This window comes from Sinomicrobium endophyticum, from assembly GCF_052983315.1.
The window spans coordinates 115343-346028 of the sequence record NZ_JBRKIS010000018.1 but is presented as its reverse complement, the minus strand read 5'-3'; the positions used below and the strand labels follow the sequence as shown (position 1 = coordinate 346028).

Genomic DNA, 230686 nt, shown 5'->3' with positions numbered 1-230686 from the left:
TAACCAATCTGCTTGTCCCAATTTTAGTAAATATTTGGGACAAATATGGGTAAAGTATAGGGAACATGAGCCAATTCAATCTTTTAATCGGCTCATGAAATATAATTGGCGATATAAAAACTGGCCTCAATTTACATAAGATGCGGATGCCATAGATCATATAATCCTGGAATTCGCATCGGAAACGGGAGAGGTAAAAGGAATTGTTGACGGTTTGTCTGCCGAATTTCAGCAGGAAACCCTGTTGCAGTTTATGATCGACGAAGCTATAAAAACCTCCGAAATTGAGGGAGAATATTACAGCCGGCAGGATGTAATGTCTTCTATTAAAAATCGCCTGGGGTTATCTCCCGAATTGGAAAAAATAAGAGATGTCAATGCCAGGGGGATTGCGGAGCTTATGGTGGAAGTGCGGCAGGATTATGCAAGCTCGCTTACAGAAAAACTTATAAAGCATTGGCATAAAATCCTGTTTTCCGGTTCTCGTCTTATTCGTGGCGGGCAATACCGGATGGGAGCGGAGCCGATGGTCATTGTTTCCGGTAGCTATGGAAGGGAAGTCATTCATTATGAAGCTCCCTCATCAGAAAAAGTTTCGTCCGAAATAAAGCAGTTTGTCATTTGGTATAGTAAGTATGTAACAGAACCAAAAGACCTTAAAGGAGCTTTGATTAAAACCGCTATTGCCCACTTATATTTCGAATCCATACACCCGTTTGAAGATGGTAACGGGCGAATTGGCCGGGCCATTGCGGAGAAATGTCTGTCGGAATCCATAGGACGTCCGTTGGTCATGAGCCTTTCTACAGCTATAGAGTGAAATAAAAAAGCCTATTACGATTCGCTTAAAGCGGCACAAGGATCTCTTGAAATAACAGATTGGATCGGTTATTTTTCCGAAATCATACTGCAAGCCCAGAAGCATGCCAAAAAGATTATTCGTTTTACACTGGATAAGGTGAAGTTCCTGGATAAATACAAGGCGGAATTCAATGAACGTCAATTAAGAGTTATTCTTAAAATGCTGGATCGAGGAATTGATGGTTTTAAAGGAGGGATGACGGCTAAGAAATATATGTCCATTACCAGAACATCCAAAGCTACGGCAACAAGAGATTTACAGAGGTTGGTGAAAATGGGGGCTTTGCTATCCGGAGGAGCGGGGAGGGCTGTTTATTATGAATTGAATATGCCTGATGGCATATAAAAAATAAAGTTATATCTTCAATCTTTTATACCAAAGAGACTATTTTTTCATTTGGCTCAGTTTCATATCACGTAAAGCCTGTGATATGGAAAAGCGTAAAAATAGTGATAAACACAATCCATAAAATACCGGATGTATTTATTGCTGTTATGTTTGGTGACAATGCGGTCAAAAACACGCCGGAGCAAGAGCGTTATGAGTAGTGAAAAAACATACTTGCCTGTGTTCATAAGGAAGTGCTATAAAATATACCTAACATGTTAATTCAAATCGTCATGCTATAAAAAAAATGCTGAAAGCTACGGGTTATAAGGGTTTTTAAGGAACGTATGTTAATTTTTAGTGGACATGGGAGTAAAATATGTGCGGTATTCGATCAATCTTCATATCTTGTAAATACTAAAACGGATTCACTAATTAGAAGTTTTATTTATGCTGGAAGATGTTATAAAAAAAATATTAGTGTTCAGAGATGATCGAGACTGGAAACAATTTCACAATACTAAAGATTTGGCAGTTGCCCTCAATATTGAAAGCTCTGAATTATTGGAATTGTTTTTATGGAAGGACAATGAAGAGTTTGATCTGGAAAAGTTAAAAGAGGAACTAGCAGATATTTTTATTTACGGTTTACTTTTAGCCAATAAGCATCAACTGGATTTTTATCAAATAATCGAAGAAAAGTTGAAAAAAAATGCCGAAAAGTATCCTGCAGCAAAATCTAAAGGAAGCAATAAAAAATACAAAGAATTATGAATGAACAAGTATTGATTTATGAGGTGAAAAGTGGGGCAGTAAATAATGCAATTCAACTTTTCAGCAGTGATTCTAATTATTTCTATTGGAATGAAACTAAATTCAAAAATCTTTCACTTGAGGATTATGTATTTATTGTAAATAGGACATCGAGATGGATTTTATTTACAGTATTAGATAAAAAAGGGATAGTTACTCAAAACGATGATAGTACAACATTTTTTGAGGATAATAATTCCAGTTTTAGAATAAGCGGTAAATGGGATGAATTTATACGGTTAAAAATCTTATATAAAGTTGATATTCCTAATGATTGGCAATGGCAAAGCTTAGGAAGCAGTGAAATTACTTATCTTTTTGGACCGAGAATTAATTTAAAAAGTTCCGAGAATAGAATAAAAAATATCCAACAACTCAAAGACTTATTTGACAATTATGCTAAAGCAAATGGTGTGTTGGAAAATTGCTTAGCAGCTTTTGGTAGTAATTATACGCCAAGTATTCAGTTTAGTCATTCTGAAATTAATAAAAGAGACATCCCCGATAAAATGAAATATGAAAATATACTAACCGCAATAAAAACTAAACCGTTTATTCTTCTTGCAGGTATTTCAGGTACAGGTAAATCAAGATTAGTAAGAACATTAGCTTACAAAACATGTAGCGAAAAATCTTTGAGAAAAGAAGAGAAGCCGGGTAATTTTGAATTAATACCTGTAAAACCTAATTGGCATGATTCATCTGAATTATTGGGTTACATCAGTAGAATAAACGGGGAAAAATATGTTGTTACTTCGTTTTTAAAGTTTATAGCTAAAGCCTGGAAGTATACCGAAATTCCATTTTTTCTATGTTTGGATGAGATGAATCTTGCACCGGCAGAACATTATTTTGCAGAGTATCTGAGTATTCTGGAGACTAGAAAAAATAAGAATGGAGATATAAAAACTGATTTTTTACTGTCAAAGGATATGTTTGATAACGAGAGAATATATCAACAGATATTAAAAGATTTGAATTTAAATGATGATGGTTTTAAAGAAGGAATTCCTATTCCTGAAAACCTGATAGTAATGGGTACGGTAAATATGGATGAAACAACGCATTCTTTCAGCCGTAAAGTTTTGGATAGGGCAATGACCATAGAAATGAATGATATTGATTTGTCGAGGGGGTTGAGTATGGAATATGAAGATTGGTCTTATCCAGATGATTTTTTGAATAAAAATCATGTTGTAGGAAGCTTTACTTCTGGTGCTGAAGTATATCAACAGGAAGATTACAGACAAAAAGATGAAGTATTAGGTTTTCTTAAAAGAATAAATTCTATCTTGGAAAACTCACCTTTTAAAATTGCATATAGAGTTAGGGACGAATTTTTAATTTATTGTTATTATGCTTCAAAAAATAAATCCGGAGATAATTGGCTGAAAGAAGCTTTAGATATAATGCTTCTTATGAAGGTTCTTTCTCGTATAGAAGGAGATGAAATTAAAACAAAACATGTTTTAGATAAACTCCTGTCTGAATTAGATGTGAATTATCCAAAATCAGCAAGTAAAGTCAAAGAAATGTTATTCAAACTTAATGCTACTGGCTATACATCACCTTGGTCGTAATGGAAGTTGTTAGAATTGATCATATTGATTTTGAATTGATAGTTAAATGCAACAATTTTGAAAGAACCTTTCAAAAGGCATTTAATAAGCAAAAATCATTATTAACTTGTACATCTTATGAGGTTAGTGAGGGCAAATTATTATATGCTTTTTATCCCGATTTTAAGTTAAAAGAAAATCTTTCGAAAAAAACAACGAATCCCGTTTTTTTCGAAAACAAAGAATATTTTTTTAGCATACGTTTTAAAGATAAAAATGAAATTGAAAAACCATTTATTTTTTCAAAGACCAAAGAATTTGAAGAAAAATTCTTTTATGAAGAAGAAATAGGTTTCCTGGCAGGAACCGTAAATTTTGGAAATGATATTGGTAAGAGTTCTTTTTCTTTTAAATATTCTAAAAGTTCTATAATCCAAAAATTCACTTTTGAATTTGAAGTTTTCCCAATTAAATTAGATTATAAGAACGATTACTTAACGATTCTGAATGATATCAGTAATGAATATTCTTATTTAGTTTTTGATTTTCTAAAAAAAACGTACTCCAATTTTAAAACTGGTGGTTCAAATAATACAGATTTGATTTGGTGGCAGATTTTCGGAGGGCTATATTCTGATTTCATTGCAGCTTCAAAATTTATACTAAACAGGCCTCACCATAAAATAATACCTAAATCTCAATATGTACGAGCCGATAAAATCAAAGTATGGAATTCTTCTTTAGAAGAAAAGTATCTCAATTATAGCCATTTGCCAAATAAATTACACAAAACCAGTTATAAAGAGTTAACGACTGATACGCTAGAAAACCGTTTTCTAAAATATTCGGTAACAATAATTGAATCAAAATACAGGAAAATTAAGGATTTTATTGAACGGAGATATAGTCATGTGATTACAGATGCTTTCAAAGTACAATTGAATGAAATCGGGTTTGAATTAAATGCTTTAAAAAACAATCAGTTTTTTAAGTCTGTTGGGAATTATTCCGGTATTCGACAGGAATCACTGGTATTGCAGAAAGCAACAGGATACAGTACTGTTTATAAATCCTGGATAATGCTAAAAAAAGGGATTGAGTTTTTTGAAGGCTCACAGGAGCTAGAAATGAAGAATGTAGCTGAACTGTATCAGATTTGGTGTTTTCTGAAGATAAAGAATATGCTTCAGAAAATTTTAAAGAAAGATAACCCGGATGAAATAGATTTAGCTGAAATTACCGGTGACAAATTCTTATTTAAAATACAGCGTGGATTAAAATCGAAGGTTAGTTTTATAACGGAGAAAGGTGATATTATTGATCTTTATCATGATTTATCATTTGATTTGAATAAAGGAGAAGTAAAATCATACACAGTTAATCAAAGGCCCGATATAGTTTTAAAAATTACTCGTAATGAATTAATGGAAAATTATTCGGCAACTTATTTGTTTGATGCAAAATATAGAATTGCATCAGATCTGGATGATTCATTACCGGACCTCCCAACAGATGATTCCATAAATCAAATGCATAGATATAGAGATGCAATATATTATGTGAATAAGGAGAATAATAAACCCGAAAAAGAAGTTATTGGAGGGTTCATATTATTTCCTGGGGCTGGAGATACTAATGCAATAAAACAATTAGATTATTACAAATCTATTGACAAAGTAAATATAGGAGCATTTCCCTTACTTCCAGATAACTATCAAACAAAAGAACTTTTAGAAAATTATTTGAAATCCATATTGGATATCGATACAGAGAATGCATTAAAAGAGATTATACCACATAAAAAAATCTCATATCAAACAGTGAATCCATCTGTATTAATCGGATTTGTTCCCTCTGACGAACATGCAAAGTGTTTTGAATTTTCGAAAATGCCTTTTTATTATTCTGGAAAGAATAAGCCTTCAAGATTTGGTTTCAATAATCTAAAATATTTTGCTCCTTATATCAAGGGTAAGGGAATTAAAGAATTTTATGAGATTTTATCTTATGATATCATTGAAAGAGATAAAATATTAAATGCACCCAATTCAGATGATAATTCTGAAAGATTGGTGATATGGTTAGGTGAAAAAAGGTCGATCTCAAATGGAAATTATTTTAAAATTTCAAACGGATCAATTGGTCAGACTCCATACAGATACACAAACTTTAAAAACATCAGAAATCCCGTTGAGGGAAAAATTGAAGTAATGACTTTAAAGAGAAGTAAATAAAAGCTCCAAACGGATTGGATATTTTGCCCTAAATCTTTTTGTTTTTTACATCCTTTCCAAGGAAAGCGATAAAATTACTTCCAATATCATTAAATGTAAATAAGTGCCATAATATTTCCAAATGAGGTACAAAAAATACCTCTTTAGCGTTTGAGGTACGACAAAGGTACAAATTTGTACCTAATGAATGGATAATAACGCAAGCTATTTATTGATTGGGAAGTGCTAAAACTTACTTGTTCATAGGGTTTTATGTTGTTTCCTATATGTTTTGTGGTGGTTATTTCCCGATACAATATCTTTCACAGCTTGTATTTACAGGGGTTGGAGTGGGAGAGGTGTAATTTTGGTGTAAGAGTTTAGTTATCTTTTTTGATGATTTATTGGTTGGGAAGTAAAGGTATTGTTTATTCTATTTCGTATAAATGTCCTTTTTTAGGTTCTCCCTTTTCTTTGTTTACAATTGTTGGCATGATCCAAACCAATTTAGATTCAGTTAAATTTACTCCAAATTTTTGATTTCTCCAATGACCTCTCCTCCAATGAGCAGCTACTTCTTTACCTGTAGATTCTTTAGGTGGTATTGTTTTGATTCTGTATCCGACATACTTTATTTTGGTAAACCCACTTTCTGAAATGTTGGTCTTTGCAGTCTCTTTCTTTTTTTTGGTGTTAGCTTTTTCTAACTTAGTTTTAAGGTGAATAGGCAGGTCTTCAGGATATTTTTCTGTTACGTCTGACTCTTTTGTGGTCAGGTAGAGAAGGCAGTTTATAGCTAAACTTATAGTTCTGTCAACAAATTGTTTATGAATAAGATATAGGTCTATTTTGGTATCATCATCTCTTTCGTCAAATGTATATTCACCTACAAATCCTTTCTTGTCAAATTTAACTGCATCTTCAACTGTTTTTAAATTGTCTTTTCTGTCGAGAAATAGCAGCATAGAGTGAAATCCTCTCTCCGAATCCCAACACAAATCTTTATTTATTGTCCAATACTTCTCAATATAATCTCTACCTACAAAATCAATGTTAATGGCTCTCTCAAAGGATTGTCCATCGTCTCCGTCATCTTGTTCGTCTCGAATAAACACTCCATCTATGAACTCATTGCCATTTTCTTCAAATGGTATTTTCGCTTCTGACAGGTCAATATAGAGGGAAGAGTAAGGCAACTTGATTAAGGACAAATCTATATCAAGTACATCAGTTTCTCTTAGAAGTTCGACAAGATTTTTTGAAAAGTGAAAAATATTTTTTCCTCCATTTTTCCATTCTTTCCATAGATGAAACTCTTGATAAACATATGCCTTTTTAACACCAACTTTTTCACTTTCAAAATGTGGTTTTCGGCACTCACGATAGAGTCGATTTTCGTCTTTTAGGTACTTTTCATATTTGTTGTCCTTCGCAATTTGGTTTGGATAATATTCTGAAAATTTCTTAGTCATTCGTCCGTGTCTATTGTGTTAGTTTGTCCACACCTTTATTATTGGCTCTCTATATTCTTCGTCTTTTTCCTGTAGTTCAATTTCTCGTTTGTCTGTGTTTATGTTTAGATAAATTTCCGAATACAAATTTTCGTCATTTTCTTCAAAAAACAGTTTCAGTTTATAATAGTCGCTTTTGTCAAGATTGACAGATTTATCATTTAGTGAAAAGGCTGTCGCTGAAACTACTTTCTCGGTAAACTCTTTGTCAGTTGGTTGTTCGTATAATTCGGCTAATGCTCTTACCAATTCATCACTTTCTTGTCCAATCGATTTAAGTTGAACTCCATTCAATATAAATCTATTTTTTGAGGCAATTTCATCTTCAATTATACCTGCACTAATTTCTGAACTTACTTCAATCTGAAGTCCAACAGTTTTGTTTTTGTAAAGTCCTTTTGCAATATAAATGTGTGAAGTGTCTGTTTTCGCGTCTTCGATAATTTTTAGAAAAATGTCAACAAAACCTTCTTTTGGGCCAATTCGTGAAGCAATTTCTTCAAATATAGTGTTGTTGCTTGCCTGCGCATTATTGTTGATGTTCTTACAACCAAATAAGAATGAAAAAAGAGCCATAAGGATTATTGTTGTTAGTTTATTTGACATATCTACTGTCTTGTTACGATATCGTCAGAGAGTTGCTACAAATGATTTTGTGCATAACTTGTTGCGGAAAATGTCTGCAGGACTTTTCCTGCCGTAGCTTTAAAGGTAGCAAAATTGCAATGAATTCGGACAAGGAATTCAGGGGCAATGAGCTATACACGGTGTTAGGCAACGTATTTATTTAATTCCGTTCATAATCATTACACTAATTTCTTTTTCTGTAAACAACTCAAAGAAACTTTTGTAGATTTTATTCGTACACTTTTCAATTTTCTTTTCGAGTACAGATATTATAAAATTCAATAATTTTTCAATCTCCAAAACTCTATCTTCTTTAAAAGAAATATCTTTTAATTGTTTGAACCTAATTTGAGTATTTTCGTCGGGTCGTCCAACAGGAAAGACCATAAATGCAATTCCAGCTTCACTATCTGTTTTTCCACGATGAGCAATAAATTCGTGTCTCAATCCCATAATGAATTCATGAGTTTTAATAAAATCTTCGTGATTTTCAAATATTTTTGATGGTTCTAATTTTGGTGATTTGCTTTTACTTGCATCGGTAAAACATTTTCCATAATTCGAAATCAACGTGTAATTCAGTGCAGACCTTATGACAGTGTCCGTTGGAATTGTCCTTAAATATTCAATATATTGAAGTGATAATAAAATGTCCTCACGCATTGAACAATAAGCAATAAAATTTTTCGAAAGAAATCCTGGAATAGCAACAACGTTATTTTCAGTTCCATATTCGGCAACTGCTTTTTTTATCAAATAGATTAGTTTTTCGTCTTGTGTTTCCATATGTTGCCTAACATCCAAATATACACAATCTTCCTTTTACAACTGTATGTAAGGCTTCCCTAAACCCATAAAAAACATGGTTCCCAAAGCATTACGTCTTGAATGAAAATATTTTAGCTTTACATTACCACTGAATATATATGATTATTGAACTTGCGGGGTACTTGGGGAGTGTATGTAAAATAGCTCTTTTCCTTACGGGTTTAATCGGTCGTAATCGGTCGCGACTTACTTCAATGGTTGTAATCGGTCAGGGAATTCATGGGCTTACCTAAAAAGGGAAGCCTACAGTTTAATATCTCTAAATTTTATAATTGGTTCAATTTATTTTCTATTTCTTTCATTCTTTCTATGAGTTTTTCCCACGGCAGACTTTCGCCCACAATCATATTTTCCTGCATGGTTTTATAATCCTGTTCCCAATCTTTGATAACCGTATCTGGTGGAATAATGCTTAATTTTCCCTTTTTGTGACGGGAATAATCCAGACCACGCAAAGGAGTTACTTTTTTTCGATGTGCTACTATGGTTTCAAATAGCTCATCATCCTCTATAGCTAATTTACCATGTGAGGTGTCCATTAATTTTTCCAAATCGTACAAATGCCTGGTAAGCCTATCGGTTCTTATTTTTTCCGTTGGCTTAGAAAACTCTTCATGCAGTAACAGGGCTTTTTCAAGAAAGGTTTTTGCAGGAATTACTACCTTGGCATTAAAAGCTGGCAATGCAAAAGACAGATCTTTGTATTGCTCATCTATATAAGAGTAAATAGATCGGTTTTCGGAAGGTTCGGTTAACGAGCGTGCACCCATTTCCAACAAAACCCGTGGTTGAATATAGGCGTTTCGGTTGGAGGTAAGGGACTCGTATATTATTTCCAGGGTATTAGGGTCGCTTGTATCATCTACATGATCGTTATATCGTATTTCGTATTGATGGTCTTTTATTCCTAATAGGGTAATTTGCTCCGTTAATGCTTCCCGAAATTCCGTAATAATAAATTTACCGGATGCTTTTCGCAGTTTCTTGATTTTGGTTTTTGAGTTCAATTCATCAAAACCCAGTAAATGCCTGTCAATAATTAAATCAATGTCTTCTGAAAAGCGCTCGATAAGCTGATAGGCTTTACTTAACGAAGTACCTCCTTTAAAAAAAATGGAACCGGCATATCGAGTTTTAAAAACTGCTCTTAACACCAGGCAAACCCACCAGTCTTTTTCTATCACATAGGTAGGTAAGCCGGTTTGTGCACTTACTTGCTGCAATATTTGTTGCCTTTGTTCCGCGTTGAGATTACTCCACATCGTTGTCAGGTTTATAAAGTTTACGGACTGCTTTCTGAATCCATACCGGGGCGTATGGCAGTTGTTTTTCAATAACTTTGGATTCGAGTTGTTGTATAGCAGGTTGTATTTTTACCAAAAAATCTTCGGTAGCTTCTTTTTGCCCTTTTTCTTTAAAAGCCTGAACAATAAGCTGTAGCAGTTCGTCTTTAATGGCAAACGTTTTGGGCGCAGTTTTTTTGAATTTTATGGTGCGGTTGCCGATTTTTATTTCTCGTTGCGAACCGTCAGTAAGGTACACGGTTTTTAGCGGCACCTGAGTGGTAAGGCCCAAGAGATACAATGCCAGTACACCTGTAGGTGCTATTCGTGCCTTGTCTCGTTTGGTAATTTGCCGGGCAATTTCTTCAGTATCCGGGTAAATGACACCAAGGATCTCGTCTGTTTTAGGTTTGAGGTAAATGCCGTGGGCTAAACGCACCAATAAACCTTCTTTTTCTAAACGAGACAAGACTTGACGTATGTTATCCGGAGAGGCATAGGCGCTAAAATCATCGGCGAAAAATAATGAGCCTCTCGAAGATTTTAATATTTTTGTTTCTATTTCTTTTTTAGGCACTTACAGTTATTTTTTTATAATTTATTTTGTCACAAATTTAGTAAATATTTGTGACAAATTACTGATTGTGAATTATTGTTTATTGAGCCATGTATGCGAGATAGAGAAGGTTATAATGCTAAGTTGTTTTTAACGAATAATTGTATCATTTGAAACACCAATAATACAAGAAGCAATTTTATTGTCAATCTCATCCACAATGGTACTATTATCAATCATCTCATTTAATAACTCAATATCAATATTCATTTTTTTATAATCACTTTTTAAAGATGAGAGATTAAGGACTGTCTTTTTTCTTTTATTTGATTCTCTTTTTTCATCAATATAAGGTTGAAATATTTCAATCCATTCTTCTGCTAATCTTTCGTAGTCAACAGCATCTTTAGAATTTGGTTTCAATAAATTCAACATAACTTGCATAGACTGTTTTAAACTTTGATTTGTATTACTTTCTTTTGTTTTAAGTTTTCTTTCAAGGATACATTCTGCAACTTCTAATGCTCTTTTCTTCTTAGGAGGTAATAATTCACGTTCTTTTTGTTTAAACAAATTGATGAATCTATGTAGTGAGTTATCATCCCATTTTAATTTTATGGAATCCTTACTTATAGAATTTCTTAATGAGTTACAAACATCAGGAAAATCAGTATGTATATTTTCATTTTCATCAATAAAGTACCATCTTGGACTTTTATTTTTATCTCCTTTTAAAGCTATAAAACACCAATCTTTTTCACTACCTACAAAACTTACTCTTGTCTTAACTTCAGATGAAACATCTTTAAACTCATCATATAGTTCTTCGGTGATTAAGGCATTTTTTCCTTCTTTTAGGTCTATAACAGATTGAAAACTATTATGAATTCCTGACCAAGACTCATCTTTATCTATAAAATCTTTGTATTCTTTAATTAGTGAATCTGTTGAATCTGTTTGAGAAAAGTGTTTTTCTTTTAATACTTTAGGAATTTCAAAATTTGAGCCAAATATATCTTCAACAATATCATTTGTCTGAATTAATCTGCTGTCTGTTTTTAACGAATATTCTTCTGAATCATCAGGCCAATAAATTTCAATTTCTTTATGTAAACTGTCCATTCTGTCAACTCTACCAATCCTTTGTTCTACAATTCTTAAAACACTTGGCAAATCTAACAAAACAACTGATGAAGCTTTTTGAAGGTCAATACTTTCAGACATTTTATCCGAACATAAAGCAATACAATTTTCAGTCGATTCTGATTGTAAATTGAAAAGTTCCATAACCTTTTTACTATCATTATCCTTTTCACTACCTGATGCTACTAATAGTTTTTGGTTAGGATATTTTTCTTGAAAAAGTTTTTTAAAATAGTATAGCGTAATTACTGTACTATCAAAAGCTAAAATATTCTGATGTTTTTTTGAAAGTTTTATCAGTTCTTCAACTTTACCCCATTCTCTTTGCTCTGAAAGTTTTTTAGCTAAAGAACTTATCTTTTTATATGTTATCAATTCTTGCTTACAGATATTTATGTATTCGTCTTTATTTATTAGCCAACTTGGGAACAATTCTTTTGTAAATACTCTGTTTCTTGTTGGAAGTTTATTGGACTCAATTAAAGAAGTTATAGTTTTTATTTTATTTCCTGTGTGATTATTTTTCCCATTGAATTTAAAATATTCCATAGCTTTTTGAGACCCCTCAATATGTTCAACTAATGCAATATGAGATGAGCGTAAAGCTGCTCTAATCATATAGGTTGATAAAGCTTTTCCTGCACCAATTCGCTTCTTTATATATCCCTCAAGACTTTCTTGTTTATTAATCTCAAATTTTGGTTTATGAAATTGAGTTAAATAGGTTACACCTTTTAGATTTGAAATCAAATGATTAATTTGATTGACTATTTCTTTGTCTGCTTCTGTTTCTTTTGTTTTATATGTTTTCTCTTTTTGAGTAGGGAACTTACACGTTTTATTTAATTTGTTTTTGTAACTTTCCTCGTCTTTTTCTATTTCTTTATTTAGACTTTTCTTGGTTCGCCTAACAGTAAATTTGCTGATAAAATTTCTTAAATTTTGAATATCCTCATCATTTGTTTTTAAGTAGGGTGTATTTATGAGTGTTTTATATCTTTCAAAATCGCTATCGCTCAAATTGTCAATATCTAATAATTCTATTAATTTGAGTAAATCCTCAACTTTCTTACTAATTGGTGTTGCTGTAACTAATATTTTATAATCAGCCCTATTTGATTTGATTAATCCTGTACGATTAGATGTAGGCGATAGATAATTGTGAGCTTCGTCAATAGTCAAAATATTTGCAAGACTTAAATGCTTTACTATTCTATTTTTATTTTGAGAACTTGAATGGCTTAATAATCCCATTGAGATTTGAGAATTATCTATTTTATTCAATTCAAGAAATTCATTTTCCCATTTTGATACAACTAAAGGTGGACAAATAATTAAGGAGTTTGTTTTATAATTTTTTCCTATTTCAAAAAGCCAATGTTTTAGTGACAAGATCAATGATGTACACAATTTTGTTTTTCCTGCTCCCGTTGGGTCTGCTATTAGAACATTAGATTGTGTTTGAAGTATCGAAACAGCTTGTGTGATTCCTTTCCATTGTGTTGGCCATAATTTTGTCTGTTCAAGTTTCGTTAGAATAGCTTTGTAATCATTCAACCAATTTCCTTCAAGAATTTCTGCAATCGCTCTTGCAAGTGCTTCTTCCCATGTTACTTCTTTGATGAGTTCCAGAAGCAACTCTTTCATTTTATCATTATAAGAAATAGCATCTTCGTAATAACTTTCAGCAATTAATTTTATCGCCTCATATTGCTCATTTTGTGTTTGCCCAAAATTTTTATCAACTCTTATATTGGCTTCTTCTTGAAAATTTAACCCATTCTTACTGAAATTAGATGAACCTAATACTGCACTATCATTGCCGACATAAATTTTGGCATGGAGTTTATCTTTGTATCTAAATTCTATCTTTCCCGTATCTATTTTGTCAATCAGATTTATGATGGCACCACCAAGCATTATTGACAATCCTTTTTTTAACCAATAATCTTTGATTTCCCTATCTAACTTAAGCTTAACATATTTTTTTCTACCTCTAATATTAGGTTCAAAACCAATCAATATCCTTACCTTGTTTAGACTATGAAAATCTTTACTACCAAATAGGTCAACAAGATTTGAAAGTGAGGTAAAGCCAGTAACAATAATATATTCCGTACTATTTTCTATATCCTTGTAAACAATGGATTCTACGGTTCTTCTGTATGATCTTAGATTAAGTGGAAACAAATTTTGTTCAGGCCACTTATAAGCATCAAAATCAAAAGTAGTTTGTAATCCGTTTAATATGTGATTATTATTGTTCAAGAATTATCTGTAAATGACAATTCCCAAATTTAGTTAAAAAGTAATACTATTGAAAGCCATCTTTTTGATTCTTAATTTTTTAGGATTGGAAGGATTAAAAAAATAGGGTGAAGACTCTACCTTCACCCCTAAAAACTATAAAAGTTTTATCGGGGCTTGTGTGTGATAGCTACCAAAATATGCTATAAATTATGGCTTTTAAGAGTGTACTCAATTTCTTGAGTACGTTGCCCCAAATATTTTAATAAACACTATGACCCCGTTTAGTGTTTAGTTCTTTTCCTAAATCATTTTCTTTCCAACTGTAGAACCAATCAGAAGTGTAGCTTGCTATTTTTTCAATTAAAGTATCTTTATCAGTAAGACTTGTACCCGCATCAAAAAACTTTATTTTATCTAAAATTCGTCGTCTAAAGTTTTTTACTTCTGCATCCGTACTTCCCACGTATGGACAAGTAAGCACGTCTATCAATAAGAAAATGTCTTCTGCATTATTCTTTTCAAAGTTATTAAATTTTTCAATAATTATATTCTGTATGTCTTTTCTTATTTCATTGTATTTTTGATTAGAATCCACATTTATGTAGTTTAATAAAGAAATAATTGTGAAGTAATTTAAACTACCATTTAGAGTTTTGGTATTTTGGCTATCTAACTGAAAAACTCTGAAATGTTTATTGATTAAATCCTCTTCAAAACGATAATTTTCTCCTAATTCATTGATAATGGGCAATAAATATAGAGTTTCTACTTCCGCATATTCAGATGAAAGACTTTTTTGAAATACTAATGAAATACCATCGTATATTTTTTTGAAGATGTTATGTTTTTTGTCGAAATCAAATGCTATGTAATTTAGTTCTTCCAAACTTGCATTTGGAACTCTAACCAAATAACTCTGTTTTGTACGCTCTTGATTTTTAATGAAGTCAATAATTCTGAATAATATATGACAAACTTTTATTGAATAGGTCACTCTCGGAAGAACGGAATAAATGAAAAAAGTCAATTCAATTATTTCGTTAATATTTTTAAATAATTGATTATGAAATGATTTTAACTTCTTTTCTTGCTCCTTTATTTCTTCCAGTATTTCGTCTAATTTTTCTTGATATTTCGGTTTATCATTTTGCCCTACATTATTTAATTGTGTTTCTGCTTCACGTTTTTGAGCATATAAATGAAGTAAGGATTCTTGTTCATCTTGTATTTTCTTTATTAAACCCTTGAGTTTATTGAAAATTATTGCCAAGAAATAATTTTGTAGGTCTTTGTAACTTGTTTCAGTTTTGGATAAAACAGCTTTATAGTTGGTAATAATATCTTTAGCTGAATAATATTTTAATCCTATTTGATTTTTAATTTCAGAATTATAAAACTGAAATATCATTGAATGCTCGATCAATTTTCTGATTTCTTCTTTTGCAACTGTAATATTTGTTATAATTGGTTTAGGAAGAATTTTAGTTTTTGAGTCGTTAAAAAACAAGTTATATTCTTGTAATTTAATTTTATATAAGTTTAAAATTTCTGATTTAATTTTATCATCATTGTAAAAAACAAAGAAATCATCCACATACCTGTAAACATCATAATCATCTTTATATCTATATCCTTTTCGGTATAGTTCTTTTTCAACATTCTTATCTATTTTTTGTAAAATTAATTCAGCAAATATTCTTGAAAATTCTGGACCAATTACAATACCATTTGTTTCATTGTAGTTCATTTGTTGCATCACTCTATCAAACTTACCACCAAATGAATCTTTGTTTGTACCCAAGTTATCCTTAACAATTTTTTTATTAGATAAGGCCCACGAAAGAGTATGCGTATAAATACTATCAAAACATCTTGAAACATCAAACTTCATCAAATTATCAAATCGTTTTTCTGCTCTTTGATATTCGTATGACTCATAAAACTCATAAATATTGCTGTATTTCTGATAGGAAAAGAATGTTTTTAAACTTGTGTATTCTTTATCTGTAGTTTCAATTATCTCAATATCCTGATTTTTAGATTTCTTCTTTTTATTGGTGTTATCTTTATAGTATTTTAATGATGAAACTTTACTTGGTTTTCGTAAAGAAAACCTACTTAGCCTTGTGTTATAGAGAATAGTATTTTTATACTTATCATAAAATTCAACCAAATAAAGTTGATTTACTGGATGGATTACAGTCAATTCTCTGTAATCATTATCTTTATGTGTTATCTTGAATTTAAACGGAATCGTTAGAAAGAGTTTCTCATTAAAAGTTTTTTCATTAAAATTGAAAGAATCAAACTCTGCATTGTTTGTGAAGTTTACATTCTTATCAATTCCAAAAAGTATTTGAATCAATTTTTTTAATATCCCCGTAGGGTCTTTTTTGAATTGGATTGACCTATTATTTTCATTAAGAACTACTTTATTTTTTACCAAAAAATTGTAAAAATGCCTATTTGAAAAAAACGGAGGAACTTCATAAGGCAATATGTCTGAAAGAACAACTCTTTCTTTCTTGTATCCGATATTACGTCCTGTTTTTCTTCTCATCTTTTCCAAATTGAATTAATCTCTGCAATTCCAAATTGCAATATTCCCTTATTATTCTGATTATTTACATTATTCCGTTTTCTGTTATGGCTCTTATATTTTTTATTTTTTAATGGTAATATTTGAAATGTTTTCTTCCTAAATCCTTCAATGAAAGAATATTTCAGAATTATATGTTTTTCTTCGGTTGTAAATCCAGCTCTGTCTATATGCCATTTGAGTCTTTTTTGCAGTTTTTCAAGAGACACATCACTATTCAAAAAGGGATTGGAATAATGAATTCCAACAAAAACTTTATCCTTATTATTTCTCAATTTTGTATTTGAAGTGAGGTAATTGATTCGAGCAGATAATAATTTAAAAGCATTTTTTCTATTGTGCTTCTTTTTCTTTTCAAAATGCAGAAATGATAATTTAATTTTCTTGAAATATTTATTGATTTTGTTATCTGAAAGTCTTACGCTTAAGTGTTTACTGTCTATTTTTTCATTAGATTTATAACTAATTATACTTCCTATCTCATATCCCAAATACTGGATTGTTTTAGGGACGTAATTTGGTTGATTGTCATTAAATCTTAAATCGAAAATTCCTTCTAAAAGATTATATTCATCTGTTTTTTTGACATTCAAAACAAGTCCTTCACTTATTATTAAATTTGTTATTTTGGTTTTATAACCAGTTAATTGCGTTGAATCGGTATTTTTCGATTTAGGCACAAAAATGGCAATTATATCATCTACATATCTTGCATAGTAAACTAAATCATCAAGTTCTCGAATCTTATTATCAATACTTCTCATAAATAGTTCTGACAAATAGGCACTAATCCCAACACCTCTCGGAACACCTTTAGCTGTTTCCGGGTTGGTTTGACCTGTTAGATTATTATAGCTTGTAAAAATCTGACTGATAAACTTTTTCGTTTTTATGCTTAACAAATAATCATTATTGATTTTATCCAATAATTTCTTTTGAGGAATTGATTCATAAAAACCTTTAATATCAGTACGAATAACATATTTGGGAAAATTGTCTTCCAATAGGTTTAATAGTTCACTAAGTATTGCATACCTTGATGATTGTTTTACATTATAAGTCTTGTTTATGTTATCCTGAATTTTTTTCGATATAAAGAAATTCTGAACATTTTTTTCAAATACATAACTCTGTCCACCATAATAACCTCCCAATTCCAAATTAATAGTATGTGTATTAATCCCATTAGCTATTTTATCCAAAACATCGGAAACAAGTGCATCTCTTTCTTTTTTTAATTTTTTCTTTTCAGCATAAAGCAACTTTTTTGCATCAAAATCTTTTTCTTGCTGTATTTGTTTTCTAAGGCTTTTTAATTCGCCAACTTTTGCCAAGGAATCAACAAAATCGTGTTTGTATTTTTCCTCAACATTAATTCCTTTTCGATTCTCTTTATCAAAAATTTCTTGAAATGACTTGGCGGAGAAAGACTGGTCTAACATTGAATAAGATTTTAACTAAGAAATCACTTTATTTGTAGCATTCTATAGCTAAATATAGCTATAAGAATATAAGATTGTCTGAAAATAGAAATTTTTTGATTATAATGTTTACGGTTTCCCATATTGTCACAAAAAAATTCCCGACCTCCATGCAAAAACAGAAGCCGGGAATCGGTCCACAGAAAACCAAAAACAAGGAAAGATCAACAAATAAAAATTACCACCAAAACGGCCATGATAATAGTCCCGGCCATCATCCCCAACAAAAAACAAGTAGAAGGCAACCGAAGCCAATCCGTAACTTTAAGATCGTTAACGTCCGTATCAGAATCTTTATGAGTAAAATCTTTACACATAGCTAATCACTGGAAACCCCTATATGTTCTTCTAAAATTTCTTCCATACATTCTATCTCCTCAAAAGGAAATAGTTGCAGGGCATGTTCCAGCGCGGTTTGTATATTGATATGCGGTTGTGGAATAAGATCAGAAAATTTACCGTCGGCATATTCTAAAGCGATGATACAGACCTTTATAATCCCGACAGCATCATAAAGCACATCTGCGGGACCATTAACCAAAAAATCTGCTTTATAATACAGCTTACCTGAGTTCAGTTTATTTAGCTTCATTTCTGTCAGCCTTTGGATTTTTTCCTTGATTTTATGATTGCCTTTGAGGGATATGGACGAATTTTCCTTTTTCTTTTCAGCAGCTTCGTTTTTACAGGCTTCCCATTTGGTGTTGAATAGTTCTTTAACAATAGCTAGTTGTGCTTCTGATTTTGTATATATCTTATCTTTTTGCTCGGGGGAAATTTGGTAATTTGTGCCATAGCGTACACCTTTATAAGCATCGTCCAATAGCTGTAAAAGGGCTGTTTCCTCTTCCGGATGAAACAATGCGCCCAGTTCCGGGATAAAAGCCCTGATGTATTTTTGATGATTGGCAATGCTATGACAAACCTTTTCTTTGCCTATGGCCAGCAATTCTGTAAGACGGTAAGCCAATTCTATCGATTGGTGCAGCATAAAGGCTGCTTGTGTATAGTTACTCTTTTTAATATAGAATAATGCACCTTCTTTAAAGTCGACAGCTTTGCTGTATTCCTTTTGGAAACGGTCTTTGGCTACTTCGAGCGCTTTTTGCATATCCATACCCTCGGTAAGTGTAGGGAGGTGTTGGCCGGGAATGCTGTATTTAAGGTTTTCGGGTTTGCAGGCATCGATAAAAAAGAGATTGCCTTCCCGAAGTTGCCGCTCTGCAAACGAGAGGGCATAAGTGCGGAATAAAACATCGGTATGTTCCTGGAATACCCGGTGTACTAATGGCGCCAGATCATCCGACAGTCCGGAACTGCCTTCCTTCCAAAGTATGAGTAAAAGCGGTTTTTCTTCACCTTTTACCTGTACTTTAGAAAGATAGATATACTGTACCTCCAAAAGATTTACAATTTTATCGATAATTTGTTGTACGGATAATTTCATGGTCATGAATTTATCAGTTTGACGATCTTTGGTCTTGGCACAAGTGCTTTTACCTTTTCCCGGAATGCCATACGTTCCCATACCGTACAGCCTTCCTCAGAGCATACTTTTTCGAAGTTATCCAGTCTGGAGACTAAAAAGGAAACCGTATCAAAGGGGATGTCTACTTCATCGATGTCATTATATTTGCTGTTTATGCGCAACAGTGAATACCTGACATTCGTATAGCTTTTGGAGAAAATAGCCCATTCAAAATATCTTATGATGGCAATGGGCTCCTGGCTGTTTATCAGTTTTTTGATCTTTTCACTTTCCATTGGTAGTACTTTTAAGATTAATGAAAATGTGTAGAGGTAGTAGAGATGTGAGTGTAGTATTTTAAAGAAAGGGAGGAAGGCCCTCCTCCCTTTCATACTACCCCAAAATAACAGAACAAAACTGCCCTGTTATGCTTTAAGATGCGAAAACTCCAAAGATGAGATAGAAACTTTTGCTTTAGAGAAGAAGAGTTGACGTAAAAAATAGGCGTAGAACTCAGCTTATCCAAGTAGAGGTACTGGCATACCCGCAAACGAATAAGTGAGCCTACGCCCGGGTCGTAGGCCATTTCACTTATGGTCTCGTTTGCATGAAAAGTGCCAGTTTTCTACTTGAGACTCTAAGCGAAGGCTTCTAATATTTTGCTATATGAAGACTCGCAAATATATGTTATTCGATTCCAAATATAAGAAAATATTTTAATAATGGTGATTTATCACCATTGAAATTTAATAGAAAAATGCAAAATTGGTCTACTAACAATTTATCATGGACATTAAGGAATTACGAAAAATTTACATGAAGGAATTCTCCAAAAACTTAATTGCAATTAGGGAGAAAAAATATGGGACTCAAAAAGATCTGGCAACTTCTTCTGATTTTGATTCCAGTAACTATAACAAATACGAATTGGGAGAGGGGAATCCGACAATAGAAACCTTGTTAAAAATAGCTTATACCTTGGATGTGGACCCAAAAGACCTTCTTGATTTCGACTTCGATATTAAAAAATACAAATTGGATATATAAAGGTATATCTCATAATCAATTAGCCCTTTCTTTCTCCTCCTCATTCCCAAAAGCCCTTTGCTTTACGTTGGTGTTATTGTTGCCAAAAGTATAGATCAGTGAAAAACGGAAAAAACGGTTGCTGTTATCTTCATAATACGACTGTTGTATACCGTTTACCACAGAGTTGTATTCCCGTAATTGCGACCTGTTGAAAACATCATTGAATAGCAATGCCAGTTGTAGTTTGTCATCAAACATACTTTGTTTAACACTTATATTAAGACTGGACATCGGTTTTCCGATTTCGTACAATCCATACTTAAAAGGCGTACTGTACCAATAATCCAGTTGCAATTTGGTGGATTTTCCCAGGGAAATGGTATTGTTGGTGGAAAAATAGAACTGTACACCATCGGACGACCTGGCGTCGAGAATGGGGTATAAATCCGTTTTATAAGCTATTACATTGATCGCATTCCGGTTCTGCCAGAACGAAGCAATATCAGCGATATAGCTTTCAGACCATCCGAACTGGTATTGTTTGTAATAATTCTCCCGGGTAATGATCTGTATATTTTCTTCGGGAATTGCCGTAAAAACAGTTCCAAACCCGTCTGTGGAGATATTCAGGGACAGGTTGGTCCTTAATTTGCCTTTATACATATGCGTAAATTCAAAATTATTGCTGAAAGAGGGTTGTAAAAACGGATTGCCTTCAGCATAACTGTTACTGCTTATATAAAAACGGAAAGGGTTGAGCATCCAGAATCCCGGCCGGTTTATCCGTTTTCCGTAATTCAGGGAATACATATGATTCTCATTTTTTTGATAGGAAACATAAAAGGAGGGAAACAGTTTTAAGTAATCATTTTTATTGTATTGATCCAAAGTTTCTGAAACTCCTTCGGTTTGCGTATTTTCCAGTCTAAGTCCCAGTTGCACACTCCATTTATTGCCCCAACTCTTAACCCCGTTTACATAAACGGCCTGGGTATTTTCTTTATAGTCAAACACATTAGATTGATCGGGATCTAATATTTCCTCCCTTGTTCCGGTATTAAAAAATTGTACATCTGCACCGGTATCTGTAAAACTGAATTTTGCGCCGTAAGACAGGTTTAGAAAGTTGAGCGGATGTTCCATATCCACTTTATAGCTGAAGTTATCAATGGCCATATCCGATGTATTCCTGGCAGACATGTTAACATTTAAAAACTCCATCTCAGGTGTAAAAGTTTCGGCCAGAAAACGATTATCCCTTTCTGCATTGTAATTGAAATAATCGAAATCGAAAGAGATCTTTCTCCCTAAAGTGTCCAGTTTCGCTATCAAGTGTGCATTATACGTATTGCTCTTTGTACTTCTGTCATTATACCCCGTGTTGATGAGTAGAGAATCCAATGTTCCGGAAGGGTTATGGATCCCTATAGTCGTGGTCACGTCCTCGTCAGGATCGCTATAATCTCCCATATATTGCCCCCCTACACTGATATTGTCCGAAATATCATAATCTAGGGTAATGCGCCCGGATATATTATCCCTTTGCCCTTTTGAATGGTAATCTGTTTTCCATATACCATCCGGGTAGAAGGTCCTTATTTTTTGCTTTACCCTGAAATCTCCCGTTCTCCCTCCGACCCCAGCGGAAAACCAAAGTTTGTCCTTGTTGTAGTAAAAATTGTTCCGTATTGAAAAAATACTGTAGGTGTTTTGGTCGTAAGCAGTGGTAAGGGTGTTCTTCCAGGAATTGGCAACCCCTTTCCGCAGGTTGATGTTGATAAGCCCACCACTGCCTTCGGCATCGTATTGTGCCGGTGGAGTGGTGATAATTTCTATATTCTTAATATCATCGGCAGACAGGCTGTTCAGGAAACTTATCAGTTCTTCCCCGGTCAGTTCCAGCATTCGCCCGTTTATCATTACTCGGGGTGTTCCCCTCCCGAGCATCGTTATCGAATTGTTTGCTACCATCAGTCCAGGAGCAGTGGACAAAACGTTCATGGCATTGCCACCGACAGAAGAAATACTATTTTCCACGTTGTACACCAAACGATCGGGCTTTTGTTCTATGAGCAGTCTTTGGGCCGTTATAACTACTTCGTCCAACTGACCGACGTTTTCCTGCAACTGAATTTCCCCCATTGAGATATCCTTGTTAAGCACTATTTCTTTTTTATAATCCTTATAGCCAATAAAAGATATAAGCAATACATAAACACCATTATCCGCAGTGATTTCAAAATTCCCTTTTTCATCGGTAATAGCCCCGGTTATCAGTTTTCCGTCATTATCCTGTAACACAACATTGGCATATACAACCGGACCGGTCCTGTCTTTTACATTCCCTGTTAGTGAGCTTTGGGAGAAACTGAAAAAGGGGATCAACAAAAGAAAAAATAAATGCTTGTTCATTTTCATCATTTTAAACTTTGGCACAAAAATGAACAGGAAGGATGACAAAAAAGTCCGATTATATAAAGTCGAACTCTTTTTCACAGGAAAATCAGTCCAATTTTAAGGACTACGTTTTGGAAAGGTGTTCTTTTCTGTATTGTTTTGGAGTTAGCCCGGTATTTTTTCTGAATGCCGTATAGAAAGAAGATTTCGAATTAAACCCTACGTCATAGAGAATTTCCAGAATGGTCTGATCCTTTTGACCTGGATCTTTCAAGATGGCTTTTGCATCATTTATTCTATAGGTATTGACAAAGTCAAAAAAATGCGTACCCAGATCACGGTTTATAAGAGCAGACAATTCTTTTTCCGGAATATTGATTTGTGAAGAGAGTTTTTGCAGGGTCAGGTCATCATCCAGGTAAGGTTTCTGCGTTTCCATATTGTGGAGAAGTTTTTTCATTTCTGGGGTATCTTTCCTTCCGTTTCCTGACCTGGTAACTTTTTCTTTTTTCTTTGAAGGTATTATTTCTCCCCGGAGGCCTGATGGTATCCCATGAAAAATATAAGGACGATAAAGGGCCTTTAAAACAAACCAGGATGTGATCAATAATATATTAATACTGATAACGGTATTGATGTGTACCAAAAAATCTTTATCCCCGGAATAAGGAAAGAATTGTTTTACGATCACAAAAAGATGCCCGATAACGAACAGTACGGTTACCTGGAACAGCCACTTGTAAACAGAATAATCTGCGTTGGAATAATTTTTCAGATAAATTTTTTTGTATTTGTACAACACAATAAATATCGTTATGATGTAGGCGTAGTATTGTATTTCCCCGATAATTTCAAAGATCCATATGTTTTTTCCCGAAAATGAAGTGGCCTTAAAAAAGACAATGAATATAAAGAACAAGAGGAAGTGCAAGGCGTGTTTTCGTTTTAAACCAAAATCCTTAAAACATATGGATAGTACGTAAAAATAAAACAGGGGCAATTGTAAAAAAACAGAGGCTCTTTTCAAGACATAAAGGTTCGGATAGTCTTCCCAGAGATTAATAAAAAACCCCGTTAAATCAAAAGAAGTAACGATCAGAAACAATGCGAATAACCTGTTGGACAGCCTTTTTTCAGATTTTACCGTAAACAGGTAGACCGACAGAAGCAGCATTAAAAAAACCACTATCTTTCCTATGTCACTAATCAGTTCGCTTATATTCATTCAATCTTAAAACTTATGACTTATTGCCCGGCGTTTTTTTCTATATTTTGAGGGGGTAGTACCAGTTATTTTTTTAAAAGCCGTAAAAAAGGTGGATTTCGAATTAAAGCCACTTTCATAACCGATTCCTTCAATGGTGTAATGATCGTTAGAAACCAATAAACGCTTGGCTTCTTCTATTCTGTACTCATTTATAAATTCGGTAAATGATTTTTCGAGGTTGTCATTCAGGAATTGGGATAAGGTATGCGGCGGGACGTTCAATGCCCGGGCCAGAGCGGATAGTTTTAGTTCGGGATTTTTATAAAGGCCCTGTTCTTCGATAACGACTAGTCTCCCGGATAATACAGACATAGTATCCTCATCGATTTTCCTGCCCTTGTATTTTTCTTTTTCTTGAAAGAACAGGGTATTTTTATTACTCTTAAATATCCATAACAACACGAATAGGTAAAATACAAACGAAAAAGACAGGGCTCCCACAATATAAGAGGTATAATATGAAGTCGTATAGGCCAGCCAGATCAGCGTTGTACCAATAAAAATACTCAGCACCCAGATTTCAATTTCGTTGATTTTTTGTTTGTTATACAACTTTTTAAAGGTGTCTTTCAGTTCTACCGATGATAACAGAATATAAATGAACCATTGTGCATAAATGATCTTAACTATATATGGGGACCACAGTGTTTTATAGGTCCAATACGGGTAAATCCATCCAAGGATGCCAACAGCAATTATAAAGGGAAAGATATGTATTGCCCATGAAGTATTGTTTTCCCCCGTTTGCGATCTGATATACAGATACAAAAAGGGACCTATTACAACACAGGCAGAAAGACCTATATGAATGAATACATCCGATAAATGAGGGCTGAAATAAAGGAACACAGACTTGATGATCCTTATGCTCAAAACAAAAAGCAACAAGGCCAGGAAATAGTTTGAAAATTTTTTCTTTTTTGCAATAAGAGCAAAATAAACACTTAATAAAAGGCCATTAAAGGCTCCCAGGGCACTAAAAAAGAATATAAGCTGGCTTTCCAGGTTCATCTTCCAAAGATAATATTACTGAATAAACCTGAATCTACTTTTTTGAAAAACGACTGGGTAAGTTCTGATAAAATATTTTAAATTTAATTCGATGGCCTTAAAAAATCCTATACACCCATGAGAAATTTTGTTTACAGTTTACATGATGTTTTAGGTCACCTCTTAGTTTGGTTCTTGCCCATGTCATAGGGAAGGCCCTATCCAAAAGCCCCCAAATCCTTACCGAACTAACCTATGTTGCGCGGTTATTTTTCTTCTTGTATCCATTTTTGATATTGTGTCCTCACTTCTGGGTTGTCTTCCATAAAATGATTGTAATGCCTAATGATACCTTCGTATTTTTCCTCCCAGGACTTTTTTTCTTTATGAAGATGTACCGTATAAATTAAAGAGACTAAAGTGAGGGCATATACCGTAATAAAAGAAATCACCAACCAACGGGGAAGCCGATAAGTACCCTTTACCGCTTTATACACCTCGGTTAAATTCTCGTCGTGATGCGATTGTAATTCTTGGTGTTTATTGAGGTGCTCTTTTAATAGGTGTTTCACTTCCGTAGCATCTGCCTTGACTTTGATATCCCTTAGGTATTCCGACAGCCCTTCCAGGCGGTCAATGGACACATTAAACCCGTGGATTTCCTCGGTTAACAGTTCTGCGATTTCTTCTAATTTTCCCATAACGTTTGTTTTTAATATCCAATTCCGAAACCTGTATCCATAGCCCTTTTGGCGATTTGTTTTGCCAGCTCTTTAGCAATTTTGACCGTAATATTACTGCTTAGTTCTACGGCTTTACCCAAGAGGTTAACCTGGTTGTTCTGTATCAGTTTTTGGCCGAACCGTTGGTTCCGGGAAATGGCCATGGCCAGTTTTCCCCCGGATATATCCCGGTGCACTTCGCTTCCCTTCAGGTTATAAGATTTGTACTGAAATCGGAACCCCTGTAACTGGTCGGATTTATTGATATAAGGGGTCACTTTGACCTGATTTTGTTGCATGAGTTGGATATACTGGTCAAAGTCCTGGGGACGCTGTTCCCGCATTACCATTTCATGGATGGTTTTGATTTCATGCCGGATGTGCTTTAATGCCATGGTCTTTTCCTCCTGCACCTCCCGGACGGTAGTGAGTTGTAATTGTTGTGCTGTCCGTTCGGCGGCCTGCTGGCTTCGCTTACCGATATAGTTGTCTTTATAAGCCTTGCCTTGAAAATCAATCCGATTCACATACAGGTGAATATGGGTGTGTGCCTTGTCCCGATGTACAAAGGCAATGGCCTGTCGTTCTCCCAATTCCATTTCTTTCATAAAGGTGTCGGTAAGTTCTTCCAGGTCTTCCCGGCTAAGGCTTCGGCTATCCTCGATAGTAGGGCTAAGTATGAAACTCAGGGTGTTCTTTTCACATCGGACATTCATATCTTGTATCATTTTAAACTCTTTGGTGATTTCTTTTGGGTTTTCCCCACAAAGGTTTTGGGTATAGACGATTTCGGCATTCTTTTCCTGGTTCCATCCGTATTGCATGGAAGCCTGCGTATGTGCTATGGCCTGTCCTTTACCGATCATTTTTTAAAATTATAGAGGTGTGTTTTTATCTCCTGGGCCAACTGGAGCACTTCATCGGCCAATTTTGGGTTTCGTTTGCGGAACATATTACTGATGCGTTTAAAATTGTTGTGGTACTGTACTAGCATTTTATAGGCCTCCAGTTGTTCTTCGGTTAACCGTTCTACAATGCGATCTTCCATAACGGCCTTTCTGCAATATGCGCTTATACTCAAACCGGCTCTTTTGGCTTTAATACGCAACAGCTTTTTTTCAAACTGGGAACAACGAAACTTGATATACGTACTTTTGTTATGTTGGCTTTTTTGTACCAATGGAATGTGTGAAATAATTTAGGTTCAGCTTACTTTCTTGAAATGTCTAAAACCTTTCTTTGCGACCGCCGGGAGCAAAGCGAGATTGTTTTTGTGGTAACAAAAACACATCTCGAAATTCTTACTCAGACGGATAGTCGCAGTTGAGCTGTCTGCTTTTAGAGTTTTTTGTTTTTGAGGACATAGGAGAGCGCTTCATCCTTTGTTTCCTGCCTAGATTTCCTGTGGTTTCTCAACAGCCAGTTTTCGAGTTTTTCTCTTTCAAAGAAGATCACTTTACCGTTGGGTTTGGAAAAAGGGATTTTATGTTCTGAAGTTAATTTATAGAGATAGCTCTTTGAAATACCTGTATAATCACAGGCTTCCTCAAAGGTTAACACTCTTTTGTTGGCTTTAAGAAGTCTTTCAATACGTTCGAGACGTTCTTCGATTTTTAGATTGTCCATTTCGATTTAAGTTTAAATTGATAATGAACAAAGGCCTTTGTTTTCTTTTTGCAGAATTCTTGAAAACAAAATTATGACATAAGGCAATCGGATTGGTAAAAACCAAAATAAACAAGTAAAAACAATTAAAATCAAAGAGGTCTGTCAATGCCTAATATTTTGGGGATATCAATACTTTCTTTAGCATAAAGTTTATTCTTCTCTTTCAGGCTGTTTTTATGGTCGTTAAAAGTATTGTCCTTAAGAGCATTGATACTTCTGTTGTGGGAGATGATATTTTTGCTGTAAATCTTTTTTACGTCCTCTTCATCCCAAATCCCAATATCGGCGATTTGAAAAAGAATTCTTCCGACGTCTATTTTCTTGCTGGCCTCGGAGATCAGGCCGCCATCTTCTATATTTGCCAGGTTTAATTCTAAAAGATTTTTTAGGTCATTTTCCAGGGTATCAGAACCATTGGGAGAACTAAACCATTTTTTTAGGAAGTTTATAAGGATTTCCATTTGGTTTATGTTCAAAACGGAATCGGAAGTATTGGGGAGCTTTACTGTTTCTTTAGCGTGTTTCCTTTTGTATTGCTTATAGCCTAATATGATAAAATAGCTAAAGAGAAAAAGCAGTAAAACAAGTAACACAATGGTTCTCCACCAAACAGACATAAAGTCCAGGTTAAAAACACTATATCCGAGAAGAATCAGGGTTGATATAATCCAAATAACTATGAACTGTTTAGCCCTTCTGCTTGAAACGGAATTCATCCTTTTCTCTATCCGGTGTATTTTTTCATAAAAGGAATTAAACACATTATTAAATTTTAAGTTCAGGTATAATATTCGCCGCCTCCTTCATTTTAGTGTCAACAATCTTGGCGTAGATTTCAGTAGTTCTCAATTCCCGGTGACCGAGAATTTTGGATACGGTGTATATGTCTGCACCGTGTTCCAGGAGCAGTACGGCACAGGTATGCCGGGCACTATGGAAAGTAATATGTTTGGTAATACCGGCCCGCATACACCAGCGTAATATTTCCGCATTAAAATGAGCACCGTATTTAAGGCCTGTAAATACCCGCTCACTTCCATTTCCACGTTTACCGAGCAGGTCTCTTGCCTGGTCGGAAATATAAAGATACTCCAAACCTTCGGTTTTTTTCTGCCTGAACACGATTCGGGAGCTGTCATCTTCATCCCGGATTTCGGACCAGGTTAGTTTATTGATGTCGCTCCACCTTAACCCGGTAAGGCAGCTAAAAATAAATGCTGATTTCAAAACAGGGTATTTACATTTTGCCCTGGTTAAAGCCTGTAATTCGGAATAGGTAAGGTATTCCCTCTGAGATTCTCCCTGCTCAAAACCTTTAACGCTCTTGATAATATTTTTATCGAGATAATCTTCTTCAAAAGCGGTACGTAGGCAGGCTTTGAATTTATTGAAATAGGTGTATTTGGAATTTTGTGATAGGGGAGTACCACCTTTTGTTTTGGCTTTAGTGTTCAAGTACCTTTTAAAACCCTTGACGAAATTCTCATCTATATCCGCAAAGGTGATAGCTGGCGGACAGTATTTTTCGATGTGCTTTAGAGCTGCATCCCAATTATCGTAGTTCCCCTTGCTTTCGTATCGTTCCTCCTTTAATCTGTCGTAATATTCCAGAAAGTTAGTTTTGGCTTTTCTGTCATTTTTGATATTGTATTTTCCCTGGATATAATCCGCTTTGCGCAGGGTTAATATCTGTTCGGCTAATTCTAAGGCCTCTTTATTCTCTTTTTTTTCTTCAGCGGTTTTTGGGTCTTGATGCAGGTGTTGTTTCAGGTATTCAAATTCCCGCAGGTGTTTTTTTCTTCCGTCATTGTCAATATACGAGCCTTTATAATATTCAATATAAAGGCTGATCTTGCCACTATTGAGTTTTTTCTTTTTTAAACTTATTTTCATTTCGAGGTGTAATTTGGTACACCTCGTTGTGGATTTTATAGGATGAGGTGTACTATAGGTGTAACAAACATAAGGAAATGTATTGAGAAGTGAAAATAAAAATAGAGTTATTTAATTGATAGTCAATTAATAATGTAGTAATAAAAACTAAAAGAAAGTATATTTATTTACCGATACAAAAATTAGCGAAAATATTCCCTAAAAGTTCATCATTCGTCACCTGTCCCGTAATCTCCCCGAAATGATATAACGCCTCACGGATATCGATAGCGAGCAGGTCGCCTGAAATGCCGGCTTGCATTCCATGTTGCACCTTCTGAATTTCTTCCAAAGCCTTGAGTAAGGCATCATAGTGGCGGCTGTTGGTCACAATGGTCTCGTTGTTGCGCAAGGCTCCCGTGTTTACAAATTCCAGCAGTTTGTCTTTCAGGGTTTCTATGCCCTCGTTTTGCTTGGCGGAGATAAACAGCAGGTTGTCGTATTCCAATCCTTTTGCAATTTCTTCTTTATTAGCCAGGTCTATTTTGTTGGCCAGGATAATAAGCGGTTTCTGCGGGAATTTGTTTTTGATCTTTTCGAGCTCTACGGTAATAGTCTTGCTGTTTTCTACGAAATGGGAGGCATCGAAAAGGTAAATGACCACCTGAGCTTGCGTGATCTTTTCAAAAGTCTTTTTTATCCCTATACTTTCCACCACATCTTCCGTTTCCCGGATTCCGGCTGTATCGATAAAGCGAAAGCCGATACCGCTTATCACCATTTCGTCCTCGATAGTATCGCGGGTAGTCCCGGCGATGTCGCTGACAATGGCCCTTTCTTCATTGAGCAAGGCATTGAGCAAGGTGGATTTTCCCACGTTGGGAGCCCCTACAATAGCTACGGGGATACCATTCTTAATGACATTGCCCACGGCAAACGAATCGATCAGCCGTTTCAGGACCAGTTCTATACGCTGCAGTAATTCTTCGAACCGGCTGCGGTCTGCAAACTCGACGTCTTCTTCGGCAAAATCGAGTTCCAGCTCTATGAGGGAAGCAAAGTCCAGGAGTTCCTGACGAAGTTTTTCGATTTCCCCGGAAAATCCGCCGCGCATCTGCTGTATAGCTACCTGGTGCGAGGCTTCATTGTCCGAAGCGATAAGGTCGGCCACAGCTTCGGCCTGGCTGAGGTCGAGTTTTCCGTTCAGGAACGCGCGGAGTGTAAATTCCCCGGCATTGGCCATACGGCAGCCGTTTCGTAAAAAAAGCTGGATGATCTCCCTTTGGATATAAGGCGAACCGTGACAGGAAATTTCTATGACATCTTCGCCGGTATAGGAATGTGGATTTTTAAAAATGCTGACCAATACTTCGTCCAAAACTTTTGGGCCGTCAACGATATGCCCCAGGTGAATGGTATGGCTTTTTTGTGCCGATAGCTCTTTTCCTTTGACAGAACGGAACTTTTCACCTGCAATGCGGATGGCATCTTTTCCGGAAAGCCGGAGGACCGCAATGGCTCCGGCACCGCTGGGGGTGGCTAAGGCTATGATCGTATCGTTTGGCAACATGGCTTTTTCTTTGATGCAAAAGTATTTAAAATTAGCCAATTTGCCGTACTGCCGTTTTTTCGTTTTGAACATCGTAAAAAACCGGAAAATTGTATATGTCATAAATGAAGGGGCTATAAATTTGCTTTTTTTAAATCTTAATCTGTTATGTCTAAAAATGCTTCTGTTTATTCCGGTTCGGATGCCGGAGTGGAAAAGACGGTTTTTCCCGTATTGTTCGCCCTGAGTTTTTCGCATATGATGAACGATACCCTGCAATCTCTTATTCCTTCCATTTATCCGTTGGTGAAGGAATCTTTTAAACTGAGTTTTGCCCAGGTAGGGCTTATTACACTTACTTTTCAGCTCACGGCTTCACTACTGCAGCCCCTGGTAGGACTATATACCGACAAGTACCCGAAGCCGTATTCCCTGGCCATAGGGATGGGGTTTACCCTGATCGGGCTGGTAGTCCTTTCCATGGCTTCTCATTTCGGAATGGTATTGCTGGCAGTAGGACTTATAGGAATGGGGTCGTCCGTATTTCACCCGGAAGCTTCACGTATTGCCCATATGGCATCGGGCGGAAGACATGGTATGGCACAGTCTCTTTTCCAGGTAGGAGGGAATGCCGGGAGTTCCATGGGGCCGTTGCTGGCCGCGATGATCATAGTGCCGTTCGGGCAGTTTTCGGTGATCTGGTTTACCCTGGCAGCTTTACTGGCCATTGTTGTACTGTCCCGTGTAGGGTATTGGTATAAGAACAACCTGCACCGGTTCTCTGCTAAAAAGAAAAGAACGAATGATCAGGCCCTGGGGCATCGCTTATCGAAAAAACAGGTAACCTGGTCTATTGTGGTATTACTTCTTCTTATTTTCTCGAAGTACATCTACATGACCAGTCTTACCAGCTATTATACGTTTTACCTGATGGATAAATTCGATGTGTCCGTACAGGCCTCACAGGTATATTTGTTTGTATTCCTCTTTGCCATAGCTGCCGGTACGTTTTTCGGCGGGCCGCTGGGTGACCGTTTCGGACGAAAATATGTCATCTGGTTCAGTATACTCGGGATAGCCCCTTTTACACTTATGCTCCCCTATATGAACCTGTTCTGGACAGGAACACTTACGGTACTTATCGGGCTGATATTGTCCTCGGCTTTTTCAGCTATACTGGTCTATGCCCAGGAACTCATTCCGGGTAAAGTGGGCATGGTGTCCGGCCTGTTTTTCGGTTTTGCTTTCGGTATAGCCGGGATAGGTTCGGCTATACTGGGCGATATTGCCGATGCCACCAGTATAGGTTACGTATTTAAAATGTGTTCCTTCCTGCCGTTGCTGGGATTGCTCACGGTATTCCTGCCTTCGGAGAAAAAGAAAAGGGTAGAAGTGTAGGCATTATATATTATAAAAAGTCCCGGCTGTTTACAACAAAGCAGCCGGGACTTTTTGATTAGTCCGGGTTAAAGGACTAAAAACCTCGCAATTTTTGCAGCACTTTAATAGTGCGAAAAAATTTTGGTTTGGTGACTAAGTTAATAGGTTATTAAGTAGTGTCCCGTACAGGTATAGTCTAAATAACGGAATAACCTAATAACCGACAATTAAAGAGTTATTTTTATCAAAACCTCGCATCTTTCAATGCAGGGTGGTTTAGGATGATCTGTATTTATGACCTCTAAGAAACTGTATTCAGGTAGTCCAATACATTTTTCTCAATACGCGCTTCGATATTACTGATGTTGGCACGTTGGAAAGCTTCTCCGGTGATCTGCTCATAGAGCTCAATATAACGCTCAGATACGGAATGGATATATTCGTCAGTCATCACCGGGATCTGCTGGCCTTCTTTACCCTGGAAACCGTTTTCAATCAGCCATTGGCGAACGAACTCTTTAGATAGCTGTTTCTGTTTTTCTCCCTTATCCTGGCGTTCCTGGTAACCATCGGCGTAAAAGTAACGGGAAGAATCCGGGGTGTGGATTTCGTCGATAAGAACAATTTTGCCGTCTGCCGTTTTTCCGAATTCGTATTTGGTATCTACAAGGATAAGTCCCTGTTCGGCGGCAATTTCGGTCCCGCGTTGAAAAAGTGCCCTGGTGTAGGCTTCCAGTTGAGTATAATCTTCTTCGGAAACAATACCTTTTTTCAGGATGTCTTCTCTCGAAATATCTTCATCATGTTCGCCGTTATCGGCTTTGGTGGAAGGGGTGATGATCGGTTCCGGGAACTTGTCGTTTTCCTTCATCCCTTCCGGCATGGATACGCCGCATAGTAATCGCTTTCCGGCATGGTATTCCCTTGAAGCATGGCCGGACAGGTAACCACGGATCACCATTTCCACCTTAAAAGGAGTGCATCGATGTCCTACGGCTACATTAGGGTCCGGGGTGGCGATAAGCCAGTTCGGTACGATGTCTTCCGTAGCCTTCATCATTTTGGTGGCGATCTGGTTCAGTATCTGCCCTTTGTAGGGAATTCCCCTGGGCATAACCACGTCAAAGGCCGAAAGCCTGTCCGTAGCTATCATAACCAAAAGATCGTTATTTACGGTATATACTTCGCGGACCTTGCCTTTATAGACATTTTTCTGTCCCGGAAAATTGTAGTCGGTAGCAGTTATAGTGTTGTTACTCATGTTATGACAATAGGATTTTGCCGCAAATATACGGGAAAAGTTGATTAGTCCGGGGCTTCGATACACCCTTTGCTTCGCTCGGGCACTCAGCCGCCTTTGCTTATGCTTTTTGTAGCTGTTTTAGATTTTTAAGACCCTCTTCAAAATATTAGAACGGCACAGAGGTGGTTTAGTGGCGGCCTTCAGGCCGTTGTATCGAAACCACCGTATCAACTATTAGTATGTTCGATCTCCTTGTAAGCCTCAATAATATTTTTCACCAGCCTGTGGCGTATCACGTCTTTATCATCCAGGTAAACCATGCCGATACCGTTGATATCTTTCAGGACGAGCAAAGCCTCCTTCAGTCCGGAGATCACTCTTCTGGGCAGATCTATTTGTCCCGGGTCGCCGGTAATCATGAACTTGGCGTTTTTCCCCATACGGGTGAGGAACATTTTCATCTGGGCGTGGGTAGTGTTCTGGGCTTCGTCGAGAATAACAAAGGCATTGTCCAGCGTACGGCCTCGCATAAAGGCCATAGGGGCAATTTGTATGATGCCGGTTTCGATGTAGTTCTGCAATTTTTCCGAGGGGATCATATCGCGCAGGGCGTCGTAGAGCGGTTGCATATACGGGTCTAGTTTTTCCTTGAGGTCCCCCGGCAAAAATCCGAGATTTTCCCCGGCTTCCACGGCGGGCCTTGTGAGGATGATACGCTTTACCTGTTTTTCTTTAAGCGCTTTTACTGCCAGGGCCACCCCGGTGTAGGTTTTTCCGGTACCGGCCGGGCCTATGGCAAAGACCATATCGTTATTTTTCATCATATCCACCAGGCGCTGCTGGTTTACGGTCTGGGCCTTGATAAGCCTGCCGTTTACCCCATGAAGCAATACCTGTGCATTTGAGAGCATCGGCGACTCATAAGCTTCTTTATCATCGCCGGTAAGGATACGTTCTATGGTATTTTCGTCCAGTTTGTTGTATTTTCCGAAATACATGACCAGCATGTCCAGGCGTTTTTCAAATTCTTCCAGCAGTTCCTCGTCGCCATAAGCTTTTATTTTGTTGCCGCGTGCTACGATCTTTAATTTCGGGAAGTACTTTTTGAGCAGTTCGATGTTAATGTTTTGCTCGCCGAAGAATTCTCTCGGGCTGATCTCGGTAAGTTCTACTATTATTTCGTTCAAAAGCTGTTGGGTTTGATTAATCTTTATTTCACTTTCCGGGAGAAGGACCCTGTCGCCGTAGGGCGAACCATATCCGGGGTTCTGCTTCTCAAAACGATGGTTATTCTTCTATAAAGATACTACAAAAAAGTGTGCTTTGCTATATGGTTTATCCCCTACTTTTTTAGTACGTTTGTGCTTCATATACCCCTTGAAGAGATAAAGGCATAACAAGATTATTTTCTTGCTAATTTACACAAAAAAAGCATCGGTACTATTTTATGGCTATAATAAGTTTAACTACGGATTTCGGGGAGAAAGACCACTTTGCAGGGGCCATCAAAGGAGCTATTTACAGCGAGACCGAAGACGTGAAAATTGTGGATATATCGCATTCCGTGAGTCCGTTTAATGTACAGGAAGCGGCGTATATTCTTAAAAATGCCTATAAAAATTTCCCCAAAGGGAGTGTTCATGTTTACGGTGTGGATTCCGAACGCAATCCGGAGAACAGGCATATAGCCGTGTTGCTGGACGATCATTATTTTGTCGGGGCGGATAATGGCGTGGTGTCGCTTGTGGCAGGGGAAAGGAAGCCGGATAAGATCGTGGAGATAAATATTTATAACGACCTGGATACCATTTTCCCCTCTATGGACGTTTTTGTTAAGGTGGCATGCCACATTGCAAGGGGAGGTACCCTGGAAGTAGTAGGGAAACCCATAACCGAACTGAAATCCCTGAAAACCTTTATCCCGATCGTTAACACGGAGCAGGACCTGGTGACCGGACATGTGATCTATGTAGACAATTACGGGAATGTGGTGACCAATATTTCCAGGCAGTTGTTTGAAAATATCAGGAAGGGAAGGGATTTTGAATTATATGCCCGGAATTACCGGTTTGAAAAAATATATAACAAATACAGCGATATCGTCAATTTTACCGTGGAAAAGCCCAAACGGAATGATGACGGCCGGCGACTGGCAGTATTTAATTCGGCCGGTTATGTGGAACTGGCCATTTACCGCAGTAACCTCGAAACCGTGGGAGGGGCGTCCAGCCTTCTCGGACTGAGTTACCGGGATGTGGTGACAATACGGTTTTTATAACACTGTTGGATCATGGTATTCTTTTGGCATCATTGGAAGAGAAAATATATACCGGAAAAATTAGTAAATTGCATAAAAATACAGGATTATGGGAAGTTTAGCAATGTCAAATAAAATCTTGGATAAGTACTTCAGGTATTTGGAAGAGCTGGATAATAAAGCAAAAAAGAGATTGATTGCCAGGCTGACTAAATCTTTAAAATCCGACTCCGGAAAAAAGACAGATCTTCATACTTTTTTCGGAGCCTGGGAAGATGACAGGGATTCCGATACCATTATTGACGACATCAGGACTTCGCGGGTAGAAAAGAAAGATACGGAAAATTTATAATGAAATACCTTCTGGACACCAACATATGTATTCATTTTTTTCGGGGTAAATTCAATCTTATTCAAAAACTGGAGGATATAGGTTTGGAAAATTGTGCTATCTCCGAAATAACATTAGCAGAACTTGTCTTTGGAGCAGAAAATAGTCCGAACCCTCAAAAAAATTACAAGCTAATCGAAAGATTTTCCGAACGCGTTACGGTTTTACCTCTCTTTAATGCTATTTATGTATACGGAAAGGAAAAAGTAAGGTTGAGAAAAAAAGGAAGGATGATAAGTGATTTTGATTTATTAATTGCATCTACGGCAATCGCCAATGATTTAATCATGGTTACGGAAAATATCCGGGAATTTGACAGGGTAGAGGAGATTAAGATTGAAAACTGGATAAAAAGATAAAACTTTCCGTAGATAAGTTAAATCATGTTCGCAATATTTAAAAAAGAAATAACCTCATTTTTTGCTTCTCCCGTAGGATACCTGGTCATTGCCATATTCCTGGTACTGAACGGACTGTTCCTGTGGTTGTTTAGCGGAGAGTACAATATACCGGACTCCGGTTTTGCCGATCTTACCGCATTCTTTCAACTCGCACCCTGGATACTGCTGTTCCTTATTCCGGCGGTGACGATGAAAAGCTTTTCCGATGAAAAAAAACTGGGGACGCTGGAGCTTTTGTTTACCCGGCCTTTACATGCCTGGCAGATCGTCCTGGGGAAATATTCCGGGGCATTTATCCTGGTAGTTATTGCCTTGCTTCCCACCTTGCTCTATGTGCTTACGGTGTGGAAACTGGGGAACCCGGAAGGTAACCTCGACACAGGCAGTACCCTCGGGTCTTATTTCGGGCTGCTTTTCCTGGTACTGTCTTATACGGCAATAGGTATTTTTGCCTCAACCCTGTCCGAAAACCAGATCGTGGCCTTCCTGGTTTCCGTATTTGTGTGTTTCCTCTTTTATTACGGCTTTGAGGGGCTCTATGTATTGGGATTGGGAGAAAGTATTTCGGCCCTGGGGATGAAAGCCCATTTCGACAGTATAAGCCGGGGTGTCCTGGATACGCGCGACATCCTGTATTTCCTGTCCGTCGCTTTCTTTTTTCTGTTTGTCACCACTATCAAACTGAAAAGCAGTCGCGATTGATGATAAGGATAAATGAGAAAAAAATAACGATATAAAAAAATAATAATCTCTCCCCTGTAGGGGGAGATACCACAGGCAGAGGGGGTGTAACCCGACAGCATACATTTAAATGAACAAAAAAAACAGTTTACATATAATCGGAATTTTGTCGCTACTCATAGTATTGCATTACCTTTCTTCGGTATTCTATGGCAGGTTCGACCTTACGCAGGACAAGCGCTATACGCTTTCCGAAGCATCGTTAAAGCCCCTGGAAAAGACGGAGGGCCCGATTTTTATCGATGTTTTCCTCGGAGGAGACCTTCCCCCGCAATTCCGTAAACTTCGGGACGAGACCAGGCAGATCCTTGAAGAATTTGCAGCAGGGAATAAAAATATACAGTTCAACTTTGTCGACCCGCTGGAGGATGAGGAAAATTCCGAAGCCATTATACGCGAATTACAGTCCATAGGGCTTACCCCGCTGAATTTTTCCGAGGAAAAAGGGGGGAAGGTTTCCAGGGAAATACTTTTTCCTTGGGCACTGGCCAATTACGGGGACCGTAGTATCCGGGTGCCCCTGCTTAAAAATAAGCTCGGAGCTACGGATGAAGAACGCGTGAAGAATTCGGTCCAGCAATTGGAATACGTATTTGCCGAAGCCTTTGCCAAACTGACCATCACGAATAAACAAAACATAGCGGTACTGAAAGGCAACGGCGAACTGGACGATATTTATATGGCCGACTTTCTGACTACCCTTCGCGATTATTACAACCTGGCTCCCTTTACGCTCGATTCGGTGGCTGTTTCTCCGCAAAAGACGCTTCGGGAACTGAAAAAGTACGATATGATACTGGTGGCCAAGCCTACGGATGCCTTTTCGGATGAGGAAAAAGCGGTATTGGACCAGTATATTGTGCACGGCGGAAAATCCCTTTGGCTGATAGACCAGGTGAATGCGGAAATGGATAGTCTGTACAACGAATCGGGAAGGACTTTTGCCCTTCCGAGAGACCTGAACCTGGGCGATATGTTCTTTTCCTACGGGGTTCGGATAAACCCGGTATTGATCAACGACCTGTATTTTACCCAGATCGTCATGGCAACGGGAGAAGGCAATGCTTCACGCTATGACCCTTATCCGTGGTACTATGCGCCTATGGTTATTTCAAAAGACAGTCATCCCGTAAATAACAATATAGAAGCAGTCCGTTTCGATTTTGCCAATGCTATAGATACATTAAAAAATAATATTAAAAAAACGATATTACTCAGCAGTTCGCCCTTGTCCAAAACTGTTGCAACACCTGTGGAGATAGACCTGGATATTATTACCAGGGAACCGGACAAAACAAGCTATAATAACGGAAGCCAACCGATGGCTGTTTTGCTGGAAGGAAAATTCAATTCCGTATACAAAAACCGGGTAAAACCCCTCGACCTGGAAGATAACCGGGAAGCAGGAGAGGAGACCAAAATAATCGTTATTTCGGATGGAGACCTTATCAAAAATCAGCTCAACAACGGCCGTCCCCTGGAACTCGGTTATGACAAATGGACGAATAACTTTTACGGGAACAAGGAATTTCTGAAAAACTGTGTCAACTACCTGCTGGATGAAAACGGACTGATCTACATCCGAAGCAAAGAAGTGACTATTCCGTTCCTCGACAAAGAAAAAGTGGCGGCGGAAGATACGTTCTGGAAAATAATAAACCTCGGATTACCACTTGTTCTCCTGGCAGGGTTCGGTATCGTGTTTACGTATATGCGAAAGCGGAAATATTCCCGCGTGAGGATTGCTTCATAGTCGATTTTACGAAATATACGATAAATGCCGAAAACAAATATCTTTAACGTGATGTTTTGCTATTGGTGAGCATGGATACGATAACGTACAGCAATATGATTACCGGGATTGCGGCAAACCGGATAATGGCCAGTAACAGAATGCAGAGCATCAGAAAAATATACTTCACCGCATTTTTCTTAAATCCCCAGGTCTTGAATTTTAATGCGAATAGCTTAACCGGGGCGTTTAGCATGTAGCAACTCAGAAAGGTAATGGCGATTAGTACCCAGGTATTGCGGATAACGGAGATGGTCATGTCATTTCCCTGGTAGGCCAGGATAAGGGGGAGCGAAAGGATGAACAGGGTATTGGCCGGTGTCGGTAATCCCGTAAATGAGGTTTGCTGATCGTCATCGATATTGAATTTGGCGAGCCTGTAGGCAGATGCAAGTGGAATAAGCAAGCCCAGGAAAGGGATGAATCCCATAGGGGTGGAGAGGTCTATACTTATCCCTTGTCCCCACGAACCCGGGTCCAGGCTCAATTGCAGGAGGTGGTACATCACAATACCCGGTACCACACCGCTGGTAACCATATCCGCCAGAGAATCCAATTGCAGCCCTATGTCACTCTGCACCTGTAATTTTCTTGCCGCAAAGCCGTCAAAGAAATCGAAAAAGATACCGAGAAACACAAAAAAAGCAGCGATCACCGTATTGCCGGTAACAGCGAGTATCACCGCAATGGTACCGCAAAACAGGTTGAGTAAGGTGAGTATGTTTGGAATATGTTTTTTCATCAGTCAGAAAGTTTTTGTAAAAATACAAGTTTAGTAATAGCTTAGTATAAATATTGGTATGATTTAATACAAGTTAAGTGTACCTGGTATAAATTCAATATAAGTAATTAGTATTATTTCATACGGATTTCGTTAAACTTTGGTAACTTGCCCGTGGAATAGCAAAAGGTTCGTACCGGACCGGAAATACAGTAAAGATGACAAAAAATAATTTTCTTCTGGCCTTGTCTTCTGGCCTGTTACTGGCAGCCGGGTGGCCTGTGAACGGTATTCCCGTACTGCTGTTCGTAGCCTTTGTGCCGTTATTACTGGCGGAAAAAAATATCCGTACTTCCGATGTCCGGAGAAAAGGGCTGAAAGTATTTGGTCATGCCTATCTGACCTTTGTGGTATGGAATGCCATAACGACCTGGTGGATATGGTATTCTACAGGTTTCGGAATGACTTTTGCCATCCTGGTCAATTCCCTGCTGATGACCGTCGTATTCTGGATATTCCACCTGGTAGCGCGGAAACTGCCGCCAAAGATTCACCTGGTGTTTCTTCCGGCAATGTGGATGGCTTTTGAAAAGTTTCATCTCAACTGGGATTTCTCCTGGCCCTGGCTCAATCTCGGTAACGGTTTTTCCGAATATCCAACCTGGATACAGTGGTATGAATACACCGGGACTTTCGGGGGTAGCCTGTGGATATGGATCGTAAATATAGGTGTGTTCAAAACGGCAGCGCATTTTATGCAGAGAAAAGATCGAAAACTCCTGGGGCGGGGTATTGCTAAAAATGTACTGGTAATTGCTATTCCGGTTGTTATTTCCCTATTTATTTACGGTAATTATGAGATTCCGGAGAAAAAAGCGGATATAGTGGTTTTACAGCCCAATGTAGACCCGTATAGCGAGAAATACGGAATACGGAATGAAGTGGTAGCCGGGAACCTGACGGAACTGGCAAAAGGGTTTGTGGATAAAAAGACCGATTATCTTATAGCTCCGGAAACAACACTTTCGGAAGGAGTAAATATAGATGGGTTTAAGCGATCCCGCGGTAAAGCCATATTACAGCAGATGTCCATGCGGTACCCCCGGTTGCATATTATCACCGGAGCGGATTTTTATCGTCGTTACGGGGAGAGTGAAAGACCGACACCAACGGCAAGCAGGATAAAAGGGGGCGGATGGTTTGATGCCTATAATGCCGCTGTACAAATTGATAATACGGATAGCCTTCAGTTCTATATCAAGTCAAAACTGGTCGTAGGCGTGGAGAACCTCCCTTTTAAAAATATCCTGGAGCCCCTTTTGGGGAATATAATGATCGATCTGGGGGGTACCGTAGCTTCGAGGGGAGTACAGAAGGAACGTTCGGTATTTACTTCGGAAAACGGAACGGCCGCACCCATTATCTGCTATGAATCCATTTACGGCGAATTCGTTACGGGTTATGTAAACAAAGGAGCAGATTTTCTGGCGATCATTACCAACGATGGCTGGTGGAGTAATTCACAGGGACATAAACAGCACCTCAGTTACGCGCGATTACGTGCCATAGAAACCCGGAGAAGTGTGGCGCGGAGTGCCAATACGGGAATTTCCGCTTTTATAAACCCCAGGGGAGAAGTATTGCAAATCCTGCCTTATGAAACGAAAGGGGCACTCCGAGATGAAGTGACCCTTAACGATGAAATTACTTTTTATGTAAAGTATGGCGATTATATAGCCAGGCTTTCCGTAATGGTTTCTGTTTTGCTGATACTTTATGCCCTTGGTAAGAAGAAAACAAAAGCAATTTAACAATACGAATTTCGATTATAGATTTACAAAGAAAATATTCCGGAATCGGACCTCGTAAATCTAAAATCGTAACGTTTTCCTTCAATTTTTCCTGACACTTCCGGATACTGATTTTCCGGTAGAAACAGATTGTGGGTTGCCGGAATAACGAATGTCCCCGCCGCTGCTGGCGCTGGCTACGAGGTCTTTGGTCACATGCAGGTATATATCCCCGCCGCTGCTCGCTTTGGCATCACATTTTGCGACTTCCAGCTCACCGGCTTTAATAGAACTTCCGCTGCTTGCCCTGGCATGCATGGAGTTGGCACGGCCTTTAATACGGATGCCTGAACCACTGCTGGTATCGCAGGAAATATAATCTGCTTCCGTTTCCAGGCGGATGGCGCTTCCGCTCGAAGATTTCAGTTCCAGTTTGTTTGCCTGCAACAGGTCTTCCACGAATATATCGGCGCCGCTGGATGAGGCAATGGCCTCGATTTCGGGAGCACTTACATATACCTTTTTGGATTTGGATGTACCTATGTTCTTATCTGTATATATATGTAGTTTGTCACCTCGTACCTCGGTGTGGATAATGTCCAGCAAATTTTCATCGGCTTCGACGGTTATGCTGTGGGACTTGTCCTGCCGGATATAAACATCCAGGCCGTTACTTGCTTTTACAGAGGTAAACCCCCCGGAAACGGAGGATGTTCTTTTTTCGGTTTGTACATTACCGTTTCCGGATACTCCCATAATACTACCGAACTGGCAGGAGGATAGTAAAAAGGAGAGAGCTGCTGCGATCAGAAATTTGACGATTGTGGTCATAATATTCGTTTTTTTGGTTGATAGATGATTATTAATGGATGATTTCTCGCTGTTATTTCGGTTACAAAATTGTAATATTATTCATGGTCCGTATAAATTTTGTTTCTGAGTTGTGTTTTTTTGTTGATGAACTGTTATACTGTGGTATCTTTTTTATTTCCGGCCTTAATGCGGATACCACCTTTGTCTATCTTCATTTCGAAATTATCGCCGTTTTCATCTTTGATATCAATATCGATCCCGTTGGAATCTATCCGGATTCTTTCGTCTTTATCGAAGTCTGTTTTTTCTTCGTCCTGTACTTCTTTCTCTTCGCAGTCAAGGCAGAGAAGTTCTTGTTTTCCTATTTTCCAGTAATGTTCCGGAAGATCGTAGCTGGAATATCCCATGTTGTTGGCATTCCTGTGACCCAGTTTTCTGCGCAGAGAGGGAGCCGGATAAATAACGGTGCCTTCGGGTAAGGACAGGGTAATTTCCACTTCCTGTTCCCTGTACTTGTTTGCGTAATCCGTAAGCAGGTAATCCGGGAAGTAGAGTGTGTTGTTTTTCAGGGAAAAGTCGTATTCTATTTCCGCTGCCTTTTGCCTGGCTTTCTCATAACTGCTGCTCTCCGCACTCTTGTGTATCTTTACTCGTCCAAGGGAATCTTCGGAAGTGGAGAAATTGATCCTGACATCTTCCAGGTACAGTTTTTTATTACCGTTGTTAATTACAATATCAAAGCGATCGTTATAATACCTGTCATCCCAGGAGTCGTAACTTTCCGCTTCTATCCAAAGCGTGTCGGACATGGGAGAGGAAAGTTGCCTGGTTTCCGTGGAACTGGCGGTAAATGCCTTTTCCGTAGCCTGTTTGATCCCCATTATCGTGAGACCGATCATGGAAATTAGCCAGAGGGCGAGCAAAACATATTTTGCAGTGTTTCCTATGGATTTCAGGTTGTTTACCAGTATTTTCAACCCGAGAAGGAACAGGAAGAAAAAGGGTATCCCGATAGCAAAGAAAGTAAGCAGCGATGCCAGCCAGACAGGGATTCCGGTAGTGTTTAATACTTCGATATAATGTGTCCACGGCCCTTCGATAAAACCTACGGAGCCAACGGTAAACAACCCGATAAACAGCCCAATTAAGGTGGTAGCGGCACATAGGATGAGAATGATGCCTATAAACTTGGCAAACACATTGACAAGTATCGTCATAACATCTCCCAGGAAGTCAAAGAAAGTCCTGGAACTGGACTTTACCTTATTGCCCATTTTCTTATAATCTACGTTCTTTACTTTTTCGGAAACTTCGTCAAAGCCTTCCCGTACCTTTTTCTCGATGTTGCTGATGTTTACCGGCTCGCCTTTCATGGCCAGTTTCTGTGAAGTGGTGGAAGCCTCGGGCACAAGAATCCAAAGGAGAACATAGATGATTATACCGGAGCCTACTCCCGCTACCACCAGCAATATCCATAAGAGGCGTATCCATATGGCATCCACCCCGAGATAGTGTCCCAGTCCGGAAGAAACCCCTCCGATGTATTTATCGTCCGGGTCACGGAAAAGTTTTTTGTTTGTCCTTTTATGACTTTGCGAAGCAGAGGAAGAAGATGAGGAAGAAGCTTCCTGGTCTGACTGATCTTCAAAGATCTCATCATCTACAAGATAATCTTCCGGTTGTCCCATAATGGTGATAACTTCTTCCACTTCGGCCATGCCTACAACCTGTCTTTCATTCTGTATTTTTTCCGAGAAGAGTTCCGCTATACGCGCCTCGATGTCGGCAATGATCTCGTCACGGCCCTGCGAGTCGGTAAAGGAACGCTTTATAGCATCCAGGTAATCCCGGAGTTTTATATAGGCATCCTCGTCAATATGGAAGAAAAGTCCGCCCAGGTTTATATTTGTCGTCTTATTCATTGTCTGAGGTTTTTTGGCTTGTTACGATGGTTACTGCGTTGTGTAGTTCTTCCCAGGTGGAAGAGAGTTCGTTTAAAAACAATTTTCCTTTGTCGGTCAGGGCATAGTATTTACGCGGTGGTCCGGAAGTGGATTCCTCCCAGCGGTAATTCAGCAACCCTGCATTTTTAAGTCTTGTGAGTAGGGGGTATATCGTTCCCTCTACCACAAGCATCTTTGCGTCTTTGAGAGTTTCCAGTATTTCGGAGGCATACTTGTCCCGGTCCCTGAGGATGGACAGGATACAGTATTCCAGAACTCCCTTCCGCATCTGCGCTTTTGTGTTTTCGATATTCATGAGTTCATAAATGCTTTAATTAACTGTTCGTTTTTTGATGATGTATGATGATGATGAATGATGGACTTATTTAATGAAATTTATGGTTAACGGATACCGGTATGCTATACCCTCGTGTGCCCGCATGGCGGCGATGATGGTGCATATTACATTGAGCAGGAAGAGACACAGGCTCAGTAAGCCATACACTCCCCAAAGTATAAAATGCTCGCTATGGTTAAAAATATGCCGAAAACCGGTTTCTATATTGATGTGATTAAATTCCGTAAAGGAATTGAAACCGATAAAATCCCATATAGTGAAAAATGCCAGGGGTAATACCGCTATGCCCAGAATAATACTGTAGAGCAATATGCTTACCTGAAAATTAACGGCCTGCTTTCCGTGATGTTCTACAAACGGGGATGTCTTTTTGTTGGACATCCACAGTACCAGCGGCAGCAGGAAATTTCCGAATGGTATAAAGTACTTGGAAAAGGTAGAAGCATGTATAATTGCCGCTACGTTTTTATGATTTTGAGAGATAGTCGATTCCATAACCTATTATTTTCTTATGCAAATATATATCTAAAAAAAGGTATTATGCAAAACATAGTACTGTAAATTAACATAATATTAACATTTGTAATGAAGTTATAACCAGCTAATTTGTGGGTTTTTATGTGTCCTCGGATGTAGTTTGAAGAGACTTAAGGTCTTGTGAACAGAGGGGTCACCAGGTTATGGCCGGTAATATAATTATCCGGGCAAACGCATTATATAGGATAGCAGCGGTAATCTGTAAGCGGTAACCGTGTTACGGTTCGGGGTAGAGGAGTCCCGATAATATCGGGATGGAGTTGGAGGTATTATTTCTTTGTTACAGGTTACAGGTTGCAGGTTGCAAGTTTGGGCATTGGGCATGCCTGAATATGGTTGCCTTTTTTCTGGTTAATAATTAATCGTTACTATTGGTTTTTCTTTTGGGGCTAGCCCCAAAAGAAAGGTTTCATATTCTTCTGGTTTCATATTTTTTAATGAACCATGTGGCCGCAGTGTATTGTATTTATACACCACTTGGCCAACCAGGCGTTGGGCTTGGTTTAAACTCAGGATACCTGCCTACCGGATAGGCAGGAACGGCAGGTTACAGTTTATTAGAGGTGAAATAAATACCGGCAAACCGGTAACTGACAACTCAAAGATATGTCCCCAAACTTGCAACCTGCAGCTTGTAACCTGGAATTTTAAACGTTGCAATTATAGTTTTTTTAATACGTTTGCCCTGATATAATTATCCGGGGGATATCCCCGTAACAATATTTTCAATACCTTGTAACATAAAAAGCAGATGTATGGAAATTAGCCCTCGAAAGTTGAATACGTTTACCATGTTCAAATTACCTTCAGCCTGGTTCTGTGGGGTTCGTGTACGGCATATGGATGAAAAGAGCTGTGTGGTAACCGTGCGTCATCGCTGGATAAACCAGAACCCTTTTAATTCCATGTTCTGGGCCGTTCAGGGTATGGCGGCGGAATTGTCTACCGGGGCCATGGTGATGACCAAAATACAGGCAAGCGGGAAAAAAATATCCATGCTGGTGGCCAATAACAATGCCAATTTCTCCAAAAAGGCAAAAGGGAGGATCACCTTTACCTGCAAGGATGGCCAGCTAATTGAAGAAGCTCTTCATAACACCGTCGAAACAGGAGAAGGGCAGACCTTCTGGATGCAATCGGTAGGTACCGATGAAAAAGGGGATGTGGTTTCCACATTTAATTTTGAATGGACGGTGAAGGTGAAGTAGTTTTAGAAGGACCGTCAGATCATGGAGTTTGGACGTTGATGGATGCTGTCGGATTTGCGATTATATGTTTTCCGAAGGAAAATGTATCGAAGCAACCGGGCAAGATCAGTCCCTGTTACTGTCAAAAGAACGCTTTCCACCGAGTATTTCGAAGAAGAGTTTGAAATCGGATATAAGGCTCCAGAGCGGATATTTGAAGGTCGCAGGCTTATTCTTTTCAAAAAAAGCATGCCCGATCCACGCAAATCCATAACCCACAACCGGAACAAAAAGCCATTGCCAGCTACCACCGGTCGCAATAAAAACAACAACCAGGACAAAAACCAGGAACGTACCGGTAAAATGGAGAATACGACTGGTTTTATTCCGGTGTTCCGTAAGGTAGAACCTGTAAAATTCCGGGAATGATTTTATCCTTTCTTCCATGGCAAAAACAACTTGAAAACAGCTATAAAAGGTACGAAAAAAAATGATAAGTTATATGTAATCAGTCTGTTATTTTTCTCGGGATGCCTTTGGAAAGCCTGGCCAGAAGTTCGTAGTTGAGCTGGTCACTATATTCGCTGAACGATGCTATGGACATATCGTCCTGGCCCTGGGGACCGATCATCATTACTTCATCTTTTTTTTTGAGGTTGGTAATTTCGGAAACGTCCACGATCATCATGTTCATGCCCACAGTACCAATTACCATACATCTTCGACCGTGTATCAGCACCCGTCCCTGGTTGCTGAGAGAACGGCTGTAGCCGTGGGAATACCCTACGGGTACTACAGCGATCTTCATTTTTTGCCGGGCCATGAACGAGGTGCCGTATCCTATAAAATCCCCGGTTTTGACCTTTTTAATGCTCATGACCTCACTTTTCCAGGAAATGACCCTGTGCAGGGGATCGGTTTTAATCTTTCGCTTGTTCAGAAAGCTGACAAAGGTCTCCGGGCTGGGCCATAATCCGTATTGCATAATACCTATACGTACCATATCCATACGGGTTTCCGGGTATACCATTGCGGCGGCGGAGCATGCAGTATGCCGCATTTCCGGGGTAAGTCCTTCCTTGCCGAACAGGCTGTGTACTTTTTTATAAACTTTTATCTGTTCCGTAACCCGGTAATAATTGGCCACACTTTCCGCCCCGGCGTAATGTGTGCAGAGCCCTTTAAAATTAAGGTGTTCCTTTTCGTTTTGTAACAACCGTATGAGTCCGGGTATTTCCCGTATATCGAAACCGGTACGGTTCATGCCGGTCTCCACTTCGATATGTATCCCCGCTTTTTTGTTCAATTTCTTTGCTGCCCTGACGGCTTTTTGCAGCCGGCCCTTTTCAAAGACAAAAAAGGAAACGTCATTGGCGACGGCCCAGGATATGGCATCGTCTTCCATAAAGCCCATGATCATCACCTCCGTGGTTTTTTTCGTGACCTCCTTTACCTTTCTGGCTTCGTTGGAATCGAAAACGGAGAAGTGGTCTATACCGCAGAGAGATGCCATATGAACAAATTCCTTTATACCATGGCCATAGGCATTACCTTTGACCACAGAAGAGATCTTAACATCCCGGCCGAAAGTCCTTTTCAGGAAATGCAGGTTTTTTTTCAGTGCGGAAAGGCTTAGTTCTATAGTAGAATTGGTGTGCATATTATTTGTCGGAAGTTACTTTTTGAATTATTTCGTAAAACATTTGCACCCCTATGGGAATTATCCCGTCCGGAAAATCGTAATCCGGATTGTGCAGGGCAGGGGTGCTTTCTCCCGCTCCCAATCCGAACAATGCCCCCGGATATTTTTTGGTAAACAAACCGAAGTCTTCGCCCCACCCGAAAGGAGTCTCTTTTTCATACAGATCGAACCCCTGTTCTTTGACCACTTCACGTATCCATTGCGTTGCTTTCGGATGATTTTCATTTGCGAAAAACTCCTGGGTCCAGGAAATATCTTCTTTCAGCCCGTATTGTTGTGCCGTATCCCTTGCGATCTTTTCGGCGTTTTTGGCCGTGTTTTCCATCCGGTTGTTGTCTTTACAACGAATGGTAAAATGGACTTCACCCTCTCCGGCGGAAATACCATAGGCTTTTTTACCCATCCGGAGGTGTATGGGCGTTACCTGGCAGAAGTCGTCCGAAGCTATATCCGGCTGTACCAGGGCCTGGAATTTATCGATGATATCGGCAATAGCGTAAGCGGGATTAATACCTCTTTCCGGCTCGCCTGCATGGGCCGTTTTTCCCTCCAGTGCAATAATTATGCTATGAACAGCCGGAGTAAACACTCCTTCTTTAATAACGATCTGTCCCTCAGGAAACGAAGGAAGGTTGTGCAGGGCAAAAACGTAATCCGGATTCATATCTTTAAACCTGTTGTCGGCAAGAACGTTCTTTGCTCCGTTACCATCCTCTTCCGAAGGCTGGAACAGCAGGACGACCTTTCCCTTTTCCGGGCGATGGTGGTGCATGAGTGTGGCCAATCCGGCAACCATAGCCATATGGCCGTCGTGGCCGCATTTGTGGGAAACACCCGGACTTTCCGAACGATGAGAAAATGTATTGACTTCAGGGATTGGCAAAGCATCCAGTTCGCAGCGGATGAGTATGGTCTTTCCCTTTTTTGGTCCTTCGTAAATAGCGGCTATCCCGGTTCCGCCCAATTGCTCTACAATCTGGTCCGGAGCGTGTTCACGGAGGAAAGACAGGATTGTTTTTGCCGTTTCATGCTCCTTTCCCGATACTTCCGGATGGCGGTGCAGATATTTCCGGAGCCGGGTAAGTTTTTCCATATCTATCTGGATTTCGGTCTTCATAAAGGATATTTTTTCAGGGAAAACCTGGGTTGTAACGGATATCTGTCCTACTAAAATAATAAATTAAGATAGAACGGAACAAGGATCGGGCAGAAAAGTCGGTTTTCCGTATTTTTTCCGTATTTTATTGGCAAACAAATACTTTTGCTATGAAAATATCCCTGAAAAATCTCAAACAATTCGCATTGCCCATCCTGGTCTTTATCGCTTTCCTCACCATTTCCATACTGAAAACTACATTTTACGACATGAGTCCGGAAATAGGGAGGATCATGGAAAAAGCGGGAGCTATTCTGCTCATTGCGAGTTTTGCCTGGGCGGCGATAGTGGCTACAGGTATTGCTAAAAAGATATTTCTGCGACATACGGACATAACTGTTGCAGATAACCTGCATTCCCGTAAACTCTATACACAGTATACCATTATCGAAAGGATTATTGTGTTTATTATTATTCTCGTAGCCATTGCCCTGGTGCTTATGTCTTTTGAAAATATCCGAAAGATAGGTATCAGCATTTTTGCATCGGCCGGGGTAGCAGGTATCATACTCGGGCTTGCGGCACAGAAAGTTTTCGGTTCCATGCTTGCCGGTCTGCAAATAGCCTTTACCCAGCCCATACGTGTGGACGATGTAGTTGTCGTAGAAGGCGAATGGGGCCGTATCGAAGAAATTACCCTTACTTATGTGGTCATAAAAATATGGGACCTGCGAAGACTGGTGGTGCCGTCCACCTATTTTATTGAACATCCTTTTCAGAACTGGACACGTACAAGTGCCGAACTGCTGGGAACGGTCTTTATCTATACCGATTATTCCGTGGATTTTGACCGGATCCGGGAAGAGCTTACGCGGCTTCTGGAAAGTTCGCGATTATGGGACGGTAAAGTAAATGTACTTCAGGTCACCGATGCCAAGGAAAACAGGGTAGAGGTACGTGCCCTGATGAGTACCCGGAATTCTTCGGACGGCTGGGACCTGCGGGTGTATGTCCGCGAACACCTGCTGCTTTTTCTGCAAAGGGAACTTCCGGACAGTCTTCCCAAGACCAGGGTGTATGTGGAGAATGACAAACCGGAAAGCCAGAATTCCGGTACAGCGCTAACATCTTAACATTATACTACAAAAATACTTGTCAATTTTTCGGTTGCAGACCGGTACCGTATTTCGTCCCTTTGCTTTAAAATGGAAATCATGAGTAAATACGAAAAATTTTTAGGGTTGCATCATCAGCCCGAACCTTTACTTCTCGGCAATGTCTGGGATGTGAAAAGTGCTGTGATAATGGAACAACAGGGATTCAAAGCCCTCGGGACATCGAGCGCTGCCATTTCTCATATGCTGGGATATGAAGACGGGGAAAACCTGTCTTTTGACGAATTGTTATTTGTGGTAAAGCGGATCGCCGCAAAAACCAGCGTACCGTTATCCGTCGATATGGAAGGAGGATACGGTAGGAAGATATCCGAAATCATCGGGAACCTGGAAAAACTCTACGCACTGGGAGTTGTAGGGATAAATATAGAGGACTCCCGCGTGGAAAAGGAGAGAACATTGCTTTCCGCCGAAGATTTCAGCAATTATATCCGGGAAATAAAAGCATACCTGGACCGGAAAGATATGAATATGTTTATCAATGCGAGAACGGATACTTTTCTCCTCAGAATCCCCTCCGCGCCGGAAAAAACGGTGAGAAGAACAAAACTATACGAAGAGGCCGGAGCGGACGGCGTGTTTGTACCCTGTATCGTTAAGGAAGAAGATATACGGCGTATTGTATCCGCTACCGCTCTCCCGGTGAATGTTATGTGTATGCCCGGTTTACTTCCTTTTGACCTGTTGGCCGGATTGGGGGTCAGGCGGATAAGCATGGGGGATTTTGTGCATTCCCGTTTAATGGATATATTTAAACATCAGGCAGACAAAATACGGACGGATGGTTCGTTTAAAAACATATTCGAAAATGCTGGTAACAGAGAATGATAAAATAGAACGGTTTTACAAAGCCCTTATAGAAAGGGATAGTAGCTATCTGGGAACCTTTTATGTGTGTGTAAAGACCACGAGGATATTTTGTATTTCTACCTGTCGTGCCAGGAAGCCTAAACAAGAAATCGTATTTTTCTGTACTTCTGCCAAAGATGCCCTGCTGCACGGTTATCGCCCGTGTAAAGTATGTTGTCCTACGGAAAATGTAGATGAACCTCCTGAAGATGTAAAAGAACTGATGCGAATGACCGCGGCAAATCCTGAAATGAAAATTTCGGACGGAGACATTCGGCAAATGGGATATACCCCGGAAAAAATACGCAGGTGGTTTAAGAAACATCACGGCCTTACCTTCCAGGCATACCAGAGGATGATCCGGGTAAACACGGCGTTTGTCGAATTAAAAAACGGTAACCGGGTAACGGATTCTGCTTTCGGTTCGGGCTATGAATCCTTAAGCGGCTTTGGTTCGGCATTTAAAAATATTTTCGGGGTTTCCCCGGAAGACGCTTCCGGAAGAAATGTTATTTATATGCACCGGTTTACCACACCGCTGGGGCCTATGTTTGCCTGTGCTACGGATGAAGGTCTTTGTCTTTTGGAATTTACAGACCGCAGAATGCTGGAGTTTGAGTTCCGGGATCTGTCCAGCCGGTTGCGGGCAGTTATTATTTCCGGCAGTAATGTCCACCTGGAAGCTACAGAGCAGCAGGTAAGTGAATATTTCAGGGGAGAGCGAAAAGAATTTGATATACCCCTGCTAACTCCCGGAACGGATTTTCAGCAAAAAGTATGGCAAAAGCTTATTGAAGTACCTTATGGAACTACCAGTACTTACGGGCGACAGGCTGTGGTTATAGGGCAGCCCACTGCTACCAGGGCGGTGGCAAGGGCAAACGGCTATAATCGCATATCCATTATTATCCCCTGTCACCGGATAATCGGGGCGGACGGACAGCTAACCGGTTACGGGGGAGGTATTCCCCGAAAACAATGGTTGCTGGAACATGAAAAACAAAGCAAATAAATGGCAGGAGCTGTAACAATTTTGTTTTTCTTTATACTTATATTGTATTAACCTTAGAAATAAAACCAATGACAGCACACGAAATTGATTACCATATTTACGGCGAGGAAATGCAATATGTGGAAATAGAGCTGGACCCGAAGGAAGCCGTTGTTGCCGAAGCAGGCAGCTTTATGATGATGGATAACGGTATCAGCATGGACACCATCTTCGGGGATGGTTCTAACCAGGACAGGGGCGTGCTAGGAAAACTGTTCTCTGCCGGAAAGCGCTTATTGACCGGGGAGAGTCTTTTTATGACTGTTTTCCTGAATGCGGAAACCGGAAAGAAAAAGGTAAGTTTTGCTTCTCCCTATCCGGGAAAGATTGTTCCCATAGACCTTACCAATTACGGTGGTAAATTTATTTGTCAGAAAGATGCTTTCCTCTGTGCGGCAAAAGGGGTGAGTGTCGGGATTGAATTTTCAAAGCGCCTGGGGAGAGGTTTCTTTGGGGGCGAAGGTTTCATTATGCAGAAGCTCGAAGGAGATGGTATGGCCTTTGTCCATGCCGGGGGAACTATGGCTAGAAAGGAACTTGCTCCCGGTGAGGTTTTAAAAGTAGATACGGGTTGTATCGTAGGCTTTACCAAAGATGTCGATTACAATATCGAATTTGTAGGCGGAATAAAAAATACTGTCTTTGGAGGCGAAGGACTTTTCTTTGCCACGTTACGTGGTCCCGGAGTGGTATATATACAATCGCTTCCGTTCAGCCGGCTTGCCAGCAGGGTATGGGCAGCAGCGCCACAAGGAGGAGGAAAGGATAAAGGAGAAGGAAGTGTACTCGGTGGTCTCGGAGATATTATCAGTGGGGATAACCGGTTTTAAAAATGTGATAATGTGATAATTCGGTAATTCGATAATTTGATTGGTCTCAAAATAATTCAAACTATATAGGCACTTTCAGAATTAAATAAACATTTGTAATTCAGCGGATTAATCCGTAATTTAGAGAAACAAAACCCCGAAAATTGGCCAAAGTGCCAAAAAACGGGGTTTTTCTTTTACGGATACGGATGAAATTACAAAGAATCTCGGAATTACAGCACACTTTTTCGTCCCGATAGTTATCGGGATTATCTTCTACGGAACAATTAACAGCCTATCGGGAACGCTTTTTTGAGAGTGATCTGGGGAAAATCTACCAGGCTATCCCCTGGGATGAGTTAGTCAGGGAATTTGGTTTGAAGCCTTGCGGTAAAGGCCCTCGTTTTATGTTCAGTCCCCGCGGGCGGATCGCTTTAATGGTTTTAAAACATCATGCGGGCTGTTCGGATCGGAAACTTATCGAACAACTTAACAGCAATATCGATTACCAGTTTTTCTGTGACATCCACCTGGGACTTAGCCGCATTACCAATTATAAGATCGTGAGCCAAATCCGCTGTGAATTCTCCAGGGTATTGGAGATCGATACGTTGGAAAAGGTGTTTTATGATCATTGGAAGCCCTATATGGACGAAGCTGAAAAAGCTGTCGTAGATGCCACCTGCTATGAGAGTGAAGTACGTTACCCCACCAATCAGAAACTGCTCTGGGAAGCTGTGGAGTGGCTTTACAAAGCCCTCAGGCGGCTATGCCGGGCCCTGGAGGTGAAGTTGCCCCGTAGCAAATACCTCAAATGGAAGAAGCGTTATATTGGTTACAGCAAGATGCGCAAGAAAACGGTAAAGAAACGTCGCTCGCTCACCCGGGCATTACTCCGATTGCTGGATAAGTTCCTGAGTTTTGAAAAGCAGTTGCTCAAAAGGCACGCCGTCGAACTACCCAAACGCTATTATAAGACCATAAACATTATCCGGAAGATCTACCAGCAGCAATTAAACCTGTTCACCACCGGGGAAAAGCCTAAAGGTCGTATTGTGAGTATCGGCAAAGACTACCTGCGTCCCATTGTCAGAGGCAAGGAGATTAAGAAAGTAGAGTTTGGAGCCAAGGTCAACAAACTACAGATAGACGGCATTAACTTCATAGAACTAATCAGTTTTGATAACTTTAACGAAGGCACCCGGCTGAAGAGTTCCATGTATAAAGCACAACGCCTCACTCGAAAAAGGCTCAGGGTTCTTGGTGCCGATGCCATTTACGCCACCAATGCCAATCGCAGGTTCGTTACTAAGCATGGTATCAAGACCGATTTTAAGCCCAAAGGGCCTAAAGGCAAACACCATAAACAGCAAGCTCAACTCAAGGGACAAATTACCAAAGAGCGGGCTTCCAGGCTGGAAGGCAGTTTTGGTAAAGAAAAGGAACATTATTACTTGAAAAAGATAAAAGCCAAAACCAGGGCTACAGAAATCCTGTGGATCTTCTTCGGCATCCACACGGCTAACTGTCTGGAAATCGGTAGGCGTATGGCTAAGCAACCCCATCAGCAAGCAGCCTGATATGTTTTTAGAATAAGAGCGAAAACTACAGGATACCTATGTCTTTTTGGTACGACAATCCGGCTAAAACACCTAAAGTATCCTCAAAAAATAAAAAACTCCGGTGATCCATATAAAATCACCAGAGTTTGTTGTCTATTTTTTGGGAAATTAGCTTACTTCTGAAAGCGCCTATATACTTTAATTTCTAAAAAGTATAGGTTAGGTTATTATTTTATTGATTTTAAGAGTGTTGCCTAAATAACTCAATAACCCATTAACCAAAAGGTAATTTTATCGTTTGTCAAAACCTATGGATGTCAAGGCGATGGTAGTTTAGTTACTGACAGGTAATGACTTCATTATCACATTATCACATTATCAAATTGGCACATTAACCCGTTTATTTCTTCACCCTTACGGTGTCCGGTACCAGTCCGGTATAATCACCGCCATTACGAATAACATCCCGTACAATGGAGGAACTGATATACGATTTTCCGGAGGAAGTGAGCAAAAACACGGTTTCTATTTCCGATAACTTCCGGTTGGTATGTGCAATAGCTTTTTCAAATTCGAAATCTGCCGGATTGCGTAATCCTCTCAGGATAAACTGGGCGTTTATTTTTTTGCAGAAATCCACGGTGAGTCCTTCGTATGTCATTACCTTAATATTAGGAATATCCCGGAAAGCTTCGGCTATGAACCGTGTTCTTTCTTCAATAGAGAACATATACTTTTTTTCGGCATTGATGCCTATGGCAATGACAAGTTCGTCAAACAAGGTGAGTCCCCTGGTTATAATATCGTAATGTCCTAAGGTAATGGGATCAAAAGACCCCGGGAAAATAGCTCGTTTCATGGTTTCCGGATGGGAGTTGTTGTCGTTTTCCTTTTGTTAAATATACTATTTTTTCAGAGCCTCTTCTACAGCATTGTTAAAAAGCTCTTCCAGGGAGATTCCCGCAACGCCTGCCTGCTGTGGCAAAATGCTTTCTGCGGTAAGCCCGGGGATCGTATTTATTTCCAGCAAGTGCGGAATATCGTTTACAATAATGTACTCGCTGCGGCTGAAGCCCTTTAATTTCAGGATCTCGTAAACCTTCTTCGCTATTTCCGACACTTTTGCGGCCATTTCACCGGATAGTCGTGCCGGGGTTATTTCCTGGGACTGCCCGAGATATTTGGCATTGTAGTCAAAAAAGTCGTTTTCCGAAACGATTTCCGTAATAGGTAGTACTGTGGTTTCTCCCCGGTACTGAATAACCCCTACGGAGACTTCCGTCCCGTCGAGAAAAGATTCTATAATGATTTCATCGTCTTCCTTAAAAGAATATTCTATTGCCTGAAGGAGGTCTTCTTCCTTATGCACTTTGGACACTCCGAAGCTGGACCCGGCTTTATTGGCCTTGACAAAACATGGAAGCCCTGTTTTGGTAACAATATCAGCGGTATTAACAGTATCTCCTTTATTGATATAAAAAGAAGTTGCACACGGAATGCCATAAGCTTTCAGTACGGAGAGACAATCCCTTTTGTTAAAGGTGAGGGTGGCCTGGTAAAATCCGCAGGAAGTGTGCGGAATGTTCAGGAGGTCCAGGTAAGCCTGAATGTAACCATCCTCCCCGGGGGAACCGTGTATGGCGATGAAAACACCGTCAAAATTTATCTTTTCTCCCTTTGGCGAAATACTGAAATCGTGCTTGTCTACCGGGAATTCCGTTTCATTATCGTCTACGTAAACCCATTTGTCCCGGAAGATATGAATCCGGAAAAGATTATAAACCTCGCGGTCCAGGTGCTGGTACACTACATTACCGCTTTTTAGAGAGATCTGGTATTCGCTGGAATACCCTCCCATCAGAATAGCAATATTTTTTTTCATCGGCTACACGAAAGAGTTCCGTAAATTCGTTTAATCAAAAGTATCATTAATAAATCAAAAGATAAAAAAACTTTTCGGATTAAATTTTGGCGGAAAGCTGGAAGTATGAAGCTCGAAGTGTGAAGTTAGGAGTTGGAAGATTTTACCGCGCCTTTCACACCATACGTCCGTAGTTTGGACTGCGTATTTCGGGCACCTAACTTCAATCAGTTTTTATATCTTTGTCAACTAAATAAAGGACATGAGTATTTTTAGATTCCTGGGGAGCAAAACTTTTCTGACCCAGATTATAATAGCAGTGGTGGTATTGGTAGCATTGGTTCTCCTTGCATTGCAATGGCTGAAGATCACTACCAATCACGGTGAGTTTGTCACTGTGCCGGATCTTTCCAAGAAAACCCTGAACGAGGTCAAGGAGACATTGGGGAATGCGGATCTCCGTTTTGAAGTGCTGGATTCGGCCAACTTCAATCCGGGGTATCCCAGGTATTCCGTTATAGAACAGGACCCTTCAGGGGGTAATACCGTAAAGCGGAACAGAAAAATATACCTTACGATAAATCCTTCCGGGTACCGGGAGGTAAGCGTACCGAATATTATACAGGTTACCCGGCGCAATGCCGAGTCTATGCTTCGCGCCGTGGGACTGGAAGTCGGAAGGGTAGAGTATATAGATGAGATAGGTAAAGACATGGTTTACTATATACAATACCAGGGGAAAAAGATTGCTCCCGGAGAACAGTTTCCCAAAACAACTAAAATAGACCTCGTATGCGGGAACGGGGGAGAAGAAGAGCGGAAAAAAGAAGAAGCGGCAAAAGCGGCTGAGGAAACGGAGGAAATAAATAACGAAGGTGATGGCGGAGCATAACGATATTGAAGAGCAGGACGACGAATTATACGAACACTACAATTTTAAGGCAGGCAAAGGACAGGAACCGCTTCGGGTAGATAAATTCCTGATGAATTTCATAGAAAATGCCACCCGCAATAAAATACAGCAGGCGGCTAAGAATGGCAATATATGGGTTAACGGAACAGCCGTTAAATCCAACTATCGCGTAAAGGCCGAAGATGAGGTAAAAGTACTGTTCGAACATCCGCCATACGAGTACCTGCTTACCCCCGAAGACATTCCGCTGGATATTGTGTATGAGGATGATGAACTGCTGGTGGTCAATAAACCGGCAGGTATGGTCGTGCACCCCGGTCATGGTAACTATAGCGGAACACTTATCAACGCCCTGGTGTATCACTTTGAAAACCTTCCCCAAAACAGTAACGAACGCCCGGGCCTGGTACATCGTATAGATAAAGATACCAGCGGACTCCTGGTTATTGCCAAAACAGAACAGGCCATGACTCACCTGGCCAGGCAATTTTTTGACAAAACCAGTGAGAGGGAGTACACAGCCCTGGTGTGGGGTAATATAGAAGAAGACGAAGGCACGGTGGTAGGACATATAGGACGGCACCCTAAAAACCGTTTGCAGATGGCAGTTTTTGAAGACGGTTCGCACGGTAAAGAAGCCGTAACCCATTACAAAGTCATAGAACGACTCGGTTATGTAACCCTGGTGTCCTGTAAGCTCGAAACCGGGCGTACGCACCAGATAAGGGTGCATATGAAGCACATAGGGCATACGCTCTTTAATGACGAACGTTACGGCGGGGAAAAAATACTCAAAGGGACCACCTTTACCAAATACAAACAGTTTGTGGATAACTGTTTTAAAACATTGCCACGGCAGGCTTTACATGCCAGAACCCTGGGCTTTGAACACCCGGTTACCGGAAAGTTCATGAGTTTCGATTCCCCTTTGCCGGAAGATATAACCACGTGCGTAGAGAAATGGAGAAATTATGCCCGGCATGCGGAATTGTGATTTTTACAATTTTAGTTTCAAAGTTTGTTAGCGTTTTCCTACTTTTACATGAACCCTAAACAATTAACCACCCCCATGAAAAAAACACTTTTTTCGCTGGCAGCGCTTGTGCTTGTTTTTAATTCCTGTAAAAAGAAAGAACCTGTAGACATTGTAGTTACCAATGCCAATGTATATACGGTAAACAATGCCTTTGACAAAGCCGGATCGTTTGCTATAAAAGACGGGAAATTTGTAGCCGTAGGCAGTGTAAAGGAAATAGGAGATAAGTACTCCGCAAGGGAGATTATAGATGTAAACGGAAAAACCGTGATTCCCGGGCTTATCGATGCCCATTGTCATTTTTACGGACTCGGACTTAATCAACAGAATGCGGATCTCCGGGGAACAGCAAGTTTTGATGAAGTCATACAAAAAATCGTCTCTTTTCAGAAAGAAAAACAACCGGAGGTAATTTTCGGATGGGGATGGGACCAGAACAACTGGGAAATAAAGGAATTCCCGGAGAATGACATCCTGGACTCCCTGTTCCCGGATATTCCCGTAGTACTGGAACGTATTGACGGGCATGCCTATATTGTAAATAGCAAAGTATTGCAAATGGCTGGTATAGACGGGCAAACGGTTTCGGACAACGGAGAGATAGTGATGAAGGACGGGGAACCTACCGGGGTGTTGATCGACGGCCCTATGGCCCTTGTAAATGCCGTACTCCCCCCGCCGAACAGGGAAACACAGATACAGGCATTGCTGGATGCACAGAAAATATGTTTCGGATACGGATTGACCACGGTAAATGATGCGGGACTTACCCGGGAGACCATAGAGCTCATAGACAGCCTGCAGCGTATGAATGCCATGGATATGCGTGTGTATGCTATGGTGAGTAACAATAAAAAAGATGTCGTTTACTTTTTGTCCAGGGGAATTAAAAAAACCGATAAACTGCATGTAGGTTCCGTAAAGGTATATGCAGACGGTGCACTGGGATCGAGAGGGGCAGCGTTGAAAGTCCCTTATACCGACAAACCCGGACATTACGGCGCTATGGTAACACCCGTTGCCGATATCGAAGCGCTGGCCATAAAAATAGCATCTTCCGATTTTCAGATGAATACCCATGCCATAGGAGATTCCGCCAATATTGCCGTATTACGAGCCTATTCCAGGGCACTGGAAGGAAAAGAGGACAGGCGATGGAAAATAGAACACGCCCAGGTGATAAGCCCGGAAGATTTTGATTATTTTGAACAGGGTATCATACCTTCCGTACAACCCACCCATGCCACCAGCGATATGTACTGGGCTCAGGACAGGTTAGGGAAAGACCGTGTAAAGGGAGCGTATGCTTATAAAACACTTCTGGATAAAGCCGGAGTTATTGCCCTGGGGACCGACTTTCCGGTAGAACAGGTCAATCCGTTCTACACTTTTTATGCTGCGGTAGAACGAAAAGACCTTGAAGGATATCCTGACGGAGGATTTCAGCCCGAAAATGCCCTGAGCAGGGAAGAGGCTTTAAAGGGTATGACCATATGGGCTGCGTATTCCAATTTTGAAGAAGAAGAGAAAGGAAGTATAGAAACTGGTAAACTGGCCGATTTTATTATACTGGATAAGGATATTATGCAGGCTCCCCTGCAGGAAATCCCGAAAACAAAAGTAGAAGGGACTTTCATAGGGGGGAAGAAGGTGTACTAAACTGTCAGGGACTTTTCCTTATATAAAAAATCAGCTTATCTTTGTAAGAGCTGTATTTAATTTATGTACAACCTTCCGGATATAAGAAAACATTTCAGGCCCCTTCAGCCGACTGTCGGAGGTAATGATTCGGGAGTTACGTATTCCGAACTTTTCCCGCATACACATCTGGGGAGTTATATCTACTGTTATTGGGAACTGAAAACTACCCGAAGGCTCCAGACCCCTTTCGCATATAAAGTGGTAGCCGATGCCTGTACGGATATATTTTTTGAAGTGGAAAACCCGGAAGAAATGCTGGTTATGGGCTTTTCTACTGATTATACCGAGTTTCCGCTTGCCGATAAATTCCGTTATATCGGCATCCGGTTTTTGCCTGCTGCATTTCCATTGTTATTTCGTATAGGAGGTGGCGAACTCGCCGGAAGGGTAGAAGCATTACAAGATCTTTTGCCTCAACTGTTTAACGGGTTGATACCCCGTATTTCCGATAATATGACTTTTTCCGAATATGCGGAAGTATTCGATTGTTACTTCCGGGAAGTAGTGGGGTTGGCAAACCTGAATATAGACCATCGTTTTTTCAATGCCCTGGATATTATAATAAAAAAGCAAGGTACACTACAGGTGCAGGAAGAATTGGATACGGGGATCAGCCCGAGACAATTGCGTCGCCTGTTCGATTTTTATATCGGTAGTACACCCAAAACATTCAGTAAGGTGGTTCGTTTCCAGAATATTCTGCAGGCTAAACCTTCCATACAAAGTCTGCGCGAAAACAAATTGTTTTTTGATGCCGGGTACTATGACCAGTCCCATTTTATCAAGGAATTCAAAAGTATGTATGGGATGACACCTTCCCTGGCCTGGAAATTCCGGCCATAAAAAAATCCGGAAAATTTCCTTTGCTGGAAAATTCCCGGATTTTCCGGGTATAATTAAAAAAACTATCTTTCGCTTATCGGAACCTTAACTCTTGTGGTATCCCATCCCAAATACATATCAGCGCCGTTATCTCCGGGTTCGAAAGTAATGGAAAAAGCTTCCAGCGATTTACTGTCCTTGTCCACGGGAACCGTAGCCCTGGCTACATCGTTGGATTCTTTATAATCAAAAGCTCCCCATACATCCGTATCCTTGTTAAGGATAACCACCCATTCTTTTACTCCCGGAATGGAGAATAGAGTATATGTGCCGGCTTCAACCTCTTTATCTCCGAACATGACGTCTTTGAAAAAAGTGATCTCCGTAGCTTCATTAGCCCCTGTACGCCATACTTTGTCAAATGGTACCAGGGTTCCGAAAACAGGCCTGTCTTTTTTCAAGGGCCTTCCGTAAACTACTTTTGCAATAGGCGGAGCTTTTCGGTCTGTGCGGTAATAGGCTATATCGCATGGACTTTTATCCAGTCCGCTGAATTTCTGTGCATTGACTGCCGGAGCAAAAGTCAGTGCCATAACCAGTATCAATAAGCTGATATATTTCTTCATAACAGGGAAAATGTATTTTTTAAGTTGTTATGCTCTAAATTAGCAAATCTTTTTCAATCCCGCCCCAATGACCCGGAAACTTTGGGATATTTTTATAAGTTGTAGGAAATCACCTCTTATGATAATAAAGCCTGGTCCAGGTCTGCAATAATATCCGCCACGTTTTCCAGTCCTACCGAAACCCTTACCAGTCCGTCCGTTATACTCACCTGCAAACGGTCTTCTTCACTAAGTTTACTGTGTGTGGTAGATGCCGGATGTGTTACTATGGTCCGGGTATCTCCCAGGTTTGCGGATAGTGAACACATTTTTATGGCATTCAGGAATTTCCTGCCTGCTTCCACGCCGCCTTTAACTTCAAAAGCGACAATACTTCCACCGGCTTTCATTTGTTTTTTGGCCACTTCATACTGCGGATGGGATTTGAGGAAAGGGTATTTTACCCAGTTTACCTGCGGGTGATCTTCCAGGAACTCTGCTACTTTAAGTGCGTTTTCACAGTGCCTGTCTACACGTACCGCCAGGGTTTCCAGGCTTTTGGATAATATCCACGCGTTAAAAGGGGACAGGGACGGCCCTGTGTTACGGGAAAAGAGGTAGATTTCCCGGATAAGGTCTTTTTTACCCACCGTAACACCTCCCAGTACACGGCCTTGTCCGTCTATAAGTTTGGTAGCGGAATGGATCACCAGGTCCGCACCGAATTCTATAGGGTTCTGGAGATAGGGTGTAGCAAAACAGTTGTCGATAACCAGGATAAGGTTGTGTTTTTTTGCTATTTTACCCAGTAGTTCCAGGTCCAGGATATCTACTGCCGGATTCGTCGGGGTCTCCGCGAAGAGTATTTTAGTGTTCGGTTGTATGAGCGATTCTATCTTTTCCGTTTCGTCTACCCGGAAATAGGAAGTATTGATGTTCCACTTCGGTAAAAATTTGGTGAACAGGGTATGGGTAGAGCCGAATACCGATCGTGCAGCGACAATATGGTCACCGCTGTTCAGCAGGGCGGCAAAGGTAGAGAATACGGCAGCCATCCCGGTAGCGAAGGCATAACCGCTTTCCGCTCCTTCCATTTTACATATTTTATCTACGAATTCGGATGTATTGGGATTGGTAAACCTGCTGTAAATATTCCTTTCTTTTTCCTCTGCGAAAGAAGCCCTCATGTCTTCCGCGTCTTCAAAGACAAAACTGGAAGTAAGATATAACGGACTCGTATGTTCCAGGAACTCCGTTTTTTCTATTCGCGTGCGTACGGCGTCGGTTTCAAAATGTTGCTTTTTCATTGCTTACAAACTATTTTTTTATTGTTTAAGAATGGTATTTTTCGTATTTTTGAATTATGAACTCTTCCAAAAAATATAAAGATATAGAGAGGATATCCCACTTTGCTATGGAATCACAAATAGCTTCTTTTCGCATTGAAGGAATTAAAATATCAAAGAAACGGGCACAGGAAATTCGCAAGAAAATCGTAGATGACCTCCTTCAAAAAGACACTACTCCAAATCCCTGAAAAAAGTTATCATTGGCTCATATTTCTTATGAGAAGCGGCTTGCACTGCTGATATGTATGTTTCCATATTCTTATTGGTGATTTTATTAAACGAAAATCTTTTAAACCCATTTTTCATGGCTATAAGGTTGGATAACAATCTGGCTGTTCTCCCGTTTCCTTCCCGGAATGGATGAATAAACAAAAACTCGGCATGTAGCGGTGCTACATGAGTAATCAAATTCTCATAGCTATCGTATACTTTTGGCAAAGAAAGTAAAAAGTCTTTTTCGAATTCTTTGATTATATCAGGTAAAAATCGGGCGGCGGGGAACAGAAAACCTCCTTTGGATATATTTACCTGTCTTAAAGAACCTGCAAAATCGTAAAGATGTTCTAAAGCGGTTTTATGGATTTCAGAAATAAAGGTCCAGGAGAACAACTTAATTTCATCCAATAACATTTCGTATTGAATTTCAGCTTTCAAAAAACCTTTGTATTCTTCCTCACCGATCATTTTCGGGTTGGTAAGACCAAGTTTGTTTGGTAAAATCTCATCTTCTGATTTTGGTGTATGGTACTTCATCTCATATGTTTAGAGTTTATTCTCGGTGTTGTTTTTTACTATAATATTCATCTGTTCTGTGATGAGCTCTACATCCTTACTGTCGGTCATCCAGTTTACAAACGCTGCGCGGATACCTTTTTTACCCTGGTATACGGTTGGGGTCATAAAGACTTTCCCGGTGCGGTTAAGGGCGGTGAGGAAAGGCTGGACTTTCTCCTGGTTTTCTTCCCCGCTCAGTGTAAAGCATACGGTGTTAAGCCGTACCGGGGCCAGCAGTTCAAATTTAGGGTTTTGTGTTATATAATCTCCTAAAATCCGTGTCATTTCCACGGAATTCTCTACAATATATCTGTAGCCTTTTTTGCCGTAAGCCCTTAATGTAAACCATACCGGCAGGGCTTTTAACCTTCTGGAATTCTCTGGCAGAAAGTTGAGGTAGCTGAAATTTTCCATGGGGTCGCCCAGGTAAGGGGCATCGGAATTCTGAAAGGTCTCTGCCTGTAACAGGTTATGCTCCTTACGTACCAGGAAAAATGCATTTTCGTAAGGTACATTCAGCCATTTGTGGCAGTCTACGGTAATACTGTCTGCTTCCTCCCAGCCTTTGAGCAGGTGTTTGTACTCTGGTGAACAGGCAGCAAAACCACCGAAAGCGGCATCGATATGCCACCAGAAGTTATACTTTTTCCGCAGTTTCCCGATTGCTTCGAAGTCATCAAAATCTACGGTATTTACCGTTCCTGCACTGGATATCAGTATAAAAGGATCGCCTTTCAGTTCCAGTATCTTGTTTTCCAGATCATCCGGGTCTATGGCTTCCCGGTTTCCCTCCAGGGTATTTACTTTCAGGATATTCCTGCTTCCCAGTCCCAGCATAGCCAGTGATTTTACGGAAGACGAATGCGGAGTAGCCGTTAGTATATGTACTTTGTCCCGTATACCGTCTTTGGCATAGTCTTTTCCCTTTTGTTTTCCGTACCACTGTCTTGCCACGGCCAGGCAGGTAAAATTGGACATGGTAGCGCCGGTAACAAATCCACCGAAAAAGTCGGGGGGAAGGCCAAAGAGGTCTAGTGCTAATTGTATGGTTTCTTCTTCGATGACCGCCGAAATATCGCCTTCTCCTTTGGTTACCTGGGTATTCTGGTCATATACCGTAGCCAGCCAGTCACCTGCTATAGATGCCGGGGTGGAACCTCCGGTAACAAACCCCAGGTACCTGGGGCCGGAAGAGGCGACGATAAGAGGTTCGAGCCTGGCGTTAAATTGTTCCAGGACCTTTGCCGAGCCAAGACCTTCTTCACTTAGTTGTGGCATCTTACCAACTTCAAAAGTTGTGGATACCGGTCTGTGCCGCAGATTGTCCAGGTAATCCGTAGCCTGCGCTTTTATTTTGTCAAGTATGGCATCCAGTTCGGTCAAGTCCTTATGTAAATGCTGGTACATGAGATCGTTGCTTTTTTGTCTATATCCTTATCCTGTATTATTCTCCACGGTCCGCAAGCCGGAGTATATCTCCGAAGACTCCCCTGGCCGTTACATTGGCCCCTGCACCTGCTCCCTGAATGACCAGTGGTCTTGTGCCGTAGGACTCAGTGTATATTTCAAATATGGAATCGGAACCTTTTACCTGGCCGAGAGCGCTTTGTTCGGGAACGGAAACGAGTTTTACTTCCAGGATACCCTTGTCCTGTTGTAAGTCGCCGGAAAGCTCCCCGATATATCGGAGTACATGACCGGGTTCCTGTTTTGCCTTTATATCCGTGTATGTATTGTCCAGTTTTCCAAGGCTGGAGAGAAAATCCGTTGCTTTTCCTTCGCGAAGGCCCGAGGTTTCGGGGATCAGGTTCTGTATCCTGATGTCTTCAAATTCGTTGTGCAGGTCCAGTTCCCTGGCCAGGATAAGGAGTTTTCTTCCCACGTCGTTACCCGAAAGGTCTTCCCTGGGGTCCGGTTCGGTAAATCCTTTGTCTATGGCTTCCTGCAATACCTCGCTGAAAGGCCTGTCTTCCACGGAAAAGGTATTGAAAAGGTAACTCAGTGATCCTGAGAATACACCTTTGATACCGGTGATGTTCTCCCCGGAAAGATGGAGTAGTTTTATGGTGTCTATAAGTGGCAATCCGGCGCCTACATTGGTTTCGTAAAGGTATTGTTTCTGGTTTTTGTCCAGGGTTTCCCTTAATTCTTTATAGAAACTGTAACTGAGTGTGTTAGCGATCTTGTTGGACGAAACTATATCAAACCCGTTGTTGATGAGTTCTATATAATTTTCCACAAAATCCACACTGGCTGTGTTATCTATAGCAATGAGGTTTTCCAGGTGATGTGTTTTGGCGTATTTAATAACGGCATCTGCACCGGAGGATTGGTCACTGTTGTCAATAACTTCTTTCCAGTTGTCTCTTATGCCGTTTTTGTCCAGGAGCACCTTTTTGGAGTTACCCACGGCAAAAATATTCAGACGTATATTCTTGCGCTTTTCGATACTGTCTGCCGACGAGAGTATTTGTTCTATAAGTGTTCCTCCCACCAGTCCGTGACCGAAAATGGCGATATTGATCTTTTTGGAGATACCGAATATTTCCCCGTGTATGACATTCAGCGCCTTATGCAGTCCGGATTTTTTTACGACCAGGCTGACGTTCTTCCCGGTAACGGTGTTGTTAAACAACAGGGGGACAACCTGATTTCTTATCAAGGCATTGTATGGTTTGTGAAACGTGCTGAGGTCCTGCCCGACAATGGAAATAACCGATACATTATCTACCGCGGATATCTTGTTGACGTCTTTGGAGTAGAAGTCTTTTTCAAATTCTTTTTCCAGTTCCACGATAGCCCTGGTAGCGTTTTCCGCATCTACTACAAGCCCGATACCCCTTTCCGAAGATCCCTGTGAAATAATACTCACACTGATATTGCTGTCACCGAGTGCCCGGAAGATGCGCGCATCTACTCCCGCTTTTCCGAGAAGCCCTCGTCCTTCCAGGTTAAGCAAGGCCACGTTTTCCAGTACGGATAGCGATTTAATACCTTCTTTATTGGGTTCGGAAGTAATGAGAGTGCCTTTGTTATCGTTGTTAAAGGTATTGAGTATCCGCAGCGGTATGTTCTTTTCAATCAGCGGAATAATGGTTTTGGCGTGCAAGATGGTGGCGCCGAAATTGGCCATTTCATTCGCTTCGTTATAGGACAGTTGTTCTATACGTTGTGCATCGGGCACTAGTTCCGGGTTGGCTGTGAATATACCGTCTACATGCGTATAGCTTTGCAATTCTTCCGCATCCAGGAAGTTAGCAATGAGAGAAGCCGTGTAGTTACTGCCGTTCCTGCCCAAGGTTGTGGTCTCGTTTTTGGTATTGGAGCCGATAAACCCGGTGACGATGTTTACCGTATCGTGATTGTGTTCTTCGAAATGCCCGAGGACATTCTCCTTGGAAAGTTTTTCCAGGGGCTGCGCATTCCCGAATTTCTCATCTGTTTTAATGAGTTTTCGGGTGTCGGTAAATACGGCGTTAATGCCTTTGTGTTTTAAAACTTCCGTAATGAGTTTAGCCGAAATAACTTCTCCCTTGGACAGTATCTGGTCTTTTATTTTGGAACTGTAATCTCCCAGAAGACCTACGCCTTCAAACAGTTTTTCGAGCTTGGTGAATTCCCCGGAAAAATCCACATAGTCAAAATCAGCCTGCTGGTATGTTTTGAATTCTTCCAGTTGCTTTGCGAAATCTTCTCCTTTCGCCGCCTTTTCGAGTATTTCTTCCAGTTCATTGGTGGCATTACCCCTTGCGGAAACTACTACGGTAATTCTTTCGCCCTGTTCTATTTTGTTTTCGATAATGCGCAGTGCATTGGTAATGCCTTCTCCGTTAGCCAGCGATTTACCGCCAAACTTCAATACTTTCATCCTGTTGTTGTTTTTTCCTTTTTGAAATATTCCTCCTATGAGTTTTTCCAGTTGTTCGAATTCTATTAAAAAAGCGTCATGTCCGTGTACGGAATGTATTTCTCCGTAGGTAACCCTGTCATGGGCCTGTGCCAGTTGTTTGTGTGTTTCCCGGTTTTCTTCGGCAGTGAAGAAGAGATCGGAATCTACTCCTATGATATGTATGTTGGCATTTATAGATTCCAATACATTAAAATGCTCTTTGTGTCCCCTGGTTACATCGATGGTCTTCAGGAGTTGGTTCATCAGCCTGTATGCGGCAACCTGAAAGCGCTCCTGTAGTTTATTGCCGTGATGTAATAGCCAGCTTTCCACATTAAAAACTTTAAGTTCCTGGTTAGTGGTGCGGTTGAAACGGGTCTTGAAAGATTCCGGTGTACGGTAGCACAACATGGCGTGCATACGCGCATCGTGTACGGGTTGACGGGAATTTACCAGGAATTGTTCCTGTACCTGGCAGTTGGCAATAAGCCAGTCCGTCGATTTCCAGTCCGAAGCAATAGGAATGAGATGTTCGGTAATATCAGGATTCAGTACGGCCATTTCCCAGGCAATACCACCTCCCATAGAGCCCCCTATCAGGGCAAAAAGTTTTTCGATACCCAGTTTTTCCAGGCCTGTAAGGAATATTCTCGCCATGTCACGGGCTACGAAATCCTTGTAATTGTCTATGACAAATCCGTCATAACCATTGCCGGGGACATTGAAGGCCAGAATGGTATAAATGGAAGTATCTATGCCTTTGCCTTCGCCAATAAGGTCTCTCCACCAGCCGGTCTCCCCGGCAACATCGGAATTCCCGGTAAGCGCGTGGTTGACCAGTATTACCGGAGCTTCTCCCAGGGTTTTTCCGAAAACCTGGTAAGACAGCGGGATACGTGGAATTTCCACACCGAACCCGGTGACAAAACCTGTAATTTCAAGCTGATTTAAATTGCTTTTCAATGTAACTGTTTTTTATTTGTATGTATATGTTACCAGAAAAGCTATTACGGAAAGTAATTACCCTGTAAATCGTGTTAATGTAAACACGGGGTTATCTTTCCCCATTCGGGGTAGAACGTAGCACCTTCTCCATGAGGGAGGGTTGCTAAGGCTTCAACGGGTCTATTCCCTCGGCCTTTCTTGATAACATATGAATTATTTTACTGAACTTTTATTTCTACGCGCCATTACGGAGCATCGTAAATGAAGGGCAAAGTAATGGAATAATACTGAAACAGGCAATACTTTTGTATCAATTTTTATATTTCGGAAAAAAAGAGACCAGGTCAAATGGCCCCGAGTATTTTATCCATGATCCATGCCGTATGTACCGCTGTTGACCCGGTAGAAGGATGTATGCCTTGTCCGTCCAGGTGTTTCTTCATATTTTTTACGTGATATAATTGTATGTTTTCCGGGTGGTCGATAAAGAGTTCCTGTATGCCTTTATCGTTATTCAGGACCACAGGAGCCTCATCAAAGACCGAAAAAGTTATTTTCCCTTTACTGCCCAGTATTTCCACCTTGTCCTCACGGGTATGGCAGCCAAAATTCCAGCTTCCGGAGCCGGTAATACCGCTATTGTGGAGCCAGCATGCCGTCATGGCATCTTTTGCATCATAAAGTTGCTGTTGGTTAAGACTTATGCCGTGTACGTCTTTGATATCGCCGAGGAGAAAGGTAAACAGGTCCAGGCCGTGGCTTGCCAGGTCATCGAAATAACCTCCGGAAGCTATTTTCACATCGGTACGCCAGTTGTATACGCCGGAAAGATCCTGCTCGTTCGGCGGTTTGCTGAGGTGCCAGTTTATGTGCCTTATGTCTCCCGCTTCACCGTTGTCCAGCCATGTTTTTATCTGGAGGAAACGGGGCAGGGAGCGGCGGTAATAGGCCACAAACAAAGGGACTCCTGCTTTTTCAAAAGCTTCCTGAATGGCCAGGCTGTCCCGGTAGGAAGGGGCAAGGGGCTTTTCTATACAACAGGATTTGCCCGCTGCAGCTACCCGGAGTCCGTAGTATTTATGTGTATCGGGAGGCGTAGCGATGTAAACGGCATCAATTTCATTATCGTTGATAAGTTCGTCCGCATCTGTATAATACTTTTTTACATGATGCCGTTGAGCATAATCACGGACCTTGTCCGCATCGCGTCGCATTACGGCAGCCAGTTCGAACCCTTCGGTCCTGTGATAAGCAGGACCGCTCTTTTTTTCGGTGACATTGCCGCATCCAATGATGCCCCAGCGAAGGATTTTATGCATTATTTCTTTTTATTTTCTATGAATTTTAACCACGGATTCACGGATAGCAGGATTCGTTTTCTAACGGTGCCTTTAAGAGACTGTCCAAGTCTTATTTTTTTTGCCTTATTGCTTTCTTTTCTCCTTTTTCTTCCGCCGGTCCTCTCATATGTATAATCAGTCCGTTGAGGAAATTTCGTAAAAACTGGTCGCCACACTCCATGTATTTCGGGTGGTCTTCTCTGCGGAACAGAGCACCCAGTTCGGATTTGGATACGTTGAAACCAACCAGTTTCATGATTTCTACGATGTCATCGTTGGTTAGTTTCAGCGCTACCCGCAATTTCTTTAAAATGTCATTATTGGTCATAAGTTGTTGTTAAATATTAAAAAGTATTATTTTTCTGCTGCGGTCTCTATGGTGAACAATTCGGAAAACGCTATCGAAGCCGTTTTACGATCAAAGAATGCCGAAGCAATACCCAGGTTTCCGGCTTCCACCTGTTCCCTGATAAAAGGGTTTTCGCGTATTATTTTTTCCTTGGAAAATTCGAGATTAAACCTGGTAATGGCATCGGCAATATCTTCCGGGTTCTTGTTTTTCAGGGCTTCTATACTGAATTTTTTTGAGATCAATGCATCCTCTATCAATGGCTTTAAGTAAGATTCCTTTCCGGCTATATGAGCTTCGATAGCTTCTTTTACAAAGGAATTTCCGGAATTTCCCATCAGGAGGATGAGTTTTGCACCCTGGTTACGGCAAGCTACTTCTATACTGCGGATGATAGGAGTGCTTACCGCGTTTCCGGCGGCCCTGATAGGTACCAGGTCGCCAATACCGGTATTGAGGAGCATGTTTAAAGGTTCTCTGAGGTCAATACAGTTTACCACCACGGCAAGCGGACAAGTACTGAGGAAGTCGGTAAGTTCTTTGTTTCTCAGCCGGCGGGAGATGAGGTTGCCTTTAACATAACTCTTGTTCCCTTCTTTTAAGTAATTGAGAATTTCTCCCGGGGATGATTTCAATATGATTTTTTCGGGATTTTTACCCTCAAAATCGATTTCCTCGCCTATATTATAACTTTCCTTCAGGCCTATAATGTTCACATCGATCTGGTGTTCCCTGGCAAAAGTACTTTCAAAATCCCGGAGAATTTCTACTACATCCTGGTCTATATAACTGGAAAAAGTAGCATCAATGATTACCTTGCTATTATCCGGAACACTCCAAAGCGTATTTTTTATGGAAGCCCGGTTAAGGAAAGAAACCTCGTTGGAAAGTTCTAGTTTAATGGCTTCGCCCTTCATAAACCTGGTGTTTTCGATAAAGAACGGATTGTAATAATTGTTCCGTAAAAGAAAAAACACACTCAGTGCCGAACCGATCAATACACCTATGAGCACATCAGTAAGCAGAATGGCAATAACTGTCGTAACAAACGGAAGGAACTGGCTCCAGCCCTTGGCATACATTTTCCGGAACAGGGAGATGGATGCCAGTTTATATCCTACTACTAATAATATGGCAGAGAGGGAAGCCAGGGGAATGAGATTGATGACGGAACTTATAAAAAGTACGCTCAACAGCAAGAGGAGACCGTGAAGTATGGTAACGAGTTTGGTCTGTCCGCCGGCTTCTATATTTACCGTGCTGCGTACGATTACCGAAGTAATGGCAATTCCGCCGATCAGGCCGGACAGGGTGTTGCCGATACCCTGGGCTATAAGTTCCCGGTTCGGAGGTGTTTTTCGTTTGTGCGGATCTATATTGTCTGTTGCTTCGATGTTCAGCAACGTAGACAGGGAAGCAATAATAGCAATAGTTATTGCGGTAGTCCATATCTTCATATTCCCTATGGCACTGAAATCTGGGGTTGTAATGAGGGAAGAAAAGTCGTCTACCCTGGGAATACTTACGAGATGAACGCTGTCGAGGTATAAGCCCGGAACAAGATATTTAAAAATAGAGTTTAGGACAACACCGAGGATAACCACGATCAGGGCCGGGGGAATCAGTTTGAAATTCTTTAGCGGTGTCTTTTCCCAGAAAAGCAAAATAAAAAGAGAAAACAGGGTAAGGAGAATGGAGCCGGGAGTAAAGGATTTGAAAAAAAGAGTAACGATTTTCCATGCATTGTCCAGGTAATCTTCCGAAAAACTGGAAAAACGGTCGTGGTCGAGCTCCATGCCCACAGCGTATTTGAGTTGCGAAAGAATAAGGATAATACCTATGGCAGCCAGCAATCCTTTGATAATGCTGGTGGGGATATAATCGGCAATGAGACCGGCTTTCAGAATGCCGAAAAGTAACTGGAAGAGTCCAGCGATGACCAGTGCGGTCAGAAAAATATTAAACCCGCCCAGGTCCTGGATAGCAAGGAATACCACAGCCGAAACACTGGCGGCCGGTCCGCTGACACTGGTCCCGGATTTACTCACCATTCCGATGACAAGTCCGCCTATAACCCCGGAAATCAATCCGGAAATGAGAGGTGCCCCACTGGCCAGCGCTATTCCCAGGCACAGGGGAAGTGCCACGAGAAACAAGACAATACTGGCAGGAATGTCCTTGTTCAGGCTGGAAAATAACGGGTTATGGGATTCTTCTTGCCCGGGTTTGTTTACGAATTCTTTTAAATTAGGGAGCTTTCTCAAGTCAGATTTTTTTCAGGTGCAACGGGGAAAATTTTTGTCAATATATTATTTTTTTGAGAATAATACATGCTATCTGTAAAGGAACATGCTTTTATTCTTAATTTTTATCCGGTTTGGCTATGATTTGATTTTGACAAAAATACAACAATAAAAATCAGGGAGTTTCAATTGTTTAATAATGAATTTATTAAGTTGTTTGTTATTCGGAAATATTGTAAATTAACTCCTTTAACCACTTACCAAATACTTTATGAGATGAAAACAAAAATTTTTACCCCCGTTTTTGCTTTTTTGATGGTTTTGGGAATGCAAAACCTTATTGTAGCGCAGGAAAAGGAAGCAGTTTCTGTTTCCGAAGATCAGCAGGCTGCCATGATGGAAGCCTGGAATGCCTATCGTACCCCCGGTGAAATGCATAAAATGCTCGCTATGGACACAGGCGAGTGGAATGCGGAAATAACCCATTGGGCAGACCCTTCTGCATCGCCTCAAAAGGCGAAGGGGACGGAGACCTGTAAAATGGTTATGGGAGGGCGTTACCTCAAAATATCCTTCAAAGGGGAATTTATGGGAGAGCCCTTTAACGGCCTTGGATTTATGGGATACGACAATGCGAAAAAAGAATTTTTCAGCACCTGGCTGGACGATATGGGTACGGGAATAATGATAGCCCGGGGAACTGTATCGGAAGAAGATAATAATACCATGGAAATGAGAGGTAGTATGGTGGACCCCATGACCGGAAATGATTTGAAGATCAGGGAAGTGGTTTCCCGGATCGATGAAAATACCCGCACGATGGAGATGTTTATGGAGTACAATGGAACAGAGATGAAAACGATGGAAATAAAATACAGCCGGAAGAAATAGATGGTTTTTTCAGAGATTGTGCTCATTCTGGCCGGGCTAGCCACCGCATTGATGGCCGGACTTTTTTACGCTTTCAGTATTGCTGTGAATCGCGGTTTGCAAGAGCTGGGCGACAAGGAGTTTGTTAAGGCTATGCAGCTTATAAATTTACGAATATTGAACCCTTTGTTTTTCCTGTTTTTTTTTGGCGCACCGCTATTATTGCTCTTAGCCACTGTACTTCATGGAGAAGGAGGAGGGAAACCGTTTGCTTTCCTGCTGGCAGCTACCATATTGTACCTTATAGGGGTGTTTGGTGTAACGGTAGTGAAGAATGTTCCGATGAACAATAAATTAGCAAAATTCACCCCGGAAACAGCTTCGAAAGAAGAAATTTCCGGGGTGAGGATTGCTTTTGAAAAGCCCTGGACACGTTGGAACCATGTCCGTACCGTGGCCTCTTGCCTGACCGTGATACTGGTTTTTATCGCGACTTATTTTTCCGGATGTCTTTAAAGAAGTGAAACAGCGACTTTATCTACGGCATTTATAGTGAAATCCAGATCCTCATAGCTCAGGGCATCATTGAGGAACCAGCTCTCAAATGCGCTTGGCGGCAGGTGAATACCTTCGTTCAGCATACCGTGGAAGAATTTTTTGAAGCTGTCATTGTTCCCGGTTGCCGAACTGTCAAAATCCCTTACTTCTTCACCGGTGAAGTGAACGGAGATCATGGAGCCCATCCGGTTGATGCGATGGGTTATTTCGTGTTTGGTCAATATCCTGGTGATACCTTTGTGGAGGTACAGTGTTTTTTCTTCCAGGCTTTTGAATATTGCCGGGTTTTTATCGAGTTCCGAGAGCATGGCCAGTCCCGCACTCATAGCAAGCGGGTTACCGCTAAGGGTGCCAGCCTGGTATACCGGACCGATTGGGGCCAGGAGATTCATAATTTCATTGCGGGAAGCAAAGGCCCCTACGGGAAGTCCGCCACCGATTACTTTACCGAAAGTAACGATGTCCGCCTTTATGTTAAAGGCTTCCTGTGCTCCGCCTTTGGCAAGACGGAAACCGGTCATCACTTCATCAAAAATAAGCAATGTACCGTATTCGTCACAAAGAGACCGGAGTCCTTGCAGAAAACCTTCTTCAGGGAGTATACACCCCATATTTCCGGCAACGGGTTCTATAATGACAGCTGCGATCTCGTTTCTATTGGCTTCAAACAGGATTTTTACGGATTCCAGATCGTTGTATGCAGCCAATAGAGTGTCTTTAGCCGTTCCCTGTGTTACCCCAGGGCTGTTCGGGGAACCGAAGGTAACCGCACCGCTTCCGGCCTGGATAAGGAAAGCATCGGAGTGGCCGTGGTAACAACCGGCGAACTTGATGATCTTTTCTCTTTTTGTATATCCCCGGGCCAGTCGCACAGCACTCATACAAGCTTCTGTTCCACTGTTTACAAAACGTATTTTATCGATATTCGGGACCATAGAAACCGCCAGCCTGGCAATTTCCGTTTCTGTTTCGGTGGGCATACCGAAGGAAGTGCCTTTTTTTGCTTTTTCGGTTACCGCTTTAATAACCGGTTCATGTGCGTGTCCGAGGATCATAGGCCCCCAGGATGCAATATAATCGATGAGCCGGTTACCGTCCGCATCATATAAATAGGCCCCCTTGGCCCTGTCTATAAAAACCGGGGTTCCTCCTACGGATTTAAAGGCTCTTACGGGAGAGTTAACACCTCCCGGTATATATTTTTCGGCTTCTGCAAATAATGCGCTGCTTCTCTGATATATCATATTGTGTAATTTTTTCTTTTTTTGGCTGTTTTCCCCCGGTTGGGGACGTGGTTCTTTCCCGTTGAAACCCACGGTTTTTCCCGGTTTGGGCGTATGATTCTTTCCCGTTGAGACGCACGTCCGTGCGTCTTTACTGAGAATACTATCGTATTTTTAGTTCCTGGCCTACGGCGATATTATTATCTCTCAGTCGGTTTACCCTTTTGAGGGCATCGACTGTCGTATTATACCTTTTGGAGATGGAGTACAAGGTATCGCCACGTTGCACGATATGTGTTCTGTCGTTATTCGAAACGATTTGTTTCCTTGCTCCTGAACTGCCGAGTACCTGCTCGTCATACGTATATAGCCGGTATTTGTCTATCAGGCTTATGAGTTTTTGCGGATACCTGGGGTCGGTGGCATATCCAGCTTTTCGCAATCCCTTGGCCCATCCGTGATAATCGTCTTTGCGAAGGTCAAACAGGGAGGCATATCTGCTTCTGCTGGTGAGGAAAAGGGAGTGATCGCGATAAGAGGTCATAGGGTGATCGTACTTCCGGAAGCATTCTCCTTTTTCATCATCATCGTGATACTCCATGCCACCGGACCAGCCCGTATGACATTTGATACCGAAGTGATTATTGGTTTTCAGTGTAAGTTCTCCCATACCCGATCCGCTTTCCAGGATTCCCTGCGCGATGGTAATACTTGCCGGAATACCGAATTCCCGCATTTCGTCCTGTGCGATGGGAGCGAACATTTCGATATATTCTTCGGTAGAACCTATCCGCATACGGGTAAAACCTGTGCTTTTTTTGATATCATCATCTTTTTTTACCGATGTTTTGGGCTCTACCCTTACCGTTTTGGTCTTGTCAGCGTTTCGTTTCCTGGCAGCTTTTTTCTTGGAACCACAGGAAGAGGCTACCAGCCCCAGAATGATAAGTGCAAATAATATTTTTCGCATGCGTTTGTTGGTTATCTTATTGTCCTTTTACACCAGGTACAGGATTATAAATATTGATTTTTATCGTATAAGAGGCAGTTTCTTTTTCAGCAGTACCGTGTTCATGCCGGGAATTCCCTGTAAGCCCCCTGTGTGAACGGCAAGTATTTTCGAGCCGCTCTTAAAATAACCGTTGTTTACGAGTTTTAGTATACCGTACAGCATTTTGCCCGTATAAACCGGATCCAGCGGAACCCCGGTCTTTTGCCTGAAATCGTTTATAAAACGAACCAGCTCTTCATTTACTTTGGCATATCCGCCGAAATGGAATTCACCGTGTAAACACCAGTTATCTTTCTGCGCAAATTTACGAATATCATCGATTAAAAAATCACCCTTCAGGGCCGGGAATCCCAATACTTTCTGATTATCTCCGGAACTGTTTATCAATCCTGCAATAGTACCTCCCGTACCAACGGCGCAACAAATATAATCAAAGTCCGTATCTCCGGAAGTCAGTATTTCTTCACACCCCTTTACGGCAAGCAGGTTGGTGCCTCCTTCGGGAAGCAGGTAAAACGAACCGAATTCTTCCTGCAGGCCGGCTGTGAATTCCGGGGTGTCCTTCCGGCGAAAATCGGATCGGGAAACAAATTTAAACTGCATTCCTTCGTTTTCAGCAAAAAGGAGAGTAGGATTTTCGCCTGTTTTTTCACAAAGTTCTTCTCCGCGAATAACTCCTATGGTCTTAAAGCCGCATTCTTTGCCTGCTGCCGCTGTTGCCGCAATATGATTGGAATAGGCCCCGCCGAAAGTAAGAAGGGTATCGTAGCCTTTCTCCTTTGCTTCCAGTAGATTGTATTTCAGTTTTCGGAATTTGTTTCCCGACACAAACGGATGTATAAGGTCTTCACGTTTTATTTCCAGCCGTATCTTTTTCTGCCGGAGAATGTCCAATACTATTTCCTGGTTCAAAATATATCTGTTAGCAATACAAATGTAGGGAAGAAGGAGCAGGAAGCAAAAAAGAGAAAAGCCCCGGATAGAGATCAGTTTTCTGTACTTCCGGGGCTTTTCCCGATGATAATATTTATATTTTATTCATTTTACCAAAAGGCTGAATGGAACTCCGGTGCAGGGAATCGGCCTTTCGTATCATATCCTCAAACATTCTGTGCCGATATTCCATCCGTTGCCGGAACAGGCTGTCATTACTGAAAGGATGGAAAAAGGTAGAATCGGAAGGAAAGGAGTTGAAGAAATCTTTTCCGAAGGTATCCGGTATGCCAGTGCCGAAGTTTTGCCGGAAATGATTCATCAGGCTGTCCACAGTTTCGGGAGACAGTTCCGTTCCGCCCGAAGAGAACGACCAGGTGTAGGTGGAATCCATACGGATAACATTGCCGTTTTCGTCTACCTCTTTGTCTACTTTCCAGCTTTCCTGTGGTTTCGGAACACTGGTTTTGGCCTGTTCCTTAGCATTCAGGCCCGAATCATTACTTTGGGAAGTTTCTTGTCCGCTACAGGAAACCATTGCGAACAGAGCTGTGCATAGAAAAATAAATGGTCTCATTTCTTAATGTTTTTTTACTGAAAAATACAGCAAAAAAAGTGCCATTCAAATGTTAATAACTATTAAAAATATAGCGCAAAAATTGCCAGGGATTCCTGGTTCTCAGGTAGTCGTAATTATTTTCATTGGTATAGGCTTCTCTTTCGAAACTGATGTTCTTGTATGCGATGTAAGCGTTGCGGTATTTTATCAATCCGACGAGCCATTCTATGCCGTACACCAGGTAAAAAGGGAAGATCAGAAGTTCCAGTTGTTGCCGCAAATGAATCCTCTCGTGGTTGAGAAGTACCGGGTCATTTTTCAGTTCGGGGGTTTTGAGAAATATTACCGGCCAAAGCGTTAAGCCTACGTAGCGCTTCGGAAACAGGTATTTGGAAATTAATATCATACGTCGCTTTCAGAAATGAAATCAAAAAATTACCTTTGTAAATATAACAAGATATGTACCAAACTATTGTGCCTCTAACAAATAATTAGGAGAGTCCGGATATTGGTCTTGTCGATTTTCAGGATTTGATAAAAAAAATTATCCCCATAGAAGAAGGAGATTACTACCTGTCGCCGGAAGGGTATAAGGTATTTACGGAGCAGTATCACCGAAAAAGAGGGTATTGCTGCGAAAGCGGATGCAGGCACTGTCCTTACGGATATGACAGGAAAACCAATACAAAGCGTTGATGGACAAGGGTAACATGCAATATAAAATAAAAATTGTCTATACGGACCACGGGGTGGATATATAAGGTGCCCTTGGTTTTTTATTTACCTGTCCGTGACCTTTACGGAGTTTTCTGTTATTCTGACTAATAATCTTATTATCTCAATTCATTATAATTTAATCCCATTAAATGAGTCTAATTCCCCAATGCCTGTCCTTGGTTTATCGAAGGGCTCTGCATCGAAATGGGCTAAGGTTTGTTCATTTGAATGCCTCGCGGTAGTTGATTATGGTTTGTATAGGGTATGTACTGTATACCCGGTTATACTGCTTAATCTTATTATCCACTGCCATTTCAAGATTAAATATCGGAGGGAATTCTACGGAAATTGCCAGCTTTTCCATCATATGATACCAATGTAAATCACGTTCCGAAACGGAAGGACATGCTTGTGCCAAAAGAAAAGAAACTGGCGTTGCAAAATGCCCTGCGTTACTTTGATAAAAACACCACGCTGCCTTGTCACCGGAAAAATACGGGGGGGATATATATGTGCTGTTTTCGTCCGGATTATTTTGGATAAGCATTCACAACGGCGGAGGTGTCGGTTGGGGGAGAGGTGATAAACGGCGGATTCGGCATGGTTCTTGATAGTACAAAAGAGGCTGTAAACCGCTTGAAATCCATGTTGTTCCGGGAAGTGAACAATAGTATCGCAAGACGCAGCTGGGGTGCGGAATGGAGAAGCCGTTGTTGCTATAAACAGGGCAATGCAGGCAGAACCACGTTTAAAAGTAACGCTCCCCAACCAGGTAGATGATATACTTTTCTGAAATATTTAACAGCAAAGAAAAGTGTGCTTGTAATGAAAGCCCGAAGGAAATTTGTATTTTTATAACAGGAACCTGATATATTCCGGATATAGAAATCCGGGAATGAAGTACACACCAAGACTAAACACGATTAATCTTAAAAAAAGCAGTATGAAAGCAATAAAACTATTACCGGTACTCTTGCTGGCGGTTGTTACGGGGGCCTGTTCTTCGGTCCGGGTGGCTGCCGATTATGACAAACACGTGAATTTTGATACGTACAGATCTTTTGCCTTTTTTAAACCGGGGGTAGATAAAGCGGAAATATCCGACCTCGACAAAAAGAGAATACTCCGTGCCATTGAAACGGAGTTGATAGCAAAAGGAATGACCAAGTCCGATAACCCGGATATGCTTGTCAGTATTTTTACTACAGAGAAAGAACGGGTGGATGTATACAACAACTACGGCTGGGGTTGGGGCTGGAATCCCTACTGGTGGGGAATGGCCTATCCTAATGTGTCTACTAGTACAGAAGGGTCACTTTTTATCGATTTTATCGATGCTGGAAAAAACGAGTTGGTATGGCAGGGTAAAGGCACGGGATACCTTACACAGCGAATGGATAAAAAAGAAGAGCGGATCAATGAATTTGTGAAAAGTATACTGGAAAAATATCCTCCCGGAATAGAAACCAGGACTGCTAAATAAACCGGTTGGAATAAAATACGATATTTTAAGAACCCCTGTGGCACTACCGCAGGGGTTTTTTTATACTTTTTGTTGAGAAAACAATCTGTTGTATTGGAAAATGTTGCGATAATGTTATTTAGCAGTGTTTTTTAGTGCCGGTATAGGTGTTGTTGAGTTAAAATATTATATTTATTGCTAAAATAAAGAATTTGCCTGATGACATCGAAGCAAAGAGCAACAGCTTACTGGAAGGAGAACATTAAATACCTCTCCGTTCTTCTCTCCATTTGGTTCCTGGTATCCTACGGAGCGGGAATACTATTCAAAGATCTTTTAAATCATATTCGCATAGGTGGTTTTGAACTCGGGTTCTGGTTTGCCCAGCAAGGGGCCATTTACGTTTTTGTGATACTCATTTTCGTATATATCCGGTTGATGAATAAGCTGGATAAGAAGTACGGGTATGATAAATAATACCTACAGCCATGCAGATATAGGTATGGCAGACTCTCCCTTTTTTAAGTTTCCGGAGGATATTCGGAAGGGACAAATATCATAAACAGTATATCCGCCGATGAAGATCCGGTACAGGGATGTTTTTTTCATGCTTCTTTGTTTGCAAAACATATAAATACAACCAACCATGAGTGTACAAGTCTGGACGTATGTCTTAGTAGCTATTTCATTTACCATTTACATCGGTATTGCCATATGGTCCCGTGCGGGGTCCACAAAAGAGTTTTATGTTGCGGGAGGAGGAGTTTCCCCGCTCGCCAACGGAATGGCTACTGCCGCAGACTGGATGTCCGCGGCCTCTTTTATATCTATGGCCGGGATTATTTCCTTTATGGGATATGACGGTGCGGTATACCTTATGGGGTGGACAGGTGGATATGTGCTTCTTGCATTGCTCCTGGCCCCTTACCTTAGGAAATTCGGTAAATTTACCGTTCCGGATTTTATAGGAGACCGTTATTATTCCGCTACAGCGCGTACAGTAGCGGTTTTATGTGCTTTATTGGTGTCCTTTACCTATGTAGCAGGGCAGATGCGCGGTGTGGGAGTGGTCTTCTCCCGCTTTCTGGAAGTGGATATCAATACCGGGGTGATTATAGGTATGGTGATCGTACTCTTTTACGCGGTGCTGGGAGGGATGAAGGGGATAACCTATACCCAGGTGGCCCAGTATTGTGTTTTGATATTTGCTTTTATGGTGCCCGCCATTTTTATTTCCATTCAGATGACAGGAAACCCTGTCCCGCAACTAGGTATGGGAGATACGCTTGCAGATGGCTCCGGGACATACCTGCTGGATAAACTGAACGGATTGTCTGAAGAACTGGGGTTTGCCAAATATACGGACGGAACCAAAAGTATGGTTGATGTCTTTGCTATAACCCTGGCCCTGATGGTGGGGACGGCAGGGTTGCCCCATGTTATCGTCCGCTTTTTTACCGTACCCAAAGTGAAAGATGCCCGGAAATCAGCCGGACTGGCCTTGCTTTTTATTGCTATTTTGTACACTACGGCACCTGCGGTTTCCGTTTTTGCCAGGACCAATCTTATAGAGACTGTCAGTGACCGGAACTATGCGGATATGCCGGAATGGTTTACGAACTGGGAAGCTACAGGGCTGGTAGCATTTACGGATAAAAATAAGGATGGTCGCATACAGTACCTGGCAGATGAAGAAGCTAACGAACTACATATAGATAATGATATTATGGTACTGGCAAATCCGGAGATTGCCCGGTTGCCCAACTGGGTGGTAGCCCTGGTTGCCGCCGGGGGGCTTGCCGCAGCACTTTCTACAGCAGCCGGGTTGTTACTGGTAATCTCCACTTCGGTAGCACATGATCTGATAAAAAAACAAATAAAACCCGGTATATCGGATAAAACCGAATTATGGATAGCCAGGGGCAGTGCTGCAGTAGCGGTGATAGTGGCGGGATATTTCGGGATTAATCCGCCCGGATTTGTTGCGGCCGTGGTAGCCCTGGCATTCGGTCTGGCCGCGGCTTCGTTTTTTCCGGCCATCATTCTCGGTATCTTTTACAAGCGGATGAACAAGGAAGGAGCAGTGAGCGGTATGATAGCAGGTATATTGCTGATGTTGTTCTACATGATGAAATTCAAATTCGAAATGTTTGGTGGAGGTAGTGAAGAAGACTGGTGGTTCGGTATTTCCCCGGAAGGGTTCGGTATGGTGGCTATGATCGTCAATTTTATCGTAGCCCTTCTGGTAAACAGCTTTACTCCCGAACCCCCGGAAGAGGTACAGGAGATCGTAGAAAATATCCGTATTCCAGATGGAGAGGAAAATGCGGTTTCGCACTGATCCGTAGCCCTGAAAACACGGTGGTTTTATAAAAACTATTTACAGATCGTCAATTGTTCGGATGACAGTTAAGATTATAAGATAAAAATATGTCTGAAGAAGATTTTAATTATATATTTGATATGTTTTTGCATTTTCAGACGATAAAATAGCAACAAGCGAATACAATTAATAATACAATGTCAACAATGAAGAAACCATCAGGGCGATCCCGTTTCGTGCATCCTTGGGGTACGATAACGCCAGGGTACGGCCTGTTTCTGATTCTTTCGGTTGGCATGGATACAGTGCAACTATAAAAAAGAAAAAACTGACTATGGGTGTTTACGAAGTAAAGAGTTTGGAACAATATTTTAAGGTATACAAGAGATCGGTCCGGGAACCCAGGAAGTTCTGGTCTAAAGTAGCCGAAGACTTTGTCTGGTACAAAAAATGGGATAAGGTACTGGAATACCGGCTCGAAGAAGCGGAAGTAAAATGGTTTGTGAACGGAAAGCTGAATATAACCAAAAACTGTATAGATCGTCACCTGGCGAAACGCGGCGATAAAACCGCCATTATTTTTGAACCCAACGACCCGAAAGAACAGGCAGAACACATAACGTATAACGACCTGTATAACCGGGTGTGTAAAATGGCCAATGTACTTCGGGACCAGGGAGTGGAAAAAGGGGACAGGGTGTGTATTTACCTGCCTATGATCCCTGAGCTTGCCGTTACCGTACTGGCATGTGCCCGTATCGGTGCTATTCATTCTGTTGTTTTCGCAGGTTTTTCGGAAGCTGCCCTGGCTGCCAGGATACAGGATAGCGGGTGTAAAATGGTAGTAACTTCTGACGGTGGATTTCGCGGAAATAAAACTATAGACCTCAAGGGAATTGTAGATGATGCCCTGGAGACTTGTCCGACTATTAACACGGTACTGGTAGTAAAGCGTACCAATGCGGATATCCCGATGAAGGAAGGTCGTGATGTATGGCTGGCCCCGTTGCTTGAAAAAGCTTCCAGCGAATCTATTGCAGAGGTAATGGATGCCGAAGATCCGTTGTTTATCCTGTACACTTCCGGATCGACAGGAAAACCGAAAGGGATGCTGCATACTACGGCAGGATATATGATCTATACGGCGTATACCTTCAAAAATGTATTTCAATACGAAGAAAAAGATGTGTTCTGGTGTACGGCAGATATAGGCTGGATCACCGGGCATTCTTATATTTTATACGGACCTCTTGCCAACGGGGCCACTACGGTAATGTTCGAAGGAGTACCTTCTTATCCGGATTTCGGAAGGTTCTGGGAAGTGGTAGACAAACACAAAGTAACGCAATTTTATACGGCGCCAACCGCTATCCGTGCCCTGGCCAAGGAAAGCACGGACTGGGTTACCAAATATGACCTGTCTTCTTTAAAAGTACTCGGGTCGGTAGGAGAACCTATCAACGAGGAAGCCTGGCACTGGTATAACGACCACGTGGGAAATAAAAAATGCCCTATCGTGGATACCTGGTGGCAAACAGAGACAGGAGGACTTATGATATCGCCCATCGCATTTGCAACACCTACCAAACCTACATATGCAACACTACCTTTGCCGGGAGTGCAGCCGGTACTGATGGATGAGAAAAGGAATGAAATAGAAGGGAATCAGGTTGTCGGGAATTTGTGTGTCAAATTTCCTTGGCCCGCTATGGCAAGGACTATCTGGGGGGACCATCGCAGGTATAAAGAAACGTATTTCTCCGCTTTTCCCGGTAAGTATTTCACCGGTGACGGGGCCCTCAGGGATGAGGTAGGATATTACAGGATCACCGGAAGGGTAGACGATGTGGTTATTGTTTCCGGGCACAACCTCGGTACGGCACCTATAGAAGATGCTATAAACGAGCATCCGGCGGTAGCAGAATCGGCCATTGTCGGATTCCCGCACGATATAAAAGGAAACGCGCTTTACGGCTTTATCATTCTCAAGGAAACAGGGGAGACCCGGAACAGGGAAAATCTTACCAAAGAGATCAATCAGTATATTTCCGAACATATCGGACCTATTGCGAAACTGGATAAAATACAGTTTGTCAGTGGTTTGCCTAAGACACGTAGCGGTAAGATCATGAGAAGGATACTTCGTAAAATAGCATCAAAAGACACCAGTAATCTGGGAGATACTTCCACCTTGCTCAATCCGGAAGTTGTTGAAGATATTATAGAAAATGCGGTCTGATTATAATGGCATGCGGATGGTTATTACCGCCGCATGCCTTTGTTTTTCCAGCCGTAATTAAACTTTTTATCTATGACTAAAACGATAGGCCTGATCGTCGGGCCTTTATTGTTTGTTATTCTGTTGCTCACCTTGCAATTCGACAGCCTGGAACCCGGAGCTCCTCAGGTTGTTGCGCTGGCAACATGGATGGTGGTCTGGTGGATTACGGATGCAGTTCCCCTACCCGTAACGGCATTGCTGCCCCTCGTGCTTTACCCGGTTTTCGGGGTTTTTACCATGGAAGAAGCTGCCGCGCCCTATGCCAGTCCTATTGTGTTTCTGTTCATGGGAGGTTTTCTCATAGCCCTGGCCATGGAAAAACAAAACCTGCATCGCCGTATCGCCCTGAATATACTCAAAGTTACCGGTACTAATGCCAATGGTATTATTCTCGGTTTTATGCTGTCAACCGCCTTCCTCAGTATGTGGATATCCAATACGGCGACTGCCGTAATGATGCTGCCTATAGCATTGTCTATAATAAAACTCCTGGAGGAAGGAAAAGGGGACGGTCAGGATAAGGGATACCGTCGCTTCAGACTTGGTCTGATGCTGAGTATAGCCTACGCAGCAAATATAGGTGGAGTAACAACTATCGTAGGAACACCTCCGAATGTGGTTTTCGTTGGGTTTATGAAGGAGTTTTACGGGCAGGAAGTGGAATTCGGCCGGTGGTTGCTTATCGGGATTCCCGTTTGCACTGTTATGCTCCTGATCACCTATTTGATGATCACCAGGGTGCTCTTCAAGCATAATTTAGGGAGGCTGGATGGTTCCGGGGCATTGGTACAGACAAAACTCCGGGAATTGGGAAAGATGAACCTGGCAGAAAAACTGGTGGCTATGGTATTTTTCCTTACGGCCTGTAGCTGGGTGTTCAAGTCGCAGATCAACGGTTTGCTGGGCGGTGCTTATCTCAATGATACCATCATAGCAATGGGGGGAGGAATGCTTATGTTTGTAATGCCCGTAAAGCTCAGAACGCATGAATATGTGCTTAACTGGAGCTATACGGAAAAACTGCCGTGGGGGATACTCCTGTTATTCGGTGGTGGTATATGTCTTGCCAAAGGACTGGAAAGTACTGGAATTGTAGAGTTTATAGGTAATGTGATTGCAGGCGATGGCAGTATGCCTTTGTGGCTCCTTATTCTTCTGCTTACGGCATTTACCCTGTATGTTACGGAACTGATGAGTAATGTGGCGCTTGTGGTTATTTTTATGCCTATTGTGCTCGGTATAGCAAGGACACTGGATATCAATCCCATGTACCTTGCCGTTCCGGTGGCTATAGCTTCGAGTTGTGCCTTTATGATGCCCATATCCACGCCACCTAATGCCATTGTGTTTTCCAGCGGGTACATCAAAATGTCCGATATGGTCAGAGCCGGATTTTTCCTGAACCTGATCAGTGTGATCTTTTTGGTTATCGCTGCCTTGACCCTCGTACATTGGGTTTACGGATAATACGGATTTACTCACTAAGTGTCCCGATAATCCCGATAACTATCGGGATGCTCCGAGGTCGTTGACTTTCGAAGGTGTTTGCCTGTCCAGGTAAATATAATTCATCAGGAAGAAAACGGCCAATGCACCGAAGCTATGCCAAAGCCAGTGCGTTCCCATATGAAGGAAATCGGAACGGATATCCAGATACCTGCAATATATGGCTGCGGAAAAGCTGAAAACTGCCAGAAGTACCCACAATCCATACTGGAATTTTGTAGAGTAAAGATATAAGGTTATGGGTAAAACGACGCCCAGGGCGGAAGCTATATAACCCATGGAAATGGAAACATTTCCCGGCCAGTTTATAAAACGGGCACCGAACATCAGTAATAAGACAAGGCTTAGCAAGCCAAGCCTGGACCAGCTGTTTTTACCTGTTTTTATACAGAAATATGCAGAAGATGCCAGGCATAGCAGGACGATGGGAACCCAGTCCAGTAATAACCATATTTCATGACTTCTTGTGGCATGATAAACGGTGCCGCCGATGAAGCCTATAAACAATATAGGAAGTACAAGAGCAAGGAATATATGTTGGTTGTAGTTTCTGCGGATCTTTAAGGTGAAATGGATAATGATTACCAGAAAAAGAAAATTACTCAGCGTATTGAACGGTTCAACCGGAAACCTTCCTTCCAGGGTTTCTCTGTAAATGGGGCCACTGTCATTGGGAAAATGCAATAAGAAAGAAATTGTTTTCATCTTGACGGATACGACAATATTTTGATTTGCTCAGTGAATGGATTTATAGATAATTACAGAAATATGCGGTTCTGATTTGTAAAACTGAAATTACTGAAATATTCCGTAGTACTGACCATTTTTTCCCGGAAATTTGTTTTTGGGATTGTTAAAAATATCTTCTTCATTCTGGAGAATTCAAAACAGTTCCCTGGTCTTGTAAATACCTTTTTTCTCCAATCGGGAAAGAATTTTCAGGAATACGAGGGCAGTGATATAGGCATCACCGGTGGCGGTATGGCGATCGTTCCTGGCAACATTCAGCGTTTCGGCCAGTTCGTCGAGAGAATAGTTTTTATTGTAGTCTATTAGATTGGAAGTTATTCTGGACCTGGTGTAAAGCGAAGACGTGTCCAGAACCCTGTTTTTCAGACGGGGCAGACCGAGGCGTTTAAGGGCGGTGTTTATCATGGTCAGGTCAAAATTTGCATGGTGTGCCACAAGGACAGTATTGTTTGTGTAAGCGAGAAATTGTCGTATAGCCTCTTCTTCACTTATGGCTTCCACACGTCTGTCTTCCCGGAGCAGCCCGTGTATTTTTACGGTTTCCGGGTTGAATGTGTCCTGTTGTATGTATACTTCAAATACATCAGCTATGGAAATGGTGTTATGTAATACGGGTACCGCACCTATGCTGAGTATTCTATCCGATTTATAATTAAACCCTGTGGTTTCCGTGTCCAGTACTACAAACCTGGTGTCCGATATTTCCGGTTTGGGCTTTTCCCGAAAACTCTGTTCGTAAGCTGTCCAGTATTCCGGGTAATCCGTTCGTTTTTTTCTAAAGAAGTTAAACACCTTATCTCTTTTTTTCGTCCTGATTATTTGATTTTATGACATGCTATCCCTGTTTTTTCACCATTTCTGTCCGTTGTGAAAAATATATAGCGGTCTCCCCCTTCTTTTATATCGAACTTTTTCCGGATCCGGGCTACGCTTTCCGGGAAATTACGGATAGTAATGTTGGCCTGGCTGTTGCCAAATACTTTTTTTATAACCTTTTTATTATAGACGTACCGTTCGGTTATACGAAAGGTCCTGCCCGGAAAATCCGGATAAAGATCTTCCGAAGTGTACAGGTGAGAGTGTTGGTGTAGTTTCGCCAGGCCTGTTTTTTCGGAGAGGGATTTAAAACCTCCCGATTTCATAATGGCCGCATTCGGTTCGTACAGGTATTGTTGCGGTAGGGAGTGAAAAACTTTCGCATCACTTTCCCTGTCCTTTTCGAAGTCGAATTTCTTTTCTTCCTCCCCGGTAATATTTACTGTTTTTAAGATACAGCCCCCGGAAAAACCTTTTTTCAGAATCCAAAGTAATTCCTTTACCTCGTTGTTGACGGCTACTATATGTATTTCTTTCACAAAACGAAGTTCCTGGAGGCCACTTGTAATGTCAAGAATAGGGGAGGTTTTAAGAAGTATGTTTTCGGAGCGGGAGAAGAGCAGGTCCAGGTGAGTCGGGATATCGGGAAGACAGTCGACAAGCATAAAAACTTTTCCTTTGGCGTCGTTTCTACGGGACGGGTCCGCATAGATCCAATGGAACTGCATTCCGGATTTTTCCAGGTAACCGATGCCATCCCCGGCAACGGAAGTTATATTCTTATCTCCGAGAATGGCGAAGTTATGGGATGCGATTTCCGACAATTCCGGATTCATTTCACAATGAAAAACGCGCTCGAACTTCTCCGCAAAAAAGTGGCAGTCCACGCCAAAGCCCCCGGTAAGGTCGATAAGTGTTTTTCCGGCTATAAGTCCGGCTTTATATTTTGCCGTCGTTTCCGAGGAAGTTTGTTCGACAGATAGTTTCGGAGGGTAATAAATTTCAGGAGTATCAAACCATGTGGGCAGCTTTTTTTCTGCCTTTTTTCTGGATTCCAGTTGGTTGGCAATTTCCTGCATGCTAACTTCCTGAAAAGGACTCTTTTTTAGTAGAAGTGACACAATGTCAGTACCGTTGTTTTTCTGTATAAAATTTTGTATACCAGTATTTAATATATATTTATTCAAAGTATTACTATAGGTTTTTAGTCAGGGACTTAACAATCTTGTTTTCTTCGAGAAATTCTTTTAAAATTACCTTTATAGCCGTGTAAACGGGTACGGCTACGATCATTCCGGTAACCCCGAAAAGCAATCCTCCTATAATGATGATCAGAAATATTTCCAGGGGATGTGATTTAACGCTGTTGGAAAAAATAAAAGGCTGACTGATAAAATTATCGAAAAGCTGACCAAGGATAAATCCGACGAGGACATATATGCTTTTCGGCAATATTACGGTGCTGAAATCTTCACCCAGATTACCGGTCATTGTGAGGATGATCATAAGGGCACCACCAATAAGCGGGCCTATATACGGGATCAGGTTCAGCAGGGCACAAAGGAAGGCTATAACGATGGCATTCGGAATACCGAGAATAAGTAAGATCAGCGTATAAATAACAAACAGGATGAGTATCTGAAGAACCAGTCCGATGAAATACCTGGACAACAGGTTCTTGATTTTTTCCATAGACCGCCGGGCTTTATCTTCCTTATTATCGGGTACCAGGGTAAAGACCGATGCATCGAAGAGCCTGCTGTCTTTCAGGAAAAAGAAGGAAATAAAAATGACGGAAAACAATCCTGCCCCGAAATTACCGAGTGTGCCCACCAGGGAGTTCAGAAAATTCGGAATAGCAGATATACCCAGATCGGAAAACAGGTTGAAATCCTGTATGGATTGGGATATATCTATCTGTCGTATGGCAAAATATTCGGTTATTTCCGTGTATAAATTTTCCAGATTTTTCTGAAGTTCGTTTATATTCAGTAGGGAAAGGTTATGCCCCTGTTGAAGGATAAGCGGGACGAACATAGCTATGAGCCCTACCAGTACACATACCAGAAGGGTCATGGTGATTACGACAGAAATGGTATTGCCGAATTTCAGTTTGTATTTAAAAAAACGTACTATGGGACGTCCGATAAGAGATATAACCACCGCAAAGGCGATATATATCAGTACGGATTTGATCTTGTGCAGGAAAAGAAGTAAAACGGTTATTCCGGTAAGTATGCCTACAGCCCGGAGAATCCCGTTCGCGATGGTTTTTGAATTTGTCATACATGTTTTTTTCGCTTTCCGAAGGCCAGGGTTTCCGTCGGAAAAAGTAAATGTAATGATTTTCAATTTTAGAATAAATAAAAAGGTAGAGAAGGTGTATCTGTTCTATACAGAATATCCGGGGGGTTCCCGGCAAGAGATCATATGCGGAGCAGTTCCTTTAATATGGTTACGGCTTTTTGCTGCTCTTCCGGATTCAGGGAAGCAAAACCCAGCCTTGCCGTGTTGTATTTTTGCATGGCATTATCATATTCCCGGCCATCCGGAATAATCAATCCCTTTTTCCTGGCCCCGGAAGAGAGTACGGCCAGATCCGTACCGGGAAAATGTGCCCACACCGACATACCACCATCCGGGACAGTAAAGGATACCAGGTCTCCGAGTTCTTCCCGGAGGAGGGTACATAAGTGATCTCTTCGTTCTCTGTATATCTTTACCGATTTTTTAATATGCCTTGTTATAGTGCCGTCTTTATAAAGTTCCGCAATGGCATTTTCCATGAGGCTGTCTCCCTGTACGTCTATGGATTTCCGCAGGTAAACCGCAGCCCGGATAAAATTTTCCGGGGCGATCATAAAACCTATACGGATAGAGGGGGCCAGGGTTTTGGTCAATGTCCCGATATAAATAACACTTCCATGCCTGTCCAGGCTTGCTATGGGCATCATGGGCTTACTCGAGTAATGAAAGTCATAATCGTAGTCGTCTTCGATAATAGCAAACCGGTATTCGGCAGCCAGTTCCAGAAGTCTTATTCTTCTTTTTGGGGAAAGGGTAACCGTCGTCGGATTGTGATGGTGAGAGATAACGTAGATGAAGCGTATGTTCTTCTCCCGGCAAAGTTTTTCTATAGCTTCTACATCTATTCCCTCTTTATCAACGGGAACGTAATTAATGGACGCGCCAAGCTGCCGGAATGCGAAAGTTGCCCCCGTATATCCCGGTTCTCCTACAATGATCTCATCTCCCGGTCGCAATAAAATCGAAGCAGCAAGATATATACCCATCTGTGAACCTTTGGTTATAAGAATGTTGTCTGGAGTAACAGGAAGTCCGCGGGTATCGCTCAGATTTTCAGCCATGGTTTCCCGGAGCAGCAGTGTTCCTTGTTCGCCGCCATACATCATGTATTTCTTGTGCGTCTTTCTGCGGGACAGGCTACGCATACTTCGCGTGAGTTCCTCAATGGGGGTAAGCCGCGGATCGGGAAAGCCGTCGTTGAATACCAGCATTCCCTCCGGAGGAAATCCCGAGGTCAGAATAGGCAGTATACGTTCTTCATCAAAACTGAAATACGTATTTTTTATGCTGCTGTGTTGCCCGATGTTTTCCTCGGTCAGAGCCTCGGGAGACAGTACCGGAAGTTCATTTTTGACAAAAGCACCTTTTCTCGGTATCTGTTCTATCCATCCCTGTGCCTGTAATTCATCATAAGCAGCTACGACAGTCATACGGTTAACTTTGATCAAGGCGGCAACTTTCCTGGAGCCGGGAAGTTTTACACCTTTGCGGAGATGCCCGGACATAATGCAGTGGATAAAACCATTGGTAAGCTGGATATATACGGGTAACTCACCTTTATGATTTATCCGGATAAAATCTTTTAAGAAATACATGTCTGGATTAGCTGTTTTATATTCTCTGGATTATTTGCATCATCCAGTAAAGATATACTTTTGATAAAAAATAATCAAATAATGGAAAATTCAAAACAATTCGAAACAGAGCATCGGGCAGTTTCCCGTGCCGTTTTACTATTACGGCTGGCTCTTTCTGCTACTTTTTTTTCTGCGGTCTTTTCCAGGTTGGGATTATGGGGAGCTAAGTCCTCCGGTTGGGAGTCTTTCCTGGATTATACGGCTCAGGTCAATTCATTTGCACCGTCAGTGGTAATCCCGTTATTAGCCATAGGAGCAACTATTTTGGAAACCGTAGTGGCTGCTTTATTACTCCTGGGGTATAAAACACAGGCCGCAGCATATCTTGCAGCATTTCTGACGTTGACCTTTGCTCTGGCTATGGCATACTCGTTCGGGATAAAGAATCCTTTGGATTATAGTGTTTTTGCAGACAGTGCTGCGGCATTCCTGCTGGCTGTAACAGCCTCAAACGGGACGTGGAGCCTGGAGACATATCTGGAGAACAGAGGTAAGTAGTATAAATGGTTAAAATAAAAGCATTAAGAGATGAAAGAAAGAATGGATATCGGTAAAGCGGAACCCCGTATTTACAAGGCTATGGAAGCTGCGGAGAAATATCTGGCTTCCTTTGATCTTAACCCAGGACTGGCAGAATTGGTAAAACTCAGGGTATCGCAGCTAAACGGTTGTGGCTATTGTGTAAATTTACATTCAGGGGATGCCCGAAAAGCAGGAGAAACAGAACAACGGGTATATGCGGTAAGCGCATGGCGAGAGACTCCGTTCTTTACCGAAAAGGAACGAGCGGTTTTGCAACTTGCAGAAGAAGTGACGGGGATATCCGAAAAGGGACTGTCCGAAGAAAGTTACCGGAAGGCCCGGGAATATTTCTCGGAAACGGAAGTCGCACAACTGCTTTTTGCGGTAACCCTTACGAATAGCTGGAACAGGCTTGCTATAGCCGTACATATGGTAGCAGAATAAAAAGCCGGAACAAACTTAAGATCATGCTGGAAAAAATAGAAGAACTGGAACGTCGGGCCGGGCAGCTGGAACCCGGAGAAGAAATGCGGCAACATATTTGTATCGCTGGATATGAATATGCGGACGATTTTATAGACAAACTTCCCCATAACCCCGGGTATACGCTGGGAAAAACGGGAAAACTAAGATCTATGGAAGTAGAAGAGAACGGGAAGCCAATGAAACAATTGCTGGAAATTTTGCGTAACGACGTAGACCATACAGGCATCAACTCTGCTTCCGGAAGGCATATGGGGTATATTCCGGGAGGAGGATTATGGACAAGTGCCATAGCCGATATGCTGGCTGCAGTAACCAACCGCTATGCCGGTATTGCTTATTCCAGTCCCGGGGCTGTGGAGATAGAAAATCAGATGATCCGCTGGCTTATTTCAGTCGCCGGTTACCCGGCAGAAGCCCATGGCAACCTTACTTCAGGAGGGTCCATAGCCAACCTTGTAGCCATGCAGGTAGCCAGAGATCAGCATGGTATTAAGGCATCCCATACGGAAAAAGCGGTGATCTATTTCACGGAACAGGTACATCATTGTATTCATAAAGCCTTACATACTACAGGTCTGTCAGAAGCAATACTTCGAATAATTCCTGTAGATGAAGATTACCGGATGGATACGGAAGTTCTGCGTAAACAGATTTCGGAGGATAAACTCCTGGGATTAAAACCTTTCATGGTGGTAGCCACCGCAGGTACTACGGATACGGGCATTATAGATCCCCTGGACCGGATTGCGGATATAACACAGGAATACGGAATGTGGTTTCATGTAGATGCCGCTTACGGTGGCTTTTTTAACCTGGTGGAAGCGGCGCGACATAAATTCAAAGGTATGGAGCGTTCGGATTCCGTAGTGATGGACCCACATAAAACATTATTTGTCCCTTACGGCTCCGGAGTGGTGTTGGTGCGTAACCGAAAGGCACTTCTCGAATCGTATTCCCATCATGCCGCTTATATGAAAGATGCTTACGGGACCGGGCAGGTGGATCCGGCAGATTCGGGGCCGGAACTTTCCAGGCATTTCCGAGGGCTGCGTATGTGGCTGCCCCTGCATCTTCACGGAACAGCACCTTTTCGCGCCGCGCTGGAAGAAAAATTACTGCTTTGCCGGTATTTTCACCAGGAAGCGGGAGCGATGGGATTTGAAACGGGAAAGAAACCCGATTTGTCCGTAACGGTCTTTCGTATCCCGGATGACCCGGATAACCGGAAGAATGAAAATTTCATAAAAGCGTTGCATGCAGATGGACGGGTGTTCTTTTCTTCGACTACAATACAGCAAAAGTTATGGATAAGATGTGCTGTTGTAAGTTTCCGGACACATCGAAGAGAAATAGATATTGCCCTGGGAATGATTCGTGAACATAAAGACAAAATACTTTCTGCAATATAGAAAAAGGTTATCGCGGATTTTTTCCGGGAAACAGCTTTTTTATATCTTTATGCACTAAAACACAGAAACATGGCCTGGATACGATATATACTGTCTTTTATTTTGTTTGTACTCATGGGGATATTCACGGCTTTTGGCCAGGAAGAGGACCTCACTGTGGATTGGTTGAGTTGGGAAGAAGCAATAGACAAAGTGGAAAATGACGATACACCCAAGAAAATATTTGTGGATGTTTATACCGATTGGTGCGGGTGGTGCAAAAGGATGGACAAAGACACCTTTGCCAACCCGGAGGTAGCGTCTTATATGAGAGACAAGTTTTATATGGTGAAACTGGACGGGGAAGGTAAAGAAGATATAGAATATAACGGACGCACCTTTAAATTCGTGGAAGCGGGCAGAAGGGGATACCACGAATTGGCTGCGGCATTGCTTCAAAATCGTTTCAGTTACCCTACGGGAGTTTTTCTCAATGAAAAACAGCAGTTGCTTTCTCCTATACCTGGTTACCAGGGACCGGATAACTTTCTCAGGGTAGCCAGATACTTCGGAGATAATATTTTTGAAACGACTCCCTGGGAAGAATATAAGGATAGTCCCGGTAAATAGTTATTTTCTTTTTTAGGTTAGTGTAATTTCTTTCGCTATTAACGCAAAGTTTAGTCTTAATTGAAAATAAATTGTTAAATTTACTTCACTATCAAGGCTTTACTACTATGTTTCGAATTTTATGCTGTGTTTTTTTACTTGTCTACCTAACAGGCGCTTGTAAAAAAGATGTTGTGGTAACAGACACATCTGCTCCACTGGAAACTGCTCTTTCGTCAGACCTTCCCGGAATACGAAAGGTGATGGATGACCAGGATTCCCACAGGGTCCAGGTTGTTTTTTCACGTATTACTTATGATACCGAGGGAAACCCCGTTTTTGAGGACTTTTCATATCATGTGAACGACAGCGTTTATTTCTATCCTGCAAGTACTGTAAAGCTCCCGGTTGCCATACTGGCTATGGAACGGGTAAAAGAGAAGAAGTGGATGAACCGCAATACCCGGTTTTACCTGGAAGAGGATACGGTAGAAACCACAGTGGCGGAGGAGGTGAAGAAAATATTTGCCGTAAGTGATAACGAAGCCTTTAACCGTCTTTTTGAATTTCTCGGAACGGATTATGTGAACCAAAAAATGGAAGATAAAGGCCTCGGGTCCTTCAGGCTTTCACACCGCTTGTCTACCGATGACGCTGCCAATATAGCAACCAAACCTATTGTAGCTTATAAGAACGATACTACGCTGGTGCAATTGTTTTCCAGTTACAACAAAACTCCAAAATCGTTAAACCTGAAAGAAATTTCCAAGGGCAAAGGGTATATGCAGGACAGTACGCTTGTAGAAGAACCGATGGATTTTTCCCTGAAAAACTACTATCCCGTAAAAACACTTCACAACACTATGAAAAGGCTGATCTTTCCCCAAGCATATCCGGAAGAACAGCGTTTTGACCTGCGGGATGAAGACCGTAAGTTTTTGCTATATGCTATGAAGGCAACACCAGCCCAGGCAGGCTATGATGTGGAAGAGTACCCGGACAGTTTTGACCGTTTCTTTCTATATGGCGATACTATTACCACGATTCCGAAACATCTGGAGATCTACAATAAGGTTGGGTATGCTTACGGGACCCTTACGGATTGTGCGTACATAAAGGACAAGGATAGCGGAGTGGAGTTCATTCTTACTGCCACCGTGCTGGTTAACGAAAATGGTATATTCAACGATGGCGTTTATGATTATGAAAAAACCGGCCTGCCATTCCTGGCGGAACTGGGCAGGCAGATTTATAAAAACGAATTAGCTGCCCGGCCATAGGCGACACCGGCAGCAACTTCCTTATTTTTCTTATAGGACTTTGGTTTTACCAGGGATGGCATGCGGATAATATCCGTCCGTACCGGGAAGCACTTTGGGGTTGGCATTCCAATCCAGCTGCTCCGGCATAAGACTTACTTCGGAATTCAATGCCTCGTCCCAGTTAATGATCTTACCGGAGTAGGTTGCATATCTTCCCATAATAGCAGTCATAGTACTTTTTGCCGCATTTTCCGCATCGGCAAATTTGTATTCGCCTTTCACGATAGCAGCAAACAGCTCGTCGTGTTCCTTCTGGTACGGATTCGGGTTGTTTTCCCCGTTGTGTTTATACAATTCGTTGCCTTTGGTATCCCAGATAACCCCGTGGTTTCCCGCATGCATAAATGTACGTCCTTTGGTGCCCTGGAAGCTTTCGTCCACCCGGTTATGCGCTCCGGGGAAGTGCCGGCATTCACTGTGTATTACAGTACCGTCGTCATAAGTGAATAATACGATATGATGGTCGTAAATTTCCCCGTGATCTTTTCCTGTCCGCACCAGGCGTCCACCCGTACCTTCGGCTTTTACCGGGTAGCTGCCTTTAACCCAGTTGGCTACATCTATATTGTGTACGTGTTGTTCCACAATATGATCGCCGCATAACCAGTTAAAATAATACCAGTTACGCATCTGGTATTCCATTTCGGTCTGTCCGGCCTGTCTTTCCCGTACCCATACGCCGCCGCCGTTCCAGAATACCTGTCCGCCCACGATATCGCCAATGGCACCATCGCGTATCCTTTTTACGGTTTCGATGTAATTATCCTGGTATCTTCTTTGTAGCCCGACAACCACGTTTAGTTTTTTTTCTTTGGCTTTTTCGGCGACTTCGAGCACCTTACGGATACCGATGGCATCTGTGGCTACGGGTTTTTCCATGAATACCTGTTTGCCCTGGTTTATGGCCTCTTCAAAATGGTAAGGACGGAATCCGGGGGGAGTGGCAATAAGTACCACATCTGCTTCTCGGATAGCATTTTTGTAAGCGTCGAAACCTACAAATTTTCTTTCTTCCGAAACATCCACTTTTTCCTTGCCGAATTTCTTCAGAATTTTCGAGAGACTGTCTTCCAGTTGATCTCCGAATGCATCGGCCATGGCAACCAGTTTCAGGTTATGTCCTGTTTCGAAAGCCTGGAAGACGGCGCCTGTGCCTCGTCCTCCGCAACCTATAAGGGCTATTTTTATAACATCGCTTCCGGCAGCATAAGCCCCGGGAATGTTAAGCGGATTTAACATGGTAGCCCCGGCAGTTGCCATAGCGGCAGTTTTCATAAAATCTCTGCGACTATTTGTGTTGGATGGTTTCATAAGAAAGATATTTATTTAACGGTTTAAATAAGGTTGCAATTCAAAATCTGTTAATAATCCTCAATAGGTTCCCGGTTATAATAAGCCATAATTTCTTCTTCGGAAGGAGGATTTAAAGGCCGTACTACGCGAATCCCCAGAAAAGGGGCCTCGGGAAACCACCAGTTGCTTTTCGGCATTTGCGGATCTATCTGTTTCCAGGAAGGGGAAGAAGCAAAACGCCTGGCCGATCTGAGATCTTCGGCTTCGCTCTTATAGCTACCGCCACGTACGGAACGGGGATAAAGTTCGGTTGCTTCGACAATGGGATTGTCTGTGGTTTTTCCTGCAAATCTCTGGTAACTATCTTCCGTATACTGATCAGCCGTCCACTCTATTACATTACCCAGAATATCGTATAAGCCCCACGGATTAGGCTTTTTTTGTCCTATGGGGTGGGGCTTGTCCTCACTGTTATCCGCATACCAGGCATAATCGTCAAGTTTTTCCGGGGAATCCCCGAAAAAATAAAGAGAGGAAGCCCCGGCGCGACAGGCGTATTCCCATTCTGCTTCGGTAGGTAAACGATAGAATATTCCTGTTTTTGCATATAGCCACTTACAGAATTGTAAGGCATTATACTGTGTCATCCCTATGGCGGGCATATTTTCTTTACCCATGCCAAAGGTCATATCCAGGTAGGGAGTAGTAGGACGGGACACAGCATCCACTTCATCCGTAACGGGACTGTCACTCATAGTCTGTTCATAGTCCCTGTTGAGAAACATCTCATAGATATCCCAGGTAATTTCATGGGTGCCCATCCAGAAAGGGGATATTTTTACTTCATGTTGCGGAACTTCATCTGCCTGCTGTGCGGTATCTCCTTCGGAACTCCCCATCTTAAAAGTTCCTTCCGGTATGGGAGCCATGTCAAAAGAAACGGAAGTGCCGGGAATTTCTTGGGTATAAGGATCGAATTTATCTTTTTCCGATTGGATAGTCCATGATGTGATCGTGAACATCAATGAGAAAAAGCTTACAAACACTAAAAGGGAATATATTCGGTTACGAAACATTTGGCTCAGATTGGTTTTAATTATCCGTAAGTTTTCCGAATATTATACAATTATTCTCAGTTTTTTAAGCAATTAACATTATTTAACAAAGTGATATTGTTTGTTATAAAAGCGAAAGAGCATATAGTATTACGGTTTTACTTGGTGAGGCCATAATCTACATCGACTTTACTTTATCCTGGAGCGCTTTTATTTCATCCCTTAGTTTGGCAGCCTGCATAAAATCCAGGTCTTTGGCAGCTTTTTCCATGGTTTTCCGTTTTTCACGGATTATTTTTTCCACCTGCTCTCTGGATGCATATTCCATATGTGGTTCTGCTGCGGATGCCAGCCCGTTTTGTGTATTGTCATAGTACATTTCGGAAACCGGGCTTTTACCGAGACTGTTGTCTATTTTTTTGTTCAGGGCTTTCGGGGTGATGTTATTAACTTTGTTAAATTCTGTTTGTTTTTCCCTTCGATAGTTGGTCTCATCTATGGTCTTCTGCATGCTGTTCGTTATCTTATCGGCATACATAATGGCTTTCCCGTTGAGGTTTCTCGCCGCCCTTCCCACGGTTTGGGTCAGGGAGCGGGCACTACGGAGGAAACCTTCTTTGTCGGCATCCAGGATAGCTACGAGAGATACTTCCGGCAGGTCCAGTCCTTCCCGGAGCAGGTTTACCCCTATAAGCACGTCAAACAGGCCTTTTCTCAGGTCCTGCATAATTTCCACACGTTCCAGCGTGTCTACGTCGCTGTGTATGTAACGGCACCGTATCCGTATTCTTGTGAGGTATTTGGAAAGTTCTTCCGCCATACGTTTGGTCAGGGTGGTCACCAGTACACGTTCATCTTTTTCCACCCGCATCTGTATCTCCTCCACCAGGTCATCGATCTGGTTCTGGCTGGGACGTACTTCGATAACAGGGTCCAGAAGCCCGGTGGGACGGATTACCTGCTCCACATATACACCGTCGGTTTTCTGAAGTTCATAATCTGCCGGAGTAGCGCTTACATATATCACCTGGTTCTGAAGAGCTTCGAATTCCTCGAATTTCAGCGGGCGGTTGTCCATTGCAGCAGGCAGGCGGAATCCGTATTCCACCAGGTTTTCTTTACGCGAACGGTCTCCACCGTACATGGCGTGCACCTGGGGGATGGTTACGTGGCTTTCGTCCACTACCATCAGGAAATCTTCCGGAAAATAATCCAGGAGGCAGAAGGGACGGGTCCCTGCCTCACGACCGTCCAGGTAGCGGGAATAGTTTTCAATACCGGAACAATACCCGAGTTCCCGGATCATTTCCAGGTCAAAGTTGGTACGTTCTTCCAGGCGTTTTGCTTCCAGTTGTTTGCCTGTTTCGTTGAAATAGGTAACCTGTTTTACCAGGTCATCCTGGATTTGTTTGATGGCATTCTGCAATACGTCCGGGGAAGTGACAAATATATTGGCGGGATAGATATTCAGTTTTTCATACTTTTCCAGTATCTGGTTTGTCTGCGGGTCAAAGGCTTCGATATCTTCTATTTCATCGCCGAAAAAGTGAATGCGGAAAGCATTGTCCGCATAGCCGGGAAATACATCTACAGTATCGCCCTTGATACGGAACGTACCGCGAGTGAATTCTCCCGTGGTCCGCGAATACAGGCTCTGTACGAGCTGGTGTAAAAATCTGGTCCGGGATATGACCTGGTCGCGTTCTACGGGAATAACATTCTTCTGAAATTCCACGGGATTACCTATACCGTATAAACAGGATACGGAGGCCACAACCAGGACGTCCCTTCTTCCGGAAAGGAGGGAAGAAGTGGTGCTTAACCGTAGTTTTTCTATTTCCTCATTAATGGAGAGGTCCTTTTCAATATAAGTTCCGGTAACGGGAATATAAGCTTCCGGCTGGTAGTAATCATAGTAGGAAACAAAATATTCCACGGCATTGTCCGGGAAAAACTGTTTGAATTCCGAATATAGTTGTGCTGCCAGGGTTTTGTTGTGGGCAAGTACCAGGGTAGGGCGTTGTACTTCCTGGATAACGTTGGCAACCGTAAAGGTTTTTCCCGATCCGGTAACTCCCAGCAATGTCTGGTATCTCTCTTCATTTACGATCCCCGAAACCAGCTGTCTTATGGCTTCCGGTTGGTCTCCCGTAGGACTGAATTCTGATTTTACATGGAATTTCATAGGGTAAATATACAAACAAAGTCGGAAGTTTAAACCTGATATTCCGAAGATGAAAAGGGATAAGTTTTGGAGTGGTGGGATTGGGAGTTCTCTGGTTGGTGAGTTGTTAGTTTTGGAGTTGGTCAGTACAGCTTATAACTTTCTCGCCTCCCCAAAAAAAAACTCCCACCGAGGTGGAAGTTTGGGGCTAAATCAAACACAATCTCAAAAATGAGAACTTGAAAAAAATAGAATACACAGTTTGTTGTCAATGAAGCAGGTTTCTCTGTATTCCATAATAGTAACGCTCTTTTTTATACGATATTTTGTGAAGGGTTAAAAAAACATAATTTTTTTGACCCTCTGTAGTGTAAAAGGCGGGTTAAATATTTGTTATCAATATTTTAACCTGTTTTTTATTTCAGTACAAAACTAATCCTTGCGAAAAGGAAACGTCCGCCAATACCAAATTGCTGTGCCCGTCGAGACCAGTCGAAGCGGCCACTGCTCCTGTTGGCTTCTATGGCCCTGTCCGGATAGATGTCGAACAGGTTATTTGCTCCCAGGGTAAGAGTCAGTTCTTCCGTAAATTTGTACCCTACGGAAAGATCGGTTACCAGTTTGGTGCTGAATTCCTGTTGGTTTTCAATGATGTTAGTGGCTTCGGTTACTTTTCCGAAGAAAACATTTCTCAGAAATATGTTAAATCTATCTGCAGACAGGTTGTTGGTCAGGTTGATCTTTGTTCTTGGAACGGCTTCTTCGAGGTACACACGGCTTTCTTCCGGGAAATAAGTTTCTACCAGCCCGGCTTGTTCCAGTACGGAAGATGCTTTAATGTCGCCAACCCTCCTGGTTTGGGAGAAGGTGGCGGAAAGATCGTTTTTCAGTTGCAGGTTTTCCCCCAGGAAGGCTTTATGGGTGATCACCATATCCAGCCCTTTGGATTCCGTATCTATGGCATTGGCAAAGAATGCCGCACGGGAGGCGTTGGCCTGGCTGAAAAGCAATTGCAGTTCTTCGTTATCACCGGGTACAAACTGACCGGTGTATACAATGCGGTCGTCTATGGATACGAAGTAACCATCTACGGTAATACTTATATTGGCATCCGGAAGTTTTGCGGTAAAACCGACACTGACACTTTTGGATGTCTCCTCCTTGAGGTTAGGTATGCCCAGCAATCCGGCCACACGGCTGTCATTGGAAAAGGTGCCTACTTCCTGTGGATTCCCCTGGTTGTCAAATACAGTGGATGTGGAATTGAAATACAACTGGTGCAGGGATGGTGCACGGAACCCGGTATTAAGTGCGGCACGCAGGTTCAGGTTGTCCGTGGCTTTTACACGGGTGGCTACTTTAAAGTTGATGGTAGACCCGAAATCCGAATAATTTTCAAACCTGGTGGCAAAGTTGACCAGGAACCTTTCGGTAAAATCGGCTTCCACATCAAAATACCCGGCTATACTGCTGCGGTCACGGGATAGGGCGTTGGTTTCCGAAAAACCGGGAAACACCTGGGAACCTCCAGGTCTGGGCGCTCCGAAAAAGTCTGTTCTTGGAGTCTGCGAGTCCGTGGTGATCGGCATGCCATTTACATCGTACTGAGCATAAGAAGCCAGTTCTCCCTCGGTAATCTCGTAGTTTTCAAAACGGTGTTCCGCTCCGAAAGCTACGTTGACCCCGGCAAAAACATCTTCGAAGAAGCGGTTTATGTCCAGGTTGGTAGTGTTTTGTGTGAAGGCAAATCCCCCGGCATCGAAACGGGAAGGGGAAGCGTTCAGCATGGAGGCGTTGGAAGTGTTGGAAATTTCATAGTCAAAGGAGTTTTTTCCGTAGGTATTGCTGAAATCCACATTCCAGTCGCCTATTTTTCCTTTTATCCCCGCAGAGAGAGAACGGTCTTTGATCTTGGAGTTGATCTCCGGGAGAAAACCATGGATATATGCCGGGGTATAGGTCCGGGATTCATTGGGCATACGGTAGAACCCGGCAGAGTTCCCGGTCCTGGAGCTGATACCTGCAAAGGAATAGAGTTCCGTGCCGTTATCGTCTAACGGAAGGGAGAAATTGGCCATAAACCGCCCACCCCGCAATGCGGATTGTCCGACGCGCATGTTAAAGTCCGTGCGATCCATGCCCCTGGCAGCAAGTTCCTGGTCGGTTACATCTGCATCTAAAATACCCTGCAAGTCCTCTATACTATTGGCAGAAGCTATCTGACCTTGTAATTCGGAAGAAAAGTACGGGACTTGTGCACCGTATTGTTTTATGGCGTCGACATCGGTAAAAAGGTTGCTAATGTCATAATTGCTGGCATTAGCTACATTTTCTATGGCATTGTATGCGTTAAAAACAGGGCCTTCCCATTCTTTCATCCGGTTATAATCATCCCGGTAATCAAAATCCCCGGTAAAGTTTATATAACCTCCCTTGTCTCCCAGGGGCAGGCCGTAATTGGCACTTATATTGGTTGTAGCGCCGTCGATACCCCCGGTCTGTTCTTCGGCATTTTTGGAAAAATTCGCGCCGGTTGTTGCAATTACGGTAAGTTCGTTTACATTTTTCTTTAATACGATATTGATAACCCCGGCAATGGCGTCCGAGCCGTATTGTGCGGCGGCACCGTCACGGAGCACTTCAATGCGTTCAATGGCTGCAGCCGGAATGGCATTGAGGTCGGTCCCTACATTACCCCTTCCGAAAGTACCGTTGATGTTGATGAGCGAAGAAGTATGCCTTCTTTTTCCGTTGATGAGTACCAGAACCTGGTCCGGTCCGAGTCCTCTCAGTGAAGCAGGGTCTACGTGGTCCGTTCCGTCCGAGATGGTTTGGGTATTGGAAGAAAAGGAAGGAGCAACGTAATTTAGTATCTGGTTCAGGTTAACCTGCGGTCCCTGCGAGGTAAGTTCACTCACATCGATAACGTCTACCGGTACCGCGGTTTCCGTAGCTGTCCTTGCCGGGTTCCTGGATCCTACGACAACCACGTTTTCCAGGGCTACCCCGGAAGCCAGTTGCACGTTGAGGTCGGAAGAACTTACAGTGATCTGTTTGCTTTCAAAACCGACGTAAGAAAATATAAGGACATCTCCGGCAGATGCATCTATAGCATAATTTCCGTCAAAATCCGTAGTAGTACCACGGGTTGTGCCTTTAACAGCAACCGATACGCCTATGAGCGGTTCCCCGGAATCATCGGTCACGGTTCCGGTTACCGTCATATCCTGGGCGAAACCATATGCGAAACATAATAAAAGACTTAAAATAGATGAGATTTTCTTCATAAGTAAAATTTTTAGTGTTAGTACTACCAAAAATATGTTAAATAATTGTAATAAAATACTTTTTAAAATCTAAAATATAATCTTATTTCCTGTGTACGTAGCTGATGTGGAAGATGTGTTTTTATAGGTTAAGGCGGAAATACCTTTATTATGACACCTGATAAAGATGTATAACAATGTGTCCCGATTAATCTGTCCGGGATGGATTATAAACTGAAAATTGCCATAGGATAGACGTACGAGGAGGGAAAAATTAAATAAAATCCCTTTTAAAATGCCTGGGTGTTTTCGAGAGCTATGATAAGCAATCCTTTGGGTTTAATATTTTATGATTTAGGGTAAAACTTCTACGATTTTTGTTTTCTGACATAAAATGATTGCACATGACAAATGTCATTTTTTGCCCGGATGGATCATCGCACCTTTAACACTTATTTTCTATTAAAAAAGTGAAACAAGGATGAACAGCCAAACATTGCATACTTTTCATATTCCCGTAATGGGACTGGCATTTACCATAGACACGCCTGTTCGTGTAGCACAATACGGAATAGACTCGGTGATTTCTATCGTAGATGATGAACTCGTAGAACGCATGAACGCCTTTTACAGTAAGAAGTTTAACTTCCCTTACCGGGAAACGACCAAAAAAGTACTGGATTACCGGGCGAAACGGATTACCAATTACCTGAACCTCGTAGAAAACATAGTGCAGCAAAAATTCAAAGCATTTAAGCAGGAATTGATTACGAGCGGTTCCGTGCAGGAGTATTTTCATAGTCTCTTACCGGATGGGAACAATATAAAAAAGAAGCTTCAGGAATTATCGGAAGGCAGTACGATCTTAAAAGAAAGTATTGCGGAATACCTGGACAAAGTATTATATCCCGGCGCCATAGATGTCAATATTATGACCAAAGTGGATAAAGCGAACTTTAGTAACGGGGAGGTGCTGCCTGCTGAATTCAACGATGCCCATGCGGCGCTGCGGGGTTTTGCGCAGAGCAACCTGAGTTCTTCCCTGGTCCTTTCTGCCGGGATGAATCCCCGGTTGTACTCTTATATGGAGAATTTTGAAGATTTCTTTCCGGACGCGGACGGAAACCTGAAAAAGAAAATTGTTTTAAAGGTCAGCGATTTCCGGTCGGCACAAGTGCAAAGCCGTTTCCTGGCACAAAAGGGATTGTGGGTATCGGAGTTCCGTATCGAATCCGGACTCAATTGTGGCGGGCATGCCTTTGCCAGTGATGGCTATTTGCTGGGGTCTATCCTCGAAGAGTTCCGGGAGAAGAAATCACAACTGGAAACTTCGGCATACGAAACGGTTTGTAAAGCCCTGGAAAGTAAAGGGAAGATAGTCCCCGCGGAACAACCGGAACTAAAGATTACCGTACAGGGAGGCGTGGGAACTGCCGGGGAGCATCAATTTTTGCTGGATCATTACCAGGTAGATAGTGTAGGGTGGGGATCCCCCTTTTTATTGGTAGAGGAGGCTACGGCAGTAGACGTGGAAACCCGGAATCTGCTGGCCAACGCCAGGGAAGAAGACTTGTATCTCAGCGGAATATCACCTCTTGGCGTTCCGTTTCATACCGTAAAGAATACGACCAATCAACAACAAAGGGATGCCCGTATTGCCAAAAACAGGCCGGGAAGTTCCTGCCCGAAAAAATATCTTGCCCTGCAAACTTTTAACGGGGAAAAACAAATTTGCACGGCATCGCGTAAATACCAGGAAGCGCAATTGAAAGCCCTGGACACGGAAGTCCTCTCTCCCGCAGCTTACCAGGCAGAGAAGAACCGGATTACGGAGAAATCCTGCTTATGTGTCGGTCTGGCCAATGCCGCTTACCTGGAAAATGATCTTCCGGTAAAAGGGGAAGCACAGGGGGTGGTTATTTGTCCCGGGCCGAATATCGCATATTTTAACAAGCAGGCAACCCTGCAGGCAATGGCAGGACATATTTACGGGAGGGAAAACCTCCTGGCTACGGAAAACCGCCCACATATGTTTATCAAGGAACTGGAATTATACCTGGAAGCTTATGAAAATGAGGTAAAAGAAGCTGAAGAACTACCTTCTGTTCAGGTAGATAAAAAAGTGAAACGTTTTAAAGACAATCTTTCGGAAGGGATTAGGTATTACGAAAAACTTTTTTCCGGAATGGATATCCCCGAAGGGGATAGAAAAGGAATCCTGAAAAGCCTTGCGGACGCCAGGGTGAAAATGAAGGAAACGGAAGAAATTTTACCGTCCGGAATACCGTTATAATATATTTTTCCCGTTGGGATGCACGGCTGTGCATCCCTATGGGATAGAGTATTTTTTAATAATCTACCTTATTCTCTTTACTGTTCCACGCTTCAAAGACCGGAAGTGCTTCGTTACGGATAATATTTTCAAAGGCTATCTCGCGAAGTTCCATGGCTTTGTCCAGTTCGTCGTAGATATACTGGTCGTCAAAACCTATTTTGGCGGCGTCTTCCCGGTTCAGTGCATAATACACTTTTTCCGGCCTGGCCCAATAGATGGCGCCGAGACACATGGGACAGGGTTCGCAGGAGGTATATATAACGCAGTCCTCCAACTGGAAGGATTTCAGCTTTTCGCACGCCTTTCGGATTGCCGTTACTTCCGCATGTGCGGTAGGGTCGTTGTGCGAAGTCACCTGGTTATATCCCTCGGCTATAATCTGTCCATCCTTTACGATAACAGCACCGAACGGCCCCCCGGCATTGGCTTCCATACCTTCTTTGGCCAAAGCAATGGCCCGGCGCATAAATTTTTTATCTTCTTCTGTCATGTTTAAATTCGTTATTCCTGCGGGTAAATGTATGAATTTCCCGGCAGGTTCGGAGTGTGTTTCAGGCCGGAATAGAGTCTCCGTAATGCCATAAATGGCAGATAGCCGGTATTGCAATTCATTATGGCGGATTACTTTTCTTCCGGAAGTGGAGCTATTATACCTTCATATCGTATTGGATTCCTTTGCGTACTGTTCACCATAAGATTGGTTTTTCTGTTTGCATAAATCTCCAGAATGATGTTAAAGGATTCACTGTTCTTATTGGCTTTAAACTTTATCCGGTAGCGCTTTTTATCTTCTATATATTCCACATTCATATCGGCGGCTTTCTGGTCAAACTGTATGGCTTCACCATCCATATTATAACCGCCTCCCATTTGGCGTTCGCCGAAGTAAGGTAAATAGGCTTTTACGGAATCTCCTTTAATGTCCAGGTAATTGGAATTTCCCATCAGGTTGATTCGTTGTATGTTGTTTTGCGGCCCCAGGAGATCGCCCACGCTCATCATGGCGTTGGTCACCATCGGATTGGCCCAGTTGTTTACTATCCTGAATTTTTTTTGCTTCACCAGCGTATCCAATTCCCCCATGTCTCCGGGGGTCGAAACAGTATTTTTGCTCCCGCCGCAACTACAGATTACAACAAGTAATAGCAGACCTGTAAAATAATGAAGACGTTTCATATTTGAACAATTTAAATGCTATACAAGTTAGGGAATAATCCTGTATCTGTGGTTAATAACTACAATTTAGTATCAAAAAAGTCCCGGTTAAAGGGCTTTAAAAATATATATTTATAGTAATTATTCTTTCAAATATTGGTCAAAGTAGTACTTCACAACCGCTTATTCCTATGCGTATGGTTTTTACCTTTTTTACTCGCCGGAAGACTGTTCGCTTCGCGGATAAGCTGGAAAATATGATCCGGGCGCACTACTTCATAGTCTTCGTTGAGGGATTCGGCTACGTTTTTAAAGCTTGTTGGCGTTACATTATTCCACGGTTGTGCCTGTATGATAATAAAGCGCGGTTCACTACCGCCCCATCCCGAAGCGGCAGTTGCAATATGGTCTTTCATGGCCTGTTCGTTGGTGCAATAGTTACAGGAAAGGGCCATTCCGGGAAGGTTGTTATCGTAGATGGTGAGTCCACCCCCGGTATTCTGGGCGGTTAAACCGAGAAGGGTAGGAGCAAGGGAAGCAAAGGTTTGCCCGACATTCAGGTCAATGCCCCCGGTAATAGTGTTCCAGATGGTAATTACACGGAAACCGGCGCGTTGGTTATAGTCTTCGGTCTTGACGACAAACCGGTTCAACAAATTCTGGCTGGGCCAGCTGTTGGGATAGGTGTAGCCGTACCCGGAGGGACCGGAGATGAGGTTGTCATTGTCGGTAGCACTTTCGTAGTAATAGTTAAGTGCTCCCGGCATGGCATCCAGCATGGCGGGGGATAAGGTCCACCCTATCGGAACGGAACCGCGATCGGGATTTTCCCATATTTTCCGCATGAGGTGTTCTACATATTGCAAGTTATCGCCGTCACTGATGATGAAGGCCACATAGAGTTTGTTTTGTAATGCAGGTTTCGGAGGGGCAGGCTTTACATTAACGGTTCTGGGCATACCGCTATGCACTGTGAGGTTGGTGGCCCAGTCACTGGCAATAGTGGCAATGCCATAGGAAGAGGCCCTTTGTACTCCGGGTTCTTCTTCCGGCCACCATCCCATATAATTGGCGTCGTCGGGCATGGAGGAAAGGAAGCTGTTCAGCAATTCGCTTTCCCCGGTTACTTTAGGGTCCAGCCATATTACTGCTGCCCCCAATGCGGTGGCGTATTCGCGCAGGGCGGCTTTGTGTATATCGGGGTTCAGCCCTATTAACAGGCGTTGGTCCAGGTTTGGCCAATAGGTATCGAACATGGTTTGATATACCTGTAGCTTACTGCTGAACTGTTCCCGGAGATCGACCAACACCGGGAAGTTGTACGGTGCGGAAGTTAATCGCGACAGCAGTAAAGGCGAAGTAATAAGCGCTCCCTGATCTTTGGCCAGCATGGTTGCCAGGTTTACGGTATGTATCTGTGCAGGGTCATAAACGATCAAACCGGATATTTCGTTGCGGTACTTGGTAATCAGGTCCCATTTGTCCGCAGGTTCATTCCAGTCCAGACCCAGGGACTCCAGCCAGGTGTATTGCCCTTCTGCAAATGCATCGCCTTCATAAGAGAAGATGCGGGGCTGAGTTTTATTGACAATACCTTTCAGCGAAGCGAAAAGGTACATTTCGGCAGAAGAACTGTTTTGCTGTACACCAACCCAGTCTACTTTCGTATAGGAAGTTCCGTGCCAGTAGACCCGCAACTCGATAGATTGATTATCTGCCGGAATGGTAAAAGGCAGTGAAAAGTTGGTGTAGTTGCCCGCAACGGGAAACTGTGTTCGGGTGATGGTCTGTGAAGCCAGTACCTGCCCGGTGGTAGCATTTCTGACGTCTATATCCACTATCGGATCATCATTGGCGGTATTGTTATCTACTTTCATCCGGAACTCGGCTACGTTAGGGCCTGCAGGGAGGGTAGTATCATATGGGCCATAGATCATATGCCGGTTGGCTTCGTCAATCCCCGTCTGGCAAAGCCAGCCGTCACTTTCTAAGCGCCCGGTATTGTGACTGAGTTCCGGGCCTTCGCCTTGCCAGCGCGAAGATGTTTCCCGCAGAATAATCAGGTCCTGCGTTTGGGCCGATGCGGGAAAGGAGGGAAGGAGCTGGCCGGAAGGCCATGTTACCTGGGCCATCGATGGCAGAGCAAACAGCATTAGTAGGGACAGCAAGGCAACTGCCCGGCTCGTAGAAGGTTTCGTTGGTAGGTTCATAGGTTGGGGTTTATGATTATTTGGTTTTTGGTGTAATGTTTTTCATAAATATAAGGATTAATAATGAAAGGTTCCTGGGTATCGTTTAAGGTTTGAAATGTATGGCCCTGAACAAGTGGGTGCCATCGTAAAAATAATCCGGTAAGGCTATCGTCAGGGTTTACAACTGGCGGGACTACTTATAAAACCTCATATGATCTATTTTTAACACCGTATGATTCTATATAAATTCCTCGCACTACTGTATTTCTGATCCGATCTGGCCCTTATTTACGATTACCGGGTATTTGTTATGCTCGTTCTTGTATGTTGGAAACGTGTTTTACAACAGGTACTCGTTGCGAGCAAGTACCAAAGCAATATTTTGATAAATAACATGCGTTTAAATTCCTGCTCCTGACATAGTGTTGTCACAAGCCTGTTCTATATTTGCTTAGAACCTTAATACAATGACCTATGATTAATTCAGTTACCGAATCCTTTTACCCGGCCAACGGACAGCAATGGAGAGCATGGTTGGAGGAAAACCACGACAGGAGAGAATCGGTCTGGCTTATTCGCTATAAAAAGAAATCGGGCATACCTACGATTTCCTGGAGTGAAGCTGTGGACGAGGCCCTTTGTTTCGGTTGGATTGACAGTAAAGCAAAACCTATTGATGATGAAAAATACATGCAGTTTTTCTGTAAGCGAAAAGCTGTCAGTACATGGTCGAAGATAAATAAAGAAAAAATTGAAAGACTCATTGCGGACGGAAGTATGACGGGGGCAGGGCTGAAAAGTGTAGAAATTGCAAAACAAAATGGCTCCTGGACCATTTTAGACGACGTTGAGGCGCTTATCATTCCTGACGACCTGGAGGAAGGATTTAAAACCCGTCCCGGTTCGAAGGACTTCTTTTTAAGTTTGAGCAAATCCGTTAAAAAAATTATTTTGCAGTGGCTTGTATTTGCAAAACGGGAAGAGACGAGACAAAAACGTATCGGGGAAATAGTGGAAAGTGCAGGTCAAAAGCTTAAACCCAAGCCATTCAGATAAAAAACAGAGGGATTTATAATTTGTTAAAAACTGTTATTTCTCTTTCAAAATAAACCTGTTCTTTTTCTTCGGGATGATCTTTTACATCACAATAGTAAACCCTTCTTGCAAATACCCTAACCACCAGGGGCTGTGCGGATTTACTTTGGAGCACACTACATCCCCTGTTTTAAATAAATTACTCATGGCTTTTGTTTTAGGTTATACTTCTAATTCATCATAACCGCTTTTTAAAACAAACGAAAGCATTTTAAATCTTTGATTAGCTTCTATGGTATTGGGAGTGTGGCCGGGAATAATCATACAATCGCCATTTTGCAGATACGTTGATTGTTCCTTGATAACCACTTCGGCTTCTCCTTCAATAATCTGGATGAATGTAGAAAACGGGGTTACTTTCGGGATATAAACCTTGCCATAGTCTATGGCAAGGGCCATGATGTTCCCGGTTTTTTCATTCAGAATATATTTTGTGACTATGGTGTTTGAAACATAATCCAGCTTATCTTTAATCTTGAAAGCTGTTAATTTTTTAAACTCATCATTTCCCATGGCCCTGTACATTTTTGTTTCATATGATTTAATCATACTTCGTAGATCTCTTCTTGTCTGCCTTGGCCTGTTTTTTTTCTTTGGCTGTTTTTGTGGCAGGAGTTTTACTGTTTTTTTGTGAACCTTTTTTTTCTTTTGACATGATTTGAGGTATTAAATTGTTAATTCTCCCGTTGGAGGAAATTTAAATGCGTTCATTATTTTAATTTGCATCTATCACAAATTCTGAAAAACAAGAAAAGAACAGTCTGTTTAAGTACTGTTCATTTCCTGTGAGTTAGATTTTAACTAACCCCGGTTGTATTAAGAACAAGCCTGATGGTTTGTTTTTAGAATGCCAATAACTTCATTGCGGTTTTTTTCCAGCCGCGTTTCCAGTCTTTTGAATAAGTCCGTTTCTTTACCGCTTTCAAATTTTACGTCCTCACTGGTAAGTTTCGGATATTTTTCTTTTAGGGCCTTGGATTGTTTTCCCCAGTCACCTTGAATCTTAAAAAGTTCACTTGCCTTGTTCACTCCCTGTTTATTTCTGTTTTCCATGATACTGTAATTTTAATGTGTACTTCATTGTACTGATGCAAAGGTGAGGACTAATACTACAAGATGTGTTACACAACCAGAACAGAACATTACACATGTTACAGGTTTTCCAGGTTACCCTTTCTTTTTTCGCCCAGTTTTTTATAAAATGAAGGAGAATGCCCGGTTACTTTTTTGAATTGATTGGACAGGTGGGCAACACTACTGTAATGTAGCCTATACGAGATTTCGGTAAGATTTAATTCGTCATAAAGTATAAGTTCTTTTGCTTTTTCTATTTTATGCTTAATGATAAAATGCTGTATGGTTATTCCTTTGACTTCTGAAAACAGGTTGGATAAGTAAATATAATTATACCCGAGTTTTTCACTGATATAATCGGAATAGTTTCCTTTGGGAATTTCTTCGGCATAGTGTATCATTTCTATGATAACACTTTTTATTTTATCGACAAGGATACTTTTTTTGTCATCCAGTAATTCCAGGCCGGACATCGCTAAGTTTGCCTTCAGTTTTTGTATTTGTTCATCCGTTATTTCTCCCCTGATTTCAATCATGCCAAGCTCAATGCTTATATGGTTTAACCCGAGTTTTTCCAACTCTTGTTTTACCATAAGTTTACATCGTAAACTCACCATATATTTTATATATAATTTCATGAGCACAGAGGAATCGGACAAGTAAATTTAACCGGAATCTATTGACTCAACAAGCATAACCTAAGGTAATACTAATGTAACTTCAATGTATGATCTTAAAAAACGGATCGAGACTTTGATTGTTCAGAAGGCGGTTAGGTATAAAGTTACGGTATTCCTGTCTTCCTTGCTCTGTTTTTTGTGTATCTTTTAGGGAAGTACATTAAATACTTGTCTCTGAAGTATATTCTTCCTCAAAAACAAGGCAGTTTAAAATTCGTAATTACTGATGATGCGTTAAAATTTTAGTTGTCGATATGATTTTAACTTTTAATATCATCGCCTAAAAGCTCCACTCTTCATCCCGATGATTATCGGGAGAAGAGAGGTGTTTCCGGTCTTTGACCGGAAGCGGGGGGATGTCCCAATCCAAGCCTTAGGTTTATTCCCAAATATTAATGTTTTCCTATGGCCTGGGCTTTCTACCCCCCCCATCTGGCGCTCGTTTGTAAGGAGTGTCTGTTTTACCGGGCATTTGTAATGCCTTTCCTGCGCGTTACAAACGCTTTTTACGATGCTCCCCGTTCTTCTTATTTACTTCTCTTTATGCTGTGGTTCCCATATCAGTCTTAGAAAAGAGCTGAACCTTTCGTTTTCTCTGCTTACGGGAACTCCCGCCACAATTCCAATCAGTAAGTTGTCGGCAACGCCTACCCGCATTTGAGGACGTATTGTCATATCAAAGTCGTGATGGTCGACAGTCTTATTGAACTCAACACCAATAAAGTTTCTTGTACCCGGAATCATGTAGTGGAAACTTGTATTAATGTCATAAGTCGTATGAAAATCATTTGTTAAAAAGCTCTGTTCAATCATAGGCCCCGTATAAATTAACGAATGAAAGTTGTTGCCCCAGCGTTTTACGATAATAAAGAAGGGATTATAGGTATTCCCTTTAAGAAATATAGCTCATTTCAGGATAATATCCAACCTATAACACTCACCCGGTGGCGTAGTGTACATCAGCTAATAGGACGAAAAGGCCATTTTGTAGCCCTTTAGCTGCACTATAGGGATGATAGTTGGTATTTCACCTCATTATTTTTTAGCTTTATAAAAAAGCAATACGGTACCGCAAGCAAATGGTTTACACTTCCGGAGCGTTAGCGGTAAATTATCTTTTAAAGATTTAAAGATGGTCAATCCGTTGCCAACGGCAATGGGGTTTACCAATAAATAAAATTCGTCTATCAGTCCGTTTTGGATTAAGGACGATACAAAAGAAGAACCACCATACACCATGATATCCTTGCCTTCTTTCTTTTTTAAAATATTTATTTCCTCCATAATATCTCCGTTCACTATAGTTGTATTCTTCCATTTATTAGTTTCCGGCCTGTTGGAAAAAACAATTTTTGGGATGTCTGTCACCAGTTTCCCGAATTCATGATCATTGTTGTTTGGGTCGTTGGCAACCCCGCCCCAGTAGGTGACAATTTCATCTGCGGTATTTCGTCCAATTAGGATGTTGTCTACCTGAGTAAGATTGTCAACGGAAAAGTTTTTCACTTCCTCGTCCCAATTAAAATTGGACCCACCATATTCGGCGGTTACAAAACCGTCTAATGAAATCTGCATTTGTAATTTTATTGTTCTCATTTTATCAGAATTTAATGTTTTACCAAATTTACCTGCAGAATTCTTATTGTGAAATGCGCTATCATGACATTTTAAGGGGGTATTTATGACATTTTTAATTGTTTTATTGTTATGTCATAGCATAAAAGACCGTTTTATCACCTAGTTTGTGATGCTTGTGGGTTTCGACGATAAGTTGAATGGAGTGGAGGGGTTCAAACCTGGCGTATGTTGCTACACCTTTTACGATTGGTACTCGTTTCCACTTTGCTCAAACGAACGCCAGTGGGATAATTTAACCAGGGGGGGGCAACTTTACATCGGAGAATGCCTACTTTATAAGGGGAAATGTCAACTTTACACCGGGGGATGTCTACTTTACATGGAGGGATACCAACTTTATACCGGGGGATGTTTACTTTACATGGGGGGATATCAACTTTATACCGGGGGATGCTAACTTTACATGGAGGGATGCCAACTTTATTAATGGGGGCGTCTACTTTATTCCCGGATATGCTTTCTTTTCTGCATATATCCCGAAAAAACAAAGACACAAAACAACTTTTCGCCAGTTTTGTGTCTTTGGTATATGGTGTATAGCAGAAAGCGGACGTTTACAGGTCACGTTTTTTGAGCAGGGCATAGGACCAATAGATAAACAAGGAGGTCCAGACCAGTACAATGCCTACTTCATACCAATGTACGGCATAATCCCTGGAAAGTTCTTCACCTATTTGGCTGGCGGCTGTTCGTACGGCCGATAACCGCGTCCAGGGTTCTTTGATGAGGTTGCTCATGGCATTCAGCGGAAAGAATTGAGCCACAGCCCCGGCGATAGCACCGTCTGATTGCCAGCGGATGACCAGGTAGAAAATCCCTTCCAGGATCTGCCACAGGATCAGGAAACCCAGCGCAAAAGCCGACCGTTTGATCAGGATACCGAGGAAAAGACAGAATGAGAAAAAGCCTACCAGCTTTATAAAATAGGCCAGGAGATATTCCAGGTCGGAAAAGATGATGGACATTTCATTAAAGTCGGAATAGATAAGCCCAAGGATCATGGACACTGCAAAGATAAACACCGTAGATATGGCGGCAAAGCTAAGGACAGTGAGGAACTTGGAGTAAATAAATTCCCATTTGCTGAGGCCGTCGATCAGGTTTTGTTTAATGGTCTTATTGCTGTACTCGTTGGCGGTCATGGAGACGATAACGATGGCCAGGAACAGTTTTAAAAAGGCGGCTACATAGGTGTTGAAATGCCAGATGTAGGGAAAGTTAAAAATACCTTGTTCGGCCAGGTGGAATTTTATGGGGCCGATGTCAAACCTAATAGCGGCGATAAGGGCTATGGAGGTCAACAGCACAAAATAGGACACAATAAGGAACTTACTGGCCCGGTTGTTCCAAAGTTTTATGGATTCTATCTGTAATAAACGAAGCATACTTTTATAGTTTTTTAGTCTTTTAGTTTGTTAGTTCTTAGTGTTAGCCACGGATACACTAATGTTTTTTTAGTTGTCCCTTGCGGGACTTTTTTTGAGCGTTTATCATAGTAGTTTGGAGATATTCTTTTATCATGGGAATGGTGTATTTTACAATCATCTCAAAAAATTACCAGCCAGATTCCTTAATAACCCATCAACTCCGAACTCCCCAACTCCGAACTCCCCAACTCATCACCCCCATCAACTCCCCGTAAGTGCCAGGAACTGCTCTTCCAGACTTTCCTTACGTTTCACAAGATGGGAGAGGACAATACCGTTGTCGAACATAAAACGGTTAAAGGTCTCCGCTTCCATAGGTTCGTTGAGAAAAGCGGTAATGAGGTCATTTTCCTCCTTGATCTCCCGGAAGGCAGGGTTGTTTTGCATCAGGGAGATAGCTTTTTCCCGCTCCGGGCATTTGAATTCAAAGAAGCCGTGACTGGCGATCATCTCATCTACCCGCCCGGAGTATAGTTTTTCTCCCTTGCGGAGTACGACGACATGCGAGCATACTTTCTCTACTTCGTCCAGCAGGTGCGAGGCCAGGAGAATGGTGGTGCCGTCGGCCGCAATCTGTTTGATGAGTTGTCGTATCTGGTGTATTCCCTGTGGGTCCAGTCCGTTGGTAGGTTCGTCCAGGATAAGTATTTCCGGGTCGTTGAGCAGGGCAGAAGCTATGGCCAGGCGTTGTTTCATCCCCAGCGAATAGGTCTTGAACTTACTGTCTTTTCGGTCTGCCAGGCCTACCACTTCGAGTTTTTCCTGAACCTTTTCATAGGGTACCCCCTTGATCTTACATACCAGCTCCAGGTTTTTTTCGGCGGACATGTACGGGTAAAAATTGGGCCGTTCAATAATGGCGCCTACTTTTTTCAGGGCATTGTGCGTAGACACTTTTCCCTCGAACCAGTTGAAATTTCCGGAAGTCTTGTTCACCACATTCAGGACAATGCCCAGGGTGGTAGATTTCCCGCTGCCGTTTGGCCCCAGTATGCCGTATACATTTCCTTTTTCGATGGTAAAAGACAGATCGCTCACCGCGGTGAGATAGCCGAACTTTTTGGTGAGGTTATGAATGCTTAAAATGGTTTCCAAAATATATGGTTTTTAGGTTTTTCAGTACATGACAAAATCGGTCCGGGAAGATTTTCCGACAACCGATGGAAAACAAATTTTGTCATGAACTAAAGTCTTTTTAGTTAACATGACGGGTAAAGTACGATTTTGTTACAAGCCTTCGCAGAATTTCCGGAATTTTTTTTCGCACACTGTTGTCGTATCCTACCTGAAAAAATGTGTAAGTTTGAATACAGAATCCTTTTATACCAAGCCGATGTCCGAAGAGAAGCTCATGTCGAAGAAGAAACCCGCCTACCCGGTAACAGAACAGTTGCACGGGTACCTGAAAGAATATAACCGGGATATTAAGATACCCATCTTTTATGATGACCTTCTCCGGTTTTCCGGTTCTGTGGTGGTGTACGATAAAAATGATGAAGATACCCTGTGGATACGTGTATTTTATAACGAATTTGACCGGGAGGAGATAGACATGAGCCTTAAAAGGGTATACTCCATCCTGCACTCGGACGGTAGCGACCGTATTTTACAGTTCCTCAATGTAGATGCCATAGATTACTGTACATTCGGTAACTCCAAACCCTTTCGCGTTAAGATCCGTAATGTGCTGAACGATAACTATACCTATTTCTATGTAAAAAAGGCCGATGCCTCCCGTATATACGGACTGGAACTGGAACACATGCTATCTCCCTATAACCTGAACTTCCTGGTATATAAAGATACACTTATAGAAGAGCATATAGCGGGAATTCCCGGCGATGTGTTTATCAAGGACTTTCTGCCCAGGTGCACGGAGATGGAAAAGGCGCAGATAGCCAAAGAGTTCGTGAAGTTCAATGAGCGTTGTATGATACGCTTGCTGGGCGATATGCGGTCGTATAACTACGTCATCGTATCCACGCACGATTTTGACCACGTAGTGTACCGCATCCGGGCCATAGATTTTGACCAGCAGAGTTTTGAAGGCAAGTTTAAAGTGTACCGCCCCCAGTTTTTTAAGGAAAACAATATTATGGTGAACATGGTGCGCGACAAATTGCAGCGAAGTTCGGTAGACCAATACAAGGTAGAAGAACGGTCTATCGTGGCCAAAAGGCTCATCAGTTACAACGAACGGATGGAAGAACTGCTTTCCTGTGCGAAGAACGATACCATATCCGTCCCTGAAAATGTAGAAAGACTAAAAATGGAGATACTGCATTTTGTACAGGATGTGGAATTTAAAAAAGCTACTAACATGGGACAAATCCTCGAAGCCGCCCTCGATTTCGTAAAACGTAATTACGAGGATATCAATACCCGGGGATTGTTCAGAAGGAAGACTTAATGATTTTTTTTAGCCAGGGCTACACGGATGTTTGTTGTTGTCCCTTGCGGACGGGGATTCTCTTCTAAGACCAGACAACCATAAAATATCCGTGGCCAACAGAATACTCCCCAATAAAAAAGAGTGAACCCGGAAGTCCACTCTTTATAGGATGCGTTTTTGTCATCTACTAAAATAGTAAGCTATAAAAGCCCCTATCTAACATCTCAAATCTAATATCTCAAATCTAAAGTCTGTCTAACTCTTCTCTTCCCGGTTGAAGTATACCAGGTAATAGTACATCTGCTTTTCTTCGTCCCAGCCCTTTTCCACGAACTTTTCGGCGGATTCGGGGTTTACGAAGTCCATTTTTATCTGGATGTTGGTATCCAGGTTGATGACATTCTTGATTTTCTTCCGCGCTTCCGTAACCGCTTTGTTGGCTATGGGGAAGCTGGATACGTCCTCGATGTGGTATTTCGGTCCTTTTTCTACCTTGTAGTGCTTGAACTCGGGGATAAGTTCGGGGTTGTCCATAACTTCGTTGAGGAAGTTGGTTTCTTCGAAATCGTCGTTCTTAGCAAAGTGGTTTACGGCACGGTTCATAAACATCACTTCCTGTTTTTTATCTTCTGCCGGAAGCACTACGTCTTTGGCAAAGTCCTGGCAGAACTTCAGGTATTTTTTGGTGATGAAGTTTTCGTCCGTAAGCGCATCCACTCCCAAAAAGTTTTCCAGCCAGTACTTGGTGTCGTAACGGTTGCTGTCTACAGAGAGGATTTTATAACCTTCTTCGCGATTGGTATTAAAGATGATACAACCTTTATCCAGTTTGTTGATGTTAACGCCCTGCTGAATAACAATATCCAGGTTGCTTTCTTCCTCGCGGAACTGCAGGAAGTCGTGCTTTAATTCGCTTTTGAAAACCCCTATGGCATCGACCTTCTGGTTATCCAGCACCATGTCGCTGAAATAGGCTACATATACTTCCCCGCTTTTAATGTGAGGATGGTTGGACTGGTCAAAAAGATGGGTGGCGATTTTTTTGGAGTTTTCATGTACGGTTGCCGGTTCCAGAAATATATTGGAAATAATTTCGAACAGCGGGTGGAATTCCACGTCTACCTCGTTGGCAAAACGAAAGTAGTTCTCTTCCTTTTCCCGGAAAGGTTTCAGGAAGTATTCCTTGAGTATCCCCGTAATCTCATCATTGAGAAGATAGGGTTCACGCGAAAGGAATATGCCTTCGTTTCTACTTTTATTACCTACCCGGTGTACGGAAAGGCTTTCTATTTGTGATGGATACAGGTTCAGCATATGGTTTTATAGTATTGTTTGCCACGAATCCATTATTTTCGGATGGAATATCGGTGGCGATTGTAGCTTTTGTTAATGTGTTAACGTGTGTTTATTATTTTAGTCACAGGCCGGAGCTTTGCTGTTACCTGGCCCGGTTTCCCGTTCTCAATAACTCCCAACTCCTCAACTCTTTCAGTTCCAGTTTTCGTCAAAGTCCAGGTTGTCATAGTCGTCTATGTCTATGCCGAAGTCGTTAAAATCATCGTTCATGCCTTCCTCGGACTCAAATTGCTTTTCGGGCGGAAATTCCGGAAGCTGTCCGTGGGCAAACAGGAGGTTGGGATAGGACCTGCCATCCTCTTTCCCGGCAATATCCGCAAGTTCGACAAAAAAGGTCCACATATTTAGAAAGTCATATACGTAAATAAGCCTGTTATTCTCTTCACCTACGACATCTTCCAGCCTGGTTTCGCCCATCAGGCGTATGTCTACCTGTCCGTCTCCCATATCAAACAGGGCAATTTCCTCACCCTGGTGCCATTCTTCGTTGCTGAGATAGAAAGAGGCCATCTCGGAACCTTCAAAACCGAAAGCCTGGGTTATAGTATTGTGAAACTCCTCCATGGAATCTCCGGATTCTATTTCTACATCCCTGAAAACGTCTTCTTCCGCATCTAATATTATCCTGAATTTATAAATCATATTCTTATAGATTGTATTTCTGTGTGTTATGTATGTTCTTGCCAGTGAAATGGCAACTTATGAGCCTGTAAAGTTACAAAGATTTCGCTGCATGCCGCGTATCGAGCAACAGATAATACTGTATCCCGAACAGAACGGATGCCAGGACCAGGTGCAGGGGTTGCGAGGCAAACGGAAAATCTAAATAAGCCATAGCCACACCGCTGATGATCTCTAATACAATAAGTAACATTACCCAGTTTACACGGGCAAAATGCAGTTGCCTGTTGCGGTTGAGGATAAACAGGAATACATTGACGGCCAGCACCAGTATGGAAAAAGAACGGTGTGTGTAAAAGTCCAGCCCCGGATTGTGGAGCCATAGGTCCCGGGCGGTATCTCCCACTATTTTTACCTGTTCATCTACAAACTGTCTTACCTGCGTACCCAACACTACCTGTACGAGCGTGAGGAAAAGGGCAAGCCGGATGAGATTGGTGAAAAGCCTGTCTGTCTTATATTCGCTTTTACGCGCCCTGGTAAGGTGCAGGATATACAGAATAAGGGCTACAATGGCCAACGCCATGACCATATGAATGGTAATCTTTACCGGGGCGAGAACGGAGTATACGACGGTAGCCCCCAACCACGCCTGGAAGCCCATACCGAATACGGCGAGCCAGGAGAGCAGGGTAACGCTGCGTTTTTCTTTCCAATAGACAAAGGAAGCTACGGCCATAAAGAGCGTAGCCAGCCCGGCAAGTGCCCCGCAAAGCCGATTGATATATTCTATCCACGTATGTTTCGGATTGAACACCGCATAGTCGTGTTTGGTGTATAGTGTCCAGTTATCGGGACTATAAGTGCCGGAAGTCGTAAAATCGGCCTTTGCTACCTGCAACGACTCGTCCCGGATGATAACCTGTCCTTTTTTATACGTTTTGTCCGGATGCCACAGTAGTTGCGATTCTTCCGTAGGAGGAATGTAGTACCCGAAACATTTGGGCCAGTCCGGACAGCCCATGCCGCTCCCGGTCATACGGACCAGGGCGCCGGCAACGATAACCATGTATACGAGGATAAGCGTCGTTTTGGTTATGGTTCTGAAATTCTTTTTAAGCCACACGCGCATGTTGTTTTTTTTATGTGTTTACCACGATATTTAAGAACGGTGTTTAATGGATTGGATTATGTTTTTTCCGGTATTTGTTGGTTGCCACGGATACACGGATGTTTTTTTATAGTTCCTTCCGGAATATAGATCCGGGGCTTTGCTTTCCGGGATAAGCTCTTTTTTAACTTTATTTGTCTAAATGAGTTCAATAACTCAATTGAGTTATACATTTAATTTCTCTACAATACTTTGTGCAACCCTGCCTATGCCGGCAGGCAGGTCTGTGCCTGCTTTGCGAATCTCTGTGATAAAATAAGACCCGTGACAGGGAAAACCACAAAGGACTCAAAGTTTTTCACAAAGCCCACAAAGTCAGGTTCTTTTGAAATGCCTATTCATTTTATATGTATACAGATATTTAACTATTTGTTTATGAAATTAATACAAATAGTATCTATGTGTATAACTCAATAACCCAATAACTCCCTAACTCTACAACTCCCAATCTAAACCGCCTCATTCCCCGGCTTTAACCCCAGTTCCTCACCCTTTTTCAGCATAAAGTCGCGGGCGGCTTCGTATTCGTTGGGGATTTCTCCTTCCAGGATAGCTTCTTTGATAGCTTCTTTGATAAGGCCTATTTCGCGGGAAGGTTTCAGGTTAAAGGTTTTCATAATATCCTCTCCGCTTATCGGTGGCTGGAAATTACGGATGTGATCGCGTTCTTCCACTTCTTCGATCTTCTGCCTGACGACGTGGAAATTATTATGATATTTCTTGAACTTCTTAGGGTTTTTGGTGGTAATGTCCGCTTCGCATAAGGTCATAAGGTCCTCTACATGATCGCCGGCATCAAACACGAGGCGGCGCACGGCGGAGTCCGTAACGGTATCCTCTGCCAGTACAATGGGCCTGGAGCTCATTAACACCATTTTCTGAACGAACTTCATCTTTTCATTGAGCGGCATCCGCAGGCGTTTAAAAAGTTTGAATACCATTTTAGAACCTACGAATTCGTGTCCGTGGAAAGTCCACCCTATCTTTTTGTCAAATCTTTTGGTTGGGGCTTTCCCTATATCGTGCAGCAGGGCCGCCCACCGGAGCCAGAGATCGTCCGTATTTTCCGATATGTTGTCTACCACTTCGAGTGTATGCCAGAAGTTGTCTTTATGCCGTTGTCCTTCTTTTTCTTCAATACCCTGCAGCCTGGTGAGTTCGGGGAGGATAATATGCAGAAGCCCGGTTTTAAAAAGCAGGCTGAGACCGATGGAAGGTTTGTCGCATTTTAGTATTTTATTCAATTCGTCTACGACACGTTCTTTAGATATGATCTTTATCCTCTCCTTGTTCCGGGAAATGGCTTCGAGCGAATCGGGAAAGATCTTAAAGTTTAATTGGGAAGCAAAACGAATAGCCCTGAGCATCCGCAGCGGATCATCGGAATAGGTGATATCCGGATCGAGAGGAGTACGGATCAGTTTTTGTTTCAGGTCATCAACGCCCCCGAAAGAGTCCAGAAGATCACCGAAACTTTCTTTCTGTAGGGACAGAGCCAAAGCATTTATGGTAAAGTCGCGCCGGTTCTGATCGTCCTGAAGGGTGCCGTTTTCCACTATAGGCTTACGGCTGTCCGAACGGTAACTTTCCTTTCGTGCTCCTACGAACTCAACTTCCAGGTCATTCCAGCGAAGCATGGCCGTACCGAAATTTTTAAATACCTGTACTTTGGGCTTCTTCGGTAATTTTCCGGCTACTTTTTTGGCCAGTTCTATACCGCTGCCTACCGCTACTATGTCAATGTCTTTGGGCATATCGCGCTGCAACAGGTAATCCCGTACAAAACCGCCTATGACATAACTGTCCACATCCAGCTCGGCAGCGGCTTCCGATATCACATTGAAAATATCCTGTTGTAATGCTTCTTTATAATTATCTACAGTCACTTCTTCTGTTTTAGTTGGTTAGTTTTAGAGTTTTGGAGTTGGTAGTAATTTTCAGAAGGAAACTATCAACTCCAAAACTCCCGGACTAACTACTTCCGGATGATCTTTACGACCCCGTCTTTACTGATCTTAATGATAGAAGACGGCTGACCTCCCTTGTTTTCGCGGTGCAAATTTACTACATAGTCTACACCTTTTAAAATTTCGTCACTTATTTCGGCGTAGGATTGCGGCGTGGGTGCGCCGCTGATATTTGCCGATGTGGAAACCAGCGGTTTCCCGAATTTACGGATGAGCCGTTGGCAGAAGGTGTCAGATGCCACTCGTATGGCAAGGGTATTGTCCGGTGCAACCAGGTTGGGTGCGATGCCGACGGGATTGTCATAAATAATGGTTGTGGGCCTCGTAGCAAGATCTATGATATCATAGATCACATCCGCTATTTCCGGAATGTACTTTTCGAGCATGGGAACATCGGATACCAGGCAAATGAGTGCTTTGGCATCCGGTCTTTTTTTTAATTCGTAAACTTTGGCAACGGCTTCGGCATTGGTAGCATCGCAGCCTATTCCCCATACGGTATCGGTAGGATAGAGGAGGAGTCCTCCTTCCCGGAGGACAGATACAGCGTTGTTGATTTCGTCTTGCATTTTACCGGATACTATTTGTTTATTCTATTATATATTTATTTGACAGTCTGCTAATTGTCTTTAAACAGTGTTATGCCAAAATGATCGGCAAGGGCCTGCCATTGCTTCCTGTTTTTGTCCTGCCGGATGTTTTGTTTTTTCAGGCTTACTCCTTGCGTTCCTATGATCGGGATCACTTCTTTATTATATCCCATCACTTTTGCCGATGGCGTATTATTCAAAAGGGACATGGCTTTAAACCACAAGTCGTCCGCTTTAGGAGAAAGCTTTAAAAACAACTTTTCGTCAGTCACAGATGGGTGAAAACTATCCGGAGGATATAAAACGCCTGAAGAACCAATAGGAAGAATAGCCTTTTTATCAATCCCTAAAACATCTTTATAGTTCCAGTTTTTGTAGGGAAGAACATTTCCGTCCCGGTCATACCGGATAAGCCTTGTTGTAATAGCTACTACGGTTTCCGGTTTTTTCAGGTGTTCGTCATATAATGTCGTAAGCCAGTCTTTCGGGTAAATAAAATCATCGTCACAGGTTACGATAACCTTATCAGGGAAAGATTTTAAAGATTCCACCAGCTTTAAATGCGGACAATCGAGTGTGGAGAACCTTACCTCAAAAATATCTCCTTCCAATACTTTCAGACTGTCAGGGAGCTGGTTTTTCAGAGATTCATGTAGCCACAAAATTATTTTTTGAGGCCTGGTGTCCTGCGCTAAAATGCTTCGTATGACAATGTGTAATTTATTCAGACGGAAAGGAATGGTGGTCAGCGAAACGATCACCGGAATTTCTTTTCCTGTTTTATGCCTAAGTTTGTTGGCCGGGATGGCACGTAGTTTTAAGGTGTGGTATATGGAAGGTGGTATTTCCTTGACTTTCATACGTTGTAGTTGCTTAATTATAAAAGTGATACAAGCAGTTTTTTGCTGTGTATCCGGTTATAGTGTAAATTTCGGACGATTTGTGCATCATTACTTTTGTTTGTGTTGTAGCAGCCATAATTTTATATACCTGGACATTACACCATAGGAGTTTACATAAGCACTTACAAAACCGGGAAAACCATCCCTAAATCCTCTTTTCAGGATGTATTCACTGAAAAAGCGGAAAGACGGTTTTATCAGGATATGAAACAGGTTTGCTTTTTTACCTTTGGCAAACATTTCTCTGGACTGTAACCACGCATAGTGATTTTTTTTACCGATAAAATGGTCGAACCCCCGGTAGGTATAATGCAGGATATAGTTTTTCAAAGCTCCCGTTTTGCCTTTCACGACCAGATTTTCATGTACAAGCTTGGTACCGAACCTGCAATATTTTCTGTGAAATAACAGGGTTTTGGTATCGTTTTTAGCAGTTCCGTGTTTCATTTGTCGTCCCATAAACATACGTACCGTTCCTATCTCATAAGCGGCACAGGTGTCTTCTTTCCGTAGTTCGGAGATAATCTCTTCGCGGAGTTCGGGGATTATGACTTCATCGGCATCCAGGATAAATATCCAGTCGTTTTTTGCCTGATCGATAGCATAGTTTTTCTGGCTGGAAAAATCATCGAATTTTCTTTGGTAAATACTTGCCGTATGTTGTTTGGCAATTTCCAGGGTGCGGTCTTCACTAAATGAATCAATGATGAGTATTTCATCGGCAAATGTAGCAGATAGAATGGCCTGCTCTATAAATTCTTCCTCGTTTAACGTGGGGATGATGATAGTGAGTTTCGTCAATTTTACCGATTTTTAGTAAGATTTAAGGCAAAGATATATATCTGTATTCATACTTTTGCCTTTATATAGATAAATCGAAAGCATGAGTAACAAGACGATTTCGGTGATTATTAGTACTTACAATGCCGAAGCCTGGCTGGAAAAAGTGTTGTGGGGATATAATACACAGACCTTTAAAGATTTTGAAATGGTCATTGCCGATGATGGCTCCGGACCGGAGACCAAAGCGCTTCTGGAACGGATGCAAAAAGAGGTTTTTTATCCCATAGTGCATGTCTGGCAGGAAGATGACGGTTTTCAGAAATCGAGAATACTCAATAAAGCTGTGGAGAAATGTTCGGCGGATTATATTGTAATGAGTGACGGGGATTGTATTCCGAGGAATGACTTCCTGCAAGTACACAACAGGTATAAGGAGAAAGGGTATTTCCTTTCCGGAGGGTATTTTATGTTGCCCATGTCCATATCCGAAGAGATCTCCGGGGAAGATATCGGAACCGGACGTTGTTTTGATGTGAAGTGGTTGAAGGAACACGGGCTGAAATCTTCTTTTAAAAATAATAAATTGACTTCCGGAAGTTTTAAAGCGGCACTTTTAAATGCTATAACTCCTACGGGAGCAACCTGGAACGGGCATAATGCTTCCGGATGGAAAGAGGATATTGTAGCGGTTAATGGTTTTGACGAACGCATGCAATACGGCGGACAAGATCGTGAATTAGGAGAAAGATTGATGAATTACGGCATTAAAGGGAAGCAAATACGGTATAGCGCCATATGTGTACACCTGGACCATGCCAGGGGCTACAAAACCCCGGAATCCATCGCGAAAAACCAGGCCATACGACAACACACCAGGAATAGCAAGAGCAAGTGGACGCCTTTTGGTATAAAGAAAGAGAATTAGATAATGGGAAATTATAAAATATTGGTGACCGGTGCGGCCGGTTTTATAGGTTCGCATCTTGCAGAACAATTGGCTGCCGAAGGACATACCGTTTACGGGGTGGATAATTTTTCGGATTATTATGATGTGGCGCTGAAAAAGCAAAATGTAAAGGATATACAGTCCGCAGGAGTGATTTTTATTGAAGCAGACCTGACAGAGCCGTTAAAAGATAAATTACCCGGCACTATGGATTACATATTCCATTTTGCCGCACAACCCGGAATATCCCCGGATGTTTCCCTGGAAGAATATGTAAGGAATAATATTTTTGCCACACAGAACCTGTTGCAATGGATAGAAGAGGAAAATAAAAACCTGCGTTTGTTCGTCAATATAGCTACGTCGTCTATTTACGGAAAGGAGGCTACCCTGCCCGAAACGGCTGTGCCCGAACCTATTTCTTTTTACGGAACTACAAAACTTGCGGCAGAACAGTTGGTATTGGGAGAACAGCGCGTTGGAAAATTCGATGCATGCTCACTCCGGTTGTATTCTGTTTACGGACCGAGGGAGAGACCGGAAAAATTATATACCAAACTGATCAAATCTATTTTCGAGGAAACATCATTCCCGCTTTTCGAAGGAAGTGAAAAACATTCGAGGAGTTTTACCTATGTAGGGGATATTGTAGAAGGAATATCTGCCGTAATAGGGAAGGAAGAGGCAGTGTCCGGAGAAATTGTCAATATAGGTTCAGATAAGGAATACACTACCCGGGAAGGCATAGAACTTATAGAAAAGATCATCGGGAAAAAGGCCAAAATACAGGTTACCCCGCCACGCCCGGGAGACCAGTTACGCACTACCGCTCTTATCGATAAAGCCCGTAAGCTGCTGGGATATAACCCTGGCACGCCTTTTGAAGAAGGACTTGCCAGACAGGTAGAGTGGTATAAGAATAATTTTCTCCAGCGGTAATAGGTGAAAGAAAAAGGCCCGCATCAAAAATAAACAAAATGAAAGATAACTTTTCAGGACATTCCGGTGCTTATTCCAGGTTTCGTCCCGGGTATCCTTCAGAGCTGATATCTTACCTCGTTTCGCGCACCGGGCAACAAGAATATGCCTGGGACTGTGGTACGGGCAATGGCCAGCTTGCCGTAAAGCTGGCAGATTATTTCGAAGAAGTATACGCTACGGATCTCAGTGCGAACCAGGTAAAAAATGCAGAACAAAAGCAAAATGTCCGGTATAAAGTGGAGAATGCCGAAAAGACAAGCTTCGCCGACGGTCAGTTCGACCTGGTCACCGTAGCCCAGGCCATTCACTGGTTCGATTTTGCCGGATTCTATGCCGAAGTAAAACGAACCTTGCGCAAAGACGGGGTATTGGCGGTATTGGGGTATGCCCTTTTGCAGGTAGATGAAAGTACGGATAGGGTGATCCGAAAATTGTATTCCGATATTCTCGGTACCTATTGGGACCCGGAAAGAAGATATATAGAGGAACTGTACCAAACCATTCCTTTTCCCTTCCGTGAAGAAAAAACTCCGGTGTTCCGGAATGAATACCGTTGGACCCTGGAGCAACTCTGCGGTTACCTGGAGACCTGGTCGGCGGTAAAGCATTATATCCGTAAAAACGGGGAAAATCCCGTAGCGATGATCTATGATGAACTCAAAGAGAGTTGGGAAGAATGGGATACGAAAACGGTAATCTTCCCGATTATGCTTCGTGTGGGCCGGTTATAATTTTTTGTGTATCTTTAATCCAGGAACAATAACTCAATAGTTATAATCTATTGAATTAAAAGTGTTTATAAGATAAAAATATTGGTTGGTGTTATTTGCATAAAGGATCTTTCATATTTTTGTTTTGTAAATTTCTCTGAGAAATGGCTAAAAATACTTTTATAAGATCAAAAGGAAACCCCTCTAATTCTTTAAAATCTAAAGGAGATAGAATGGGGTGGATATCTGTTAAAAAAGCCATTAAAGTACGATTGAAAGATGCTTTAAAAGAAGGGAAAGAAGAAAAATCTGATAATAAAGACGCTCCTCTTTTAGTTCCATAATGAGACTGACTGTTTCCGGTTATCCTCTAAAATTCATACAGACCCATCCTGAAAACGTGCATCACTGTAAGAGGTATGTATATAAATTTCATTCTCCGGTAACAAAATTACATTACATAATAAATGCGGACTACCACAGCTATGATTTTTTTGCAGTAAAGTTTTATGCAAAGAAGGATAGACGGAGTGATAGAAGGTTCTCTAATATTATTAATAAAGGAGATGTAAATAATATATTAGTTACTTGTGCTAAAGCTATCCCTTTGTTATTAAACAAATTTCCAAATGCTTCTTTTGGGTTTATTGGATCCCGAACTATTGATATACGCGCTCAGAAGATAGAGAGTTATAAAAATAATCAGAGATATCGATTGTATCATTATCATATTCCTCAACTAATAGGGCACGAAACCTTTGTACATAAATCTTTTAAAGAAGCAAGTGCCTATGTTTTATTAAACAGAAAACTGGATGATTTGAATAGTCATGAAGATTCGATCAAAAGAATGATTATTGCGACTTATCCTGACCTGTTAAATGTTTAAAATAACAAATAAAAGGTCCGTTAGTCCGCCGTTACTTATTAACCTTTTCGATGAATAATTAATACTCCGAAGAGAAATGCAGCTTTACCGAGGGGTATTTCTGTTGTGTCATCTGTATGGAAAAAGAGGAATCGGCAAGGAATACCAGTTGTCCTTGTTTATCCGTAGCCAGGAATTTCTGTTTAACCCTTTTGAATTCGGTAAATTCTTCGCTTTTCGGGTCTTCGGGTTCTACCCAGCACGCTTTGTGGATAGGGAAGTTTTCATAAGTACATTTAGCCCCGTATTCGTGTTCCAGGCGGTATTGTATTACCTCGTATTGCAGCGCCCCTACGGTACCAATTACTTTACGTCCATTAAGTTCAAGGGTGAAAAGCTGGGCAACTCCTTCGTCCATCAACTGATCTATACCTTTCATCAATTGCTTGGCTTTCATCGGGTCTGCATTGTTGATGTAGCGGAAGTGTTCCGGTGAGAAATTCGGAATTCCTTTGAAACTGAGTATTTCACCCTCTGTAAGTGTATCTCCTATCTTAAAGTTCCCGGTATCGTGCAGGCCTACGATATCTCCTGCATAGGAAATGTCTACGATTTCCTTTTTTTCCGCAAAGAAAGCATTGGGACTGGAAAACTTCATTTTTTTGTTATGCCTTACATGCAGATAGGGTGTGTTTCTCTCAAAAGTACCGGATACGATCTTTATAAAGGCCAGGCGGTCCCGGTGTTTAGGGTCCATATTGGCGTGGATCTTAAAGACAAAACCGGAAAAAGTTTCTTCATCCGGCTTAACCAGGCGCTCTTCACTTTTTTTAGGCCTGGGGAAAGGAGCTATGTCTACAAAACAATCCAGCAACTCCCGCACACCGAAATTGTTTAATGCCGAGCCGAAAAATACAGGCTGTAATTCGCCCTTCAGATAGGCATCGCGGTCAAATTCCGGATATACCCCGTGTACGAGTTCCAGGTTCTCCCGCAGTGTTTCTGCCGCATCTTTTCCGATGATGCCGTCCAGCTCCGGATCGTCTATATTGTCAAAGGCAATAGTTTCTTCTATGTTCTTTTTGCTGTCCCCGCTAAAGAGATTGATGTTTTTCTCCCAGATATTGTAAATACCCTTGAAGTCATATCCCATGCCTATGGGGAAACTAAGCGGGGTAACCTGCAGGCCGAGCTTTTGTTCCACTTCGTCCAGAAGATCAAAGGCGTCTTTTCCTTCCCGGTCGAGTTTATTGATAAAAACGATCATGGGAATGTTCCGCATACGGCATACCTGTACCAGTTTTTCCGTTTGTTCTTCGACCCCTTTGGCAACGTCTATCACAACGATAACACTGTCTACAGCTGTCAGGGTACGGAAAGTGTCTTCGGCAAAATCCTTGTGCCCCGGAGTATCCAGGATGTTTATTTTCTTGTCTTTATAGTAGAAGCCCAGTACGGAGGTGGCAACCGAAATACCTCTTTGCCTTTCTATTTCCATGAAGTCGCTCGTGGCCCCCTTTTTTATCTTATTGCTTTTTACGGCTCCCGCTTCCTGGATAGCCCCTCCGAAAAGAAGCAGTTTTTCCGTCAATGTGGTCTTTCCGGCATCGGGGTGTGAGATGATACCGAATGTCCTCCTTTTGTTAATCTCCTTAACTAAGCTCATAGATTCTCGTATTGTGGTTGCAAAAATAGTATTATAATACAAATCATTAAAGGTTGGCGGGTCTCATTTTCAATATTTCCCTTTCTGTTTGTAAAAATCTGGTAGCCTGTTTCTTTCTTTTTTGGTGGATAAAAAAACAGTATACGGAATCGCATATTGAAAGTTTAGTTTTATATTAGTATTCTGAAAAATGTCCTTTAGAGAACTTTTTAGGGTGCAATAGTGTATATTAGATGATAAAATGTGAAATTATGAGGAAAAAACTACTACTGTTACTTCTTTTGGCGATCACCTGGTCTTACGGACAGCAGCGTATCGTTGCAGACCGGTATTTCGAAAAGCTGGCTTATGTAAAATCGGCAGATCTTTATGCGGCCCTGGTAAAAAAAGGGGATTCTTCAATGCATGTACTCAGCCGGTTGGGAGACTCTTATTATTATAATACCAATATGAAAGAGGCGGAAAAGTGGTACGATATATTGTTGTCCAAATACGGTGAAGAGGTTAAACCGGATTATCTTTTCCGCTATGCACAGTCCCTGAAGGGTAATGAAAAGTATGATGAAGCCATGAAATGGATGAAAGCTTCCGCCGAAAGGGGAGGGAGCGATCCGGAAATGCTTCGCCTTTTGGAGGAGGGAGATTATTACACCCGTCTTATCAATCCTAAAGCCCGTTTGTTCGGCAATGTGCACAACCTGGCCATAAATACGGAATACTCGGATTTCGGAGGGTTTATTTTCGGGAACCAGTTCTATTTTGCATCTACCCGGCCCTCCAGGGGGAGAACCAAAATATACGATTGGAACAAGCAACCATTTCTTAATATTTACGTAGGGAACCGGATAGGCAACGAGGTAGACGAAGTACATAAGCTGGAAGGGGAGATCAACACCCAGTATCACGAAGCTACGATGGTCATTACAAACGATGGTAAAACGATGTATTTTACCCGGGACAATTCGGATAACGGCAGACGGTCCAAAAAAGATGAAGAAGGTACGGTGCACCTGCAATTGTACAAGGCAACCCTGGGTGAAGATGGTAAATGGGGAGGTGTTACCGAACTGCCTTTTAACAATGTGAGCTATTCCGTGGGCCATCCTGCGCTGAGTCCGGATGAGAAGAAACTCTATTTTGTTTCCGATATGCCCGGCGGATATGGTGTTACGGATATTTATGTGGTAGATATTCATGAAGACGGAAGCTACGGCGAACCCCAAAACCTGGGAAATACCATTAATACCAGGGGAAGGGAAATGTTTCCGTTTGTAGACAAAGACGGGGTACTTTACTTCTCTTCTAACGGACATCCCGGCCTCGGCGGACTGGATATTCTGAAAAGCGAACCCCAGAACGGTAGTTTTGGTAAAGCGTCCAATCCCGGAGTACCGATAAACAGTGCTCTTGACGATTTTGCTTTTGTAATGAATGAGGATAATACCGAAGGATACCTGTCTTCCAACAGGCTGGGAGGGAAAGGTGACGATGACATCTATCATTTCACTGCCAGGGAATGTACGGTTACCATACGCGGAGTGATTACCGATAGTCGTACGGAAGAACCACTGGTAGAGGCATCTGTTAGGCTCGTAGAACCCGGAGGGGGCGTTGTGGCAAAAGTTCTGACAGATGTAGACGGTATGTACCGTTTAAAAGGGGATTGCCTGGACGGTACTTATACCGTGGTGGCCGAACAGGAAGATTACCGTTCCGGACAGAAAGAGGTGAATGTAAAAGGAAAAGAAGAGGCGAATGCAGATATAGCCCTTACACCGCTTATTATAGCAGACGAAATTGTAATTAACCCCATCTATTTCGATTATGATAAATGGGATATTCGTTCCGATGCGGAATATGAACTGGAACATATAGTAAGCGTTATGAACGCGCACCCGGAGATGGTTATTAAAATAGAGTCGCATACCGATTCGCGCGGAAATGACGCTTATAATGAAAAGCTTTCCGATAACCGCGCCAAAGCTACCCGCGATTATATCTATTCCAGGGGCATTGCTAAAGACCGTATAGAAAGTGCTATAGGATACGGGGAAAAACGATTGCTGAACAATTGTGCCAACGGGGTGGACTGTACTGAAGAAGAACATCAGCTTAACAGGAGGTCTTCTTTTATTATTGTAAGAAAATAAAGGGCGAAGAGCAAAACTTTAAAAGTCTCCGGATATAAGATAAAAAGGCTGTTCAAAAGGACGGCCTTTTATTTTTGTGTTGTTCGGGAAGGTAAAATATTTTGACGAAACTTACCGGATCGTAAAGTACGAATCCGGTAGTTTTACGTCTTTTTTAATGTGGAATAATAACAGAGATTTTTTTTGTCTTTTTTCAAAAATTCAGGATCAGCACTTAGGGGTGTGGAATTTATCGGGGAACCAATACCCGTCCTTCGATTCCGGACTTTGAACTTTATAAGTAAAGGAGTACCTTTGCACAAAATTTAAAAAAGCAAATGGCGACAAACAGAACATTTACCATGATTAAACCCGATGCGGTAGAAAACGGGCATATCGGGGCTATCCTAGAAAAGATCACTGCTGCCGGTTTCAGGATCGTAGCTATGAAATACACCCAACTGAGCAGGAGAGATGCAGAAGAGTTTTATGCTATTCACAAAGAACGTCCTTTCTTCGGTGAACTGGTAGGTTTTATGACCAGGGGGCCAATTGTAGCTGCCGTACTGGAAAAAGAAAATGCCGTTGAGGATTTTCGTGCGCTTATCGGGGCTACCAATCCGGCAGAAGCTGCGGAAGGTACTATCCGTAAATTATATGCGACTTCTATAGGAGAGAACGCGGTACACGGTTCGGATAGTGATGAAAATGCCGCTATAGAGAGTGCATTTCATTTCTCCGGAAGGGAAATATTCTAAATGTCCTTACGTGGTATAGTAATAAATAAATCCCGGAAGACAGGAGGTATTGCTGAAAATACTTCCTGTTTTATGGGAATCAGGGTGGGCAGACCCTTATCGCAATACCAGTTTTTTTACCAGTTCTTTCCCTAACTCGTCGTTGATCATCTTCAGGATTTTTTCCCTTCCGTAACTAAGCTCTTCCCGCAATACGGAAGATGTAAGGTTTACATAAAGTGTATCTCCTTTTAGTTGTATATCCGAGGTGTAGTTGTTAATACCGCTGCCCATAAGTTGCTTCCAGGCATCCCGGACATCCATTTTATCCATGCCCGATTGCAGCCTGTTTTCGTCTATAAACGCTTTCAGTGCTTCCGATAGAGATATGTGTTCGCTATTTCGCTTTGCCATTTCGCGTTTTTCTGTTTACGGTGTTTTTTATAGTTAAGAGACTGTCTGAGTTGACAGGTTGCTGAGTTATTCGGGAATTGAGTATGGACTAAATAACCGGGTAACCTGATAACTACGGCAATTTTATTGATGTAATTCGCCCAGGTCCATGGGCTCAAAACATTTGTAAAAGTAGTTTAAATTATCCGCATTCCGAAGTATAAGCCGTTCTTTAGTTGCTTTTATAACCCTTTCTTCCCATTGGCTTAATGAGGTGTGGTAATGCAGTGAAATACTGCCGTCTTCTACGGTTATGGTGAAATTTTCCTGGTCGTCCGAAGCATTAAAACCACCGTCGAAACGGGGTTGCAGCTTTTTGCGGAAACCACTGCTGTCCGCCGTTATTTCTATATAATCTATAGTGGTATTAACCTTGTATTCTTTGTCGTACCCATCCGGAAATTCTACTTTTTCAATTTCCCAGTAACCGTTCATGTTCTTTAGCTGTTCTTCCGGACTTTGTGTACAGCCCCAGGCCATAAAAAGTATAAAGAGAAGGGGGGTGATTCGTATCAGTGTTTTTTTGTTATGCCTGTTTATCCTGTTCATAATCGAAACATTTTATAAGATTGATGGGTTTCCTTTACCACGGCTTCGGTCCTGTCCGGATGCGTGTCACTGATAAAGAGCTGCCCGAAATTTTCATCCATAAGCTTTACGATTTGTCCCACCCGGTTTTCGTCCAGTTTGTCAAAAATATCATCCAGCAGCAGGATTGGAGTTACCCCGGCCTGTTGTTTGATAAAATCGAACTGGGCCAGTTTCAGGGCTATGAGGAAGGATTTTTGTTGTCCCTGGCTGCCGAATTTTTTTACAGGGAAACCTTCGATCTCAAAACTGAGGTCATCCCGGTGTATCCCGGTGCTGGTATATTGCAGGGCCTTGTCCTTATTTATGGAGGTTCTGAGCAACTCGTCCAGCGGTTGTTCCGATAGCTGGCTGCTATACGATATGTCTACGTTTTCGCTGTTGCCCGAAATGGCATGGTACCGCTCCCGGAAAATCGGAATAAATTCTTCCAGGAATTGTTGCCGGACACGGAACACTTCGGTCCCGTAAGTATGTAACTGGTCGTTGTAAATGGATAAAGTGTCGTGGTCATAGGTGTGGTTTAGGGCGAAGTATTTTAACAGGGAGTTACGCTGGGTGAGCGCCCTGTTGTACAAAATAAGCTGGGTGAGATAGTTTTTATTGGACTGCGAGATGACGCTGTCTATGAATTTTCGCCGGGTTTCGCTTCCTTCGATAATGAGGTCGCGGTCGGCCGGTGAAATAATGACCAAAGGCAACAGGCCGATATGGTCCGATAGTTTTTCGTATAACTTTCCATTGCGTTTAATGGCCTTTTTCTGCCCTTTTTTCAGGCTGCATATAATGTGTTCCCGTAATTCCGCTTTTTCAAACTCTCCGTCAATAACGAAGAATTCTTCTCCGTGCCTGATGTTGTGTACGGCAATGGGGTTGAAATAACTTTTTCCGAAGGAAAGGTGGTAAATGGCATCCAGAGCATTGGTTTTTCCAATACCGTTGTTACCTACAAAACAGTTGATCTTCTCGTCAAATTCAAAATCCGCCGAACTGAAATTCTTATAGTTAACTAATGATAATTTTTTTAAAAACATTCCCTTTTTAACTGTAGTTCTTATTGGTGTTCGCTGCCCGAAAGTTGCCTAAACTAATGAAAATAATCGAATAAATACTCTTCCATATCTCAATAAAAATTATATTTTTGCGGCACAAATAAAGTCTAAGATGGCAACGTACAAGAAACGAGGATATAAACCACAAAGCAAGCAAGAGGAAAAAGAACTGGAAGAAGCGCACAGCACCACTGCCGAAGTTTTCGGTACGCTGGACGAAAGCGCATCCAGGACGGAAGCCTGGGTAGCCAGCAACCAGAAGTACATACTTATGGGGATAGGGGTAGTAGCTGTAGCGGTGCTTGGATTTTTGGGATATCAGGAATTTGTAAAGAAACCCAGGAATATAGAAGCGTCTAATGAATCTTTTTTTGCGCAACAGTATTTTAACGAAGCGGTGAACGGAACCAATAAGGATTCGCTCTATACGCTTGCCCTTAACGGTGCAGAAGGAAAATATGGTTTCCTGGATATTATAGATAAATATAAAGGTACGGATGCTGCCAAACTGGCTAATTACAGTGCGGGAATGGCGTATCTGAATATGAATAAATACCAGGAAGCGATTACCTATCTGCAGGATTTTTCTACGAAAGATGCGGTTTTGGGGCCACTCGCTAAAGGAGGTATAGCAGATGCTTTCATGCAACTGGATCAGCCGGAAGAAGCTTTGGGTTATTACGAAAATGCTTTTGCTTTGAGCAAAAACGAATTTACAACCCCGAGATTTCTCTTTAAAGCAGGCGTTGCTGCGCAGGAACTGGGACAAAAAGACAAGGCCCTGAAATACTTTAACCGTATTAAGAACGAATATCCCAACTCCGAAGAAGGCAGAACTATAGATATTTACATAGGAAAGTTGGAAAGCTCTAAATAAATATGGCTACCGAAAATAAAAACTTATCAGATTACGATAAAACAACGATCCCAAACGCGAAACCTTTTCGGTTTGGGATCGTTGTTTCGGAGTGGAACGAAAATATAACCGAAGGGCTTTTTAACGGTGCCCGGGCGGCCCTGATAGACTGTGGTGCACTACCGGAAAATATAACCCGGTGGAACGTGCCAGGCAGTTTTGAACTTACCTTCGGTTGTAAAAAAATGCTGGAAACGCGCGAAGTAGATGCGGTAATAGCCATAGGTAGTGTTATACAAGGAGAAACCAAGCATTTTGATTTTGTATGCAGCGCAACGGCGCAAGGGATTAAAGACCTGAATGTAAAATACGACCGTCCGGTGATTTTCTGTGTACTTACCGATAATAATATGCAGCAGGCCATAGAACGCAGTGGCGGAAAACACGGAAATAAAGGTGCCGAAGCTGCCATAGCTGCTATAAAAATGATTGCGCTGGGAGTGTAATTTCCGGTAAACAGTTGCGAATAATTATCATATGCGGGAGGGAATAAGTCCCTGGCTACCCGTCATCCTTTGCTACTTCAAAAATTTAATCGCCGTCTACTTACATTTTTGTAGTATTTTCAGTAATTTTGGGGGTATAGAGTTATGGGAGTATTTAAGACGCGAAAAAATAAGAAGTTTAGTTATACCCCTCGTTACTATAAAAGTGACAAGGCAGGAAGCCCTTTTCAAATGGAAGGGCGTTTCGATAAATTCCGTAGAGCAACGGGGGATAGCAAAGGACTGAAGAGTAAAATAAACAATGCCCTGGATGACATGAAAGGTAATCCGGATCGCAAGGCAAACAGAACCGTGTTAATTATTGCAATTATTTTGATCCTCCTGTTCCTTTTTATCATCGATTTTGACCTAAGCATTTTCACCTTCAAGATATAATGGCAGATATCATACAGCTTTTACCGGATCATGTTGCTAACCAGATTGCGGCAGGAGAGGTGGTACAAAGGCCTGCTTCTGTGGTGAAGGAACTCATAGAAAATGCGGTGGATGCCGGTTCTTCGGAAATCAAACTAATAGTAAAGGATGCCGGGAAAACACTTATACAGGTAGTAGATAACGGGCAAGGGATGAGTCCCACCGATGCCCGCCTGAGTTTTGAACGGCACGCCACTTCCAAAATACGTTCGGCAGAAGATCTTTTTCGGTTGGGAACCAAAGGTTTCCGGGGAGAAGCCCTGGCTTCGATAGCAGCTATTGCGCATGTAGAGATGCATACAAGGCCGCGAAACGAGGAGGTTGGGACAAAGATACGTATGGAGGGTGGTAAAATAGTAGAACAGGAAATCGCTGTTACTGCCGAAGGAACTTCCATAGCGGTAAAAAACCTGTTTTTCAATATTCCTGCAAGGAGAAACTTTTTGAAATCCAACCAGGTAGAACTTCGTCATGTTATAGATGAATTCCAGCGAATCGCCCTGGCACACCCGGATGTCCATTTTGAAATGTATCATAACGGCAGTGACCTTTTTCTATTGCCAGTATCTAATTACAGGCAACGGGTAGTTAATATTTTCGGAAGTAAGACAAATGAAAAACTGGTGCCTGTCGGGGAAAATACGGAAGTGGTTAAGCTGTCCGGTTTTGTCTATAAACCCGAACACTCGAGAAAGAGCAGGGGAGAGCAGTTTTTTTTTGTGAACAACCGCTTTATAAAAAGTCCGTATCTGCATCATGCCGTAGTTTCCGCTTTTGAAGGACTCATCAAAGAACAGGCGCATCCCGGGTATTTTTTGTATCTCGAGGTAAACCCGGCTACGGTAGACATTAATATCCACCCCACCAAAACGGAGATTAAATTTGATGACGAGCATACGCTTTATGCTATACTGCGTTCGGCCATAAAGCACAGCCTCGGGCAGTTCAATATTGCCCCGGTACTGGATTTCGACAAAGATGCGGGCCTGGATACTCCTTACGAATACAAAGACAAACCGATACACGTCCCTACCATTGAGGTGGATTCTGATTTTAACCCTTTCCGGGATGAGGAAGAGAATAAAACCTCCTTTTCCAGTGGTGGCGGGGCAGGTACTTCAATAAAATCCGGGGATAGCAGGCCTTCATGGCAGAGTGCTGCGAAGCAAGGAAAGCAATCCGAATGGGAAAGCCTGTATGTGGGCCTGGGAGGAGAGAACAAAGCCGGCTCCGATAATTTCAGCTCGGTGGAAATCGAGTCGGAAGAAGTGGGGGCCACTGTCGAAAGGCAAAGCGGAAAGTTATTTGACGATACCCGCGATAACGGGCCCTCGTTTGCCACGTACCAACTCCATAAAAAATATATTGTTACCACGATAAAATCCGGTATGGTGATCATTGACCAGCACCGGGCGCACCAGCGTGTGCTGTACGAACAATTTCTACGGCAAATGACCGTTAAGGAAGGAATAAGTCAACAGTTGCTGTTCCCTATCGTACTGTATTATTCGGCCACAGATATGGCCCTGCTTAAAGAATTAAGGGATACGCTGGAATTCATAGGATTTGCCATTGATAAACTGGAAGGGGAGGAAATTGCTATTACCGGTATTCCGGCAAGCGTTTCCGAAAGCGAAGTAAGTATTATACTGGAGCAACTGATAGCCGATTTTAAAGATGAAATACCGGACAGTAGTTTTTCACAAACCGACAGGCTGGCGAAATCGCTGAGTAAAACCCTTGCGGTACGAACGGGGGAACTGCTGAACGAAACTTCGCAGGAGGCCCTGGTGAACAATCTGTTTGCCTGTAAAGAACCTACCGTATCGCCATTTAACCGGCCCACGTATATAACCATAACCGTAGAAGATCTCGATAAAAAATTTTTATAAATGTATAGAATAACCGAAGCTATTAAGCATTTGCTGATCATAAACGTACTGTTTTTCGTAGCCACGCAGTTGTATCACGATCAGATGATTGAATTATTTTCCTTATGGTTCCCTAAAAACGAGCATTTCAGGTTATGGCAGATCGTTTCACACATGTTCATGCATGGCAGCTTTATGCATATCTTCTTTAATATGTATGCCTTGTGGGCCTTCGGATCTCCGTTAGAGCAGATGTGGGGACGCAATAAATTTCTCTTTTTCTATTTCTCGGCCGGGTTGGGGGCAGCGTTGATTCACACCGGGGTAAATTATTACCATTTTGAAAAAGGCATGAGCGCTTTGTATTCCATTGGATATTCTCAAAATGATATTCTACAGATGTTGAAAAATGTTCCGTTGGATCAATATGTGGAAATTCCCGGTGTTGATGGTGGTGTGATGAAGAGTTTTTTTTCTGCTTACAATGGTCTCGCCGTAGGAGCTTCCGGTGCCATTTATGGTATACTGGTGGCCTTTGCTATGATGTTTCCCAATGCGGAATTGTTTCTTATTTTTGTTCCTATTCCCATCAAAGCAAAGTATTTTATCCCGGTATTGATAGGCCTGGACCTTTTTTCAGGGTTTACGGGATATTCCCTTTTCGGTGGCGGAATTGCGCATTTCGCACACGTAGGAGGGGCCTTGTTCGGCTTTATAATGATGTGGTACTGGAAAAGGAAACAGTTCAATAACAACAGGTGGGATTAATCCGGGAAGTTATGTAGTCTTTGAATGTTAGAAGGAGTTAATGAAAGGAAGAGAGATCACGTCTGCCCAGCCGAATGGATAATGCCGGCAGGGTTGTATGAAATGAAATTAAGGAATTACAGGGAAAGATTAAAAAATATAAGCAATCTCCCGGCTTTGGCAAATTTTTTAAATCGGCAGTTAAATAAAAGAGTTTAAATCCGGGATAGTATATGAGTATCAGCAGCGATATAAAATATAAATATTCGACGCTAAATATAGCGGAGAAGCTCATTGTAATCAATGTGCTGATCTTTATTCTTAATATACTTCTGGTATTTTTGTTTCAGTTGCCCGAGGACTTTTTTATCCGTTGGTTTGAACTGCCAAAGAGTTTCGGTAGTTTTATCGGGCAACCGTGGTCCGTTGTTACCTATGCCTTTTTCCACGCCGGTTTTTCTCATATTTTCTGGAATATGCTGCTGCTTTATTTTTCCGGGCGGATATTTCTGAACCTTTTCGGGGGGAGACGTTTTTTAAATGTATACTTTCTCGGGGCCATTGCAGGCGGCTTTACTTTTATGATCAGCTATAACCTGTTTCCGGCATTTACAGGTATCAATACAAGTCTTATAGGTGCCTCTGCTGCGGTTATGGCTATTTTGATATTTGTCTGTACCTATTTACCCAACCAGGAAGTCCGATTATTTTTTCTGATTAATATTAAACTCTGGTATGTTGGCGTGTTTGCAGTACTGATAGACCTCGTACAGATCCCCATTAGTAATGCGGGAGGTCACCTGGCGCACCTGGGAGGGGCTTTGCTGGGATTTGTGTATGCGAAAAACTTATACAACGGCAGGGATATAGGCTCCGGGTTTGAACGTATAATATCATCAGTAGTGAACCTTTTTCAGCGAAAGCCCCGTACACCACTTAAAACGGTGCACCGGAATAAAAAATCAACAGCTTCCGGGAAGGCTCCCTATGTGGATAAAGACGACCGTCAGCAGAAAATAGATGAGATACTGGACAAGATCAGTAAAAGCGGTTATGAGAGCCTAACCAAAGCAGAAAAGGATTTTCTGTTTCAGGCGGGGAAGGATTAATATTTTGCAATATAGAATGTGCAGTCGGGGTATTTTCCTGTTTCGTGAATATATCAATACGAATAAGTAGTGAAAAAGCTTGGTTTCCTCAATAAGGTCATTTTTTTCGTGAATACCGTCTTCGCGGTGTTTCTGCTACTGTCTTATGTGCTACCTTATGTTTTTCCGAAACAGTTTCCGCTCATATCCGTATTAAGTCTTACCGTTCCCGTATTTATTATCGTCAATGCTCTTTTTGTACTCTATTGGCTGATACAGTTGAAACGACAGTTTATGTTATCCCTTATCATACTTTTGGTAGGGTATAAATATGTAGGTGCCATGTACAGGATTTCAGGGGAGTCCGAAAGTAATGATGGAGGAGTGAAACTGATGACATATAATGTGCGGATATTCAATGCGTATGACTGGCTGGAAGGAGATATACCGGAAAAGATAATGGACCTGGTGGACAAGGAAGCCCCGGATATTCTTTGTGTACAGGAGTTTTACCATGAACAGAAGGACGCTTTTAATAAAAACTATCCGTATCAGTTCATTAAATACACCACACGGAACAATCGTACCGGGCAGGCAATATTTTCGAAATATCCTATAGTGGAAAGAGGTTCGCTGGAATTTCCGAAAACGGGTAATAATGCCCTTTATGCAGATATCGTAAAGGAGAAAGATACGGTGCGTATATACAACCTGCACCTCGAATCCCTGCATATCGTACCGAGCAAGGAGCACATTTCCGTAGAAAATCCCGAAATGCTTTATAAACGTATGGGGAATGCTTTTGCATTACAGCATCGCCAGGTGGAGATATTCGATGCGCACCGGCATAAATGCCGACATAAAATAATCGTTACAGGAGATTTTAACAATACGCCTTATTCTTATGTTTACAGGCAGATAAAGGGAGATATGAAGGATTCCTTTATCGAAATGGGAAGTGGTTTCGGGAGGTCCTACGACTTTGAGTATTTCCCCATACGAATTGATTTCATCCTCGCCGATCCGGAGATGAAAGTTACCGCGCATAAAAACTATTCGGAGCGGTTGTCCGATCACTACCCGGTTATGGCGACTATCCGGTTCGGGCAAGTTGCACCGGAAGAAAAGGAAAGATAATCCGGGTTTCTAAAAACTTACCTGATGGCAAAACCTGTACTTACTATAGAATATTGCCCTAAATGCAAATGGCTGCTTCGCGCCGCATATATGGCACAGGAGTTCTTATCTACTTTTGAGGAAGAGTTAGGAGGAGTGACCCTGAAGCCCGGCAAAACAGCGGGTGTATACCGGATTTATGTGGATGATCAATTACTGTTTGACAGAAAGCGTCACGGGGGCTTTGCCGAGATTAAAGAGTTGAAGCAATGGCTTCGCGATCGTATTCAACCCGGAAAAGACCTGGGACATACAGACAGGGTATGATCCGGTATCACGGCATTAGAAAGCAATCTGCCGTATCGGCCAGGATATGCAGTAAAAGAGCAAGCCCGATAATACGTGTGGGTTTCCAAACGAATAACAGGAGATACAAGGCTATGGCAATGTAGCTGTGTAACAGGTGAAACCCTATACTGCAACGGTTGGGGTCAAAGATAGGATCGGCCAGGAGATGATCTGCATCGATGAAAATCCCGGCGAGGAGAATGATACTTACCTTTATAAATTTCGGTCTGTAAAACCAGTAAGCTACCAGTACCGGGAAGATAAAATGCAGTCCGTAATGGATAATAAATCGTAACATTTATTTTTTTCTTTTCCGGATAAAGCTGTAAAGGACCCAGCCTGCAAGGACAATGATAAAATATTTAAAATACGAAACCGGCTTACCGGAACCGTTAACCGTGGTAAAAACACGATCCCAGCGAACACTTTTACTGACATTATCCCAGCTGAACCACACGAATACGGTCTTCCCTACCACATGATCGAACGGAACATAACCCCAGTAACGGCTGTCTATGGAATTATCCCTGTTATCGCCCATCATCCAGTAGTAATCCTGCTTAAAAGTATAGGAATCGGCAGGTTTACCGTTAATGACGATATCATTTCCCTTTATTTCGAGAGTATTGTTCTCGTATTCCCGTATTACCCGTTTGTACAATGGAATATTTTCCGGTGTCAGTGCGATGGTCTTACCTTTTTCCGGAATGTATATGGGCCCGAAGTTATCTGCGCTCCATTTGCCATTTCTGGTATTCGGAAAAATACGGGGATTGGGTGTACCTGCGGGTTCGATTTGTCGTTCTACACTTTCTACATTGGGACTTTTAGCCAGACGCTGAGCGCTTTCTTCGGTAAGGGCAATAAAGAAGTAATCACCGTTGGACATCCGTCCGAAATTATCGGTAACATCAAACCTTTCGTACATATAGGCCCTGCTGAGTTCGCTGCCATTGGTTTTTACGGTGTAGGAATACTGTGTCCTGGCGCGGTCGGGCAGCAGTGTTCTTTTTCCGTTAATGTAAACATAACCGTCCTTTATTTCCAGGGAATCCCCGGGTATACCGACGCATCGTTTTACCAGGTTTGTCTTTTTGTCTATGGGTTTGTAATAGTTCCTGTCCGGGTAAAAATCATTCATATCCCGCAAAGTATCCGCAGGCTGATTGAATACCACAATTTCGTTGCGTTCTATCTTCTCGAATCCCGGTAGCCGCATATACGGTAACTGGAGTTTATTGGCCCAGGAAGTATTTTTTTTGGAAATGTTATCATTAAACAGGTAAGATTTCATTCCCAAACCGGGAATGGTGTCGTGTACCATAGGTGCGGCCACCGAGGTCATCGGTACCCTCGCCCCGTAGTGAAACTTGCTCACAAACAGAAAGTCACCTACCAGCAGGGATTTTTCCAGGGAGGAAGTGGGGATCACATAGGGCTGCATGACATACGTATGTACCAGTGTTGCAGCCACAACGGCAAAGAGAATGGAACTTACCCATTCGCCTGTAGCCGTAACCGGTTTCAGGCTCCTGTCGCTTATATGGGACACCTCCAAAGCGTAATTGATGTAATAAACATACAGTCCCAGGGTAAGAATAGCCAGCCAGGTATCCGTTGTGGAATTCCTGCCGAAACTTCTGGCGGTCTCCACCCAGACCACCGGGAACATGATGAGATTGATTATAGGAATGAACAACAGGATAACCCACCACCACGGCCTGTTGATGATCTTCATCAGTATAACGGCATTGTATACGGGGACAAGGGCTTCCCATGCTTTTCTTCCGGCTTTCTGATATAGTTTCCACGTTCCGGCAAAGTGAACGAGTTGCAGAAAGAGGAAAAATAAGAACCAGCCTGTTGCAGTCATAGGAACGAAATACTTTACTTGGTTTGTTTATATTTTAAAAGTGTTAAAATACACAAAAGCGTTACAGTTATCCACGAAGTTAACGCATGTTTAACAAACAGTACCGGTAAAACCTGAAATAAATCCGGGAACGGGCATCCGGTTATTTTTGAGGTGTTTTACACGGTGTTAGCAAAGGGGTGGGATAAAGGTGAGAGATTTCTTGTGGATTCAGGAACGCATCTTTCATATCTGTAGTGGTGTGGGCAACATATGGGAGGGAAGAAGCTGTTTTTTCCTTACGAAATCTCCTGGTTAATGCGTGGTCTTTTTTATAGGCTTCGTTCTCCCAGGGTGTTTGCCTGTCGTATATATAAGCAAAATGTTTTTTGCCCTCCCAGATAATATGGTTTTTGTCCACGGCAATCAGTTCTTTTTTGGCGTATTGTTTTACATGAACCATTTCATGGGCGAGTACCAGCCTGCGGCGTATGGCATCCAGCCGGGGATCGATGCGGATAATAATGTGGCGGTAGCCATTGGGCTGATAGGTATTTTGACAGAAAGTCACTCCCTGCATGCCCCTGGGAATATGCCTGGTATAACATATGGTGAGATGTATGTTTTCGTGAATATCCAGGTATTTCATGTATTGCCGGACCTCGTGCTTTACGATTTCGGGATTATCACTGTATTTAACCATAACGACAGGCTGGGAGTGGGACAGCAATACAGGTAAAAAACAGAACAGGAAATATAAAATGAATGGATGCATAACGGACGTTTTTGATTGGAATACAAACACGAAAGTATCCGTATTTAATCATCGTTATTTCCATATAGGGATAGAGAAGGGGCTTAATGCTCTATATAGCGATAAAACACTTTTAAATGCCGCTTATCCTACCAGAACAGTTATTCGGAACCGTAAAACTTCTGTTGGTATTTTAATGTGGTTCGTAGGAGAGGGGAGAGAGGTTATACGGAGGGAAGTATTTGTGCCTCCAGATAACTGAGAGTATTCGGTCCTTCGTTAAAGAGAAGGTCCAGTATACTGAGATTGCTGATAAAACCGTGTTTTTCCCCGAAAACCTGGGTGTAAGGGTCAAGGGCGAATTCCGGTCTTTCCTTGGCATTTACCATAAACCTGTAATCCTCTATACCCGATACTTCCTTTTCATAGGCAGATGTCCTGTCGAATTCCGGGTTTACCTGGAGGGTATCACAGATAAATTGGATGGTTTCCAGGTTGAGATCCATGAGAAACTCCGATTTTTTCCTGAAAACAGGGGCAAGATCGTCTTCGTAAAATTCAAAAAAAGGAGACGTCCTGTAAGCTGTTTGTAAGGTTTTCCAATGCTGTTTGCGCCAGTTAAAATTGTTTTCTATACGTATGTCCCTGTATTTCTGATGCGCCCCCGTTTTACTGTGCTTTACAGGTATGGTTAGCAATTGTTTTCCTCCCGGGCCGTAAACATACATACGGTTGCGATAGGTCTGTTTCTGAAAATTATCCTGTACTTCAAAAATTACCCGGTGGTTTACCAGGGCAACCATGTGCGTAACAGAAGGAAAATAAGTTGGGTGTATGAGTATTTTTTGTTCCATAAATAAAAAAGATACCGGGAACAGGTATGTACGGTTCCCGGCTCGTTATTATTTTTTTCGTTTCTCGCGTATAAAGCCGAAGATCAACCATGCCGCTATGATAATCAATGCATATTTCAGGTAAGAAACTGGCTCTCCGGAACCACCTACAGTAGTGAATACCCGCTCCCAGCGTACATTTCCACCCTGGCTGTCCCAGCTCATCCAGATAAATACGGGTTTGCCCACGATATGATCTTCCGGAACATATCCCCAATACCTGCTGTCTTCGGAGTTGTGGCGGTTATCTCCCATCATCCAGAAGTAATCCTGCTTAAAGGTATAAGAGTCCGTTTGTTTACCGTTAATGAATACCTGTTCTCCTTTTATTTCGAGGGAGTTGTTCTCATATTCTTTAATGATCCTTTTGTAAAAGGGAAGGCTTTCGGGGGTGAGTGCAACGGTTTTCCCTTTTTCCGGAATGTAAATAGGTCCGAAATTATCCCCGCTCCATGTAGTCTCCCCGGTATTCGGGAAGAGACGGGGGTTAGGTCCGCCCGCCGGTTCTATGCGTCTTTCCACACTTACCACATTCGGGGTTTTTTCCAGGCGGAGCGCGCTTTCTTCGGTAAGGGAAGTGAATTGATACGCACTGTTCCCTACCCGGTAGAAAGGGTCTGTAACGCCAAACCTTTCGTACATGTAAGCACGGCTTAATTCGCCTCCTTTGGTGTTTACAGTATATGAATATTGCGTCCTGGCCCGGTCAGGCAATTGCGTTCTTTTTCCGTTAATATAAACATAGCCATCCCTTATTTCCAGGGAATCGCCGGGAAGACCCACACATCTTTTTACGTAATTGGATTTTTTGTCTATCGGTTTTCGAATGTTCCGGCTCTGGTGGTCGCCAAAGTAGCGCACCGTGTCCGTAGGCCAGTTAAATACGACAATTTCGTTTCGTTTTATTTTTTGCAGGGCGGGAAACCGAAAGTAGGGGAGTTGTGGTTTGTTTAAGTATGATTTGATATTCAGTCCCGGGATGGTGTCGTGTACCATAGGTGTGGCAACCGTAGTCATAGGAGTCCTGGCACCATAATGAAACTTGCTCACAAACAGAAAGTCACCTACCAGCAGGGATTTTTCCAGGGAGGAGGTGGGGATCACATAGGGCTGCATAACATACGTATGTACCAGTGTTGCAGCCACAACGGCAAAGAGAATGGAACTTACCCACTCACCGGTTACCGTTTTTGGTTTCAGGTTCCTGTCGTTTATATAGGACACCTCCAGGGCGTAATTGATGTAATAAATATACAGTCCCAGGGTAAGAACGGCAAGCCACGTATCCGTTGTGGAATTCCTGCCGAAACTTCTGGCGGTCTCCACCCAGACCACCGGGAACATAATGAGATTGATTATAGGAATGAACAGCAGGATAACCCACCACCACGGCCTGTTGATGATCTTCATCAGTATAACGGCATTGTAAACGGGAACAAGGGCTTCCCATGCTTTTCTTCCGGCTTTTTGATATAATTTCCACGTCCCGGCAAAATGAACCAGTTGCAGGACGAGAAAAAATACAAACCATTCTATTGCTGTCATTGTTATTTTGTTGAATGTTGTTTTGTTGTGTATCCCGGGAGCAGGGACGCGTTATTTCCGGTGCAAAATACGCAAAAGGTCATGGAAATTGTCGTCCTAATCCAGATTTAATACATCTTTCATGTTGAATACCCCGGTTTTTCCGATGATCCATTCCGCTGCGATCACCGCTCCCAGGGCAAATCCTTCCCTGTTGTGCGCGGTATGGGTGATTTCGATATCGTCTACTTTTCCGGAGTAACGTATGCTGTGGGTTCCCGGAACGTTTTCTATACGTTTTGCCGTGACGGGGATCTCGTTTTCCCCGGCCTGGTCCAATTGCCACCCGGTTTTGGAGCTGTTTTTTATAATCCCTTCGGCAAGAGTGATCGCCGTACCGCTGGGAGCGTCGAGTTTTTGGGTATGGTGAATTTCTTCCATGCTTACCCGGTATTCCTCAAGGTTAGCCATCATCCTGGCCAGGTATTCGTTTAGCTGAAAAAAGATGTTTACACCCAGGCTGAAATTAGAGGCGTAAATAAATGCGCCTTTCTGCCTGTGGCAAAGCTCTACGGCCTTATCATAATTGTCGAGCCACCCGGTAGTGCCGGAAATAACGGGCACGCCGTTTTCCAGGCAGGAAGTTATATTTCCGAAAGCTGCGGAAGGAACACTGAAATCTATGGCTACATCAGCCTTGGCAATGTCCTCTGCAGTAAATTCATTATCGATTTTCGCTACGATCTCATGGTTACGGGAAATAGCAATTTGTTCTATCATTTTTCCCATTTTGCCATATCCCAGTAATGCTATCTTCATTTTTTATTCTCGGTTTAGATTTTTTATTTAATTACTGTACGATGGTACATCTGACAACTCAACCCCGGGCATCAAAAATTAAAACTCAATGATAACCCGAATGTCGTACCTGTGGTAAAATCATTGGGGACAATGAGGGGGCGAAGGGTGAGGTCCTGGCTTATATTGTGTTGTTTGAGATGCGCATCTACGTTGGCATCGATGATATTCAGGGCGTATAACCCGATAGTAATAAGAAGGGACAGGTCTTTGTATCTCTGGTAGTACTCCTGGGCCCTCCGAAGGGCATCCATAGATACATCCGGGCTTCCGTCGGCATTGACAATACCGTCAATATTATAAAACTCGTCATCCGTAAATCCGGCAAGCCTTCTCTTATATGCGTTTCTGTACCTGTGATATTGGTCTTTATTAGAGATGTAGAAATACAGTCCCGTGCCTATGGCGCCGTAAACAATGGGTACTTTCCAGTATCTTTTGTTGTATATCTGCCCGAGTCCGGGCAATATAGCGGAGTAAAATGCGGCTTTACTGGGAGATAAGGGGTCTATGGTATAACTTTCGTATAAAATAGTATCCCGTACCACGACCTGGGGTTTATCTGTCCGGACAGAATCTTTCGCCTCTTCTTTCTGCTTGTCCTCTTGCGCGGATAAAGGGTGATAAGTTGTCAGGAGGGTAAAAAGAAAGATAAACAACCACATTTTCTTTCCGCGGAACACATCCGCAGGTATATCCGGCTTTCCCATAGAATAAGGATACCCGTCAGCAATCCGGTACGCAGTATCCGAAATACGGTACCCGGCGCTTACATTTCGGGATGATACTTGGCATTTGGTACTTGGCATTCGGTACGCGTTATTTTTTGTATTCCGACTCTTTTTACCCGGAAAACGGTTTTGATCTGTGCTTTGTACTTAAACGGGTATTCTTTATTTAAAGAGTTTGGTCAGGCGGATGAAATCTTCACGGGAATGAAAAGGGATAATCAGTTTCCCTTTGCCGTTCCTGGATATCTTAACGTCTACTTTAGAAGAAAAGTATTCAGTAATATCTTCCATTTTATCATCGATATATTCAGGCAGTTTACCGGCTGAAGTGTCGGGAGCGGCCTTATTGCCTTTTTCCTGGAGGCTTTTTACGAGTTTTTCCGTTTCCCTGACGGAGAGGGCATTGGAAATGATCTTTTCGTAAATAGCCAGTTGGATTTCCTTGTCTTCCAGATTGATCAACGCCCTGCCGTGTCCCATACTTACGAACCCGTCGCGCATTCCGGTTTGGATGATAGGGTCGAGTTTCAGCAGACGCAGGTAATTAGCTATAGTGGAACGTTTTTTTCCCACCCGGTCACTGAGCTGTTCCTGGGTAAGTTGTATTTCATCGATAAGACGCTGGTAAGAAAGTGCAATCTCTATGGGGTCCAGGTCCTGTCTTTGTATATTTTCCACCAGTGCCATTTCCAGGGATTCCTGGTCGTTGGCAATACGGATATACGCGGGTACGGTAGCAAGCCCTATGAGTTTAGAGGCACGGAAACGACGTTCCCCGGAAACGAGTTGATATTTGTTAAACTCTATTTTCCGTACGGTAATAGGCTGTATAACCCCGAGTTCTTTAATAGAGGTCGCCAGTTCCTGAAGGGTGTTTTCGTTAAAATTGGTACGCGGCTGAAAGGGATTGACCTCAATGGATTCTATATCTAATTCAACAATATTGCCAACTACTTTATCCGCATTTTTGTCCGAAGCCGTTTGTATGTCGTTCTCCGGATCTTTTAACAATGCCGATAATCCTCTTCCTAATGCTTGTTTTTTCGTTGCTTTTGCCATTAAACCGTCTGCTTATTCTTTTTAATGATTTCGTGCGCCAAATTTAGGTAATTTGCCGCTCCTTTACTGCTTGCATCGTAATTAATAATGCTTTCCCCGTAACTGGGGGCTTCACTTAGGCGTACATTCCGTTGAATGATGGTTTCAAAAACCATATCGTTGAAGTGTTTTTGCACTTCTTCCACCACCTGGTTGGAAAGGCGAAGCCGGGCATCATACATAGTCAGTAAAAGACCTTCGATATCGAGGTCATGGTTGTGGATCTTTTGTACGCTTTTTATGGTGTTCAGCAATTTTCCCAGTCCCTCCAGGGCAAAGTATTCGCACTGAATGGGGATGATAACCGAATCGGCTGCCGTAAGGGCGTTCAGGGTAAGCAGTCCGAGAGAAGGCGCGCAATCTATGAGTATATAATCATATTTGTCGCGGAGCCCTGCCAGAGCTTCCTTAAGCATATATTCCCTGCGGTCTTTGTCCACGAGTTCAATTTCGATGGCTACCAGGTCTATATGGGCCGGAATCAGGTCTACATTTGGGGAATCGGTACCTATAATAGCATCTTTGGCCATCATGGTGTGTTCCAGAAGCTGGTAAGTGCCCACTTCTATTTCTTCTACATCCAATCCTAGTCCGGACGTGGCATTGGCCTGCGGATCAGCGTCGATAAGGAGAACTTTCTTTTCCAGGACGCCGAGGGATGCAGCTAGATTAACGGAAGTAGTTGTCTTGCCCACACCGCCTTTCTGATTCGCAATTGCTATAATTTTACCCATGTAATTTTAATTGGATTTAGACAGGTAAAAATACAACTATTTCCGGGTTTTGAAAATGAAAATTGTTAACAGCCTACCGGGCGGTATTGTCTTTTTACGTGATTACTTGCTTCGTTACCGGATATTTACTGTGTATAACGGATATTATCTTCCGTTTCGTATGTTTTTCTGATCGGGAAAATCGTATTATCTGGAGTTTTTCCGGATCATACTTTCAAGCATGTCCCACATTTCTTCGGGGATCTGGTCAAGAATGTTGAATTGTCCGGCGCCTTTAAGCCATTCTCCGCCATCTATGGTTATGACTTCCCCGTTGAGGTAGGCTGCAAAATCGGAAACGAGATACGCGGCGAGATTAGCCAGTTCCTGGTGATCTCCCACACGCTGTAATGGCACTTTCTTGGCCAGGTCGAATTTTTCCCTGAGTTCCCCGGGAAGCAACCTGTCCCACGCTCCCTTGGTCGGAAAGGGGCCGGGGGCTATGGCATTGAAACGGATGCCGTACTTTGCCCATTCTACCGCCAGGCTTCTGGTCATGGCCAGTACTCCGGCTTTTGCCGTAGCGCTGGGTACTACATAGGCAGACCCGGTCCAGGCATAGGTGGTAACTATGCTGAGTACAGTAGTGTTTTCCTGCTTTTTATCTATCCAGTGCTTGCCGAATGCCAGGGTACAGTTTTTACTGCCCTTCAGCACGATGTCGATAATAGTATCAAAAGCATTGGCGGAAAGCCTTTCGGTGGGGGAGATAAAATTTCCCGCCGCATTGTTCAGCAGTACATCCACTTTGCCGAAAGCATTAATAACCTGCTGTAGCATGGATTCCACCTGCTCGTAATAGCGGACATCACATTGCACGGCAAGGCAGGTACCACCGGTCTCTTCTTCGAGTTCTTTGGCGGTAAGCTGTAATTTTTCCAGGTTTCGTGAGGTAATGGCTACCCTGGCGCCCAGTTCCAGGAAATATTTGGTCATAGCTTTTCCCAGGCCGCTGCCGCCGCCGGTTACTACAATATTTTTACCCTTCAGGGCATCGTCGCGAAGCATTTTATCGGTGTACATGACAGACTTGTTTTTGTAAAGATACAAAATTAGTATGCGCGCATAATAATAAGTCCCTGAAAAAACAGGTTGTATCCAGATTTATGGGGATTAGAAGCAAATATCTGTATATTTCCAGGTCTCTGGGAAATATAGCTTACTATCTTAATCATCTTAAGACGTAATATGATGTTTGTTACTCGCTGATCTCAATCAAAATCTCCAGCATCTGTATAGCTGCGTCACTGATTTTGGTCCCCGGGCCAAAAACGGCCACAACACCTGAATCGAACAGGAAGTCGTAGTCTTGTGCGGGGATTACTCCTCCCACGATAACGAGAATATCCTCGCGCCCGTACTTCTTTAAAGCTTCGATAACCTCGGGAACCAGTGTTTTATGTCCTGCTGCCAGAGAGGAAATCCCTAGAATGTGTACATCGTTTTCCACGGCTTGTTTTGCCGCTTCGGCAGGTGTTTGAAACAAAGGGCCGATATCTACGTCAAAACCCACGTCGGCATAGCCGGTAGCTACAACTTTAGCGCCGCGGTCATGGCCGTCCTGGCCCATCTTGGCGATCATGATCCGTGGCCTGCGGCCTTCGATTGCGGCAAACCTGTCGGCAAGCTGCCGGGCCTTTTCAAAGCTTTCGTCGTTTTTTATTTCTTTGGAATACACGCCGGTAAATGATTGGATTTTGGCTTTATGCCTGCCGAACACCGCGCCGAGCGCATCGCTTATTTCTCCTAATGTAGCCCGGTGCCTAGCGGCTTCGATGGATAAAGCTAATAAATTTCCGTTACCCGTACGGGCACATTCGGTGAGTTTTTGCAGGGCTTCCTGCACTTTTTGGTTGTCCCTGGCCGATTTTATCTGTTCCAGGCGTTGTAATTGCTGTTTTCGTACGGTCTGGTTGTCCACTTCCAGTATGTGAAGCGGATCTTCCTTATCCAGGCGGTATTTGTTAACTCCTACAATTACATCCTGGGAGCTGTCTATCCTGGCCTGCTTCCTGGCGGCGGCCTCTTCGATCCGCATTTTCGGAATGCCCGCTTCTATGGCTTTGGTCATACCGCCCAGTTCTTCCACTTCTTCTATGAGTTCCCAGGCTTTACGGGTGATCTCGTTGGTGAGGTATTCCACATAATAACTGCCGGCCCAGGGATCTGCGGTTTTGGTTATTTTGGTTTCTTCCTGTAGGTAAAGTTGTGTGTTGCGTGCTATTCTTGCGGAAAAATCTGTAGGGAGTGCAATGGCTTCATCCAGTGCATTGGTGTGGAGCGATTGTGTGCCCCCGAAAGCCGCAGCCGCGGCTTCTATACAGGTACGAGCTATGTTATTGAACGGGTCCTGTTCGGTAAGGCTCCAGCCACTGGTCTGGCAATGGGTGCGGAGTGAAAGTGATTTTTCGTTTCGCGGGCCGAATTGTTTTACCAGTCTGGCCCATAACATCCGTCCGGCACGCATTTTGGCGATCTCCATAAAATGGTTCATCCCGATAGCCCAGAAAAAGGATAGACGAGGGGCAAACGAATCTATATCCATACCCGCTTTAAGCCCGGTTCGTATGTATTCCAATCCGTCAGCCAGGGTATAAGCCAGTTCAATATCGGCAGTGGCCCCGGCTTCCTGCATGTGGTATCCGGAGATGCTGATACTGTTGAATTTAGGCATGTTCTTACTGGTGTATTCAAAAATATCCGCTATGATTTTCATGGAAGGTTCGGGCGGATAGATGTAGGTGTTCCGCACCATGAATTCCTTGAGGATATCATTCTGAATAGTCCCGGATAACTGCTTGGGAGAGACACCTTGTTCCTCGGCAGCTACGATATAAAAAGCCATGATGGGAAGAACGGCCCCGTTCATGGTCATGGATACGGACATCTGGTTGAGGGGAATCCGGTCGAACAGTATCTTCATATCTTCAACGGAATCGATAGCGACTCCGGCCTTGCCCACATCGCCCACAACACGCTCATGATCGCTGTCATATCCGCGATGGGTTGCCAGGTCAAAGGCTACGGAAAGGCCTTTTTGTCCCGCCGCGAGATTGCGCCGATAGAAAGCATTACTCTCTTCTGCCGTGGAAAACCCGGCGTACTGGCGGATCGTCCAGGGGCGGGTGACGTACATGGTGCTGTATGGCCCGCGGAGGTAAGGGGGAATGCCAGCGCCAAAATTAAGGTGTTCGGCATTTTCTAAGTCTTTTTCGGAAAAAAAGGGTTTTACTTCTATGCCTTCCGCGAAAACGTATTTTTTTTCGGATGGGATCGATCCGTCTTTCAGGGCGGCCGGTCCATCCGTTGAGACGCACGGCCGTGCGCCTTTATCCGGGTAGGATATTTTTATATTTTGCAGATTCTTTCTTTTCATACGGATAAATGGTATTTATCATATAACCGGTCTTCTTCCCGTTTTTTTAGACGGGATGATCCGGTATTGTATTTTCCTTTGTATTTCATTTTGGTCGGTTTTATCCCGGTGTAAGTTCAATGATCGAGGCGCGGCTTCCCGGTTGAGATGCACAGCCGTGCATCTTTACGGGGTAGGGTCTTCTTTTTTTAATCGTTCCTGCTCTGTTTTTTCGGATAATCTTCTTTCTACGATAGGTTCGATCTGTGTTTTTCTGGGGTTGGTTTTTACAAAGGGATATAATTCCAGGGTTTCTTTCATCCTGTCGTCCGGGTTGGGATATTTATTGGTACCGATAAGGACTTCCTGGCCTTCGTCAAACTGCTGTTGTTCTTCCCGGGCGCTTTCTTTTATCTTTCTCTGGATGGTATGCTCTTTCAATTGTTTGAGAAATCCGCCGCCGGCTTCTATCTGCTTAAAAATATCCAGGGCTTTTTCGGCCATCCTGGTAGTGAGGTCTTCTATGTAATACGTTCCGTCTGCCGGGTTATGTACCTTATCAAAATAACTTTCGTGTTTCAGGATCAGTAATTGATTACGGGCAATACGCTCCGCAAATTCGTTGTCTTTATGGTATATATTATCGTAAGGCAGGTTGCAAACAGTATCCGCGCCACCGAGAATGGCACTCATGTTCTCCGTTGTGGTGCGCAGCATATTCACGTTATAGTCATACAAGGTTTTGTTGCGCCTTGTGGGACAGGCAAGAATATGGCATTCCGGATTGGCATCATATTCGGTGGCAAGGGTATGCCATAACAGACGAAGGGCCCGGAGTTTAGCTATTTCGAAAAAATAATTGGAGCCGACAGCGGTTGTAAATACGATTTTCTGTTGTTTTAGTGCAGGTGTGTCGTGCAGAAAATTCAGGTATTCATTGGCATGAGCCATAGCATAGGCAAGTTGCTGTACAGCAGTGGCACCCGCATTTTGGTAAAGGGAAAGGTCCACGGAAATAGTCGAAGTAAAATGACTACATATGGAAGTAGTTTCCCGGAACAGGACATAGTCGTTCTCCAGGTTGTTAAACCAGTTACCGCTTCGGGCCAGGTTGCCGATAATGTCCGTGTGGATATATATTTCTGCACCGGAGGAGGGAATCCGTTCCTTTAATTTATTTACAAAACCGGGGGATAAAAAAAGCAAGTGAAAATGTAACGTGGTGGTGGATAGGTCTACACCGTCCAGCAGTACGGACAGATCGGTTTCTTCGGACGGAATGGTAATCCATATGCTTTCTGCTCCCCGACTCAGGGCATTTACCGCTTTTTTAGATGCCATTTTTTCATTGCCGGCAAAAACCTTCTGGATTATTTTCCATCCGGCGGCATTTTTTAATCCGGTATGTGAAGTGGTGGCATCGTCGGAGTGATAAAAAGGTTTTACGTCAATCCCTTCAGCGGTCTTCCAGATCAGGGAGTTATAATCTCCGCCTTTGAGGTCGAACTGTATTTTTTGTTTCCACATTTTTGCGGAAATTTCGGGGAATTCGTCAAACAGAAGTTTACTCATGCCTGTACAGGTTTTGTGTTTTTTTATTGGTCTCCGCTTCGGATTTAAAGCCTTGCCTGTCAATGACAGGTCTGCAATTGTATAGCAGTTGCTTTGGACAGTTTCCCGGCTACCATAAATTTCAGCCACGGATTCACGGATATGGCAATAGTTTAAAAACTATTCGTGTGCCTGTGACCATTTGGTTTGATTACCAGGGTACTGTTTTTCCCGGATTTTCGGGGTTTTCATCATCCTGTTGCGGTGCCACCCCGATGGACTTACCCGTTTTGGATGCCGGTTTTTCCGGGTATTATTCTTTTTTCGCTTTTTTCTTATTCCATGTAATACTGTCCTGTTTTTCTATAATATAAATCTCTTCATCTCCTTTCTTGAAGTAATATTCTTCCCGGGCAAATTTTTCGATATTACGGTCGTCCTTTAAGTTACGGATTATTTCTTTGTCCCGCTCGATTTCCTTTTGCAGGTATTCCTTGTTTTTTTGCAGTTTATCGATCTCTTTTTCCAGTTCCATATGCGTGAGCAGGGAATTGGTATCAAAAAAGATCATCCATATGGCAAATACCGTTATTACAATAACATAGATATTACTGAAGAAGGAAAACCACTTGTTCTGTCTTATTTTTTTTATAAAATTCATGTCGTATGAATATAAATTTTTTCCTGCTTATCCAATTTTCTGTACCGGAGCCTGTCCGGCAGCAGACGAGATCGTGTACGGGGTAGTGGTTTTCTGTATTGCAAGGCTTTTCAGGCCAGTTTTTCATTGATAATGGTTCGTACTATACCAACTGCTACGGTATTGTATTTATTGTTCGGAATGATAATATCTGCAAATTCTTTTGTCGGTTCTATAAATTGCTGGTGCATGGGTTTCAACGTCGTCTGATAGCGGGTTAATACTTCATCCAAGTCTCTTCCGCGTTCGTTGATGTCTCTTTTTAACCGCCGGATCAGCCGTTCGTCGGAATCGGCATGCACGAATATTTTTATATCGAACATATCCCTTATTTCCGGATGGGTCAGGATAAGGATACCTTCTACGATCATCACTTTTCTGGGATGCGTGAGAATAGTGTCTTTGGTCCGGTTGTGTTTTACGAAAGAATATACCGGCTGATGTATCGGTTTTCCTTCTTTGAGTGTTTTCAGGTGACTTACCAGGAGATCGAAATCGATGGCCCTGGGATGGTCAAAGTTTATTTTGGTACGTTCCTCGTAAGACAGGTGCGAGGTATCTTTGTAGTAGGAGTCCTGGGAAATAACACCTACTTCGTTTTCCGGTAATTCGTCAATGATCTGGTTTACAACGGTGGTTTTGCCGCAACCCGTTCCACCGGCGATTCCTATAATTAGCATGAACAGACTGTTTTTCGGCAAATTTAACGAAAGCAAGTCAAAAATGTCGGTGACTTCACAAAAATTAGTGCCAGAGTTGTGGGGTAGGTCATAGAGCGTTCTGCATTCCACCGCCCTTTTCAACAGCAGAGCGGTCTGTCCAATCTCTTGGTCCCTGACCAATCAACTCCGGATTATTTTATTTCTCAATGTGGGATACTTCTTCCGTAGTGACCATCTCTTCGGAAGTATTACCCCAGGAGTTCAGTATATAATTCATTACATCGGCTACTTCTTCATCGGTTAATCCCAGCGGTGCCATAGAATTATTATAAGTAATACCGTTTACCGTTATTTCTCCGCTTTGTCCGTATTTTACGGCCCGGATGCTGGCTTCCCGGTTGTTCAGAAGATAATCGGAGTCCGCAAGGGGAGGAAAGGCTTTTTCTACTCCTTTTCCATTCGGAAGGTGACAGGTAACACAAAAATCGGTATAGATATCTTTTCCGTTCTCTATGCTTTCTTCCAGTTCTTTTTCCTGTCGTAACATGAAAAATGAAGAAACCAGGCCTATTCCGTAGATAGTCCAGAGTATTTTCATAGTATTTTGAGTTTTTAAGTTTTAGCTGTGGGGTAACCCGGATTCAAGATAGTGAAATTGATGGAAAAACCGGGAAGGCTTCTTTGAATATTTAAATTATTATCCAATTGTCGGGGGGGATTGTGCAAATGCATTATGTGCGGAGTGTTTGACAATGTGATAATGTGGAAATGTGATAATTTGATAATGTGACCATGTGATAAAGGAGCATGGAAAATGAGAGGATAGAGATTGCAGGGGTGATCGGGAGACGAGGTGCTATTCGGCTCTACTCTGACTAAGTGCAACTTGTAACCTTGAACTATTTATGATTTCAGGATACGTTTGTCTTGTATGACTGGTATCCGTATATATTGCAATTCAAAATTTCCGTGTAAGTTTGTGGTATGAAGAAAATTATTATACCGATACTTTTGGTTCTTTTTGCGGCTTGCAAAGAGAAGCATGAAAAACAGGAAGTTCCCGCTGATATTTTGAAAGACAGTGTGGTCGAAAAAGATACTCTGGTGAAGATAGAGGAAGTGCCGGAACCGGAACCGACGTTGTTATCCCTTGGAGATGTGGCAGATACCGCTTTTGTCCGTTTACGGGATTACAGTAAGGATTTTGTTTATGACATGAAATACGCTACGAAAGATAATTTTTTAAAGACCAAAGTATACGACTGTGCGGAATGTTACATCAGGGCGAAAACGGCCCGGGCACTCATGGCCGCAAATACAGAATTGATGGGTAAAGGGTACAGGATCAAATTCTTTGATTGTTACCGTCCGCATGATGTACAGAAAAAAATGTGGAAAATAGTTCCCAATCCGCGGTATGTTGCCAATCCCGCAAAAGGCTCTATTCATAACAAGGGCGGGGCTGTGGATATCACCCTGGTGGATAAAGACGGTAAGGAACTGGATATGGGAACCGGGTTTGATTTCTTCGGGAAGGAAGCACATCACGATTATATGGAGCATTCAAAGGAAATATTGGAAAACAGGAAACTATTGAAGGAAACAATGGAAAAGCACGGCTTCTGGGGAATACGGACGGAATGGTGGCATTATAACCTGACGAGTGCTTCCAATGGTAAAGTGGCGAATTTCCGGTGGGATTGTGAGTAAGAAGATATAAGAGTTTAGATGTTAGATAGGAGATGTTGGATTTTGAGTGAACGGATGATGGATAAGTGGAGGTGATAATGGAATAAACTTAAAATGGATAATGGTCTATATAAGGGCATTTCCGAACTTGTTTAATAACTTCGGCAGGAACTCCCGGGGTTTTTCAACAGGAGAAAACTTCCGTAGTTGCGTTTTAATGTTTGTTATTTCAATCAAAATAACTATTTTTGTATGAAATAACAAACATTAAATAGAAGTGAACAAGAAAAAACAAATTGTTTTACCAAAATATAATCGGTTGTTGGAGCAGATGGGGGAGAATGTGAAACTGGCACGTAAGCGGCGTAAGCTTACTATGGTCCAGGTATCGGAACGAGCGGGGATAGCCCGCTCCACTCTATATCTGATAGAAAAAGGAGAACCAACGGTGGCATTGGGAGCTTATTTCAATGTTCTAAGGGTTTTGGGATTACAGGAAGACATTTTAAAGTTAGGCGCTGATGATGATTTCGGAAGAAAGCTGCAGGACCTGGAACTCTTAAAATAAAAAGGTGGCGAAAAATAAGTTTGACATATATGTATATGCCCATTGGAAGGGAATGTCGGAACCCAAAATCATCGGAATGCTTTCGGCGCATTTTGCCAAAGGAAAAAAGGCTTTCAGTTTCGAATACGACAAAGCATGGATAAAATCGGAAGAGCAGCGTTTATTGGATCCGGACATCCGGTTTTTCACTGGAGCACAATATCCCGATAACAAAGAGAACTTTGGTATTTTTCTGGACAGCATGCCCGATACATGGGGACGTACCCTTATGAAAAGAAGAGCAGCTCAGGAAGCTATGGAACGGGGAGAGAAATCATCGGTTTTATACGATATAGATTATCTGCTGGGGGTTTATGACGAAACCCGCATGGGAGCTTTGCGTTTTAAGACAGACCCGAAAGGTCCTTTTCTGGATGATAACAGCGATAAGCCAACACCGCCATGGTCTACTGTGCAGGAATTGCAGTATGCAGCGGGAAAAATTGAAAATGAAGAGGACAGTGAAGAAATAAAAAAATGGCTGGCAATCCTGATGGCCCCTGGTTCTTCTTTGGGAGGGGCAAGGCCAAAAGCTAACATTCTGGATGACAACAGGGAATTATGGATTGCAAAATTTCCTTCAAAAAACGATACGACAGACAAAGGGGCCTGGGAATATCTGACTTATGAACTGGCCATCAATGCAGGCATAACCATGACGCCTTGCAGCATAGAAAAAATTGGGGGAAAATACCATACGTTTTTTACAAAACGCTTTGACCGTGACAAAAGCGAACGCATACATTTCGCTTCGGCTATGACAATGACCGGGAACAGTGAAAATGCCGTTCGCGATAATCCGGCAAGCTATCTGGATCTGGCTGACTTTATTCAAACTTACGGCGTAAATGTAGAAGAAAACCTCCGTCAGTTATGGAGACGCATTGTTTTTAATATAGCCATTTCCAACACGGATGACCACTTACGGAACCACGGATTTATTTTGACGGATACAGGCTGGATCTTATCGCCGGCTTATGATTTGAATCCTTCTGTTGAAAAAAACGGACTGGCATTAAACATTGATATGGATAACAATGCCCTGGATTTGGAATTGGCGAAAAGTATAGGAGAATATCTCAGATTAGACAACTCCCGAATGGATAAAATTATCAGTGAGGTTTTAGCCAGCGTAAGCCAATGGAAAACTGTAGCCTCTAAAATTGGAATTCCAAGAGTCGAACAGGAATTAATGTGTGGAGCTTTCAGGTGTTGATAAAAAATTCCGACGTATCACGGTGTGTATGAGAAAATACGATTTAGCATATACAGAAAGCGCTCGTTTTTTAAACAAGCGCTTTTTATTTATTCATTTTTTCCTGTATCTACTTTACAAACACATCCGGATAAGCTCCCGGGTTTACTGCAGGAATAGTAGAATTATATGTTTCGTTTATAGCTTCTATAAAGGCGTTGGTAACCAGAGCATATCCTTTTGCCGTAGGGTGCACTCCGTCCAGAGAAAAGGCTTTTCCGGTGGCGTAGGTGGAGGTGAGTATACCACCATCATAAGATATACCGGTTTCGGCAGCCTGTGCCAGCATAGCCCTGGCATCTACAAATGCGAGCTCATATTGCTCTGCCAGTGCCTCGATAGTGGCATTGTACTGGGTCTGGGCATTGGAGACCAGTAGCTGTTCTTCCGGTGTTAAAACCCATTGATCTCCTAACGGAACGGAAACCCCGTTGATCTGTGTCGGGTCTTCTCCTACTGTTGTTCCTATGAAAGATGAAGCATTTAGAACGATAAGGTCTTCGGGAGTTGTCTGCCGCAGATTAGGAATATCTTCACCGGTAACAGGATGTTTTAAAGGTGTGAGGTCATCATCCAGAATAACTACGGGATTTTGCCCGGCCTGAAATTTGATCTCTCTGCGTTGCGCTTCTTCTTCCTCTATCTGACCTAATAACACGAACAGGGGTAAAGCCTGGTTATAATCCGCATACCCTTGATTTACCTGGTTAGCCGTTGCTTCGTCCATAGGAACGGGAGCGTAGGGTACAGTAGTGAAGTATGGAATGGACGTTATATCCGGAATGTTGGCCACGGCACCTTTGGCGTCGTTCCTGGTAAGGGCAGTCAGCAGATTGTTATATATTGACCCGAATACACTCGGATCGGTAATATCATTTTGGCCATAACCGGCAAGGTTCATGTCGCCGGTCCGGTCAGTTCCGGCACCTCCGGAAGTGGCATAGGCAAGAATGTCATTGTTACCTATCCATAGTGTAAAAAAAGTAGGGTCCTGTGCAATGGCATCTGCAATGACCGAAGTGCTTGCCGAAGAGGCAAATCGAACGAAATACGGATTGGCCGTATTGCCTACTCCTCCGATATTACCGTAGCCTTCCGCTACCAGGTGATAGATTTTTGCACCGGGAACTCCCATGTTGTTAAAAGGGCCTTCGAGAGTGTTGGCAATATCTGTAGTAGGTTGTTCGTCCAGGTTAACGAAAGTTGTATCTGCGGCATTAAGGACCATCCTGGTATCGGCTATCTTATTGCCTCCCGCAAGCAGTCCTCCGAAGTTGTCATTTACAAGCGGCTGTGTAAAATCACCACCTCCGACATGTGCAAATTGTTTTGCCATCATATTCGGATAGGAGTTTTCCTGTCCCTGGAGGTAAAGGGCATTATCCGCATATCCCGCAGTAAGGGAATTGCCAACGGCAACGTAGTTGGTAAAATCGGCATCACCTGCCGAGTAAAACCCGGATTCGCTTACTTCCTTGTCAAATTCGGGTTCACAGGCTGCCAGTCCTAATGCTAAAAGTGCTAATAGTTTTATATTGTTTTTCATCTCTATCGTTTCTTTAGAAAGATTAGGAAAATAGGTTAAAAGCCATAGGAAACCCCTATACTGGGGATAAAGGCGTTATTTTTATACGCGCCTCCGAAAGGTACATTCCGGCCGTTTTCCTGGTAATGATCGTAGCTCGCATCTACTTCATCAAAGTGGATAAAGAGGAATGCGGCATCTATGGCAAACCTTTCGGATATGTTGAACGAAAGTCCTCCGGTAAAGTTGTTGGAATCGTTCCTGGGGGTTTCCGGGGCAAAATATCCTGCCTGCACCGGAGATTCGTCATAGTAGTATCCTCCCCGGATCGTAAACCTTTCGGTGGCTATGTATTGCAGGCCAAAACGATAGACGGAAGAATTCTTATAGTTTCTCGGGTTATGGGAATCCGTACCGTTACTGAAATAAACGTCGAGAGATTCGTATGCGTCCCAATACACCCTGTTGTAATCGAAGGCTACAAGCCACTTCTCATTGATCATATAAGAAGCCCCGACGGCAAGTTCGGCAGGCAGGGGCAGGGTCGCGTTAAAAGTAACATTGTCATAAGTGCCCGGCGCAGTGCTGGGGATATTGTGGAATTCGGCCTCTCCGTCCTTTGCTTTCATTTTCATTTCGGATTTATAGGTAAAACCCAGCGTGAGTTTGTCCGTAGGACGGAATGCGAGACCAAGAGAGTATCCCCAGGCGGTAACTCCGCTGTCGTCTATGGTAACATTGGCTCTTTCTCCGGCAACATTGGTCATGGAACGGTCTATATTACGGTTGAAGTTTACACTACCGATAGCCAGGATAGGACCCCCGCCTATACTCAGTTTCTCATTGATTTTAAAGGAGAGTGTAGGCTGTATGTAAATGGCTGCCAGTTCTATTTTACTAACGAGGTGCGAACCTTCCCAGTTTTCCGGATATTCCACACCACTTCCGTAAGGGGTATAGACCCCGATACCGGCACTCATCCAGTCGTTGACTTTATACGCGGCATATACGTTAAAAGGGGTGGCAATAGGGTTGTCGGCTTTCGTGCTCCAGCCGAATTCGCTGTTCTGAAAATGAATATTGGAAAAAATGGGACTGATTCCCGCACTGATTGTAATCTTCTTGTCGAGGAAGGTAAGTCCGCCCGGATTAAAGAATACGGACTCCGCGCTATTGATAACAGCAACTCCCGTATGTCCCATAGCGAGCTGCTTTTGCCCCTGCAAGGCTACCCGGTAACCTCCGGCATAGGCAAAGGTAGTCATCAGTACCACAATTGCTGAAATGTAGGTTTTTTTTATCATTGTCTATTTCGGTTTTTGTGTTTTTACTGTCAAAGTATCAGATATTACTTGTTAAATAAATTTAAGGCAAATAACTTCCTCAATTTACTGCGAATAGGTTTTAACTGTATACGGCTCTTAATTTGCGAAAAGCCACAGGTTACGTAAATGATACCTCCGGAAACTTTCGCGTTATGCGGGGTAGAAAAATATACCTGTTTTCAGTTTTTAAGAATATAAGCAAATTTTGTGATAAAATATGAAATATGCAATTTTTGAAGCATGAAATTATGCACGCATAGTAAATTTACCTTGAAATTTAACATTTCAAAAATTCGAAAGAGATATCGAAGAACATTTTCGGGTTTTCGGCCTGTACCCAATGACCTGCGTCTGGTATTGCGGAAACCGAAGCTTCAGGAAAGTGCCGGAGGATGAGAGATTCGTCCTGAGCAGTGATATACCCGGAATTACCTCCTTTTATAAAAAGTGTTTTTCCCTTGTATATGGCATTGTCGGGAAGTGCTTTTCCTATTTCCTCGATATTGTCGTTGAGGGAGGTGAGATTAAAACGGAAGGCAAGTTGTTCCTTGTCTTTCCAGTAGATGTTTTTCAGAAGAAATTGCCTTACGCCAAGTTCGGGGATATAGCGGGCGAGTTGCTCATCAGCTTCTTTACGGCTTTTCGTCTTTTTAAAATCGATAGACAGGAGCCCGTTGAGAATGGTTTGGTGGTGTACGGGGTAGTATTTCGGGGAAATATCGGCAATGATCAGCTTTTCTACCATTTCCGGATAGGTGGTGGTGAACAGCATGGCGGTTTTTCCTCCCATGGAATGCCCTATGATGCTGATTTTTTCCAATTTGTGCTTCAGGCAATAGCGGTGCAGGTCTTCGGTAAGTAATTCGTAGGAAAACTGGTCGGAATGAAAACTTCTGCCGTGGTTTCTCTGATCGATAAGGTGAACCTCAAACCCGTTTTCGGCATATTGATTTCCCAGGGTTTTCCAGTTGTCCGACATTCCGAGAAATCCGTGCAGAATAATCAGGGGGTTTCCTTGTCCTACTATTTTGGAATACAGTTCTTGCATGCTTTTACGATCTGTTTTTTTAATTACGCTACCCGCTTTCCTGAAATATACTATAAAAAGATGAAAAGGAAAAACAATGATATTGCCGGGTACAAATATCGTGATTATCTTATTTCATATACGATGATCTTATCCTTTTCTCCCTGGGTAACGAATTCCAGTTTTCCGTTGCCATCCATATCGGCGAGGTCTATTGCGGAAGTTCCGTATACGGGGAAATTGCCGAGTAGCAGGGCATTACTGTCAAAAAGGTATATTTTTTTTGCCTGGATATCGGTGAGGGCTACGTATATTTTATTGTTGATGTAAAAGATATCGGGACCGGTATAAATACCGTAATCCAGTTCGTATTTGTGTTGTTTTATGGTAAGTATGTTGTCGGACAATGTGGCCATTGTCCTGGACGTTGCGGCAATATGGTGGTCTTTGGCCAGCCCCAGGGCTATTTTGTTAAGTCCGCCGCGTTCATCTGCCTGGATGAGGTCGCCATCGCTGTTGGTGGTTGTAAATTTATCCTGGTAGAGATATAGTTTGTTATCCGAGAAATCGATATTTCCTTTTACGTTAACCCTGCTTTTCCCGGTGCGGTGCAGCAGGTGCAGGGTACCGTTTTCTTCCTGCAGGGCAATGTAATCCCTCGTACCTGTCCGGAAGTGTTGAGGAGGATTGAGGACAGGACTTTTGGAACCGCTGAAAACAAATCCTTTTACCCTTTTTCCGTTGCTATCAAAAGGGATAATAACATTTTCCTGGGTTATGAAGAACCGGTATTTTTTATTGTTGTCATAATCAAATACGGCAAGTCCTTTGGTAACAGGCGCCTGTACTTTAACGGGGAAAGGCGAAACATCGTTACCATTGCGGTCTATGACATAAATGCCGTCCGGCAGGGTGAAAGCAAGCTGGAGTTTTCCGTTCCTTAAAATGTCTACCTGCTCTATTTTTCCCAATATCCGGGCGTTTAATTTCTTTTTCCACAGCACTTTTCCTTCATTGGAAATCAGGTACAGATTGTGCTCCATGTCCTGTACTGCTACTTCTTTTTTCTTGTTCAGGTGGTTCGTCACCAGTTGAGGCGGAATAGCTATATCGGCATCCAGAGCTATATTGAATTTCTCCGAAATCCCGGTTGAAACATTTGCTTTTCCGGGTTTTTGCAGTAAGATATTGGTATGCGTAAAATTTTTATCCGCAATACCCTGTACCACCAGGTATGGGAAATCATCCGGGGACGAAAGCGAAAGGTCTTCATGATACCCGGAAAGCATTTTTTCGAGGAACAGTTCCTTATATTTCAGAGCTATACCCACTGCGAGCATGGATGAGGCATCGGGAAGGCTCTTCATGATCTCCGAAAAGGAAGTCCGTTTGTCCAGGGTGGACTGGTTCTGGTAATTCGTGATAATATCGGTTAGCGCTTCCGTATCGCTTCCCAATACGATATAGTCGTCCACCGCAGTATAAAAACGCATGGAATTTCCTCTTCCGAACGGGGGGAGAGTTTCCGTAAAAGGTTTGAGGGTGTCTATCTTGTATATATTGTGTTCCCGGAAGGTAGTCTGTAATACGGCGGAATTGGAAAATGCTTTTTCCGCCACACTGGCGTCAAAGGTGTGAAATGTCACCACATCATGGTTTTCGCCGTAAATAACCCCGACTTCATCTGCCGTAGCCAGAAGGTCGTGAACGGGAGAGTCAGACAAGGAGTCTTTATACGCGCTGAAATCATAAGGGGCCAGAGATAACATCCCTTTGGCATCGGCGGGGGTGATTTCTGTAGTTTTCCGACGTCCGACGGGTATGGAAGTTGTTTCGGAAATAATGGCTTTACCCGGAACGATTCCCGTAAGCAAAAGTTCCCCCGGAGATAATGAGATGTCGAACATGGCCCATTTGGTTGTCCTGGCCGAAGAGGGCTTTTGTGTTTTAGTGGTACTGTCGGATAACGACAGGTTTTCAGGATAAAAAGGATGGTTGCGAAAGAAAAACGAAGCCTGTTTGTCTTTGTTGGCCAGGTCGTATATTTTCCGGAAGGCATCCCTGTCGGGCGTGTTTTTCCCTAGTATGCTCTGCTCGATCAGGGTGTCGGAAGACGATGCTATAAAAATACTGTCGATAATCGCATTAAAAAACCTGTGGTTCTTAGAGGAAACCTGTTTTATGGAGGTTTTATGGAGAGAAGAGTTTTCGGTTTTCCACCCTTTCAGGGAGTCTAATGTAGTATAATTATCGGTATCTCCCGAGATATAGGCATAGTCATAAATACTGTCCGAACTCCGGATAATACAAAGAAGGGCCTCGCTTTTTTTATCCAGTACCCGAAGCGGTTCCAGTTTTTTGGAAAGTCCGGGAGGGATAAGTGTATTAGACTTTAAAAAGTCATTGTTTTTCAATGCATTGAAAAATGCCTGCGGATTGGATATCTTAACAACAATGGAGGTGTTTTCCGGGATATGGGAAATGAGATCGGTGTTTGTTTTTTTAGGGGAAGTACAACTTGCCAGGACGAGGGAAAGTATAAAAAAAACAGCGGTCTTTCTCATTCGGATAAATTCCATTTTTACCTCAGGTTGTTTATAATAACGAATTACGGGACAATACTATTGTTCGAAATTACAAATTCCGTGCCCGTAAAAGAAAATAGCCTGTAAAATACGGGCTATTTTCCTTCTCCTTTTTCTTCTGTGGTTTTGGTTTTTTGATTGCTCAGCGCTTGCCTGATCTGCTTGGCCAGGTTAAAGTTCGGCGCCAGGCTTATAGCTTCATCGATCAGTTTCAGGGCTTCATCTATTTTGGTTTTGTCCTCATTATAGGTAAGCAATCCCTTTTCATAAGTCAGTGCAGCTTTTAACGGCACTTCATACGGAGGTTTGCTTTCGTAAAAAGGGACTTTCATGTCGTCTTTGACATTTTCTAGTCCGTATGCAATATGTTTTTTGGCTTCTTCTATTTTACCTATCTGCAGGTTGAGGTCCGCAAGTTCGTATGCGAGGAAGGCATCCGGTTTTCTTTCAAACAGGATATCGTATTGCTGTACGGCCAGTTGTGGCTGGTCCAGGGATTTCAGGGAAATCGCTTTTACATCGACAGCCATGTCCGAAGCTGAGACATCTTTTTCCGTCCCCAGCAGGTTTATGGCTTGCATGTACTGTCCCGAGTTGGCATACAGGAAAGCCAGCGTGTCTTTTCTTGCATCGGAAGGTTCTATGACATATAAATGCGTCAGTGCGTTAATAGCGCCCCTAATATCTCCCTGGGTTCTCATTTGCTTGTAAAAAGCGTTGTAGTGCTTTTTAAGGTCGCTTTGGCCGTTTGCAGCGAAAAATGATGCAAACACGGCCAGGATAATAATTTTCTTCATTTTGTTCAAACGTGTTTTTAAGGTTTTCAAAACTAAAAAAAAATAGGATTGAAAAAGGAATAATTAACTTTAATTAAATTGTTTATGAAAAATAAGTGGTTTTTATCCTGTAGGAATACCACATTTTTTCCGTTATAACCTGTCTTCTACTCACCGGGCGCTTCAAAATAAAAAGCCTTTATGTCTTCTTTTAACCGGGCTTCGTTTGGGCTATTTTCAGCTTTTTGTGGTTAAAACTGAACTTACCGCGATTTTTAGGTTGTTTTATTAAATTTATGTCATCTTTCCCTGTTCTTTATTTCTGTAAGTTTGTTCTGTCATCGATCTGTTTTTCCGGGAGTTAGCCGGAAAAATGTTTTTTTGTGGATAGAAAGCAGGCGTGCAGTAATAACGTCAAAAACAGCTATATGAAAAAGCTTTACTCACTAAGTGATATTTATGCTCCGTCCCGATAACTATCGGGATTATCGGGATCAAAAATAAATTTTAAACAGTTTCTAAATACTTGTGCGGAAAGTATATTGAAGTTTTTCGGACAGTTTTTCGGAAGAAATTATTTTTCCCTTTGCGGGAGTATTTGTGAATTCCGGTGCAGGAAGATCAAATTCCCTCGCTTTTTCCGTGTAATACTTTTTTCTTGTGGGGTGAAAGGGAAAAGCGGCATGATAGGTTTCGTCCCATTTTTCCTGTTGCAGTATTTCCAGGATGACGGAAATACAATCGTCCAGATGGATGAGGTTAACCGGGGCATCCGGGTTTTTAAGTTCCTTTTTTCCCGACAGGTGATATACAGGGTGCCGGTCCGGCCCGATAAGACCGGCGAATCTGAGGATGGTGGTCCGAAAATGGGAAGAGGACTGTAATAACCGTTCGGCAGCCAGCAATTGTTTTCCGCTTTCGGTTTCCGGATCGGGAAGCGTTTTTTCCGTGATAACCGTGTTATCATCCCGGAATACGGATGTGCTGCTTATAAAAAGGAGTTTTTTAACGGAAGAATTCGCTACGGCGGCCAATAGTTGTTTTGTTTTTTCCACAAAATTTTCCGGGTTGGCGCCGCGTAGTTTCGGGGGGATATCTACCAGAATCGTATCCACATCTTTAAGGAACGAATCCATTGCCCCCTCTATCTTATCTTCCTGCAAACGGATGAGGAAAGGGTGTATTCCTGCTGTGGCGAGTACATTTTCCTTTTCCGCAGAAGTAGTGGAGCCTTTAACATGATATCCTTTTTCAATACATTTTTCAGCTAGGGGAAAACCGAGCCATCCGCAGCCGAGAATTGCTATCCGCATAGAAATACAGTTTGTTTATGGACGATCAAAAGTAACAGTTTTTTTGACAACGACGGCATCGTTAAGGACAAAGGGCATAGGGATATGATCCCTGGGCCTGGCCGGAACGGTAAACAACGGGTTTTCCAGCAGGTCGTTGGATGCTTCGTAAAATATGAGTTCCGGGGTTTCTTCTTTGGGGAAACGCAGGCTTATTTCCGTATAGTCATTATCACTTATAAAATGAGAAAACAACCGGTTTTCCCTTTTCGGGTTTTGAAGGTATTTTTCGGGCAGATCAAAACTATTCACTTTACAGGAAATAATATTTTGCAGGGAAGTAAAGACATCCAGCCGGGTAACATTGCGTTGCGGTATTATGCAAACTTCCACTTGTCTGTGGGCGCCGATAATCGTATCGTGGAGTATTTCTACCACGGGCACGGGAATCTCTTTTACCGGTGCGGCAGAAGTATAGGAAAACCCGGTATTGTATTTGCTGGCAATGGTAGCTTCTTCACCGGGAGAAGGTACTTTTTTATCCTGCCCGAGGTAGGCGGAATTCCACGTGCCGGGAACCTTGTCGTAAGTAGCCCATTCCGCTTTACCTGTATCCGTATCCATAACATATAACAAGCTGTCCGGTTTCGGCCTGTCTTCGGTGAACCCGGATTGTGTATGTGCAGTAATAAGCAATACCAGGGTTACAACGCCTGCAAACAACGCCAGTTTATCCTGTTGCCTGTAAAAACCGAATACGGGGATCAGCAAGCCGAAGAGTAATACGGTGAAGAGAGTAGAGGCTACCATCATTTTCAACCCTAGTCCAACGGGGAACATCTGTATAAAAGGGGTGAATATCCATATGGCGGGAAGCACGAGAATGGCCATAAGTAAAAGATGGGGTTTTTCAAACCAGAGGAGTACAGCCATAGAAATAAGCCCCGCATATACCGGGATGACAAAGAAGGAAGCTCCTTTCAGGTAAATTCCGAGCAGGATACAAATGACAACCCAGAAAAAGACAGGGAAAATAAACAGGTTTACAGGTCTAATGTGTCCGAATTTGTGATAGGTAGAGAAACAAATAACCAGGCTTAGCGCCGTGAAAGCCGCAATGTAGTAATACCCGTTATACGTAAATCCATGAAGAATATCGGCATACTGCGGATATATTCTGAGCAGTAACGGCCAGCTGTAATACCCTATAAGCCCGCATACGAGCAAGGTGATGGCAAATGGCAGTATGCCCAGGAGCATTTCCTTTACATGAACCTTTTTCTTTACTATGCCAAAAATAAGAAGCAGTAAAAACAGTACGGCAGCCAGGATATTCATGGTTGTGATCCAGGAAAAAGGATAGGATATGAACGTAGAGAAGGGGGCGTTAAAAAACACGTAATCTTCATTGCTCTTCAGGTTGGAAATATCGGCATTGCTGAAATAGTGCAGCAGTGGCATGAGGTAACTGCCCTGGTGTTCCAGGGTGTTACGGTCCAGCCTTTGTTCGGTGTCCAATGCGGTATGATAGTCGAAGTGATCGTCTATAAAAGCAAAATTAAATCCGTCCGTATCGGCATCTTCCCGGAAAATGGTGAGATCGGTATCATTGGGGAGCATTTTGTATATGCTGTACATAAATGAATTGCTCACCGGGTATTCGGGGCGGGCTTTGGTGAACTCGCGGATAAGGCCGGAATTTCCGCCATTGGTTTCCACCAGCATAAAACCCGGGCCTCCGCTGCCTCTTGCTTCGAAATTGAGTACTAGTTTCACGTCTTTTGCCCAGGGGTGTTGCTTTACAAAAAGCCTTGCGCCGTTAAGTCCGAGTTCTTCCGCATCGGAAAACAGGATGATGATATCGTTTTCCGGAACTTTATTTCCGGCAAGGAAAGCCCGGACGCCTTCGAGTATGGTTGCTACACCACTGGCATCATCGCTGGCCCCAAAGGAAGAATGCGGACTGCTGTCGTAATGGGATAGCAGCATCAGGGCCTGGCCGTTGCCACTTCCTTGTATCCGGGCCAGTATATTCCGGGCTTTACTGACATTTCCCCAGTTGCCCGAAATATAACCTTCCTGTACCTTTGTTTCCAGTCCCATTTTACGGAGTTCGGACAACAGGTATTCCCGTACTTCTTCATGGGCTGCAGAACCTACGTAATGCGGTTTTTGCGAGATGGCCCGGATCTGTATCATTGCCCTTTCCGTAGAAAAAGTGTTTTCCGGTGCATTTACTTTGGTGTAAGTATGCGGCATAATGGCATAGAACGACCAGTAAACGGCTCCTATGATAAAAAGAAGGGACAGTGTAGCGGCATAGCGTTTCATGGTATGGTGGTTTAGTAAAAACAAAATTTCCCGTACAAAATACGAATATCCCCGGATATAGGAAATAATAACGGCGGGGGAATCAGGGTAAACACATTATATAAGAGAGGAACAGCAATCAGTAATCCGTAAACGGTAACAGTGTTATAGTTCGGGGCTGAAGAGTCCCGATATATCGGGATGACGTTGGAGGTATTATTTCTTTGTTATACGTTGCCGGTTGCCGGTATATATAATTCTCCAAACCTGAAACCCGGGGCTTCGATACACCCATCGCTGCGCCTGGGCACTCAGCCGCCTACGCTGGGGGGCCTGCCCAAATCTGTAACCTGCAACCTGCAACCTGTAATTTTAAACCCGGAACCATTAAACGTTGCAATTATAGTTTTTTTAATGTGTTTGCCCTGGCGGGGGAATCTCCGGTGGATTTTCAGGTAAAGCAGATACTGTTGACGGCGCAAACCAGCGTAGTAGGGATATTATATTGCTCCTCAACTCCCCAACCTTTTTATGGTACTTAAATTTTAAGAATACGGGGCGATCTGTGCCTGTGAACCGGAAAAGATGAGTTTGTTATAATGTTATTTTTTAAATATTTAATATCGATTTATGATATAAAATTATGTTAATTAATTATAAATCACTAAATTTAGAGAAGAACTTAAAATACGACAACCATGGGAATCAAGAGTTTTCAGGGGGCCAGAGAGGAAGTAAAAAGAGAGTACCAACGCCCCATAGCAGTAGCGGATTATATGACGAGGAAGTTAATAACATTTACCCCGGAACAATGCCTTCTGGAAGTAATGGAAACGTTTATGAAATACAAGATTACCGGGGGGCCAGTAATAGATGACGACGGAAAGCTGATCGGGATTATCTCGGATAGTGACTGTATGAAACAGATATCGGAGGGACGTTATTTTAATATGCCTATAGGGGACATGACCGTACGAAAGTATATGTCCGGCGATGTAATGACGATCAATGGCGATGTCAGTATTTTTGATGCGGCTACCCAGTTCCATAAAACCAGGCACCGTCGTTTTCCGGTGTTGGAAAACGGTTTCCTGATAGGGCAGATCAGCCGTAAGGATGTTATGCTTGCTATCCTTAAACTGAGTGGACATCATTGGCGTTGATACCTGTGCAAGGCAATTTTTTCATATAGGAAACACATCCCTGTGATACGGTAGTGAATTTTAGTTTCTTCGTACCAGCATATAAAAGTCGTTTTCCAGCGGAAGGTACCCAAGATCATAGAGGAAATAATATATAGTGCCGTTCCTGGTGGTATAGGTATTGGTAAAGTATTCGAAATCGAATCCTTTTTCCATGAGTCTCATTTTTGTGGTTTTTGTTTTGTCTCCCGGGTTGAGTTCTGATAATATCCGGTAATTTTTGCGCAGTTTGTTGTTAATATTCCGGATGAGGTTTTTACTGTCCTTGTTGAGCCGGTTATTGTAGGTGTTCCTGCAATGGTCGCTGCAAAACTTCTTGTCCGTTCGTCCGGAAACCTTTTCTCCGCATTCCAGGCAGTTTCTGGCCATTACTCCCCGCGTTTATAATGGAACGTCATTTCTTCACCGGATTCTTCGAAAAAGACGTGGATATTAATTTCATCCGTACCGATCTTTTCAAAGGTGAGGCCGTCGAAATACACTTTGTCTTTTTCCATGCGGACCAAGCGGAACTCCTCGCTTTCGTCTTTTTCTTCCCAGCCTTTTAAATCCTTATCGAAATGTTTGATACGGAGCAGCAGGGTCTCATCCTGCTGGCTGATGGTACATAATTCATAAAATTTCACCTCGTCATTTACAACGAGTTTAAAAGATCCCATCATAGAGCCGCCCAGGGGAGAGCCCCATATTTCTTCGGTGGTCCCGCCAAGTGCAGTGCCTTGCCAGTAGCCGGATATCCAGGCAATTTCAGAGAGTTGGGCTGCCGGAGAGGTGGAGTTTTCCCGCCATTGTACAGTGTGTTGTGCATAAGTAAAACCAAAGGGAATAAGGCACAGAAGTATAAGTGTTTTCATTGAACTGGGTTTTGGTGGTAACTATAGTTATTTAAATATGCTTATGGGATAGGATAAATATAATAAAAATTATCTATCGGGTCTTTTCGGATTTTATGGGAGACCCGGAATCGTTTTTTAACAAAACTCCAGGTTTTCGTGCTTTTTGTTCCGAAACGGGGTGGAGAAAGTGTGTGTAAAACTTACACAACAGGTGTGAAAACGGGTATTATTTTCCTTTGGGGCCAGCAGGAATGAGACAGTTTTTTGGCATATCTGTAACGGCCTTATTGGCCGGATATGGAAAAAATTACTTTATCACCAGTTTCCTGGTGGAGATGTTATTGGTCTCCGTAACCTTTATTATGTATATACCTGCATTGAGGGAGGAGACATTGAGGGTTTTCCCGTTTATTTTGGTACGCAGCACTTCTTTTCCGAGGACATCGAAGATAGATACGTTTTTCGGGAGATTTTTCTTGGAATGTATGACTACGGTACCGTCAGTGACCGGATTAGGGAATAAGCGAAGCTCTTCTATATCCTTCTTCGGAATCGTATCTTGTTTAGGCCTTGAAACAAGAGCCCTGTAGTTGGTCTTGTAAGGCGTTTTTGTTTGTTTTTCCTGGGAGTGTCCCGTGGATAAAAAACCGAGCGTTAGGATAAGAAGGTAAAATTTTTTCATTCGCCACATTATTAGGTATATACAAAGTTATTAAAAAAATGTTTCCCCGTTGCTAATATTTTGTTAATCCGATACGATATTATTTATAAAAATGTGTCAGAATTCATACAATCTACTCAAATTTTATTCCAAACAGCCATAAGGGAATAAAAAAACCGCTATTACGAAGTGTAATAACGGCTGTACGCGAATGAAAATTGTATTGTTTTAAAATGGCTATGGGATCGTTATTCCTTATCCAGTCCGAAATAGTTCATTACGGCAAAAAAATCTTTAAAGTCAAGGTCCGCCGGGGTAATGTTGCGTATAGCTTCAGGTTTTATGGCTATGACTTTTAATTTCTTATAATTCAATGTTTTTTCGTAAGATTCTGAATTTTTAGACTGTTCAGCAATGATTTTAAACTTTACAAGTTCGGGGTTTGATGAATCTTTTTCATATTCATTGTAAATCTTATAATTTTTGTCCTGTCTGACTCCCGGAACAGGATACCATTGATCAACTCCTTCATCAGAAGGATTGTAAAAGGTAAGGAATATTCTGGAATCTGTTTTTGTTGAATCTGTTTTTGCTTCTGGTAAAACAAGTTCCAGGCTCAAGCTGTCTTTGAAAGACTGGTTATCGAATTCATAAAGAACAGCATCATCGCTGAGTTGTGATCCGGGGTTTTCCGGGGTGTTATTATCGTCATTGGAACATGAGATAAAACAGATACTGAATAAAAGTATAAGACTATATGTTATAAATTGAGTTTTCATTTTTTTAGTATTATGCCCTTTAAAAAACGGCGTTAATAATGAATTTTGTTATCGTTGTTTTAAAAATTTTCCCGGTATCTAATCGGGATGGCTGTTACATTATTGTTCTCGTTACTTTCATCTATGGATTTATTAACATCCAGGACCAATAACAGATAATAATTGCCAAATGCTTGATTGAAGTCAAAATCGGAACCGAATATACTTCCCGAAGAATCTTTTGAATTTCCAGCATTGATAGAAGAAAGAGAAAAAGTTGTGCTAAATTTAAAATCGTTACTGTCTAGTTTATTATCTGAAGATAGATACAATCCTATTTTTGAACTTCCTGCACTGGCATTACCCTGATTATCCACAATAATCAGATTGAAACTAAGTATCCCTGCGTTTCTGGAAATGATATGACGTTGAGACCCCAGGTTACTGAGAGGCCCGGGACAGCTACTACACTCACTGCTAATTACTGTGCCGGATTTATTGAGAACGAGATCCGCTTCTCCTTCCGGACAACCGTTATTAGAAGAGGGGCCGGGTTCTGTGGGGCAATCATCATAAGCATCCATCACACCGTCTCCATCACTGTCATCGCAGACATCGCCTTTGCCGTCCCCGTCTCGATCTGCCTGGTTGGGATTTGACTTGTTGGGGCAGTTGTCGCAGATGTTGGGAACCCCGTCTCCGTCATTATCCGCGAGATTTATGGTAGTAATACTGGCGTCGCTTATTGTTATATCTTCATCTGATCCTTCCTGAATACCGGCATATTTTACATAATAGTATTTTGATTGATAACGAACTACTTCTCCGACCTTTAACGGATAAGCGATCATTATTTTGGCCTTTACACCACTTGGCGAGGAGACGGGATAATCACAGTATTTATTGTTAACATCAGAGATCGAGCTTCCGATATATTGTAGCCGATGACGTTTGTATGTCCTTGGGTTATTACAAATATCGGTTATCCGGGGAGTTACATAGCTTCCACTGATAGTGGCATCCACATTGGTGCCTTTTGTGTCCCTTGACTCAATAACCGCCCAATATTTGTAATCGTTTCCTTCCAAATGACCTATAAATACAGTTCCAACAGGTAATTTATTTTCTAAAGAGATATTTAGCTTGAGTGTATTGCTGGTTGTAGTACCATTAGAGCAATACTTGCTAACAGAAATACTGTCAGATTTAAACTCGCGTACCAGGTGATATTTTTCTGTGACCTGGGCGGTCATGCGCAAGCATAACATAACCGAAATTAAAAAGAAAATGTAAGTTTTTTTCATGGTAAATATTTTTTAAGATTAGGTAAGGCTAAAATAGATTGAACGGTTATTTATAATGTTATAATAGGGTTATTCTTACATTAATAAACATTGAACAATTGTACTAACTTTTTATCCAAATACCTTAAAATCTTATCTGAGAGGGATTATTTTATCAAACACTTGTTTTTTTAACATTTATGGCCTGTAGATTTTTTATTTTGAACTACAGAGTGCTTCCATAAAACGGATAGGAAAGAACTTACCCCTTCTTCTTTACTTCAATGTGTATGCGCCGGCTTTTTGTGATACTTGTCCGAAAAGCGTGGGGACATATTTTTATTAACTAAAAATTGGAATTATGAAGAATATAATTCAAACCAAATTTACAGACACAGACCATAAGGAGATAGATGTACATATCTCTAAACTTGAATCCCTTTTGAAGGGGAAACTTGAAGCGCTTACCGAAGAACAGCGGGTAAGATACGGTTCTATAAATGAACAGAACAAGCTTTTTGTCCGTAAGGTATATGATTACAGGCAAAGCAGTTCGGATCTGAGTGCGCCGGAGGTGGACTGGAAGGAATTTGAAAAGGACTTCCAGGCCCGTAATTTCCTGGAGACCCGGCTGGATAAACTGCGTAGCCTGGCCTACCAGATGGAGAGCACCAAAATGATGCACGACTATGACAATTATCGCGACGCCCTGCTGGACTACGGATATGCCCAGTATAAAAGGGGTGCGGGAGCAAATGGCTACACGGAAAAAGTGGCAGAGCTAAAGCAGTTTTTTCCACGTTTGCGTAAAAACGGTGAAAACGGAGCGGGAGCAGAAAGTGTATAACTTTCGAGCAAGAGGAAAAGAAGGGTAGAAGTCATACCCTGTCTATGGCACTCTATATTATTTCAATGAACTCCGGGCATTGTTCCGGAGTTTTTTATGTTTTACAGGGGATCAAATAGCAGAGAAGGGGGCTTATTTGGGTATTATAAGGTACTGTTTCATTAAAAAGATATCTTTTATACGTTCCGGAAGCCAACGAATATGTCCGGAACGTATTTTTTTACGTCTTAGGACGTAAAATTTCAGGTCCGAAACCTAAACGGATACGTCCCCTGACATAAAATTATACGTCTTTACCCTAAAACTATACGTTTGGAACGTAAAAGGAATACCTTTATAACGTAAATACAAGGACAAAAACATGAAAATCAGGAAATCCAGTCTTCAATGATCTGGTCTATATTACCTATTATTTCTTCTAGTTTTTAAGCTTAAATACTTGCTTTTGATAAATTATTAATTGAATTGCTAAAGCCATAATTATTTGCCATAGAGAATATTGATTTAAAATAGGTTTGTTTAAATCCCTCCTCTCTGGCAAAGAATCCAAATAATTCATAAAATATAAAAAACCTAAGACTAATATAACTACTGAACTTATAATTATTAGAAATGTAAAGTTAGTTTTAGGAATATGAAAAATGAATTTATAAGCAAAAAACACTAATAATGGTGCTATAATAAATGCCGAAGTTATAACGGCAAGGATTTTCCCTGAATCTTCACCCAAAAACTCAAATGTTCTTTGAGTAACGACCAGGCTATAATAGGCCATAAAGAAAGTTATATAGGAGATTAGTAAACTAAGGAAAACTCCAATAATCGGTTTAAATTTGTGAATATCCCAATTAACAAGCCCAATAATCAATCCAAAAGATAAGGGGTAGTAAAATAGGTCATTAATAATAAAAATAAGGCATAAGAAGCATAGAATAGGTGCGACTATAACTTTAAAGAGTATTGCTGTGTTTTTCATAAATTTTATTATTAATTACAAGGAATTTGGTCTATTGTTTCATTGTTTTCTAACAAGTCCTTTAACTTATCTTTATCTACACGTATAGCTGTTTTAGGAATAATTTTGGCTTGCCCCCCATTATCCAAAATCCATTGTTTTACTTCCTTTTGCAAATTTAACCAAGTGGCTTCGGCTACATTATAATAGGTATCCTCTTGACATGGATCACTTCCTAATGACAATACCCTAATCATTTTTGATACTTTAGCTACGTCCACGGCGCGAGTATAAAATTCTATATTTCCATTTTGGTTAATTAACCAACCCCATTGCCTATTACCTGAGAATGGCTGGCTACCACTTTCAGGAGTAACAACTGTAGAGCCAATCCAGTAATTTGAAGTATATTTAGAAATCATAATAGCCCCTAAATCAGATGTTAAATTTAGGAGTACATTGTTAGACCCTGCATCTATACCAATGATTGTTGTCAATGGATTTTGTGTTGAATTCCACAAATCTACATCAGATTGAAAATAAGGCAAAAACTCCCATTTGATATGTCCTATATCTGTTGAACTACCAGGTATATCACAACTAAACTTAAAATCATTCTTTTCGCCACTAACCAATTCTAAAAAGGATTTTCTAAACTCCTGAAAAATGCCTTCTTCTAAATCAGGAGAGCCATCATTATTAAAATCAGGAAGGGAAGTGATTTCTACACTGTAATAATCAATATTGGCTGCTGCTGCATTTCCCTCCTTAATGGGTTGGTTTTTAAAACCGGAGCCTAAAACATTTAACCTGTCTTCACAAACTTTAGGAATAGTATGATTATATAAATCCTGATAATTAGCAATATCAAGTCCATTTTGTTGAGCACAGTCCTGTATGAGAACCCATGGATTGTATTTAATGAGCTCATTCAATTCTCTATATCTTTCAAACTTGGCCGTAGGTATCTCTTCCCTCACTTCAAAAAACTCCTCCATGAGTGCCGTATCCCTAAAATCTACAACATTACCTTTTGCCAATTCCTTAAGTAGCTTAATTTTAAAAGGGTCTGTGAATAAATCCCACCCGTATTCATAGTCTCCATGTCTTAAATTTATAATACGTTCTCTTGCATCGGCAGAAAACACAATCTTTAAAGTATTCCCGGTATAATCAAAATCAAAAACCTTGCCCAATTCTTCACTGGTAATACTGGCAGGAATAGTATATTTATTCGCTGTAGTTAAATCACGTATAATTTGTCCCTCAAAATTATCCCGCTCGCCTATCCCTGAAAAAAATTTAAGGATTTTTGAAAAACCGTAAATTGGGCGGCTTCCGGAGTAAAAGGCCCTAAATACTTGTTCGGGACGGTCTTCGTTTTGTATGCTTACGGTATTAGTACGGTAGGCCTCCCAATCCGGAAGAAAAAGTCCGTTGTTAAGATATTTCCAGAAAAAATCTTCCACAAAATCCAGGGAAGCCCGGTCAAATTCGTGCGTATCCCAATATTCTCCCATTAGAATTCGCAGATTTTCATGAGACCTTATAAAATCTGCCACTCCCGTATCCATTCGGTCAAGGGCAAACTCCCTTTTCAATTCCAGCATGCTTATGTCCGGTTCCTCCGCAATCGGGTAAGAAGACAAGTCGGTATCGGATACCATATCTTTTAAAACGGGCATATAGTCGCCATTTTGATAAAAATCCGGCTCGGTCTCAATTACGGGGCCTTGTGCCCCTCCATAATGCCATATCAGGTATTTGGCCATTAATGTTATTTTGTCTTCAAGATTGTGATCTTCATAATGGTTTATATAACGATCTGCAATATAGTATGCCAATTGTTCATCATCCAACACTTTGTCGAGTTTGATAAGACGGGCCCATTCACTCTCATAAAGACGGGCCCAGCCTTCGTAGTGCTCATAATTGACCGATGATAATGCCCGAACATCATGATAAGGAGTATCTTCAATGCGGATTCCATTATATTCCAGATCACCGAAATCATATAAGATAAGTTGTCCGTTAGAAAAGCGTAAAAGGTCTTCTCCACGTAAATCAAATATCTTGTATACTCTGTATTCCTCATCCATTCTTATCTCATGACGTTTTTTACTGGTGCTGATTGAGGAACGGTAATCGGAGATGTAAGACAATGATCGCTGGATTCCTTCAAAATGCTTAAAATACTCTTTTTGTGCTTCTCGGAAAGAACCGAATTGTTTGTTTAACCGGTTTTCCATCTCCTCTTTGAGTATTCCTTCCCGTTCACGGAGCCAGGCTTCTCTTTCTGCCGCCGCTAATGCGGCAAGAGCATCCATAAACCGGTTATAATCATCGTAATAAAAACAATAACACCCGAGGTTTCCTTCGCTACTTTCAGTGCTTATGGAATATTGTTCGTATTGCGGATAGACATGTAGAGATACTAAACTTAATAGTATACCTGGTATAAAGGTTTGGTATATTTTTTTCACAATGGCAATGATTTTCTGGTAGGTTATTTTTTAATGACCATTTTGGATACTGAGTGACTACCCACACGTACACGAATGATATATATTCCGGGAGGAAGGGTGGCCCCGTTAAACGGATACAACTGTTTGCCCGGTTTTTGGTAGGTATGAGATGTAATGACACTGCGTCGTGTGCCGGATAAATCATAGAGGTCAATGTGAACAGCAGATGCTTCTTCTAATTCTACCTGGATCAGCGTTTCAGTCTCCAATGGATTGGGATATATTTTTATAAATCTTTCCTGTCCCAAAGATGCTTCCCGAGCCTTTTTTTGTTCCTCATTTTGGAGTATCAGGAAAATGGGGGGACCCGGCTCATTCCATTCTGTTATTATGCTGTTCATACTGCCTGTTACATAAGGGATACCCTCAATTTCAACCTCAGAGAAAGAAATGGAAGAAAGGCTATAATTTAAAGTCTTTTGGCCAGGATGGTCAGTGTACAACCGGTGTAGCTTTAACCCGGCATTCTTTAAATAAGCGGTATGATTTTTTATAGAGGCTTCCGGCTGAATTTCCTGCTCTCCGATGGTAAGGGTATATGCCATTCCATTGTTATATCCTTCTTCATCGGGTAATAGTTCTGCCGGAAGTACCCGTTTTATATGTTCTCCTGACCAATCGTACTCTATGAATGTGCCTGTATATTTACCGGACATCGAACTTAAATCGTGTACGGTTTCATACCCCGGTCTTTTTTTTAATAGCTGGGCGATCCTGCTGGGCAACGTAGTATTAATATGAGGAGTTGTAGCGACCTTATTTACAGAATCTGTCTTTTTGGATATGATCTGGTCTACAAGGGTATGGCTGTTTAAAATTTTATTGTTCCGCAATATTTCAACGGCCCGGCTTTCATTTTTTTCAACCCCGTATCCGAAGTAATAGCATACCCCGAGCCAATGTCTTGCCATGGGATAGTCGCTTTTTTCAAACCAGGAGATGGCTTTGCTATAATTTTGTGGCACACTTCCCAAGCCCTTCATATACAAATATCCCACGCCATATGCCCCGCGATGACTTCCCAGGTTGGCCGCTTGTTCAAACCAATAAAGAGCCTGACTGAAATCCTGTACACACCCTATACCATCCTTGTATAAGGTTGCCAGTATATAAGCTGCGTTTTTATGACCTTGTGATGCGGCTGTTTTGATGTCAGTAAAGGCATGGTCCGGGTTTGTACCGGGAGCCTGGTGTAAGGCAAGCATTCCCCTGACATAATAGGAAGCAGGGTTATCGGAATAGCAGTTCGCTACAGACTTTCCTATTTGCTCCACCAGGGATTCCCGGAGATGATTAAATTGAGAAAGGTAATCCTGCGCGACTTCTAATGTTCTTTCACAATCAGGACTGTTTTGTTGAGAATTCCCAGTATGTATTGAAAGTAAAAAAATAAGAATCCCCCGTACGGTTAGGAGTAGATGTTTTTCCATAGATTAAGTTTAAACCATACTTGCCCGCACTAAAAACCCAATGAAGGGGGATTAACCGAACCTTTAGTATAAGAAAGTAAGAGATATTATGTCTAAACTTAGAAAATGATTCTTTAGAAATTGTTTATTTTTTGTTATGAAATCTTTATTTTTAAGACGTTGCCTTAATCTGCCTAATTTTATAAAAACATAAACCCTGGAATTAACCAGGGTTTATACATGATATTTAGAATGTTTGCTGTTTTTTACAGACTTATATCTTTCCATCCCCAGGTAGAAATATCTACCTTAGTACCGGTATCGTAAGAAGCAGTGGTCGTGGCATCAACGCCGTCTATTTGAACATTAGACAAGGCTCCGCTATCGATCATTTCCACATTGGTGCTATACCCTTCCAGGTAAATATTGGTTATGGTCGCGCCCGACTGTTTCTTAAACTGAAGTGCTGTTCCGCCGGTAGAAGATACCGCGGTGTAGTTAATCAGTTTAGGATTATTATTAACCCCATCAGCCTCAACAGCAGTGGAGAAGCCTTCAATAGTATGAGAAACATAAGTGTTGGTTACGGTTCCGTTCCAGCCTTCGGTCCAGTCCACAGCATCATCTTCGTTATTCTCCAGGTATAAATTGGTTGCTGAAACCGTACCTCCAAAGAATTCTACACCGTCATCCGCACCATTGATCACAGCAATATTCTCAACTATAGTTTCAGAACCTACGGCGTAGAAAGAAACACCATTGTATTCAGATTCGGAGTTGATTTTTGCTCCCGTACCTATAATTACCAGGTTTTTGATGCTACCTGAACTATCGGCATCATCAGTTCCTCCATACACAAAACCTCCGATTTCTGCCACGGCATCAATTCCTTCTGTTGTAGTAGCATTACCACAGAGGGTTAACCCTCCCCAGTCACCGGGATTTCCATCAGCAGAAGCCATAACTACCGGATTTTCGGGAGTTCCCTGAATGTCGATCTTACCACCTTTAAGGACAGCAATGTAAACCGCTGTACTTTCTGCATTCGCTGTGATCTTGGTTCCTGCAGGTATAATAAGTTTTCCTCCATCCTGGACAATATATGAAGAGTTTAATGTATAAGATACGGAAGGATCAAGCGTTACTTCGCCTTCTACAACTCCCTGAAGTATATCCTCGCTTATGGAAGCGTTGGAACTTACCCAGGCAAACATTTCTATGTCAACAGTAGGATCTGTAGTGTAGCTTTTTAAAGGATCAGCATCTTCACCTTCAATTTGCACATTAGATAATGGACCGTCATCTACCATATCTATTGTGGTGGTATATCCGCTAAGGGATAATCCTGTGAAAGTAGCCCCTGATTGTAACTTAAATTGAAGAGCCGTACCACCGGTAGAGGAAACCGCAGTAAAGTTGTTGAATTTAGGATTGTTATTAGCTTTATCAGCTTCTACAACTGTAGAAAAACCTTCTATAGTGTGTAAAACATAAGTATTATCTACAGTACCATTCCATCCTTCTGTCCAGTCTACGGCATCGTCTTCATTGTTTTCCAGGTAGATATTTTTTGCGGAAACCGTACCTCCAAAAAATTCTACACCATCATCAGTACCATTTAATATACCTACATTTTCAATAGTAGTCCCGGAACCTACGGCATAAAGGGATAGTCCGTTATACTGGGAGTCTGGGTTTATTTGTGCTCCGGCATAGTTGATGATAAGGTATTTAATAGAGCCTGAATTATCCGCGTCATCTGTACCACCGTATATCAAACCTCCAACCTCTGCAGTTGCATCAATACCTTCTGTTGTAGTAGCATTACCACAAAGGAGGAGTCCTCCCCAATCACCGGGACTTTCATTTCCGGAGGTCATTACTACGGGGTTTGATTCAGTTCCCTGGACATCAATTTGCGCACCTTTTTCAACTGCGATGAATATATTTGCACCCGTTTCGGCAGTAATTCTTGTTCCCGCGGGAATTGTTAAAGTAGCACCGGATTTAACATTTAAGGAACCGGCCAGACTATAATCAACTGTGGAATCCAGTGTAAGGTCTTCAGTTATTTCTCCCTGAAGTTCGCTGTCTGGTTGTGGTTCCGGATCGGGCCCCGGAGAATCGTCATCACTGCTACAGCTAGTAATGATAAGGGCACAAAGAACAGTAAAGAATACTGAAATTTTGATCATTGTGTTTTTCATAATTGTTCAATTAAAGGATTAAGAAAGGTTTTTAAAGTCTAAAAAGTATAATTAACACCAAGGCTGATAACAGAACCATTGGAGTAGGATCTAACAGTTTCTTTTCTTTCAATACCGGTGTTAGCCGGTTTTACCTTTTGAGTTCTTTTGATTTCCGGGTTAAGCAGGTTCTTTCCCATTAATCTCAGTCCCCAATGGTCATTTAATTTTTTGCTCAATACAGCATCCAGAATAACAAAACCTTCTTCCATAATGGCATCATTGTATTGCGTCTCGCTTTGTGTTTGAATTTCCGGAGCACCTAAAGCAAATATTTTATCTGAAGCATAATTTGCAGTTATTGTGGCATCAAACGGATTCTCAGATTTGGTTGTGAAATTAAGTGAGCCGTTAAATATCCAATCCGAAGCGCCTTGTAATTCTGTTTCAGTCAGTCCCTTATAACGAAATGTTCTTACGAAATCACCGTTTTCATTATATATTTCTTTTAGATCCTGTTTGTGCCACATCCTGGTAGCATTAAGGTTAAGGTTAAGATCAAAACCGGCATCTTCTATTTCTGATTTGATAAGGTCCACTCTGGTTTCAAGCTCTAAACCGTAAACCTTTGCTTCTTCCCCTGAATTGAAGAAAGAAAAAACACCGGCTGCACCCCTGTCCTGCACCTTGTTTATAGGGTCTTGTATGTTTTTATAGAATCCTGTGAGGGAAACAAGCTGCCCCGTTGTAGGGAAGAATTCCCATTTTATATCATAATTGTAATTTGTGGAGGCTTCTATGTCCGGATTACCTCTTGTGATCTGTCCTGTTGGAGATACATATTCGAAAGGAGCAAGTTCTTTAAACTCGGGCAATGTGATCGTCTTGCTGGCCGCAAGGCGAACACTATGCTTGTCATTAATACTATATTTAAGATTAATACTGGGGTAAAGATTGTTATAAGACTCCTCAGATTTTCCGATTCTCCCCGGGATATTACCAACATCATAATTGACCTCGATGTCATCATTTTGATATCTCATACCCACATTGACATTAAGTTTTTTAAAACCGGCATTAAAATTGACAAATCCTGCAACGGATTGTAGTTTACCCTCATAAGTGTCGGCTTCTAGCTCATTTAATTTCAATAAATCATTATCAAAATTTTCTTGTGTAATGATACTGGAAATGTCGTCTATTGAAGATGGGTTTATGGTATTTGTTCTTTGTTCTTCTACTCCAAAAAACTGAGAAAAGAAATCCCGTTGCTTATTCCGGTAATTGGCCCCGATGCTCAGAATATATTTTTTATCCTCTTCATTGACAAATGAAATAACATCTTTTATCAGCCCGTTAATATCTTTATCGTCGATTTCCTGTTTGGACTTTCGTTGTTGAAAGCCCCCCATTCTACCTAGTTGTACCAGGTCTTCGTTGAAATTAACTTCATTTCTAATTCGGTTAGGCTCATCTGCATTTACGATATTATATCCTAATGCCCAATCGAGTTGGTTTTTTTCGGACAGGTAATGTTTTCCCATCAATTGATTAACCCAAAGGGTTGTTTGTTTAATGTTTTGGTCCCGTATGAACTGAGAAAGTCCTTCATTTGTATCGGTTTCCTCATAAACATAGCCAAGACCGTTACGTCCACCTTCAAATACGTTATCTGTCAATTTGTTTATGAGCAGGGTATTGAATTTAATCTTGTGATTATTATTTACCTGGTAGGATAAGTCCAGTAATCCTGTTGTGTTAACAGTTCTGGAATATGTTACAGCATCTGTTAATGAATCCCTGATAAAACCTGATCTGAATTCTTTAAAGAGTCCTTCTCTGTAGGTGTTCGATGCAGATTGCGAACCGGTGAAGAATAATTTAAACTTTTCACCTATCCTTTTACCAGCTGTAACTGTATAGCGGTAGTCTATGGGAGCATCACGTTTTTGAGTGTTCCAACTTTGTCCCGTAATAAGCTGTTGTGTTGAAGCATTCTGAGAGTAGAAACCCAGGGTCACATCGTCGTTATTTGGAGAGGCTTTGAAATTATCAAAAATGCCATCTTTCATCACATTCGTGTTTATTCCTGCTCTGACACCTATACTGTATTCCTCATCACCAACGAGTTCTCGGGAGGTAATATCTATGGCTCCGGAAGCTTCATCTGCGGATGTTTGTGTAGAATAGGTTTTACTGATACTTACGTTTTGGATAACTCTTGTAGAGAATAAACTTAAATCAATATTTTTTCGCTCAACGTCATCTGACGGAATAGGTAATCCGTTCAATGTAGTTACCAGATATCTGTCTCCCAAACCTCTTACAAAAATATCTCCGGATGCTTCGCTACTGGTAACTCCGGATATCTTGGTTGTAGCTGTGGCCGCATCGGAAACTCCTAATTTGGTAAGTTGCTGGGCCCCTATACTTTCCTTTATTTCAATTGCTTTTTTCTGTTCAAGCAGCAGTGCTACTTCAGAATCTCTCCTTGCTGTAGTTGTAATAACCACTTCATCTAAAGCCATGCTCCCTGCACCTAATCCTGTATTTACTTCGGTGACTTTACCGGCTTCTACATTTACATTAGGAATTTCCAGGGTTTCATAGCCGATAAAACTCACCACTATGGTGTATATCCCCTCATCCAGACCGGCTATTTCATACAAACCATCCATATCTGTAGTGGTGCCTTTTGTTGTACCTTTGATAAGAACGTTTGCGAATGGAAGCGCATCATTATTCATCTCTTTATCGGTGATTTTACCGATAACCGAGCCTTTTTCCTGCGCCATACAAACAGTAGTAAATAAAAGAACTGCTAATACTAAAAAGTTTTTCATCTGTGTATCTTGAATTATGCCGCAAAGAAAGGGGGGCTTTGTAAAGGTGATGTTATGTGCAAATTAAATGTATGTAACTTTCATGTTAGGTTTATGTTACCAGATTAAAAGAATGTTAATCGCTTTAATTTTTTAATATTATCTTTACTTTTGGCATGACTAACACCACGTAAATTAACATTCAAATGAAAAAAAGAGACATCCGGATTTTACTGGTAGATGACGAACCGGACATTCTGGAAATTGTCGGTTATAACCTTTCTACGGAAGGATTTAACGTATCTACGGCAGGCAATGGTATTGAAGCCATAGCAAAGGCCAAAAAAGAGCGACCGCACCTGGTTATCCTGGATGTGATGATGCCCGAAATGGATGGTATTGAAGCGTGCGAACAGCTTCGTAAAATACCTGAACTTTCTAATACCGTAATAACTTTCCTTACGGCCCGTGGAGAAGATTACTCGCAGGTAGCGGGTTTTGATGCGGGAGCGGATGACTACATTACCAAACCCATTAAGCCGAAAGTGCTGATAAGTAAGGTAAAAGCGCTTTTACGCCGGTTAAAAGAACAGCAGGAACCGGAGGAAACATTAGTGAAGGTTGGTGACATAACCATTAACAGGGATGAGTACAAGATAGTGCAAAAAGGCAATGAGATCATATTGCCCCGTAAAGAATTTGAGCTGTTGTCCCTTCTTGCTTCCCGGCCGGGTAAAGTCTTTAAACGCGAAGAGATACTGGATAAAGTATGGGGTAACGAGGTTATTGTCGGTGGCCGTACTATTGATGTCCATATCCGTAAACTTCGTGAAAAGATCGGGGATGGCCACTTTAATACGGTAAAGGGAGTGGGGTATAAGTTCGTACTGTAATGTGTCAATTCGATAATGTGATCATGCGTTAAAAAGTAAGAGATCCAAGGCAAAAAGTAAAATTTAATAGATGTATAATCTCTCCCCCAGGAGGGGGAGATGCGGAAGGCAGGAGGGATATCCGTGTGTCCCAATAGTACTTTTACTATCCGGAGGCTACATAAAATTTACCTTTTTTCCATCGGCAACCGGTACCCCGCAACCGGCTTAAAATCAAACCATATTTTTTCCGTTTCTTTGTGTGAAAGAAACGAACAATCCTGTGATATGCCGACAAAATTAAAGAAATCCTATAAGTTTGCACTGCGTTCTTCCTTGTATATCACTATGATTTCCGGTGCTTTTGTCGCCTTATTACTCTATTTGTTTTCTGCTCCGGAGACTGCTGATATCTATTGGAAAGTATTAATCACTTTTGTTTCAGCCAATTTTCTTTTCTGTTTCTTTATTATTCAGTTCCGGGTAGAACGGTTTATCTATAAAAGGGTAAAAAAGATCTATGATGATGTTTCTCTCCTGGAGTCCACATCTTTTCACCAGCAGCCTATAACTACCGATATGGCAACACTTACCAGGGAGATCGAGAAGTTTGCCCAGGGCAAGAAACTGGAGATCGAAACCCTGAAGGTAAGGGAAACTTACCGTAAAGAATTTATAGGGAACGTATCGCACGAACTGAAAACACCGCTTTTTACCGTACAGGGGTATATTCTTACCCTGCTGGACGGAGCCATTAAAGATAAGGCTATCCGGAAAAAGTACCTGCAAAGGGCGGCTAAGGGCGTGGAACGGCTGATATACATTGTCCGTGATCTGGATATGATAACCAAGCTGGAGGTAGGGGACCTGCACCTCGATTACGAGGTGTTTAATATCATAGAAGTGGTGGAAAATTCTTTTGACCTGCTGGAAATGAAAGCGGCCAAAAAGAACATAACCCTCACTTTTGACATGGGATATGAAGACCCGATCATGGTACATGCCGACAAAGAACGTATTCAGCAAGTAGTTACAAACCTGGTGGTCAATTCCATAAAATACGGCAAGCCGGATGGTACCACGGAAGTGAGCATTGAAAACCTGATAAAGAACAAAGTAATTGTCCGGGTTACGGATAACGGAGAGGGGATCGAAAAACAGCATATTCCCAGGTTGTTTGAGCGGTTTTTCCGGGTAGATAAGAGCGGAAGCAGGAAAGAAGGAGGCTCCGGTCTGGGGCTTTCCATAGTAAAACATATTATGGAAGCGCATAACGAAAAAATATACGTGGAAAGCGTTTTTGGTATCGGTTCCGAATTTTCCTTTACGCTGGAAAAAGTAGAAATACCGCAGGCAGTACCTGAAAAATAGACGGGGCATATTTCAATCTGATGTAGCCAGCCCGGGAGTTTTTTAGTTGCGGAGTTGGTGCTGAAGCTTAAACAACGCTCGTGGCAATGTGGAAGAATAAACTTTTCCGGGTATAAAATGTGATTAATTACAACCTGTAACCCGTAATTCCAAAACTTTTACACTTGATCCCTGATTATACTTTCTGAACGACGAGTTCTCTATAAAACTTCAAAATTTTCCTTCGGAGATGTAAACAGTTCGAACAATTCGGAAAAATCAAAGTTGTTTACCGGCAGTTCCGGCAGACCACTGTATTTTTCTACTTCCGAAAGCATTTGTATCCGGAAATCTTTTTGCCTGGCGTAAGGGACCATACCTTTTTTATGCAGGCGTTTTGCCAGGTACTCCTGTTCGTACTGCCCCGGGGTAGGAATAAAGAACGCCTTTTTTTCCAGGTTTACCAGGTCCATGATAGTAGTGTAACCCGATCTGGAAAGGACCATAGCACTTTGGTTCAGTGCGGTTTCCAGCTCTTCGGACCGCATAAAGTTATATATGATGATATTATCTTTTTTCTCTATGTGTTGCGTTGCTTCCACTTCTCCTCTTACAAAAAGAATAGTGCCCTTGTAATCTCCGATTTCCCTGACCAGTTTATTTTCCAGTAAAGTGCGTTGCGGTTCCGGTCCGGAGAGAATAATGGCGAGATCATAACGGATATCCAGTTCCTTTTTATGTAACCTGCTGAGGGGACCGATATATTTTACGGGGATGGATTCTTTTTTCATGTGCCCGAGTTTTCCGCTGAGGTTGGGCTTTCCCGCTACATCCGGAACCCAGCACTGGTCGAATTTACGGATGAATTTACGGTGTACACGGGAACTGAGCCAGGAAGTACTCCCCGTAAGCACGTTGAGCTGATGTGTTATAAACACGGAAGGGACACTTTTATGGTATACTCCAAGGCGGTTATCGGAGATAATACCGTCTATCTTTCGCTCGCGGATGATCTTCTTTACCAGCTTTTTTTCCCGGGCAATAGCTTTTACCATTTTGGGCGAGTCCCATATCATTTTAAGTTTAAAGAACTTTCCTTCCCTGGCATATTCTATTTGGTAGGAAGGCAGGTAAATGCTTTCCAGTTCCGGGAATTCTTTTTTCAGCAGTTCCAGGGCAATGCCGTCGGAAGCTATAACGGGGCAAAAGCCGTTTTTCTGTAGCGCCCGTATTACGGGAATACACCTGGTGGCATGCCCCAGGCCCCAGTTAAGAGGGGCAACAAGTATACGGTTATTCATACTTGCAAAATAAGGATTTCTCAAACAGATAAATATTTCCTTAATTTTGCCAAAAAATTAAATAATTGTTGTGGGTAGCAAAAACAAGCTAAAGCGATTTCAGGAGAACGAAACATTTTCCAATGTTATACAACCGGAGAGGGACGAGATAATTTCCGGAGGTTTCCCCCTGAAAGGAAAGTGGAGATCCGGGTTTTTTAAAAACGAAAATCCCGTAGTACTGGAACTAGGGTGTGGAAAAGGCGAATATGCCGTCAGTCTCGCACATAAGTATCCGGATAAAAATTTTATAGGAGTGGACATTAAAGGAGCCCGTTTCTGGAGAGGAGCAAAAACCGCCCTGGAGGGAAACCTCGGTAATGTAGCTTTTTTGCGAACCCAGATAGAACTTATCGATCTTTTTTTTGACAAAGAAGAAGTAGACGAGATATGGATAACCTTCCCCGATCCGCAGATCAAATACAAAAGGACAAAACACCGGCTAACCAATTCGGATTTTCTCGCGAAGTACAAAAGGATCTTAAAGGAAAACGGGGTTATACATCTCAAGACAGACAGTGAGTTCATGCATGGTTACACCCTGGGATTACTTCACGGATCTGGCTATGAAATACTGTATGCACACCACGACGTGTACAACAACGAATATACGCCGGAAGAAGTGACCGGTATACAGACTTTCTACGAAAAACAGTATCTTGAGCAGCAAAAACCGATAACATATATAAAATTCAGGATCTGAAACCTTCCGGAGTTAAATTAAGGGGGAACATTAAAGATCCCGAAAAAATAACCAACCGAAAATGACACATGCAGTAATTCTTTTTTTCGCCACATTTTCCGCGGCCTCTATGGGCGTTATGCTCCCGGGACTGGTAAATATGACGGCAGCAAAGACAAGTGCATTAAAAGGCAGGATAAATGGTATTTTGTTTTCTGTCGGGGCATCCCTGATCGTCATAGGACAGGCTTATATAGGAGTGCTTGTATCTAAATACCTGTACAGGAACCCGCACATTATAGATATATTGCTTAAAGTGGCGGTGATCGTATTTGCCTTTTTTGCCATCTATTTTTTTGTAATCGGGAGAAAGAGGAAAGAAAAGAAAATACGGTCCGCCTATGTTAGTAAGCGAAAGAGTTTCTTTAAGGGCATGTTGTTATCTTCGGTGAACCTCTTGCCCATTCCGTATTTTTGTGGTCTTAATGCGGCCTGGAATGTTTCCGGGTGGATTAAGTTCCAGGTGATGGACATTCTTATTTTTATCCTGGCTGCCGGGCTTGGCACCTTTGCTACGCTTTATATGTATGTAGTGTATTTTAACAAACTACAGCGCAAAGGAAGGTTTACCAAGTATTCCGATTATATACTCAGCGGATTAATGCTGATTTTGGTAATTATAACGCTGATCCGTATCTTTTACAGTGAATTTGAGGTCGGCTGATGTGCTAATTAGATAATGAAGTTAAAAGGATGCATAATTTCTCCCCCTTGAGGGGGAGATGCCAAAGGCAGAGGGGGTGTCACCCCTGAAGAACAAACCGGTTGAAACCAGAAAGTATTTTCATGAACCGTGAAAACGAAAACTTTTTTGAAAAAGTATATGCCGTAGCCAGGAAAATCCCGTACGGAAGGGTTACGTCCTACGGAGCTATAGCCCGGTACCTCGGCACCGCACGTTCCGCACGTATGGTCGGTTGGGCTATGAATGCCTGCAACGGCAGGGAAGACGTTCCGGCACACCGCGTGGTTAACCGGAAGGGAATACTCACGGGAAAACACCATTTTGAGGGGACTAACCTCATGCAACAACTCCTGGAAAACGAAGGTGTCGAGGTTGAAGACAGTGAAATAAAGAACTTCCGGGAAATCTTCTGGGACCCCTTCGAAGAACTCGACCGGGGTAACGGGGAGAAAGAATAAAGACCGGGAAGAAATCGGCAAAAGTTAAAAAGATTGAGGCGCTGATTTGAAATAAACGATACCTATCTGCGGATTGAGTATTTCTATACAAAGGTTTTAAAATATGGAAGCGAAACCTTATCTTTGTAATTTAGAATGAATTTAATTTAGAATGAATCTGCACTAATGAAGTTAGATCGAAAAGAAATATTAAAAGCATTAGAAACCATAACCGTTCCCGGTGAAGGTACAAACATGGTAGATAGCGGCGCTGTCACCAATGTTATGACTTTCGGCGATGAAGTTGTGGTGGATGTCACTATAAAAAATCCCAGCTTGCAGGCACGGAAGAAAACCGAAGTGGAAGTATTGAAGGCTATTCACAACGAGGTATATGAAAAGGCAAAAATAAAAGTGAACCTCAAGGTAGAAGCCCCGGAAAAAAAGCCGGAAATAAAAGGAAAGTCCGTACCGGGTATCAAGAACGTCATAGCCGTAGCTTCCGGAAAAGGAGGAGTAGGAAAATCTACCATAACCGTGAATCTGGCGGTTACCCTGGCAAAAATGGGATTTAACGTTGGATTGCTGGATGCCGACATATACGGTCCGTCAGCGCCGATAATGCTGGATGTGGAGCGGGAAAGACCGCTTGCTGTCCAGGTAGATGGAAAGTCGAAGATGAAACCCGTGGAAAACTACGGTGTTAAAGTATTGTCTATCGGATTTTTTACACAGCCCAACCAGGCCGTAATATGGCGTGGTCCCATGGCTTCCAAGGCACTGAACCAGATGATCTTTGATGCAGCCTGGGGAGAACTCGATTTTCTGTTGGTGGACCTTCCTCCCGGAACAGGAGATATTCATTTGAGTATCATGCAGTCGCTTCCGGTTACCGGAGCAGTGGTTGTGAGTACACCGCAGAACGTGGCGCTGGCCGATGCCAGGAAGGGAGTAGCCATGTTTCAGCAGGAAAGTATTAACGTACCCGTGCTGGGTATAGTAGAAAATATGGCATATTTTACCCCGGAAGAATTACCGGACAACAAATATTATATCTTCGGAAGGGAAGGGGCCAGAAATCTGGCTGAAGACCTGGATGTTCCTTTCCTGGGAGAGATACCGCTGGTGCAGAGTATCCGCGAAGCGGGAGACGTAGGACGTCCCGTAGCTTTGCAGACGGCAAGCCCTTTGGAAGAATCCTTTGAAGAACTCACAAAGAATGTAGTGCAGGAAGTGGTGAGCCGTAACGAAAGCCTGCCACCTACCGAAGCAATAAGAATAACGACGATGGCCGGATGCTCGGCGGTAAAAAAAAGATAGTATTCTGGCCCCGAAGGAAATTATGGTAATTTCCGGGCAGCGGTCTTAAACATGGAAAGATGACAAAAGAAGAATTAAAACAGAATGTTGAAAAAGCCTTGGAAGAAATCCGCCCCTTTCTCAAAAGCGATGGCGGTAATATATCTCTTGTTTCCATAGATGATGGCAAATTGGTGAAAGTGCGCCTCGAAGGCGCCTGTACGGATTGTCATGTAAACCATATGACACTGAAGGCGGGGGTGGAAACCACCATAAAAAAGTACGCCCCGCAGATAGAACAGGTAATAGGCGTTAGTTAGGGCACGATAAGGTAATACGGAGTTCTCTTTATACTTGGGGTAAAGGGAAAGGATTTGTATTGCCCGTATTTTTCCGGAGTTCCGGAAAAGAATTGGAAAATCCTAATTTACTATACAATGATTAAAACAGATATACTTATTATCGGTGCCGGTCCCACAGGATTGTTCGCCGTTTTTGAGGCCGGGTTATTAAAATTAAAATGTCATATTATCGACGCCCTGCCACAACCCGGCGGGCAGTTGTCCGAAATATATCCGAAAAAGCCTATTTACGATATTCCCGGTTTTCCCGAAGTACTCGCAGGAGACCTGGTAGATAATCTGATGGAACAGATCAGGTCTTTTGAACCCGGGTTTACCCTGGGAGAACGGGCGGAAACTATTGAAAAACTGGAAGACGGCAGTTTTATCGTTACCACGAATAAAGGAACAAAGCACCATGCCCCGGTTATTGCCATTGCGGGCGGACTCGGCAGTTTTGAGCCCAGAAAACCCCCGTTGGAAAATATAGATATATATGAAGACAAAGGGGTAGCTTACTTTATAAAGAACCCGGAAATGTACCGGGATCAGAAAGTAGTTATCGCCGGGGGAGGAGATTCTGCCCTGGATTGGAGTATCTTTCTGGCAGACGTAGCTTCGGAAGTGACCCTGGTACACCGCCGTAATGAATTCCGCGGAGCACTGGATTCCGTGGAAAAGGTCCAGGAGCTTAAAAAACTGGGAAAAATAAACCTGATTACTCCTGCGGAAGTTACCGCGTTGCACGGAAATGGTAAACTCGAGGCGATTTCCATAAACCGGAACGGAGAAGCAGAACTGTTGGAAACAGATCATTTTATCCCCCTTTTTGGTCTTGCTCCCAAGCTTGGTCCCATAGCCAATTGGGGACTGGAGATTGAAAAAAATGCCATAAAAGTGAATAATGCCCTGGATTTTCAGACTAATATTCCAGGTATTTTTGCCATAGGAGACGTAAATACCTATCCTGGAAAACTCAAACTCATTCTGTGTGGCTTCCATGAAGCGACTTTAATGTGCCAGACCGCATATCAGATCGTTAATCCGGGTAAAAAATATGTAATGAAATATACTACGGTAAGTGGTGTGGATGGCTTTGACGGAAGTCGTAAAGAAGCTCCGAAAGCTGTTATAAAATCTATTGAATAGAACAACCGGGTTGATTCTGAATTCAGGATGTGACTTCAAAAGTAAAGAGAGGGGAATCCCCTCTTTTTTTATTGGTCTTATTTGCAGGTGAAAAAACTGCTCCCACACAATATGGGGATGTGTTGTAGTTATTCTGGTTACAAGAAACCTTTGGAATTCTAATCCGAAGGTTAGTCTTTACCTGTTTCCAAAAATATATTCCGGCATTATAAAACTGTAATCGATTGTATTTTCTTACTTTCCAAAGATATTTTTATTTCTGTAATAACAGTTTTAGTGGTTTTATATTCATTTTTTAGTATTTTTTTGTAAAAAAATTGTATTAATTCATAAAATATATATACTTTAGTGCAATCGATTACAAAAAGATGCTGGTTTACACCGATTATTATTGTCATTTGGACAATAAAATAAAGAACTGACAAACCATAACCACCAAACTGTTATTAACTTTAACTTAAAGTAGAATGAAAGCAAAACTACGTTCGATGGTACCGGCCAGGTATCTCTCACCTTTACTTTTCCTGGGGTGTTTTATATTCTCCTTAGGAGTATATGCACAACAAAAAACCGTTAGCGGAGCGGTTACGGACCAGGAAGGCGTCCCCCTGCCAGGGGTTAATGTAGTGGTAAAAGGTGCGAATACAGGGACGACAACCGATTTTGACGGTAACTATACCATTAATGTGTCTCCCGGCCAGGTGCTGGTTTACACTTATATAGGACAAAGGCCCGAAGAAAGGACGGTAGAAACATCCGCCGTTATTAATGTACGGATGTCCGAAGACGCGCAGGCTCTTGAGGAAGTCGTTGTCATAGGATACGGGGAGGTAGAAAGAAAAGACCTTACGGGGTCCGTATCTTCCGTAAGCAATGCCCAGATACGCGATATTCCGCTGAGTTCCGCCGCCGAGGCCATAACAGGAAGACTCGCCGGGGTAAAAGTAACTTCAACCGAAGGAAGGCCGGGGGCGGATATAGAAATAACCGTCAGAGGAGGTACTTCCATTACCCAGGATAGCAGTCCGTTATATATTGTGGACGGCGTACAGATGGACAATGCACTTTCCATTCTTTCCGTACAGGAAATAGAGACTATTGATGTTCTGAAAGACGCGGCCTCTACATCTATTTACGGGGCGAGAGGGGCCAACGGTGTGGTGCTTATTACTACCAAGGGAGGAAAAGCGATGCCCACCCAGGTCACCTATAATACCTTTGCAGGGGTCCGGGAGATCACCAATAAGCTGGAGGTCATGAAACCTTACGATTTTGTCCTGTACCAATACCAGTTATACGACGGCTCCGAGGAAGACCGGGATAATTTTATAGAGAGGTACGGGCGATGGGAAGACCTGGATATATATAAGAGCATGCCATATACCGACTGGCAGGAAGAAGTTTTCGGCCGCGCTGCGTGGAGCCAGACACATGTGCTTAGCGCTACCGGGGGATCGGAAAAAACTACCTTCAGTTTTAATCTCAACCACGTAGAAGAAGACGGGATTATGCTGAATTCCGCAAATAAAAGAAGCCTGATGGCCCTCAAATTTACCCACAACGTTTCGGATAAACTGAAAATAGGAGTCAATACCCGCTATAGCCGCCAGCGTATTGATGGTGTCGGGACCTCCGCTACGGGGAGCCAGGGAACCAACAGGCTGCGGAACTCCGTTCGGTACAGGCCTTTTTCTATGGGAGAGCAGGAAAATGAGGTAGATATGTTCGATCCGGAATATGCCAACCTCACCAATCTCACGAATCCTGTTCTGCTGGCTAATAACGAGATCCGGAACGATTACCGTACGAACTTTAACCTGAACGGATGGTTGCAGTTGGAATTGATGAAAGGACTTTCTTTTCGCAGTGTCGCCGGTATGGTGCAAAACTGGCGTACCGATCAGACCTTTAACGGGAGGGTCACCGGGGTAGCCAGGCAAAATGCGGATATGCCGGTAGTGCAGCTTCGTAAAGGCGAGAATCTGACCCTTAATTTTTCCAATACGCTGAACTATAAAACCATCCTGGGAGATCATAAAATGGATTTTCTGTTGGGAACCGAGTTTTTACAGGGAGAGGGAAACAATCATAACAGTACCATAAAGTGGTTTCCTGCAGATATCACCGCAAAAGAAGCTTTTGCCGGGATACAGAAGGCCACCCCGCCCGAAGGGCAGATACAGGATGCCCCGACTACGGGAGAGTCCATATACCGTTTGTTGTCCTTTTTCGGACGTGTTAACTATAGCTATGCCGGTAAATACCTGGCCACATTCACACTACGCGCCGACGGTTCTTCCAAATTTATGGGTGGTAACCGCTATGCCTATTTTCCTTCCGGGGCATTGTCCTGGAGAGTATCGGAAGAATCTTTCCTGGAAAATGTTGATTTTCTTTCTAACCTGAAACTTCGGGTAAGTATGGGACTGGCAGGTAATAACCGTATTGATAACGATCTGTACAAAACCATGTTTTCCGCTTCCGGCGACTACGGTTACGCATTCGGAGACGCGATAACTCCCGGTTTTGCCTCTACAAGTCTGGCGAACCCTTTCCTGAAATGGGAAACAACGGTTTCCAGCAATGCCGGGGTGGATTTTTCATTTTTTGACAACCGTTTGAGCGGTTCTGTGGATGCGTATCTCAATCGTACCAGGGATTTGCTGCTCAATAAAGATATCCCGCAAACCAGTGGCTATTCCCGCCAGATACAGAATGTCGGGAAAACGGAGAACCGGGGACTGGAATTCCAGTTGTCCGGAGATATCATCCGTACCCGTGATTTTAGCTGGACGGCAAATTTCAATATAGCGTTCAATAAAAATAAAATAGTCAGTCTCGGAAACGATCCGGAGGGAAATCCTCAGCAGTTCTTTTTACAGGGTTCCGGCTGGGTGAACAACATGCTCGACTTTAAAGTGGAGGTAGACAAGCCGCTTGGCCAGTTTTACGGGTTTAAAACCGATGGGTTTTACGGCATTGACGATTTCGATTACGATGCCTCCACACAAACCTATACACTCAAGGAAGGAGTACCCAGTTCCAGCGCTGCCGCACTTGGTTCCAAAGAGGTACAACCCGGAGACCTGAAACTCGTGGACCTTAATGGCGATGGCGTTATTGGTGAAGAGGACCGTACCGTCTTGGGAAATGCACAACCCAAACATTTCGGAGGGTTTAATCAGCAGTTTATTTACAAAAACTTCGATATGAGCGTTTTTGTCAACTGGTCTTACGGTAATAAAGTATATAACGCCAACAAAATGGAATATACGACCGCCTATCTCTATAAGGACAATAATATGCTCAATGTTATGACGGACCGGTGGAAATGGTACGACGGCAATGGAGTTAAGGTCACCGATCCGCAGGCGCTAGCAGAAATGAACAGGAATACCAAATACTGGACACCGCCTCTGGGGTATTATACCCTGCACTCCACTGCTATAGAAGACGGTTCTTTTCTGCGTATAAGTAATATTACCCTGGGGTATACACTGCCTGAGGAGATTGTCCGCAAAACCGGTTTTCTTTCTAATGTACGGGTATATGCAACCGTAAACAATGTCTGGACAATAACCGGGTACAGCGGTTTTGATCCGGAAGCCAATACCCGAAGGTCCACCCCCCTTACTCCGGGGGTAGATTACTCCGCTTACCCGAGGAGCAGGTATATACTTACCGGAATTAATGTAACCTTTTAACCGCAACCACTAAAACTGGAATCATGAAAAAAATAAACCATATAAAACAGTTCTTCGGGATCTTCCTGGCACTGTCCCTTTGTTCTTCCTGTGAGAATGTTCTGGATGTGGAAAACAATGCAACGGTGTCCGAACAGGCCGTATTTGGCAGTCTTTCCTATACTAATTCTGCCGTGGTAGGTGTTTACAACCAGCTTATCGGCGATAACGCTTATGGCAACCGGATATCCTGCCTCTATCCGCAGACAGCGGACGATTTTAAGACCTCGGGCGATTATAACTGCAACGATCGAAGGGGAATAGGAATGTACGGAGCCTGTTCGTCCAATGTGGAACTCAATAACCCTTTCAAACAGTTATATACCGGTATAGAAAGAGCTAATCTTTGTATTAAATATATCCCGCTTTCCGACCTTTACGAAAACGGAACGGAGAATGAGAAAGAAATGATGCGTATCCATTACGGGGAGGCCCTTACATTAAGGGCGCAGTTCTATCACGAATTGCTGCGGAACTGGGGAGATCTTCCCGCACAGTTTATTCCCTCTGCGGATATGCAGGATCTTTTTCTGCCTAAAACAGATCGCGATGAGATATACGATCAGCTTCTCGAAGACCTGGAACTCGCTTCCTCGTTATTGCCCTGGCGTACCGAAAGCCCTTTTCAGAATATAAGGGTAACCAAAGGAACAGCTAAAGGATTACGGGCGCGTATCGCACTGGCAAGAGGCGGTTACGCACTGCGAAGAGAAACAAACCGGATGGAAAGAAAACCGGATTACCTGGATTTTTACCGGATAGCCATGCAGGAGTGCAAAGAGATCATGGCCCGCAGGGACCAGCACGATCTCAATCCGGATTACGAAAGCATCTTCAGGTACCTGCACGGGCAGGGAAGTGATCCCACCGGGGAAATAATGTTCGAAGTAGGTGCCTTCGGAGGAAACTCCAAAACCGATAGTAAGTTGGCATACTATAACGGTATGGTGCATAATGTAAACAGCCGCTTTGGCCGTGGCGGCGGTGGAATAGAAGCCACTCCCACTTACTTTTACGAATTTGACTCTATTGCCGATGTGAGAAGGGACGTTACCCTCGCGGTTTATGAAGTGGATAAAGAAAGTAAAGCCAGTATGGTCAATGCTTCCAGCTTTAAAGACGGGAAGTTCCGCAGGTCGTGGACCAATATTACGGGGACATCGCAAAACCTGGCCGTAAACTGGTCGCTGCTGCGTTTTGCCGATGTGTTGCTCATGTATGCCGAAGCAGATAACGAAGTAAACGGAGCGCCGTCTGCCGATGCCGTAAACGCCCTTAAAGAAGTCAGGCAACGCGCGTATGCAGGAAGTTCGGATACAGGAGTTGTCCCGGCTGACAAACAAGGATTTTTTGAAGCGGTAGTAAAAGAAAGGCTGCTGGAATTCGGAGGTGAAGGGATTAGAAAATACGATCTTATCCGGTGGAATCTTCTCCATGCGAAAATTTCGGAGACCAGGGATAAGTTACGGCAGTTTATGGATGGTACCGGGCGCTACAGTAACGTGCCGGAGTATATATACAGCATTCCGGAAGATTACGATGCCACGATCTCCTCCGGGGAAATGATTGACCGCATTGAATTTTACGGTGGCGGAACAAAACAGGTATTTTTCTTTCCCACTCCGGCAGAAGCTCCCGAAGGGGACGATTATGTGCGCGTATCCTGGAGAGCGGCGATTAACGAAGATCTTATTGACAGCGAAAGAAAAGGCTGGGCACAGTATTTCCAGCCTGATCACAAAGAATTATTTCCGCTTTACGACGAGGTATTACAACAGAATTATAACATGACACAGGATTACGGGTATTAGCCGTAACCATTTAGCCATACCAAAAAAAGAAACCGATGAAACCGACATATAAAAAATATGGACAACGGATGCTGATCGTAGTATTGGCATTGTTCCTGTGGAACTGTAGCGATGACGATAATAACGCGGAAGGAGATGGGTTGAGCAGAATGTTCACTCCCGGTAAAATAGACGCCGAAAGCCGTACCACCTCCGTAAAACTTACCTGGCAACCTTCTTTGTATACCGGGGGATTGGATGTTACCTATACCGTACAGGTATCCCGGGATACACTTTTTGCCGATGCGAGCGGTGTAGAGTATGAAGAAGTAGTGGATACCGCAGGCGTAACACTGACCGATGCAAACATTGCTTCCCGGCGTAAATATTTTGCGCGTATCAAGGCCAATGCCCTGGACAATACTGCGGAATCCTACTGGATGACCAGCGGAAGCTTCGCCATACAGGGCGTTCAGAATATGCTCCCTGTTTACGATCCGGAGCGCCGGGCCACTTCCGTAACCCTGCGATGGAAAGAAGGGACGGAATTTAACCGGATGGAGATGACCCCCATAATCGGAGTAGAAGAAGACGGAGAAGGTATTTTAGGAGAACCGGTTGAAATACCCCTGAACGCAGATGATGTCGCTTCCGGGTTTAAAGTATTGGAAAACCTGGAACCCCGCAGGTCCTACCAGGTAGAAATATATCAGAACAGCAGCAGTATGGGATATGTAGCCTTTACCACGCGCTTGCAAACGGTTTATGCCTACACCATTAGCCCGGGGGATGATCTTAAGGCGGCAATTGACAATGCCGGAGATGGTGAAGTTATAGGATTGGAGCCCGGAATTTATGAACTTTCGGATGTAAAGATCAATATAGATGGAAAAAACGTAGTGTTAACATCTACAAGCAGTAATCCCGAAAACACCATAGTTAAGATCAACCAGTTTACGATGATGGGAGATAATGCCGGGCTGAGTTTCTCCGGGATAACTTTCGATGGTACAGGAAATAATTACTTCCTGGATGTTACCTCTACAGGGGCTGCTTTCCGGAATATCAAGGTAAATAACTGTGTTATAAAGAACATAGGAACCTCTGCTTTCCGTACGGACAGGGCGAATATGCACCAAATGGATACGATACAGTTCCGCAATACCAGGTTCCGGGATATAGGAGGAGGTAACTATTGGCTGCTCCACCTGGAGAAGGCAGAGATAGGCTATGTAGAACTCAATAACTGTACTATACAGAATATCGATAAGGGGATTATTCGTATGTCAAGAGATATCACTACTATGCCTAAAGTTGTCATAGATCATTGTACAATCAATAATTTCGGAGGACTTGGCGGAAATCACAACCTTTTTGACGGTGGAAGTAATGCCATTGACCTTACCATACAGAATAGTATCCTGGCCAATATGCCCTATGAAGGCAGCACGGTGGGGACAAGTGTATTACGTGTAAACAACGATGCGGCAAAGGTGAACATCAGTAATAATAATTTCTATAATCTTACTGCCGACGGAGAACAGCCTGTAACCTTCCCGGACTATAGCTATCTGACCATGCAGAATAACCTGGAAGAGACTCTGGACTGGAATGCTTCTACCGAAGATTTTTCCCTGCCACAGGATTCCCCGCTTCGTACTTTAAGTACGGAAGGGCGTGCACTGGGAGATGTTCGCTGGACGTATTGAGACAACAAATATCGGTGTTCCCGGTGCCATCCGTGCCCGGGGATACTGTTTATGTTATAGGGCTAGTGAATAAAAATGTAATATAAAAACATCCGGTTACCATGAGACTAAAATACGGCTTAGGATTAACATTGCTGTTTATTGCTTTAGTGTATTGCAGTAGTAGCGCTGAACAGGACATAACAGATAACCCGAAGGGAGAACCCTCCGGGGAATTGGAAGAGCAGCAAACCAACCCGATAGAAGAAGAAGCTTTGGCATTTCCCGGAGCAGAAGGTTTTGGCAGGGATGCCACGGGTGGAAGGGGCGGAAAGGTTATTAAGGTAACCAATCTCAATGATTCCGGCCCGGGAAGTTTCCGGAGTGCCCTGGAAACAGAAGGACCAAGGATCGTGGTGTTTGAAATATCAGGTAATATTGCTTTGCAGAACCGTTTGGTGATACGTAACGGGGATATTACCATTGCCGGGCAAACAGCCCCCGGCGGAGGTATTTGCATAAAGGATTACCCGGTGGTAGTTGCTGCCGATAACGTTATTATACGCTTTATGCGTTTCCGTATGGGAGACGAGGCACAGCAGGAAGCCGATGCCCTGGAATCCCGCTTTCAAAAGAATATTATTATAGATCATTGCTCGATGAGCTGGTCTACCGATGAATGTGCTACTTTTTACAGTAACGAAAATACTACCGTACAATGGTGTTTTATCACCGAAAGTCTCAGGAATTCCGTACACGGCAAGGGATCACATGGTTACGGGGGCATATGGGGAGGTAAAAATGCTTCTTTCCATCATAATCTTCTGGCACATCACGACAGTCGTAACCCGAGACTGGGGGAACGTGTCGATGAATCCTTTGCGCTGAACGGCCTTACCGATCTGCGTAACAATGTTGTTTATAACTGGGGAAACAACAGTGCCTACGGGGCCGAAGCGATGAATGTGAACATAGTGAACTGTTATTATAAACCGGGACCTGCCACACCGCATTCCAAAAGAGAACGTATTATTTCCATAGACAAATCCCTGGACGATAATTCACCGGTACACAATACCTGGGGAAAATTTTATGTGAGTGGTAATTATGTAGAAGGAAGCGACAGGGCTACTGAAGATAATTGGGAATACGGCGTATATAACCAGTTCCACAATAAATACAATATCACGGAAGGGGAAAAAGAATCGCTCCGGTTGTCTTCTCCGCTTGATGTTCAGGATAACATAATCACGCATACGGCACAAGAGGCTTATGAAAAAGTCATACAATTCGGAGGTGCTTCAATAAATCGTGACGAAGTGGATAAAAGGATAGCGGATGAGGTGATACATGGTAGCTATACCTTTGAAGGCTCTAATGGCAGTACCAATGGTATTATAGATACCCAGGGAGATGTGGGGGGATGGCCCGAACTGCAAATCGTGGAAGCTCCGAAAGATACGGATGGAGACGGTATACCGGATGCCTGGGAGGAAGCTAACGGATTGGATCCGTTGGTAGCCGATTCCGATAACCGTGATTTAAGCACGGCATATGACAATATAGAAGTGTATGCCAACAGTTTGGTTAAAGTTGTAACAGATGGACAGAAATAGCCGGTCCGTACGGCACAGATGATATAAGGTAGATAAGCAGATTCTAAAAAAGATATGGTAATTGTACGGACATCGGATAGGATACGTCATAGTATTAATAAACCATTCCTAATTTGTCTTTTTTGTAAAAAATACACTAAAAAATTTGTGGATAGTTTATTTTTGTATACTTTAGTGCAATCGATTACAAAATGCTCAATCATCTATTAACTAACTAATTTTTTAACAATAATGAATTGTAAGCTATTCTCTATGGTACCTGTAAAGGCCGTTTGGGCTTTCTTTTTATTGGGGAGTTTGTTTTTATCACAATCCACCTATGCCCAGGAAAAGACAATTACAGGCACGATAACTGACGAGCAAGGAGTGCCGTTGCCGGGGGTGAACATCCTGGTACAGGGCACAGCAACCGGAACTCAAACCGATTTTGACGGTAATTATGCTATTGATGCCGCGCCGGGACAGATCCTGGTATTTACCTATATCGGACTGAAAAAGGAAGAAAGGACTGTCGGGAATTCGGATACCGTTAGCCTGCAGATGAGAGAAGATGCCGAGGCATTGGATGAAGTTGTGGTTATCGGGTACGGAGCAGTGAAAAAATCGGACCTTACCGGTTCCGTAGCCTCAGTAAAAGAACGTGACCTTACCTCTATACCCGTTACTAACGCCCTGGAAACCATGCAGGGGAAAGTGCCGGGGGTAGACCTTACCAAATCCAGTGGACAAGCGGGAGCCGGTCTTAATTTCTCCATACGGGGAAACCGCTCCCTGAACGCCGATAATGGCCCGTTGGTAGTAGTGGACGGTATGATCTACGGTTCTACACTCGACGTAAACCCTAATGATATCGCTTCTGTGGAAGTACTTAAAGATGCATCCGCCACCGCTATATACGGAACATTGGGAGCAAACGGGGTTGTATTGATTACTACCAAGAGAGGTAGATCCGGAAAGAGTAAGGTTTCCGTGAACAGTTACTACAGTTTACAAACCCTTGGAGGATATGCGGATATTATGACCGGCCCGGAATGGGTACAATTGCGAAGAGAATCCAGAAGGACCGTAGGGGAATGGAACAGTCCGGCAGATGATGCCAATATTTTTAACCCTACCCAGTTGCAGAATTTTCAGAACGGTATCTGGACAGACTGGGCAGACCGGCTTCTTGGCACCGGTAGCCAGCAAAACCACCAGGTAAGTGTTTCGGGAGGGTCCGAAAAGACTACATATTATTTCTCTATGGAATACTTCCGGGAAGAAGGGCTTTTGCAAAACGATAACCTGGATCGTTACAGTGGTCGGTTGACCGTAGACCATAAAGTGCTGGACAACCTGAAACTCTCCACCAATATTATGTATACCATGAAAGACCATGACCGGAGGAGAGACCCGCTCAACCAGGCGAACAAAATGAGTCCACTGGGCAGGCCCTATGATGATGAGGGAAACCTTATTACTTTTCCCGTAGGTGATAGTTCTACACTTAACCCGTTGGTAGATGAACTACCCGGAAATTATAAGGACAATGAAGACAACAAGCGTTTCTTCGGTAATATCAGCCTGGACTGGACACCTATAGAAAACCTCACATTCACCTCCCGCCTCGGGATAGACCATATGAACTTCCGGAGAGGTGTATTTTCGGCTACCAATACCCTCGAAGTGGGTGCGGATGGCCTGTCACTGGCCAGTGCCGAGAACGGAACCTTTAACCGGACCACCTGGGAAAACTTTGCCAATTATACTTACACTACCGGGAAACATAAAATATCCGGATTACTCGGTACCAGTATTTGGAAAACTACGGAAGAAAATTATACCGCGGAAGGAAGGGACCTGGCTTCGGCTACGATGCTGTTCCACAATTTAGGTGGACTGCAGTCCCAGATACGGGTAAACAGTAAACTGGAAGAAAAACAACTGGCTTCTTTCTTCGGAAGGGTCAATTATAAATATGCGGACAAATATCTCTTTACCCTGTTGATGCGGGCAGACGGTTCTTCCGTACTCGCACCGGGCAACAAGTGGGGGTATTTTCCTTCCGGGGCATTCTCCTGGGTGCTTAAGGAAGAGAACTTCTTAAAAGACAACCAGACCATATCACAGTTAAAAGCCAGGATAAGCTACGGTATATCCGGTAATAGCGCAGTGTCACCGTACCAAACTCTAGGAAGCCTTTCCAAAAGTACTTACGCATATGACCAGGGTACGGACGAAACCCCGGCATTCGGATATTACCCGTCACTCATAGCTTCCAATAACCTGAGTTGGGAAACCACGGCAACGACCAATCTGGGTCTGGACTTCGGTTTTTTCAATAACCGGATTTCCGGGTCTCTCGATGTATACGAGCAAAATACCAGTGACTTGCTGATGCAAAGGGCGTTGCCTACATCATCCGGATTTAGCACAGCATGGGACAATATCGGTAAAACCCGTAACAGGGGACTCGAACTCTATATCAATACTATAAACATCGTACCGCAAAACAACGGCTTTGGATGGAGTTCCGACATTACATTTACAACAAACAAAGAAGAAATACGGGAGCTTCCGGAAGGAGACCGCGACCTGGCCAATGGCTGGTTTGTCGGACAACCGATCGAATCTTTCTACGATTATGAGAAATTGGGTATCTGGCAACTCGACGAAGCGGAACAAGCTGCTTCCTATGGGCAGGAGCCGGGAGATATAAAAGTAAAAGACCAGGACGGAGACGGAGTGATCACTCCCGAAGACAGGACTATCATAGGAAGTACCGTACCCGATTATACTCTCGGGTTTAACAACAGGTTCAGCTATAGGGGTTTGGAACTTAATGTATTTGTATATGCAAGGCAAGGACAGAGCATTATCAGTGAAGCTGCAGGTTCCTACAAGGTAGATGCCCTGGAAAACGGCCCGAAAGTAGATTACTGGACCCCGGAAAACCCTACCAATGCCTACCCTAGACCCGATGCGGGGACCAGCCGGGCAAGTACACAGTATTACTCTACCTTGCGATATGTGGACGGTTCTTTTATAAAGATCCGGGATATTACCCTGGCTTACAGCTTTCCGCAGTCCGTAACAGAATACCTGAAGATAGCTAAGCTTCGCTGCTATGCTACCGCCAAGAATTATTTTGTATTTAGCAAAATAGATCCTTACGATCCCGAAAGAGGAGGAAACCTGAGTTTCCCTATGACACGACAGTTGGTATTCGGAATTAATTTAGAATTGTAAGAACTCAAGAAAAGCTGGAAATTATGAAATTAAGAATCCTAATATTTACACTTATAGCCGGCGTATTTGCTTCCTGCGAAAGTTTTCTCGAAGAAGATAACAAATCCGGACTTACCGCCGACGCCTATTATTCTACTTTAGAAGGTATAGAAGCACTGGTAAATTCCTGTTACACCCCCATGCGTTTCTGGTATGGGAAAGAAAACGGAATAGCCTTAACCGAAACGGGGACCGATATCTTTACCCGTGGTAACGGTATGGAGAATCCCCCTGTAGCTTTATATAATTCCGATCTGTCGGGGGCCAATGATCCCATAGAGTTTTACTGGACCAGGCTTTATTCTGCCCTGAATACCTGTAACGCGGCGGTAGAACGTATACCCGAATCCCCGCTGGCAGAAAACCTGAAACCGGTTCGTCAGGCAGAAGCGAGGTTCCTGCGTGCTTTCTATTTATGGCATATCGTGGAAACCTGGGGAAGCGTTCATCTCTTCACCGAAGAAGTAAAAAACATACAGGAAACCGCTACCCGTACCCCGGTAGACAGTTTTTACGACCAGATATTCGAAGACTTGGAATTTGCGGTTGAAAACCTGCCGCCTTCATCCGATGATTACGGCAGGGCTAACAGGGCAGCGGCCGAAGCTTTCCTGGCCAGGATGTATCTCACCAGGGGTGAAGATGCCCTTGCATCCCGGCATGCTAAGAATGTAATAAACGACTATGGCTTTTCGCTGGTAGATAACTATGCTGATCTTTGGGATATAAACAATGTAAGGAACCCGGAGATCGTATGGCTGGTAAACTTTACGGCAGACCTGGTGCTGAACCTGGAACTGGAACACCCGGATGATGATATATTACTTCGGGACGGAGGAAATAACTCCCACCTGTTCTTTCTGATGACATACGACCAGTTACCAGGAATGACCAGGGATATAGGAAACGGCCGTCCTTTTGCTCGTTTTATGCCTACTGCGCACTTACTGGATTTGTTCGATGAAACCATAGATTCCCGTTTCGATGCTACATTTCAAAGTGTCTGGTACTGTAATAACCTGAACAATGCCCCGGAAGGCATGCAGCTCGGAGATACCGCGATCTATGCGACCAAATACGTGATCCCCGAGGCAGAGAAAGAAAATAAGCCATATACGGTTATAGACCGAAGCAGGACGTATAATAACAATGATGCACCACAGGTAAGGGACCGTTATGTATCCCTGAGAAAATTCCTCGACCCTTCACGTCAGACCATATCCCAGCAACAGGGAAAAAGAGATGCTTTTGTAATTCGGCTTGCCGAGATGTACCTTATTATTGCCGAAGCCGAAATGAACCAGGGAAATATGGGTGATGCCGTACAATATTTTAACGAGGTGAGAAGAAGGGCGGCCCTGGACGGACATGAACAAGACATGGAGATTTCCGAGGGGGACCTGAATATAGATATGATACTCGACGAAAGAGCGAGGGAATTTGCAGGAGAGCAATTGCGCTGGTTCGACCTTAAGCGTACCGGTAAACTTGTTGAAAGAGTACAGCAATGGAACCCGGACGCATCGGCTAATATCCAGCCTTTCCACCAGGTAAGGCCCATACCGCAATCCCAGCTCGATGCCGTTACCAACAAAAGTGAATTTACCCAAAATGAAGGCTATAACAGATAGTATGTTCTCATAAATTTAGTTTAGTGTTTGAAAGGAGCCCGGTTAGTGTGTTGTTTAATGGGCTCCTTTTTTTAAAATTCCAGTCCTCAATGTCATTCCGAGCCTTTCGACTGTCGCTCAAGACAGGCTAAAGCGAAGAATCCCATTGAAGAGGGATTAGGAATTTAAAGTTCAATCATAACGATCAAACCATGAATACACTTAAAATCACAGTCGTTTTGTCTCTACTGGCCCTGATATCTTGTAAAGACAAAGAAAAAAAAGAAGAAAAAGAACCCGAAACGGAGAAGATAGAAACCATAGCTTCGCCAAAACCTGTCTATGCCGAAATTTCGATCAAGGAAGGTGGCGAATGGCAGGACGGCCCCCGGGACCATAAAGAATACGTAGGCGGTACGTTTAAGAATGTTAATAGCCTGGAAGTTCCCGAAGAACACACCGATCACACCTGGTACATCCGTTACGAAGGCCCGGGTTGGGAAAACAAAAATGTAGGCTATCGCCTGTATCTCGATTGGCGTAATGCTATCGACGTCTGGGGAAAAAAAGTAGATAGCCTCGTATTGCCTTACGTGGGGCAGGACGGTTTCGATTCTTACCACGAACCTGCCGATTGGGGAATGGATGTACTAAAAGTAGCCAAAGGTTTGGGCGTTGGTAGTTACGGCCGCCAGGTTGAAGGAACTACCCATCATTTTAATGTTGTGGCAAATACTTCGGCCAAAGTTGAAAATACGGATAATGAAGCCCTGATAACCATCAATTACAAAGGCTGGGAAACCCCCGGCGCTACTATCGACTTGCAAAGCGAACTCAGCATGTATCCCGAAGGGCGCTATATGAAAGCCGTGCTGAAACCTTCGGAAAAGGTGGAAGGTCTTTGTACCGGTATCGTTAAGTTTGACGATATCGATTTTCTTCAGGAGGAAGGTGAACAATGGGGATACATTGCCACTTATGGCAAGCAATCCCTATCGGGTGACGATGATGACCTTGGGATGGCCGTTTTCTACAAACTTTCGGAAACCGAAGAAACCACTAAAGGCGAACACGACCACCTCGTCATCTTTAAACCGGCCGATGTGGTAACGTACTACCTTCTCGCCGCCTGGGACCAGGAAAAAGACGGAATTACAACCCGGGAAGAATTTACTGCTCATCTGAAAGAACTGTTGGCTCAGTTAGATTCGGAAGGGCAATTGGAGTAGTTTAAAGATTAAACCTATTTAACCGTTTTATAATGAAAATCATCAACCTGAATAAAATTACATGTCTGTTGCTACTTACCGTAGTTGCTTTTTCCTGTAAATCCAAACAGGAAGAAAAAGCTGTATCTCAAGAGGAAGTAAAAATAGTTCCGGAAGATTTGAAGTGGTCCGAACGTATGGCCTTGTCCGAAATGGAACGCTTTCCCGAAGCCTGGCAACTCGATTTCCACACCAAACCCAAATGGAGCTATACGCAGGGGTTGGTATTGAAAGGGTTCGAAAAACTGTATGAAAAAACCGGGAAAGAAGAATATTATAATTACATACAGGCCTTTGCCGATACCATGGTCAATGCCAAAGGGGAAATACTCACCTACGATATGGAAAAGTATAATATCGACATGGTCAATCCCGGCAAGGTATTGCTCTATCTTTATAGCAAGACCAAAAAAGAAGAGTACCTGGTAGCCTTGAAAACCTTGCGTGAACAGTTGGATAATCACCCGCGGACTTCCGAAGGTGGTTTCTGGCACAAAAAGATATATCCCTGGCAGATGTGGCTGGACGGTCTCTATATGGGACAACCGTTCTATGCTGAATACACCAGGACTTTTAACAAAGGAGAAGCCGCAAAAAAAGCTTTTGACGATATAGCCCTGCAATTTCAGCAAATACAAAAACACTCGCGGGACGAGAAAACCGGACTGTTATATCACGGATGGGATGAAAGCCGCGAGCAAAAATGGGCGGATAAAGAAACCGGGACTTCCCCGCATTTCTGGTCCAGGGCCCTTGGCTGGTATGCTATGGCACTTGTAGACGTATTGGATTTCTTCCCCGAAGATCATCCGTCCAGGAAGGAACTGGTGGACTACCTGGGCCAGCTTGCTGTAGCCCTGGCGGATTACCAGGATAAAGATTCCGGACTCTGGTACCAGGTTACAGATCAAGGGGACAGGGAAGGCAATTACCTTGAAGCTTCCGGCTCCTGTATGTTCATTTATTCTCTGGCCAAAGGAGTGCGAAAGGGTTATCTGCCACAATCATATATGGATGTAGCAAAAAAAGGATATCAGGGTGTACTGGAACATCTTATAGAGGTCGAAGACAATGGCATAGTAAATCTTACACAGGTATGTGCCGTGGCCGGACTGGGAGGAAATCCGTATCGCGATGGTACCTATGAATATTATGTCAACGAAAAAATAAGGTCCAACGACCCAAAAGGGACAGGCCCGTTTATCCTGGCCAGCCTGGAATTGGATAAATAGTTTTGTAATTATGAATTCCGGAGTTGTGAATTATCAGGTATTTTTCTTTATGACCTTTAAGTTCCCCTCTCGAGAGGGGTTAGGGGTGTGTTCCTGATGGAAATACATACCTAAATTACGGAGTTATTAGTTCCGGAATTGTAAGATCACGGGGTGTTTTTCCGGGACGGATGACACTTTTAGCTCAGATACATAAAAAATAAACATTACCGATGCATAAAATAAGTACAACCATAGCGTTATTTACCCTATTTCTGTCACAACCTGTTCTGTTCGCCCAGGAATTCGTATCCGAAGCCTGGGTATCCGATAAGGGAGATGGCACCTATATCAATCCTGTTTTGCATGCCGACTATTCCGATCCGGATATATGTAAAGTAGGCGATGATTTTTACATGACGGCATCCAGCTTTAATGCCATTCCGGGACTGCCGATATTGCACTCGAAGGACCTGGTCAACTGGAAACTTATAGGTTATGCGCTGGACCGCCAGCCTCCTTTCGACCATTTCAGCAAGCCACAGCACGGGAACGGGGTATGGGCTCCGTCCATCAGACATCATAACGGAGAATTTTACATCTACTACGGCGACCCGGATTTTGGTATTTATAGGATAAAATCCCAGGACCCTGCCGGACCGTGGGAAGAGCCGGTACTGGTAGAAGAAGGAAAAGGCCTTATAGATGCCTGTCCGCTTTGGGATGACGACGGAAATGCCTACCTGGTGCACGCCTACGCGGGAAGCCGGGCCGGCATAAAAAGCGTTATTGTGGTAAAACCCATGAATGCCGAGGGGACGAAAGTTACAGGGGCCGGTAAACTCGTTTTTGATGGTCACGATGCCCATCCTACGGTAGAAGGTACTAAATTTTACAAAAGGAACGGGTACTATTACATATTTGCCCCGGCCGGGGGAGTTTCTACGGGATGGCAACTGGCCATGCGGTCTGAGCATCCGTATGGACCGTATGAAGAAAAAATAGTCATGGATCAGGGGAAAACCGATATCAATGGCCCGCACCAGGGAGGATGGGTGGAACTCGATAATGGCGAAAACTGGTTTGTACACTTTCAGGACAAAGAAGCTTACGGACGTATTGTACACCTGCAGCCGATGGAATGGAAAAACGATTGGCCGGTAATAGGAGAAGATCGTGACGGGGACGGTAAAGGGCAACCTGTACTAAAATATAAAAAGCCGGGAGTAGGAAAGGATTATCCCGTGGAAACCCCTTCGGATTCCGATGAATTTGACGGAAACGATATCGGCCTGCAATGGCAATGGCACGCAAATCCCAAGGCAACATGGGCTTTTGCGAATCCCGCCGCTGGAAAACTGCGTTTATTCACCGACAAATTGCCGGAGGACAGCAAAAACCTTTGGGATGCGCCGAACCTGCTTCTGCAAAAATTTCCGGCGGAAGAATTTAAAGCCACTACGGCGCTGGAATTTCAGCCTAATACCAAACTGAATAACGAAAAAGCAGGACTCATCGTCATGGGAATGAGCTATGCCTACATTTCGCTGGAAAGTAAAGACGGGGAAATACATATCAGCCAGGTGGTCTGCGAAGATGCGGAACACGGTAAACCGGAAAGAACTACAGAGACAGTGAAATTGAAAGGGAATAAAGTTCAATTCCGGGTAGAAGTGACCAAAGGAGGGAAATGTACGTTCGGCTATAGTACCAACGGAAGGAAGTTTAAGTCTTTAGGGAAGACTTTCACGGCGGTTCCCGGAAAATGGATTGGAGCTAAAGTGGGGCTTTTTGCCATAAGAGATACGAAGATCAATGATTCCGGTTTCGCGGATATCGACTGGTTTCGCATTGAACGTTAAAGATTGGTATGGGATTTAGTGTTGAAAAATATGAGTTATATTAAAAGATATGATGTGCTAAGCAGGAAGATCTGTTTTAGCATGTGTTTTATAGTATTCGCAACCATTTGTTCGGGCCAGGTTACGGACAAACAGCAAAACAGGCCGGTGACAATCTTCACTATAGGAGATTCGACCATGGCGGACAAACCCGTTGAAGGAGGTAACCCTGAGCGTGGATGGTGCCAGCTGCTTCCGGAATTTCTCACCGGTGATGTGGTGGTGGAAAACCATGCGGTCAACGGCAGAAGTTCCAGGAGTTTTATTTCGGAAGGACGGTGGACCGAAGTCCTTTCCTGCCTGAAGAAAGGAGACTTCGTATTTATACAATTCGGTCATAACGATCAGAAGTTGAAGGACTCTTCCAGGTATACCAATCCGTATACGGGTTATCGGCAAAACCTGGAGAAATTTGTAAAAGAGACACGGGAGAAGGGTGGCACTCCCGTACTTTTCACGTCTATAGTACGTAGAAACTTCAATGAATACGGAACCCTTATCGATACGCATGGAGACTATCCGTTAGTGGTAAGGTTGGTCGCTGATGCCATGGAAGTACCCTTTGTGGACCTGCAACGCCTGACGGAAAATATGGAGCTATCCTATGGCCCCGAGAAATCCAAAGAACTGCATTTGTGGTATGCCCCGGGACAACTGGATATTTATCCGGATGGAAAGCAGGACGATACTCATTTATCCGTTAAAGGAGCAAGAGAAGTTTCCGGACTTGCCGTAAAGGCTCTGAAAGATGTAGATCCGAGCTTGTCTGTGTATGTGAAATAGCCTGCTTTCGCGCTGTAAGCGTAATAATCTCCCGGGCTACAATCTTGTCTGTCAGGTTGTATCCGGGAGGATGGTTAAATCATTTCATCTCCCGTTGATCCTATCCTTATTTCCCGGTACAATCTGTCTTTAAGAAAAGTCTGATTACAAGAAAAATAATTGTTAATACAATAGCGGGAAATATTCGCGGTGTTTTGTCTTATTTGTTGCTTTAATCGATTTTTCAGGTTTAAAAATTTGTTTTTGTGAAAATTATGTTAACTTTACTTCTGTGAATGTGTTCGATAACATAAAATACGAACACTGTTGTAAGAAATTATAAACGGCTCCTGTTTTTGCGACCGGATGCTCATTCGGTATGTTGGACCGGTTACGCAAATATTCATGAGTATACTTATAAGAAAATCTTTTTTAGGGTAAACGGATTTCAATTATTTTGGAGACAAACAGGAAAACAGACGATTTGTGGGAAGAACTCCGGAAAGGGAGTACGGTTGCTCTTGGTTCCCTATACGACGAATATGCCGATGTTCTGTTCTCTTATGGTATGCGGATGTCCGGGGACCGAGAAAAGGTTCTCGACGGCATACATGATCTCTTCCTGGATCTGTATAAGTACCGGAAAAAACTTTCACCCTGCTCTAATGTACAATCCTATCTGGTCCGTTCGCTGCAACGAAAGATCAATCAACAATACAGGACTGAGGAAAAAACGGTTTCCGTAGAAAGTACGGGGCAAAATATCCCCGCACCGTTGTATGTGGTAAATTCTACGGAAGAAGAATATATCTTTAAGGAATTACATACGGAAAGAGTAATACGTATGGAATCGTCGTTTAGTTTACTCACCGACAGGCAGCGACAGGCATTATTCCTGAAGTTTAAGGAAGAAAAACCATACGAAGAAATAGCGGAGATCATGAATATTTCCATAGAAACTTCCAGAACCTTGATCTACCGGGCAGTAAAAGTACTGCGTGCCCATTTGCTTCCCTGCCTGCTCATCCTTTCAGGCCTCTTTTTCGGAAAATAGACTTTGATTTACATCACATGGGGATACCTTACCCTGAAACAAAAAACAGGTACACTCCGAAATATATCCGTAAAATATATCGTAGATACGGTATACGGGTTATTTCATCAATCCATATCCCGTTATGGTATCAGCATGGATAATGCATTCCCGTAAAAGATTGAGGGGATTGTCTGTAGAGGTCAAAGAAAGCCGAAGCTTTGAAGAATAGAAAAGATTTAAACGGTATTTTTTTAAATAACTTATTTTGTGGTTGTTATGTATTGTGTTTTTCTTCTTTCTTATTTTTCCGACCGCTGTTTCTCCTTTTTTTTAGGAAAACAGGTTAAATATTTTTAAAAAAATATTTAAAAAATTGTCTATGCGGGATCAAAAATGCTCTCTTATATAGTAAAGGTGTTTTTATTGTGTTCGACAACATTATTTTTCAACAGGAGACAATAATCGAATTACAGTAAACGAAAAAAATAAAACAATACAAGCTACGGTGAATATCCAAAAGGAAGAAAAGAGGGAATTAAAAGAACGGATAATGAGGTCCGTAACAGGCTATAAAAGGCGCGAAAGGATAAAACGGGGAACTCTTGTTCTTGGATGTGCCGTACTGATGTTATCGGCAGGGTGGTTTTATTTGGGAGGAGAGCAACCTTCCGCTATTTATAATTATGCCGGAACCCTGGATGAGGATAGTAAAAAAAACGGGGGCGACGTAGAACTTATTTTAGAAAAAGGACAGCGTGTTAAACTGGCGGAGAGCGATTCTACCATAACCTATTCGCAGACCGGAGGGAAAGTGACTATAGGGAAGTCAAAAACTATTTCCCAGGAGAATACGGATAAAGAAAATACAGCATACAACACGCTTATTGTACCCTATGGCAGGAGGTCCAGGATAGAACTTTCGGACGGCACTGTGGTTTGGCTGAATTCCGGTTCCAGACTAGTGTACCCGACTGCTTTTCCTAAGGATAAAAGAGAGGTTTACCTGGAAGGCGAAGGAATTTTTGAAGTGGCCCATAATACGAAAAAGCCTTTTATGGTACTTGCCGATAACCATAAAATCCGGGTATTGGGAACGGTATTTAATGTGAGCAACTACAAAGAAGATAATTCGGTAAGGACAGTGTTAAAGAGTGGCAGCGTTGAGGTGGAGTATAAAGGAGACGGAATGTGGAAGGGGAAAGAAACCATTAAAATAACACCGGGAACCATGACCGAATACGAAAAGAACACCGGTAAAATGACCTCCGGGGAAGTTGACGTAGAAGATTTCTTTTCCTGGAAGGAAGGCGTGCTGATCCTCAAAAGCAGTAAAATGGAGGATATCGTAAAAAAGCTGTCCAGGTATTATAATATAGAGATAAAGATCGAAGATGAGAAATTGGCAAAAGAGACATTTTCCGGTTATCTCGATTTAAAGGAAAGTGTGGAAAACGTAATACGAACAATAAACAAGACCACCGATTTCAATTATTTCAGATCAGAAGAAAACGACCAATGGATTATTAACTAAAACTTTATTTATGAAACCGTAGAATTACAAAAAGAAACCGGAAGATGCTCCAACATCCCCCGGTGGAAAGAAATTAACCTTACTGTGCTTTACCAGTAAAAATTAATCAACAAACACAACAAAAGTATGAATAAAAATGCTAACCCTGGCTCCTGGGGGAAATTTCCCTTATGGAGGTACTTGTGGACTGCGATGAGAATTTTTCTTCTTTTTATCGGCATCGGATTATCTTCGGTTTATGCAAGTCATTCCTCCGCCCAGACGCGAATGGATATTGATGTCAAAAACGTTACGGTAAAATATTTATTCGAAGAAATACAAAAAAAGAGTGAGTACATATTCTTTTATAAGGATGGCACCTTAGATGAAAACAAACAGGTTTCCCTTACGGCAAAAGACATTACATTACAGGATATCCTGAACCAGGTATTCGGCCAGACCGATCTTACTTACGAACTGGATGGCAGGCAGGTAGTTGTTCGCAAGAAGTCGGCAAAAATACCCGAAGCTGACAAAACCAACAATAACGTTCAGACAGTACAGGGCGTGGAAATATCCGGTACGGTTACAGATCCGGAAGGAATGCCGTTGCCAGGTGCCAATGTGGTGGAGAAAGGAACGGCCCATGGCACACAAACCGATTTTGACGGGAATTATGCTGTAACCGTTTCCGATGAAAATGCCGTATTGCTGGTTTCGTACATGGGCTTTATAAGCCGGGAGATCCCGGTAAACGGACAAACGGAAATACAGATTACCTTACAGGAAGATGTTTCCAATCTCGAAGAAGTAGTTGTGGTAGGATACGGAACCCAGAAGAAAGTAAATCTCACCGGGGCCGTGAGCCAGGTAACGGCAGAAGCCATCGAAAACCGGCCTGTGGCAAATCTCGGGCAGGCTTTGCAGGGCGTGCTCCCCAACCTCAATATCAGTATACCCAACGGAAACCCAAATGCTACCCCTTCTTTTAATGTCAGGGGAGGGACTTCATTATCCGGAAGTGAATTTGTTAACGGAGCTCCTTTTATTTTGGTAGATGGGGTGCAAATGGATATTAATATGCTCAACCCGGAAGACATAGAGAGTATAAGTGTTCTGAAAGATGCTGCTTCGGCAGCAATTTACGGTGCCCGTGCCGCTAATGGTGTGGTATTGGTAACGACCAAGAAAGGAAGACAATCACAAAAACCACAGATCACTTACAGTACTTCTTTCCAGTATAACCGTCCTTCGGCAAGTCCGGACCTCCTGGATGCCTATACCATACAGGATGCAGCGATAAAAGCGGTCGAGTATGAAAACCGCACCCCTTCCGGAGATATGTATGACAAACTGGATGCTATTAAGGCATATATGGATAACCCTGAGGAGAATCCCCCTTATATTATGAGCCCGGGAGGGAGTATAATATGGGTAGCGAATACGAGACCTTATGATGAAGCGGTACGCAACGCCGCACCCATGATGAAGCATAACCTGAGCCTGAGGGGAGGGTCGGAAAAGAATACCTATATGATATCCCTGGGCTACCAGGACCAGGAAGGGATCTATAAAATAAATACGGATAAGTTCAAAAGGTATAATGTACTGGTGAATGTAGGGTCCGAAATAACGGATTGGCTTGGGATGGATTACCAGATCTCCTGGAACAACACGGTATATGAAGAACCCATCAGCCCCGGAGGAAAAGGTAGCTGGTGGTATGCTATGGCGCAGGAACCTTTCCGGAATATCAATATGCCCATCAAAACCCCGGCGGATTCTCCGGTGGGAGAGATATATACGGATAATATCCTCTCCTTTATGAGTTATGGATCGAATAGAAAAAGCATGAACGAGCGCTTGCTTATGAAAATAGCCCCTACCATAAAACTTTTGAAAGGTTGGGATCTGAAAGCAGATTTCTCGTATATGTCCAGGAATTACAGGCGAAAAGAGGTGTTGCCCGAATTATTGCGTGTAGAAAACGATTGGAACAATCTTATAAACTCCCATACCAACCCGTCTTACATAGATAAAACGAGTGATCGCACAGATCAGTATACGCTGAATGTTTACACCAATTACGATACCACATTGGGAAAACACGATATTTCCCTGCTGGCCGGATTTAACCAGGAATGGTTGAGGTATGAACATCTCAGGGGGAGAGGAGAGGGAATTTTATCGCCCAATATTCCTGTGATAAACCAGACTACGGGAAATGAATATGCCTATGATGGTGAAAGCCATTGGGCCGTAAGGGGGGCTTTTTACAGGATAACCTACAATTACGATGATCGTTATTTGCTTGAATCCAACGGACGTTATGACGGCACTTCCAGGTTCCCGAAAGACCGGAGGTTTAAATTCTTCCCATCCATTTCAGGGGCCTGGAGGGTTTCGGAAGAATCTTTTACCGGATTCTTAAAACCAGTATTTGACGAATTGAAGTTCAGGGCGAGTTACGGTAGTCTCGGAAACCAGAATGTAGCCAATTATATCTATATCCCTTCTTACGGAACAGTTTCCCAGGTACAGCATTTGTTTAACGGGATACGCCCCATAGGTGTCAGGCCTCCCGGGCTGGTAGACGCTGATCTGACATGGGAAACTTCTACTACCCTGGATTTTGGAGTAGATATGACACTATTCAACAATAAACTGGACCTCTCTTTTGATTGGTACAGAAGAAAAACCACGGACATACTGATAGCAGGCGATAAATTCCCGGCCGTTCTGGGAGCATCCTCACCCACAAAGAATTCGGGAGCCATGCAAACCGAAGGCTGGGAGTTGGAAGTAAAATGGAGAGACCGGTTTAAGTCTGGCTTCAGATATGATATAGGCCTGAACCTTTGGGATTATCAAAGCGAGGTCGTGACTTTTGACGGAAACCCGAATAAATTATTGAGCAGCTTATACGAAGGACAAAAAATGGGAGAGATCTGGGGTTATGAGACTTCCGGGATCTTTCAGACTGAGGAAGAGATAGAAGCCGCTCCAAGTCAGCATTTACTCAATTCCCAGTGGTTCCCGGGAGATACCCGTTATACCGATCTGAACGGTGACGGCGAAATAAGCCCGGGAGAACAGACGGTGGAGAATCCCGGAGATAAGAAGGTCATAGGCAACAATACCCCACGGTACCAGTTTGGTTTGAATATGAACGCTTTCTGGAAAAATTTCGATCTGAACATCTTTTTTCAGGGGGTAGGAAAAAGGGATTACTGGATAGATGGTTCTCAAAGTTTATACTGGGGAGGATTGGCCAACGGAGCAGGGACCTGGGATATTTATAACAATACCTGGACACCCGAGCGAAGAGATGCTCATTTCCCGGTATATAAAAACAAAGGAGCCAACAGACAGGTGCAAAGCAGGTTTATACAAAATGCAGCGTACATACGCCTGAAAAACCTGGCATTAGGTTACACGTTGCCACAGGAGATCAGTGAAAAGATCAAGGTGGAAAGATTGCGTTTGTCCGCATCGGCCTACAATATCTGGGAATACACTAAAGTACCTGATGTGTTTGACCCCGAATTGATGAGTGCCGATTATCCCATGATGCGGTCTTTTGCACTTGGCTTGCAGGTAACCTTTTAACAACGTTTAAAATATTTCCAAATGAAGAAATTATATATAGTCTTAACAGTATGTGCCGGGCTTCTGGCGGGTAGCTGTAACGATGATTTTATGGAAAGGTATCCCCTCGACCAGATTACCGATGAAAACTTCTGGCAAACAGAACAGGACCTGGAGTTGTATTGCAATGATTTGTATGCTGAGTATATTCGTGGTTTTAGTTATGGGTGGGGGCAAAATAACGTTAGTCCGTATGGCTATAACGAAGCTACTATTCCGTACGGGGACGTTATCACCGACAATGCTGCACCCAATACTTATTCCAGGGTAGCCGCCAACGAATACAATGATCACATTACCGGGGGTAGTGGTAGCGGAGGTTGGAGTTGGGGGAATATGAGAAAGCTCAATTATTTTCTTGATAATTACCAGAGAGGAGATGTAGATCCTGAAGTAAGGAATATATACCTGGGGGAAGTAATGTTCTTTAAAGCCTGGGACTATTATGAAAAAGTAAAGATCTTCGGCGATGTGCCGTGGTATACTCATGTCCTGGAAACCAATTCGGAAGCGTTATATGCACCCCGTACCCCCAGGGAAGAAGTTATGGATTCTGTAATGAAGTTACTTGATGATGCTATTGGCTATCTCCCTGAAAAAGGAGCGCAAAAACCGGGAAGGATCCATAAGGATGTGGCCTTACACCTGAAATCGCGCATAGGCCTTTTTGAAGGAACCTACCGGAAATACCATACCGAACTCGGACTGGAAGGGACTGCGTTTCTGGAAGCTAGTGCAGAAGCTTCGGAAGAGCTGATGAATGCCGGGTATTCCATATATACTACGGGGGATATCAATGAAGATTACCACAATCTTTTTGCGCAGTATTCCTATGCCGATAACCCGGAAATTATTTTATGGAAAGAATACAGTGCCAATGAAAATCTCGGTGTAGCTTTCAGCAGGTACTACGCCCAGAATTTACGCCATCGTCACGGGGCTACCAGGGTCATGGTAGATTCTTATCTGTGTATTGACGGGCAACCGATTGCGAACAGTCCGCTGTTCCAGGGAAAAGATTCCATACAACAGGAAATGCTCAATCGCGATCCGCGTCTGCGGCAAACCATCTGCAATTTCGGTGAGTATGCCCTGGCAGAAGGAGTAATGGGAGCAGATAATGCCCCCTTGCCCAATATTCCCGGCCTTAGCGGAAACAGGTGTCCTACGGGATACCGGGTCGCCAAATGGTTCTTTAATGAGCCAGACGACTGGGGCCTGCTCACACGTGGAATGCAGGCTGCTCCCATATTCCGTTACGCAGAAATCCTGCTTAATTATGCCGAAGCCAAATATGAACTGGGACAGGTATCCCAGGATATCATAGATCAAACTATAAACCGGATAAGGGCCAGGGTAAATATGCCGGCACTTAATCTCGGTAGTATACCTGCCGATCCGGTATTGGACAACGATTATGCGACCTATTGTGATTATGTTCCGGAACCCGTACTCCGGGAAATCCGAAGAGAAAGACGTGTGGAACTGGCCTTCGAGAACTTCCGGTGGGATGACCTGATGCGATGGAAAGCCGGAAAATTTCTCGAAAAACCGGTGGAAGGAATAAAATTCGTACAGGAGCAATTCCCGGGAGTTGTGGTGGGAGCAGATGTATTTCTCAGCGGAGAAGGATATATATTGCCCTATTACGAAGTACTGCCCGATGGCCGTACCTGGAATGACCGTCAGTACTTGTTTCCTATACCCATAGAAGACCTGGTACTCAACCCGAACCTGGAACAAAACCCGGGCTGGGAGTCGAACTGATACAGAGCAAACAGCAGATTTTCCTGTAAAAGCATTTTTTTAAAACCTGTGTAATACGGGCAGGTCTGCTGTGCTCTAAACTATAATTTTCAACCACAGATTACCACGGTTTTAGACAGTCTCTTAGTCGACAAAACCCTTTTTTTGACCAACTATTGTATAACCTTTTAAAACTTTAAAAATGAAAAAAGCAGTTTTTATTTTGTTAATGTCCTTATTGAGTCTTCCCGTTCTCGGGCAGGAGTATGATGAAGAAACTTATTATTTGGTTCCTCATTATTCGATCAATTCTAATTTTGATGTGGATTTCGTTGTCTACCAAAATAACTCTCCCGCCTATTTTTCAGATCCTTTAAGCATACCCATTATCGAATGGTTTGTGGATATGGGGATAGAAAATGTTCAGGTAAGCAGTGGAAGTTCAGGTAGTGGAAACAGTCTTGTTTTACGTGTAAAGTGGGATACTGTTACCCCTCGTCCTTTTGTAGCCGGAGTATACCTGGCTTTTACGGAAGGGAATCAATCTTACAGAGCTTCCCCGAAACCGAATGGGGCATATACCGTAAATTAAAACGGTAAATAAAATTCTTAGAACACCAATTTTCCAATTCGAATCTTTAACAGCAATTCATTAACCTAAAAATCAATTTTAAATTATGAAAACTTTATGCAAATGGACATTGTCCGCGGTGCTATGGAGTACCTTATTCTTAACCTTTTCCTGCGACTTTCCGGGGGAAGGAGAAGAAGTTTTTCCGGAAGAACCGACCCCCGGGTTTGTAACGCATCCGGAAAACCTGAATATCGTATATTTTGTTCCTACCGATAACCCCGCAGTAGCGGATTACGAAGAACGTTTGAGTGAACTTCTCATTTATTTTCAGGACTATGTAAAGTCGGAAATGGATCGTAACGGTTTCGGTCAGAAAACTTTCGGTCTTCCTGTAGATACCATAAATAATCGCGTTAAGCTGGTTACCATCCAGGGAGAACACGACCAGGCTACTTACGATTACGGAAGCGGAAGTAGCATTATCAGTGAGATCAACGCTTATAAACAGGTTCACCCGGAAGATTTCAGCAGTGAGCATACGCTTATAATCCTTCCGGAGCGGACAGATGGCGGAAGTCAGCCTTTCTACGGTTCCGGGAGAAGCTGTTTTGCTCTCGACAATCCCAATATCAAAGTAGAAGAGATTCCCGTAACTTCTTCTAACTATATCGGGGGAATGCTCCATGAACTCGGTCACGGACTGGGACTTTCCCACAATAAAGCAACAGTTTCGGAACAGCAATCTCTCGGAACTTCTCTGATGGGATCGGGAAACACTACTTTCGGAAGACAGCCCACATTTATTACCGAGGTGGATTGTGCAATCCTTAACAGGAACCAGATATTTCAGTCTACGCCGGTACCTGACATATACGAAGGGGCTACAACCACGGCCAGTCCGCAACTGACTTTTGATGATGTTACCCAGAGCCTCCATGTACAAGGCAGCTTTACCAGTGACAAGACCGTAAGTGATATACTGTTCTGGTTAGATCCCAATGTGAACAATGAAGGGTCCGGAGTGAACAAAGACTACAATTCCGTAGGCTGGAGAGGTGTGGTTTTGAGTGGTAATACCTATAGCATAAACTTGCCGGTACAGGAAATACAGGACCACGGAGACTGGCCGTACGAACTGAAAGTAAAACTGCTCATGCAAAACGGAACCATTAAAACCCATACCTATTCTTTTGAATTTGTAAATGGCGAATATACCCCGGAAACCAAAGTAGGGGTGTACCAGCATTCCAGTTATAACGGATGGGGAGTAGAACTCGAAGCGGGCTCATACACAACAAGTCAGCTTGTAGCCCTGGGAGGAATAGACAACGATATCAGTTCCGTAAGAGTGCCCCTCGGTCTTAAAGTTACCCTTTATTCCGAAGATAATTTTACCGGAGAATCCTATGAGGTAACCACAGGGAATGTCTCCTTCTTATCCGCTTTCAACGACAAGACATCTTCCATAATTGTGGAAGAAGATTAGCCAATTACAAAAGTCAAGATGAGCTCAATAAGTATTGACCAAATAAAAAATTACAAATTATGAGGACCTACACAAAAAGAGTGAAAACCGTATTGTTTTGGGGAGCCCTGTCCGTTTTGACGGCGTCCTGTGATTTTCCGTCGGGAACGGGAGATGATCTTCCGCAGCCGGGAGACAGCATTCCGATTGAAGAATCGCTCGGGGCCAGTCGCCTGCAAACATTCGAAGAAGGCCCTACCCAGGGCCAGGTAAAGGAACGCCTGGCACAGCGGGGAAATCACAACGACATGTTACCTACCGGGTTTCACGTAAACCCTTTCGATACGCTGAAAGTAACAGCCAATAAGCTTACCGGGAACCGGATGCCACAGGTCGTGGTGGGAACCCCGTTTCGGGATAACATAAGGCCTATACGGACGTATTACGATGTAGAACAAGGGGAAAACACCTTTGTAGCCGATGAATACGGCGGAACAGTTTACGTTCGTTACGTCACTACCGAAGACCCCAACAGTTCCGCGGAAATCGAATTCGGGGATGGATTTAAAAAAGTGCCTTATTACGTAAAAGGAGAAACCACAAAGGGCGAATGGTTACAGATGCTGGATGTCTTCGGTGATGTAAGAGATGTTATGTTTGTTACCGATCACACCATGCTCACCGTTGGAGTAGAAGACGCCATAACTCATAAAGACGAGGACCAGGACCTGATGTGCGATTACCTGGACAGGATTATGGAGGCGGAAGCTGCAATAAGCGGCCTGGACGGATCGGCTCCCGTTCACGAAAACCGGGATTACAGGTTCCTGCTTACCGTGCGTGACCCGGAATCCGGGGGATATATGGCGGCAAGTATAGCCCTGTATTTTACCCAGGGAATAATAGACAGGCTGCTGCTGCCCGAAAAACTTGGAGGTACCAATGGCTGGGGACCGTGGCACGAAGCCGGGCATGTCCATCAACAGGCCGCCTGGACCTGGTCCACAGTGGTGGAATCTACGGTAAATATCTACGCTCTTGCAGCCGAAAGGGAATTCGGGTTGTCGCCTTCCAGGGTAAGCACGAATAACGAATGGCCCGCCGTAGAAACTTTCCTGGCACTGCCGGATGAAGATCGTAATTTTAATACATCCGCAGCATCCAATGGTGTCCGTATGGCTTTGTTTCACCAGTTATGGCTGGCTTACGGAAACGATTTTTACATTCAGCTACACAAAGAAACCAGGGAGGAAAACCCGGAACCGGGAGATAACAATGACAAAATGCGGTATTTTATGCTGAAATCATGTAGTGTATCCGGTAACGACCTTACCGGTTTCTTCCGGAAATGGGGATTGCCCGTACCCGAAAGCGTATATGACGAAATCGAAGCACTGAACCTGCCGGCGCCGGCGGAAGACCTTACATTGTTACGGGACGAATAGTTAAAATAAAACTTTCGCCCCCGGAAAAACTGCCCGCCATTCCGTTTGCCGTAATAAGTACCGGGAATAGGAGGGCAGATAAAAGTCTCATACTCGATTTGAGTTTTGAGTTAGTTAGTTTATTTCACAGGCTCTCCTCTTCCTGATCCGGGGGGAGAGCCTTATTTTAACAAAAAAACGGAGATATAAGTATATTGTGTTCGAGCCCATTTTTTAGAATTATTTTATATTGCAAGAAATAACCTGACTGAAAATACTGTAACCGCAAACATGAGAATAAAAAATTATCTACTGAGAAGAAAAGTAACCCGAACCGGCTTAATGTCGAAGTGTAATGGCAGAGACCTGTCTATCCGCAGAATTACAGTTTTTATCGCCGTGAGTATCATTTTTGTTTCCGGCGGATATGCCCAGGGAAGGGAGGTTATTAATCTCCATAAAAACTGGGAATTCAAAAAAGGAGAGAAAGATTACGATAAAAGTATCGGCTTTATCAGCCGGGAATGGGAAGAAGTAGAAGTACCGCATTCGTACAATAAAGAAGATATGCAACGCGATAAAAATTTCTATACCGGCGATGCCTTCTATCGTAAAAAACTCCATGTCAGCAAAGAATGGAAGGGAAAAAGGCTTTTTCTCAGGTTTGAGGGAGTTGGTTCCGTAGCGTCTCTCTATGTAAACGGCAGGTTTATCGGGGAGCACAAGGGAAGCTATTCCGCATTTGCCTTCGAAATTACACATAGTGTGGATTACGGTAAAGACAATAACATTGAAGTTAAAGTCAATAACGAAGCAAGACCCGATGTCCTCCCGGTAAATCATTTTCTGTTTCCCATATACGGCGGAATATACCGTCCTGTCCACCTGATCGTTACGGACAAAATAAACATTACGGTTACCGACCATGCCTCTCCCGGTATTTACATCTCACAAAAGGATGTATCCGGTAAAAAAGCAGGTATAACCGTCAAAGCAAAACTCGAAAACAAGGAAAGAGAAACAAAACAAGTTATACTGCAAACCGTTATCCGTAATGCCGAAGGAAAACAGGTCGCCAAAGAAGAAAAAGAAGTAACCGTAAGTCCGCAGGGAATAACAGTTGCCGAGCAACAACTTACACTCCGGTCACCCCGTTTATGGCAGGGCATAGAAGCCCCTTACCTGTATTCCCTTACCACTTCCGTAAAAAAGGATGGAAAAGAAACGGACGCCGTAACACAACCTTTGGGAATACGAAAGTTTGAATTAAGGGCGGGAGAAGGGATGTTCCTGAACGGTAAAAAATATCCCATGTATGGCGTAACCCGTCACCAGGATCGCTGGCAATACGGCAATGCCCTTTCCCCCGAACAAGAAGAGGAAGATATGGAACTCATCCGGGAAATGGGAGCTACTACCATCCGGCTGGCACACTACCAGCAATCCGATAATATCTATTCCCTGGCCGATAAAATGGGTTTTCTTATCTGGGCGGAGATTCCTTTTGTGAACAATTACAGCCGGGAAGAAGCGGCCAACGCCAAACAGCAGATGACCGAACTGGTCCGGCAGAACTTCAATCACCCTTCCATATACATCTGGGGTATGCACAACGAGGTGTACTCCAAAAATCCGGATGAATATGTCGCCGTACTTACGCGCGAACTCAATGATATAGCCAAAACCAACGACCCGGACAGGCTTACGGGGGCCGTAAGCGGATACGGTGAAATGGACAGACCGGCAAACCTGGCGGGAGATGTACAGGGAATGAACCGCTATTATGGCTGGTATGAAGGGAAAATAGGCGATCTCGAAAGCTGGGTGAGCGGATTGGAAAAAGAATATCCCGCTTATAAGGTTGTCCTCGCCGAATACGGGGCCGATGGAAATATTGACCAGGGTGCCGAGGATTTACCGGAAAATCGCAACCCGGTAAGCGGTAAATTTTTCCCGGAAAACTACCAGACCGAAACCCATATTCAGCAATGGGCGATCATCGAAAAACATCCCTATATTACAGCTTCCTATTTATGGAATATGTTCGAATTTGCCGTACCCATGTGGAACCGCGGCGGTGTAAATGCCCGGAACCTGAAAGGATTGATCACTTTTGACCGCAAACGGAAAAAAGATGCCTTTTACTGGTACAAGGCCAACTGGAATCCTGAGCCCATGATCTACCTGGCCAACAGGAGGGACAATAAACGCACAAAAGCAAATACCACCGTGCAGCTCTTTTCCAATCTGGACGATGTGACCCTCACCGTGAACGGAAAAGAAGTACCGGGTAAACAAGGAGTAAACGACAAACACCGGTTGTTCGATGTGCAACTGCAAAAAGGAGTGAACAAGATCGGGGCCACCGCGAAAGGCCGGGGAAAAGACCTTACGGACGAAATGGAATGGATACTGGAATAACAAAACAATCAAAAATAATAAACCGATGAAAAAGAATGGCATAACACTGATCCTTTGCATGGTCTTGTCTTTCTGTAAGGCTGCCGGGGAAGCCTGTCCGGTTATTCCCCTTCCGCGGGAAGCCGTTAAGGGAAGCGGAACTTTTGTTATGGGAGAGGATACCCCGGTCATTATTTCTGAACCATCTCTTGAAGGAACGGCAGATTATTTCCGGTCGCAGGTGATGAGGTTTACGGCGATTTCCCTTTCTCCGGGGAAAGAGCCGGGAAATATTCCGGTGATCCGACTGGAACTTACGGAAGACAACACGCCGGAAGAAGCCTATGAACTTCATATCGATCCGGAAGGAATAGTAGTCAGGGCTTCCGGTGTTCCGGGTGTGTTTAACGGAACCATGAGTTTATTACAGCTTATCGTCAACGGCGGGAAGGTGGACAGTAAGGTGGAGATCCCCGGCTGGGAGATCAGAGATGATCCGCAATATTCCTGGCGTGGGCTTATGCTCGATGTGTCCCGTTATTTTATTCCGAAGAAAAAAATATTGTCCCTGGTAGACTGGATGGCCTTTTATAAGTTGAACCGCCTGCATTTACACCTTACGGACGAACCCGGCTGGCGCATCGAGATCAAAAAATATCCAAAACTGGCCTCGGTAGGAGGTATCGGGGACCATAACGATCCCGCTAAGCCTGCACAATACTTTACACAGCAGGATATTGCGGAAATTGTCGATTATGCCGGGAAAAGGAACATTACCGTCATACCGGAGATCGATATGCCCGGACATGCCACTGCCGCAAATAAGGCCTACCCGCAATACAGTGGAGGAGGCAGCGAACAACACCCGGAATTTACATTCGATCCCGGAAACGGGAAAACCTACGGCTATCTTACCGCTATACTCAGGGAAGTACATGCCCTTTTTCCATCGGGAATGCTCCATCTCGGCGGGGATGAAGTGAGTTTTGGCAACGATAAGTGGATGCAGAACAAAGGCATCCGGAAACTGATGGCCAGGCACAGGTTAAAAGATGTAAAAGAGGTGGAATATTATTTTATGAAGCGTATGGCCGATTCCGTTTACGCCATGGGTGCTGATCTCCTGGCATGGGATGAACTGGCCGGCACGAACCTTCCTGCAAATAAGACCGTAATGTTCTGGTGGAGACATGATAAGCCAGAACAATTACACCAGGCATTGCAACAGGGCTATCGGACGGTTATTTGCCCCAGGCTGCCCTATTATTTCGATTTTGTCCAGGATAGTACCCATGATTCCGGCCGCAAATGGGGAGGAAAGTTCAATGCCTTAGCTGATGTATACCGCTTTTCAGTCAAAGACTGGACAGGAGGGGAGGACGTTGAAAAAATACTCGGGGTGCAGGCCAACCTCTGGACAGAGACCGTAACCAGCATAAAACGATTGGATTACCTCCTTTTTCCCCGTATTGCAGCCCTGTCTGAATCTGCCTGGACCACAGACCGCAATGACCTTTCCTTTTTTATGAAAAGGCTGGAAGGTCATCTGGAGCTTTACCAAAATGAAAAAATATATTACTACAACCCGATACATCCGGCAACCACACCGGAACCAGTTTACACTAAAAAGAAATAAGAAAACCATGAAAAGAACACCGTTTATCTATTTACTGGCAGCATTTTTAGCGTTTGGCACGGGATTAAATGCCCAATCGCAAAAAGAAGAAAAGAGAATTTCAGTAAAGCTCGAACACGGATCGCATCGTCTCGGTAAGCGAACAGACAAGCACATGCAAACCTGGCGGAACTACGGTCTGGGGCAGTTTATCCACTGGGGGGTATACGCAATCCCCGGCGGGCATTGGGAAGGTAAATACTATCCCGGAGCTGCGGAATGGATACGCTCCTGGAAAGAAATGCCCAAAGAGGCTTACGATAATCTCTACAAGCAATTCAATCCGGAGAAATTCAATGCCAGAGGATGGGCAAAACAAGCTAAGGAAATGGGAGCAAAATATGTGATCATCACCACCAAGCACCACGACGGTTTTTGTTTGTGGCCCAGTAAGTACACGGATTATACCGTAGCCAAAAGCCCGTATAAAAAGGACATTATCGGCCAACTGGTCGATGCTTACGATGCCGAAGGTATTGATGTATATCTCTATTTTTCCATTATAGACTGGAACCACCCCGGTTACCGGAGCAGCCTGAAAAGTGAGACCGACCGGAAGGAATATGAAGACTTCAAGACCTTTACCAGGAACCAGTTGGTGGAATTACTGGAACGTTATCCCTCCACCAAAGGACTTTGGTTTGACGGCAGTTGGGATAAAGCCTGGATAGAACAAGCGGAATTTGCAGACGAATTGGGCAGCGAACTGCGCGAAATGATCCCCGGCCTTATCATAGGAAGCCGTTTCCGGGCCGATGAAAACGGCAATCGCCACTTCGACACCAATGGCGATATGATGGGAGATTACGAACAGGGCTGGGAACGAAAAATACCGGAAACGATAGAAGATATTCACGGAAATGACTGGGATTGTGTGATGACTATTCCGGAGAATCAATGGGGGTACCACTCCGATTGGAAAGGCCATGTGAAAACGAGTAACGAACTGATAGAGATGCTCGTTAAATCCGTATCACTGGATGGCAATTTTGTTCTTAATTTCGGACCTGATGGTGAGGGAAATATACGCCCCGAAGAAACAAAACTAGCAGCGGAAATAGGAGCGTGGATGGATGTAAATAAAGAGGCGGTTTATGGATGCGGGTACCTGGATTGGAAGAAACAGGATTGGGGATATTATACCGTAAACCGGGAAACCGGTAAAAAATATATGGTGGTATTCAATATGCCGGTGTCAGGGGCGCTTCGTGTACAAGTACCCAACAATACCAGACTGGATAAAGCATATCTGCAGGAGAAATCCAAAAGCGATATTACCATAGAAGAAATACATCGCAA

197 protein-coding genes, 2 pseudogenes and 1 riboswitch (1 of these 200 only partly in view) are annotated in these 230686 nt (G+C 42.7%); of the genes and pseudogenes, 90 read left to right on the top strand and 109 right to left on the bottom strand.

The annotated features are described in order from the left end of the window. Positions 1-151: 151 nt before the first annotated feature. The 5 genes from ACVBDU_RS06195 (at position 152) to ACVBDU_RS06170 (ending at position 5795) form a co-directional block, all read left to right on the top strand. The gene (locus tag ACVBDU_RS06195; RefSeq protein WP_447178900.1) at positions 152-820 is read left to right on the top strand and encodes a Fic family protein; all 669 of its coding nucleotides are present in this window, start codon (positions 152-154) and stop codon (positions 818-820) included. 138 nt (positions 821-958) lie between these two features. After that, positions 959-1207 carry a Fic family protein gene (locus tag ACVBDU_RS06190; protein ID WP_447178890.1) on the top strand — a complete coding sequence of 83 codons (249 nt, stop codon included), beginning with the start codon at positions 959-961 and terminating at the stop codon, positions 1205-1207. 432 nt (positions 1208-1639) lie between these two features. After that, positions 1640-1963 (top strand): nucleotide pyrophosphohydrolase, encoded by a 324-nt coding sequence (locus tag ACVBDU_RS06180; RefSeq protein WP_447178888.1) that lies wholly within the window; start codon positions 1640-1642, stop codon positions 1961-1963. Then, positions 1960-3582 (top strand): McrB family protein, encoded by a 1623-nt coding sequence (locus ACVBDU_RS06175; protein WP_447178887.1) that lies wholly within the window; start codon positions 1960-1962, stop codon positions 3580-3582. Before ACVBDU_RS06180 ends, ACVBDU_RS06175 begins: the two co-directional genes overlap by 4 nt. Then, positions 3582-5795: a DUF2357 domain-containing protein gene (locus tag ACVBDU_RS06170; RefSeq protein ID WP_447178886.1), complete on the top strand. Its 2214-nt coding sequence runs from the start codon at positions 3582-3584 to the stop codon at positions 5793-5795. Before ACVBDU_RS06175 ends, ACVBDU_RS06170 begins: the two co-directional genes overlap by 1 nt. Positions 5796-6202: 407 nt before the next feature. On the opposite strand, the gene ACVBDU_RS06165 is transcribed toward ACVBDU_RS06170, so the two are convergent. The 10 genes from ACVBDU_RS06165 to ACVBDU_RS06120 all read right to left on the bottom strand — a co-directional run bounded on the left by ACVBDU_RS06165 (position 6203) and on the right by ACVBDU_RS06120 (position 19816). Then, complete coding sequence (locus ACVBDU_RS06165; protein ID WP_447178885.1) at positions 6203-7246, bottom strand: AcrVA2 family anti-CRISPR protein; 1044 nt, start codon at positions 7244-7246, stop codon at positions 6203-6205. An 18-nt stretch (positions 7247-7264) separates the two neighbouring features. Beyond that, the gene (locus ACVBDU_RS06160; protein ID WP_447178884.1) at positions 7265-7891 is read right to left on the bottom strand and encodes a hypothetical protein; all 627 of its coding nucleotides are present in this window, start codon (positions 7889-7891) and stop codon (positions 7265-7267) included. A gap of 177 nt (positions 7892-8068) precedes the next feature. Further along, complete coding sequence (locus ACVBDU_RS06155) at positions 8069-8698, bottom strand: hypothetical protein (protein WP_447178883.1); 630 nt, start codon at positions 8696-8698, stop codon at positions 8069-8071. Positions 8699-9006: 308 nt separating this feature from the next. Continuing rightward, positions 9007-10002, bottom strand: coding sequence for a nucleotidyl transferase AbiEii/AbiGii toxin family protein (locus ACVBDU_RS06150; RefSeq protein WP_447178882.1), 996 nt, complete (start codon positions 10000-10002; stop codon positions 9007-9009). Next, the gene (locus ACVBDU_RS06145; RefSeq protein WP_447178881.1) at positions 9992-10600 is read right to left on the bottom strand and encodes a DUF6088 family protein; all 609 of its coding nucleotides are present in this window, start codon (positions 10598-10600) and stop codon (positions 9992-9994) included. The genes ACVBDU_RS06150 and ACVBDU_RS06145 overlap by 11 nt, the downstream gene beginning before the upstream one ends. Before the next feature lie 129 nt (positions 10601-10729). Further along, a complete protein-coding gene (locus ACVBDU_RS06140) occupies positions 10730-13990 on the bottom strand; it encodes an SNF2-related protein (RefSeq protein ID WP_447178880.1) in 3261 nt (1086 codons plus the stop codon). Positions 13991-14231: 241 nt separating this feature from the next. Continuing rightward, positions 14232-16532 (bottom strand): antiviral reverse transcriptase Drt3b, encoded by a 2301-nt coding sequence (gene drt3b / locus ACVBDU_RS06135; protein ID WP_447178879.1) that lies wholly within the window; start codon positions 16530-16532, stop codon positions 14232-14234. Further along, positions 16529-18013 carry an antiviral reverse transcriptase Drt3a gene (gene drt3a / locus ACVBDU_RS06130; protein ID WP_447178878.1) on the bottom strand — a complete coding sequence of 495 codons (1485 nt, stop codon included), beginning with the start codon at positions 18011-18013 and terminating at the stop codon, positions 16529-16531. Before drt3a ends, drt3b begins: the two co-directional genes overlap by 4 nt. Before the next feature lie 358 nt (positions 18014-18371). After that, entirely contained in the window at positions 18372-19499 is a 1128-nt protein-coding gene (locus ACVBDU_RS06125) for a HEPN domain-containing protein (protein ID WP_447178877.1), read from the bottom strand. A gap of 2 nt (positions 19500-19501) precedes the next feature. Next, complete coding sequence (locus ACVBDU_RS06120) at positions 19502-19816, bottom strand: hypothetical protein (RefSeq protein ID WP_447178876.1); 315 nt, start codon at positions 19814-19816, stop codon at positions 19502-19504. A gap of 490 nt (positions 19817-20306) precedes the next feature. Between ACVBDU_RS06120 and ACVBDU_RS06115 the strand changes: the two genes are divergently transcribed. Beyond that, the gene (locus ACVBDU_RS06115) at positions 20307-20567 is read left to right on the top strand and encodes a helix-turn-helix domain-containing protein (RefSeq protein WP_447178875.1); all 261 of its coding nucleotides are present in this window, start codon (positions 20307-20309) and stop codon (positions 20565-20567) included. A 15-nt stretch (positions 20568-20582) separates the two neighbouring features. Here ACVBDU_RS06115 and ACVBDU_RS06110 read toward each other — a convergent pair whose 3' ends face one another. The 10 genes from ACVBDU_RS06110 to mnmE form a co-directional block, all read right to left on the bottom strand. Then, positions 20583-22961: a TonB-dependent receptor gene (locus ACVBDU_RS06110; protein ID WP_447178874.1), complete on the bottom strand. Its 2379-nt coding sequence runs from the start codon at positions 22959-22961 to the stop codon at positions 20583-20585. 109 nt (positions 22962-23070) lie between these two features. Continuing rightward, the gene (locus ACVBDU_RS06105; RefSeq protein ID WP_447178873.1) at positions 23071-24171 is read right to left on the bottom strand and encodes a helix-turn-helix domain-containing protein; all 1101 of its coding nucleotides are present in this window, start codon (positions 24169-24171) and stop codon (positions 23071-23073) included. A 6-nt stretch (positions 24172-24177) separates the two neighbouring features. After that, positions 24178-25224, bottom strand: a complete 1047-nt coding sequence (locus ACVBDU_RS06100) for a helix-turn-helix domain-containing protein (RefSeq protein ID WP_447178872.1) — start codon at positions 25222-25224, stop codon at positions 24178-24180. 245 nt (positions 25225-25469) lie between these two features. Beyond that, on the bottom strand, positions 25470-25904 hold the full coding sequence (locus ACVBDU_RS06095; RefSeq protein WP_447178871.1) for a DUF6730 family protein: 435 nt from the start codon (positions 25902-25904) through the stop codon (positions 25470-25472). Between the two features lie 11 nt (positions 25905-25915). Next, complete coding sequence (locus ACVBDU_RS06090) at positions 25916-26791, bottom strand: relaxase/mobilization nuclease domain-containing protein (RefSeq protein ID WP_447178870.1); 876 nt, start codon at positions 26789-26791, stop codon at positions 25916-25918. Beyond that, a complete protein-coding gene (gene mbpA, locus ACVBDU_RS06085) occupies positions 26788-27105 on the bottom strand; it encodes a mobilization protein MbpA (RefSeq protein ID WP_447178869.1) in 318 nt (105 codons plus the stop codon). Before mbpA ends, ACVBDU_RS06090 begins: the two co-directional genes overlap by 4 nt. Before the next feature lie 158 nt (positions 27106-27263). Further along, entirely contained in the window at positions 27264-27551 is a 288-nt protein-coding gene (locus tag ACVBDU_RS06080) for a helix-turn-helix transcriptional regulator (protein WP_447178868.1), read from the bottom strand. 131 nt (positions 27552-27682) lie between these two features. Beyond that, on the bottom strand, positions 27683-28054 hold the full coding sequence (locus ACVBDU_RS06075) for a hypothetical protein (RefSeq protein ID WP_447178867.1): 372 nt from the start codon (positions 28052-28054) through the stop codon (positions 27683-27685). Positions 28055-28358: 304 nt separating this feature from the next. Beyond that, complete coding sequence (locus tag ACVBDU_RS06070; RefSeq protein WP_447178866.1) at positions 28359-29486, bottom strand: tyrosine-type recombinase/integrase; 1128 nt, start codon at positions 29484-29486, stop codon at positions 28359-28361. A 163-nt stretch (positions 29487-29649) separates the two neighbouring features. After that, positions 29650-31035 carry a tRNA uridine-5-carboxymethylaminomethyl(34) synthesis GTPase MnmE gene (mnmE, locus tag ACVBDU_RS06065; RefSeq protein WP_447178899.1) on the bottom strand — a complete coding sequence of 462 codons (1386 nt, stop codon included), beginning with the start codon at positions 31033-31035 and terminating at the stop codon, positions 29650-29652. 147 nt (positions 31036-31182) lie between these two features. On the opposite strand from mnmE, the gene ACVBDU_RS06060 reads away from it, so the two are divergent. Beyond that, positions 31183-32412 (top strand): MFS transporter, encoded by a 1230-nt coding sequence (locus ACVBDU_RS06060; protein WP_447178865.1) that lies wholly within the window; start codon positions 31183-31185, stop codon positions 32410-32412. Positions 32413-32695: 283 nt separating this feature from the next. Here ACVBDU_RS06060 and ACVBDU_RS06055 read toward each other — a convergent pair whose 3' ends face one another. Both ACVBDU_RS06055 and ACVBDU_RS06050 read right to left on the bottom strand, forming a co-directional pair. Then, complete coding sequence (locus tag ACVBDU_RS06055; RefSeq protein WP_447178864.1) at positions 32696-33655, bottom strand: phosphoribosylaminoimidazolesuccinocarboxamide synthase; 960 nt, start codon at positions 33653-33655, stop codon at positions 32696-32698. A gap of 209 nt (positions 33656-33864) precedes the next feature. Next, entirely contained in the window at positions 33865-34824 is a 960-nt protein-coding gene (locus ACVBDU_RS06050) for a PhoH family protein (RefSeq protein WP_447178863.1), read from the bottom strand. A 260-nt stretch (positions 34825-35084) separates the two neighbouring features. Here ACVBDU_RS06050 and ACVBDU_RS06045 point away from each other — a divergent pair, with 260 nt between their 5' ends. The 5 genes from ACVBDU_RS06045 to gldG all read left to right on the top strand — a co-directional run bounded on the left by ACVBDU_RS06045 (position 35085) and on the right by gldG (position 39180). Continuing rightward, a complete protein-coding gene (locus ACVBDU_RS06045) occupies positions 35085-35915 on the top strand; it encodes an SAM hydrolase/SAM-dependent halogenase family protein (protein WP_447178862.1) in 831 nt (276 codons plus the stop codon). An 88-nt stretch (positions 35916-36003) separates the two neighbouring features. Next, positions 36004-36246 (top strand): hypothetical protein, encoded by a 243-nt coding sequence (locus tag ACVBDU_RS06040; protein WP_447178861.1) that lies wholly within the window; start codon positions 36004-36006, stop codon positions 36244-36246. Next, complete coding sequence (locus ACVBDU_RS06035; protein ID WP_447178860.1) at positions 36246-36644, top strand: type II toxin-antitoxin system VapC family toxin; 399 nt, start codon at positions 36246-36248, stop codon at positions 36642-36644. Before ACVBDU_RS06040 ends, ACVBDU_RS06035 begins: the two co-directional genes overlap by 1 nt. A 24-nt stretch (positions 36645-36668) precedes the next feature. Beyond that, complete coding sequence (gene gldF / locus ACVBDU_RS06030) at positions 36669-37388, top strand: gliding motility-associated ABC transporter permease subunit GldF (protein WP_447178859.1); 720 nt, start codon at positions 36669-36671, stop codon at positions 37386-37388. 145 nt (positions 37389-37533) lie between these two features. Beyond that, the gene (gene gldG, locus ACVBDU_RS06025; protein WP_447178858.1) at positions 37534-39180 is read left to right on the top strand and encodes a gliding motility-associated ABC transporter substrate-binding protein GldG; all 1647 of its coding nucleotides are present in this window, start codon (positions 37534-37536) and stop codon (positions 39178-39180) included. Positions 39181-39223: 43 nt separating this feature from the next. Here the strand turns inward: gldG and ACVBDU_RS06020 are convergent, their stop codons facing one another. After that, entirely contained in the window at positions 39224-39961 is a 738-nt protein-coding gene (locus ACVBDU_RS06020; protein ID WP_447178857.1) for a CDP-alcohol phosphatidyltransferase family protein, read from the bottom strand. A gap of 197 nt (positions 39962-40158) precedes the next feature. On the opposite strand from ACVBDU_RS06020, the gene lnt reads away from it, so the two are divergent. Continuing rightward, positions 40159-41751, top strand: a complete 1593-nt coding sequence (gene lnt / locus ACVBDU_RS06015) for an apolipoprotein N-acyltransferase (RefSeq protein WP_447178856.1) — start codon at positions 40159-40161, stop codon at positions 41749-41751. A gap of 81 nt (positions 41752-41832) precedes the next feature. On the opposite strand, the gene ACVBDU_RS06010 is transcribed toward lnt, so the two are convergent. The 5 genes from ACVBDU_RS06010 to ACVBDU_RS05990 form a co-directional block, all read right to left on the bottom strand. Continuing rightward, the gene (locus ACVBDU_RS06010) at positions 41833-42561 is read right to left on the bottom strand and encodes a head GIN domain-containing protein (RefSeq protein WP_447178855.1); all 729 of its coding nucleotides are present in this window, start codon (positions 42559-42561) and stop codon (positions 41833-41835) included. A 134-nt stretch (positions 42562-42695) separates the two neighbouring features. Beyond that, the gene (locus ACVBDU_RS06005; RefSeq protein WP_447178854.1) at positions 42696-44465 is read right to left on the bottom strand and encodes a PspC domain-containing protein; all 1770 of its coding nucleotides are present in this window, start codon (positions 44463-44465) and stop codon (positions 42696-42698) included. After that, positions 44458-44802: a PadR family transcriptional regulator gene (locus ACVBDU_RS06000; protein ID WP_447175715.1), complete on the bottom strand. Its 345-nt coding sequence runs from the start codon at positions 44800-44802 to the stop codon at positions 44458-44460. Before ACVBDU_RS06000 ends, ACVBDU_RS06005 begins: the two co-directional genes overlap by 8 nt. A gap of 66 nt (positions 44803-44868) precedes the next feature. Then, positions 44869-45339 (bottom strand): DUF4870 domain-containing protein, encoded by a 471-nt coding sequence (locus tag ACVBDU_RS05995; RefSeq protein WP_447178853.1) that lies wholly within the window; start codon positions 45337-45339, stop codon positions 44869-44871. A 393-nt stretch (positions 45340-45732) separates the two neighbouring features. Further along, positions 45733-45894, bottom strand: a complete 162-nt coding sequence (locus tag ACVBDU_RS05990) for an integrase core domain-containing protein (protein WP_447178898.1) — start codon at positions 45892-45894, stop codon at positions 45733-45735. A 242-nt stretch (positions 45895-46136) separates the two neighbouring features. On the opposite strand from ACVBDU_RS05990, the gene ACVBDU_RS05985 reads away from it, so the two are divergent. Continuing rightward, positions 46137-46589 (top strand): DUF4442 domain-containing protein, encoded by a 453-nt coding sequence (locus ACVBDU_RS05985; protein ID WP_447178852.1) that lies wholly within the window; start codon positions 46137-46139, stop codon positions 46587-46589. 105 nt (positions 46590-46694) lie between these two features. Here ACVBDU_RS05985 and ACVBDU_RS05980 read toward each other — a convergent pair whose 3' ends face one another. The 3 genes from ACVBDU_RS05980 to ACVBDU_RS05970 form a co-directional block, all read right to left on the bottom strand. Next, positions 46695-47015, bottom strand: coding sequence for an Mpo1-like protein (locus tag ACVBDU_RS05980; RefSeq protein ID WP_447178851.1), 321 nt, complete (start codon positions 47013-47015; stop codon positions 46695-46697). A 61-nt stretch (positions 47016-47076) separates the two neighbouring features. Beyond that, positions 47077-48228 carry an alanine racemase gene (gene alr / locus ACVBDU_RS05975; protein WP_447178850.1) on the bottom strand — a complete coding sequence of 384 codons (1152 nt, stop codon included), beginning with the start codon at positions 48226-48228 and terminating at the stop codon, positions 47077-47079. A 1-nt stretch (position 48229) separates the two neighbouring features. After that, entirely contained in the window at positions 48230-49387 is a 1158-nt protein-coding gene (locus ACVBDU_RS05970; RefSeq protein WP_447178849.1) for an amidohydrolase, read from the bottom strand. A 149-nt stretch (positions 49388-49536) separates the two neighbouring features. Between ACVBDU_RS05970 and ACVBDU_RS05965 the strand changes: the two genes are divergently transcribed. The 5 genes from ACVBDU_RS05965 to ACVBDU_RS05945 all read left to right on the top strand — a co-directional run bounded on the left by ACVBDU_RS05965 (position 49537) and on the right by ACVBDU_RS05945 (position 54830). Continuing rightward, positions 49537-50499, top strand: a complete 963-nt coding sequence (locus tag ACVBDU_RS05965; protein WP_447178848.1) for a mechanosensitive ion channel family protein — start codon at positions 49537-49539, stop codon at positions 50497-50499. A gap of 81 nt (positions 50500-50580) precedes the next feature. Continuing rightward, a complete protein-coding gene (locus ACVBDU_RS05960; protein WP_447178847.1) occupies positions 50581-51369 on the top strand; it encodes an isocitrate lyase/PEP mutase family protein in 789 nt (262 codons plus the stop codon). Further along, positions 51350-52402 (top strand): bifunctional transcriptional activator/DNA repair enzyme AdaA, encoded by a 1053-nt coding sequence (locus ACVBDU_RS05955; RefSeq protein WP_447178846.1) that lies wholly within the window; start codon positions 51350-51352, stop codon positions 52400-52402. The genes ACVBDU_RS05960 and ACVBDU_RS05955 overlap by 20 nt, the downstream gene beginning before the upstream one ends. A gap of 68 nt (positions 52403-52470) precedes the next feature. Continuing rightward, complete coding sequence (locus ACVBDU_RS05950; protein ID WP_447178845.1) at positions 52471-53271, top strand: TIGR00266 family protein; 801 nt, start codon at positions 52471-52473, stop codon at positions 53269-53271. A gap of 302 nt (positions 53272-53573) precedes the next feature. Beyond that, on the top strand, positions 53574-54830 hold the full coding sequence (locus tag ACVBDU_RS05945; protein WP_514372379.1) for a transposase: 1257 nt from the start codon (positions 53574-53576) through the stop codon (positions 54828-54830). 382 nt (positions 54831-55212) lie between these two features. Here the strand turns inward: ACVBDU_RS05945 and coaD are convergent, their stop codons facing one another. After that, complete coding sequence (gene coaD / locus ACVBDU_RS05940; RefSeq protein ID WP_447178843.1) at positions 55213-55671, bottom strand: pantetheine-phosphate adenylyltransferase; 459 nt, start codon at positions 55669-55671, stop codon at positions 55213-55215. Positions 55672-55716: 45 nt separating this feature from the next. Continuing rightward, positions 55717-56694, bottom strand: coding sequence for a D-alanine--D-alanine ligase (locus ACVBDU_RS05935; protein ID WP_447178842.1), 978 nt, complete (start codon positions 56692-56694; stop codon positions 55717-55719). A gap of 241 nt (positions 56695-56935) precedes the next feature. Between ACVBDU_RS05935 and ACVBDU_RS05930 the strand changes: the two genes are divergently transcribed. From ACVBDU_RS05930 to ACVBDU_RS05915, 4 genes are all read left to right on the top strand, one after another. Further along, complete coding sequence (locus ACVBDU_RS05930; RefSeq protein WP_447178841.1) at positions 56936-57565, top strand: PASTA domain-containing protein; 630 nt, start codon at positions 56936-56938, stop codon at positions 57563-57565. Beyond that, entirely contained in the window at positions 57552-58580 is a 1029-nt protein-coding gene (locus ACVBDU_RS05925; protein ID WP_447178840.1) for an RluA family pseudouridine synthase, read from the top strand. The genes ACVBDU_RS05930 and ACVBDU_RS05925 overlap by 14 nt, the downstream gene beginning before the upstream one ends. Before the next feature lie 75 nt (positions 58581-58655). Next, positions 58656-60281 carry an amidohydrolase gene (locus tag ACVBDU_RS05920; protein WP_447178839.1) on the top strand — a complete coding sequence of 542 codons (1626 nt, stop codon included), beginning with the start codon at positions 58656-58658 and terminating at the stop codon, positions 60279-60281. Positions 60282-60344: 63 nt separating this feature from the next. Further along, positions 60345-61166, top strand: a complete 822-nt coding sequence (locus tag ACVBDU_RS05915) for an AraC family transcriptional regulator (protein WP_447178838.1) — start codon at positions 60345-60347, stop codon at positions 61164-61166. A gap of 62 nt (positions 61167-61228) precedes the next feature. Here ACVBDU_RS05915 and ACVBDU_RS05910 read toward each other — a convergent pair whose 3' ends face one another. Together ACVBDU_RS05910 and ACVBDU_RS05905 are read right to left on the bottom strand one after the other, a co-directional pair. After that, positions 61229-61771 carry a DUF2911 domain-containing protein gene (locus ACVBDU_RS05910; RefSeq protein ID WP_447178837.1) on the bottom strand — a complete coding sequence of 181 codons (543 nt, stop codon included), beginning with the start codon at positions 61769-61771 and terminating at the stop codon, positions 61229-61231. Positions 61772-61887: 116 nt separating this feature from the next. Next, on the bottom strand, positions 61888-63057 hold the full coding sequence (locus ACVBDU_RS05905; RefSeq protein ID WP_447178836.1) for a trans-sulfuration enzyme family protein: 1170 nt from the start codon (positions 63055-63057) through the stop codon (positions 61888-61890). A gap of 56 nt (positions 63058-63113) precedes the next feature. Here ACVBDU_RS05905 and ACVBDU_RS05900 point away from each other — a divergent pair, with 56 nt between their 5' ends. Continuing rightward, positions 63114-63287, top strand: a complete 174-nt coding sequence (locus tag ACVBDU_RS05900; RefSeq protein WP_447178835.1) for a hypothetical protein — start codon at positions 63114-63116, stop codon at positions 63285-63287. Here ACVBDU_RS05900 and ACVBDU_RS05895 read toward each other — a convergent pair. The 6 genes from ACVBDU_RS05895 to ACVBDU_RS05870 all read right to left on the bottom strand — a co-directional run bounded on the left by ACVBDU_RS05895 (position 63271) and on the right by ACVBDU_RS05870 (position 72660). Then, on the bottom strand, positions 63271-63852 hold the full coding sequence (locus ACVBDU_RS05895; protein ID WP_447178834.1) for a Fic/DOC family protein: 582 nt from the start codon (positions 63850-63852) through the stop codon (positions 63271-63273). The two genes, ACVBDU_RS05900 and ACVBDU_RS05895, sit on opposite strands and share 17 nt — an antisense overlap. A gap of 9 nt (positions 63853-63861) precedes the next feature. Beyond that, positions 63862-65280, bottom strand: coding sequence for a pyridoxal phosphate-dependent decarboxylase family protein (locus ACVBDU_RS05890; RefSeq protein ID WP_447178833.1), 1419 nt, complete (start codon positions 65278-65280; stop codon positions 63862-63864). 37 nt (positions 65281-65317) lie between these two features. Further along, positions 65318-68725: a bifunctional aspartate kinase/homoserine dehydrogenase I gene (thrA, locus tag ACVBDU_RS05885; protein ID WP_447178832.1), complete on the bottom strand. Its 3408-nt coding sequence runs from the start codon at positions 68723-68725 to the stop codon at positions 65318-65320. A gap of 88 nt (positions 68726-68813) precedes the next feature. Further along, positions 68814-68915, bottom strand: a riboswitch (SAM riboswitch). Between the two features lie 136 nt (positions 68916-69051). Then, a complete protein-coding gene (locus tag ACVBDU_RS05880; protein ID WP_447178831.1) occupies positions 69052-70026 on the bottom strand; it encodes a Gfo/Idh/MocA family protein in 975 nt (324 codons plus the stop codon). A gap of 91 nt (positions 70027-70117) precedes the next feature. Next, the gene (locus tag ACVBDU_RS05875; protein ID WP_447178830.1) at positions 70118-70375 is read right to left on the bottom strand and encodes a DUF1456 family protein; all 258 of its coding nucleotides are present in this window, start codon (positions 70373-70375) and stop codon (positions 70118-70120) included. A gap of 26 nt (positions 70376-70401) precedes the next feature. Continuing rightward, the gene (locus tag ACVBDU_RS05870; RefSeq protein ID WP_447178829.1) at positions 70402-72660 is read right to left on the bottom strand and encodes a bifunctional SulP family inorganic anion transporter/carbonic anhydrase; all 2259 of its coding nucleotides are present in this window, start codon (positions 72658-72660) and stop codon (positions 70402-70404) included. Positions 72661-72915: 255 nt separating this feature from the next. Between ACVBDU_RS05870 and ACVBDU_RS05865 the strand changes: the two genes are divergently transcribed. Both ACVBDU_RS05865 and ACVBDU_RS05860 read left to right on the top strand, forming a co-directional pair. Continuing rightward, positions 72916-73530 carry a DUF1579 domain-containing protein gene (locus ACVBDU_RS05865; RefSeq protein WP_447178828.1) on the top strand — a complete coding sequence of 205 codons (615 nt, stop codon included), beginning with the start codon at positions 72916-72918 and terminating at the stop codon, positions 73528-73530. Beyond that, on the top strand, positions 73531-74025 hold the full coding sequence (locus ACVBDU_RS05860; RefSeq protein WP_447178827.1) for an anthrone oxygenase family protein: 495 nt from the start codon (positions 73531-73533) through the stop codon (positions 74023-74025). It abuts the gene before it with no gap. Here ACVBDU_RS05860 and hemL read toward each other — a convergent pair. From hemL to ACVBDU_RS05835, 5 genes are all read right to left on the bottom strand, one after another. Next, the gene (gene hemL / locus ACVBDU_RS05855) at positions 74022-75311 is read right to left on the bottom strand and encodes a glutamate-1-semialdehyde 2,1-aminomutase (RefSeq protein WP_447178826.1); all 1290 of its coding nucleotides are present in this window, start codon (positions 75309-75311) and stop codon (positions 74022-74024) included. The two genes, ACVBDU_RS05860 and hemL, sit on opposite strands and share 4 nt — an antisense overlap. Positions 75312-75453: 142 nt before the next feature. Beyond that, entirely contained in the window at positions 75454-76260 is an 807-nt protein-coding gene (locus ACVBDU_RS05850) for a glucosaminidase domain-containing protein (protein ID WP_447178825.1), read from the bottom strand. 60 nt (positions 76261-76320) lie between these two features. Further along, positions 76321-77214 carry a 1-aminocyclopropane-1-carboxylate deaminase/D-cysteine desulfhydrase gene (locus ACVBDU_RS05845; protein WP_447178824.1) on the bottom strand — a complete coding sequence of 298 codons (894 nt, stop codon included), beginning with the start codon at positions 77212-77214 and terminating at the stop codon, positions 76321-76323. Between the two features lie 115 nt (positions 77215-77329). Beyond that, on the bottom strand, positions 77330-77812 hold the full coding sequence (locus tag ACVBDU_RS05840) for a hypothetical protein (protein WP_447178823.1): 483 nt from the start codon (positions 77810-77812) through the stop codon (positions 77330-77332). 52 nt (positions 77813-77864) lie between these two features. Continuing rightward, positions 77865-78200: a hypothetical protein gene (locus ACVBDU_RS05835; RefSeq protein ID WP_447178822.1), complete on the bottom strand. Its 336-nt coding sequence runs from the start codon at positions 78198-78200 to the stop codon at positions 77865-77867. Positions 78201-78328: 128 nt separating this feature from the next. Between ACVBDU_RS05835 and ACVBDU_RS05830 the strand changes: the two genes are divergently transcribed. From ACVBDU_RS05830 to ACVBDU_RS05800, 7 genes and pseudogenes are all read left to right on the top strand, one after another. Next, the gene (locus ACVBDU_RS05830) at positions 78329-78490 is read left to right on the top strand and encodes a C1orf53 family protein (protein ID WP_447178897.1); all 162 of its coding nucleotides are present in this window, start codon (positions 78329-78331) and stop codon (positions 78488-78490) included. Positions 78491-79038: 548 nt separating this feature from the next. Next, a pseudogene (locus ACVBDU_RS05825) lies at positions 79039-79304 on the top strand (urocanase-related protein); the annotation flags it as partial. Positions 79305-79454: 150 nt separating this feature from the next. Then, positions 79455-79994 carry a DUF4136 domain-containing protein gene (locus ACVBDU_RS05820; protein WP_447178821.1) on the top strand — a complete coding sequence of 180 codons (540 nt, stop codon included), beginning with the start codon at positions 79455-79457 and terminating at the stop codon, positions 79992-79994. A 198-nt stretch (positions 79995-80192) separates the two neighbouring features. Further along, entirely contained in the window at positions 80193-80450 is a 258-nt protein-coding gene (locus ACVBDU_RS05815; RefSeq protein ID WP_447178820.1) for a DUF4212 domain-containing protein, read from the top strand. 169 nt (positions 80451-80619) lie between these two features. Next, the gene (locus ACVBDU_RS05810) at positions 80620-82314 is read left to right on the top strand and encodes a sodium:solute symporter family protein (protein ID WP_447178819.1); all 1695 of its coding nucleotides are present in this window, start codon (positions 80620-80622) and stop codon (positions 82312-82314) included. A 316-nt stretch (positions 82315-82630) separates the two neighbouring features. Then, positions 82631-84535 (top strand): acetate--CoA ligase, encoded by a 1905-nt coding sequence (gene acs, locus ACVBDU_RS05805; protein WP_447178818.1) that lies wholly within the window; start codon positions 82631-82633, stop codon positions 84533-84535. A gap of 72 nt (positions 84536-84607) precedes the next feature. Beyond that, positions 84608-86044 (top strand): SLC13 family permease, encoded by a 1437-nt coding sequence (locus ACVBDU_RS05800; RefSeq protein WP_447178817.1) that lies wholly within the window; start codon positions 84608-84610, stop codon positions 86042-86044. A gap of 39 nt (positions 86045-86083) precedes the next feature. Here the strand turns inward: ACVBDU_RS05800 and ACVBDU_RS05795 are convergent, their stop codons facing one another. The 5 genes from ACVBDU_RS05795 to pdxR all read right to left on the bottom strand — a co-directional run bounded on the left by ACVBDU_RS05795 (position 86084) and on the right by pdxR (position 91551). Continuing rightward, the gene (locus tag ACVBDU_RS05795) at positions 86084-86788 is read right to left on the bottom strand and encodes a hypothetical protein (protein WP_447178816.1); all 705 of its coding nucleotides are present in this window, start codon (positions 86786-86788) and stop codon (positions 86084-86086) included. A gap of 177 nt (positions 86789-86965) precedes the next feature. Further along, complete coding sequence (locus ACVBDU_RS05790) at positions 86966-87625, bottom strand: 3'-5' exonuclease (RefSeq protein ID WP_447178815.1); 660 nt, start codon at positions 87623-87625, stop codon at positions 86966-86968. Between the two features lie 23 nt (positions 87626-87648). After that, positions 87649-88770: a THUMP-like domain-containing protein gene (locus ACVBDU_RS05785; protein WP_447178814.1), complete on the bottom strand. Its 1122-nt coding sequence runs from the start codon at positions 88768-88770 to the stop codon at positions 87649-87651. Between the two features lie 73 nt (positions 88771-88843). After that, the gene (locus tag ACVBDU_RS05780; RefSeq protein ID WP_447178813.1) at positions 88844-89935 is read right to left on the bottom strand and encodes an AI-2E family transporter; all 1092 of its coding nucleotides are present in this window, start codon (positions 89933-89935) and stop codon (positions 88844-88846) included. 140 nt (positions 89936-90075) lie between these two features. Beyond that, the gene (gene pdxR / locus ACVBDU_RS05775) at positions 90076-91551 is read right to left on the bottom strand and encodes a MocR-like pyridoxine biosynthesis transcription factor PdxR (RefSeq protein WP_447178812.1); all 1476 of its coding nucleotides are present in this window, start codon (positions 91549-91551) and stop codon (positions 90076-90078) included. Positions 91552-91632: 81 nt separating this feature from the next. Between pdxR and ACVBDU_RS05770 the strand changes: the two genes are divergently transcribed. From ACVBDU_RS05770 to ACVBDU_RS05750, 5 genes are all read left to right on the top strand, one after another. Further along, positions 91633-92091 (top strand): DoxX family membrane protein, encoded by a 459-nt coding sequence (locus ACVBDU_RS05770; protein ID WP_447178811.1) that lies wholly within the window; start codon positions 91633-91635, stop codon positions 92089-92091. A 30-nt stretch (positions 92092-92121) separates the two neighbouring features. After that, positions 92122-92559, top strand: coding sequence for a carboxymuconolactone decarboxylase family protein (locus ACVBDU_RS05765; RefSeq protein ID WP_447178810.1), 438 nt, complete (start codon positions 92122-92124; stop codon positions 92557-92559). A gap of 23 nt (positions 92560-92582) precedes the next feature. Further along, positions 92583-94010 (top strand): pyridoxal phosphate-dependent decarboxylase family protein, encoded by a 1428-nt coding sequence (locus ACVBDU_RS05760; protein WP_447178809.1) that lies wholly within the window; start codon positions 92583-92585, stop codon positions 94008-94010. Positions 94011-94079: 69 nt separating this feature from the next. After that, the gene (locus ACVBDU_RS05755) at positions 94080-94619 is read left to right on the top strand and encodes a thioredoxin family protein (RefSeq protein WP_447178808.1); all 540 of its coding nucleotides are present in this window, start codon (positions 94080-94082) and stop codon (positions 94617-94619) included. A gap of 173 nt (positions 94620-94792) precedes the next feature. Beyond that, the gene (locus tag ACVBDU_RS05750; protein WP_447178807.1) at positions 94793-95878 is read left to right on the top strand and encodes a serine hydrolase; all 1086 of its coding nucleotides are present in this window, start codon (positions 94793-94795) and stop codon (positions 95876-95878) included. A gap of 30 nt (positions 95879-95908) precedes the next feature. Here the strand turns inward: ACVBDU_RS05750 and ACVBDU_RS05745 are convergent, their stop codons facing one another. The 4 genes from ACVBDU_RS05745 to ACVBDU_RS05730 all read right to left on the bottom strand — a co-directional run bounded on the left by ACVBDU_RS05745 (position 95909) and on the right by ACVBDU_RS05730 (position 103719). Then, a complete protein-coding gene (locus tag ACVBDU_RS05745) occupies positions 95909-97231 on the bottom strand; it encodes a Gfo/Idh/MocA family protein (RefSeq protein WP_447178806.1) in 1323 nt (440 codons plus the stop codon). A gap of 50 nt (positions 97232-97281) precedes the next feature. Next, complete coding sequence (locus ACVBDU_RS05740; protein ID WP_447178805.1) at positions 97282-98289, bottom strand: formylglycine-generating enzyme family protein; 1008 nt, start codon at positions 98287-98289, stop codon at positions 97282-97284. 157 nt (positions 98290-98446) lie between these two features. Next, entirely contained in the window at positions 98447-100453 is a 2007-nt protein-coding gene (gene uvrB, locus ACVBDU_RS05735) for an excinuclease ABC subunit UvrB (protein ID WP_447178804.1), read from the bottom strand. Positions 100454-100848: 395 nt separating this feature from the next. Continuing rightward, positions 100849-103719 (bottom strand): TonB-dependent receptor, encoded by a 2871-nt coding sequence (locus ACVBDU_RS05730; RefSeq protein WP_447178803.1) that lies wholly within the window; start codon positions 103717-103719, stop codon positions 100849-100851. A 460-nt stretch (positions 103720-104179) separates the two neighbouring features. Here ACVBDU_RS05730 and ACVBDU_RS05725 point away from each other — a divergent pair, with 460 nt between their 5' ends. Beyond that, complete coding sequence (locus tag ACVBDU_RS05725) at positions 104180-105991, top strand: hypothetical protein (RefSeq protein ID WP_447178802.1); 1812 nt, start codon at positions 104180-104182, stop codon at positions 105989-105991. 55 nt (positions 105992-106046) lie between these two features. Here ACVBDU_RS05725 and ACVBDU_RS05720 read toward each other — a convergent pair whose 3' ends face one another. From ACVBDU_RS05720 to ACVBDU_RS05710, 3 genes are all read right to left on the bottom strand, one after another. Then, on the bottom strand, positions 106047-106523 hold the full coding sequence (locus ACVBDU_RS05720; protein WP_447178801.1) for a nucleoside deaminase: 477 nt from the start codon (positions 106521-106523) through the stop codon (positions 106047-106049). 131 nt (positions 106524-106654) lie between these two features. Then, the gene (locus ACVBDU_RS05715) at positions 106655-107209 is read right to left on the bottom strand and encodes a DUF4251 domain-containing protein (protein WP_447178800.1); all 555 of its coding nucleotides are present in this window, start codon (positions 107207-107209) and stop codon (positions 106655-106657) included. A gap of 152 nt (positions 107210-107361) precedes the next feature. Continuing rightward, complete coding sequence (locus tag ACVBDU_RS05710; protein WP_447178799.1) at positions 107362-109398, bottom strand: hypothetical protein; 2037 nt, start codon at positions 109396-109398, stop codon at positions 107362-107364. A 456-nt stretch (positions 109399-109854) separates the two neighbouring features. On the opposite strand from ACVBDU_RS05710, the gene ACVBDU_RS05705 reads away from it, so the two are divergent. Continuing rightward, the gene (locus ACVBDU_RS05705; RefSeq protein WP_447178798.1) at positions 109855-110436 is read left to right on the top strand and encodes a YdeI/OmpD-associated family protein; all 582 of its coding nucleotides are present in this window, start codon (positions 109855-109857) and stop codon (positions 110434-110436) included. Between the two features lie 201 nt (positions 110437-110637). On the opposite strand, the gene ACVBDU_RS05700 is transcribed toward ACVBDU_RS05705, so the two are convergent. The 4 genes and pseudogenes from ACVBDU_RS05700 to ACVBDU_RS05685 all read right to left on the bottom strand — a co-directional run. Then, entirely contained in the window at positions 110638-111024 is a 387-nt protein-coding gene (locus ACVBDU_RS05700; protein ID WP_447178797.1) for a cupin domain-containing protein, read from the bottom strand. A gap of 267 nt (positions 111025-111291) precedes the next feature. Continuing rightward, complete coding sequence (locus tag ACVBDU_RS05695) at positions 111292-111528, bottom strand: hypothetical protein (protein WP_447178796.1); 237 nt, start codon at positions 111526-111528, stop codon at positions 111292-111294. A 98-nt stretch (positions 111529-111626) separates the two neighbouring features. Beyond that, a complete protein-coding gene (locus ACVBDU_RS05690) occupies positions 111627-112187 on the bottom strand; it encodes a helix-turn-helix domain-containing protein (RefSeq protein ID WP_447178795.1) in 561 nt (186 codons plus the stop codon). A gap of 573 nt (positions 112188-112760) precedes the next feature. Next, a pseudogene (locus ACVBDU_RS05685) lies at positions 112761-113126 on the bottom strand (HAEPLYID family protein); the annotation flags it as partial. On the opposite strand from ACVBDU_RS05685, the gene ACVBDU_RS05680 reads away from it, so the two are divergent. Then, a complete protein-coding gene (locus tag ACVBDU_RS05680) occupies positions 113064-113228 on the top strand; it encodes a hypothetical protein (RefSeq protein WP_447178794.1) in 165 nt (54 codons plus the stop codon). The pseudogene ACVBDU_RS05685 and the gene ACVBDU_RS05680 sit on opposite strands and share 63 nt — an antisense overlap. A gap of 36 nt (positions 113229-113264) precedes the next feature. On the opposite strand, the gene ACVBDU_RS05675 is transcribed toward ACVBDU_RS05680, so the two are convergent. The 3 genes from ACVBDU_RS05675 to ACVBDU_RS05665 form a co-directional block, all read right to left on the bottom strand. Further along, the gene (locus tag ACVBDU_RS05675) at positions 113265-113825 is read right to left on the bottom strand and encodes a dihydrofolate reductase family protein (RefSeq protein ID WP_447178793.1); all 561 of its coding nucleotides are present in this window, start codon (positions 113823-113825) and stop codon (positions 113265-113267) included. A 596-nt stretch (positions 113826-114421) separates the two neighbouring features. Continuing rightward, positions 114422-115252 carry an ABC transporter permease gene (locus ACVBDU_RS05670; protein WP_447178792.1) on the bottom strand — a complete coding sequence of 277 codons (831 nt, stop codon included), beginning with the start codon at positions 115250-115252 and terminating at the stop codon, positions 114422-114424. 243 nt (positions 115253-115495) lie between these two features. Beyond that, entirely contained in the window at positions 115496-116389 is an 894-nt protein-coding gene (locus ACVBDU_RS05665) for an ABC transporter ATP-binding protein (RefSeq protein ID WP_447178791.1), read from the bottom strand. 238 nt (positions 116390-116627) lie between these two features. Between ACVBDU_RS05665 and ACVBDU_RS05660 the strand changes: the two genes are divergently transcribed. After that, entirely contained in the window at positions 116628-117704 is a 1077-nt protein-coding gene (locus ACVBDU_RS05660; RefSeq protein ID WP_447178896.1) for a hypothetical protein, read from the top strand. A gap of 237 nt (positions 117705-117941) precedes the next feature. Here the strand turns inward: ACVBDU_RS05660 and ACVBDU_RS05655 are convergent, their stop codons facing one another. From ACVBDU_RS05655 to ACVBDU_RS05625, 7 genes are all read right to left on the bottom strand, one after another. Further along, entirely contained in the window at positions 117942-119000 is a 1059-nt protein-coding gene (locus ACVBDU_RS05655; RefSeq protein WP_447178790.1) for a nucleoid-associated protein, read from the bottom strand. A gap of 174 nt (positions 119001-119174) precedes the next feature. Beyond that, on the bottom strand, positions 119175-119684 hold the full coding sequence (locus tag ACVBDU_RS05650) for an IS1096 element passenger TnpR family protein (protein WP_447178789.1): 510 nt from the start codon (positions 119682-119684) through the stop codon (positions 119175-119177). Positions 119685-119757: 73 nt separating this feature from the next. Beyond that, entirely contained in the window at positions 119758-120795 is a 1038-nt protein-coding gene (locus ACVBDU_RS05645; protein ID WP_447178788.1) for a COX15/CtaA family protein, read from the bottom strand. A 488-nt stretch (positions 120796-121283) separates the two neighbouring features. Further along, complete coding sequence (locus ACVBDU_RS05640; RefSeq protein WP_447178787.1) at positions 121284-122720, bottom strand: CCA tRNA nucleotidyltransferase; 1437 nt, start codon at positions 122718-122720, stop codon at positions 121284-121286. Positions 122721-122809: 89 nt separating this feature from the next. Then, entirely contained in the window at positions 122810-123370 is a 561-nt protein-coding gene (locus ACVBDU_RS05635) for an L-threonylcarbamoyladenylate synthase (protein ID WP_447178786.1), read from the bottom strand. A gap of 50 nt (positions 123371-123420) precedes the next feature. After that, positions 123421-124251 (bottom strand): glycosyltransferase family protein, encoded by an 831-nt coding sequence (locus tag ACVBDU_RS05630; protein WP_447178785.1) that lies wholly within the window; start codon positions 124249-124251, stop codon positions 123421-123423. 90 nt (positions 124252-124341) lie between these two features. After that, positions 124342-125094: a glycosyltransferase family 2 protein gene (locus tag ACVBDU_RS05625; protein ID WP_447178784.1), complete on the bottom strand. Its 753-nt coding sequence runs from the start codon at positions 125092-125094 to the stop codon at positions 124342-124344. Between the two features lie 82 nt (positions 125095-125176). Here ACVBDU_RS05625 and ACVBDU_RS05620 point away from each other — a divergent pair, with 82 nt between their 5' ends. The 4 genes from ACVBDU_RS05620 to ACVBDU_RS05605 all read left to right on the top strand — a co-directional run bounded on the left by ACVBDU_RS05620 (position 125177) and on the right by ACVBDU_RS05605 (position 128057). After that, positions 125177-126001, top strand: a complete 825-nt coding sequence (locus tag ACVBDU_RS05620) for a glycosyltransferase family 2 protein (RefSeq protein WP_447178783.1) — start codon at positions 125177-125179, stop codon at positions 125999-126001. A 3-nt stretch (positions 126002-126004) separates the two neighbouring features. Next, positions 126005-126961, top strand: a complete 957-nt coding sequence (locus tag ACVBDU_RS05615; protein ID WP_447178782.1) for an NAD-dependent epimerase/dehydratase family protein — start codon at positions 126005-126007, stop codon at positions 126959-126961. A gap of 38 nt (positions 126962-126999) precedes the next feature. Further along, positions 127000-127734 carry a class I SAM-dependent methyltransferase gene (locus ACVBDU_RS05610; RefSeq protein WP_447178781.1) on the top strand — a complete coding sequence of 245 codons (735 nt, stop codon included), beginning with the start codon at positions 127000-127002 and terminating at the stop codon, positions 127732-127734. Between the two features lie 143 nt (positions 127735-127877). Next, positions 127878-128057 (top strand): hypothetical protein, encoded by a 180-nt coding sequence (locus ACVBDU_RS05605; RefSeq protein ID WP_447178780.1) that lies wholly within the window; start codon positions 127878-127880, stop codon positions 128055-128057. A gap of 603 nt (positions 128058-128660) precedes the next feature. Here the strand turns inward: ACVBDU_RS05605 and ACVBDU_RS05600 are convergent. Further along, positions 128661-130247, bottom strand: a complete 1587-nt coding sequence (locus ACVBDU_RS05600; RefSeq protein ID WP_447178779.1) for a peptide chain release factor 3 — start codon at positions 130245-130247, stop codon at positions 128661-128663. 251 nt (positions 130248-130498) lie between these two features. Here ACVBDU_RS05600 and ACVBDU_RS05595 point away from each other — a divergent pair, with 251 nt between their 5' ends. Beyond that, a complete protein-coding gene (locus ACVBDU_RS05595) occupies positions 130499-132397 on the top strand; it encodes an OmpA family protein (protein ID WP_447178778.1) in 1899 nt (632 codons plus the stop codon). Between the two features lie 317 nt (positions 132398-132714). Then, positions 132715-133134 (top strand): nucleoside-diphosphate kinase, encoded by a 420-nt coding sequence (locus ACVBDU_RS05590; protein ID WP_447178777.1) that lies wholly within the window; start codon positions 132715-132717, stop codon positions 133132-133134. 96 nt (positions 133135-133230) lie between these two features. On the opposite strand, the gene ACVBDU_RS05585 is transcribed toward ACVBDU_RS05590, so the two are convergent. The 3 genes from ACVBDU_RS05585 to recF all read right to left on the bottom strand — a co-directional run bounded on the left by ACVBDU_RS05585 (position 133231) and on the right by recF (position 135188). Further along, complete coding sequence (locus ACVBDU_RS05585; protein ID WP_447178776.1) at positions 133231-133527, bottom strand: DciA family protein; 297 nt, start codon at positions 133525-133527, stop codon at positions 133231-133233. A gap of 123 nt (positions 133528-133650) precedes the next feature. After that, the gene (locus ACVBDU_RS05580; RefSeq protein WP_447178775.1) at positions 133651-134115 is read right to left on the bottom strand and encodes a lipocalin-like domain-containing protein; all 465 of its coding nucleotides are present in this window, start codon (positions 134113-134115) and stop codon (positions 133651-133653) included. Then, positions 134112-135188: a DNA replication/repair protein RecF gene (gene recF, locus ACVBDU_RS05575; RefSeq protein WP_447178774.1), complete on the bottom strand. Its 1077-nt coding sequence runs from the start codon at positions 135186-135188 to the stop codon at positions 134112-134114. Before recF ends, ACVBDU_RS05580 begins: the two co-directional genes overlap by 4 nt. 130 nt (positions 135189-135318) lie before the next feature. On the opposite strand from recF, the gene ACVBDU_RS05570 reads away from it, so the two are divergent. From ACVBDU_RS05570 to ACVBDU_RS05535, 8 genes are all read left to right on the top strand, one after another. Then, positions 135319-136083 carry a tetratricopeptide repeat protein gene (locus ACVBDU_RS05570; protein ID WP_447178773.1) on the top strand — a complete coding sequence of 255 codons (765 nt, stop codon included), beginning with the start codon at positions 135319-135321 and terminating at the stop codon, positions 136081-136083. Positions 136084-136085: 2 nt separating this feature from the next. Beyond that, the gene (gene ribH / locus ACVBDU_RS05565; RefSeq protein ID WP_447178772.1) at positions 136086-136568 is read left to right on the top strand and encodes a 6,7-dimethyl-8-ribityllumazine synthase; all 483 of its coding nucleotides are present in this window, start codon (positions 136086-136088) and stop codon (positions 136566-136568) included. Positions 136569-136712: 144 nt separating this feature from the next. Beyond that, positions 136713-137003 (top strand): riboflavin synthase subunit beta, encoded by a 291-nt coding sequence (locus ACVBDU_RS05560; RefSeq protein ID WP_447178771.1) that lies wholly within the window; start codon positions 136713-136715, stop codon positions 137001-137003. Continuing rightward, positions 137003-138934 (top strand): DNA mismatch repair endonuclease MutL, encoded by a 1932-nt coding sequence (mutL, locus tag ACVBDU_RS05555; RefSeq protein WP_447178770.1) that lies wholly within the window; start codon positions 137003-137005, stop codon positions 138932-138934. Before ACVBDU_RS05560 ends, mutL begins: the two co-directional genes overlap by 1 nt. Beyond that, positions 138935-139681, top strand: a complete 747-nt coding sequence (locus ACVBDU_RS05550; RefSeq protein WP_447178769.1) for a rhomboid family intramembrane serine protease — start codon at positions 138935-138937, stop codon at positions 139679-139681. It begins immediately after the preceding gene. Between the two features lie 212 nt (positions 139682-139893). Further along, on the top strand, positions 139894-140769 hold the full coding sequence (locus tag ACVBDU_RS05545; RefSeq protein ID WP_447178768.1) for a rhomboid family intramembrane serine protease: 876 nt from the start codon (positions 139894-139896) through the stop codon (positions 140767-140769). 69 nt (positions 140770-140838) lie between these two features. Beyond that, positions 140839-141885 (top strand): endonuclease/exonuclease/phosphatase family protein, encoded by a 1047-nt coding sequence (locus tag ACVBDU_RS05540; RefSeq protein ID WP_447178767.1) that lies wholly within the window; start codon positions 140839-140841, stop codon positions 141883-141885. Positions 141886-141909: 24 nt separating this feature from the next. Continuing rightward, a complete protein-coding gene (locus tag ACVBDU_RS05535) occupies positions 141910-142191 on the top strand; it encodes an Rdx family protein (protein ID WP_447178766.1) in 282 nt (93 codons plus the stop codon). A gap of 7 nt (positions 142192-142198) precedes the next feature. Here the strand turns inward: ACVBDU_RS05535 and ACVBDU_RS05530 are convergent, their stop codons facing one another. The 15 genes from ACVBDU_RS05530 to ACVBDU_RS05460 form a co-directional block, all read right to left on the bottom strand. After that, complete coding sequence (locus tag ACVBDU_RS05530; protein ID WP_447178765.1) at positions 142199-142510, bottom strand: DUF6122 family protein; 312 nt, start codon at positions 142508-142510, stop codon at positions 142199-142201. Next, a complete protein-coding gene (gene lepB, locus ACVBDU_RS05525) occupies positions 142511-144085 on the bottom strand; it encodes a signal peptidase I (protein ID WP_447178764.1) in 1575 nt (524 codons plus the stop codon). Between the two features lie 142 nt (positions 144086-144227). Further along, positions 144228-144839 carry a hypothetical protein gene (locus tag ACVBDU_RS05520; RefSeq protein WP_447178763.1) on the bottom strand — a complete coding sequence of 204 codons (612 nt, stop codon included), beginning with the start codon at positions 144837-144839 and terminating at the stop codon, positions 144228-144230. A gap of 203 nt (positions 144840-145042) precedes the next feature. Continuing rightward, positions 145043-145672: a WbqC family protein gene (locus ACVBDU_RS05515; RefSeq protein ID WP_447178762.1), complete on the bottom strand. Its 630-nt coding sequence runs from the start codon at positions 145670-145672 to the stop codon at positions 145043-145045. Positions 145673-145720: 48 nt separating this feature from the next. Continuing rightward, positions 145721-147256, bottom strand: coding sequence for a signal peptidase I (lepB, locus tag ACVBDU_RS05510; protein ID WP_447178761.1), 1536 nt, complete (start codon positions 147254-147256; stop codon positions 145721-145723). A 96-nt stretch (positions 147257-147352) separates the two neighbouring features. Further along, positions 147353-148054, bottom strand: a complete 702-nt coding sequence (gene dapB, locus ACVBDU_RS05505; protein WP_447178760.1) for a 4-hydroxy-tetrahydrodipicolinate reductase — start codon at positions 148052-148054, stop codon at positions 147353-147355. 71 nt (positions 148055-148125) lie between these two features. Further along, positions 148126-148758 carry a DUF5683 domain-containing protein gene (locus tag ACVBDU_RS05500; protein WP_447178895.1) on the bottom strand — a complete coding sequence of 211 codons (633 nt, stop codon included), beginning with the start codon at positions 148756-148758 and terminating at the stop codon, positions 148126-148128. Positions 148759-148986: 228 nt separating this feature from the next. Continuing rightward, a complete protein-coding gene (locus ACVBDU_RS05495; protein ID WP_447178759.1) occupies positions 148987-149883 on the bottom strand; it encodes a ParB/RepB/Spo0J family partition protein in 897 nt (298 codons plus the stop codon). Next, positions 149883-150656, bottom strand: a complete 774-nt coding sequence (locus ACVBDU_RS05490) for a ParA family protein (RefSeq protein WP_447178758.1) — start codon at positions 150654-150656, stop codon at positions 149883-149885. Before ACVBDU_RS05490 ends, ACVBDU_RS05495 begins: the two co-directional genes overlap by 1 nt. 186 nt (positions 150657-150842) lie before the next feature. Next, positions 150843-151718 carry an SDR family oxidoreductase gene (locus ACVBDU_RS05485; RefSeq protein ID WP_447178757.1) on the bottom strand — a complete coding sequence of 292 codons (876 nt, stop codon included), beginning with the start codon at positions 151716-151718 and terminating at the stop codon, positions 150843-150845. Between the two features lie 175 nt (positions 151719-151893). Further along, a complete protein-coding gene (gene scpA, locus ACVBDU_RS05480; RefSeq protein ID WP_447178756.1) occupies positions 151894-154071 on the bottom strand; it encodes a methylmalonyl-CoA mutase in 2178 nt (725 codons plus the stop codon). 165 nt (positions 154072-154236) lie between these two features. Further along, a complete protein-coding gene (locus tag ACVBDU_RS05475; RefSeq protein ID WP_447178755.1) occupies positions 154237-155622 on the bottom strand; it encodes a methylmalonyl-CoA mutase subunit beta in 1386 nt (461 codons plus the stop codon). Between the two features lie 292 nt (positions 155623-155914). Beyond that, positions 155915-156262: an FtsB family cell division protein gene (locus ACVBDU_RS05470; RefSeq protein ID WP_447178754.1), complete on the bottom strand. Its 348-nt coding sequence runs from the start codon at positions 156260-156262 to the stop codon at positions 155915-155917. 110 nt (positions 156263-156372) lie between these two features. Continuing rightward, the gene (gene udk / locus ACVBDU_RS05465) at positions 156373-156981 is read right to left on the bottom strand and encodes a uridine kinase (RefSeq protein ID WP_447178753.1); all 609 of its coding nucleotides are present in this window, start codon (positions 156979-156981) and stop codon (positions 156373-156375) included. A gap of 178 nt (positions 156982-157159) precedes the next feature. Continuing rightward, positions 157160-157561: a c-type cytochrome gene (locus ACVBDU_RS05460; protein WP_447178752.1), complete on the bottom strand. Its 402-nt coding sequence runs from the start codon at positions 157559-157561 to the stop codon at positions 157160-157162. Between the two features lie 386 nt (positions 157562-157947). Here ACVBDU_RS05460 and ACVBDU_RS05455 point away from each other — a divergent pair, with 386 nt between their 5' ends. The 3 genes from ACVBDU_RS05455 (at position 157948) to ACVBDU_RS05445 (ending at position 160475) form a co-directional block, all read left to right on the top strand. Beyond that, a complete protein-coding gene (locus tag ACVBDU_RS05455) occupies positions 157948-158673 on the top strand; it encodes a M15 family metallopeptidase (RefSeq protein ID WP_447178751.1) in 726 nt (241 codons plus the stop codon). 256 nt (positions 158674-158929) lie between these two features. After that, positions 158930-159220 carry a helix-turn-helix domain-containing protein gene (locus tag ACVBDU_RS05450; protein ID WP_447178750.1) on the top strand — a complete coding sequence of 97 codons (291 nt, stop codon included), beginning with the start codon at positions 158930-158932 and terminating at the stop codon, positions 159218-159220. A 4-nt stretch (positions 159221-159224) separates the two neighbouring features. Continuing rightward, positions 159225-160475, top strand: coding sequence for a type II toxin-antitoxin system HipA family toxin (locus ACVBDU_RS05445; RefSeq protein ID WP_447178749.1), 1251 nt, complete (start codon positions 159225-159227; stop codon positions 160473-160475). Between the two features lie 109 nt (positions 160476-160584). Here ACVBDU_RS05445 and ACVBDU_RS05440 read toward each other — a convergent pair whose 3' ends face one another. From ACVBDU_RS05440 to ACVBDU_RS05410, 7 genes are all read right to left on the bottom strand, one after another. Next, a complete protein-coding gene (locus ACVBDU_RS05440) occupies positions 160585-162060 on the bottom strand; it encodes an SGNH/GDSL hydrolase family protein (protein ID WP_447178748.1) in 1476 nt (491 codons plus the stop codon). Between the two features lie 35 nt (positions 162061-162095). Beyond that, positions 162096-163340 (bottom strand): OmpP1/FadL family transporter, encoded by a 1245-nt coding sequence (locus tag ACVBDU_RS05435; protein ID WP_447178894.1) that lies wholly within the window; start codon positions 163338-163340, stop codon positions 162096-162098. 301 nt (positions 163341-163641) lie between these two features. Beyond that, positions 163642-164412 carry an alpha/beta fold hydrolase gene (locus ACVBDU_RS05430; RefSeq protein ID WP_447178747.1) on the bottom strand — a complete coding sequence of 257 codons (771 nt, stop codon included), beginning with the start codon at positions 164410-164412 and terminating at the stop codon, positions 163642-163644. Between the two features lie 104 nt (positions 164413-164516). After that, positions 164517-166955: a hypothetical protein gene (locus tag ACVBDU_RS05425; RefSeq protein ID WP_447178746.1), complete on the bottom strand. Its 2439-nt coding sequence runs from the start codon at positions 166953-166955 to the stop codon at positions 164517-164519. Positions 166956-167071: 116 nt separating this feature from the next. After that, positions 167072-167773, bottom strand: a complete 702-nt coding sequence (locus ACVBDU_RS05420; protein WP_447178745.1) for a tetratricopeptide repeat protein — start codon at positions 167771-167773, stop codon at positions 167072-167074. Positions 167774-168270: 497 nt separating this feature from the next. Further along, positions 168271-169065, bottom strand: coding sequence for an SDR family oxidoreductase (locus ACVBDU_RS05415; protein ID WP_447178744.1), 795 nt, complete (start codon positions 169063-169065; stop codon positions 168271-168273). Positions 169066-169080: 15 nt separating this feature from the next. Continuing rightward, positions 169081-171375, bottom strand: coding sequence for a M28 family peptidase (locus tag ACVBDU_RS05410; protein ID WP_447178743.1), 2295 nt, complete (start codon positions 171373-171375; stop codon positions 169081-169083). A 677-nt stretch (positions 171376-172052) separates the two neighbouring features. Here ACVBDU_RS05410 and ACVBDU_RS05405 point away from each other — a divergent pair. Beyond that, positions 172053-172517, top strand: a complete 465-nt coding sequence (locus ACVBDU_RS05405) for a CBS domain-containing protein (protein ID WP_447178742.1) — start codon at positions 172053-172055, stop codon at positions 172515-172517. A 60-nt stretch (positions 172518-172577) separates the two neighbouring features. On the opposite strand, the gene ACVBDU_RS05400 is transcribed toward ACVBDU_RS05405, so the two are convergent. The 5 genes from ACVBDU_RS05400 to ACVBDU_RS05380 form a co-directional block, all read right to left on the bottom strand. Next, entirely contained in the window at positions 172578-172925 is a 348-nt protein-coding gene (locus tag ACVBDU_RS05400) for a hypothetical protein (protein ID WP_447178741.1), read from the bottom strand. Further along, positions 172925-173410 (bottom strand): DUF6265 family protein, encoded by a 486-nt coding sequence (locus tag ACVBDU_RS05395; RefSeq protein ID WP_447178740.1) that lies wholly within the window; start codon positions 173408-173410, stop codon positions 172925-172927. Before ACVBDU_RS05395 ends, ACVBDU_RS05400 begins: the two co-directional genes overlap by 1 nt. 289 nt (positions 173411-173699) lie before the next feature. Then, the gene (locus ACVBDU_RS05390; RefSeq protein ID WP_447178739.1) at positions 173700-174074 is read right to left on the bottom strand and encodes a T9SS type A sorting domain-containing protein; all 375 of its coding nucleotides are present in this window, start codon (positions 174072-174074) and stop codon (positions 173700-173702) included. Between the two features lie 227 nt (positions 174075-174301). Next, positions 174302-174832 carry a hypothetical protein gene (locus tag ACVBDU_RS05385; protein ID WP_447178738.1) on the bottom strand — a complete coding sequence of 177 codons (531 nt, stop codon included), beginning with the start codon at positions 174830-174832 and terminating at the stop codon, positions 174302-174304. Positions 174833-174891: 59 nt separating this feature from the next. Next, a complete protein-coding gene (locus tag ACVBDU_RS05380; protein ID WP_447178737.1) occupies positions 174892-176115 on the bottom strand; it encodes a thrombospondin type 3 repeat-containing protein in 1224 nt (407 codons plus the stop codon). 340 nt (positions 176116-176455) lie between these two features. Between ACVBDU_RS05380 and ACVBDU_RS05375 the strand changes: the two genes are divergently transcribed. Then, positions 176456-176941 carry a hypothetical protein gene (locus ACVBDU_RS05375; protein ID WP_447178736.1) on the top strand — a complete coding sequence of 162 codons (486 nt, stop codon included), beginning with the start codon at positions 176456-176458 and terminating at the stop codon, positions 176939-176941. A 418-nt stretch (positions 176942-177359) separates the two neighbouring features. On the opposite strand, the gene ACVBDU_RS05370 is transcribed toward ACVBDU_RS05375, so the two are convergent. The 5 genes from ACVBDU_RS05370 to ACVBDU_RS05350 form a co-directional block, all read right to left on the bottom strand. Then, positions 177360-177917 (bottom strand): hypothetical protein, encoded by a 558-nt coding sequence (locus tag ACVBDU_RS05370; RefSeq protein ID WP_447178735.1) that lies wholly within the window; start codon positions 177915-177917, stop codon positions 177360-177362. Positions 177918-177928: 11 nt separating this feature from the next. Beyond that, positions 177929-180379, bottom strand: a complete 2451-nt coding sequence (locus ACVBDU_RS05365; protein ID WP_447178734.1) for a hypothetical protein — start codon at positions 180377-180379, stop codon at positions 177929-177931. 23 nt (positions 180380-180402) lie between these two features. Then, positions 180403-181851 carry a T9SS type A sorting domain-containing protein gene (locus tag ACVBDU_RS05360; RefSeq protein ID WP_447178733.1) on the bottom strand — a complete coding sequence of 483 codons (1449 nt, stop codon included), beginning with the start codon at positions 181849-181851 and terminating at the stop codon, positions 180403-180405. Between the two features lie 245 nt (positions 181852-182096). Further along, positions 182097-184037 carry a beta-helix domain-containing protein gene (locus tag ACVBDU_RS05355; protein WP_447178732.1) on the bottom strand — a complete coding sequence of 647 codons (1941 nt, stop codon included), beginning with the start codon at positions 184035-184037 and terminating at the stop codon, positions 182097-182099. A 38-nt stretch (positions 184038-184075) separates the two neighbouring features. Beyond that, complete coding sequence (locus ACVBDU_RS05350) at positions 184076-186859, bottom strand: TonB-dependent receptor (RefSeq protein ID WP_447178731.1); 2784 nt, start codon at positions 186857-186859, stop codon at positions 184076-184078. 185 nt (positions 186860-187044) lie between these two features. Between ACVBDU_RS05350 and ACVBDU_RS05345 the strand changes: the two genes are divergently transcribed. Further along, a complete protein-coding gene (locus tag ACVBDU_RS05345) occupies positions 187045-187731 on the top strand; it encodes a response regulator transcription factor (protein WP_447178730.1) in 687 nt (228 codons plus the stop codon). Between the two features lie 267 nt (positions 187732-187998). Then, positions 187999-189081 (top strand): sensor histidine kinase, encoded by a 1083-nt coding sequence (locus ACVBDU_RS05340; RefSeq protein WP_447178729.1) that lies wholly within the window; start codon positions 187999-188001, stop codon positions 189079-189081. 200 nt (positions 189082-189281) lie between these two features. Here ACVBDU_RS05340 and ACVBDU_RS05335 read toward each other — a convergent pair whose 3' ends face one another. Beyond that, positions 189282-190361, bottom strand: coding sequence for a glycosyltransferase (locus ACVBDU_RS05335; RefSeq protein WP_447178728.1), 1080 nt, complete (start codon positions 190359-190361; stop codon positions 189282-189284). Between the two features lie 70 nt (positions 190362-190431). Here ACVBDU_RS05335 and trmB point away from each other — a divergent pair, with 70 nt between their 5' ends. From trmB to ACVBDU_RS05200, 27 genes are all read left to right on the top strand, one after another. Further along, entirely contained in the window at positions 190432-191103 is a 672-nt protein-coding gene (trmB, locus tag ACVBDU_RS05330) for a tRNA (guanosine(46)-N7)-methyltransferase TrmB (protein ID WP_447178727.1), read from the top strand. 61 nt (positions 191104-191164) lie between these two features. Continuing rightward, positions 191165-191806, top strand: a complete 642-nt coding sequence (locus tag ACVBDU_RS05325) for a LysE family transporter (RefSeq protein ID WP_447178726.1) — start codon at positions 191165-191167, stop codon at positions 191804-191806. Positions 191807-191928: 122 nt separating this feature from the next. Further along, a complete protein-coding gene (locus ACVBDU_RS05320) occupies positions 191929-192285 on the top strand; it encodes an MGMT family protein (protein ID WP_447178725.1) in 357 nt (118 codons plus the stop codon). Between the two features lie 165 nt (positions 192286-192450). Further along, a complete protein-coding gene (locus ACVBDU_RS05315; RefSeq protein WP_447178724.1) occupies positions 192451-193584 on the top strand; it encodes an Mrp/NBP35 family ATP-binding protein in 1134 nt (377 codons plus the stop codon). A 59-nt stretch (positions 193585-193643) separates the two neighbouring features. After that, on the top strand, positions 193644-193883 hold the full coding sequence (locus ACVBDU_RS05310) for a NifU family protein (RefSeq protein WP_447178723.1): 240 nt from the start codon (positions 193644-193646) through the stop codon (positions 193881-193883). Positions 193884-194000: 117 nt separating this feature from the next. Next, entirely contained in the window at positions 194001-195053 is a 1053-nt protein-coding gene (locus ACVBDU_RS05305; protein WP_447178722.1) for an NAD(P)/FAD-dependent oxidoreductase, read from the top strand. Positions 195054-195520: 467 nt separating this feature from the next. Next, positions 195521-198757 (top strand): SusC/RagA family TonB-linked outer membrane protein, encoded by a 3237-nt coding sequence (locus ACVBDU_RS05300; RefSeq protein ID WP_447178721.1) that lies wholly within the window; start codon positions 195521-195523, stop codon positions 198755-198757. Between the two features lie 23 nt (positions 198758-198780). Further along, positions 198781-200607, top strand: a complete 1827-nt coding sequence (locus ACVBDU_RS05295) for a RagB/SusD family nutrient uptake outer membrane protein (RefSeq protein ID WP_447178720.1) — start codon at positions 198781-198783, stop codon at positions 200605-200607. Positions 200608-200642: 35 nt separating this feature from the next. Beyond that, positions 200643-202295, top strand: coding sequence for a hypothetical protein (locus ACVBDU_RS05290; protein ID WP_447178719.1), 1653 nt, complete (start codon positions 200643-200645; stop codon positions 202293-202295). Between the two features lie 101 nt (positions 202296-202396). Beyond that, on the top strand, positions 202397-203890 hold the full coding sequence (locus tag ACVBDU_RS05285; protein ID WP_447178718.1) for a pectate lyase: 1494 nt from the start codon (positions 202397-202399) through the stop codon (positions 203888-203890). A gap of 231 nt (positions 203891-204121) precedes the next feature. Beyond that, complete coding sequence (locus ACVBDU_RS05280; protein ID WP_447178717.1) at positions 204122-207118, top strand: SusC/RagA family TonB-linked outer membrane protein; 2997 nt, start codon at positions 204122-204124, stop codon at positions 207116-207118. 23 nt (positions 207119-207141) lie between these two features. After that, positions 207142-208788 (top strand): RagB/SusD family nutrient uptake outer membrane protein, encoded by a 1647-nt coding sequence (locus ACVBDU_RS05275; protein WP_447178716.1) that lies wholly within the window; start codon positions 207142-207144, stop codon positions 208786-208788. A 191-nt stretch (positions 208789-208979) separates the two neighbouring features. Then, positions 208980-209996 (top strand): DUF4861 family protein, encoded by a 1017-nt coding sequence (locus tag ACVBDU_RS05270; RefSeq protein ID WP_447178715.1) that lies wholly within the window; start codon positions 208980-208982, stop codon positions 209994-209996. Between the two features lie 32 nt (positions 209997-210028). After that, the gene (locus ACVBDU_RS05265) at positions 210029-211267 is read left to right on the top strand and encodes a glycoside hydrolase family 88/105 protein (protein WP_447178714.1); all 1239 of its coding nucleotides are present in this window, start codon (positions 210029-210031) and stop codon (positions 211265-211267) included. Between the two features lie 212 nt (positions 211268-211479). Continuing rightward, positions 211480-213108 (top strand): glycoside hydrolase family 43 protein, encoded by a 1629-nt coding sequence (locus ACVBDU_RS05260; protein WP_447178713.1) that lies wholly within the window; start codon positions 211480-211482, stop codon positions 213106-213108. A gap of 30 nt (positions 213109-213138) precedes the next feature. After that, positions 213139-213930 (top strand): rhamnogalacturonan acetylesterase, encoded by a 792-nt coding sequence (locus ACVBDU_RS05255; protein WP_447178712.1) that lies wholly within the window; start codon positions 213139-213141, stop codon positions 213928-213930. Between the two features lie 436 nt (positions 213931-214366). Next, on the top strand, positions 214367-214963 hold the full coding sequence (locus tag ACVBDU_RS05250; protein ID WP_447178711.1) for an RNA polymerase sigma factor: 597 nt from the start codon (positions 214367-214369) through the stop codon (positions 214961-214963). A gap of 3 nt (positions 214964-214966) precedes the next feature. Further along, positions 214967-215119: a hypothetical protein gene (locus ACVBDU_RS05245; RefSeq protein ID WP_447178710.1), complete on the top strand. Its 153-nt coding sequence runs from the start codon at positions 214967-214969 to the stop codon at positions 215117-215119. Positions 215120-215450: 331 nt separating this feature from the next. Continuing rightward, positions 215451-216476 carry a FecR family protein gene (locus ACVBDU_RS05240; RefSeq protein WP_447178709.1) on the top strand — a complete coding sequence of 342 codons (1026 nt, stop codon included), beginning with the start codon at positions 215451-215453 and terminating at the stop codon, positions 216474-216476. A gap of 126 nt (positions 216477-216602) precedes the next feature. Then, positions 216603-220064 (top strand): TonB-dependent receptor, encoded by a 3462-nt coding sequence (locus ACVBDU_RS05235; protein WP_447178708.1) that lies wholly within the window; start codon positions 216603-216605, stop codon positions 220062-220064. Between the two features lie 21 nt (positions 220065-220085). After that, entirely contained in the window at positions 220086-221870 is a 1785-nt protein-coding gene (locus ACVBDU_RS05230; protein ID WP_447178707.1) for a RagB/SusD family nutrient uptake outer membrane protein, read from the top strand. 181 nt (positions 221871-222051) lie between these two features. Next, positions 222052-222441: a hypothetical protein gene (locus tag ACVBDU_RS05225; protein ID WP_447178706.1), complete on the top strand. Its 390-nt coding sequence runs from the start codon at positions 222052-222054 to the stop codon at positions 222439-222441. An 85-nt stretch (positions 222442-222526) separates the two neighbouring features. Then, positions 222527-223909 (top strand): beta/gamma crystallin family protein, encoded by a 1383-nt coding sequence (locus ACVBDU_RS05220; protein ID WP_447178705.1) that lies wholly within the window; start codon positions 222527-222529, stop codon positions 223907-223909. 59 nt (positions 223910-223968) lie between these two features. After that, entirely contained in the window at positions 223969-225333 is a 1365-nt protein-coding gene (locus ACVBDU_RS05215) for a M60 family metallopeptidase (protein ID WP_447178704.1), read from the top strand. Between the two features lie 321 nt (positions 225334-225654). After that, a complete protein-coding gene (locus ACVBDU_RS05210; protein ID WP_447178703.1) occupies positions 225655-227733 on the top strand; it encodes a glycoside hydrolase family 2 protein in 2079 nt (692 codons plus the stop codon). A gap of 25 nt (positions 227734-227758) precedes the next feature. Continuing rightward, positions 227759-229348 (top strand): beta-N-acetylhexosaminidase, encoded by a 1590-nt coding sequence (locus tag ACVBDU_RS05205; RefSeq protein ID WP_447178702.1) that lies wholly within the window; start codon positions 227759-227761, stop codon positions 229346-229348. Between the two features lie 7 nt (positions 229349-229355). After that, positions 229356-230686: the 5' portion of an alpha-L-fucosidase gene (locus tag ACVBDU_RS05200; RefSeq protein WP_447178701.1), read on the top strand. Its footprint extends 115 nt past the window's final position; 1331 of the gene's 1446 nt are visible here — the first part of the coding sequence; the start codon lies at positions 229356-229358; its stop codon lies beyond the right edge, outside the window.

Coding starts and splice junctions, on each gene's coding strand:
- ACVBDU_RS05235 (WP_447178708.1), top strand. CDS start 216,603: ATGAATAAAAATGCTAACCCTGGCTCCTGGGGGAAATTTCCCTTATGG.
- ACVBDU_RS05725 (WP_447178802.1), top strand. CDS start 104,180: ATGAACAGCCAAACATTGCATACTTTTCATATTCCCGTAATGGGACTG.
- ACVBDU_RS05970 (WP_447178849.1), bottom strand. CDS start 49,387: ATGAAGACCGAAATCCAGATAGATATGGAAAAACTTACCCGGCTCCGG.
- ACVBDU_RS05475 (WP_447178755.1), bottom strand. CDS start 155,622: ATGAGTAAACTTCTGTTTGACGAATTCCCCGAAATTTCCGCAAAAATG.
- ACVBDU_RS05260 (WP_447178713.1), top strand. CDS start 211,480: ATGCATAAAATAAGTACAACCATAGCGTTATTTACCCTATTTCTGTCA.
- gldF (WP_447178859.1), top strand. CDS start 36,669: ATGTTCGCAATATTTAAAAAAGAAATAACCTCATTTTTTGCTTCTCCC.
- ACVBDU_RS05895 (WP_447178834.1), bottom strand. CDS start 63,852: ATGAAGTACCATACACCAAAATCAGAAGATGAGATTTTACCAAACAAA.
- acs (WP_447178818.1), top strand. CDS start 82,631: ATGGGTGTTTACGAAGTAAAGAGTTTGGAACAATATTTTAAGGTATAC.
- ACVBDU_RS05595 (WP_447178778.1), top strand. CDS start 130,499: ATGAGGAAAAAACTACTACTGTTACTTCTTTTGGCGATCACCTGGTCT.
- ACVBDU_RS05285 (WP_447178718.1), top strand. CDS start 202,397: ATGAGACTAAAATACGGCTTAGGATTAACATTGCTGTTTATTGCTTTA.
- ACVBDU_RS05610 (WP_447178781.1), top strand. CDS start 127,000: ATGAAAGATAACTTTTCAGGACATTCCGGTGCTTATTCCAGGTTTCGT.
- udk (WP_447178753.1), bottom strand. CDS start 156,981: ATGCTAATTATAGGAATCGCCGGTGGAACGGGTTGCGGCAAAACCACC.
- ACVBDU_RS05955 (WP_447178846.1), top strand. CDS start 51,350: ATGCTGGTAACAGAGAATGATAAAATAGAACGGTTTTACAAAGCCCTT.
- ACVBDU_RS05305 (WP_447178722.1), top strand. CDS start 194,001: ATGATTAAAACAGATATACTTATTATCGGTGCCGGTCCCACAGGATTG.
- ACVBDU_RS05370 (WP_447178735.1), bottom strand. CDS start 177,917: ATGAAAAACACAGCAATACTCTTTAAAGTTATAGTCGCACCTATTCTA.
- ACVBDU_RS06155 (WP_447178883.1), bottom strand. CDS start 8,698: ATGGAAACACAAGACGAAAAACTAATCTATTTGATAAAAAAAGCAGTT.
- ACVBDU_RS06120 (WP_447178876.1), bottom strand. CDS start 19,816: ATGGAAAGTGAAAAGATCAAAAAACTGATAAACAGCCAGGAGCCCATT.
- ACVBDU_RS05375 (WP_447178736.1), top strand. CDS start 176,456: ATGAAGAATATAATTCAAACCAAATTTACAGACACAGACCATAAGGAG.
- ACVBDU_RS06165 (WP_447178885.1), bottom strand. CDS start 7,246: ATGACTAAGAAATTTTCAGAATATTATCCAAACCAAATTGCGAAGGAC.
- ACVBDU_RS05320 (WP_447178725.1), top strand. CDS start 191,929: ATGAACCGTGAAAACGAAAACTTTTTTGAAAAAGTATATGCCGTAGCC.
- ACVBDU_RS05935 (WP_447178842.1), bottom strand. CDS start 56,694: ATGAAAAAAAATATTGCTATTCTGATGGGAGGGTATTCCAGCGAATAC.
- ACVBDU_RS05275 (WP_447178716.1), top strand. CDS start 207,142: ATGAAATTAAGAATCCTAATATTTACACTTATAGCCGGCGTATTTGCT.
- ACVBDU_RS06000 (WP_447175715.1), bottom strand. CDS start 44,802: ATGAATATCGAAAACACAAAAGCGCAGATGCGGAAGGGAGTTCTGGAA.
- ACVBDU_RS05410 (WP_447178743.1), bottom strand. CDS start 171,375: ATGAAACGCTATGCCGCTACACTGTCCCTTCTTTTTATCATAGGAGCC.
- ACVBDU_RS05765 (WP_447178810.1), top strand. CDS start 92,122: ATGAAAGAAAGAATGGATATCGGTAAAGCGGAACCCCGTATTTACAAG.
- ACVBDU_RS06090 (WP_447178870.1), bottom strand. CDS start 26,791: ATGATCGGTAAAGGACAGGCCATAGCACATACGCAGGCTTCCATGCAA.
- mnmE (WP_447178899.1), bottom strand. CDS start 31,035: ATGTTGCCAAACGATACGATCATAGCCTTAGCCACCCCCAGCGGTGCC.
- ACVBDU_RS05720 (WP_447178801.1), bottom strand. CDS start 106,523: ATGACAGAAGAAGATAAAAAATTTATGCGCCGGGCCATTGCTTTGGCC.
- scpA (WP_447178756.1), bottom strand. CDS start 154,071: ATGAAAAGAAAGAATCTGCAAAATATAAAAATATCCTACCCGGATAAA.
- recF (WP_447178774.1), bottom strand. CDS start 135,188: ATGTTTTTAAAAAAATTATCATTAGTTAACTATAAGAATTTCAGTTCG.
- ACVBDU_RS05645 (WP_447178788.1), bottom strand. CDS start 120,795: ATGCGCGTGTGGCTTAAAAAGAATTTCAGAACCATAACCAAAACGACG.
- ACVBDU_RS05635 (WP_447178786.1), bottom strand. CDS start 123,370: ATGCAAGACGAAATCAACAACGCTGTATCTGTCCTCCGGGAAGGAGGA.
- ribH (WP_447178772.1), top strand. CDS start 136,086: ATGGCTACCGAAAATAAAAACTTATCAGATTACGATAAAACAACGATC.
- ACVBDU_RS05995 (WP_447178853.1), bottom strand. CDS start 45,339: ATGGAATCGACTATCTCTCAAAATCATAAAAACGTAGCGGCAATTATA.
- ACVBDU_RS05925 (WP_447178840.1), top strand. CDS start 57,552: ATGGCGGAGCATAACGATATTGAAGAGCAGGACGACGAATTATACGAA.
- ACVBDU_RS05700 (WP_447178797.1), bottom strand. CDS start 111,024: ATGATTAAATCATATGAAACAAAAATGTACAGGGCCATGGGAAATGAT.
- ACVBDU_RS05705 (WP_447178798.1), top strand. CDS start 109,855: ATGATTAATTCAGTTACCGAATCCTTTTACCCGGCCAACGGACAGCAA.
- ACVBDU_RS05835 (WP_447178822.1), bottom strand. CDS start 78,200: ATGATATTAATTTCCAAATACCTGTTTCCGAAGCGCTACGTAGGCTTA.
- ACVBDU_RS06060 (WP_447178865.1), top strand. CDS start 31,183: ATGTCTAAAAATGCTTCTGTTTATTCCGGTTCGGATGCCGGAGTGGAA.
- lepB (WP_447178761.1), bottom strand. CDS start 147,256: ATGACAGCAATAGAATGGTTTGTATTTTTTCTCGTCCTGCAACTGGTT.
- ACVBDU_RS05985 (WP_447178852.1), top strand. CDS start 46,137: ATGGAAATTAGCCCTCGAAAGTTGAATACGTTTACCATGTTCAAATTA.
- ACVBDU_RS05470 (WP_447178754.1), bottom strand. CDS start 156,262: ATGAATTTTATAAAAAAAATAAGACAGAACAAGTGGTTTTCCTTCTTC.
- ACVBDU_RS05290 (WP_447178719.1), top strand. CDS start 200,643: ATGAAACCGACATATAAAAAATATGGACAACGGATGCTGATCGTAGTA.
- ACVBDU_RS06150 (WP_447178882.1), bottom strand. CDS start 10,002: ATGTGGAGTAATCTCAACGCGGAACAAAGGCAACAAATATTGCAGCAA.
- ACVBDU_RS06045 (WP_447178862.1), top strand. CDS start 35,085: ATGGCTATAATAAGTTTAACTACGGATTTCGGGGAGAAAGACCACTTT.
- ACVBDU_RS06115 (WP_447178875.1), top strand. CDS start 20,307: ATGGACATTAAGGAATTACGAAAAATTTACATGAAGGAATTCTCCAAA.
- ACVBDU_RS05265 (WP_447178714.1), top strand. CDS start 210,029: ATGAAAATCATCAACCTGAATAAAATTACATGTCTGTTGCTACTTACC.
- ACVBDU_RS05930 (WP_447178841.1), top strand. CDS start 56,936: ATGAGTATTTTTAGATTCCTGGGGAGCAAAACTTTTCTGACCCAGATT.
- ACVBDU_RS05215 (WP_447178704.1), top strand. CDS start 223,969: ATGAGGACCTACACAAAAAGAGTGAAAACCGTATTGTTTTGGGGAGCC.
- ACVBDU_RS05545 (WP_447178768.1), top strand. CDS start 139,894: ATGAGTATCAGCAGCGATATAAAATATAAATATTCGACGCTAAATATA.
- ACVBDU_RS05425 (WP_447178746.1), bottom strand. CDS start 166,955: ATGAGAAAGACCGCTGTTTTTTTTATACTTTCCCTCGTCCTGGCAAGT.
- ACVBDU_RS05890 (WP_447178833.1), bottom strand. CDS start 65,280: ATGTACCAGCATTTACATAAGGACTTGACCGAACTGGATGCCATACTT.
- ACVBDU_RS05585 (WP_447178776.1), bottom strand. CDS start 133,527: ATGGCAAAGCGAAATAGCGAACACATATCTCTATCGGAAGCACTGAAA.
- ACVBDU_RS05690 (WP_447178795.1), bottom strand. CDS start 112,187: ATGAAATTATATATAAAATATATGGTGAGTTTACGATGTAAACTTATG.
- ACVBDU_RS06055 (WP_447178864.1), bottom strand. CDS start 33,655: ATGAGTAACAACACTATAACTGCTACCGACTACAATTTTCCGGGACAG.
- ACVBDU_RS05840 (WP_447178823.1), bottom strand. CDS start 77,812: ATGAGACCATTTATTTTTCTATGCACAGCTCTGTTCGCAATGGTTTCC.
- ACVBDU_RS05310 (WP_447178723.1), top strand. CDS start 193,644: ATGACAAAAGAAGAATTAAAACAGAATGTTGAAAAAGCCTTGGAAGAA.
- ACVBDU_RS05350 (WP_447178731.1), bottom strand. CDS start 186,859: ATGAAAAACTTTTTAGTATTAGCAGTTCTTTTATTTACTACTGTTTGT.
- ACVBDU_RS05535 (WP_447178766.1), top strand. CDS start 141,910: ATGGCAAAACCTGTACTTACTATAGAATATTGCCCTAAATGCAAATGG.
- ACVBDU_RS05560 (WP_447178771.1), top strand. CDS start 136,713: ATGGGAGTATTTAAGACGCGAAAAAATAAGAAGTTTAGTTATACCCCT.
- alr (WP_447178850.1), bottom strand. CDS start 48,228: ATGCACACCAATTCTACTATAGAACTAAGCCTTTCCGCACTGAAAAAA.
- ACVBDU_RS05795 (WP_447178816.1), bottom strand. CDS start 86,788: ATGAAAACAATTTCTTTCTTATTGCATTTTCCCAATGACAGTGGCCCC.
- ACVBDU_RS05520 (WP_447178763.1), bottom strand. CDS start 144,839: ATGCATCCATTCATTTTATATTTCCTGTTCTGTTTTTTACCTGTATTG.
- ACVBDU_RS05960 (WP_447178847.1), top strand. CDS start 50,581: ATGAGTAAATACGAAAAATTTTTAGGGTTGCATCATCAGCCCGAACCT.
- ACVBDU_RS05430 (WP_447178747.1), bottom strand. CDS start 164,412: ATGCAAGAACTGTATTCCAAAATAGTAGGACAAGGAAACCCCCTGATT.
- ACVBDU_RS06075 (WP_447178867.1), bottom strand. CDS start 28,054: ATGGAAATCCTTATAAACTTCCTAAAAAAATGGTTTAGTTCTCCCAAT.
- ACVBDU_RS05415 (WP_447178744.1), bottom strand. CDS start 169,065: ATGCGGATAGCAATTCTCGGCTGCGGATGGCTCGGTTTTCCCCTAGCT.
- ACVBDU_RS05715 (WP_447178800.1), bottom strand. CDS start 107,209: ATGAAACGTCTTCATTATTTTACAGGTCTGCTATTACTTGTTGTAATC.
- ACVBDU_RS05950 (WP_447178845.1), top strand. CDS start 52,471: ATGACAGCACACGAAATTGATTACCATATTTACGGCGAGGAAATGCAA.
- ACVBDU_RS05920 (WP_447178839.1), top strand. CDS start 58,656: ATGAAAAAAACACTTTTTTCGCTGGCAGCGCTTGTGCTTGTTTTTAAT.
- ACVBDU_RS05865 (WP_447178828.1), top strand. CDS start 72,916: ATGAAAACAAAAATTTTTACCCCCGTTTTTGCTTTTTTGATGGTTTTG.
- ACVBDU_RS05270 (WP_447178715.1), top strand. CDS start 208,980: ATGAATACACTTAAAATCACAGTCGTTTTGTCTCTACTGGCCCTGATA.
- ACVBDU_RS06170 (WP_447178886.1), top strand. CDS start 3,582: ATGGAAGTTGTTAGAATTGATCATATTGATTTTGAATTGATAGTTAAA.
- ACVBDU_RS05255 (WP_447178712.1), top strand. CDS start 213,139: ATGAGTTATATTAAAAGATATGATGTGCTAAGCAGGAAGATCTGTTTT.
- ACVBDU_RS05860 (WP_447178827.1), top strand. CDS start 73,531: ATGGTTTTTTCAGAGATTGTGCTCATTCTGGCCGGGCTAGCCACCGCA.
- ACVBDU_RS06110 (WP_447178874.1), bottom strand. CDS start 22,961: ATGAACAAGCATTTATTTTTTCTTTTGTTGATCCCCTTTTTCAGTTTC.
- ACVBDU_RS05490 (WP_447178758.1), bottom strand. CDS start 150,656: ATGGGTAAAATTATAGCAATTGCGAATCAGAAAGGCGGTGTGGGCAAG.
- ACVBDU_RS05740 (WP_447178805.1), bottom strand. CDS start 98,289: ATGTTTCGTAACCGAATATATTCCCTTTTAGTGTTTGTAAGCTTTTTC.
- ACVBDU_RS05495 (WP_447178759.1), bottom strand. CDS start 149,883: ATGGCAAAAGCAACGAAAAAACAAGCATTAGGAAGAGGATTATCGGCA.
- ACVBDU_RS05905 (WP_447178836.1), bottom strand. CDS start 63,057: ATGAAAAAGCAACATTTTGAAACCGACGCCGTACGCACGCGAATAGAA.
- uvrB (WP_447178804.1), bottom strand. CDS start 100,453: ATGAAATTCCATGTAAAATCAGAATTCAGTCCTACGGGAGACCAACCG.
- ACVBDU_RS05300 (WP_447178721.1), top strand. CDS start 195,521: ATGAAAGCAAAACTACGTTCGATGGTACCGGCCAGGTATCTCTCACCT.
- drt3a (WP_447178878.1), bottom strand. CDS start 18,013: ATGTTAGACCAGTCTTTCTCCGCCAAGTCATTTCAAGAAATTTTTGAT.
- ACVBDU_RS05710 (WP_447178799.1), bottom strand. CDS start 109,398: ATGAACCTACCAACGAAACCTTCTACGAGCCGGGCAGTTGCCTTGCTG.
- ACVBDU_RS05630 (WP_447178785.1), bottom strand. CDS start 124,251: ATGAAAGTCAAGGAAATACCACCTTCCATATACCACACCTTAAAACTA.
- ACVBDU_RS05780 (WP_447178813.1), bottom strand. CDS start 89,935: ATGACAAATTCAAAAACCATCGCGAACGGGATTCTCCGGGCTGTAGGC.
- ACVBDU_RS05530 (WP_447178765.1), bottom strand. CDS start 142,510: ATGTTACGATTTATTATCCATTACGGACTGCATTTTATCTTCCCGGTA.
- ACVBDU_RS06040 (WP_447178861.1), top strand. CDS start 36,004: ATGGGAAGTTTAGCAATGTCAAATAAAATCTTGGATAAGTACTTCAGG.
- ACVBDU_RS06035 (WP_447178860.1), top strand. CDS start 36,246: ATGAAATACCTTCTGGACACCAACATATGTATTCATTTTTTTCGGGGT.
- ACVBDU_RS05405 (WP_447178742.1), top strand. CDS start 172,053: ATGGGAATCAAGAGTTTTCAGGGGGCCAGAGAGGAAGTAAAAAGAGAG.
- ACVBDU_RS05340 (WP_447178729.1), top strand. CDS start 187,999: ATGCCGACAAAATTAAAGAAATCCTATAAGTTTGCACTGCGTTCTTCC.
- ACVBDU_RS05695 (WP_447178796.1), bottom strand. CDS start 111,528: ATGGAAAACAGAAATAAACAGGGAGTGAACAAGGCAAGTGAACTTTTT.
- ACVBDU_RS05675 (WP_447178793.1), bottom strand. CDS start 113,825: ATGAGAACAATAAAATTACAAATGCAGATTTCATTAGACGGTTTTGTA.
- ACVBDU_RS05460 (WP_447178752.1), bottom strand. CDS start 157,561: ATGAAAATACTCTGGACTATCTACGGAATAGGCCTGGTTTCTTCATTT.
- ACVBDU_RS05980 (WP_447178851.1), bottom strand. CDS start 47,015: ATGGAAGAAAGGATAAAATCATTCCCGGAATTTTACAGGTTCTACCTT.
- ACVBDU_RS06080 (WP_447178868.1), bottom strand. CDS start 27,551: ATGGACAATCTAAAAATCGAAGAACGTCTCGAACGTATTGAAAGACTT.
- ACVBDU_RS05335 (WP_447178728.1), bottom strand. CDS start 190,361: ATGAATAACCGTATACTTGTTGCCCCTCTTAACTGGGGCCTGGGGCAT.
- ACVBDU_RS05680 (WP_447178794.1), top strand. CDS start 113,064: ATGAAAGTTGTTGCCCCAGCGTTTTACGATAATAAAGAAGGGATTATA.
- ACVBDU_RS05660 (WP_447178896.1), top strand. CDS start 116,628: ATGTCCGAAGAGAAGCTCATGTCGAAGAAGAAACCCGCCTACCCGGTA.
- ACVBDU_RS05345 (WP_447178730.1), top strand. CDS start 187,045: ATGAAAAAAAGAGACATCCGGATTTTACTGGTAGATGACGAACCGGAC.
- ACVBDU_RS05850 (WP_447178825.1), bottom strand. CDS start 76,260: ATGCGAAAAATATTATTTGCACTTATCATTCTGGGGCTGGTAGCCTCT.
- lepB (WP_447178764.1), bottom strand. CDS start 144,085: ATGACTGCAACAGGCTGGTTCTTATTTTTCCTCTTTCTGCAACTCGTT.
- ACVBDU_RS05875 (WP_447178830.1), bottom strand. CDS start 70,375: ATGACCAATAATGACATTTTAAAGAAATTGCGGGTAGCGCTGAAACTA.
- ACVBDU_RS05295 (WP_447178720.1), top strand. CDS start 198,781: ATGAAAAAAATAAACCATATAAAACAGTTCTTCGGGATCTTCCTGGCA.
- ACVBDU_RS05770 (WP_447178811.1), top strand. CDS start 91,633: ATGGAAAATTCAAAACAATTCGAAACAGAGCATCGGGCAGTTTCCCGT.
- ACVBDU_RS05515 (WP_447178762.1), bottom strand. CDS start 145,672: ATGGAACAAAAAATACTCATACACCCAACTTATTTTCCTTCTGTTACG.
- ACVBDU_RS05380 (WP_447178737.1), bottom strand. CDS start 176,115: ATGAAAAAAACTTACATTTTCTTTTTAATTTCGGTTATGTTATGCTTG.
- ACVBDU_RS05965 (WP_447178848.1), top strand. CDS start 49,537: ATGAAAATATCCCTGAAAAATCTCAAACAATTCGCATTGCCCATCCTG.
- ACVBDU_RS05570 (WP_447178773.1), top strand. CDS start 135,319: ATGGCAACGTACAAGAAACGAGGATATAAACCACAAAGCAAGCAAGAG.
- ACVBDU_RS06020 (WP_447178857.1), bottom strand. CDS start 39,961: ATGAAAAAACATATTCCAAACATACTCACCTTACTCAACCTGTTTTGC.
- ACVBDU_RS05730 (WP_447178803.1), bottom strand. CDS start 103,719: ATGAAGAAAATCTCATCTATTTTAAGTCTTTTATTATGTTTCGCATAT.
- ACVBDU_RS05800 (WP_447178817.1), top strand. CDS start 84,608: ATGACTAAAACGATAGGCCTGATCGTCGGGCCTTTATTGTTTGTTATT.
- ACVBDU_RS05205 (WP_447178702.1), top strand. CDS start 227,759: ATGAAAAAGAATGGCATAACACTGATCCTTTGCATGGTCTTGTCTTTC.
- ACVBDU_RS06005 (WP_447178854.1), bottom strand. CDS start 44,465: ATGAATAAGACGACAAATATAAACCTGGGCGGACTTTTCTTCCATATT.
- ACVBDU_RS05210 (WP_447178703.1), top strand. CDS start 225,655: ATGTCGAAGTGTAATGGCAGAGACCTGTCTATCCGCAGAATTACAGTT.
- mutL (WP_447178770.1), top strand. CDS start 137,003: ATGGCAGATATCATACAGCTTTTACCGGATCATGTTGCTAACCAGATT.
- ACVBDU_RS05230 (WP_447178707.1), top strand. CDS start 220,086: ATGAAGAAATTATATATAGTCTTAACAGTATGTGCCGGGCTTCTGGCG.
- ACVBDU_RS05280 (WP_447178717.1), top strand. CDS start 204,122: ATGAATTGTAAGCTATTCTCTATGGTACCTGTAAAGGCCGTTTGGGCT.
- ACVBDU_RS05395 (WP_447178740.1), bottom strand. CDS start 173,410: ATGAAAACACTTATACTTCTGTGCCTTATTCCCTTTGGTTTTACTTAT.
- ACVBDU_RS06180 (WP_447178888.1), top strand. CDS start 1,640: ATGCTGGAAGATGTTATAAAAAAAATATTAGTGTTCAGAGATGATCGA.
- ACVBDU_RS05910 (WP_447178837.1), bottom strand. CDS start 61,771: ATGAAGAAATATATCAGCTTATTGATACTGGTTATGGCACTGACTTTT.
- ACVBDU_RS05815 (WP_447178820.1), top strand. CDS start 80,193: ATGACATCGAAGCAAAGAGCAACAGCTTACTGGAAGGAGAACATTAAA.
- ACVBDU_RS05600 (WP_447178779.1), bottom strand. CDS start 130,247: ATGAGCTTAGTTAAGGAGATTAACAAAAGGAGGACATTCGGTATCATC.
- pdxR (WP_447178812.1), bottom strand. CDS start 91,551: ATGTATTTCTTAAAAGATTTTATCCGGATAAATCATAAAGGTGAGTTA.
- ACVBDU_RS05615 (WP_447178782.1), top strand. CDS start 126,005: ATGGGAAATTATAAAATATTGGTGACCGGTGCGGCCGGTTTTATAGGT.
- ACVBDU_RS06105 (WP_447178873.1), bottom strand. CDS start 24,171: ATGAATATAAGCGAACTGATTAGTGACATAGGAAAGATAGTGGTTTTT.
- ACVBDU_RS05760 (WP_447178809.1), top strand. CDS start 92,583: ATGCTGGAAAAAATAGAAGAACTGGAACGTCGGGCCGGGCAGCTGGAA.
- ACVBDU_RS05220 (WP_447178705.1), top strand. CDS start 222,527: ATGAAAACTTTATGCAAATGGACATTGTCCGCGGTGCTATGGAGTACC.
- hemL (WP_447178826.1), bottom strand. CDS start 75,311: ATGATATATCAGAGAAGCAGCGCATTATTTGCAGAAGCCGAAAAATAT.
- ACVBDU_RS06010 (WP_447178855.1), bottom strand. CDS start 42,561: ATGACCACAATCGTCAAATTTCTGATCGCAGCAGCTCTCTCCTTTTTA.
- ACVBDU_RS05550 (WP_447178769.1), top strand. CDS start 138,935: ATGTATAGAATAACCGAAGCTATTAAGCATTTGCTGATCATAAACGTA.
- ACVBDU_RS06100 (WP_447178872.1), bottom strand. CDS start 25,224: ATGAACCTGGAAAGCCAGCTTATATTCTTTTTTAGTGCCCTGGGAGCC.
- ACVBDU_RS05605 (WP_447178780.1), top strand. CDS start 127,878: ATGGCTAAAAATACTTTTATAAGATCAAAAGGAAACCCCTCTAATTCT.
- ACVBDU_RS05390 (WP_447178739.1), bottom strand. CDS start 174,074: ATGAAAAAATTTTACCTTCTTATCCTAACGCTCGGTTTTTTATCCACG.
- ACVBDU_RS06095 (WP_447178871.1), bottom strand. CDS start 25,904: ATGGGAAAATTAGAAGAAATCGCAGAACTGTTAACCGAGGAAATCCAC.
- ACVBDU_RS05755 (WP_447178808.1), top strand. CDS start 94,080: ATGGCCTGGATACGATATATACTGTCTTTTATTTTGTTTGTACTCATG.
- ACVBDU_RS05225 (WP_447178706.1), top strand. CDS start 222,052: ATGAAAAAAGCAGTTTTTATTTTGTTAATGTCCTTATTGAGTCTTCCC.
- ACVBDU_RS05500 (WP_447178895.1), bottom strand. CDS start 148,758: ATGTGGTTGTTTATCTTTCTTTTTACCCTCCTGACAACTTATCACCCT.
- ACVBDU_RS05900 (WP_447178835.1), top strand. CDS start 63,114: ATGAACTCTTCCAAAAAATATAAAGATATAGAGAGGATATCCCACTTT.
- drt3b (WP_447178879.1), bottom strand. CDS start 16,532: ATGAGAAGAAAAACAGGACGTAATATCGGATACAAGAAAGAAAGAGTT.
- ACVBDU_RS05355 (WP_447178732.1), bottom strand. CDS start 184,037: ATGAAAAACACAATGATCAAAATTTCAGTATTCTTTACTGTTCTTTGT.
- ACVBDU_RS05670 (WP_447178792.1), bottom strand. CDS start 115,252: ATGCTTCGTTTATTACAGATAGAATCCATAAAACTTTGGAACAACCGG.
- ACVBDU_RS05745 (WP_447178806.1), bottom strand. CDS start 97,231: ATGAAACCATCCAACACAAATAGTCGCAGAGATTTTATGAAAACTGCC.
- ACVBDU_RS05385 (WP_447178738.1), bottom strand. CDS start 174,832: ATGAAAACTCAATTTATAACATATAGTCTTATACTTTTATTCAGTATC.
- ACVBDU_RS05915 (WP_447178838.1), top strand. CDS start 60,345: ATGTACAACCTTCCGGATATAAGAAAACATTTCAGGCCCCTTCAGCCG.
- ACVBDU_RS06160 (WP_447178884.1), bottom strand. CDS start 7,891: ATGTCAAATAAACTAACAACAATAATCCTTATGGCTCTTTTTTCATTC.
- ACVBDU_RS05485 (WP_447178757.1), bottom strand. CDS start 151,718: ATGTACACCGATAAAATGCTTCGCGACGATGCCCTGAAGGGTAAAAAT.
- ACVBDU_RS06125 (WP_447178877.1), bottom strand. CDS start 19,499: ATGAAATTATCCGTACAACAAATTATCGATAAAATTGTAAATCTTTTG.
- ACVBDU_RS05420 (WP_447178745.1), bottom strand. CDS start 167,773: ATGAAGAAAATTATTATCCTGGCCGTGTTTGCATCATTTTTCGCTGCA.
- ACVBDU_RS05440 (WP_447178748.1), bottom strand. CDS start 162,060: ATGAAAAACAATATAAAACTATTAGCACTTTTAGCATTAGGACTGGCA.
- lnt (WP_447178856.1), top strand. CDS start 40,159: ATGACAAAAAATAATTTTCTTCTGGCCTTGTCTTCTGGCCTGTTACTG.
- ACVBDU_RS05455 (WP_447178751.1), top strand. CDS start 157,948: ATGAAGAAAATTATTATACCGATACTTTTGGTTCTTTTTGCGGCTTGC.
- ACVBDU_RS05820 (WP_447178821.1), top strand. CDS start 79,455: ATGAAAGCAATAAAACTATTACCGGTACTCTTGCTGGCGGTTGTTACG.
- ACVBDU_RS05315 (WP_447178724.1), top strand. CDS start 192,451: ATGAAGTTAGATCGAAAAGAAATATTAAAAGCATTAGAAACCATAACC.
- ACVBDU_RS05620 (WP_447178783.1), top strand. CDS start 125,177: ATGAGTAACAAGACGATTTCGGTGATTATTAGTACTTACAATGCCGAA.
- ACVBDU_RS05360 (WP_447178733.1), bottom strand. CDS start 181,851: ATGGAAAAACATCTACTCCTAACCGTACGGGGGATTCTTATTTTTTTA.
- ACVBDU_RS05580 (WP_447178775.1), bottom strand. CDS start 134,115: ATGAACAGGATAAACAGGCATAACAAAAAAACACTGATACGAATCACC.
- dapB (WP_447178760.1), bottom strand. CDS start 148,054: ATGAAGATAGCATTACTGGGATATGGCAAAATGGGAAAAATGATAGAA.
- ACVBDU_RS05590 (WP_447178777.1), top strand. CDS start 132,715: ATGGCGACAAACAGAACATTTACCATGATTAAACCCGATGCGGTAGAA.
- ACVBDU_RS05810 (WP_447178819.1), top strand. CDS start 80,620: ATGAGTGTACAAGTCTGGACGTATGTCTTAGTAGCTATTTCATTTACC.
- ACVBDU_RS05880 (WP_447178831.1), bottom strand. CDS start 70,026: ATGCATAAAATCCTTCGCTGGGGCATCATTGGATGCGGCAATGTCACC.
- coaD (WP_447178843.1), bottom strand. CDS start 55,671: ATGAAACGAGCTATTTTCCCGGGGTCTTTTGATCCCATTACCTTAGGA.
- ACVBDU_RS06070 (WP_447178866.1), bottom strand. CDS start 29,486: ATGAAAATAAGTTTAAAAAAGAAAAAACTCAATAGTGGCAAGATCAGC.
- ACVBDU_RS05325 (WP_447178726.1), top strand. CDS start 191,165: ATGACACATGCAGTAATTCTTTTTTTCGCCACATTTTCCGCGGCCTCT.
- ACVBDU_RS06175 (WP_447178887.1), top strand. CDS start 1,960: ATGAATGAACAAGTATTGATTTATGAGGTGAAAAGTGGGGCAGTAAAT.
- ACVBDU_RS05400 (WP_447178741.1), bottom strand. CDS start 172,925: ATGGCCAGAAACTGCCTGGAATGCGGAGAAAAGGTTTCCGGACGAACG.
- ACVBDU_RS05650 (WP_447178789.1), bottom strand. CDS start 119,684: ATGATTTATAAATTCAGGATAATATTAGATGCGGAAGAAGACGTTTTC.
- ACVBDU_RS05655 (WP_447178790.1), bottom strand. CDS start 119,000: ATGCTGAACCTGTATCCATCACAAATAGAAAGCCTTTCCGTACACCGG.